Source organism: Methylocella sp., assembly GCA_037200525.1.
Classification (GTDB): Bacteria; Pseudomonadota; Alphaproteobacteria; order Rhizobiales; family Beijerinckiaceae; genus Methylocapsa.
In genome coordinates this window covers 1255968-1483933 of record JBBCGG010000001.1, presented here as the reverse complement: position 1 = coordinate 1483933, position 227966 = coordinate 1255968, and the positions used below count along the sequence as shown (strand labels likewise).

Genomic DNA, 227966 nt, shown 5'->3' with positions numbered 1-227966 from the left:
GAACACGCCGCCCCTTGTGACCTCCAACAAAGCGCGGGAGAAACTGGGCTTGCCTCTGCGTCTCAATGATGACGGTTCGCGTCCGGCTTTCGACGCCCTGCGAGCGCAGCGGGTCGCCGCTCCCGCGATCGTATATGTAGAGCAATTTTCTGCCCACCCGCTTGAATCCGACGCGGGCGAATTATACGGCGAGCCTGACGGGTTCATCGGAGCGGATGGCGTATTTCGTCACGCGCGGCAAAGCGAGAGCGACAGACCCGTTTACGAGATCGAGCTGCGTCCGGAAGATGGGCTCTACCCTCTCCCCTACATGGCGACACAAGCCAACGGGCAACCTTGGGAGGAGGAGTGCGCCGCGCCGGGCGCCCCTGCAAGTCAGGCGCGACAGGGATTTTTTCCAGACGGGTCGCGAGCGTTCGAAGAAATCGATCGTTTATCGATCGGCGCTGAGGGACTCGTAAACCTGATTTCGTCCATGGCGAACATCGACTTTTACCGTTCGTCGCCGCCGGGCGGCTTCACCAAGGGCGTTCCCGCGCATCGGCGCAGCGATGTCGGCCAGGGCGACATCCCTGTGGAAATTCGAGGCAAAAACTTTTTTCCTTACAAGCCGCATCATCTGGCTTCCCAGCCGCCCCGGCCGATGTTGGCCACCATCACCAACGACATGCAAGCCGTGGCGTCGAGCGGGAAATATGACGGTATCATCTGGACCCAGGGCAGCCCGCAGATCGAGGAGACCGCCTACTGGTTTAATCTCCTCATCGACACGACGCTGCCGATTTGTGGGAACGCAGCGCAGCGGCCGCAAGGTCAAATCAGCAACGATGGACCGAAAAACATCGTGGATTCCGTCCATTTCATCGCGTCGCGGATCTGGGCAGATGCCGAAGGCCGAAACAAATGCGCGACTGTGGTCATCCAAGAGCAGCAGTTCTTCGCCGCACGCGAAGTCGCTAAGGTTGATGCGAGACCCGGCGGTTACGTGGCGACCGGCGGCCACGGCGGCATCCTCGGTCAGGTCAGTCGCACGGGAGCGCTCGCGCTTACCTACCTGCCGGCCTATAAGCACACCCACCTGTCCGATGTTAACATCAACCAGCTACCTCGAACGACAAGCGCCGTCCGCAAAAGCGCGAGCGGCTACGTCGAACGCATCGAGGTGGCAATCAAGGATGACGACAACAAATTGCTTCCAGACGCAATCCCAGTTGTCACGATTAGCAAGGATGGTGCGTATTCGACCCTCGATTTCGGCGACGCCGCCGAGCTTGAAGTCGATCTGCGGGCCTCGATCGACCATAAGCTCGGGATAAATCGGCTTGCCGGTTTCGTTGTAGAGGGCCTCGCGCCGTATGGCCACAGCGCCTCGACCGCCCGCGACATGCTCCTTCTGCAAGCAACGTTCAGCGGTTTGCCGGTATGCAAGGTTGGTCGAGGCGCGACGGAAGGCTTTGCCGATCCTCACCCGTTTCAAATTGCCGCGTCCAATCTGACGGCCACGAAGGCGAGACTTCTGCTCATGGCCTGTCTTATGAAATTCGGCAGTCTTCCGCCCGCGCGCGACCCGCTCAACCCAACATTGATCGAATCCGAGGCAATCCGCACAAACGTCGCCGCGTATCAGGCGGTCTTCGATTCGCATTGATCCAGGCGGCGGTCATCATCACCGGGTCAGTCATATGGTCGGTCACGACCACCTTGCTGTGAATCAGGGGCGCGTGCTCGGTTCCTAAACGGCATCGCGAGATCGCCAAGCTGGCGATAGGCTGAACTTGTGCCGCGCCTGAGCTACTCAGTTGGACCGCTTAGGATGACTTGAGCCTGACAAAGAGGGCTCGCACTTGCATCACCGAATCCAGCGCTTGAAGGGGTGTCCGGACTATGAAGTTTTCTGCCGTCAATTTCAAATCGATCGGAGCTTTGCCTCGCCGGCATTTAAAGCGTTTGGGTCTATCCGCCGTTTTGGGGACCATCCTCTTATCGGGACATGTCCAACTCGCAAAAGCGGAGAAAGCAGCCGGTATTGACTATTCCTTCGTCTCTCGGCCTGCAGGGCTTTCGAACGACTTCACACCGCCTGACGAGGTAGCGCTCCGTTTTTTGAACATTACAGCGATTGACAACTCCTCGATCGACGGAGCGTTGTGGCAGCCGACGTCAAAACCGGTCACCGAGACCACGATCGTCATTATGATCCACGGTAGCGGATCCAGCTTCCGAAAACTGCCGCAAAGTGCATTGGGCGGCCGTTTGGCTGCGGCGGGTTATGCTGCGCTCGCCATCGACACTCGTCAGCACGACGAAAAGATCAATACCGATAATTTCTACGATGTTCGCAAGGATATCGAAGCTGCGGTCCTGACGGCCAAAGCACTCGGTTATCGAAAGATTGTGGTGCAAGGACATAGTCTAGGCAACATACAAGTGCAATTCTATGCTGCGACGAATTGGGATCAAGACATCAAAGCCGTGATTTTGCTCGGCGCTTTCGGAAATCTCCCTTGGAAAACGCGCACGATGCTCGTGCAGGACGAGGACAAGTTCAGGCAATTGGCAGGCGAGGCTCTAGCGTCACTTCACGAGAAGACGGCGGACCATTTTTTGCCGTCGAAGATGCCATATTTTTCAGGTCAGGTGGCCGGCGTCACCGCGCAGCACTTTCTGACCTATCGCTGGGACAAAACAAGTGCTGCGGATGGAACTTATTGGATCCGCCGTATTCCACTCCCCGTGCTGATCCTTCGCGACCAGGCGGACAGTGTTGTTCAGCCCTTCGAGTCATATATGCTGCTCGATGCAGCCCATACCGATGGCTCGCTTGTTCAACGTGTGGACTACGTACTTTTGCCGGATAGCAGATCGCCAAGCGAGAAGGGCCATTTCTTCGAAGGAAATGAACAGCCGCTTGCCGATGCTGTCGTTAAATGGCTTCGGGACCTGAACCTTTGATTCGCTCCTATCGACGGTCTTCAGACAGTATCCCCGGGCTTGGTCAATGACCAGGGAGTCGTAACCGTGGCCTCATGCCGTAGCCGCCCGCCGCTGTCAGCGATGAATTCGACGGCAGCAGGCTCGCGTTATTCGACCAACTTCGCTGCGATCTATAGGAACGGGACAGCGAAGATGAAACCAAGCGCCAAAGGTAGCGAGCCTTTAAATAAGACGAATGCGCCCCCTCATACCAAGCGCCCCAGACACGATGTCAAAGTTCACGTTTTGGGGAAAGTCTCCGCCGTCCACTCCATCTTCGTGCTTTCCGCGCGCTGAATTGCGCAAGGGCACGGCATCGAGGTCTAGGCTCAGGACTCATTGATTGAGATAGAAGAGGACGGCGGCTGCGATGCAGATGGCGGAGAAGAAGGTGTGGGCGCATCGATCATAGCGGGTTGCGATGCGCCGCCAGTCCTTGAGCTTGGCGAACATGTTCTCGATTTTGTGACGCTGGCGGTAGAGCGTCTTGTCATAGGCAATGGGAAGCTTGCGGCTTCTGGTTGGCGGGATGCAGGGCTCGACGCCCCTGGCCTTCAGCGCGGCGCGGAACCAGTTGCTGTCGTAGCCCCTGTCGGCGATCAACATTGAAGCGGGCGGTAAAGCCTTGAGCATCAGCCGCGCGCCCTTGTGGTCGCTCATCTGGCCCTCCGAGAGCAACATGACGAGGGGCTTGCCGGCGCCGTCGCAAACGACGTGGAGCTTCGAGTTCAGTCCGCCTTTCGTGCGCCCGATACGGCGGGGAAGAGCCCCTTTTTGAGCAGGCTCGCCGCTGTGCGATGCGCCTTCAGATGCGTGGCGTCGATCATGATGCGCTCGGGCTTTGGACCTTCGCCAGCGAGCGCGGCGAATATGCGGTCGAAGACGCCGAGCCGGCTCCAGCGGATGAAGCGATTGTAAAGCGTCTTGTGCGGCCCGTAATCCTTGGGCGCATCTTTCCATTGCAGGCCGTTGCGGATCACATAGACGATTCCGCTGACCACCCGACGGTCGTCAACCCGCGGAACGCCATGCGACAGAGGAAAATGCGGCGCAAGCCGCGCCATCTGCCGCTCGCCCAACAAAAACAAATCACTCATCCCAGCCTCCCCATGCGGAGACCAGGAATCACATCTCAGGCAAATTTAATAGGTCCTGAGCCTAGGGCGGCTCGGCGAGATCGGTTCAGAGGTGGTTGGCCATCCAGCCTGCCACGATGTCCACGCCTACGATAGAGAGCGACCGTCTCACAATATGCAGGTTGATCGAGGATTGCGCTGGATAGGCCAGCGCCGAGCCTCATGCATTGGAGACGCGGGTCATAAACGAGCTTATCACCCACGTCGGCGTTGATGTTCACATGGATACGATTTTCGTCGCTCTGGCCGACACGGGTTTCCCCTGTGCGGTCAGCACTTCCACCTGCCGGAGCTTCGCGACAATCTCCGTAGGTTTGCTCCCTTCGCTCTAAAAGCCATACGTCAGGGAGGATCACTTTTCAGGGGGAAGACGAGAGGTCTCTTCCCGCACGAGATTGAGCCTATGCGGTCAGATGACAACTGCAGGTTATTTCTAAGTCGAATAGCCACACTGCCTCTTTGTGCGGCGAACCGGCACATTTTATCAGCAAAAGTGTATACAATTACGTTTGACTTGAGTCACAATGTATCCCACCTTGGTTAAGGCTGGTATCCTTGGATCATCATCAAAAGAGTTGCGCCGCATGGCGATCGCCGACGACACAATCGAGCAGCCTACGGTGGATAGTTCGTCGCACTACGAACCGTACGGCTGGCATCACTGGCCTCAGCATCCATGGTTCTCCTATCAGCTACGCCGTAGTCTCGGCGAGACAGAGGAAGGAGGCGGCGGCGTCAGTGAAGTTTTCAGGACGGCGTCGCGAATCATACCTGGAGACCTCGAAAGCTGGCATTGTGAATGGCTAGCTGCGGCCAACAGGAATTGGGAGCGCGGAATATCAGAATACGACGTTGGCCACGTCCGCACTTCGATGAACTGTTTTCTTCGCGCGGCCAATCACTATCGACAGGCTGAGTTTTTTCTTGAGCCAACCGATCCGCGGCGGCTAATTACTTTTGAAAAGATGGAGGCATGCAGTCATCGCTTCCTGGCGAGTCTCGATCCGCCAGGGGAGATAATAGAAATTCCTTACGAGAGCGGCAAACCCATTTGCGGGTACTTCGTCCGCGCCCCCTTTCCCGGCGACAGATTGCCAGTCCTGATTTGTATGGGTGGACTGGATTCGATCAAGGACGAGATGTGGTTCATGCAGGCGCATGGATGCTTGCAGCGCGGCATTTCGGTATTGATGATAGACGGACCGGGCCAGGGCGGCACGCTGCGCCGCCACGGGATCGTCAGCCGGCCTGACACTGAAGTGCCCATTGGCGCCTGCATTGATTGGCTAGTTTCTCGAAACGACGTCGACCCGGATCGCATCGCTGTCTGCGGTTCGTCGATGGGTGGCTATTACGCCGCTCGCGCAGGCTGCTATGAAGGTCGCCTCGCTGCCGCGATTTCGCATGGCGCGATTTACGATCTGCATGAGATGTGGGGCCAGAAAGGCGAAGACTTCGGTCTCGCGATCCACATCAAATGGGTGCTGGGGGCCACATCCATGGATAAAGCTCATAGCATCATGAAGAGTTTCACGCTTGAAGGGCATCTTGAGAATATGAAATGCCCTTTTTTGATCGTACATGGTGGTCACGACGTGCTGACCGTTGCTCAAGCGAGCCGTGCTTATAATTACGCGGCGTCAAAGGGCGTCGACGTAACGCTCCGAATCGTGGATCCCGAGGAGACCGGTGCTGAGCACTGTCAGCACGACCATCCGACGATTGGTCAAGAACTCATCGCCGACTGGTTGGCGGACACCTTTCAGATAGATCAGCGGGCGCAACTCAGGACAAGCTGGAACACTTTGATCTGAGTGGGAGAATATTTTGCAGCTCGGCGTCAATCAACCTAAAGCCGCAATAGTCGCAATCGATTTACATCGCGGCCACCTCGACATGGAGGTGGCGACGATGCCAACCACCCCGGCCATCGCGCGGCAAGTCATCAAGGCAAACAATCACCTGTTCGATTGGGCTCGAAATGTTGGCGTTCCTGTGATCCACGTAATGACGCAGTACCGAGATGCGACAGAGATTGTCTGCAATCCCTTCTGGCGCACGCGAGCCGAGGACCCGACGGCAACACGCAAAAATGTACTGCGCCACAACATAAGGGGTATGCCGGGCGTTAACGTCATCTCCGAGCTTTACGATCGCAGTCGCGATCTTCTTGTAGACACCAAGAAGCGCTATGATTGTTTCCTCGGCACCGATCTTGATTTCCTGTTGCGCGCCCGCGGCATCAACGTGTTGATCGTAACTGGCGTAAATACCAACTCCTGTATTCTAGCGACCGCGGCCGCAGCGAATGTGCGCGATTATTGCGTGATCGTCGCGAAGGATTGCGTGGAGACAATGGACGGTTCCGATCTACACGAAGCGGGGTTGCTCTGCATTTCTACAGCCTTCGGTCTCGTCGCCGACACAAACGCGATCATGAACCTCGCGGCTTTCGCGCGTGAACCTCAACCGGCCGCTTTCGCTTAATCCGTCAAACTCTTGAGCTTGTCTTGATCTCGTCACTGCCTCATTCAATTCCCTTTGTTTCGCCCCCTACCCTCCCGATCGCTGGGTCCGTCGAGCGTTTTTCAGTGCGCCGCATTTATTGCGTCGGCCGCAATTACGCTGACCACATCCGCGAAATGAAAGAGGGCGACGAGCGCGACCCGCCTTTCTTTTTCCAGAAGCCGAGCGATGCGGCGGTCGAAGATGGCGGCACGGTCCCCTTTCCGGCCGACACCGAAGATTTTCAGTACGAGATTGAACTTGTCGTAGCGCTGGGCGGAGGGGGCCGTCGTTTGTCACAATATCAAGCGCTTGACATAGTGTTCGGCTATGCCGTCGGCATTGATTTAACCCGCCGTGACCAACAACGCGACATGCGCACTAAGATGCTGCCGTGGGAACGCGGCAAATCGTTCGATGCGTCCGCCCCGTGCGGTCCAATCCATCGTGTGAGCGAGATCGGCCATCCATCGCGAGGCTTAATCACGCTCGACGTCGATGGGACGCAGCGCCAGCGCGGCGATCTCGCTCACATGATCTGGAGCGTACAGGAAATCATCACAAATCTCTCCATGTCGTACGCGCTGGCCCCAGGCGACTTGATTATGACTGGAACCCCGGCCGGCGTTGGCCCGGTCAACCCTGGCGCACTCCTTCATGGTCGCGTCGAAGGCGTCGGAGATCTCACAATCACCATCGGCCCCCCTGAGGTTTAATCATGCTGCCAACCGAACGCTTGTCCTACTCGGCGATAACGGAACGGCCTGCACTGAAATTGCCTGGCGAAACCCGGATGGCGGTGTGGGTTATTGTGAACATTGAGGAATGGGATCCAAAGGAAACCATGCCGCGCACGGTTCTGACGCCGCCCGCCGGCGGCGCCCCAATGCCCGATGTTCCAAACTGGGCTTGGCATGAATATGGAAACCGCGTCGGCTTCTGGCGCATGCTGAAAGTTCTCGATGAGCACGGCATAAAGGCGGTCCTTGCGATTAACGGAAAAGCGATCGCCACTTATGAGCCGATCGCTAGGGCGGCGCACGAACGGGGTTGGGAGTTTGTTGGCCACGGCTTCGGCCAGAAGAACATGCAAAAGGTGCTGAACGAAAGAGAGGATATTCGCAAGACAAAGGAGGCGATCCGTGCTTTTACCGGCCGAGCTCCGCGAGGGTGGCTTGGGCCGGGATTGACGGAGACCTGGGAGACGCCAGACATACTGGTCGAGGAGGGCTTCGACTACGTCTGCGACTGGGTGCTCGACGATGAGCCGGTGGTGCTGAAGACGCGCTCGCGTCCAATCGTCAACATACCTTACACCCAGGAGTGCAATGATGTCGCCATGATGCTGATCCAGCATCACAAAGCTTCCGAGTATTGCGACCGCGCGGTGGACCAGTTCGATCAGATTTATTCGGACTCCGAGAGTTCGGCCCGTGTTCTTGCGCTTGTGGTCCACCCCTATATCATGGGCGCTCCGCATCGCCTGAAGCACTTTGCGCGCGTGTTTGAGCATATTGGCAAGCACAAGGACGTCGTCTTTTTGACCGGCGAACAAATTTATAACTGGTACCTTGGCGAGCGCCCGGATGCGCTGGCGGGATCACAGCCATAGCAACCGCCCAAACGGCTGATTTCGTCGCCACTCGGCAAGCGACGCGCAAGGCCGCCAACAGCCGAAGCGGTATTCAAACGCGCTGGGAGAGCAGGATTGTTTGACGGGGCGATTTTGCAAGTTGATGCGAGAAATGATGTGTGATGGGCGTTAACCTTTTCCAGTTACTTAACGGCCTGACCTTCGCGGCGTTGCTTTTCATCGTGGCGTCGGGCTTCACGCTCATCTTCGGCCTTTTGCGCATCGTCAACTTGGCGCATGGCGCGCTCTATCTGTTTGGCGGCCTCGTTGGTTACAGCGCGGCAAGCGCCACAGGCAGCTTCGTCCTGGGGATCGTCGCAGCGATGTTTTTTGTCGCCTTGCTGGGTTTCTTTCTCGACCGGGGTCTGTTGCGTTTCGTCCGAGGAAACGAGCTTCGGCAAGTTCTGCTGACGCTCGGCGTCGCGTTCATTTTGAACGATCTCGCACTCGTCCTGTGGGGTGGCGATACTTATGCGGTGCCGGTTCCTGAGTTCCTCCGCGGCGCAACAAAAATCGGCGCGGTGCTGTATCCCAAGTACCGGCTTTTCGTGTTGCTTCTGGGCGTTGTGATTTTCGTCCTGTTGTGGCTTCTTCTTAATCGCACGCGCTTCGGCGCGCTCATCAGAGCTGGCGTGGATGATCCCGAGATGGTCGAGGCCATGGGCATCAATATCCGCCGCGTCTTTCTGGGCGCGTTCATGTTGGGCTCCGCGCTCGCCGGCCTTGGCGGTGTCGTCGGCGGAGCCTTCCTCACCCTCTACCCGAGCGCGGACTCAGAGATCCTCGTCTTGTCGCTCGCTGTCGTCATTATCGGAGGACGCGGCAGCCTCATCGGCGCAGCCGTGGGCGCTCTTCTAGTGGGGCTGCTGAATTCGTTCGGGCAAGTGCTCTTTCCGGAACTCTCCTATTTCGTGATCTTTGGTCCAATGGCCCTGATCCTCGCATTTCGCCCGCTGGGCCTATTCGGGAGGACCGCCTAATGTCGACGCCGCTCGCGCCCGCCTTGCATTCACTCGATCGCAAGTTGACATCCCCCCGCGCCTTGCCCTGGCTCGCGGTCGCGCTGATCGCATTAGTTGCGATCCCCTTCATTCTGCCAAGCTACCAAGTCTCACTCGCCACAGAGATTCTGATCTTTAGTATGCTGGCTATGTCGATCGACATTCTCGCGGGTTTCGTTGGACGCACGCCGCTCGGCCATGGAGCGATCTTTGGCGTTTCAACCTATGTGGTGATCTACTGGACGGCATCGCTCGGAGGATCGCTATGGGTCGGGATGGTGCTTGGCATCTTGGCCGCGACGCTGCTTGCCGCAGTTTTTGCTCTCCTGGCGATCCGCACCTCCGGCGTTTATTTCTTGCTGCTGACGCTTGCCCTAGGCATGATCGTTTGGGGCGTGTGCCTGCGTTCCACCAGCATAACCGGCGGTGAGAATGGGCTGCGAGGCGTTGGTCCGCCGCCCTTCCTCGCAGATCACGTTCATTTTTACTATGGCATTCTGCTTGTCGTCGCGCCCGTCACTTGGATTGTCTGGCGTTTCGTCCATTCGCCCTTCGGCCTGACGCTCCGCGGAATACGCGACAGCGAAAGCCGTATGCGAAGTCTTGGTTATAACGTCCCTCTGCACCTTTTCCTGGCGTTCGTGGCTTCTGGTTTTGTCGCAGGCATCGCTGGAGCTCTATACGCAGTATTGAACGACTTCGTCAGTCCGTCGACCGTGCAGCTCTCGCAATCCGTCTCAGGACTTCTCATGGCGATCGCTGGCGGTGTCGGTACGTTGCTCGGCGCCTTCGTCGGCGCGACAGCGATTGTCCTTCTTGAAAACATCGTCAGCACCTTCACAACCCGTTGGCCAAGCGTTCTCGGCCTTACCTTCGTGCTGATCATGATTTTCGCGCCTGAAGGCATCGTTGGGCGCGCCCAGATCCTGCTTGCCAAGCGCCGGCGTCGTTAATCAAAAATGGGGAAACAGATGGACCGCAGACGCTTTCTCGAGATTACCAGCCTTATGCTTGCGGGTGGCGCAAGCGCCCTATCCACTGCTCGAGCGGCGGGCGCGGAATCGGCGCCAATCCGCATTGGTTTGATGGCGCCCTTAACAGGAGTCGTTGCGGCAGGAGGAAAAGAAATTGTCAACGGCTTCACGATGTTCTGGGACAGCATTGACAATCAGATTGGCGGCCGGAAGGTCGAGATCATTGTGGAGGACGATGCCTCTAACCCGGATACTGCGCTTCAAAAGGCCCGACGGCTGGTCGAGCAGAGCAAAGCCGACATGCTCTTCGGGAATTTGCTTGCGAACACCGGTCTTGCCGTCGCCAACTACGTCAAGGGGAATGGCGAGCCCTATTTCATCCCCGTTATTGCGGCTGATAACCTCACGCAGCGCGCCCGTGTAAACAACGTGATCCGCGCTGGCGGCTACACAGCGAGCCAGTTCTCGCGGCCTCTGGCTGACTGGGCTCTCAAGCAGGGTTACAGGAAAGTTGCGACAATCAGCCAGGACTATACGTTTGGCCACGAACAATGTGGCGGATTCGCACAGACCTTCACGGAGGGCGGCGGAGAGATCCTGATGCAACTCTGGCATCCGCTGAATACATCGGACTTTAGTCCCTATCTCGGTCGAGTCTCGAATCTCGGAGCCGATGCGATTTTCGCAATGGAAACCGGCGCAGATTCCGCGCGACTTCTGCAACAATATGCAAGTTTCGGCCTGAAGGGGCAGATCCCCCTCTTAGGCGCCCAGAACGCGACAGACCAATCGGTCATTCGCACCATGGGGGTTGAATGCGAGGGCGTGGTGACGTCAGCGCAGTTTGCCGAAGGCGCCAACATCTCGGCGACGCAAGCCTTCGTGGCTGCCTACAGCACAAAGTTCGGCAAAATCCCCTCTCTCTACGCCTTCTCCCATTATGTCGGGGCCATGTGGGCTGCAAAAGCGATCAACGCCATAGCCGGCAAAGTCGAGGATCGGAATCTGCTGCTTGAAACGATGTTGGCGACGGACCTACCTGATAGTCCGCTTGGCAAGCCCGTTCATTTCGACGCGTTCGGCAATCCGGTTTATGATGTCTTCATTCGCAAGGTCGTCAAAAACAGTGACGGCAAATATTGGAATGTGCCAATTGAGACCTATCCTCAAGTCTCTCAGTTTTGGAGATATGATCCGAGCCTGTACATGAAGCAGCCCTCTTATTCGCGCGACTTCCAAGGCATCAAGAAGGGGTGATTGAGGCCTGTGCGGAAGAGCCGCTATTCTATCGCCGTGGAGGGGACGCCTATGTCAGATATCCTACTAAAACTGGATGGCGTCGGCGTTCGCTTTGGCGGACTGAAGGCCGTCGACAATGTGTCGCTGATTGCTAAGCGCGGCGAGCGGCGCGCCATCATTGGTCCAAATGGGGCCGGCAAGACGACGCTGTTCAACGCCATCAGCGGCGTCGTCCTGCCGACCTCCGGCCGCGTTGCGTTTGAGGGTCGTGACGTGACATCCGCGCCGCCGCACCGGCGCGCGGCATATGGCATGAGCCGCACCTTTCAAATTACCAACCTGTTCCAGAGCCTCACAGTGCGGCAAAACATGGAAATCGCGATTTGGGGATTGGCGCCCTCTAAATTTTCATTCTTCAGATCAAGTTCTCTCACTGCCGCCGAGAGGGAGCGCGCGGAGTGGGCTCTCGGTCTTTCCCGCCTCGGAGCCCGAGCTGATGTTGTCGTCAACGCACTGTCCTACGGAGAGCAGCGTCAACTTGAACTGGCGATGACCCTGGCGACGAAGCCAAAGATGCTTCTCCTCGACGAACCTGCCGCGGGCTTATCGCCCTCAGAGCGCGTGATCGTAGCCGACGTAATCCAGGCGCTCCCATCCGCCCTCACCATCGTATTGATCGAACATGACATGGATCTCGTCTTCTCACTCGTCGACTGGATAACCTGTCTCAACAATGGGCGCTTTTTGGCGGAAGGAACGCCGGCGGAGATTCGAGCGAATGCCCATATCCAAGATGTCTACCTCGGACGGACGCGGCGGGATGCTTGAGATCCGCGACCTTCATTGTGTCTATGGCGATGCTTACGTCGTGCATGGCGCCTCCCTTACAGTCGGAAAGCGGGAAGTCGTCGCCCTTCTCGGGCGTAACGGCATGGGCAAGACAAGCCTTGTCCGATCGATCATGGGCCTGACCGCTCCGAAGGTTCAGGCAGGAGCCATCACTTGGAAGGGTGAGGAATTGCTGGGCCTCAAGGCCCATGAGATCGCAAAGCGGAAGATCGCGCTGGTGCCGCAGGGCCGTAGACTGTTTCCGTCCCTGACCGTGACCGAACACCTTACGATGCTCAAGCCAGTCAGGGCGCGTGGAGGATGGACCATCGATCGCGTATTCGGTCTCTTTCCGCGCCTCGCCGAGCGCCGATCGAACCGTGGAAATCAGCTCTCTGGCGGCGAGCGCGGCATGTTGGCCGTCGGGCGCGCCCTCATGCTCGATCCTGAGTTGATCCTCATGGACGAGCCTTCGGAAGGCCTCGCGCCCATCATGGTTCAACATCTTGAAAGCGTTATCGCGGAATTGAAGAGGCAGGGCCTCGGCATTTTGCTAGTGGAGCAAAACTTCTATAGCGCGCTTGCCGTAGCCGATCGGGTCTACGTGCTCGAGACCGGCAAGGTGGTCTGCGAGGCGGAAGCCTCGGCGATCAAGAAGGCGCCCGAAGCGCTCATCCATCTGCTCGGCGTAGGCTGAACCAAGGGTCACAACATTTATCGAGCCCTCGCAGCTGATCGTTGCAATACGATATCAGCCGTTCAATTCGTTCATGCGACTCCGCTTTGTAATGCCTTGAAGGAAGATATGAAAAACTACACCAGCACACCGCTCGGACTTTATATCGACGGCCATTTTCAGGCATCATCAACCGGGCGTACAATTTCAGTAACGAATCCGAAGGACCGCACTCTTGTCGCCGAAGTCGCGGAGGGCGATGCGGTAGACATTGACAAGGCGCTTGATGCGGCGGAGCGCGCTTTCAAGGTTTGGTCTTCGGTGCAAGCGGCCGGGCGCGGCGACATCATGCACCGAGCGGCCGACCTCCTTGCCAAGCGACTTCCAGATCTCGTGGCGATTGAAGTTGACCAAATCGGTCGACCGCGGCGGGAAATGGAAGCGCAGCTCAGCCGTCTGCCGGAATGGTTCCGCTATTTTGGCGCTGTGGCTCGAACGCATGAGGACACGGCGCCTCCCTTCGGCGGCAACTTCTTAAACTACACTCGTCGCGTGCCGCTTGGCGTTGTGGGGCATATCACGCCTTGGAACCATCCTCTTTTGATCCTGACCAAGAAGGTTGCGCCGGCGATGGCGGCTGGCAACGCCATCGTCGTTAAGCCGAGCGAGCTTGCGCCGATCACTTCGCTTCTGCTGGGCGACATTTTTAAAGAAGCAGGAGTGCCGGATGGCGTGTACAACGTTGTGCCGGGCTATGGCGCGACAGCCGGTCTTGCTCTCAGCTCAAGCCGACGCATCGCGAAGATAGATCTTACGGGGGGCACCGAGACTGGCAAGACGGTCGCCTCGCTGGCGGGACGCAACCTCACCCGCATCGCTGCGGAACTTGGTGGGAAAGCATCTGTGATCGTTTTCCCTGACGTCCCGATCGAGCGTTGTGTGGCTGCGACTCTCTTTGCTTCCTTTATCGCCACGGGCCAAACCTGCGTACAGGGCGCGCGTCTCCTGGTGCATCGCTCCATCCATGACCAAACGGTGACGGAACTTGTCCGCCGGACGAATGCGATCCGCATCGGCGATCCGCAGGATCGCGCGACGCAACTAGGACCGCTCGTATCGGAGAAGCAACGCGATCTCGTCGAGCGTTACGTCGCGATCGGTTTGCAGGAAGGCGCGACGCTCGCGGCGGGCGGCCGTCGCCCAGAAGCCGCTTCTCTGGAAAGCGGCTACTATTATCTCCCGACCATATTCACTGATGTTCGAAACGAGATGCGCATCGCCCAGGAGGAGATCTTTGGCCCTTTCGTCTGCGTGATCCCTTTCGATACCGAAGAGGAGGCGATAGCGCACGCCAACGGCACCGAATTCGGCCTAGCAAACTCGATTTGGACGCGTGATATCAGCCGCGCTCACCGCGTAGCTCACCGTCTGCAGAGCGGCATCACTTGGATCAACGATCATCACCGCATCGATCCATGCTCGCCGTGGGGTGGTTTTAAAATGAGCGGCCTCGGGCGCGAAAACGGCCTCGTCGCCTACGAAGAATACACGCAGATCCAAAACGTCATCGTAAATCTCTCGGACGAGCCGTTCGACTGGTATGCCGACGACCAAACCGAAAAGCGCTATAGCTGATATGAATATCGATATACACAGCCACGTCATCCCGAAGCGCATTGTCGATGCGATGGCCGCCGATCCACGGCGCTTCCGAGCCCGCGTCGAGAGCGCGGGGACCGCCCGCAAAGTGGTGCATGATCAAGGCTACGTCTATTCCTTGTCGCCGGAGTTTCACATGGCCGAGGCGAAGCTCGAGTCCATGGATCGCAAGGGAATCGACAGATCGGTAATATCGCCAGCGCCTCCGATGTTTTATTATTGGGCCGACGCCGATCTAGCTCTCGAGGCGGCGCGCCTCGTCAATGACGGGGTCGCCGACATGGCTGCCGAAAGCCCCGGCCGGCTGCGAGGCATGGCGACCGTTCCAATGCAGCACCCCGACGCGGCCGTGGCGGAGCTGGAACGCGTGGTCCGGGAGTACGGCTTTAAAGCGGTGGAGATCGGCACGTCGATCGAGGGCGCGCAGCTTGCCGAACAACGATTTCGTCCGCTGCTGCGCCGAGCTGCCGAACTTGGCGCATTCGTCTTCGCGCATCCCTACTACGTCGGATCGAAAGCCGGATTGGAGGATTACTATCTGACCAATCTCATCGGGAATCCGCTCGATACCACTGTGATGTTATCCCATCTCATGTTTTCCGGAGCCTTAGACGAGCTACCGGAACTGAAATTGGTCATCGCCCATGGCGGCGGCTTCGCGCCATACCAAATCGGTCGCCTTGTACATGGCCACAAGATTCGGAGCGAAACCAACGCCAAATCTAAATCTTCGCCGGAGGATCTCCTGAAGCGCATCTATTTCGATAGCCTTGTCTTCGACCCGAAGGCATTGCGCTACCTGATCGACCTCGTCGGCGCAGATCATATTTGCATCGGCACCGACTCGCCATTCGACATGGCCGACACGGACCCAAGGGGGACGATCGCCAACGTGCCTGGGATCACTCCGCGCGAAACGGCTTGCATGTGCTGTGGCACCGCGCTCAAGCTGCTGCGCGAAGGATGATGCCGAGAATAGAGGGAACTAGTAAATGGTTTACGATACCGGCTGCAGCGTGCGCGGGCGCGTGAATTACGCGCCCATCCATAGGCGTCCCATGCTGCGCCTGCCCGGCGACGCAAGGGTCGCCGTATGGACGATCGTCAACGTCGAGAATTGGAGTCCAACCGGCGCCATGCCGCGGGCGGTCTTACCTCCGCCGATGGGGCAGCCGCTTCTCCCCGACATTCCAAACTGGGCCTGGCACGAGTATGGGATGCGGGTCGGCTTTTGGCGCTTTCTCGATGCGTTGAGTTCGCGTGATTTAAAGGCGACATTTGCAGTGAACGGTTCGGCTCTCGAGGTCTACCGGGAGGCTTGTGAGGCCGCACGTGACGCGGGTTGGGACTTCATGGGGCACGGGCATGTCCAGAAACCGATGCACAAGGTGGACGACCAGAAAGCGGCGATCGCCGCGACGATCCAAGACATCAAGGCTTTTACCGGAAGGCCGCCGCGAGGTTGGGAAAGCCCAGGTCTCACGGAAACAGATGAAACCCTCGATTTCCTCGCGGAAGCGGGCATCGAATATGTCGCGGACTGGGTTTTGGACGAACAGCCTGTGCCGCTTAAAACGCGCGCGGGGACAATCGTTTCGATCCCTTACACGATCGAGATCAACGACGTCGTAATCAGCGCCGTACAACAGCAGCCCTCAGATGAAATTCTAAGGCGCGGCAGAGACCAGTTCGATCGACTTTACCGCGATGGCGCCAAAACGCCTCGCGTAATGGCGATCTCGATCCACCCCTACCTCACCGGCGTTCCGCACCGCATCAAATATCTCGAGATGCTCTATGACTACATCCTGGGTCACGAGGGCGTGGTGAATTGGACCGGCGCTGAAATTCTCGATTGGTATCGATCACAGGCTACGGGAGACTAGCGTAGGCTGCATATTGCCATAGCCCGATCCGCGCTCAGTGCGGATCGCGGAACGCTATCTTGTCCGGTCATCGTTCGCGCCGCCTCCTGCCGCATCGCTCTTTTTCGCAGGGGTCGCGAAGGCGGCCATGCGCATCAACGAGGCCTTCAGGCTGACGATGTGCGACCGCATCAGCGTCTCCGCTGCCTTGGGTTCGCGGAAGAGAACGGCGTGATAAATTTTGTGATGATCTTCGTGCCGCCGGCGAATGTCAGGAAGTTCGAAGGCGACGACGTTATGAGCCAGCGTTTGTGGGATGCGATTGCATAGTCTCAGGACATCAGCCAAAAGGCGGGAATCTGCGGCTTGCTGCAAAGCAAGGTGAAACTGCACATTGACCGCAGAGTAGCGGCTTCGGCAGTCGGCAGGGCTGGGCGTTTCTGCTAGGAGTTCATCGCCGAGCCGCAGGGCTTCTCTGATGGCCAGATCTTGCTCCGCATTCAACCCTCGCTCGGCGGCGAGCCTGCAGACCAGGCCTTCGCTGAGCGCCCGCATCTCAAATGCGTCTCCGATCTCCGCTATGTTGAAGGCGCGGACAACGAAGCCTCGATTTGGCTCATGATCGAGAAGGCCTTCGCCGGCAAGGGTTTGGAGAGCTGCGCGAATTGGCGTGCGAGAAACCGCCAGCGAGCGGGCGAGCCGAACTTCGTTGATCCGACTGTCCGCAGGCAATTTGCCGTCCAAAAGTGCAGCCCGCACGCTTTCGGTCACTTGCAGCGCACGCGTTTTCGTTTGCGGGGTTACCGGCTCTGGGCTGACGGACTCGAGCTGCGCTTCAAGCACGGCATTTTCAGCTGACATTTGCACCTCCACAGATCCCCAGCCTTCCTCTCTCATGCCATCGTTGCGATGAAGAGGCCAGACATTCCGGAAAAGCCTAGCTAAATACATGTGTGTACAATTTGGCACGAAAAGTGCCTTACTGTGTTACTTGAGTGGTTGTGACCACCCTTTATACGCGTACGAGCTAGGTAGCCAGCATGTACAAAAATCGGGGGCCTGTATCCATCGGCCGAAACGGGCACGGCAATGTCCAGATAGCGGTCGCCAGCCGCGCCGAGACCGCCGTTAGCGGCATCGGCTTTGCGGCGCAGCCCTTGGTCAATGGCTCAATTATCTGCGGCTCGATGGGAGCAAGTCCGAAGCAGCCTTCGCGAGCCAGCCGGAATTACCCACTTAGTAGGATTCTTGGCTTGCGACCTGGGGAAGTAAGCAACGGCTGGCTTCGCAGCAGAACAGCGCCCCGCCTTAACGCCCTAGCCTAAAAAATCACTCGGACGGTCTCATAATGAAAAAGCGACTTTCAGCTTTCCGTATGTTGTCCGTGATGGCGCTTGCCTCATTTTCGACCGCCGCCGCCGGGGCGGCGACGTCAACGACGAAGCTAACCGTCAATGTCTTTCCAGGCGGATTTAACTGGCCGCTCTTTGTTGCTCGCGACAAAGGCTTCTTCGCCACTCGCGGTCTTGAAATCGAAATACTGCCGACCACCGGTTCGGTCATGCAAATGTCCGGGCTTGCGACAGGTAAATTCGACATCGCCATGACCGCTATCGACAATGTCGTCGCCTATGTCGAAGGTCAAGGCGACGCCTCGGTTGGTCGGCAGTCCGACTTCTTCGCCTTCATGGGCAGCGACAGCGGCTTCCTTAGCATCATCGGCGCTCCCACCGTCTCCAACTTCGCCGACTTGCGCGGCCGCACACTTTCCGTCGACGCCCTGAGCACCGGATATGCGTTCGTTCTGCTCGACATGCTGGCCAGGAAAGGTTTGAAGGAGGGCGACTACCATGTCGTCGCGGTGGGCGGGATGGTCCAGCGCTGGAACGCGATGAAGGAAGGCCAACAGGTCGCCACGCTCCTCTCCACGCCCTACGATATCCTCGCCAAATCGGAGGGTTTTCATCAGCTGGGCTGGGCGACTGATACGATTGGGCCTTATCAAGGCAATGTCGCGGCCACTCGGCGCGAGTGGGCGGCGACGCACAGGCCGCAGCTCATCTGCTACATCCGCGCCTACGCGGCCGCGATCGATTGGCTCTACGAGCCCGCGCATCGTGACGAGGCGATTCGCATCCTGCGCAGCAATCTTCCGTCGATGTCGGAGCAACTTGCGCAACAAAGCTACGTCGAGCTGCTTAACCCAAAGGACGGCTTCTTCCGCGAGGCAAAAATCGACGCCGACGGTGTGAAGACTGTCCTGAGGCTGCGCAGCCAGTATCTGCATGGGGGCGAGCAACTCAGCGACGTGGGCCGCTATTACGATTCCAGCTACTGGGCAGACGCTATGAGGCCGGACGCCAAATAAGCAGCAACTCCGGCCTCCGGCCGAGGGATCCCAGCCAGCATGACAATACCCAGGTCTTTCGCATTGGCTGCGAGCGAATTCCGCGATCTCTCGCCAGCTCGACCAACGAAGGCAAGCGATATATTCGGCATCGCCGCCTTTTTGTCGCTGCTCGCGACATATTCGCTCAACGCCAAAGCGTTCTCGGCATCGCCTTCCTTGTCGGCGGCGCGATCGGCTATGGGCTTTTTCATGGTCTCTCCGACGTGGGAGGCGGCGCGCCGCCGACATACCGAACGTGGGCATGTGCCTCGCGGGCGCACTGCTCTCGCTGCCGTAGCGAAGCGGTTGCGTTCGTAAGGCCATTCCGTGACGCACCGTAGCCGAAGCATCGAAGTCGCGGAAAAACATCGCTGATCCTGCAGGCGCCTGGGGGCTACTACGCCTGAGATCGGCTCGTCAAGAGCCAACCGACTTCGCCTCGCATCGAGGCGTAGCCGTCCAGTCGCGCCCTAACAGTCGTTTGTAGGGCTCAAGATCCATACGAGGGGACTATCATGAATATGCATAAAGTATGTTGCAAAGCCGTGATCGCAGCAGCCTCTCTCTGCTTCGGTTTTGCAGCGGAAGCCCAGGAGGGATCCGATATAGGTACAAACGCGTCGCCGTTAACACAGCCGCCCACTCAAGACTTGCCGCTTCCAAACGAGGGATTGTCACGGGGCTATTTCTTCAACCTCCGCCCTCTCGGAGAAGATATCGGCCGGAAATTAGCTGACCAGGGAATCTATCTCACCGGTCGAACGTTCAATGAAGGGTTTGCGAACGTTAGCGGCGGTATAAAGCGCGGCGCCCTCTATGAAGGATTTACCGCATTCGGCGTCGATCTCGACATGAACAGAATCGCAGGCATCAACGGAGGTTCTTTACACTTACTCTTCAATGATCTGAACGGCCAATCGTTTCAACCTTACTCGGGGAGCGCATTTGCAAATAATAAGGTCTTTTCATTAAGCGCCGCGGCTCGGCTTAATGAACTGTCCTATGAACAGCTTCTCTTCGATGATCAATTGGATATCCGAGTTGGACGCGTCCCGGTTGGGACTGAATTCGATACCTCCGAGCTGTATTGCGAATTCGTCACCGGGCTTTGCGCTGTTCCGTCCGGATATGCGTTCACTAAGGGATCTCCCTCGTACCTCACCGCGTCGACGGCCGGCGTTGCGCAGTTGAAGCTACCCTATTCGTTGTACTTCAATGCTGGCGTTTACGAAGACGAGCCTTTGCTCGCGACGCAGCACCATAACGATTGGCCTGGGGAAGACTGGGCGTTCGACAAAGCAAGAGGAGCTACGATCCCGGTGCAATTCGGCTACCGGACGACCTTTGCGACCGATCCGTACCCGAGGGCGTTTGATATCGGCGGCTTCTACGACACGGGTGACTACAGTGATCCGGTGCTCAATACGACCGGCGAGAACCGCGTTCGTTTCGGCGGAATGGCCAAAGTCGATCATGGAAAGAGCGGTGTCTGGCTTCAGGCTCAGCAACTTGTCTTTCGGCCTGATCGAACCTCAGAACGGGGAGTGACTTTGTTTGCCGCAGCAAACTTCACTACAAGCGGTCAAACCAATATTAGCGACGCATTCTTCGTCGGCGCGTCAATTCGAGGGCCCTTTGAATCCCGCCCGAACGATACACTGAATTTCGTCGTCCAAAATATCGGTCTGAGTAATGCATTTAGCGCAAATCTTGACGCCAATCTGGCGCTGCGCGGCATCCACCAGACGCTGAGCCGAACCGAGACATATGTCGAAGTGAATTATGGGCTTGCATTGACGCCCGGCATTACGTTCAAACCATTCTTCACCTACATCTTGGATCCAGATCAATTTGGCGTCGCAAAGCCGACGCCCACAAACACACATGCGGTTTTCGTGGGGGCCGCTATCTCCGCCTTCTTCCCCGAGTCCCTTGGCCTGCCCCGCTTAGGTAAGTAGGTTCGCAGCGCTGGTGCTACGGATTCAATGACGCCTGAAAGCGCCCCGGCAAACTTGCTCAGCATATCAGCCAGCACATTTAGATGAGGAGAAGGCGGCTCGGAAATTGCTGTGACTTGTTATGCCGGGATGCCAGCCTCAAGAGCGGCGGGCATTCCGATTGAGATCAATCCGAACAAATTCGGTATTCCTCAAGGCACCCCGATCAGCAGCGCCCTCTCCAATCTCTATATGACAGAGGTCGATAAGGTCATGGCTGATGCATGCGTGGGTATCGGCGGACTCTATCAGCGTTACTGCGACGATATTTTGGTTATTTGCCCTCCCGATAAAGAGGCCGAGATCACCGCAAAAATCAAAGAAGCCGTCACTCTCCACAAGTTGGAGATTAAGGAAGAAAAAACCGAACGTGCTTTGTTCGGGCCAAGCGGTGATAATATTTTCCAATATCTCGGCTTCAACTTGTTCTGGGGCGGCGCATCGATTAGGCCGACCTCACTTGCGCGGCAGTGGCGCAAAGCCAAGCGCAGCATCGCCATCACAAAAAGGCACGGCGAGAAAGCAATTGCTCAAGGTCGGGCGACGATAATATTCACAAAACGACTTCGAAGGCGATTTCAGCCGGTCGGCGTCCGAAATTTTTTGAAATATTCCCGCCGCTCAGCGCGAGCACTCGGATCTCGTACGATAGTGCGGCAAGTTCTCCGATTGGAGCGTATGGTGGACCAGGCGATCCGCGATCTTGATGAATAGGCAAATCGCTGTTTGTGGCCGAGTACGTCTCCAATGCGGCGCCAGGAGTGGACATGCCGCCGACGCAGTAGAGCGGACCGCCGCTCACGTGTAGCTCCCGTTAAGGCATACGTTTCGATGTCAATGCTCAGGGTCTATCGATACGATGATTGGCAGTTCACCGAAGGTGACGTCGTCACGCCCCAAGGCGACTCTTTCGCTACGCTGACCGATGATCAGAAGATCGTGGAAACTGTGGTCTGCCCCCTGAAAAGTGATCCTCCGTGAAGTATGGGCTTATGAGCCTGATGGAGGACTGCGCAATGCCGAGGAAAAGACACAAGGCGGAAGAGATCGTCGCGAAGCTACGGCAAGTCGAAGTGCTTAGCGCGCAAGGGCGACCGGTCGCGGAGGCGATCCGCTCGATAGGGGTGACGGAAGTTACATACTATCGATGGCGGTCGGAATACGGCGGCCTGAAGGGCGATCAGGTGAAGCGGCTGAAGGAGCTGGAGGCGGAGAATACGCGGCTCCGTCGAGCGGTGTCCGATTTGACGCTTGAGAAGCTGATCCTGAAAGAGGCTGCCTCGGGAAACTTCTGAGCTCCGCGCGTCGTCGCGCCTGCGTGGAGCATGTGATCGCCGAACATGGCGTTTCCGAGCGGTTCGCTTGCCGGGTTCTCGGTCAGCATCGCTCCACGCAGCGCAAGGTTCCGACCAAGCCCGATGACGAAGCGGCATTGATCGCCGACATCACGGCGCTCGCCATCCAGTACGGCCGCTATGGCTACCGCCGCATCACGGCGATGTTGTGGGAGCGAGGCTGGAAGGTCAACGTCAAACGGGTCGAGCGGATCTGGCGACGCGAGGGGCTGAAAGTTCCGGCCAGACAACCCAAGCGCGGGCGTCTCTGGCTCAATGACGGCTCGTGCGTCCGGCTGCGCCCGCAATGCCCCAACCACGTCTGGTCCTATGACTTCGTCGAGGACCGCACTCATGATGGCAGGAAATATCGCATGCTGAATATCATCGACGAATTTACCCGCGAATGCATCGCGATCAGGATTAACCGGCAGCTGAAGGCAGCGGACGTCATCGACGTTCTCTCGGACCTCTTCATCTTGCGAGGGGTTCCGATCCACATTCGTTCCGACAACGGCCCGGAGTTCATCGCCAAGGCGTTGCGTGACTGGATTGCCGCCGTCGGCGCGAAGACCGCCTACATCATGCCGGGCAGTCCCTGGGAGAACGGCTATTGCGAGAGCTTCAACTCGAAGCTGCGCGACGAGCTTTTGAATGGTGAAATCTTCTACACTCTCAAGGAGGCGAAGGTCGTCATTGAGCGATGGCGACGCCACTACAACACCGTGCGCCCGCACTCATCGCTGGGCTACAAGCCGCCAGCCCCGAAGACCCTGCAATGGCCGGCTTCGCAATCCGGACCAGCTTCGCCCGCCACGCCAGCAATAGCGCCAGGGCCGACAATGCACTAACATTCAAACTGGATCACCCCATGGGGGCAGGCCAGCAAGCCGCGCCATCTGCCGCTCGCCCAACAAAAACAAATCACTCATCCCAGCCTCCCCATGCGGAGACCAGGAATCACATCTCAGGCAAATTTAATAGGTCCTGAGCCTAGAAGACGCTTTCAAGACCGGATTTTTGTCTCCCATTTCGATGATGGCGCTTAGCGACGAGAAGAAAAACAGTATCGCAGAAGCTGTTAATAAGAAAATGAACGAGCAATATGTAGGAACGGATAGGCCAGAAGAAATCACCCCCGGTACCATAAATAATATTTTGTTATACATTTTTGGGAAAATATACGACGCGTCCGCCGAGGACCTTAGCGGCCGTTCACCAGACGAAATAGGCGCGATAAACTCAACGCAGATCTATTCTAGATCCGCCGAGCTTTGCGAAGACGGCTACCTTCGCGCAGACTTTGCGTCAAAATTGGTACATTTGCTAATTCAGGGCGTGCAGTTCTTCCCTAATGAGACGGTGCCGGCAATGTCCATTGTTAAATTCCACCCGCACACGTTTCAAATCGTCGAGGTGCTTAAGCGAATAGCCTTTACCACTATTATAGATTCTAACCGGTTGAAAATGGCGGAGTTCCGAGGAACCGAAATTATTAGTCAAATATTCCAGGCATTGATTAAGCAGCAAGGCAAGAAACTACTTCCAAGTGACTGGCAGACTATTTATGAATGTAGCGAGTCTCGTCACCGAGCGGTCTGTGACTTCATTGCGGGCATGACAGATCGCTACTGCATAGAATTTTACTCACGGCTTGTGGGGATTAACGCACCATCAATCCAAAAACCCTACTGAAAGACTTAGGCCTGAGACGGCCACCCTGTCGCGAGCGTGTAATCTTAAGCCTCGCGATGTTATAAAGTTCGCACCACGGGCACCCAAACCAATGGACACAACTGGATTGCCGACAGAAGCTCAAGCGAAAGCAATCGAGGAAACGGCGAAGTTCGGCCAAATTGCAGTTACTGAAGGCGCGGACCTGGCTCGCTTCATTGGGAGAATTCTTGGCACAATTCCTGAGGACGCCGTGGGCTTAGTCCTAGGCGATCCCCTACGTCTCGTCCGAACCGTAATCGCTGCGCAATATGATGTCCTACTAGATGCTATTCTAAAAAGGCGGAACGTTTCGAAGACGGAGCCCGTCAGCCCGTCCGTGGCTATCCCGCTTCTCCAGGCCGCTTACGACGAAAATCGTCCGGAGCTTCAAGAGTTGTGGGCGGAACTAATTGCTACGGCGCTGGATCCAGCTCGATCGAAAAATCTACGCCTTTCGTTCGTTTCTAGCTTGAAACAGTTGGATCCGTTGGACGCCCTTGTTCTGAGGTGGGTCAATGGCAAGGGCGGAGGCGCGGCGACCGTGACGGTAAGAAATGGGATAATGCGTGAATTTGACCTCAGCAGCGATGAAGTCGCTGTGTCCTTCGAGAACTTGTCCAAGGCGGGTTTTTTGGGCAAGGTCACCGCCTCCGAGAGCGCGATGTCAGCGTTCGGAAGGGAATTCATACGGGTAGTGTCAGACTAACTTTTTCGAGTTTATTTTAACTCCGAGCATTCCTGGGCGGACGCCCACGCATCGCGTCAAGGCACAGCGCTCGGCGTCGACGGCTTTGATTTGATCTCCAGCCTGCGGTTTTTCCTCAGTTCTATCGGGGTCGACCGCGGGGCGTTCGAGGTTAAACTCGTCTGCGATTGTCGGCCAAAGAGTTTGGTACGCAAATACCTGTCGCTGCTTAATCCTTCCGCAGCCTCACGCCAGGCCCTCCGCCGTTCTCGGCGATGAATTCGACGCCGGCAGCCTCAAGGGCCGCTCGAATGGCAGCAAGATTGTTGTCGATTGGCGTTGAACGTCCCGCCTCGAAGTTTCGAACGGTGCTCAACCCCACCCCCGCAGCAGCGGCCAGGTCAGCTTGGGACAGTTCAACAAGACCGCGGCCAGCGCGCGATTGGGCAGGAGTCATATGACCTCTCATAACGAATATCGTTCTCTATAACGTTTTTCGTTTGACAGGTCCACAAATAACGAATTAGCATCACCATAACGCAAATCGTTATAGCGCTAGGAGCAACCACGATGCCAAACAGCACAGTTCCGGCAGCCGATAGCGGCTTGCCAAATCTCAATCACGGAACGAAAGACCAGAAGCCATCGATGGCCGAACCCGCCCAGCTCGCGCGTCAATGGCCGGATTACATCGACGCTGAGCTTGCCATCGACCGCACCCAATCGCTCATGCTCATCGGAGGGCTTGCGGCGCGGAGCCTCGAAACCGCTTTCGGCGGCGAGCGGGAGGCGATGGAAGAGCTGTTTACGATGGCGCTGGACCAAATCACGACAGTTAAGACGTGGTTCCACGAGTTCATCACCGAAGCCAAGCGGGAGGGGCTATGACATGACGAGGAACCTCGAGGCGTCATTCAAACTCATCGGCTTTATTGAAGAGCACAGAAAGGCCCGCCTCTCGATCAATGAGGCAGAGGAGCGCCAGAAGGCCATCGAAAATACCCGCGGATATATGTCGGACTCCCAAAGCCGCGCCCTCTATGACGAGGCAACCAAAGCCTTCAATGATGGGGTCAGCGGCTATGACAGTGCCCTCAAGTCTATTTGCGAGCATCGGTGCGCGGAGCCCGAGGACGAGCTCATGAGGCTCAGATACCTGGCCGAAGCCGCTGCCGCCTACGGCTGGCCGGATTCAGGAGTCGACACCGACCTTTTTAAACCTTTGCTCGACGGCGTCCGCGAAGGGGAGGGCCTAAAATGACGAAAAATACCGTGCCGTCAAAAACCGAGTTGCACGAGTATGACTTATCTGACGCCACCGTTGACGTGACCAACCTTCGCAATCTGTTGGGAACAATCAATGATTTGGTGGCGGAGATGGATCTCGGCAGCGGTGCTAACCGAAATCACGCACTTGCGCGTGTTAATTCGCTTCTGAGAGTGGCGGAGGATTTCGCCGATCATATCCGCGAGAGGGCCGAAGCATGACCCAGCCGCTTCACCGGACGCTATGGGCGCGCATTCGGATTTGGGTCGTCATGGGCTTGTTGGGTCTGGCCGCTCGGATCACCGATGACCTCGAAAGGACGTGCAGCTGGCGCTGATGTTCGGCAGATACAAACGAGAACCCCCGCCGGCACGGAGAGCGGCGGGGGCAGTTAAACTTAACATACCGGATCACGATCGTTGGGCCTCGAAGAGAGTCTCATGCAAAGACATCAAGGGGGTGGCGAAACGGTCTGGCTCCCCGCGGGTGTGTGAGTCCCGCGATTTTTGGCCGGGCGAGACCTGCTGTGAGCTCCCCCAGCCAAACTTGCTATGCGGCCAGCATCCATGGCGTGCGTAGCGGCAAGATTTCACCGCGAAGGAAATGTGTTGCAGATGTCGCGTTTCAAATGCTAACCATAAGTTATGATATAACGTTACGTAGGCCATTACCGACAGTGAGGCCAGGGCGGCGGACGCGCCCTATAGGCGGGAGAATGCAATGAAACCGGCGGTTACAGGCCTCAGAATAACATCAACGGTCCTGTATGTGCTTTCCATCGGGGCCGCACTACGCGACCTTGAATTATCTGCGGTGCGCGGCGGTCCAAAGCCGTGGTTGGATTACTTTTGGATCGGAAGCGGCATACTGTCCCTGTTCTTGGCATTCTGCGCTGAAAAGATGGAACAGAGAATCGCTGTCAACGGCCAGGACGAACAGGCTGTTGAATCGAAAACTGCTTTATTCGCTAGATTCATAGCCCTCCCCGGCAAAAGTAGTTCGGATGCAGCCTCTCCCAATGCCACCCCTGCGGAATAAACGCAGTCGCGCGCGCTCAAAAATAAGCCCGGCGCTAAGCCGGGCCATTAGTTTGAGGTCATTTGCACAATATGAAAACGCTCATTGAGCGGGCTTGATCGGCGAGGTCTTCTGATTTTAAGGCCGAGGTCGCAGACCCCATCACATATTTGATCCGGTTACTGTCGAGGAAATTTTCCACAACCGAGGCCTTCAAGGCAAAGTTCACGTTTTGCGGAAGGTCCCCGCTGTCAATTAGCACTTTGATGGCATTGAGTTTCGAAGCAACGATACCCACCAGGTTGCCGTTTTGATCGAGTAGCGGGCCGCCGCTATTTCCGGCCTGCACGGGCACCGACATTTGCAGATAGCGGGAATCATCGCCTAACCCGACGAGCGCCGTCACGCTCCCCTGCGTAAAGTTACCGCTGGTCGCCAGGATGTCCGCATGGGGATACCCAAAAGCTGCAACGGCTTCGCCAAGCCGCAGAACGGATCGCGGGGCAGCGACAGCGGGCGGCTTCAGGCTCGTGGCCAGAAGCGCCAAGTCATTTGAGGAGTCTCGTGCAATGGCGCGAGCCTCAACCGGCGCTGCAGTGTCCATGAAAACGCGAATCGAATTGCAATCCTCGATCACGTGATTGTTGGTGAGGACGTGGCCATCATTGCTAACGAAAAATCCGGAACCCGACGACAGCAAGATTTTTGGCTTTGGAGCAGGAACGGCAGTTTCGGGGCTATCCTTGCCGACGGACCTCCCCGTCTCAAGCCGCGCCACAGCAGTTGGCGGGACGAATTGCGTCGCGTCGATCGCGGTCATCCGCAACGCGCCCTTGCCATTTTCGTCAATGCGCGCGCCCCAAACGTACCCTTCGCCGCCGCCAAGTTGGAAGATTGGCAGATTCTCCTTCTCCGAGCGTCCGAAGTCTCCAAGAAAGTCAAACAGTATCCCACTTTGAGCGCTTTGACCGGCGGCAATCCGTGCGCGGCCCTCGGCATCGAGGGGCTCCAGCGTGACGTCCCCCCAGTACGCGATGATGCTCTGAGAGCCTTTCCACCATCGCGGAGGCTGTAGAGTGCGCGGCCCCGCGTCAAAACGCTGCGACAGGCGCTGAATCTCGCGATCCACGTCGCCCGGACCGAAGAAGGCGGGCTCAATGAATCGCGACACATAAACGGTCGTCCAGTTTAGGGAATGGAGGATTGAATTAACGGATGTGAATTCACCGAACTTGCCATTTTCAGTCTTGTGCCGTCTGCACCAAATGAACGACGAGAACTGCTCGCTAGGTCGGCATCGATACTCTCGATAAACAGCGCTATTCGGAGCCACTGGATCACCGAGTGCAAGCCCATCGACAATGTATTGGGTTCTCCCCTCCGCTCGTCCTTGGCTCGACGCACCGACGATAGAGAGAGCAAGGGTGCAGATGGCAGCAACAGCGTGGCGCCTCTTGCCGTATGTCTTGTCTGGATTGTTAGGCGATATTTTTGGTGGGTTCATCGCAGCCCCCAATCATTTCGGTCGTTTGATAAATCGAAAAAGCAACCATGCTCAACGCCGAACGGTTGCTAAAAGATCCGTTGCCCAAGCATAGATCGAGGGCTGGACGAACATTTTCTGATGCAAAATCGCGGCTCTCGACGGGAGAGCCCGGCATCAGTCGCTACCGGGCGCAGGCACGCCGGTGAGAATCATTGATCCGGACCAAGCAGATGTCAGCGTCGAGGTTCACGAAATCGTGATTTACACGAAATGTTGGCGGTGTTGTCCGGAAGGCGTTTCTCGGCTTCCTGGCACCGCCTAAAACTCTACTAACTCTTTGATTTCCTTTGGTGAGCGCGATGGGGCTCGAACCCATGACCCTCTGATTAAAAGTAAGCGGCCGACTATCGCCATAAACCGCCATATCTTGCTAAGTCACGACAATTTCATTGATTTTCTCTGACCCTCTGATTATATTATAGCCATTGGTTGCCACGCGGACCCACAGAACGCCCTCTAGCTGGGTCCGCGTGGGGTCCGCAAACGACAGAGGGCTGGCGATGGCAAATCTGACAGACCGGATGCTGAGCGGATTGAAGGTTGAGCCTGGCAAGAAAGACAGGCTGGTTTTTGATACCGCATGTCCTGGACTAGCTGTACGCGTGACCGCTGCCGGATCTAAGATCTTTATCGCCCAATGGACTGACCCGGCGACAAAGCGGAAGGTGCGGGAAAGCCTCGGCCCATGGGGAAACTTGACCATTGAGCGAGCCCGCAGCGCCACACGCGTTAGGCTCGGCGAGGTTGCGAAGGGCGTCGACATGGTTGCCGAGCGGCGCCAGCGCAAAGAAAAATCCGAGCTCGATCGACTAGAAGCCGCGCTTACGTTTGATGCACTGGTCGCGGAATGGGCCGCACTGCATCTCGCCGGCCGTCGAGAGAATTATCGCAATGAAGCACAACGCGCGATCAGGCTCGCCTTTGCGCCGATGCTAAAGCGGCCGGCGGCGCGAATTACCCGCACCGATGCCGTAAATGTCCTCGATCGCCTCGTCAGAGATAGCAAGGCGTCTATGGCCGCTCGAACTCTCGCTTATGCCCGAGCAGCGTTTGGGTGGGCTCACAAACGCGGGAAGGTACCCGAAAACCCGTTTCAGGGCCTTCCGATGGGCACCAGATCGCAGTCCCGCGATCGCGTTTTGACCGATTTGGAGCTAACCGACGTATGGGCCGCGACGGCGGACATGCCTTTTCCCTGGGGTCCCTTCTACCGGATGGCAGTGCTCACGCTACAACGCCGTGATGAAGTCGCCGGCATCCGCTGGAGCGAAATTTCCGACGATTTGGGAACATGGACGATTCCAAGTGCGCGCATGAAGAATGGTAAACCGCATGATGTCCATCTCGCAGAGCCTGCCCGTGCGATCCTGCGGACCCTGCCCCGGCGGGTTGATGGCCGCGATCTGATTTTCAGTACCACGGGCACGACGCCAATCTCTGGTTTCTCAAGGGCTAAAACCACGCTGGATGCAGAAATAGCGAAAGTCCGCGCGAAGGGCGCCGAGAAGACCGGAGCAAAAGCCGCGGCCCTGGTTCCGTGGCGGCTGCATGATTTCCGACGCACCGGCGTCACCACGCTTGCCAAGCTCGGATTCGATAGCATCGTTGTCGACAAGTTGCTTGCGCATCAGCCCGCGAAACTGGCCGGCGTGGCCTCCGTCTATCAACGCCATCAATTTACCGAGGAAAGAGCCAAAGCGCTCGAAGCGTGGGCCGCTCATGTCACCGGGGCAGGAGCAGACGCCTCTAATATCGTGCAGTTGCATAGAGGGCGATAATGACAAAGGAATGCCCGATCGCCCCTGAGAAACGCCCACGCACTCCCCGCAAACCGCTGGAGGAGGAGGCACCCATTACAGCCGAATCGCTTCGGACACTGATAAACCAGTTAAAGCTGAACCCGAGACTGAAGCCGCCAAGCGATGAGGCGCTCGTAAAACTTGCAGACCTTTTGGAGGGGTGGCGACAGCATTACCTCATCGAACAAAATATATCTTTGCCTATTCGAGAGATGCAAAATGAGGCTCACGCGGCCATCGATAAGCTGATCGATATTATCGGCAGCCTAAAAGAAAGAAATGGAGCGTTCCACGCGAAAGCCGTGGAGGAGTCAGCGACCACCTTTGAGAAATCCATTTTAGAGACAAGATTGGCGGAAATTGAAGAAGCTAAATCGGCCATTCAAAGAATTGCAGGATCGTCGTTCCTTGAAGACTATTCCATTCAACCTCGCGGTTGGAAGTGGCTGGCGGCGGCTCTCCAGGTTGATTTTCACAACGCAATGCGATCGACGAATCCCGGTTACAAGACAAGGCTAAGCGATAAGGCACCCCTTCCACTATTCATCACTGCCATTGCGCCCTTTCTTACCGGCGAGAGCCCGCGCATCGGCAGTGTGACCACTCAACTCAAGAACTTGCAGAAAAGGTAATATGGAGAGATGTCCAATATTACTTTTATACCGTTTCTAATCTAGGAAGCTCTTTGCTATCTATTCTGTCAGTGGCGGCCCTTGGCGAGCCGCGGAACTGACGGAGTACGAATGACTACCGAAGACGATCGCTACCTGACTGAAGATGAATTCTGCGCGCGATATCATATTGCGCCGCGAACCGCGCAGCGGTGGCGGATAACGGGCGCCGGACCGAAGTGGGTCCGAATTGGGCCTAGACGCATCTGCTATCGCCTGAGCGATTCAGAGGCTTGGGCTCAAGCCAGCACTTTCGCGCATCGCGCTGACGAACTCGCGCGGGAGGCTGTTTGACCGATGGCCGATAAAAGAGAGAAGCCGGCCCCGCTTGCTACGGGAACCGGCTTCGGAATGGATTGCTTGGCGGCATCTCCAGCTCCTGTTTTTACACCCTCGCACCACGATCTGCAAGCGTTAATCGGCGCCTTGCGCGGCCACGTTGCCAAATTGGGCGGTGACGCATGAGCGTCGCTGGCAACGAAACTTCGCCACCTGTTGATGCAAACAGCATCGATACTATCGATGCCCTGCTCGATCGCATCTACGAGCGGATGAACCACGTCGACCATCAGGTAACGCTGATCAAGACCTTCGCGACAATTAACGACACAGCAGGCATTGCGCGCCAGCTGAAATTCCTGTCCGCGCACGTGACCTCGGCGGTGCTCGTGAGTCAGCGTATCGGCGAACTCCGAAATGGAGGCGCCGAATGACCGTACGCCTTCCTACCTGCTCAGAGGCTACCGCCGCCAAGATGATCGCGAAAGGCAGCAAGACGAGTCACTTGATCCTTGCCGCAGTCCGCGATGATCAATGCGGATTCATACCTGTTCTGCAGGATTGGTTGAGCGGCCAACCCTTTACTCCGGCATCGCTCGTAAAGCCGACTGTCGTCAAAATATTCGATACCGATGCCGACCACGCAGGGCCGGCCGGATTTGATGCGGACTCTTTGGCCAAACTCTTCGACATAGCCGCCTTGGTCACGATCATCGCTCGGAAATCCCCACAGGCGTACCAGGAGGCTGTGAGGGTTGCGAGAGAACTGCGCCGGCATTCGATCGTCATTTCTACGAGGCAGTCGCGTGTGAATGAATGGGTCAAGCTCGTCCGCAGCCGACACGGAGACGGCATCCGCATTGCTGTATGGACGGAGAACGAAAATGGGTGGGCGCAATGATGGAGTCCACTCAAGATCCATCCCCCATGAATGTCGCGCCGGTTGGATATGAAGACTGGACGCAAGAAAGGAAAAACGCTTGGTGGGCGAGCTCAACAGGCAACAGCGGAGTCGCCGCTCAATCGGTGCCGCGATTCCGACTTGTTCCGTTCGAGAAGATCGCGATCGATACCACGCCTACTTATCTCATCAAAGGCTTGGTTCCCCGCGTCGGTCTCACAGTCGTATGGGGACCACCGAAGTGCGGGAAATCATTCTTTGTCTTTGACCTCGTCATGCACGTCGCGCTCGGTTGGGAGTATCGCGGCAGGCGCGTCAGGCAAGGGCATGTTGTCTATTGCGCCCTTGAGGGTGCGGACGGCTTCAGAGCTCGTGTGGAGGCCTTTCGCGTGAGTCGACTAGCGGAGACTTCAATTGAAGTTCCGTTCCATCTCATGGCGTCGCCGATGACCCTTGTAGCAGACCATGCGGCCCTGGTCGCATCGATTCGCGGTACGCTGGGGGCAGCCGGACCCGGCGTCGTCGTCATCGATACCCTAAATAGGTCGTTGTTGGGCTCGGAAAGTGATGACCGGGATATGGCGGCCTACGTCAAAGCGGCCGACGCCATCAGAGACGCTTTCAAGTGTTCAGTCATCATCGTCCATCATTGCGGCCACGACGCCAGCCGTCCGCGCGGCCACGGCAGTCTCATGGGGGCTGTCGACGCTCAAATCTCTGTCAAGCGTGATGCGACGGACAACATCGTCGCCAGTGTGGATCTTATGAAGGATGGCGCCCAGGGCGACGAAATAGCGAGCAGGCTTGAAGTCGTTGAGGTCGGCTTCGACGAGGACGGGGAAGCCATCACCTCATGTGTCATCGCAGCCGTCGAGGGTCTTGAGCCCTCACGTAAGAAGACCAGACCTAAATGCACAAAGGGAGCGAGTATTGCTCTCGTCGCCCTTCAGAAAGCCATCGGCGAGGTCGGAGAGATTCCCCCGGCATCAAATCACATTCCTACCGGTGTCAAATGCGTCACGACCGATCAATGGAGAGAGTACGCCTATCGCCACGGCGTCAGCGGCTCGGATGAACCTCGCGCTCGCCGCCAAGCATTTCAGCGCGCCCACGAAGCCCTCGTTGCCGACAGGCACGTCGCAGTTTGGGAGCCGTTCGCATGGCCGACTTCCTGAAGGGAACAGATGGGAGGAACAAGGAACACCCTTTTAGAGGGTGTGTTCCCTTTTGTTCCGCCCCAAGGCACCCGGAACACAAAGGCACATTGTTCCCATTGTTCCCTTTTGTTCCCCTCAATCTCGACCGTAGAGGCTCCTCCAAAAGGTCATGCTCAGTCGGAAAGCCTTTTGAGAACCTCAGGACAGCAAAGGGGCTGGTCGTTTGAGGCACCACAAGTGACGCGCTCGTCTGGATTTGACGTGACCGCAAGGTTGCGAGGACTCGCAGCCCAACGGCAGAGCCGCTTACCAATGATAAGTGGCTGCCAACATGTAAACACGTTCAATATCAATCTATTAGCGCATACGCATCGGACGTTGATGTGAATGCGGACCCCATGCGGACCCACGAAGGACCAAAATGACCGACGAAACTATACCCAAGGTCGCTAGCAAGACGGTAGCCGCTCGTGCCCCGAAAGCTGGCAAATCGGCACAGAACCGTAGCGCGATATCGAATGGCAGTCGCCTCTTTGCTCCTGACACCGTTGATGGCCGTTCCGCGGCTGCCAGGCGGTTCTCCGATGTCCTTGAACAGATTCTCTTGGACCTCGGCGGCTCCGACCATTTGAGCGAGCTCCAACGTCAATTGGCGCGAAGAGCAGCCATCCTATCAATCCAATGCGAGCTCATCGAGGCTGCGGCGGTAGCCGGCCGTGATGTCGATCTTGAGTTGCTGGGCTCCCTCACGGACAGGCTTGGCCGCTGTGCGTCTCGCCTGGGGCTTCAGCGTGTGGCCAAGACGGTCAAGCCGCTTACGATTCTAGACTATCGCAGAATGCAGGCTGAGGCCGAAAGTGAAGGCGACCAATGAACCGGACCATCATTGACGAGCTCCACGACCCAGCACTGTTCGCACCGCATTTCAAGGGCGATAGCTGGGATGGTTGGAAAGCCTTCCTGGCGGCTTTGTTTGGCTTGCCGCTATCCGAGGCCCAGCTAGAGGCTTATCGGGCCTGTACGGGCCGCTCCGTGGCTCCGACGTCCCCGTCCTCCGAGGCTGCGCTCATCGTGGGGCGTCGCGGGGGCAAATCGCGGGTACTTGCATTGATCGCCGTCTATCTGGCCTGTCGGGACTATACTCCGCATTTGGCGCCGGGCGAAATGGCCACGGTCGCCGTACTCGCCGCTAACAGGCAACAGGCGCGTAGCATCTTCCGGTACGTGTCAGGGCTGCTCAAAGCTGTCCCGCTGCTGGCGACGCTGGTTGAGGATGAAACCAACGAAGCAATCACGTTGTCCAATCGCGTGGTGATCGAGATCTCGACGGCGTCATTCCGTACAACGCGCGGTTATTCTTTTGCGGCAGTTCTGGCTGACGAAATCGCCTTCTGGCGCCTAGAAGAGTCGAGTGCGAATCCCGATACCGAAATCCTGCGCGCTCTCCGCCCCGGCATGGCGTCGCTGCCCGGCTCCATGTTGCTCTTGGCCTCGTCGCCATACGCGAAGAAGGGCGAGCTATACAACGCCTATCGCCGCCACTACGGCAAGGACGACGCCCGAGTGCTGGTCTGGAAAGCCGATACGTCGACGATGAACCCACGCATTGATCCGGCAATTATTGCGGAGGCATACGAATCCGACCCGGAAGCAGCCCGCGCAGAATACGGTGCTGAGTTCCGGGATGATTTGGCGGACTTCGTTAGTCTAGAAATCGTTAACGCCGTGACTATCAGCGGCAGGCGTGAGCTGCCCTTCGTTCCAGGCACGACATACGCGGCCTTTGTCGATCCATCGGGCGGAGTTGGCGATTCAATGACTTTGGCTGTGGGCCATCTCGAAACCAGTGCCGTCGGCGTCGCTATCTGCATCCTTGACGCATTGTTAGAGATACGTGCGCCCTTTGACCCTGAGCAAGCCGTTGAGCAATGCGTCGAGCTGCTACGGCGCTACGGGATAACCCGCGTCGTTGGCGATCGATATGCCGGCGCTTGGCCGAAAGCGAGGTTCAATGAGCACGGAATCAGTTTCGAACAAAGTGCTCGCCCAAAAAGCGACCTATACCTGGACTTGCTGCCATTGCTCAACGCCAAGCGAGTCGAGCTCTTGGAGCATCAACGCTTGTCAGCCCAGCTGGTGGGCTTGGAGAGACGTACAGCCCGCTCGGGCCGGGACAGCGTCGATCACAGCCCCGGCGGCAAGGATGATATCTCAAACGTCGTAGCTGGGGTCCTCGTTGGCTTGGATTTGGACAGACGGCCTGCGTTGGTTCGGCAGAGCGACTTGCTCGTTTCTGAAGCCCCGGCGCCGACGCCGACGAAATGCGATTTTGTCTTCGCCGTCATGGCTGTCGACAAGTCGGGGCTGGTTGCGACTGTCTGTGTCGCGCGATCGAGATACTTTGGCACGCCGTTGGTGATCGTCGACTTCGAGGTTGGCCACATTCGGCATGGGTTGTTTCAGGACGTGATCAAGCGGCTGTTTGAGCTCATCGCAGAGTGCGGAGCGAGGGGCGGCTCACCTGGTCTTTTTGCCACAAAGGACCTGCTGCCTTTGGCGATTCGCAGTGGCCTAAATTCCAACGCCGTGCATGCCATCCCGCTGCACATGGAGGATGTCACCCAACAGAAGCTCTCTGCCGCGTCTCACATTTCGGCCGGGTCAGTCAAGGTTACCGGAATCGTCGAGACCAAAGGTCGCTCCAGTCCAATCGGTGGAGCGCTCGATTTCAGCGGCGGAGCAGACCTCATTGATGACCCGCTACGGGCAGCGTCGGTCTATGCGATCGTTTTAGGATTAAATAGCCAATGACATTCAAACAAAGCAAGGAGACAACGATGAGTAATGATGCCGACGCGGTGTTCATCGCCGCGCGTTTTGATAATCATGAAACGCGACTACGGCGGATTGAGCAGGCGATGATTGATGTAGCGGTCGAGCGCCTGACTTATGCTGACCTGATGGAACTGGCCGCAAAGAAGAAGCTCGAAGAGTCCTCAGCGACGCTCTCACGCCGCTTCATCAAAAAAGACAATAAATAATTAGATAGATTAAGTCGCCACTAGTCGTCAGAACGCGCCAGTACATGACACGCGATGTATTGTGCAGTCATGCGTCAATATTGACACATAACAATACTTATACTAGATAGTGGTGATGGAAAATGAATTAACTACTCACAGAGATATCAAATCGAGCGGAAAGAAGATCGCTTCGATTTACCTCGATTCAGACCTGACCTTGCAGCTCGACGCTTTTGCGAAGCGGTTGGGGGTGTCGCGGAGCTGGCTTGTCGGGCGCGTGCTTGAGGGGTGGCTCTTCGAGAATAAGGACAACGAGATTGCTGAATTCTCAATGGGGCGGCCAATACAGCCGCGTGAAGACCGGCTCCGCGCCCACGATGGCTCTTGGGACGGCTCCGAATGAACGAGCTCGATGTGGCATTGTCCGTGGCCTCGGGCGAGATGCCCTCTCCGACGCGCTTTGCCAACAGCGACTATGTCGCGTTGAGACTCTCTGGGACTGGTTGCGCCTATCGGCCTTCGCTCAGCGAATATGTTTTCAGAGACCCAGACGTTTGGCTATCCGACGAAATGCGCCGGCGAGTCCTCGGATTGCCTGTGGTTATTGAACACCCCGCTGACAACGCGCTGACATCTCGATTTTTTGGCGAGCGCAGTGTCGGCATGGTGGTCCATTCGTTCGTTCGAAATGACGAGCTCTGGGGCGTCGCTCGAGTCCTGGATAGCACTGCCTGTTCAATGATTGCAGGCGGTATGTTCGACACAAGCCCCGGCGTGCTGCTCGAACCGGGAGCGTCGGCAACAGTCGATATCGATGGCATTCCCATGATTGTCGAAGGCGAGCCTCTGCTCATCGACCACCTCGCGCTTGTCTACACGGGCGCGGGAAATCATGGCGTGTGGACCCGATCCAATGGTGAAAACGGTCCAGGCGTTGAAATCACCGAAACTGAAACTCAAACAGAACCCAAGGAAGTTTAAACTATGACCGAACAAGAGAAAAAAGCCGCCGAGATCGATGCTACCCTGAAAGCCGACAAGGCCAAGAAGGACGCCGAAGCAGCGGCTGTTGTGCCTGAGAAAGTGCTCTCTGCTCTCGACGCCTGCATGAGCAAGCTTGATGCGCTGGAAGGAAAAATTGCAGCGCTTGGCGAGTCCCCCGAGAAAAAGGACGCAGCCAAGAAAGACGACGAAGGCTCCGACGACAAGCCCAACATCGTTGCGGATGCAGCTCATCGCGCCACGCTCGCTGACGCCCAGGGTCGCGCTGATGCGGTGGCTCAGGCCTTTGGTTCGTCTGCTCCACGTCCTATGGATGGCGAGTCAGTACGAGCTTACCGCAATCGCATGATGTTCCCGTATTTGCAATATAGCCCGTCCTTCAAGGACGTGGAACCGAAGGATATTCGGGCGATTCCCGATGGTGCCTTTGATGCCTTCGAGGCCAGGATCTATGCCGACGCTGTTGCTGCGTCCCACAACCCGATTGTCCCCGAAGGTCGGCTCATGGAGCGCACCAAAATCGACCCGGTGACCGGCTTCCGCAGCACCGAGTTTTTCGGGACGAGCTTCATTAAGTCAATGAAGCGTCCAGCTCGCCGCGTCACTAGGTTCATGACGAAGGAAAGCGTTTAACCAGTTCGCTTAGATCTCGCCTCGGGGTTCTGCTTCCTCTTTTCCCCGGAGCTGTAGATCGGCGAAAACTGCGCGGCTCCTGGCTTGCTTTGCTGTCTTTCCAGAGCCGGGGGCCGCGCTTTTTTAATTGCCATTATGGAGTTTTACAGGTGAGCTTTTCTGACCAACAGACCTGGGTAGGCGTAGCGACTGGCACAGGCAACGCCATCGCTCTTACGGTTCCTAATTGCACGTCTTACGCCGATCTCTTGGGCGTCCCACTGATGTTTCCGGTTGCCTCTGATAACACCACCGCGACGACCATAAACGTCAACAGCTTCGGCAACGTCATTGTCGATAAGGTGACGGGCAGCGGACTGGCGACACTGACCGGCGGCGAGTTTGTCGGCGGTAATCTGGCTGTTGTCGTCTATAACGGCTCGTCCTTTGTCATCGCCTCTCCGAATCCAATCATCACGCCGACCGCGAATACGGTTATCGGGTTCTCGACTTCGGGAACTTACACGCCATCAGCGGGCGTTACACGCGTCTTCGTCCAGATTTGGGGTGGCGGCGGCGGTGGCCAGAATGTAGGCGCGGGCAGCCATGTAGCGGGAGCGGGTGGCGGAGGCGGTGAATATCGACAGGGCGTCTTTATGATAACCCCTGGGACAACCATTGCCGTCACTGTGGGCACGGGCGGCGCGGCGGGAGCGAACGGCACGTCGAGCTCGTTCGGGTCGTTCATCACCGCAAATCCTGGTCATGGCGGGTCACCTGGCGTTCCTGGTCCAGGAGGAACCGGGGGCACGGGTGGATTCGGCTTTGCCGGCAACAGCGGCGGCATCGGATTCACAACTAACGGCAATGACAACTTTTCGGGAATTGGAGGGGCCTCGTTCGGCACCTCTCTCGCCTACGGCGGAACGGGTAGCGGTGGCAGCACTTTAAGCAGCCCCGGTAACTTTCCCGGGGGCGGCGGCTCCGGCGGCAACGGTGGTTCTGGCCCAGGAACTGGCGGCGCAGGAGCTGGCGGGCTCGTCCTAATCCAAGAACTCAGCAATTAGGCTCCCGCCCCAATTCAATCTCTGGAGACGAGATCAAATGCTCAGTGACAACATGATAGCAACCTTGCGGGATCGCGCGACCAGTCTCGATATCGCGGGGCTGGAGGAGGCGATCGTCAATCGCATCGTTGAACTCGACGCCATCCACAGTCAGTTGGATGACGATCCAGAATGCGATGTCCAGAGCGCCGACTTGGAATGGCGATACGCCGCGTTGGATATGTTTGACCGCGAATTTGCTCGCCGCTGTGGCTCACCGGGCTCCGAATATCGAGTAGCGAGCCGGATGGTCCAATAGCCACGTGACCGCAGATTTTGCGTCCACGTTGGCCATTCCTCACGCGATAAGGAAACCGAATGCGATACTATGACATCAACGTCGGCGGCGGCCCGCATTATACCTCGCTGGTGAATGGCAAGTTCGATCCCGGCGCCCTCAATGTCGAGATGGATATTCAGGTACAAGCATCAGATGTTCCCGCGGCTGGTTCCTATGTCCGCATTTGGGGCATCGGTCTAGCGGCGATTTCGCAGTCGCAGAGCTTGTTTGGTAAACCGATCACGGTCAGGGGAGGAATGAGCGCTGGTCTCCCGCTTGCCAAACCACAGCAGCAGGGCGTTCTGGTAACGGGCTCAGTCTGGCAATGTTTCGCAAACTGGATCGGCACGGACCAGACCCAGGACTTCGTAATCACGACGCCATTTAATGCACCGACATCGATCGGCCCAAATCCGAAGACGCCGCCAAAAAACATCGTTCTGAATTGGAAGAAGGGAACGCCGCTGTCTCAGCCGCTGCAGAATGCGCTGCGGACGGCGTACCCAGGCACGCAGGTCAATGTGCAGATTAGCCCGATGCTGGTCTATGCCCAGGATGAGGTTGGCTATCATGGGAATCTGGAGCAGTTCGGGACGTACCTTCGGCGGATAAGCCAGGAGATTTTGGGTCCGTCCTATTCCGGCGTCAGTTTGAACTTCAACACTGCCGGCGGGATCGACGCAGTGGACGGAACCACGCCGGTTACCGCCCCTGTAATCGCATATGAGGATCTCATCGGCCAGCCCACGTGGATTGAGGCCTTCAAGATCCAGTTCAAGACTGTGATGCGTGGGGACATCAAATTTAATAGCGTCATTACGTTACCTAAAACGCTGATCACAAACGTTCAGGGAAATAACTCACAGGCGGTGAATCAGGGCCTCACATTCCAGGGCGGCTTCACCGTCAGCAGCATCCGTCACTGCGGCAACTTCAGGCAGCCCGATGCCGCCAGCTGGGTCAGTATATTCGAGGCCTACGCCAATAATCCGCAGGGGTCCGCGCAATTTGCAGCGATGGCGGCCAACCAGTGAGGCGTCCTCTTTACTTTGGGCTTCACGGCGCGCAAACTCCACGCATTAATCTTATTTATTTCGAGTAATTTCAATGGATAAGCTTAAGACAATTTTAGCGCACGCTACCGCCGTTCTGATGCTGTGCTCAACGCCCGCCTTCTCCGCCTCAACCACAGCCCACGAGAAGTGCATGCAGGAATCGGTCGAACCGATGGGCTCTGCCGACTTCGGGTGGGTTCGTGCGACCCCTAGCCTAACAGGCAATGGCCTATGGAAGCTAAGCCAGGGGTCGACCGTACAGTGGTGCGGTCTGAGCCAGTCTGACTTTCGCGGAATCACCTGGGCTTGGGTTAGCTTTAAATCGGTTCAGGAGCCTTGGGACCACGAAGGCTGGATGAGCTTCCGCATACTGTCTGAGGCTAGCGCCGACCGTCCGGTGCAAAGTACGGCATCAGCTCCCGCGCCGGTTGCCTCAGTGCCCGTAGAGAGCGGCCGCTCCGCCTACGTTCCACCGGCGGGATACACACCTTTACTTCCGCAAACGCCTACCGCCGCCGCAGATGACGTTCCTAAAATCGCCGCTACTATCGTTCCAATTGAGTCTGACGCTACGATATATGATGAATTTAAAGGGAATTCAGAACTAATGAATGAGCTCGTGACGCTCGTGAAGGAAAACGACTACCGTTGTGATTCTATTAGCGGCGTGCGGCCTTTTATTATGTCTCATGGATTTGCATTGATTTGCAATAGATTTAGATACTCCTACGACATTGAGGATAAGGGCGGGCACTGGAAAGTTACGGTTAAATAGTCGAACTTCGCCTATATTCACTAACTATTTCGCCGGAAGCCTTATAGAGCGGGCTGTCCGGTTTTAGGTAACTGGCAGCGCGGATAACCGCACGTTAACATGGGCCAATAGGCCCGGTTATGGGAGAGACTTCGAGATGTAGTTCGTCGATAATGTCGTAAAAGTCTTCAATAGGCCAAGTATATGGAATATTTTTGCCGCTAGGGTACCAACAGTGGTATCGCCCCGCTCCCCACGTAAAACTCGGGTCAGGAATATTAACGCCATTGCTTTTAAGAAACCCAGTAATCGAAGTGTCTGAAACCGGGCGTCCGTGATCATTGTTCCAATCAATGTTGCTGATGTGATAGCTAATCGAGAGGTAAGTTCGAATAGGATCCACCGACTGAGATATATATGCTGTGAAATTGGTCACATATGACCCCGGACCACGGCCGTCTCCACTATGGTTTATCGTAAAGGCCGCTGGCGCAGTTATCTGTTTCTGTCTGGACCCGGGATGGGCAGCTAAATCTTTTGCGGTCAAATTAGGAATTACTGCCGACATTTTCCCCTCCCATTTTAGCGCATTCTGTGCGCAATTGTCGTTGTAATAACACATTTTTGCCGCCAAATAGACAAATAGTTCGGCAGCGGGGTCGGTTTACCGAATGATCAGTTGCGAAACGACTTGGGCGGCACGATGTGGGCCCCTGCCGCCTGTTAAAATTCGTTTTGGCCGTCTACAGACGAATTGCCCTGCTTCTTGCTTCTTCTCAGCCTGACCCCAGCCCCACCGCCGTTCTCGGCGATGAACTCGACGCCGGCTGCGTCTATCCGAACATTATTCCGAGCATTCCTGGACGGACGCCCGCCCGTCGCATCAAGGTGCGGGCTCGACGCCCGTCGACGACGGCTTTGATCTGATCTCCAGCCTTCGGTTGTTCCTCAGTCCCATCGGGATCGACCCTGGACCATTCGAGGTTAAGCTCGTCTGCGAGGACCTCTATAGCCCCCCAAACCGCCTCTTGATCGAGATAGCGCTGAGCAACTCGCCAGGTGAGCCTCCTATATGCGAAGCTACAGCGGCCCGACATTTCGAGGCGTTTTCCCGCGGCATCTACATTGCTGTGGTCTCCTTCCGAGGCAAAAAGGAGTCGCTGCGGCATGTCGTGGAGAAACCTGAACTTCCGTTCCGCCGCTGGTCCCGCGCAATTGACAACCCCGAAGATGAGAATTGCCTCGTTCCAAACGTTTCGCTTGATTTGCCGGCCGGACTTCTGCGCCATTCTTGCTGAAGGCATAGCGAGCCCGCCGTATCTCACGCCAAGCTTTCCGTCGGCTTGAATAGCATAGTTGGCCTCGATTGAGACAGAAGCGCAGCCCATGCCAAGCGCGTAATCTATGACGGCATGGCCAGCTTCGTGAAAGCAGGTCGCCTCAATCTCATAACTGTGTTCAAGGGCGCGCAAAAATCCGTCGCTCTTGCCGCCGCGACTTTCCCATCGAGGTTCATGCGAGAACATGCCGTCGTGATAGCTGCAATGAAGGCTCGTTTGCGGCCGCAGAGCCAATGAGCTCGGTTCGGAAATGCTCATCGCCGCTTAGTCCTTCTTCGACCTTACTCCAGCGCCGCCCGCAGGTGCGGTGACGCCTGTTGCATCAAAGCCGGCTGCAGCCGCACCCGCGGGCAGCACGAGATTCGCATTTTTCAAATCCGCTAATTCCAAAACAATTTGCAAATATCTGGTCCCGCTCATCTGTCCTATCGTGTAAGTGCGCTGCCGATACCGCTCGATCACCAAGTTTTCGATGGCATCTAAGTTGAGTTCGATAATTTCGCGCGGGCTCGTCACGACCTCACGCGATCACGGTTAGGGCGATGGCGCCTTGTGTTGGTGTACCGTCTCGAAATCAGTCTTCATCACTCTCGCTGTTCAAATCCTCGACGGTACAGACGTCGCCGGTTCGTTTGCCGCCTCTCCTTTTCAATCTTACGCCAGCCCCTCCGCCGTTCTCCGCGATGAATTCGAGGCCAGCGGCCTCAAGGGCGCGACGCATGGCGTCCACAGTTCGTTCTTTCAATTCTTCGCCGCCTTCAAATCGGGTGACGGTTCCGGGCGCCACTTTTGCAGCCGCAGCTAATTCCCGAACGCCGAGTCCAAGCGCAACGCGGGCCATCTTGCATTGAATCGGCGTCAAAATTGATACCTCGTGTCGATTTCTCTTGACTAACAAGTCAATATGCATATTTTGACACACTGTATCTAATTCGTTTCAGGATATCAAGGAGCAACCACAATGCCGAACAACACAGTTCCGGCAGCCGATACCGGCTTGCCAAATCTGAACCGAAGATCAGCGCTGGCAAAACTGGGGATGGGGATTGCTGGCGGCGCCTCGCTCGCGGCCGTTCCCGCCTCATGCCGTGAGGCAGCAGTTTCTTCCGACCTTCGCCGGTTAATAGAGGATCATCGCGTAACGAAAGGCGCCGCCCTGGAAGCCGAAAAAGCACACGGGGATGCGACGGAACTCATCCACGCCTCGTGCCCTGAGCATCTACCGGTCACGCTCAGCAGCTTTTTAGACGACATTAAGATGTCCGAGGGTGTTGAAGCATGTAAGAAAAGAATCTCAAGCCAGTGCAAAAGCCATGAGGTCGTTGCCTTTTCAGGTGTGAAGGACGCGCTCTCCTTGAAAGTCCAAAAGCAGCTCACAGCAGCCTTCCGGGCTGCCAAGAAGGACACTCTTCGCCTGGTTGACGAGGCCTTTGCGAAAGCCACGGAGGTTCGACAATCAGTCGATCTGGAAGGATTAGACCGCGCGCGGGCGCTCGCTAACGAGGCCGAATATAACGCCTTGATGGTCGTCTGCGCACATCGTTGCGCCACTCTCACCGACGCGGACGCAAAGGCTGATTATTTGGCGGACGAGGACGGCTGGATGGAAACCGCCCACTATGAGGCTCTGCGTCAGGCTCATCGCAAAGAGGAGGCCTGAACATGACACGTGAAGAAGCGATGGCCAAGGCCAGAGAGTTTCGAAGAGTCCATCCGACTCCCGGCCATCTCCAAGAGACCGAAGACGAGGGAAAGCGTTGGGAAGCGGATTATGCCACTCGCCTTCAATTCGAGGCGGATTTCGACGAATGGCTGCAACTGCGCATGTCTGCTGCCGAGGAGGCACCAGACGACGAACAGGCCGAGCTCTGCCGGCGAGAGGACGAGCTGATGCAGCTCATCCTAACCGCGCCGGTGCCTTATGAATGGATGATATTCCGCAAGCTTGAAGTCGTTAATTATTGCATCACCAAGCACGGCGAAGCCTCATGGTCCGAGCTATTGGCGCTGACGGCGCTCGACGCTATCAAGGCCGATATTCTTCGTATGAGCCAAATGCGCGAAAGGGAGTTCGCAAAGCCGCGCGCTGCGTGACCTCGTCGCTTCACGGCATCGTGTATTCAAGTGGCCAAATTGGCCACTTGATGGAGCGTCAACAACGCGAACGGTCTAGGATCACTTCTTTCCCGGTGGCCATTTACCGACGCGGTCGCTCAGCGTTTGCAGATAGCTCCATCCCGCGTCCCGCGATCTACGCTCAGAGGATAATAGTGCTTCCTCGATAGCTTGTTTGAGAGCGGTGTCTCGTTTTGACTGCCGCCCCTTTGCCAATCCATCTTCGGCCAAATATTCGACGGTCAATTTCAATGCCGCTTCCAACACCGACTTCATTTCAGTTTCGCGCTCGGATTGGCTTTTGACAAAGGCCGAATCCCTTAATTCAGCGATCGTTTCGCCGATAAGGGGGCCAAGCGGCACGTGTGCTTCACCCAATTTTTTGACCAAATCTATAAGGGCTATGGTTGTGCCGTAGCCGTCGTCATTCTGTTGCCCGAGCCCACGGAGAATTTCAATTATTAGCTTTTCAAATGCTTGACGAGCGGAAGCGGCATGTCCGTCTTCTTCATTTCCTTCAATATCTTTGAAATCTGGCATTGGAATGCTCCGCAACTCACAGGAGCAGTAGAGGGTACTCGAACGGGGCGATTGAGCAACCAGCCGCGGATCACTGATGACCTCGAAAGAACGGGCAGCTGGCGATAATCTTCGGCAGATACAAGGTGCGGTGCGGAACTGACAGCGCCGGGTACGTGAGACCGAGCCCTTTGAACGAGAACCCCCGCCGGGGATCTTAAGGAGCGGCGGGGGCAGCCAACATAAAAGCTACCGGATCACGATCGTTGGGCCTCGAATAACCTGAAAGGAGAAGCTCAAGGGGATGGCGAAACGGCCCGGTTCCCGGCGGGGCTTTGGACGCCCGCCTTTTTTTGACCAGCGCGAAGAAAACTCCGCCCTGGTCAAACCAACGGGGAAGAAACGCCCAAGAGCTTCAGATGAGAAGGCCCCGCCATTTCGGCCGCGCCTTCCTGCTTCCCCTGAAGAAAAGACAACGATCTAGATCTCAGTACTTGGCGACAATCGGCGCGGGCGGAGCGAAGGTATCAAACTTGTAGCTAAACCCGACCTGCACTTGGTTCTCGACGATGTGGCGATTGGAGAAGCCGCCGCCGCCGCCGATAGCCGGATCGTTGAACGAATTGGCCGCGAAGATCGATGCGTGACCGAGATCGGTATAGCGATATTCGGCCCGGATCGACCAATTGTTGGTGATTGCATATTCGAGACCGCCGCCGACCGTCCAGCCGACGCGGGTATCCGAAGCACTGTCGAAGCCAAATGGAGACGAAAGGCTGCTGTCGACTCCGCCGAAGGCGACGCCGCCGGTGGCGTACAACAACACGCGATCCCAGGCATAGCCGACGCGGCCGCGGACGGAGCCCTGAACGCCGAGGTTCGCGCTATAGGTGACCGGTACAAATCCCCCGCGGGTAATGCTCTTGTTCAGGCTTGATCCATCAACGCTGCCTTCGAGGCCAATGACGAATTGGCTCAACTGCAGGTTATAGCCGACATGCGCGCCGCCGATGACGCCGTCATTGTTTGAACTAAAGCTGTCGGAGCCGAAGCCGCTGTTGGAGCTTACATTCTGGTTGCCCCAGGCATATCCGACCTGACCACCGACATAGATGCCGGTCCATGTGAAGATCGGCGCCGGCGGCAGATAGACCGGCGGCGGAGCGCGCGAGGGAAGATCCGCTGCGAGAGCGGAACCGGCCAGCGTCACTGCGCCGACCGAAGCTAGTAAAATACGACGGATCATAATTTTCTCCTTAGTAGAGTCACCCCTCCCACTGAACCCATTTCGCTTAAGAAACAATGATGTATGACTTCAACTTAGCGTAAGTAAGAATTTCGTACTTTGTGGCCAAATGGTCACACCACTCACAACTGTTGTGGTCCGCAGGGGGCATCACGGGCGCCGCTGGTGAGCGATATCGCCTCTCGTTGGCGTAGATGACGAACAAAAAAAGCCCGGCGCTAAGCCGGGCCATTAGTTGGGGAAACGAGAACCTCGTTCGGGAAGATTTGACGCTTCCCCAGCGCGCCATGGCGACGGCACGGAAGAAGGAGATTTACGAAGAGTTATATCCGGAGACCAGGGTAGGGCGGGGAACGGGAGGACGCGCCGGCAGGACCAAGTCTGACTTCGCAGATTCTGCGAAGTCAAACAATGCGGCTCATCGGTTCACAAAGGATACCTCCGAAGCCACTGGCCGCTCTGAAAGAGCAGTTCAGGTAGATGCTCAGCGCGGTAAGGGGCTCAAGGAAATACTGAGGAAGAAATCCGAAAAGCCGCGCGGCAATTCCCGGCCGAGGCGTGTTCTATCTGCTTGGAGCACTGATTGGGCCGAGGAGTCCGTCCGCAGCGCTACCATTCATGATGGCGAGCGAGCCGGACACCGAAAATGCGTTCGCCGGGTCCGCGTGGGGTCCGCAAGGTCAAAAAGATCTCTGCGTAAACCCTAAAAATTATACTAACTCATTGATTTCCTTTGGTGAGCGCGATGGGGCTCGAACCCATGACCCTCTGATTAAAAGTCAGATGCTCTACCAACTGAGCTACACGCTCTCCAAGGAGAGATGGTCAAGTAACCTCATCAGCGCGAAGCGTCAATAGAACCGCAGTCAAAACGATCGAGCTATTCCAATATCAGGCCTCGGCATAATGCGCGAAGACAACCAGCGCGGCGAAAACGACGACCGAGATCGCCGTCGTCCACAGCGCCTTGATGAAAAGCCGCGGCGCGACGGGCGCGCCCGGATCCGTGCCGGCGGCGACATTGCCCGACTCCTGCTGCGATTGGACCCCGAACGGCAGCACCGCGAACAGCACGATGAACCAAATCACGAAGAAAGTGGCAAATGACATCGGCGTCGAAAAAGGCATGAAGTTCTTCAGCTCAATGATCATGATTTAGCGCCTGGAAACACGGCCGTTCGTCATGATTCTAGCCGATAGGCTATCCGGCGTCACGAGACAAATGACTGCTGGAGCGGACGTTGCCTATCGGTCAACCTCCAAACAGAAAAGCTTCGCGGCGCCGTTATGCCCACGCTTGCCAGCGTGGCGCCAAGGCCTGATCATGGCGGAAAGGCGCCGCCGCGGCGGCGATTCGAAGCCTAATCTGATCGATGTCGAGGACGCTAACGAATGCGCCATCGCTTTCTGGCCATAAGCGGCGCAGCGTCCGGGGTCGCCCTCATTTCGTTAATGACGCCCGGCGAAGCCTATGATTATCAGCCGCCCAGCCAACAGACCGAAGAACTCGAGGCGCGCCCGCGCGCCATTGCGCCGCCGCGGGAAATTGTCGTCTATGACGGCCATTATCCGCCGGGCACGATCGTCGTCTCGACGCAAGAGCGCCGCCTCTACTATGTCCTGCCTGGCAATCAGGCAGTCCGATATGGAGTTGGCGTCGGACGTCCTGGGTTCTCGTGGTCAGGCTCCGAGACCGTCGCAATGAAACGCGAGTGGCCGTCGTGGGCGCCGCCGCTCCAGATGTTGCGCCGCCGGCCTGATCTGCCGAAATTCATGCCGGGAGGGCCGTCCAATCCGCTCGGCGCCCGCGCCATGTATCTCGGCGGCACGCTCTATCGCATCCATGGTTCGAACGAGCCGGAGACCATCGGCCAAGCCGTATCTTCAGGCTGCATCCGCATGACCAACGAAGACGTCGTCGACCTCTATGATCGCGTCAAAGTTGGCTCCCGCGTCATCGTCCAATAAGGACGGGCTCCGGCTCAAGCCTGGCCGGCGCGGTCGCGGGTAAGGCCCTTGGCCTTGAGCTCGGCTTCATAAAAAGCCCATTTCTCCTCGTAACGCGAGCCGAGTTCAAAGAGATAGTCCCAGGTGTAGATGCCGGTCGAGTGCATATCGTCGAAGCTGAGCCGCACTGCGTAGGTTCCAACCGGTTCGATTCCGATCACGGCGCATTGGCGCTTGCCGCCGACGGTCACTCGCTCTTCCGCCCTGTGCCCCTGCACTTCCGCGCTTGGGCTCATCACGCGCAAATATTCGGCGGCGAGGGCGTAGGCCGGGGCGCCCTCGAATTGGACGTAAAGGACCCGGCCGTTTTCCTTCAGGCGCAGTTCGCTCGGCCAATGCACCATTTCGCTCATCGCCTCACCCTGTCTCGAAACTTTTTCACACGGCCCCATCTTACCTGTATAGTCGTCAGACTCCCGCTTAGGCATAGGTAAACGCAAAAAAAACATGACGATCGCCGCTGCAATCTCGGAGTTTGAGGGCAATCCGCTGCCAGTAGGAGCCCCCCTTGTCGATCCGTTTGGACGCCTAATTACCTATGTCCGGCTCTCGGTGACTGATCGCTGCGACATGCGCTGCGTATATTGCATGTCGGAGGATATGAATTTCCTGCCGAAACGCGACCTCCTGACCTTGGAGGAACTGGACCGTTTGTGTTCGGCCTTCATCGGCCGCGGCGTTCATAAGCTGCGGATTACCGGCGGCGAGCCGTTGGTGCGGCGCAATATCATGGGCTTTTTCCGCTCCCTTGCGCGGCATCTTGAATCCGGGGCGCTATCGGAGCTGACGCTGACCACCAATGGATCGCAACTGGCTCCCCACGCCGCGGAGCTCGCGGCGATCGGCGTGCGCCGTCTGAATGTTTCGCTGGATACGCTGGATCCGCAAAAGTTTCGGGCGATCACGCGCTGGGGCGATCATGCGCAAGTCCTCAAAGGCATTGACGCGGCGCAAAGGGCCGGCCTTGCGGTCAAGATCAATATGGTCGCGCTGAATGGCTGCAATGGCGACGAGATCGCGCCTATGCTTGAATGGGCGCACGCGCGGGGCATGGACCTTACGCTGATCGAAGTCATGCCGCTCGGGCAGATCGAAGCCGAACGCGCCGACCAGTTCTTGCCTTTGAGCCTTGTCGAGCGGCAATTGGCGGAGCGCTATGCGCTGCATCCGATCGATTACAAAACCGGCGGCCCGGCCCGTTACGTCCGCGTCGGCGAGACCGGCGGCCGCCTTGGCTTCATCACCCCGCATACGCATAATTTTTGCGAAGGCTGCAATCGCGTGCGCGTCACCTGCACCGGCACGCTCTACATGTGTCTTGGTCAGGAGGACGCCGCCGATCTGCGGACGCCGCTGCGCGCCTCGCAGTCCGACGCTGGTTTGCACAGAGTCATCGAAGGCGCCATCGCCCGCAAACCCAAGGGCCATGATTTCATCATCGATCGCAGCGGCGTGAAGCCAGCAGTCGCGCGCCACATGAACGTCACCGGCGGCTAGCGGGCAAGCCGCATGATCGCCCCAGCGCGAAGCGATCGCATCCCGGTTTCCTGCTTATTCGATGACGATTTTCGGCGCGGCGCGCGCGAGGCCCTGCTCCAGCCGCGCTTTAACCTGCCTTGCGATGTCGCGATAAACTTTGGCGTGCGCGCCATCGGGATCGGCCGCGACGATCGGCCGGCCTGAATCGGAATGTTCGCGAATGCCCATATGCAGCGGCACCTCGCCCAAAAAGGGGACGCCATAGCGTTCAGCCTCTCGCCGCGCGCCGCCATGATCAAAGATATCCGATCGACCGCCGCAGTGGGGGCACAGAAAATAGCTCATGTTTTCGACGATGCCGAGGACCGGCACGGCGACTTTGTTAAACATGGCGATGCCGCGCCGCGCATCGATCAAGGCGAGATCTTGGGGCGTCGAGACGACGACCGCTCCCGCGAGCGGCACATTTTGCGCCAGGGTCAATTGTGCGTCGCCAGTTCCGGGCGGCATGTCGACGACGAGACAGTCGAGCTCGCCCCACGCGACTTCGCGCAGCAATTGCTGGATGGCGGCCATCACCATCGGCCCACGCCAGATCATGGCGTCGTCCTCCGGAACCAGGAATCCGATCGATATGGCCTTGACGCCATAGGCCTCGAGCGGCCGCATCATGCGCTCATGCACCTCGGGCTTGCCCTTGAGGCCGAGCAGGCGCGGCAGCGAGGGTCCATAAATATCGGCATCGAGAATGCCGACGCGCCAGCCTAGCGCGGCAAGGCTGAGGGCGAGGTTGACGGCGGTTGTCGATTTCCCGACGCCACCCTTGCCGGACGCGACGGCTACGATGTTGGAGATGCCAGGTATCGCAATGGTTCGCGGGGTCGCGGGCTTTGCGACCCGAGGGGGCGCCGCCTCCTTGTCCGCCGTCAGACTGACGAGAACGCTGGCGACGCCGGGCATTTTTTTCACCGCGGCCTCGGCGGCGACTCGCATCGACTCCATCGCCGCCGATTGCTTCGGATCGATCGCGATCGAGAGATAAATTTTGGCTTCCTTGACCGAAAGACCGGCGAGCGCGCCCGACTGCGGCAGAGGCGTCTTCCCATCAGGACCGGGCACGGCCTGAAGCGCGGTGAGAACGTCTTTCTCGCTGATCATTTCTGTGAACGCTCCATTCGCAGCCGCTGACGAATCCGGGAAGGCGACCGATTTATCGGTCCCGCTCCTTATCCGCATTTGCTGCATGATCTTGGAAAAGTCCGCACCCTTTTCCAAGATCATGCTATAGGCGATAGTCTCCGCTCATTCAATCGCGCGATGGCCTCGTAAGCGTCAGCCTGCCTTGTTTTGGACAGTTACCTCGATCTTATATAGTCAAGTTCGACTCAGGACGCGTCGACCTCAGAAAGAGGCGTTCGAAGCCCTGCCCTACGAGGAGATATACGCTGCTGGCGAACGCTTTTCTCGGCCTTGTTCTTGGCTTGCTTTTGCGCGTCTTGCGCGCCAGAGCCGCTGCGGCCCCGGCGCTGCTATCCCTCGCGCTCGGATCCTTCGCGCTGATGGCCCTGACGCTTGCGTCGTCGCCGCCTTCAAAATCGGAGGAGCGCGTCCGGGAGATCAAGGTCGCCAGCGAAGGCGCCCGGCCGCCCTACAATTATCTCGACAATAACGAACTCGCTGGATTTGAGATCGACCTCGGACGTGATTTATGCGCCCGCATGAAAGTCACTTGCCGGTTTGTTACGCAGGATTGGGACGGGCTTATTCCCGGGCTGCTCAATCATCAATATGATGCGATCATGGCGGCGATGGAAATTACCGACGAGGCCCGTGAGAAAATTGCTTTTACGAAGCCCTACATTCGCATGCCGTCCGCTTTCATCGCCCCGCAGCAAAGCAAGATCACGGATACGAGCCCAAACGGCCTCGCCGGCAAAAACATTGGCGTAGAGGCGGGCGGCGCTCATCAAACCTATCTTGAGGACCTCTACAAGCAATCCGACATCCACCCTTACGCGACCCTTGAGGAAGCCATTCTCGATCTTGCCGAAGGGCGGCTCGATGTCGTTATCGGCGACAAAGACGCCCTCGTCGATTTCCTAAAATCCCGCAAGGAGGCGCAATGCTGCGCGATCATCGCCGATGCCCCGCATGATTCCGCCTATTTCGGCGATGGCATCGGGATTGGCCTCCGCCAGGAGGACGTCGAACTGAAAGCAATGTTCGATAAGGCTCTGGACGCGAGCATGGCCGATGGCGCGTTCGCCAAGATCAGAGAAAAATATTTCGATTATAAGATCAACTAGGCCGCGCGGGCGCGGCCTCGACCGCGCACAGAACGCGGGACTTTTCCCGCGTCAGCCTAAAGCTAAAGCTATACCTCGACCTCTGCGCGAGGGCGCGCTAGAACGGGGCATTTCCGGCAAAGACTAGGATCAGGCGGCAATGGCGAAACTTGCTTTTCTTGGCCTCGGCGTCATGGGCTATCCCATGGCTGGGCATCTACAAAAAAAAGGTCACTCGGTGACGGTCTTCAATCGCACGCGCGGGAAGGCTGAAAAATGGGTCGCCGAATTCGGCGGAGTTCTTGCGCCGACCCCGCGCGCCGCGGCAACCGGTCAGGATTTTGTATTCGCCTGCGTCGGCAACGACGATGATCTCCGCAGCGTGACAATCGGCGCAGACGGCGCCTTTGCCGGGCTGGCGAGCGGCGCCGTGTTTGTCGATCATACGACCGCCTCGGCGGAAGTTGCGCGCGAGCTTTACGCCAGCGCTAAAGCGGCCGGTCAAGGCTTTATCGACGCGCCGGTATCGGGCGGCCAGGCGGGAGCCGAGAATGGCGCGCTTACCATCATGTGCGGCGGCGAGGCCGGCGACTATGCTCGCATTGAGCCGATCATTTCTTCTTATGCGCGAGCTTCCCGTCTGATGGGGCCTGTCGGCTCCGGCCAGCTCACCAAGATGGTCAATCAGATCTGCATCGCGGGGGTTGTCGAGGCTCTGGCCGAAGGGATTCACTTCGCGAAGCGATCCGGCCTCGACGCGCAAGCGGTCATCGAGGTGATTTCGAAAGGCGCGGCGCAGTCCTGGCAGATGGAGAACCGCTATAAGACGATGATCGAAGGCAAGTTCGATTTCGGCTTTGCGGTCGATTGGATGCGGAAGGATCTCGCGATCTGCCTCGAAGAGGCGCGCCGCAACGGCGCTAGTCTTCCCCTGGTGGCTCTTGTCGATCAGTTCTACGCGGAAGTGCAATCCATGGGCGGCTCCAGATGGGATACGTCCAGCTTGATCGCCCGGATGGAGCGGCCCTAAGCTTCGCGCGCATTGTGGTTGCGAAGGTCGCAATGGGATCTTGCTGCGCAAAAATCAGATAACGGGCATTCTTGAACAGATTTATCTCGGCGCTCGGCGCGCCGAAAGTGCAACTTAACCTCGGGATTGTCGTTTACCTTCCCAATAAGAACGGATTGGGAGGCGTGCTATGCATATACTTTATATCATCCTCATTGGCTTTATTGCCGGGCTGATTGCCCGGTTTCTTGCTCCAGGACCCTATAGTCCGTCCGGCTTCATCATGACGGTCGTTCTCGGCATCGTCGGAGCCTTTGTCGCGACATGGCTCGGTCAGACGATCGGCTGGTACGGGCCAAATCAGGGCGCTGGTCTGATAGGGGCAATCGTCGGAGCCGTAATTGTCCTGGCGGTCTGGCGTTTCATTAATCGGGATAATTCCATCGGCGGTCCCGCCCGGCGGCTTTGACGGGCAAGACCGGGTGGCCGCGCCGCGATCTGCGCGGGCGGCCAGTTCAAGCCGGCAAGAACTTAAGACATCTTGCCGGCAAGTTCGCGGGCTATGCTTCTATTTGGCTTGAGGAGCGCCGCCCGGCAGCTTCGCCGGCGGAATGACCGGCATCGAGTTCGGGTTGAGTTCCGGCGCAGGTTTCACGAGACCGGGATCAACGCCCGCAGGGGGCTTGATGACGCCGCTGTTATTTGGCCTATTGCCTAGGCTGTCGCTTCGGCCCGAGATCAGGCCATCGTCCGCTCCGCGTCTCGGCAATTCCTCCGGCCGGGACCGATCCTGCTCCGGAATCGTCTGAACCCCGGCAGGGTCGCCGGGCGTCGCCTGAGCAAAGACAGGCGTCGCGTGGAACCCGAAAACTGCTGCAATAACAAGCGGAAGCTCGGTTTTCATCTGGCATCTCCCTTGATGATCCTCCGCTCCGAACGTTCAGTTCCGGGGTTTGTTCCGATCAAAGCGCATGTCGCGGACCGTTCACCGCTCCCTGCCTTCAACCAACATCGGCGATCCTTTTCTCCATCTTTTTCTCTTCGCGCCGAACGAGAACCATAGCCGCGACAACTCCGCCAACGACAATGACGAGCGCTACTACGCCAAGCAGCCCGCTGACGCGATGGATGGCGTCCCCGAAGAAATATGCGCTAACGCCCATTACGACCGCCCAGACGATGGCCCCGGAGGCGTTGAAGAAGAGAAATTTGCGCCAACTGTACTTGTTGACGCCCGCGAGCAGCGCGGCGAGAACCCGAAGGAAAGCGACAAAGCGTCCGACGAAGACGATTTTTCCGCCATGTCTTTCGAAGAGATATTGCCCGAGCTTCAGCCGAGCCTCAGGAAGATGAATGAATTTGCCATAGCGCAGCAGGAATTTGGCGCCCCATGTCCGCCCGATCCAAAAACCAATATTGTCGCCGATGATCGCTCCCGCCGCGGCCGCGACGATAACCCACTGGAGATCGAGCCGCCCGGTGGCTCCGGCGTAGCCCGCAGCGAGCAAGAGGACGGTCTCCCCGGGCAACGGCACTCCCGCGCTCTCCAGCATGACGACAAAGAAGACAACCCAATAGCCATGCAGGGAGATTAGCGGTTGGATCTGTTCAATAAACACGAGCGCTCCAGGTTGCGAGGCTTTGGCTGCAAGGGACGGCTCTTCCGTCGGATTTGATGGCGCGTGCGGCTTGCGACGGCGTCATTAAATCCGAACTCGTATCGGTCCCGGCAGGGCTGCCTCCGCTTCCTGCGTCAACCGCGTCTCGTTCTTCTTATAGAAGCGCCAGCAAAATGCCAAAACCGTGATCGCAATGGCAAGGCCGATCAGGCCGATTGGCCCTGCTATCCGATGCGCCTGCGCTCCGAATGCAAAGCCAAGGCCTCCGAAAATGGAGGCCCAGACAATCCCCCCGGCTGCATTGAAGGCGAAGAATCGCACGGGATCGAGCCCATTGGCCCCGGCGAGGATGGCGGCGAACGCTCGCAGCACCGCAATGAATCTGCCAAAAAAGACGATTTTTCCGCCGTGTCTTTGAAATAAATATTGTCCGAGCTTGAGACGGCTTTCATCGAGATGGATGAGATGCCCATGCCGGACCAGAAGCGAGAGACCAAAGGTGCGGCCAACCCAAAAGCCAAGATTGTCGCCAACGATCGCGCCGGTCGCCGCCGAGGCGATCACGCCCAGAATGTTAAGGCCATGGGAATGGCCGGCGAAGATCGCGGCGGAGAGCAAAATCGCCTCACCCGGAAAAGGAACTCCGGCGCTTTCGATAGCGACGCCGAAGAAAATCGCCAGATAGCCATAGTGCGAGATAAGAGCGGGAATATGGTCGATGAACGGCATGACATCCTTGCCCCACGCTCGGACGCTTCGGCGCGGGTTGAGGATAACTCCTATTTGGGAGATTCAAAGCCGCGATCGCGACCGCCACGCTCCGATAAACGCAATGCGCCGTACAGTCAAAGGCGCGTCAAACAACCCCAGATGCTATTTTAACATACATTATATGTATATCATTTTAAAACTCGCCATCCGGCGTTATTTGCCCTATATGCGCGTCTAAGCTCTGTTTGGCGGGGCTCTCCCATCAACCATTTTTCTGAAGACATGCGATGAACCATGACTAAAGTCGTCTCCGCTAACCGTCTTACTGACGGCGTCGTGGTTTATCTCGGACGCGACGGATCCTGGGTCAGATCATTGGACGACGCGAGGCTGTTTGTCTCGAGCGTCGAGGAGCAAGCCGGGCTTGAGGCTGCGGAAAAGGACGCAAAGCGCAATCTCGTGGTCGAGCCCTTCGTTGTCGAGGTGATTGCCGGCGAGGGCGGCGTGGACGCGGTAAGCCTGCGCGACAAAATTCGCGCGCACGGCCCGACAATTAATTATACGGACGGCGGGACCCGGGCGGGGGCTGAGCGGAGCTGAGATGTATCGATATGATGAATTCGACCACGCCTTCGTCGCGGCGCGCGTTGCGCAATTTCGCGACCAGGTAGCTCGCCGCTTGTCCGGCGAATTGACCGAGGACCAGTTCAAGCCGCTGCGCCTGATGAACGGCGTCTACTTGCAGCTCCACGCCTATATGCTTCGGGTCGCCATACCCTATGGCGTTTTATCCTCGAGGCAACTGCGCCAGCTGGCCTATATCGCCCGGCGCTATGACAAGGGCTACGGCCATTTCACCACGCGGCAGAACATTCAGTTCAACTGGCCGGCGCTCGCCGATTGTCCAGACATTCTGAACGACCTCGCCGCGGTCGAGATGCATGCGATCCAGACTTCCGGCAATTGCATTCGCAACGTGACAGCCGATCAATTTGCAGGGGCCGCGGCCGATGAGATCGAAGATCCGCGCCCTTATGCGGAAATTCTGCGGCAATGGTCTTCGCTGCATCCGGAATATTCGTTTCTGCCGCGCAAGTTCAAGATCGCCGTGAACGGCGCCGCCAAGGATCGCGCCGCCATTCAGGTGCATGACATTGGCTATCAGATCGTCAAGAACGCCGAAGGCGAAATCGGCTTTGCCGTCTATATTGGCGGCGGTCTTGGCCGCACGCCTTTGATCGCGCACAAAATCCGCGAGTTTCTGCCCAAGGCCGATCTTTTGGCCTATACCAATGCTATTTTGCGCATCTACAATCTCGAAGGCCGCCGCGACAATAAATATCGGGCGCGCATAAAAATCCTGGTGCATGAAAAGGGCGCTGAGGCGATCGCCGCCGAGGTCGAAGCCGAGTTCGCCAATCACCGCGACGATGCGCTGACGCTGCCAGCGGCGGAGATCGAGCGCATCAAGGCTTATTTCGCGCCCCCGGCGCTGTCTCCGCGCGCATCGACCTACTTTGAGGCGCGCAAGGCTGCGGATGCGGCTTTCGCCCGCTTCGCCGCGCAAAATGTCGAGCCCCATAAGACGCCGGGCTATGGCATCGTCACAATTTCACTAAAGCCGATCGGCGGCATTCCAGGCGACGCCAGCGCAGAGTCGATGGAGGCGGTCGCCGATCTCGCGGACCAATTCTCCAAGGGCGAAATCCGCGTCGCGCATGAGCAAAACCTCGTCTTGCCGCATGTCGCGCTGGACGATTTGGGCGAAGTTTACGATGCGCTCGCAATTCACGGTCTCGCAACCGCCAATAATGGGCTAGTGACCGACATAATCTCCTGCCCCGGCCTTGATTATTGCGCTCTTGCGACCGCACGCTCCATTCCAGTCGCACAACGCATTTCCGAGCGCTTTGGCGAGGGCGCCCGAGCTGCCGACATAGGCGCGCTCAGGATCAATATTTCCGGCTGCATCAACGCCTGCGGGCACCATCATGTCGGCCACATCGGCATTCTAGGCCTCGAGAAAAGCGGAGCGGAAGCCTATCAGATCACCCTTGGGGGATCGGCCGATGAAAGCTGCGCGGTGGGATCTCTCACCGGGCGCGGCTTTTCGTCCGAGGAAGTCGTCGATGCGGTGGAAACCATAGTCGATACCTATATCAAGGTTCGCCATGATCGCGGCGAAGACTTCCTCGCAGCCTTCCGGCGCGTTGGAATGGCGCCGTTCAAGGAGGCCCTTTATGAGCGGAAATGATTTGGCTCTGTTCGGCGACGGCGAGGCTGCAAAGCAGCTTTCTGCCAAGATCGCCGCAATGGATACGCCAAAATTTCTGCGCCTCGCCATCGACGATCTCTTCCCGGGCAAAATCGCTCTCGTATCGAGTTTTGGGGCCGATTCCGCTGTTTTACTGCACATGGTGGCGGCGATCGATCCGACGACGCCGGTGCTTTTTCTCGAAACCGGCGTGCTGTTTCCTGAAACCCTCGCCTATCGCGACAGGCTGGTCGCGCATCTTGGTCTGCGCAATGTGAACGGCATCGCCCCCAGGGCGGAGCTGCTAGCGGAGGAAGATCCCGAGACCTTCCTTTGGTCGAGCGATCCGGATCGCTGCTGCGAAATCCGCAAGGTCATTCCGCTGGCCGAAGCGCTGGAGGGATTTGACGCCTGGATCACCGGGCGCAAGCGGTTCCAGGCGCAGACCCGCACGGCGCTGCCCTTATTTGAGACCGAGGAGAATCGGATCAAAATCAATCCGCTGGCCGGATGGTCGGCGTCGAAGATTCTCGCCTATTTCGACGCCCACGCTTTGCCCCGGCATGAGCTCGTCGCCAAGGGTTATCCTTCGATCGGCTGCATCCCATGCACCTCGCCCATAAAACCCGGCGAAGATGCCCGAGCCGGACGCTGGCGGGGGAAGGGCAAGATCGAGTGCGGGCTTCATACGCAGCCGCTGGCCCAGCCCGCGGCGCAATTGCTCGCCCGGCCGGCGCAAGCTCAAACGGCTAAAACCGCTTCGGAAATTTAGATCATGGCGCTGTTCAGGAACGATTCTTTCCCTCCCGATGATTGGCGCTATCTCGAAGAAGGGGAAAGTCTTGCGCTCGCGGGAAAGACCATTTTGTCGCTCCAGCAATGGCGGGATGGAAGCGGCGAGCTGCGCGGGACCAATATTCCGCTCGGGTTGCGGCTCGAGCCGGACGTCTCGCTTGCGTCGATCGCGAGCGATCTGTCGCGCTTTGCCTTTATCGCCGTAAACTTTCCCAAATATACCGATGGACGAGGCTATTCGCTCGCGCATCAACTTCGCGCGACCTATGGTTTTACAGGCGAGTTGCGCGCGGTCGGCGATGTCTTGTTCGATCAGCTGCAGCTTTTGTCTCGCTGCGGTTTTGATAGTTTTGACATTGCGGATCCAGCGACGCTCAAACTCTTAAAGTCTGGCCGCCGCCCGGACTTGAGCCGATTCTACCAGCCGGGCCTTGGGCCGGAGATCCCGGAGAACACGCGATCCTGGGCGCGCAATCTTATGAAGCCGGCGAGGGCCTGAGTCGCATTTCCGGCATCTAAGCCGGTGGAACTTGCATTCCTCCGTCGGGTTTTCCTCTTAACCAACTATCACGGAGGAATGAACATGCCGACAATCGGCGCAGCAAAGATTTTGATCATGGCGACCGACGGATTCGAACAATCCGAACTCATGGTCCCGCTGCAAAAATTGAAAGAAGCCGGCGCGTCAGTACAGGTAGCGGCGCCAAAAGGTCCGACAATCAAAGGATGGAACCAGACGGAATGGGGCGATAGCGTTCCAGTCGATCTTGACCTCGCTTCGGTTGACCCTTCCGAATTCCATTGCCTCGTCCTTCCAGGCGGCGTCATGAATCCAGATCAACTGCGGACCAATGAGGATGCAATCGACCTGATCCTTGATTTTTTGCATGCGGGAAAGATCGTCGCCGCGATCTGTCACGCGCCCTGGCTGCTGATCGATGCGGGCGTCGTCGAGGGGCTTAAATTGACCTCTTGGATCTCGATCAGGACCGACGTAGAGAACGCCGGCGGCAATTGGGTCGATGAGCCTGTGGTCGTCGACGACTGCATTATCACCAGCCGCTCGCCCAAAGACCTTGAGCCCTTCGTGACCAGGATCATCGCGGAAATCGAGGCGCGCGAGCATCTCGAAGGCGAACCGTTCCGTCAAAACGCCTGATCGCGGGCAAAAAGCAGGAAATGCGCCATGCTGTCCGAACTCAACCCTGAAAAAGTATGTTTTGTGATCATCAAGGCGCGCGAACTTGACGTCCAGGCGGAAGAGCCAATGGGGGATTCGTCCAACGATACGGATGATGGATTTGCCTCCGTCTATACGGAAGTTCCGCATTCGTCTGTGCGCAAGGAGCTGATTGAGTTTATCGAAGCGATGGACGAGGACGAGCAGCGTGAGCTCATCGCTCTTTATCTGATCGGCGGCGAGGATTATTCGGTCGAAGAATGGCCGGATGCGCTGGCGGCGGCGTCAGCACACCCAGAGCCATCGACGGCAGCCTTCCTCCTCGGCATGCCGAATTTGTCCGATCAATTAGAGGAAGGCCTGTCTCTTTTTGATTTATCCTGTGAGGACTTCGAGAAAGATCGCCTGTAAAGCGCGCCCGCGGCCCTCCCGGCCGCGACGCGTCCGGCCCCCTCAGATCACGCGATCGCAAGCGACGGGATCAACCACCGGCTTGAGGATGTGCTCAAGGGCAATCAGAATCGGTTGATCGGTCCCCTTCATCTTCCGCCGCAGCGCCTGCTTCTCCTCGCCGCCGCTGTTGCGGTGGAATTGGAGAACGGCTTGAGCCGTAAACGCGCCGACGGACATGCCATGGGTGCTGGCGGTGGCCCTCACTTTACCGGCAAATTCAGAGCCGATCGAAGCGACCGCCGCATGAGCAACTTTCTCATTTGAGCACGAATGCACGACTTCAGCGATTAAACACATGACACCCTCGCTTTGTACTAACTGAGACCTGGGCGCAAGAAACAGCACAGGGCATGGGCGCGAATAGACCTAGAGCGCTGCCATCCAATACGCTATGTATCTAGGACACTAATACCAATAGTATTGTGGCGTCAATATGGATAATTTATGGTGCCTTGCAGCAAGACCATCAGGAGCTGTGTGCAATGGCGTTACAAACCACATAGAGTTGTCTGCTGCCAGTCTAGATTGAAAATAGAATCAAAAAAATGTGCTTTAGATTACGGAATTAAGACATATTACTAACGAAACGCTTGCCGCAGCGCCAACAGGGGCCACGCCAGCAGAGACAATGCTATCGATGAAGGGGACGCACTTATCTCGGTCAGCGCGAATCCGTTACGAAGAACTTCGGTCGAAGCCAAAAGTTCCGTCGCGCCGTAATTTTTGGGGTTGGAGAGCCGAACGCGTCATAATTAGACGGCTCTCGGCCGATCGCCGCGCCGTTTCACGAAATCCTGATGCCCCGCTCGTCGTCGCGACGGCAATCATCGTGTTGCGGGTCGATATCCGGGCCGGCCTCATCCAGCGAAATAACGCCCAAAGGCGAAAGTCTCGCTGTTTTTAGCGACTAATCCTCTGATGAAGGTCTGAAGCTTTTCCAGGCGATGCTCCGCCTCAACGCGGCATTCGCCGCCAAAATCTGCGCGAGATAGTTTCTATACCTTGGAATCTTATCAATTGAGAGGCGGCGCGGCGGGCGCGAGCGGCGCGGCGGCTGCGGGGACTGAAGAGACCGGGGCAACGCTCGCGGGGGGAGCGAGGGGTTCGGCGATAATCCGGTCATCGACGGGCCTCTCGCCAAGCACGGACTGAACGTTGGCGTCTTGAGGCCTTGGTTCGGCGATCTGCGCGCCGATCGTGCGCAACGCCTCGGGCGCGTTGGCGTAGGCGCCGTGCCCGATAAAAATGTCCGCCTCCCGCGACAGATCATAGACCTTGACGCCGAGCGCCTCGAGCGCCGAGCGATCGGCCGGATTCTTCGGGTCGAGCGCGCCAAGACGCTGGCGATCTCCGGCAAGCGTTCGCGAAATCGACAGAGCGCGGTCGTTCGCCGCGACGAGAACGAAGACATGCGACGGATCGATCCGCGCCAATTGCTGCCGGAAGACGTTCAGATCAATGTCGGGGGCGGCCAGCATGACGTCGCCGAGCCTGCCATTGAGATCCGGGCTGCCGGCGATGGCGTTTTCGCGCAGGGCCTCCATGGTCATCCAGGCGCCCATGGAATGGGCGAGAATATGCACGCGGCCAACGCCCGGCGTGTCAGACAATTGACGGATCAGTTTCGCCAAAGCATCGCGCGATATGGTGGCGTTTTCCTTGGCCGCGCCGTAGTCGAGCAGGCTGCTCGTCGCGGGCCATGTGAACAACACCGGCACGCCGCCAAAGCGCCCGTCTTCGACGATCTGGGCGAGCCGGAAGCGAGCTTCGTCATAGCTCGTGTTAAATCCATGCACATAGAGCAGGACGTCTCGGTTCGAGCCGATGCGCCCGGAGAGATGAGTCGCGAGTTCGGCGAGGAACGTCTTCTCGTCGAGCCCGCGCCGGCTTATTTGGGAAAAATGCTTCAAAGGATCGGGAGCGCCCAGAGAAGGCCGCTCCAGTTGCCCAACCTGGTGTCCCGGCGGCACGCCAACCATCTGCAGAGAGTCCCGCGGCGGCCCCTCGGCGGCGGCCTCGCTCGCAGCCCCGCTCTCGCCCTTTCGGGTTGAAACGACAAACATCGAGAGCGGGCGGGCTTGCGGGCCTGAATCGCTGATCTCCGTCATTCCGGTGGAGCCGCAGCCCGAAACCATGAGCGCGGCAAGACAGGCGATCAGCAAAGCCAATGATGCGCCGATATTTTTCCGCCGCGCAGGTGCGCATAAATCGGTCAACCGCATGTGCCTTCTTTGTTAGCGAACGAACATGGTCCCAAGCTTTCGGGACAGGCCGCAACAACTTATCAATCAATGCGTTGGAGCGGGCCGCTCTGATCCCGAAGCTCTATGGACGCATCGGCCTTGCTGAAAGATCGACAAGGAGCCATCCTGCTTGTGTTGGAATGATCTCCGATCATGTCGGGAATGCGACCACGGCGCGTGGATCCTTGTTTTACGCATTGATCGCGTGAATATTTTGGAGACATCAGCGTGACGACCCGGCCGATCCGCATCCTCGTCACCGGCTTTAGCGGCTTTCCCGGCGCGGCAAAAAACCCAACCGCTCAGATGATCGCCGCGCTCGCCAAACATCGCTCGCGATTGTTCCGCGCCGGCATCAGCATTGATCTCGTCACCTTGCCGGTCGTCTATGCGCAAATCGCACCCCGTCTTTCGCGTCTGGCGCAGGAGATAAAACCCGACGCCATTTTGCATTTCGGGCTCGCCGCTCGCCGAAAAACGCTGTGCGTCGAGACAAGAGCCCTGAACCGGGTGAGCCAGCTCCATTATGACGCCGCCGGAGCGCAGGCGGAGCGCCGCACGATCGCTTTGGGAGCGCCGCCTGTCGCAAGATCGACCCTGCCATGCGCCCTGGTAGCGACGGCGCTGCGACGCGCTGGGCTCGGCGCCGATTTATCGATCGACGCCGGCGATTATGTCTGCAACCAGACCCTCTTTCTGTCGCTTAGCCAAAACCATGCGCCCTTGGTCGGCTTCATCCACGTGCCTCGCCTTGGGCATCGTCGATCCTCCGCGCCCAATTCCGCGCGACGCTTACGGCAGGGCGGCGGAATAAGCTCGGCTTCGTCCAATTTCGCGCCAAAACCGCGCCTTAGCCTCGAAGATGCGACCCGCGCCGCCGTCATCGCCATTCTCGCCCTTGCGCCAAAGCTGCCTCGCCGCGAGGCCAAGACCGTCTCTGATCCTTGCGCTCCGAAAAACTCTTCAACTGCAACGCTTGACCCTGCTCTCCTGCTGGCCTAGCTCCAGCTGATGGACCCTCCCGATACTACTTTTCTCATTGCTCTGCTCCAGATCATCTGGATCGATATTGTTCTTTCGGACGATAATGCTGTGGTCATCGCTCTTGCGGCCCGTTCTCTACCTGAACGGCAGCGCCGATGGGCCATCGCGCTCGGGGCCGGCGCAGCAGTGCTCCTGCGCATCGTCTTGACGCTTTCAGTCGTGCAATTTCTGGCGACGCCTTTCATCAAAATCGCCGGCGGCGCGCTTTTGCTCATAATCGCCATTCGCCTCGCAAGGGAGAACGAATACGCGCCGGACGTCGCGCCCCCCACTACGATCTGGGCTTGCATCCGCATCATTGTCCTCGCCGATGCGATCATGTCGGTCGACAATGTCCTCGCCGTCGCCGCGGCGGCGAAGGGCTCCCACCTGCTGATCATCTTTGGCCTCGTTTTGTCGATTCCGCTGATCGTCTTCGGCTCGACCCTGCTGATTAGGCTGCTGGACCGCTTTCCGGCTCTGGTCTGGGCGGGGGCCGCCCTGCTCGGCTGGATCGCCGGCGACCTCATCGGGTCCGATCCCGCTCTCGCCGCCTTTTTGCGCACGCACGCGCCGGGCTTGGCGACATGGTGGTTTGCGCCGGCGGGCGCGGCGTTCGTGCTGATAGCCGCTTGGCTGCTTCAGCGCCTTTCGCCACCTTCGTCGTAACTCTTCAAACTCATGAAATGATTTACATTTTTGCTCATCGAGCCTATCATGAACTTTCGTTGCCTTTCATGGGTTAAAGGCGATTTTGTTTACCTCGTTACCTTGCTATGACGCAGCGACAGACTTTATCCACGAAGCTCATTCTCAGTCTGAAGCCCGAGGCGAAGAGCGCCGAGATTTCTGACGGCGGTTGCCCCGGCTTGCGGCTCGTCGTTTTCCCGACCGGGCGAAAATCTTGGATCATGCGTTTTCGCCGCCCGGATGGTCGCTCGGCGAAACTGACTCTCGGGCCGTTCGATGATGGCTCTGGCATCGCTGATCCAGCGATCGGGCGACCGATGACGCTGGCCATCGCCCGGAAATTTGCGGCGGCGGCGGTTCTCGACCGGCTGAGCGGTCAAGATCCGGCGGCGGCGAAGATAGAGGCGGCTGCGTCGGAAGCGTCGGAGCGCTCTCAAAAAGCCTTTGGCGCACTCGCGGTGGATTTTGTTTTGCAACATGCAAAGCCCCGGACAAGACGTTGGGTAGAAACGGCGCACTTTTTTGGGTTCACTCGCGACCTTGCAATCATCCCCGATGGCCTCGCCGATCGTTGGGCAACCAAGGCCGTCGCCGACGTCACAAAGCGCGACATCGTGGCCTTGCTCGATGAAATCAGAAATAGAACCGTTCCGGGAGCAAAAAGGCGACGAAAGGAAGGCGAGATTTCGGACGGAGTTTCGCGAGCCATGTTCGCGCGGCTTTCGACGTTTTTTAAATGGTGTATAGGGCGGGGCCTTTTAGAGCGCTCGCCGATGGAGGGCCTATCGCGCCCGAAGATCAACCCATCGCGCGATCGGATTCTCAGCGACGAAGAGATCAAACGCTTTTGGACCGCCTGCGATCAGTTTGGATATCCATACGGACATATTTTTAAATTCCTTCTGATCAGTGGTCAGCGACTTAATGAAGTCGGCGGACTTCGGCGCGATGAGCTAAAGGGCGGCGAATGGCATATACCGGCGTCGCGCACAAAAAACAGGCGACCGCATTTCGTTCCGCTGACGCCATTGATGAATGAAATCATCGCAAGCGCGCCGGAAGATCGTCCGTTTGTATTTACGGTGAGCGGCATCCGCCCCGCCCGCAACTTCGGGCTAGCAAAGAGCCGACTCGATCAACTGTTTGTCGCGCCACATTGGACGCTTCACGACTTAAGACGCACGGCGGCAAGTAAGCTCGCCTCGCTCGCCGTCAATCAAGCAGTGACCGAAAAAATTCTCAATCACGTTGGCCAGAGCGGCGGCTTGGTTCAAATTTATCAGCGTTACGATTTTGCAGCGGAACGGCGCGCCGCGCTGGAATTATTGGAAAGCGCAATTCGAATAATTATTTCATAACCGGCTTAGCTACTTTTTCTTAAATAAGAATCAGAAATTAATATTCAACGAATTGTATTTCATTAAGCCACTTTTTTCTAAATTAAATGCGTAATAACTTTTCCACTCGCTAACTAGATAGAACTTTGTAAGCTTCGAAAGTTCTATTTACTTTCTTTTTAGCCGCTACGTTTGCGCCTGTTGAATCTTTTTTTGCACGTCTGCTTGACTCAACTTCGCCGCTGTCTCACGTTGCTTTGACAGGCCGCGAAAGGTGGCATCTCTACAGCAAAGGTAAAGACTATGACTGGTCGGGCTCTGCTCAAGCAGGCCGAGGTATGCCGCCGCCTTGGCGAAATCTCCAATGTTACTCTTTGGAGAATGTTGAATGATCCAGCTTACGCTTATTTGAAGTTTCAACAGCCAATAAAAAGGGGGCGGCTCAACTATTGGTTCGCGGACCAGATCGATGATGTTTTAGATCGCCTGGAGGCGCACCAGAGCGAAGAGAAACATTCCTCGCCGCCACGGCCGCGCGTAGGTAAAAAGGCTGTGCGATCGTGAACATAGTCGGCGGCAAAATCGCAATCGCACATGTGCTAACTCGCTCCGCATTTACGACATCTCGGCTAGCTGAGTTCACTTCTGAAAAAGAGCTGATCAACCAAACCGGCCATGCGAAAGAGGAATGGCCGCTTGTCGTGCTGAAAGAGCTTGTCGATAACGCGCTTGACGCCTGCGAGGAAGCTGGCGTCGCGCCAAAAATCTCGATCGCTGTAACCGATGGCGTTGCCATAACCGTTACCGACAACGGCCCCGGCATCAGCACGGAAATGACCGACCGCATCCGTGACTATGAAACCCGCACATCGTCACGCGCGGCCTATGTGTCCCCGACGCGCGGCGCGCAAGGCAACGCGCTCAAGACCATCTTGGCCATGGGCCGAGTGATGGACGGCAATCAGGGCGTCACCCTCATAGAAAGCCGTGGCGTCGCCAGCCGCATCACCTTCGACGTGGACCCGGTTCGGAAAACGCCGGTCACTAGACGCGCCGGAACCGCCAGTCTTGTACAAATCGGAACCCGCATGACGGTGAATTGGGCAAGCTCAATTTCGCCCGACATGCAGGCTCGATTTATACAAATGGTCAGGCTTTATGGCTGGTCGAACCCGCACGCGGAAATAAAGCTGACCTGGGGCCGCAAACTGATCATGAGGGTCTCTCCCTCGAATCTCGATTGGAAAAAATGGCTTCCGCGCGACCCTACCTCGCCTCATTGGTACAACGCCGAAAGCCTTAGGAATCTGGCCGCTGATTGCATCGCCCTCGACGAAGATTCCGAGCTTCCGCCGCGCACCGTGCGGGCGTTCATCACAGACTTTCGCGGCTTGAAACAATCGGCTAAAGCAGCGGCCATTTGCGACAGTCTGGGCGCGTCACGGCAAACGCTCGCCGAGCTTTTCCATGCCGGTCGCATTCCTAAGTTGCTTGACGCAATGCAGACTGAAAGCGCCACCGTCAAACCGGCGCTTCTCGGCGTCATTGGTTCCGAGCACATCCTTGCGAAATTCGAGGAGATCGGCGTCGATCAAAGTTCGTTCAAATATACAATGACGCCTATCATTTTTTATGGCATTCCGTATCTCGTGGAAATTGCCTTTGGTTACTGCCCGCACAAGGCGTTCGAGCGCGAACTCCTGACGGGCGTTAACTGGTCGGTCGGCATTGATAACCCTTTCGAAGATCTCGACGCCGAATTAACTGAGATGCGCGTTACCGACGAAGAACCAGTGGCGCTGTTCGTTCATGTCGCCAGCCCGCGCATCGACTATCGCGATCGCGGCAAGTCGCGCGTCGATCTTCCTGCGGAAGTTGGCAGTGCGATCCTCGATGCGCTTGAGCTTGTGACAAAGACCTGGACCAAACAGCGCAAGCAAGAAGAACGCGACCCGAGCGCTCTTGCGCGCCGCGACGATCGCATGACCAAGCGCGATAAGCCAATGAAGCTGACGGAGGCCTCGCGCAGAGTCATGCGGGACGCCTACATGAAGGCGTCGGACGGCGGGACATTGCCCGCCCATGCGCGACAGATTTATTATCAGGCTCGGCCTGAAATGTTGAGGCTCACCGGCCTTGACAAAATTGAAGCCAATTACTTCACGCAAAAATTGGTGCCTGATTACACGAACGCGCACCCAGACGAGACAGCCGATTGGGATATCGTCTACGATGATCGTGGTCACTTCACGGAGCCGCACACTGGCAAGACGTTCGGCTTAGGCACGTTGGCGACCAAAGAATATATTGAAGGCTATCTCAGCACCACGCAACTGGTTGAAGCTGGTTTTGCCGACGCCAAGGTCAAAACATTCGGCCCGGCTGATCGCTACGCCGCCATTCTTTACATCGAAAAGGAAGGCTTCATGCCGCTCTTGGAGCGGATGAAACTGCCGGAGCGGTACGACATTGCTGTCATGTCGAGCAAGGGCATGTCTGTCACGGCGGCGCGGCTTCTCGTTGATCGGACCTGTTGCCGCTTTAAGATCCCGCTGCTTGTGCTGCATGATTTCGACATCGCAGGGTTCAGCATCTTCGGCACATTGCACGCCGACACGGCTCGATACAAATTCGCCACTAAGCCGAATGTGATCGGTCTTGGTTTAAGATTGCGTGACGTAGACGAGATGGGTTTGGAGTCAGAAGCGGTCGCAATCGCGAACGATCCGCACAAGCTAGCAGCGACGCTGGAAAAGTACGACGCGAAACACGAAGAAATCGAATTTCTTCTCGGCGGCGAGCGAGTCGAGTTGAATGCGATGACATCGCGGGAGTTCATCGACTTCGTCGAGCGCAAGTTAGACTATCATGGAATCAAAAAGGTCGCCCCAGCCAAGAGTTTGCTCGACGCCGCCTACCGCATGAACCTTCGCGCCGCCAAACTCAAAGTCATCGTCGAGGATGCCATTGTCGAAATGGCTGGCGAAGATGACGCCGCCGTCCCCGCCGACCTCACCAAGCGCGTCAAGGCCTACCTCAAGAGACACCCGGACGAGTCGTGGGAGGACGCGGTGCAGTCGATCGCGAGGGGGTGACGACTTGTACAAATCGGGAGGCGCGCTATTCCGTTTATTCGACCCGTCAGTTTGTACAAAAGCAGGGGAACTGGAGGAACGATAAAGCACCCTTGGCGGCATGGAAGGCGTTGGACAGCGCGGCCCGCTGAGAGCCTTGGAACCATAGCCGGGCATCGATGGCATGAGAACCAGAGACTCGAGCCCAAGGCCCCGCGCTTGATTAAACGGCTCGCCTGCGAACGCGAGCCGCCCCATTCCATGCATAGGTCCTGCAACCCTGAATGCACGGACAGTTGCACATCGGAACTGGAGAGCAAAAACATGCCATCAACAAAATTGCATACACGGAGAGGCTGCGTCATCTCACATTCTCGATATCGAGATTAGAAATTGCGGAAGCAGATTCGCATGCATTCCAATGAGCGAAAGAGGCGAAACCGGCTTCGAATGCCGTTGCGAGCCCGGCTTAATCGATTAGCCCCCCGAACTTGATCGCCTTGACGCGATCGAAAACAAGCTGATCGACGATTATAATTAGCCGAGCGTTGAAGGCCGCTCGACGGTTGCCGCGTCCATCCAGCCGGGTAACGCTCGACGATGGTCCACTGCCCGGCGCTGATCGATCGCGGGGCATTCTCTACGATCGCCTCGTAGCCCGCGCCAAAACTCGCGAATTGGAAGGCGACTCTCGCTTGGGATGCGACGCCTTTGAGTGAAGTTGAGAGAATCCTTTTGGGGGATGCATCGATTAGGTGCTAATATGGAAAAAGCCGCCAAGGATTGCGACCTGGCGGCTTTCTCGATTCAATTCATTGAAGCTTGCGGGCGCTGGCTTCATAACTCAAAAATCCCACGGTTGGGAGACTCAAGCTATGGTGGAAATTGTAACCTGTTCGGGCGAAAAAATCAATGCCTCCCGTCGCCCGACTCTTGGAGATTTACGAAACGCGGATCTGACCGAGGCCGAGCGCGCGCTATTTGCGCCAGCCCTCAAAAATTGCGCAGAGATGCGTCAATCTATTCGTGATTATCAGGCCGCCAATCCGCACGGACCTGGTGGGTTTGAGCCGTGGTGCCCGCAGGCAGAATCGCGAATTAGAGCGTCGACGCCGCTGGCTCCGTTGCTTGCTCAAAAGCAATGGGTCATTTGGCGATGGGAGTCGAATGGCGGCAAGCTAACCAAAATACCTTTTAAGGCGCGGGATCCAGAGTCCCCGGCCAGCTCAACAAACAAGAGAACATGGGCTTCATTCGATGCCGCGAGTTCCAGTGCGCATATGGCCGCAGGCATTGGCTTCATGCTGTATGAGGGCCCCTTCGCTGCGTTCGATCTTGATCAATGCCGCAATCCCCAAACCGGCGCAATTTCACCATGGGCCATACGACTTTTGCAGCAGGCCCACTCCTATGCCGAAGTCACGCCAAGCGGCACCGGCTTACGCATCATCGGACTATGCGCAAAGGACGAAAAATGCGGACGAAAGTTTAATGATTTAGAGGACGGCGGATCTCTCGAAACCTACAGGCATACCGGGCGTTACATCACCGTCACCGGCGCTGCGCTCGAAGGCTATAACGTCGAGTTTGCCAACATCGACGAGCTGATGGACCGGACCGTCGAACGGCTTGATAAAGAGAAGCTCGAAAAACAGTTCTCCCAATCTCCGACTCGGGACCCGTCGACAAACGCAGAGAAAGAACCGGCCTTTCGCAAATTCGATTTCAATAAACTGTCAAAGGATCTGCAGGATCGCATTAAAGACGGTCCATTAGAGCGCGACCCGTCGAGATCAGAAGCTTATTTTGCTGTCGCATGTGGGCTTGTGCGAGATCGCATGAAGGATGAGGACATTATCGATGTGCTCCTCAATCCGGCCTACAAAATTTCGGAAGCGTTCCTCGAAAGACGCGGGATGCGTGCACAAACCGAAATGGCTCGGACGCAAGTTGCCAAGGCTCGGAAGGCGGTTGAAAAAGCGCAGGCTCAAGAGACCAAATATAGTCCAAGGACAGATGGCTTTGCGCAAACCGACAAAGGCGCAATCTCAGCCTGCTCATCGAATATCCGTCTCGCGATTTCAAGACTCAAGATCGAGTTTCGTTATAATCAATTTTCCTATCAGACTGAGATGGAGGGGCTTGGTCCTGATTTTGATGGCGAACTCACCGATGATGGCGCGGTGCGCCTGCGCTTTCGGATTGAGGATGAGTTTCACTTTCTCTCAAAAATGGATGAATTCAACCGCGTCATTAACGATCTTGCGCAGACTAATCGATACCATCCGGTTCGCGAATATTTAGACGGGCTGACGTGGGATGGCGTCCCGCGCATTGATAAATGGTTGATTGATTATGCCGGCGCGCAAGATACGCCGTTAAATCGCGCCACCGGCTCTATTTTTCTGATCTCTGCGGTTCGGCGCGTTCGGCAACCCGGCGTCAAGCATGATGAGATGATTGTCCTACAGGGCGAGGAGGGAATGGTCAAAAGCTCGGCTTGCCGCGTGATGGCCGTTCGTGATGAATGGTTTTCCGATTCGCTTACGATTGGGTCCAGCGTCAAAGAGGTTATTGAGCAATCTGTTGGTCACTGGATCATCGAGTTTGGCGAGCTTGCGACCCTCGGCAAGCGCGAAGACGATACGGTCAAAAGTTTTTTGTCGAGGCAGGAAGATAAAGCGCGTCCCGCCTATGGCCACCGCCGCGTCACGGCCAAGCGGCAGTTTGTTTGCATCGGGACGATCAACGAAGGCCAGTTTCTCAAGCCGGGAAAAAACCGCCGCTGGTGGGTTGTGCCGATCAAAGTATTTGATCTCATCGCGTTGCGGGCCGATCGCGATCAGCTCTGGGCCGAGGCAGCATTTCGTGAGGCGCAGGGCGAGTCGATTGCTCTGCGCAAAGAGTTATGGGGCGATGCCGAGGAAGCGCAGAAAAAACATCAAGAGCCAAACCCCATCGCCGAGGAGCTGACGCGCCGTTTTGGACAAAAGGACGGCGGCGTGAATGGATGGATCTTGGCCAGCGACCTTTGGGACGTTCTTAATATTCCGCTTGGAGTGGAGCGCGACAGACAGGCCAAGCGCGTCGGTCAAGTAATGCAGCGCGACCTTAAATTCGAACGGATTCAGATCAAGAGCAAAACCGATAAGCACCTTGGCGGCGTGAACGGGTCTCGGGTCGGTTGTTGGTATTACGAGCGCGGCGATAGTGACGATGTACCGGGCGCACAACTCACCAAAGCCAACCTCGAGGCTAAAGCGCGTGAAGAACAGACAAAGGCCTCCGCGCCAGGGCAAATGGGGCCTGACAGCGTGCCTTTTTGAGACCGGATAAAGCCCAGACCAAACCCTGCTTTTTGTTATCTGGTCTATCCGGTCTGAAACAGGAGACCTAGACCAGATAGACTGGATAGATTTCCAGTCAGTTATCTGGTCTATAGAGGGAAGCAGACCGGATAGACCGGATAGACCGGATTTTGCAGCATTTGAGCTACAAAAACGAACAGGATGTACGTTTGGCGATGTTTGGTGCTGCTACGCTAAGCTTGTTGGGCTGTCTCATATAATTTTGCTGAAAAATCCACCGTAGAGATGCGAATTTACCTGGTCATCTGGTCTACTGGTCTGAATGGTTGGGGTTGAGTTTTTTAGGCCACAGACGTGCGTCGATCGACACCCGCCTCTCGTCGATGGCCGCAAAAGCCGCCAGGCTCCGTTGGGCTGGAATCGGCGAGCGGGTTAGAACGCTTTGGGGAGGCCAGCGCTTTTCAGGATTTCGTTTGCGGTGTGAACCAAGGCGACATTGCTCGGGACCGCGAAGTTTATTTTGGTGGTCGGACTATGCCAGACTTCGTGTGAGCCTTTGCCTTGGCGAACGAAGGTGCATCCTGCCTCGGTCAGTAGGCTGCGCAGCTTGCGGTAAAGGGAGGAGCCCACCTAGGCCGGAACAAGAAAGCGAAACTCAATCGCTTCCAGCGCGCGGTCGCCCGGCAATAAGTCGCTCGCAAGATCGCGAACGATTTCAATTAATTGGTCGAATGTTTCCGATTCCACGTGCAAGCCAGGAATATCCGACGACGACACGAAGTAAATGCGTTTTTCGTCATCATAGTGGATTTTGACGTTGTAGATCATCGGGAAGGCCGACCTTTGGCAAAAACGGCGCGTATTAAGCATCGCACGGAATGACTTGCGATGGAACGGAAAAGGCTTCCGAGCGTCGCGCGTTGGCAGGCCGTCTCTGGAGGCAAAACATGACGAAAGCTAAGCCATCCCGAATGCGCCAGGAAATCTTGCAGCTTGCGCACGACATGCGCGCCGCAGGCGCGACGGATGACGCCGTTTATCGCAAAATCACTATGCGCGGGCCGCCCGTCGCCGTTGTGGCGATGGCCGCGCGGAAGGACAGTCGCAAATGAAATTGGCGTCAATTATCGCGCTCCCTCTCGCGCTGTCGACAGTAGCAGCGCACGCGCACGAGACGGGCAAAATAATAATCGCGAATTGGAAGCCATGCGATACTGGAATTCAGACTGATGAAATTAGCTGGGCCGAAATTCCTGTATGGGCTCGGGCCAAATCACTAAGGCCTTATTATTACGGCGAACCTCGATTGCTGGCCAATCATGGTTTGTGCAATGAAAAATTTCATCGGATTGTTTTATGCCTGCCGGGCTGGGAGGAAAGCGATGACAAAACGGCAGGCTGGTTCAAGGTGTGCCAAGGATATCAGAACAATCGACAACAGAAGTGACATCTCTGTACCAAGCTGACGCGCAGGCGTCGAAAAACGATCCTGCGTGGCCAGGTGGTCGTTGCTATGCCTGAGCCTGGCCGCGTTGACTCTTAAGTCAACAAGCGCCGCCTCCGCTGTTGAGCTATCCTCCGAAACATGAACGTTGGATTATATAAATCGTTTGCGGAGGGGGGGCTGGACGCTCCGGAGCCGTTTTAGGGCACTGACACTGCGCAAAAGCGCCCGATTCGCGCCCAGGAGGCATTTCTATGGCTTCCCGCCAGGGCGGCAACGCCGCCGCCGCTTTGCGGCAGCCTTGGGCTACGCTGTCACATGTGGGCTTCGGCGCTGGCAGCCTAAAGCGAAGCAACAATATAATGGGGTTCGACAGCCATGGCCCCAACTCTAAGCAGCCAGCGGTTTGAAACGTAAGCGCCAGCGCGCGTCAGTTGGCAAGGCGCAAAACCAGACCTTAGCCGCTGTGTAGGTCCCGTCTAAGTTGGCGCGGGTCCTTTCTCGAGGCCTCACCAAATGCGGCAGCGCCGCCGCTGAATATCCGGGAGCGTAAGCAATTGTTTTGTTTTACCCGCTGAATCAGCGAGCAACGCCGCTCCGCTCGGGCCGCCGCGCCACAGAAACCCCTCCTAGACGCTCATCTTTGCACTCGCGGCTATGTGAGTAGCGCAACGGCGCTCTTGCCTGCCAGCAGCCTCTCAAATCGATTTTCTCGCCATGCGGGTATTTTCATGATATTGTCGCGTCAATATGTCGCGAAATTATTGGTAAATCATGCCCACCACGCTCGATCCATCGGTCATCAAAGCCACGGTTCAGCTAAAGCGGGCGCAATCGCGCTTAACCGATCTGCGCCGCAAACACCTCGAAGACAACTTCATTAGGGCTGAAGACGTCCAGGCTTTAATTACGCGATTGTCGGCCAGCGCCCGCGCCGTCCTGATGGAATTGCCCGGCGTCGCACGACGCAACATGCCTGATTTGATCGATGCAAAGATCGAAGATCAGCTCTTCGATATTTTCGAAAAACACGCCAACGATTCTATCGACGCTGTTGTATCGAAGCTCACTGAACTTCAGCCCGTCAAAGTGACGCCGAAAGGGCCATATACTTCAAAGCCTGGGCCTCGCTTAAGCTCCAAACGCAAACCATCATCGAACAAGGTGGCGGCGCATGGAGCCTAAATCCAAATTTGACCGTGATTTTTGGCAAGGTTTCCGGCCATCGCATCGGCAAGCGCTCCCAGATTGGGTTGAAAGCAACATTGTTCTTTCAGCCCGCGCCGCGCCGGTCCCCGGTCGAATGCGACTTTGGAAGTACCAACGCGGCATTCTCGACGCCATCGGGTCACATGACTTCCCGCAAGTAAGCATCATCAAAGCAGTGCGCCTCGGATTTACGAAGTGCATAATTTCAGCCCTTGGATTTTGGGCGTCGGAAAGACCATCAGCAACCTTGCTTTTGATGCCTACGGAAGACGATTGCGCCCGAGTCTCGCGCGATGAAGTTAGTCCTATGTTCGCGGAGAGTCCGACTCTGCAAGGCTTGCTTTTAAATACCGCATTTGGCGATCGTGAAACCCTCACCACAAAATTTTTTGCGAAAGGTGGCTCCCTTAAAATCGTCGCCGCCAGATCTCCGCGCAATCTGCGCAGCCATGACGTGAAAATTTTGCTCGGCGATGAGATCGACGCCATGGTTGTGACTGAGGAGGGCGACCCTATCGAATTGGCGATTAAGCGCACCATCGCCCACGATGATCGCAAAATTATTATGGGCAGCACGCCGACAATTGACGGGCTATCCAATATTCAAAAACTTTATAACGAATCTGATCGCCGCATTTTCGAGGTTCCATGCCCACACTGTTTTACCCCATTTGAAATTTTATGGGAGCATGTGACGTGGACGCCCGGCAATCCAGCCGACGCCTATGTGGTTTGTCCGCATTGCGGTTGCGCGATCGACGAATCCGAAAAACCGAAAATGATCGAAGCGGGCGAATGGCGCGCCACGGCTCCAGAGGTGAAAGGCCACGCCGGCTTCCGTCTGAATTCTCTTATCAGCATGTTTAGAAACGAGCGCTGGGGCCATTTAGCGAAAAAATTTACCGATGCGAAAAACAATCCATCGCGACTTATGGTTTTTGAAAACACGAGTTTAGGTAAGTGCAGCAAGCAGTCGATCGATAACATCGATCCTTTTAGCCTTCAGGCTCGCGTCGAAGATTTCAGCCTTGATGACTTGCCTCCCGAAGTCTTAATGATCACATGCGGCGTTGATGTTCAGAATGATCGTTTGGAAGCGTGTTTCTTAGGCTGGTCCAAATTTTGGCAACCATTTGTTTTGGCCCACGTCGTCTTGCACGGATCGACGATCGAACAAAAAACATGGATGGAACTAGATCACATTCTCGCTCGGAAATTTCAGCATTCCGTCTATGGGTATCCTTTGCCGATTGAGGCCACGGCGATCGATTATGGCGGCACTGGAACCGGAACTGAATCGCGACCGCAAGCCGTGTTGAATTTCACCGCCCCGCGCGGTCATAGACACATTTACGCTGTGAAGGGCATCGGCGGCCAAGCGCCACGTCCCATGTGGCAACAATCGTTCAGCGCTAAATCAGGCGCGGCGAAATTCTTCTCGATTGATGTCAATAGGGGCAAGGTCGAGGTTTTGGAGCGATTGGCTGCATTGCCGTATCTTGATACAGCAGGCGAGCCAACACATACGCCCGGCCCGCGCAATCCTTTCCCATTTCGGTTTAGCAATTCATTGCCCGAGCAATTTTTCGAACAGGTCGCATCTGAACGCCGATACGTTCGCTACTTGCACAATCGCCCGATCGTCGAATTTAGACCAATTGAGCAAGGCGCGCGTAATGAGGCTCTTGATGCGTTGAACTATGCCTACATTGTCGCGAAGGGTAGTTGCACCTATGTCAATATGAGGGAGCGTGACGCCCGCCGTGCGCCTCCAAATCCCAAATTTGTTCCCGTTCGCACGCGCAGTATGGCCGACTTTGGCAATTTTTCGAGGCATCCCCATGGCCACTGAAATTTTGTTTGGAACACTCATTGCGCCGCCCACGCGTGGCGTTAATCTTGACGAAAGGCCTATCGCCTATGGCCGCCTGCAACGCGCGATTTACAAAGGCGAGCCGAGAGAGTCACCGCGCAGGCTGCGCGCATTTGACTTAGCGGCGAACGCCTTATGCCAGTGCGCCGTTGGCGAGCCGCTTTATATCGAGGGTTGGCGCGTAGGCCTTCATCGCATTGACGCGATTCGCATCGAGCGCATGCAGCGGGAGGCGATCTTATGATCGAACTTTCGGTAGAATTCCATAAGAAATTAGTCGACAATTTCCAAGCCTCGCTAAACGAAATGGGCGAGCAGGGAAGTCGCAAATTAATATCGATGGTGCTGAATCACCAAGGTAGAATCGCTCTCACTGCCGTCAAGCGCTATCTCGCACAGACAACTGGCATCGCCTACAACGCAATAAGCAAGAGCGTCGTTGAACACAAATCGTCGCTCGTCAATTTAACGTACCGCATCGTAGGAACAGGCGGCCCGACAAATTTGCGGGATTACAAACCTTATTCTGGCGCATCAAGCTTCTCAGCGGCTCCTTGGGGCGAGAGGCGTCAATTCCCGCGCACATTCCAAGTCGGCGGATCAGGTCCGCTTGCCGGTTTCGTGATGCATCGTGGACCGGGCGGCGCGAGGGAGCCAATCGACTTTTCGTACGGCCCCGATCTGGCGCGCGAAATGGCGCACAAAGAATGCATCGCCGCATTCAACGATAGCATAGAAAAAACGTTCATGCCCGAGATTCGTCGGCAACTCACGCGGCGGTTGGGCGTTGAATCCATGCCCCTTGTCGAGCCTACCGAACCATCGGAGCCGTCGTCATGATCGCGCATCGATCGATACCGCAGACAGATTTAGCATCCTATCTCAATCGGAAACGCCAAGACGCTGTTGACTACGCCAATGAGCATCCCGAGCGTCCTCTAAGCAGCGCGTTGCGTCTTGTCGCGTCGAGTGATGAACCGGCAAAAGTAGCCGCTAAGACGTCAACTGACCCGAAAGCCGCCGCAACGCCAGAAGCCGCTCGCGAATCCGGGCGAAAGCTCGCCACGCGCTTCGCCGCGATCTCGCGCCCGCGATTTTCATTCCGTGGCAGGCCGGCTTCCGTCGAACGGCCCCGCGATCCTGCTGAATTCACCGCCGCCCGATTGACGCTCGATCGCGATTTCGATGACGATTTCGACAAAGGCAATTTGAAAATTGATTTGGATCATACGCGTTGGGACAAGAGCGATGATTGATCGTGCCGTGATCGATCGCGAAGTTACCAAAGCCGTCGAGGCTGATCGCGCCCGCGCGGCGATTATCTTCGGCCATCCGGCGATGCACGGAGAAACGCGCCCGATCGCACTCTGGCTTGCGTGCGAAACTGGTTTGCCAGCCGTCGAGGCCGTTGCAATTTTGAATCAGAGTTTGTCGGTACGTGAGCATTGAAAAGGGAGATTATGATGACTCAGGTGAACTTTGATAGAGCGCTTGATTTCATGCGCAAGAACGATGGACCATCGCCGCCCGAAACAGTAGCGGCTATGCCAAGATCAACCGCCGCGCTCGTTGAGCAATTGGCGGCAAGCGCAGCGCGCAAGCAAGCCGCTCGACCAGCGCCAGCAGCCATACAGGCAGCAATCGATTTCGCCATTAACGCATCACGTCAACGGATGAAAGCAATTCTCGAATCGCCGGAAGCTGAAGGCCGTAGAGCGCTGGCCAGGATGATTGCTTTCAACGATGGTTTTGCGGGCGTCTCTTCCGACGAAGCGATCAACATTTTGAGCGCCGCACCAATTGGCGATGACGCCGCCGCCGCTGAGACGCCAAAAACGAAACTGAGCGCCTATGAAGCTGGACGCCGCGACACGGCAGAATTGATGAATCGCGCGGGCCTTTCGACTGATGAATCGCGGAAGGTAGGCAGCAATTACAACAGCGACGAAGTCGAGCTAATTGACATGGCCGTCGCGGGCGACGGGCTTATTCCGAAACAACGTAAAACCCTAAACCAGAACGCCGTCGAGCCATATGAGCTCGACGAATTTAATGCAGGCGAGGCATTTGCGCGAAAGTTCGCGGGATATCGATGAACACACATTATGAAGTCTGGATCAAAACAGAATCGCCCGCGCCATTCGTTCCGTTGGACGATGACGCTCATAACATTCGCAAAATGTCGTGCGTCGCGTCGTTTCAAACTTGGGCGAGGCCACCGATTTTGCGCACGCTTCGGGCCATTCTCCCATCGTACACTTGAGCGCCGATGCGGATTTGAATTCTCTCTACCCCGGCTGCTTCATAAGACCAGTTGAACGGAGGGTGTAAAAAGTTCCCGCGCTGATGACCTCCCTCATAGGCGCGGTTTTGCCCCTTCTTTTACATGAATGCGCCACGAGCGCGCCGAATTTAATTTTTCCGGCCACTATTGTTTATTTTCTGAACAAGCTCATGAGCCTCTGAAACGCATTTGGCCGTTGTTTCGTGAACAAATGTTGCGTCTTCGCCCGGCAAGAACGACGATTCAACATGGAAGGAAAGGAACGCCCAAGCGTAAGACGATCCAATGTCATGGCCATAGCGTTCCTTCGCCAGCACCATTAACTCTTTCGCCATCTGTTTACGGAACGATTCAGGAGACTCTTTGACCGGGCCATTCTTTTCCAACCATTGATTGTACGCGCCGCTCAGAGCCAGTCCAAAACGTTGGGCGTCCGCTCCCCTGAGTTTGTTCAAACGCTGAACGGAATCCTTCAATTCTTCTTTGAGCCTTGTTCCACGGGCTTCTCGCCACTGTTTCGCGATATTTTCGAACATCATTTTTCTCACCGATTTTTGGGCTAAAGAACCGCACCTGCCTAAAAAGTTCTCAAAATGATTTGGCATATCGCTTCCATTCGCAAGTGGCGTACAAAACAGCGAACGCCAAGCCGGCATGACTCATTTGCCAGGCGCGGCCGATATGGGGCAGCGGGTATTTTTTGCTATCTCAGTTGTAGCCCCTGCCGAGCGCGAATCCCCAAAGTGGTACCGATTCGTTGCAGCACCGCCCTCGCTTGTTAAGTGACGTTCGAAGTAGTGGCAGCGCCATCGGGCATGACCCGCCGAGCGTGACGGAGTTGATGAGATAGAACTTTACTTGTAAGCGTCTTACGGTGATTGGGGCTTTACTCGACGGTCTAGAGTGGTTTCGGTAATGATAAAACGTTGGCATCTAAAGAATTTTAAGTCATTTCGCAATCTTCCGCCGCTGGAATTATCCCAAATCAACATTCTGGCGGGTGCCAATAGCAGCGGCAAGAGCAGCATAATTCAGAGCATATTGTTGCTGAAACAGACGCTGCAATATGGGTCGGAAGGCCGTTCTATAACACTTAACGGACCGTTGCTTCGGTTAGGCGAATTTGATGACATCCGCAACTTTGAGGCGGACGGCGATGACGTAAAAATAGGACTCGACTACGAGTTTGGCGACGGCGACCGCATATCACCTTGGGCACGTAACCGAAGGCGTGGGACAGAGGCGGGTATTTTGCGAAGTTTAACTCTTCAATTGTCATACCGTCAAAGAGCGGAGACTCCATATCTTAGCCAAAAGCATTTTGTGGGACCGAAGAGATTAACCGCCGATTTAAGCGAGTCTACGGTGACAACCTCACGCGTCATTGGAAATGATGCAATTAAAGATGCGTTTGCGTCATTTAAAAAGCCTCTAAGCGAGCCGCGGGACGAAGATGAGTCTGCGCGCATCAGGTTTGACTATTCGGTTGAGCTGGACAACGAAAGTATAAGGGAGATTGCTGCAGGAAAACCGCAGGTTACTATCGGGAACGGTATTCTATCTTATTTTTTGCCGTCCTGGATAATGGTTCAATATAATTTAGCGTCTCAAAGAGCGATGCATCTCGCGGAGAGAATTTGTAATCTTTCTACGGGGTTACTAAGTTATGAAAACTTATCTGAAGAGACTGTTTCACAGAGCATTGTTAAAATCGCAAATGTATGGTTAGAAAATCATAACGCGGATCCAATTATTGACTCCAAGCCGAAAGTATTGGCGCTCGAGATTCGCAACCGTCTTTTGCCTTTTCTAAATCGCGGCGCGCCAACGCTTGGCGGTTTACTTGCAGCGGACAACAAGATTGCGGCAGACTTAGCCCAACTTAGAGAGCAAATCTTGCAGGTGATGCTACAGGAATGCGGCACGGAATATGACGTTGAGCTGGAGACTCCTAGAAGTATTAGGGAGGCATCGGAGTTTCTAAAAGACTTTTTTAAACGAGGAATTAGATACCTTGGTCCGTTGCGCGACAGTCCGAGACCTGTTTATCAAGTTGAAGCTTTAGAAAGCACTACGGATGTAGGCTATCGTGGCGAACACACGGCGGCGGTTCTTGATCTTAACAGCGCAAAGCGAGTTTCTTATCATCGCCCACCCAGTGAGGAACTTGAAGCGGACTATGTTACATTATCGAGGTCTAGAACGGCTCCCCTTCATGATGCTGTAGTTGAATGGATGTCTTACCTCGGCGTCGCCGAGGAAGTTGCTACGACGGACGCGGGCGTATTTGGGAACAGATTGCAAGTGTCCACCGATAGCACCGGGCGGATGCACGACCTTACGAATGTTGGCGTAGGAGTAAGCCAAGTCTTGCCGATCGTGGTGACGGCTCTTCTCGCTCCCGAAAGCAGCTTTTTGATATTCGAGCAACCGGAACTGCATCTTCACCCCAAGGTGCAGGCTCGTCTTGCCGATTTTTTCTTGTCTTTGGCACTGGACGGCAAGCAGACGCTCCTCGAAACCCATAGTGAATACCTTGTGGACCGATTTCGTCTTAGGATCGCTCTCTCCGCATCTGATTCAGTGCGTCCCCTGATTAACATCTTATTTTCTGAAAAACGAGGAGGTCAGAGCAGTCTGAGACCTGTAGAAATTAGTGAATTTGGGTCGATTATAAATTGGCCCGAAGACTTTTTTGAACAGTCGCAGAGAGATACAGGGCGGATCATTCGGGCGGCATCAGAAAAACGTCGGTCTAGGCCGCGCGGGCAGCGAGGTTAGCATTTTATGGAATACTGCTACATCGATACTGCTCTCCTCGCGATTCCTAACTACGCAGTAGATACAGCAACGGCGGAAGAGCTCATAGATCGAGTGACCCACTTTGCCAACTTAGCCTCAGCGAACGTCCCTGTAACGCTCGTCATCGCCTCCAACGCCGAAGAAATTCTCTGGAGCGGCAACTGTTCCCCGGAATACTCCCAAATTCAAGCATTTATAGACTTGATGGGTCTTGGCCATGTTTTTGCGGCGGCCGACTTAGTACGACAGTACCAAGCTATTTTTTCGCGCTCGGCTCGGGCCGATAGCGTTGAGCCGGTTGAAGTACACGAAATATCAGGGTTCGAATCAGTGCCCCCCCTGCCTATCGGGTTAGCTCTGCAATCTGAAACCGAAAGGATCTTCGCTGCGGTCGCCGCCCGCCAATTGCTTGAAGATGCCTGGAACGTCGGGTCGGCCATTCAAGGAGTTTACGGCCGTTCCTATTTTACCACTGTTCAAATAGAGATGGTGTCCGGCTCAAGAGCCGCTGAGTTGGGCAATTTGCCGGTCACAATCGCTACCGGTGTTAAAACCTTCTCTCACCTGCGTGAGTTAGTTTCTGAGGAGTCTGCTTACCGATTGTGGATGAACGCGAAAACGCCGGAGGATCTGCATTTTGCTTTCACGATTGGCGCTTTAGCCCTCCTTAAAGAAGCTGGCAAGATTAGCAAAGTTTCTCAACTACGCAGATTCGCGATCGGGCCTGAGTTTATGAAAAGCCTTCAGGCCACTCAATGCTTTGGCGCGGGCCACTTTGCGTCCGCTGCTCGCTCTCTTTGTGTGCAAATTGTCGCGAATGTCTGCGCGAAGCGCTTTGGAGAGATGGGTCGCCCTCAAACGATACGCAAATTCGATTCCGCGGCCGGGTGGAGAGTTCACCTTACTAAGGGTGGAGAAGGATTTCGCTTAATGTTTTGGCAAAGTAATAAGGAAATCGAATTCGCGAATGTTGGTGTGAAGCACGAATTGAAGATAGCACACGGATTCCTCAATGGCGCGATTACCGCAGACGTCTCCGAATGCCTAGAGATGTCAGGGTTAGCCTAATTGTCGGACATTCACGCTGGATGCGTGTGAAGCTGGCCGTTGAGCCGCTAAATGATTGGAGGCCGGACCTTAGCCACGGAAGCTGGCCCGCGTCCCTCGCGGCTCTGTCTGTTTCCCGTTGCTGTTGCGCCTCGCTCGTACTGCATGGAACGCCGGAAAAATAATTTCGCTCGCCGGTCAGCAAGTTCGTCAATTTGTAAATTGCCTTTAACTGCTTCGTCGGAAGCCTGATCGATCGGACTGCCAATTTTTAGTTCAGGGTTCCACTGGTAAAAGTCTTATTTGGCCCATATGGGTTCTTGCCTAGGCTCAGGACTCATTGATTGAGATAGAAGAGGACGGCGGCTGCGATGCAGATGGCGGAGAAGAAGGTGTGGGCGCATCGATCATAGCGGGTTGCGATGCGCCGCCAGTCCTTGAGCTTGGCGAACATGTTCTCGATTTTGTGACGCTGGCGGTAGAGCGTCTTGTCATAGGCAATGGGAAGCTTGCGGCTTCTGGTTGGCGGGATGCAGGGCTCGACGCCCCTGGCCTTCAGCGCGGCGCGGAACCAGTTGCTGTCGTAGCCCCTGTCGGCGATCAACATTGAAGCGGGCGGTAAAGCCTTGAGCATCAGCCGCGCGCCCTTGTGGTCGCTCATCTGGCCCTCCGAGAGCAACATGACGAGGGGCTTGCCGGCGCCGTCGCAAACGACGTGGAGCTTCGAGTTCAGTCCGCCTTTCGTGCGCCCGATACGGCGGGGAAGAGCCCCTTTTTGAGCAGGCTCGCCGCTGTGCGATGCGCCTTCAGATGCGTGGCGTCGATCATGATGCGCTCGGGCTTTGGACCTTCGCCAGCGAGCGCGGCGAATATGCGGTCGAAGACGCCGAGCCGGCTCCAGCGGATGAAGCGATTGTAAAGCGTCTTGTGCGGCCCGTAATCCTTGGGCGCATCTTTCCATTGCAGGCCGTTGCGGATCACATAGACGATTCCGCTGACCACCCGACGGTCGTCAACCCGCGGAACGCCATGCGACAGAGGAAAATGCGGCGCAAGCCGCGCCATCTGCCGCTCGCCCAACAAAAACAAATCACTCATCCCAGCCTCCCCATGCGGAGACCAGGAATCACATCTCAGGCAAATTTAATAGGTCCTGAGCCTAGATGGAAGGCTAAGGAGATCTCGGAATGAAGACTACATTGAAGTTGGCACAGATCGCGATGGGCGCGGCGGCTTTCGCAACGGCGCTCATCCTGCCCGCTGCCGCCAAGGATCGTTATAACGAGGCCCATTGGCATAGGATGCACCGCCACCATCATCTAGCCGCCGAGCGTCCTCTTACAGTTACGAAGCGATTGTATCGCGAGCCGGTCGTCGCCGCTTCAGATCCTTTCCATGGGCCCGCCGCGATCTTCACCGCTCCAATCGCGATTGCCGCGACCATAGTCAGCTTACCTTTCCGAGCAGCGGGGGCGGTGTTTCCAGCTTATGGAAATCCGGGAAGCAATCCGCTGGTCCTGATAGGCGCTCCGATACACGTCGTGGGACAGGTCGCACAATTCCCATTCTATGTCGCCGGCAGCGCATTCGGCGCGGCTCCAAACGCCTTCTAGTCCCTTTTTTCGGCCGAGTTGAATCACGAGGGGGATTCCCTGCACAGCGAATTTGTGATTCAAAATCCGTGCTGGTCAAGGAGGCCAGCATGGATTGCTGAGAGGCGGCCGAAGGTTTTCAATTTTAGCTCAGACGAACATGGATTGGCCGCCAGCCGCCCCCGATGATGAAGCTGTCGAGATAGCCTCGAACTGGTTGGTGCTGCGCTTCAGGGCGGCGTGGTGCGAATGCAGCAAGGAAAATTTTGAGACATCATCCGGTGACCCGATCGCTATCGTCACGGTCAAGACTGATGGCCTAAAAATCGTCGCGTGATCAAACCGGCTCACCCGGTCGTATCCAAGGCAAAGCGCCCGACTCGCGCGCGGCGCGTTCGGTGTTCCGCGCGACGTTGGTCTCGTATGTGCCGGCGGGAGTCTGGGAAAAATAATCGCTTTGTCATATGTTGACCGCTTGGTCGAGCGGCGATCCAATCTTGATCATGCTGAAAGCCTTGATCACGGCGTCGCGGCAATCTCGCATCGCTTTCACCGCCGTCGCCGCGTCTTCTGGGTTTGGGTAATCAACCCGTTGAGATCGCCTCGCCATCCTCTTACCCTCCCGCCTATCGTTCATGATTTGTTCTAAAGTGGATGGCGGCGATTGTCGAGTCGGAAGCTTGGCTGCAAAAGACCGGCTCCAACCTTTCTCAGTTTGCCCAAAACGTTAAAGGCGTACTCGCATGATCGCTCCGGGCCGCGAAGCGACGATCGCCTCTTAACGCTGGCCGCTGGCCGCGGGCCGCCAGCGCCGTTATGGGTGGTAATATCACCAGCTGCGATGCGATAAAAGCCGCCCGCGGGCTTCCCTGCGGCGGTAGCTTGGCTGCTAACTTGAGGCGGGAGACGTAACAGCGCGCGTCATTTGACTTACGCCCCGTTTTATGCCATTTCTGGCATAACAGAAGCCGCCGAGAGGCGGGACTCGATGCTGCATGTGACATCGATGCACTATTTTTTAAGCCAGAAATGGCATAAGGATTATACGGGGCCGGTCATGAAGCTCGTGCATTGGGTAGGGTCTAGCTTACGAGACCTCAACGATTTTCCTGAAGAGGTAAAGTCCGAAGCAGGCTTCGCACTTTTTGTAGCGCAAAAAGGCGGCAAGGCCGTGAACGCTGTGCCTATGGTTGGGTTTAACGGGGCGACCGTTCTCGAGGTTGTGATCGATCATGACACCAATACGTTTCGAGCGGTTTACACCGTGAAATTTGGGAAGGCCGTGTACGTTTTGCACGCCTTCCAAAAGAAGTCAGTCAAAGGAAGGGCGACGCCGCGCCCCGACATTTTGCTGATCAAGTCGAGGTTGAAGCTTGCGGAGGAGGACTATGCCGCACGCTACCTAGAAAGTGGGAGAAGAGGAACATCACATGGCAAAGGAGCTTGAAACTGCCGAAGGGGTAATCGACAGCAGCGGGAACGTCTTTGCTGATCTTGGCCTGCCTTGCTCTGAAGAAGACATGCTCAAAGTTCGCATCGCGCATGCCATCACCGCTACAATTCAAGAAAAAAATATCAGCCAAATGGAGGCCGCAAAATTAATCGGGACTGATCAGGCCAAAGTTTCGAATCTTTTGCGTGGGAGATTGAAGGGGTTTTCTACCGATCGATTGATTCATATGCTTGTCCAACTCGGGCGAGACGTTGATATTCACATTTCGGAAGCAAAACAGCGCGCCGGTCGAATCCGAGTGGAAGCTGCATAATAAAAATGCCATCAAAGAGTCATAAAGAGTCGCCCTTTCGAGGGCGGCTTTTTTTTGATCGCGAGGCCGTCCTCGGAGAACTTAAATGCCAGGCATTACCAAAAAGCCGCGTCGCCCAACGGCTCGACAAATAGATAATGCGTTCGCGCCCTACGCATTAGAAATTGGACGTCTCACGCGAGCATGGAACGGATTGCACAACATGCTGGGCGAAATTTTCTCACGAATTATCAGCCGGAATAATGTGAACATCTCGCGGGCGATTTGGCATTCACTCATGAGCGACAAAACTCAGCGTGACATCCTAAAAGCGGCTTATCAAGCGCCTGGAGCGATCGATTCAAAGGTGCATCCTAAAGCGATAGCCGATCTCAAATGGCTAATAAAAAATGTCGATGATCTCGGGTTTCGGCGAAACGATGCGATCCATGCGCCCATGTTAGTCGGCAAATACATGCGAACGGGAGAAATGGTCGTATTGCCCGACATTTATGCGGGCAACCCGCGCGCAATAAAGCTTCACGAGAAAGAACTTTTGCTTGAACTCCGGTGGTATCGGATGTGCGCCGACACGCTTGCGAAATTCGCGGGTGTTATTTGGTTTCATCTTGGTAGGGATAAAGGATCATGGCCTGAACGACCTCTTTTACCGACCCTCGGCCAGGGTCAAACGGACAGAGCGTCGAGGCGTAAAAAAGGCAATGCCAAATCTTCTGATCCTGAAAATTCAATATGAGCATCAGCAAGCCTGGCCTCGCTGAAGAGCGCGACCTTGCGCGTGTCGACGCCCTTTGGATGTCGGGCAAAAAAGACATACGCATGAAGCCGCACTATACCGCACGCAGCAACAGTTCAGAGCGCTTGAGATTTTTGCGCGAGGACAAATTTCAGTTCGATTTAATATGGGTTGTTCGCGATCGTTATGGCTTGGCCGGAATTTTGATTCTCGACGATCGTCCGCCGCATTTATGGATGCAATATATCGTCTCGGCGCGACGTTGGCGCGGGGAAAGGATCATCGGTCCAGCATTAGTCAAAAAGGCCAAAACTCTTTCTCAAATAGGTTTCTTGAAGGCCGAGGCTAGGAACGACCATTCGGAGAGGTTGTTGCAAAAACTCGGCTTCGAATCGGAAGGCGTTTCCTTCCCCGGCCATTTTGTGTGGCGACGCCACGATCCTGATCATCCAACGCTAGGCGGTTAAATACGCCGCCCAATCCGCCATCATCGCCCGCCGCTTTTCCGGCGCATCGCCACGTCGAACAGGCCTTTTCAACTTTTAGGTCAGGCGAGCATGGATCGGTAGCCAGCCGCCGCCGATGATGAAGCTATCGAGATAGCCTCGAACTGTCTTGTTCGGGCCATCGAGCGAATAAACGCAGTGGCAGTTGCTGCATCGTCGGGCGTGATGCGTCCAACTTGCGACAATGCCCACACCGGCGAGAGTCGTTGCGGTTATTTTCTCTTGCGCCGAGTCGGGAGCGCGGCAACTGATGGTCGGGCATTGAGGCAAAGGATCTCCCCTTGTGTCGCGCTAAAGCGAATCGATGAGATCCCGCACGTCCGTCAAATGAATGTCAGTCGGCAGGACAAAAGGTCGCGTCCAAGTCTACAACCGGCGGCTCTTGGTATCAGCGATGTTCCTGTGAGGCGACCGCAGCGTTGATAATGGACCTCAATCACCCGCCCAAATACCGCGCCCAATCCGCCATCATCGCCCGCCGCAGCATGCTTTGTCGCACCGCTACCAATTTTTGCAGGCCTCAAAATACTGTGATCAGCCTCTAATATACGCCCCGCCCCTCCAAACCTGATTACCTTGCTGTTTACCTCAAATCTTATGCTGGGCCTTCTTTAAAGAGGGAAATCACCCGCAAAATGCGTTCGTGCTGATAGCCGCCTGGTTGCTTGAGAGATTTAAGCCCTCGGCTGAATAGGGACTGATCGCTTGATGAGCAGTCTTGACTCTCATGCTCGAACAAGACTAGAACAAACAGCGAACTAACGCATAATGTAAACACGGAGAAAGGCCGATGTCGCTGGGCGGCAGAGCGGAGCGGCTGGATTTTTTGCGCCAAAAAATCGCCTGGATCGAGACTGCGGAGACGCAGCCTTCCGATGCGCGAATGAGCTTAGGCGAAAACCTCAGCCTCGACAGGATGCTGCATGGCGGCCTTAATCGCGGCGCCTTGCACGAGATCGCGCCGGGCCGTCCCGGCGATAGCGCGGCCGCCTGCGGCTTCGCTCTGGCTCTCTCGGCCCGTTTCGCCTCCAACGCGCCCGCGAGCCGCTCCACCATCATCTGGATCGTCGAGGATTTCGCAGAATTGGAGACCGGCGCGCCTTATGGGCCAGGACTCGCCCTGCACGGCATTGATCCGGGGCGCCTCATTCTCATCCATACGCTGAATGCGAAAGACAGCCTATGGACCATGGAGGAGGCCTTGAAATGCCGCGCGGCGGCCGTCGTGATCGGCGAAATATGGAGCCTTGAGAAAACCTATGGCCTCGCCGCCTCCCGCCGCCTCGCCCTGGCGGCGCAAACCAGCGGCGGCGTCGGCCTGATGCTTGCGGCCGGGATGGCGGGAGGCGCGAATGCGCTTTCCTCAAGCGCGCAAACCCGATTTGAGATTTTTTCCCGCGCCAAGCCTTGCGCCGCCGCTTCCGCCGCCGCGCGAGGCCTGCCCTTGCCGGGCCTTGCCTGCTGGTCCGTCCGCATCCTCAAGGCGCGCGCCGGCCCGGAGCGTTTCAGTTTCGATCGCGACAAGCTCATCGCCATTCTCTGGGATCATGAAGAGGCCTGTTTCCGTGACGCGTTTCCTCTCCCTCTTTCTCCCCACGCTCGCTACCGATCGGGTTATGCGGCAGATGCGCGCGCAAGGCTTGGCCAAACCGCCTGACGCGCCGCTGGCGACGATCGCCAAGATTGACAGCGAGCAAAGGCTCGCCGCCGTCGATGCGCGCGGCAAAATCTTGGGCCTCAAACCCGGCATGAGCCTGCCCGACGCGCGCGCCATGCATCCCGCTCTGATCTGCGCCGATGCCGACCCCGACGCCGAATCGCAAATGCTGGAGCATATCGCCGATTGGTGCCGCCGCTTTACTCCTCTTGCGGCCCTCAATGCGCCAGATGGCGTGATGCTCGACGTGAGCGGCGCGACGCATTTGTTCGGCGGCGAGGCGAGCCTTCTCGCCGAAATCGAAACCCGCCTCAAAGCCCAGGGTTTCGACGCGCAAGCTGCTTTGGCTCCAACGCCCGAAGCGGCGTGGGCTTTGGCCCGCTACGGAAATAGCCGCATTCTGCCGCCTGATCTTGATGAAAAAGACCTCTCGCATCGCCTCGCCGATCTGCCGCTGGCCGCCTTGCGGCTCGATGCAAGGACCATCCAAGCTCTCGCGGAGGCTGGGTTGCGCCGGATCGGCGACATCATGATGCGGCCGCGCGCGCCGATCGCCGCCCGCTGCGGAACTTATCTTTATGCAAGGCTCGATGGATTGCTGGCCCGCGCAAAGAATCCCATATCGCCGCGTTTCGAGGCGCCGGCCTTTCTAGCGGAGCGTCGTTTCCTTGACGGCATTTCGCGCCGCGAAGATATCGAGGCCTCAATCTTTTCGCTCGCGCATGATTTGTCAGCGCTGCTTACCCGCCACGGCGAAGGCGCGCGGCGGCTCGAAGTCAGCCTGTTTCGCGTCGATGGCCTCGTCAAACATTTCGAGGTCGGAACAAGCCGGCCCTTGCGCGAGGCTGGCCTCATCGCGAAATTATTTCGCGAACGCATCGAAGCCATCAGCGCCGCTAACGACGACGACCCATTCGACGCAGGCTATGGCTTCGACGTCATCCGTCTTTCAGCCCTCGCGATCGAACGCAAGGACCCCGAGCAGACCGGCTGGACTGATGCAAATGACGATGCCGATCTCGCCGATCTTATCGACAGGCTTGGCGCGCGATTGGGATTGCGGCGCGTGACGCGGCTCTCCTTCAACGCCACCCATGCGCCCGAGTTCGCCGTCATCGCAACGCCCGCCCATCTGCGTCAAACAGCTTTAGCGCAGACCCGGAACTTTCGGGGGAAGCGCCAGACAAAACCGGCGCTGGGAGAGTTTCACGCATTCCCTATGGCGCCTGCAGCCCTTGACGACGAAGCCGGCATTGATGCGAAACATCTTCCCTCGCGTCCGATCCGGCTTCTGCAAAGGCCAGAACCAATCGAAGCCATCGCCGGCGTGCCCGATGGACCGCCGCTGCGGTTTCGCTGGCGCCGCGTCCTACATGAGGTGGCGGCGCTCGAAGGACCGGAGCGGATCGCGCCCGAATGGTGGCGCAATGAGGCGGCGCTCACGCGCGATTATTTCCGCGCCGAAGATACTGACGGCCAAAGATTCTGGCTGTTTCGCGAAGGTCTCTTCACAAGCGAAACAATTCAGCCGCGCTGGTTTATGCACGGATTCTTCACATGAGCGCGGGCTACGCCGAACTTGCGGTCACGACGAATTTTTCGTTTCTGCGCGGCGCCTCGCATCCCGAAGAACTCGTCGCCGCAGCCATGGCTTCAGGTCTCGCAGGCATCGGCATAGCCGATCGCAATTCGCTAGCCGGCATCGTCCGCGCTTATAACTTCGCCAAAGCCCACAAGAAAGAAGACTTTCGCGTGGTGAGCGGCGTAAGGCTCGTCTTTTGCGATGGGACGCCCGACATTTTGAGCTTTCCGCGCGATCGCGCCGCTTATGGACGCCTGACGAGGCTGCTGACGCGCGGCAACGCTCGCGCGCAAAAAGGAATCTGTCTCCTTCGCATCGATGATCTCGTTGAGGCGGCGCAAGGCCAACAACTGATCGTCATGCCGGGCAGCACATGGGAGGCCAAAGACGACGCCAAGCTGGCTGCGAAAATCCATGCCGATTTATACGATGCGCAGCGCAAGCTAACGCTCGTTGACGCCAACCCGGCGCCTTTGCTCCAACGTCTTCGCAAGGCTGCGGAAGGCCGCGTGTGGCTCGCCGCATCGATGACATACGGCTCCGCAATGCGCCGCGATCTTGCGCGCCGCATCGCCCTTGCACGTAAAACCGGACTTCCGCTTCTGGCCATCAACGATGTGCTCATGCATGCGCCAGAGCGGCGCGCTTTGCAGGATGTGCTGACCGCCATCCGGGAAGGCGTAACGCTCGATGCGGTTGGCTTGCATCTTCAAGCCAATGCGGAGCGCCATCTTAAAAGCGGCGGCGAAATGGCTCGCCTCTTCAGCGATGCGCCGGAGGCGATCGCTGAGACGCTGCGATTTCTCGAAGGCGTCAGCTTCAGCCTCAATGAACTGCGCGGCGATTATCCCGAAGAATTGCGCGAAGGTTTTCCAACCCCTCAGGCGGCTCTGGAGTTTTTCGCGCGCGAGGGAGCAAAATTTCGCTATCCGAACGGCGTTCCGTCAACCGTCGAGACCGCAATCACGCATGAATTGAAACTTGTCGAAGAACTCAATTACGCGCCCTATTTTTTAACCGTCCACGACATTATGCGCTTCGCACGGGACGAAAAAATTCTATGTCAGGGGCGCGGTTCCGCCGCCAATTCGACGCTCTGTTATTGTCTGCGCATTACCGAGGTCAATCCGGTCGTTCACAGTCTGCTGTTTGAACGCTTCATCTCGGCTGATCGCGGCGAGCCGCCCGACATCGACGTCGATTTCGAGCATGAGAAGCGCGAACAAGTCATGCAATATATCTATGAACATTATGGCCGCGCGCGCGCGGGCTTGACAGCGACCGTCATCACCTATCGCGCCCGCTCCGCCATTCGCGAAGTCGGCAAAGCGTTCGGACTTTCCGAGGACGTCATCGCCGTTTTGTCCGATACGATCTGGGGCCGTTCATCGACCAGCGTCACCGCCAAAGAAACGCGCCGCGCAGGGCTTGATCCGACGGATGCGCGCCTCGCACAGGTTCTGAGGCTTGCTGAAGAGCTCATCGACTTCCCGCGCCATCTCTCGCAACATACCGGCGGCTTCGTCATCACTCGTTCGCGGCTCGATGAGGTCGTCCCAATCATGAATGCCGCAATGGAGGATCGCACCACTATCGAATGGAACAAGGATGATCTCGATGCGCTCGGCATTTTGAAAATTGACGTATTGGCGCTCGGCATGTTGACGTGCCTCCGCAAAGGTTTTGACCTGATCAAGGAACATTACGGTAAGGCTCTGACATTAGATGCGCTGCCCTCCGAAGAACCAGCGGTCTATGCAATGATTTCGCGCGCGGATACGATCGGCGTGTTCCAGATCGAGAGCCGCGCGCAAATGTCGATGCTGCCGCGGCTCAAGCCTAAGGATTTCTACGATCTCGTCATCGAAGTCGCGATCGTCCGGCCGGGCCCCATTCAGGGCGATATGGTGCATCCCTATCTGCGCCGGCGGCAGGGTCTCGAGCCAGAAATCTATCCATCACCGGAACTTAAGGAGGTGCTCAAGAAAACGCTCGGCGTGCCTTTGTTTCAGGAACAGGCGATGAGGATCGCCATCGTGGCCGCCGGCTTTACGCCATCTGAGGCCGATCGATTGCGCCGCTCCATGGCGACATTCAAACATACCGGCACGATCGGCACATTTCGCGAAAAAATGGTGGAGGGCATGGTCGCGAAAAACTATCCGCGCGAATTCGCCGAGCGGTGTTTCAAACAGATCGAGGGCTTTGGCACATATGGCTTTCCCGAGAGCCATGCCGCCTCCTTCGCCTTGCTCGTTTATGCTTCCGCCTGGATGAAATGCCGCTATCCTGACGTCTTCGCCTGCGCGCTGCTCAACGCCCAGCCGATGGGATTTTACGCGCCGGCGCAAATCGTGCGCGACGCCCGCGAACATGGCGTCGAGATCAAAGAAGTCGATGTCAATTTCTCCAATTGGGACTCGACGCTCGCAGCCGGATCGGACTCTTTGCCGCTGCATTCGCGCCATGCGTCGATGCAAGGCGAAATCCTCTCGACGCATAAAATCCAGCTCGGATTTCGTCAGATCAGCGAGCTGAACAAGGTTGACATGACGCGGCTCGTCGCCCTGCGCGGAGGGGGCTATGATTCAATTCGCGATCTGTGGCTTCGCACCAAGCTCTCGCCGGGCGCGCTCGAAATTCTGGCGAGCGCCGATGCGTTTCGGTCCTTGGGGCTCGATCGGCGCGAGGCGCTGTGGGCGGTGCGCGGCCTCAACCGCGCCGGCGACAAAGACGATCTGCCGTTATTGAAAGATCTCAGCTGGCGCGCGATCGAAGCCGACGCGAGGCTTCCCGCCATGCCGCTAAGCGAGCATGTGGTGGAGGATTATCGTCATTTGTCGCTTTCCTTGAAAGCGCATCCGGTTGCTTTTCTGCGCAAAATACTGACGCAAAAGAAGATCCTGCGCGCCGAAGAACTCAGGACGCAACGCTCCGGCGCCCGCGTGAGCGTCGCCGGCCTCGTTCTCGTGCGTCAGCGCCCAGGCTCCGCCAGAGGAGTTATCTTCCTGACGATCGAAGACGAAACCGGAACCGCCAACGTCATCATCTGGGCAAAAACCTTTGAGGCTTTGCGCCCGATCGTCATCGGCGCCCGTTTCATTGCGGTGACTGGACGTTTGCAGATTGAGGCTGACGTGATCCATGTGGTGATGGAGCGCGCCGAAGATTTGACGCCTCTTCTAGCGCTGCTATCGAACCAAGGAGGGGAGATCTCGATCCTCGCCCGCGCCGATGAGGTCAAGCGACCAAACGATGGCGATCCGCAACCAAGCCTCTTTGGCGACAGCCTCTTGTCCTACAGAGCGTCGCCGGCCGAGGCGAGCGGCGATGTCATGCGCGTTCTGCCGAAGGGTCGCAATTTTCATTAGCCTCGCAGCGAGGTAGCCCCACGCTCTGGCGATTGCGTCCTTCGTCGTTGTGTCCACGAAAGTGGTTAAATTGCTTTCCAGGCGACAAAGATTGGGTGCGCCGTTCATGCAACGCACCCAACATTCGCAAACAAATTAGCCATAGCTCCCAGCCTTCGCCGGCCGTCGGGCGGCGCGGCCTGATCGCTACATGCCTCCTCCTTGTTTCTTCATAACCTTTTTCATATTCTTATGCTTATGGTGGGCGACAGTGACGATGAGACCGTCATTGCTGGACATGACCGTTCCGCTCGCGCTTGGAATCGGCGCCGCCATCAGGGCTTGAGCGCCAAGAAAACAAGCCGTCGTCGCGATGAGTGTAAGTTTCCGCATGGGATTTACTCCTCAATTGCCGAGACCCAGTGCCCCAGCAAGAACATTCTTCCCCAGAAACCGTCTAAAAAAAAATCACATTTTTCCCGTTGTTGAATCTTGTAGGAGTTTTTGCTGCATACGAGACTAGATCTTGGCGAAGGCGGCTACTGGGAAGATCGCAATTATGGAGGACATCCTGGGATCTGAGCGCACGGCCAGCCAGCCGGCTTTGGTCCGCAGCGAAAAAAACCCTAAGATCCGTTGATGAACAAAGAAGTTCAAACACAACCCGAGGATATTCCCTTCAACCGCTCTTTCCACGGCGCGCCCGGCGAACTCGTCCGGCTCTCGCCTCTTGTCCGCCGCATGGTAGCCGGCAACGCCGGACCGATGACGTTCACCGGAACCTGCACCTATGTCGTTGGCTCGGGACGGGTCGCGGTCATCGATCCAGGTCCAGACAAGCCAGACCACATCGCCGCATTGATCGAGGCCTTGCGCGGCGAGACCGTCGCCGCGATCCTCGTGACCCATACGCACCGCGATCATTCGCCCGGCGCGCGCGCGCTGAAGCTCGCGACGGGAGCGAAGATTATCGGCTGCGCGCCTTACCGGCTTCCGGACGACGGGGCGAGCGAATTTCGGCTCGATGCGGCGCATGATTTGGACCATGCGCCCGACGCAATTCTTCGCGAGGGCGAGGCGTTCGAAGGCGCAAATTTCACCCTTACCTGCGTCGAAACTCCCGGTCATGCGATAAACCATCTGGCGTTCGCTCTGCCGCAGGAGAATGCGCTGTTCTCGGGCGATCACGTCATGGCCTGGTCGACCTCCGTCGTCGCGCCGCCGGATGGCTCGATGCGCGACTATATGGCTTCGCTTGAGAAACTGCGTTCGCGGGATGACCGGATTTACTGGCCAGGACATGGCGGCCCGGTCAATGAGCCGCAACGTTTTGTCCGCGCTCTCGCCCATCACCGCCGCCAACGCGAACAGGCCATCTTGTCCAGCGTCAGAAATGGCGACGCGACAATCGCGAAGATCGTCGCCCGCGTTTATGAGGGCATCGACCCAGCCCTGCGGTTCGCTGCAGGACTATCGATCTTCGCCCATCTCGAGGATCTTTCTGCGCGAGGGCTCATCAAGGTCGAGGGGCCGGCGACGCTCGGCGCGTTGTTTCGCTCGGCCGATCAGTTCTTGTCGACTACGGCCTCAAGCGCTGCTTCGAATGTCGCGATATTGCGCTGATTGGCGCGGAAATCATAAGGGCCGAAGCGCGACGCGGAGCGGATGTCGATGCGCGTTTGATCCGCGATCGGACGAATCCGGATCGTGATGTCGCACGGAAAGCCCATGATCATGCTGCGCGCAATGGCGTCTACATGCCCAAGACCAGTGCGGCCTTGGCCCGGCGGAGTCGACTCGACGAGCCGCCAGCCGCTCGCGGAGACGGCTTTAAGGATTGCGGCGAAAGACTCCTCGGCATCAAGATCGAGCAGGATCGGCTGGATCTTCGGATAGGCCTGCGCCTGCCTCTTGCGCATCGCGGGCGGCACGCTCGGCGGGGTGGTTCCCCCGCGCGCGGCCTGGGCCACGCGCGAGGCTGAAAAGACCGGAGGATCGGCGATATCCGTCGACAAATCCGCAAGCCTTGGCAGATGCATCGCCGTCGCGGACAGATAGGCCGGATAGGCAAGGAGCGCGAGCGCTAGAAACAAGCCGGCGGCGGCTTGCCCAGCGCCCTGGCGTCCGGTGCGCCAGATCACCGCGAAGGCCAGCAGAGCGCATAAAATCGCGCCGGCGGCGAGGCCGATCGATCCGACCAAAACAGCGAGCGCCGCCGGCGGGTCGATCCCGCCGCGCGCCACGACCACGCCGACGAGAGCGACAGCGACGGCGAACGCAGCCAGACGCCGGCTCAGCAAAGCCGATTTAGAATAGGGCTCTTCGACGATCAGGCGTCGCACGCGCGTCCCTTAATATGAATTCAACTCAAGTCGCTGCGCGGATTATAGGTTTTTTTGCTTTGCCATGTGCGCATCAGCTCCTGCAATTCGGCGTCGGGCTCGTCCGGCAAAACAATGCGGAGCGTCACCAAAAGATCGCCCGCGCCGCCTTGCGGATTGGGCAGGCCTTTGCCGCGCAACCGCAAAGTGCGGCCGCCGTTCGAGCCTGCCGGAACGGCGAGCTCCACAGCGCCATCGAGCGTTGGCGCATTGACCTTGGCGCCGAGGACGGCCTCGTACAATGCAACCGGCAGATCAAGCCGCAAATCGCGCCCCTCGACGCGGAAATAGGGATGTTTGGCGATCTTCACCGTGATGATGGCGTCGCCTGGCTCGCCTCCGGCCATGCCCGGCTGCCCCTGCCGTTTCAGGCGAATCTGCTTGCCGTCCTCGATTCCGGCAGGCACGGAGACGTCCAGCGTGCGTCCGCTCGGCAGGGTGACGCGCGCCGTTCCGCCTTTTACAGCCTCGGCCAGCCCAACGGTCACGCTCGCAGCGACATCCTCGCCGCGCGGCGGCGGCGCCGAAGCTGAAGGTCCGCGCGCGCCTCTGCGGCCTCCGGGCGCGCCAAAAAGATCGCCGAAAATGTCGCTTGCGTCAAAGCGCTGGCCGCCGGGGCGCCCCCCGCCAAAGTTGAATTCGAAATGCTCGAAGCCGCGACCTGCTCCGGCATTGGCGCGAGACCCAGCCCCGCCCGCAGCAAATCCTTCAAAACCCGGATGACGCGGCTTTCCCTCGGCGTCGATTTCGCCGCGGTCGAAAGCGCCCCGCTTTTTTTCGTCGCCCAAAATCTCATAGGCCGAACTGATCTCGGCGAATTTCTCTTTCGCTTTCGGCTCCTTGCTCTGATCAGGATGAAATTTCTTCGCGAGTTTTCGAAAAGTTTTCTTGATCTCGGCCGCGTCGGCGGATTTTGGAACGCCTAAAATAATATATGGATCACGCATCGATTGAGCCCACTCCTGCGCTCGCCCATGGACCGGCGCCAACGCCCATGTCTCTCCCCGAATTTGGTGAATCGTCAGGTCCAGCGCAAGGCTTGCCGCATTTTATCGCCGCGCCTAAGGCTGTGTCGATCGGGGATTTAGCCCCTGGGTGGGGGGCTGATCTCCAAAACCGTCCATTCGCCTGCCTTACCCGAACAGGCGGTTCCTTGCATGGATTGTTCATCGCTTTTGCGACTGATCTGGCTGCTGAAGGCCCGGCAGATCTTGCCGTCCGAAGGATAGGCTTTGCCGGTCGGCGTGAAGGACCCCTTATCGCCGGATTGCGGATTGTCCCAGACGACGGGAGCGCCATTGCCCTGCGGGTCGAGCGCCGTCGAGAGAGCGGCCTTGGCCCTGCGCCAATCCTCCGCGTCGAGCAGGCGCTCAAGAGACGAACTCGGAATGGAGTCGGTCGCATCGTCGTTCGAGCTCGTCAGAGGGGCGATCGGCATGGACATCGAGCATCCGCCCAAAGGGCCGACCAGACAAGCCAAGAAAACCCACCTCATCCGGGCGCGAGCCGCCGCGAAACCGGAAGTGCTCACAGACCGGCGCCCGCTGCAACACTGGCCGCCGGCTGTATAAGATCGGAAGATGGGGTTATATGGATGATCGCCGCGCACGAGCTTTCCTATCACAGTTTTATCGCTCGCGAAAAAGTTGCCCTTATGGAGCTGTACCCTTGAACAAGTTAACGGCGCGTGACTTTACCGAGGCGGCCGACCCTTTCGAATTATTCGCATCCTGGCTCGAGGACGCCAAAAGAAGCGAGCCGAACGATCCAGACGCCATGGCGCTCGCCACCTCGGACGCCGACGGCTTGCCCGATGTTCGCATGGTGTTGCTGAAAGAGGCGAATGCGTCGGGCTTTGTGTTCTATAGCAATGCGCAAAGCGCCAAGGGCCAGGAGCTGCAGGCCAATCCGAAAGCCGCCGCAGTGCTGCACTGGAAGTCGCTGCGCCGGCAAGTCCGGTTGCGCGGACCCGTCGAGCCAGTCTCCGACAGCGAGGCTGACGCCTATTTCGCCAGCCGCGCCTTGCAAAGCCGGATCGGGGCTTGGGCGAGCCAGCAATCCCGGCCGCTCGAAGGCCGCTTCGCCCTCGAGGCGGCGGTCGCGAAATACGCCGTGAAATTCGGTTTTGGCGAGATTCCCCGGCCGCCCTACTGGATCGGGTACCGGATTGCGCCGGTCTATCTCGAGTTCTGGTCCGACGGAGCGTTTCGTTTGCACGATAGGATCGCATTTCGACGCGAGACGCCAAATGACGCCTGGCGCAAGGAGCGCCTCTATCCGTGACCGGAACCGGCATTCCCCTTGACGGTCAATCGAGCCCGGCGCGGCTCTATCCGCCCTCTCCCTTGCTCGCAGTAAGTCTCGCCGTCTTCCGCGCCGGCAAGGTTTTGCTCGCGACGCGCACCCGGCCGCCGTTCGTTGGCGCGTTCTCGCTGCCGGGCGGCCTCGTCGAGGTTGGCGAAACTCTGAGCGAGGCGGCGTTGCGCGAGTTGCGGGAGGAGGTGCAGGTCGAAGCGCGGATTATTCAGTTCAATCGCCATGTGGAATCGATTGAGCGCGACGAGGCCGGCAGGATCAAGCGCCATTATGTAATCGCCTCCTTCGTCGGCGAATGGATCGCTGGGGAAGGCGCAGAAGGGCCGGAAGCCGGCGCAATCATCTGGGCCGAGCCGTCGCGGCTGGCGGAACTCCATTGTACGCCCCATACCGGCGACGTCGTTGCGGCGGCCGCCGCGCTGAAGTCGGGGATTTTGGCGTGATCATGCAAGATTTGGAGCTCCAGTTTCAACTTGTCATGGAATCGCTTAGGCTTGCGGGCTTGGTCAACAGGCGGAGCCGATGGTGAAGGCGATCGCGCGCCTCAAAATTCTGCGCTGGGCCGCCTTGGGGACCGCGCTTTCGGCGGCGGTTTGCCCCGCGCTTGCGGCTACGCATGAGTCAGCGAAACATGATCGTCTCGCGAAGACGGGGCCGCATCACCATTCCCCCGGCAAGAACGCCAAAAACTCAACCGGCAAGAACGGCGCGAAAAGCGCCCCGGCCAAGACCGACGCAGCGAAGACAGAGTCGCCCGATTCCGCGCCGAGCAATCCCGACGCTCCGGCTTCGGAGCCCCCGCCGCCGCCCTACGAGCCGCAGGCTCTGAGGCTCGCCGAAATCCTCGGGGCCCTCGCCTATCTTGGCGACCTCTGCGGCTCCACGGACGACTGGCGCGGAAAAATGCAGCAATTTCTGGAGGCGGAAGCCAAGACCGCCTACCGCAAGGAACGGCTCGCCGGAACCTTCAACCGCAGCTTCCACGATTACGAGCAATCCTACCGCGTCTGTACGCCCAATGCGCAAATCGTCATCGGCCGCTTTCTCGCCGAGGGGGGCAAGCTCGCCCATGAGATCGTCAATCGGTTCAGCGCTTCGTGAGTCTCCGCCCGAAGGAGCCGCATTGAAAAATCTCATTACCGACATTCCGGGCCTTAGCGTCGGCAATGCGCAGGATGCAAAGCTCGCCTCCGGCGTCACGGCCCTCGTATTCGACGAGCCGGCTATCGCCTCGGTCGCGGTGCATGGCGGAGCGCCGGGCGTCCGCGATGCGGCTTTGCTCGAACCCGGAATGACTGTCGAGCGGGTCGATGCGCTCATCCTGTCGGGAGGCTCCGTTTTCGGGCTCGACTCGGTCGGCGGCGCGCTCGCGTTTCTGCGGGAGCGCGGCCGCGGATTTCCCGTCGGGAGCATCAAAGTCCCGATTGCGCCGGGCGCCGTTTTATTCGACCTTTTGAATGGCGGCGATAAAAATTTCGGCCGCGAGCCGATCTATTGGCATCTTGGCTATCAGGCGGCGGCCGCCGCGACGCACGATTTCGCGCTCGGCAACGTCGGCGCTGGCCTCGGCGCGACCACCGCCAATCTGAAGGGCGGCCTCGGCTCGGCGAGCGCCACAACCTCAAGCGGCTTTCGCGTCGGCGCGCTCGTCGCGGTGAACGCGGTCGGCTGCGCGACGATCGGCGATGGTCCACATTTCTGGGCCGCGCCCTATGAGCAAGACGACGAGTTCGGCGGCGTTGGCTGGCCCTCGCCGTGGCCACATGATCAGCAAGACTTCCGCATCAAGGGCGTGGACCCAGAAAACACCACCATCGCGGTCGTCGCCACCGACGCCGCGCTGACCAAAGCCGAGGCCAAGCGCCTCGCCATCATGGCGCATGACGGGATGGCGCACGCGCTGCGCCCCACTCATGCGGCGATGGACGGCGATACGATTTTTTCCGCCGCAACCGGCGCGGCGCAGAAAATCCCGACGCTGCGCGATCAGACCGAAATCGGCATGCGCGCCGCCGATTGTCTCGCGCGCGCCATCGCCCGCGCAATCTTTGAGGCTGAAGCGCTGCCCTTTCCGGGCGCTCTGCCAAGCTGGCGCGGGCGTTTTGGGTAAAATGGCCAGTGCCCCTTTCCCGAACTCACTCGCGAATGGAACAGCGAGCTATGCGGCCTCCGCCTGCACCGAACTGCAGAATTCCGCGAGACTATCGGCAAGGCGCAGCGTCGCAAGGCTCGCCTCCGGGGTAGCCACTAGCGCCACCTCTGTTTTGTCGATCGGCGCGAAGCCATCCTTTGCCGTCAGCACGCGATGCTCTGGCTGGATGGCGATGTCGGAGAGGATGCCAAGACCAAGACCGGCCGCGATCGCGGCTTGAACGCCCGCTAAACTGGAACTCGAATAAGCCATGTGCCAGGCGAGCCGCAGGCCTGGTCGCGATCGTGCGAAACTCGCCAGCAGTTCGGTCAGGCGATAGGCAGCGAAATCCTCCGGAATGCCAAGCCGCACAGCGCCGTCCTGGGCGGGACGGGTCAGTACATCGCGGGCTTCTTCGGCAAGCGACAGAATCCGCCGCGCATAAGACAATAGGCGTTCGCCGTCGTCAGTCGGCGTGACCTGCTTGCCGATCCGACTCAACAGCGGCCGACCGACATCATCCTCGAGCCGCTTAATCTGCTGGCTAACAGTCGATTGCGTACGGTGGAGGCGCTCGCCGGCGCGGGTAAAACCGCCAGCATCCACAACCGATACGAAGCTTCGCAAAAGTTCGAGATCGAGCATGCTCAAATCCATTCGAATTCCAACTGATTATGATTTTATCATTTAATTTCTAAATTGAAAGAGGCGAACTCATATTGGGCGAAAGGAGAAATCGCATGTCCCTCTCGTCGTCCGTCCAGACGCCCGGCGGCGCCAATTTGTTGCCGATCTATATCGGCAGCTTCTGCCTCCTCTGGAGCTTGGCTTTCGTGGCCGGCAAGATCGGCGTGACGGATTGTCCGCCGCTGATTTTCCTGTCCGCACGATTTATATTCGCCGGCGTTTTGATCCTCGGGCTCTCGATCGTAAGGCATGGCGGTCGGCCAATATCCCTGCGCGAGATCGGCGTGTTCGCGATCCTCGGGGTCGCAAATAATGCGCTCTACCTCGGCCTCGGCTATATCGGTCTACAGACGATCTCCGCAGGTCTTGGAGCGCTGATCGTTAGCGCCAATCCCGTCTTTACGGCCATACTGGCGTCGATGTTCCTCGGCGAGGCCCTCACCTGGCGGAAGGTTGCGGGCCTTTTTCTCGGCATTGTCGGCGTCGCTCTCATCGTCGCCCATCGCATTTGGGTCGGGACTGATAGCGTGCACGGCATCTGTTCACCTTGGCCTCGCTCGCCTCGATCGTGGCCGGGACGATTCTGTTCAAGCTCTTCGCCCCCAAGGGCAATTTGTGGATCGGAAACGGCATTCAGAATCTATCCGCGGGAATTGCGCTCGCTCCCTTTGCGATGATGCTGTCGAGCGTCGATGACATCGTCCCGAGCCCCAGACTGATGAGCGCTTTCGTCTATCTTGTGCTGTGCGGGTCGATACTGGCCTTCCTGTTGTGGTTCCACCTGCTAACGGTTTGTGGGGCGACAGCGGCGAGTTCTTTTCACTTTTTGATGCCTCCGCTCGGAATGCTGTTTGCTTGGCTGATCCTCGGAGAGCATGTGGTCGCGCTCGATCTAGTGGGCATTCTACCGGTCGCGCTCGGCATTTACCTGGTGACTCGGCCAAGCGCTCGGTCAGGCGTCGAAACAGCCCAAGCTTACCCCGCCGCGCTAAGCGAGCGCCCTTGATTCCGGTCATCCAAAGCCGCGGCAGGCCCATGCCCTGGAAATAACCGTCATCGCCGGCTTGCAGACAAATGACGAGCTTCCCGCGCCGCTTGGCGTCGAGCCAACGCCGCGTTAGGGCAAAAATCTCAATTCAAATTGATCGCCCACACTTGGCGTAACCAGCTTTTGCGTTTCGCCCGCGCCGCGTGTTAGGGCTCCGATCCAAAGAATTTGCGAGCGCAGCCTATGATCCCCCGCTATTCCCGCCCCGAAATGGTCGCCGTCTGGGACGCGCAGACGCGGTTTCGGATCTGGTTCGAGATCGAGGCTTACGCCTGCGACGCCCTGGCTGAGATCGGCGTCATCCCAAAATCCTCGGCCGAGGCGATCTGGGCCAAGGCGGGGCATGTGCAATTCGACGTCGCGCGGATCGACGAGATCGAAAAGGTCACCAAGCATGACGTCATCGCCTTTCTGACCCATCTCGCTGAATTCATTGGGCCGGACGCGCGCTTCGTGCATCAGGGCATGACGTCGTCCGACGTGCTCGACACCAGTCTGGCCGTGCAGCTGACCCGCACGTCAGACCTTCTCATCGCCGATATTGACGCGCTTCTGGCCGCACTGAAGCGTCGCGCCTTCGAGCACAAATTGACGCCGACGATCGGCCGCTCGCATGGCATTCACGCAGAGCCCGTGACTTTTGGCTTAAAGCTCGCTCAAGCCTACGCCGAATTTTCCCGCGCTCGGGAACGAATGGTCAACGCCCGCAAGGAAATCGCCACTTGCGCGATTTCTGGCGCCGTTGGCACCTACGCCAACATCGACCCGCGCGTCGAGGCTTATGTCGCGGCAAAACTCGGGCTCGCGGTCGAGCCCTCCTCAACCCAGATCATTCCGCGCGATCGCCACGCCATGTTCTTCGCGACGCTCGGCGTCATCGCCTCCTCGATGGAGCGGCTGGCGATCGAGATTCGTCACTTGCAGCGCACCGAAGTGCTGGAGGTGGAGGAATTTTTCTCGGAAGGGCAAAAGGGCTCCTCCGCCATGCCGCACAAGCGCAATCCGGTCTTGACCGAGAACGTGACCGGGCTCGCCCGTCTCGTGCGCGGCATGGCGCTGCCCGCGATGGAGAACGTCGCGCTGTGGCATGAACGCGATATTTCGCATTCATCCGTCGAGCGGATGATCGCGCCCGATGCGACGATCACGCTGGATTTTGCCTTGAGCCGGCTGACGGGCGTGATCGACAAGCTGCTCGTCTATCCCGCCAACATGCAAAAAAACCTCGATCGCCTCGGCGGTCTCATCCATTCGCAGCGGGTTCTGCTCGCCTTGACGCAAAAAGGCCTCAGCCGCGAGGACGCCTACGCTCTGGTCCAGCGCAACGCCATGCCGGTCTGGCGCGGGGAAGGCGACTTTTTGACCCTCTTGAGGGCCGATCCAGATGTCAGCAAAGCGCTGAGCGGCGCGGAACTCGAAACGCTGTTCGATCTCGGCTATCATCTAAAAAATGTCGATTTCATCTTTGAGCGGGTTTTCGGGCGCGTTTGACGCCCCAGCCGAGGCGGACGCCAAGGCCAGCCCGAAAAGACAAACAAGAGAGACCGCAATGCTTATACAAAATCGCCTTGAGGCTTCGGTCGGCGCAATCGTCGCGGACAATGCCCTCCACGCGCGGTGGCTGAACACATTCTCCTATCTCGAATATGTCGGATTCCGCAAAATCGTGAAAAGCCAGCGCGCCGAAGTGCTGACCAGCGAAATCCTTACCCATGCGCTCGAGGAAGGCCGCCATGCGCTCGGTTTGAAAAAGCTCGCGCTGAAAATCGGCGGCGCGGAATTTGAGACCTATGCGCCGCAGAACATGCTCTGCGGCGACGAGGCCGAGGCCTATTTTCAGAACCTCGACGCCGCCTGCGACGCAGCTTTCGCTGATCGTCCCGACGCCGAGCGGGCGAAGCTCGTCTATTGTTATGTGACGTGGCTCGTCGAACGCCGCGCTTTGCAGGTCTATGGCGTTTATAAGACCGCGCTTGGCGCTTCGCCCGTGGCGGGCAGGATCAGCGGACTGCTGATGGAGGAAGAAAAGCATCTGTCCGACGTCGAGAGCGAACTCAACGCGCATGACGCGAATTTCGCCGCAAGAGCGCCGGAGTTCGAGGCCATCGAGGCAAAGCTCTACGAGACCTTCATCGACGCCCTGGTCGCAGAACTCGCGCAGCCAAAAACGCTTGCGGCGGCCTCGGCCTGACCCATGCGGACAGCCGACGCCGACATACTCATCGTTCCGGGGCTTGGCGGGGCGGGTCCCGGTCATTGGCAGACGCGCTGGGACGCCAAGCTTCCGACGACGCGCCGCGTCATTCAATCGGACTGGGACCAGCCTAAGCTGGAGGCTTGGCGCGACCGCCTCATCGAGGAGGTGAAGCTCGCTGAGCGCCCCGTAATCCTCGTCGCGCATGGTCTTGGCGCAATCGTCGTGGCCCATGCCGCGCCTCATTTGCGCGATCTCGCCAAAGTCAAAGGCGCCTTCCTCGTCGCGCCGCCGTCCCCCGAAATACTCGCGGCGTTTCCGGCGATCGATCCGGCTTTCGCCGATCTGAAAGCCGAGCCGCTGCCTTTTCCGGGCCTCATCATCGTCAGCCGCGACGATCCGCACGCGCCCTATGCCGACAGCGAACGACTCGCCAGCGCCCTCGGCGCGGAGCTGGTTGACGCCGGCCTTTCCGGCCAAATCAACAGCGACAGCGGGCACGGCCCCTGGCCTGAGGGATTGATGCGCTTTGCGGGATTTTTGAAGAATTTATAGGGCGCCTCAACGCGCCAAAACCGGCCCTAAAGAAGATCGCGCTATAGAGCCTGCCCAAAACGCACCGCCTCGCCCTGCGACGGAGTTGCGATCTCGCCTTCCCACATGACCCGTCTGCCGCGGATAATCGCGCCGACCGGCCAACCCAAAACTTCTTTCCCGTCGTAAGGCGTCCAGGCGCAGCGCGAGCCGATCCATCGATCTTCGATGATAAGGCGCCGCTTCAGGTCGACGACAGTGAAATCAGCGTCATAGCCGACCGCGATGCGGCCCTTGCCCGCGATGCCGAATAGCCGCGCGGGACCGGCGCTCGTCATGTCAACGAAGCGCTCGAGGCTGAGCCGCCCGGCGGCGACATGATCCAGCATGATCGGCACAAGCGTTTGCACCCCCGTCATGCCGGAAGGACTCTGCGGATACGGTTTTGCCTTCTCCTCCAGCGTATGCGGCGCGTGGTCCGAGCCCAGAATATCGGCGATGCTTTGGCGGACGCCCCACCAGATATGTTCGCGATGACGGGCGTCGCGCACCGGCGGGTTCATCTGCAATTTCGTCCCAAGCCTCGCGTAATCGTCGCTGCTCAGGGTCAAATGATGAGGGGTCACCTCGATGCTGGCTATGTCTTTATGATCTTTGAGGAAATCAATTTCCTCCGCGGTCGAGATATGGAGCACGTGAACCAGCGCGCGGCATTCCCGCGCGATCCGCACCAGCCGCTGCGTCGATTGCAGCGCTGCGATCTCATCGCGCCAAATCGGATGCGACGAGGGATCGCCTTCAACGCGCAGATCCTCCCGCGCGTTGAGCCTCGGCTCGTCCTCGCTATGAAAGGCAGCGCGCCGGCGGGTTTGCCGCAAAATCGCAGCGACGCCTGCGTCATCCTCGACCAGGAGCGAGCCCGTCGAAGATCCCATGAAAACCTTGATGCCCGCCGCGCCGGGCAACCGCTCAAGCTCTGGAATATCACGCGGATTGTCCGCCGTGCCGCCGACCCAGAACGCGAAATCGCAATGCATCCGATGTTTGGCGCGGAAAATCTTGTCGGCGAGGGCTTCTGCGCTGGTCGTCAGAGGATTGGTGTTCGGCATTTCGAACACCGCCGTCACCCCGCCAAGCACCGCCGCCCGCGACCCGGTCTCGAGATCCTCTTTATGGGTCAGGCCCGGCTCGCGAAAATGCACCTGCGTGTCGATGACCCCTGGCAGAATCGTCAGGCCTGCGGCGTCGATCGTCTCCCCGCCGCTCGCCCGGGAAAGGTCGCCGATTTCGGCGATCTTGCCTCCTCTGACCCCGATGTCCCGGGGGCCGACGCCATTGTGGTCCGCCACGACGCCGCCTTTTAAAATGAGATCAAAGGTTTGCGGCATAGGTCCATCCCTTGGTATGATGCGCCTTGCGATATGGCGATGGCGGAACACATACAAGTCGCGCAGGATAGAAGTCGAGGATCTTTGATGGAAAATAAGGCATGCCTTCTCGCCGACCGCGGCGTCATCAAGGTAGCGGGAGCCGACGCCACGGCGCTTCTGCACAGACTGGTCACCAATAGCGTGTTGGATATCCGCGCCGGCGAGAGCCGCTATTCCGCGCTTTTGACGCCGCAGGGCAAGCTGATGTTCGATTTTTTCCTGGTCCCGCTGCCGGAAGGCGCTGACGCCGGCTATTTGATCGATTGCGTTCGCGACCAGAGCGCCGAGCTCGCCAAGCGCCTCAACCTGCACAAGCTGCGCGCCAAAATCACCATTGAGGATCAATCCGAGGCCTTTGGCGTCGCCGCAATCTATCAAGGCGAGGCGCTGTCTGGGGTTGACGCCGTGTTCTACCGCGACATGCGCGCTGAAAACATGGGCATGCGCTTAATCGCTTCGCGCGATCTCCTGGCGAAAATCGCCGATGCAAATGACTCCGGCTATGAGGCGCACCGGATTGCGGCGGGCGTGCCGAAAGGCGGAGTCGATTTCATTTACGGGGACGCGTTCGTGCAAGACGCCAATCTCGACTGGCTGAACGGCGTCGATTTCAAGAAGGGCTGCTATGTCGGCCAGGAGGTGGTCGCGCGGGTGCATTATCGCAATTCGGCGCGGAAGCGGATCGTGAAATTCCGTTTCGAGGGCGATGCGCCGGCCCATGGCGCGCAGATCGTGGCGGGAGGGGCGCCTCTCGGTCAGGTCGGCTCGACAGCGCGCTTTGAAGGTCTCGCTATGGTGCGGCTCGACCGGCTGGAGGATGCCCGAGCGACGGGCGCGACAGTGAAAGCCGGAGAAATGCCGATCGACGTCATGGCGCCGGGTTGAGGCGCTGCCTGTGACATCCGACAACAGAACGCGCTGCCCTTGGTCCGCAAGCGACCCTGTCCAGCTCGCCTATCACGACGAGGAATGGGGCGTTCCGGAACGCGATGACCGCGCGCTTTACGAAAAACTCGTCCTCGACGGATTTCAGGCTGGCCTCTCTTGGATTACGATTCTGCGGCGGCGCGAGGCTTTCCGTGAAGCTTTCGATCAGTTCGATCCAGAAAAGATGGCCCGCTACAAGCCGGCCAAAATCGAGGCGCTGATGCAAAACGCCGGCATCATCCGAAATCGCGCCAAGATCCAAGGCGCGGTCACGTCGGCGCGGGCTTATCTCAAAATCCAGGAAGACGAAGGGTTCTCGAACTACCTTTGGGGTTTTTTCGACGGCGTCCCGCTTCAGAACGACTTTCGCGAGGCGAGCGAGGTCCCGGCGCAGACGGAGCTCTCGGCGAAAATGTCCAAGGAGCTGAAAAGCAAAGGCTTCAACTTTTGCGGCCCGACGATCGTCTATGCTTTTTGTCAGGCGACGGGGATGGTCAACGACCATCTCGTCACGTGCTGGCGCCATGATGAATGCGCCGCTTTGGCCAAACGAGCCTCGCCCTGACGCCAGATCGCAGTTCCGCCAAGGCATCGCGCATGGACAAAAACGCGCCGCAACCTAAAGCCGCCAGCCGCGCGGCGACCCGCGCTTGGGTGCGGCTTTACTCCGGCAAGCGGCTCGATCTCCTCAACCCGACGCCATTCGACTGGGAAGACCAGGACCTTGCGATCGGGCTCGCCCGAACATATCGCTGGGGCGGTCATTCGGCTTGGGATCTGCCGCTTTCGGTCGCCCAGCATTCTCTGCTGGTTCTGGCGCTGCGCCGGCGCTGGTTTGCCGACACCGACGACGCGCGAGCCGATCTGCGCGAGTTGCTGCATGATGCCGACGAAGGCCTGCTCGGATTTGACTGCATCTCGGTGGTCAAGCCTTTCCTCGGGGAAGCCTATCGCCGGCTGACCGAAAAGCTGGAAACCGCCATCGCTCTCCGTTACGGCCTGGCCCCCTGGACCGCCGCGGACAAAAAACCCCACAAAAGGGCTGATCGAATCGCCGCGGCGTCCGAGGCTGTTCACGTCGTTGGTTGGACGCAGCAAGAGGTGCGCACGACTTTGCGCATTCCCCATGAGCCGCTGACGATTGATCCTTTGCTCGCAATTTACGGCGGAAAAGCCTGGGAGCCGTGGCCGCCGACGCTCGCAGCGGAGAGGTTTCTGGCCGAGCTGAAGCGTTTGAGCGGCAGGATCGGCAAAGCTTAACGGATTTGCGCGGCAAAGATCCAGCTTCAAGCGCCTTCCCGAGCCAAAACTCGGTTTTTTAAGCGTGAAGTTGCTGCTGCGATGCGGTACAGTTTTGACCCAACGCGATAGTTTCGCACAGGATCACCCCCAAGGTTTGAAAAGGTTGGCTATGGCGCGCATACACGTCTGTTCGCTGGAGAGAGTGCCCGAGATGGTCCGCTCGACAGGAGCGCGCAGCCTCATAACCCTGATCGACCGCGGCACGCCGGTCTCGCGTCCCTCTGAAATTCGCGCCGAGCGCCACCTTTTCGTCGCCGTGTCGGATATCGTCAAGCAAATGGACGGGCATATCTTGCCCTCCGACGCCCATGTGAGCGAATTGCTGGATTTCGTGCGGCAATGGGACCGCGCCGACCCAATTCTCATTCACTGCTTTGCGGGCGTCAGCCGCTCGACCGCCGCCGCCTTCATCGCCGCTTGCGCCCTGAGCCCGCATCGCAACGAGAACGAGATTGCGCAAGCAATCCGCCGCGACTCGCCGACCGCGACGCCCAATGCCCGATTGGTCGCCGTCGCCGACTCCATGCTTGAGCGCCAGGGACGCATGACCGCCGCCGTCGAGAAAATCGGCCGCGGTCATGATTGCTTTGAAGGGGTTCCCTTCGCGCTGGATTTGCACTGACGGAAAATGGGCCGCCCGCTCGAAGTTGAATCGATGATGGTTTCCCTCTACCTGTTGCAACACAGCGCTGACAGCTTTGCAGCTTTTCGGCTCAAGACCGCCGCTTGTCGCGCGAGAAATAGAGACTGATGAAATCGCCGAATCTCGCCAAGGAAGGGATCGCCCCTTTGTCAGAGAATCAAGACGTCGCCGCCTTGTCTTTCGAGATCGCGCTCGCTGAACTTGAGAAAATCGTCGATCAGCTCGAAAAGGGATCCGTCGCTCTCGAAGAGTCCATCGCGATCTATGCTCGCGGCGAGGCTTTGAAAAAGCATTGCGAGAATTTGCTGAAGAGCGCCGAACAAAGAATCGAGAAGATCACTTTTGGCGCCGACGGCCGGCCAAGCGGCGTGACGCCGCTCGACGTCGAGTGACCCTTCCGGACAATAGGCGTTTCCGGCCGGATGCGAGCCAATGCGGCATCGCTGTCAGACGCGTGCAAGAGCGCTCTACGGGCGCGCCCCTGACCTTTGGAGCGCGCCATTTCACGAAATGCTACGGAAACTCTTATTCAACAAAGGTCCGCGCCCATGGGCGATTACGCTTTCCCCGCGCCGCCGGTCGCGTCGATTCCGGCCCAATCGACAAAGCCATTTCCGGTGCGGCGCATCTTTTGCGTCGGGTTGAATTACCGCGACCACGCCAAGGAGATGGGCGGCAATTCGGACGTCGATCCGCCGTTCTTCTTCACCAAACCAGCCGATGCGATTTTGCAGAACGGCGGGATCATGCCCTATCCGCCGGGGACCAGCGATCTTCAACATGAAGTCGAGCTGGTCGTCGCGATGAAGGGCGGCGGCCGGAATGTTCCGCCTGAAAAAGTCGATGAGCTGATTTTCGGCTATGCCGTCGGACTCGATATGACGAGGCGCGACATTCAGCTCGCCGCCAAGAAAAAAGGTCGGCCCTGGGACATGGCGAAAGGCTTCGATTTTTCCGCGCCGTGCTCTTCGATCACTCCGCGCAGCGCTGCGGGAACCATGGCCACCGGCAGAATCGAGTGCAGGGTCAACGGCGAAACACGCCAGACCGGCGACCTCGCTGACATGATCTGGGGCGTACCCCAGATCATGTATTTCCTTTCCCAGCTTGTCGAAATCATGCCGGGCGATCTCATTTTTACTGGCACGCCCGCTGGCGTCGGGCCCGTCGTCAAGGGCGACAAGATCAAGGCGACGATCGCGGGATTGGAGCCGCTGCTGATCGAGATCGGTTGACCCATGCCTCAGCGGCAATCGATGCTTATGCGGTCCAGAGCGTGATGGCGGGAAGATTAATCATCAAGAGACTGGCTGTCGTTTTGAGACGGGGGATGCCCGGCTCGAGAAGCGATCAGCAGCGCGGTCTCACCATCAGCCATGAAATGCATTGCGTGAGGTCGCTGCGATTGCAGCGTGGGCCTGGTCCGCTTCCTGAGTGGCGAGCAGGTTATTCCCGTCACGACATGACTGCACAGCGGCGCGGATGAGGTTCTCAATGTAAGTGACCTGGCCGCCTGTGGCTTCGTGGTGATCGCGACCAACCACAACCGCAACGCCGGGTTTCTCGGGCGGCGGGAACGAGATGGCATGCCACTCATCGACAACCACATTCAATCGCGCGGAGCAGGTTTGGTCCAGCGGCGCCGCCTTGGCGACAGGACCAATCGCCATCAGCATCGCTGATGCGAATGCGCCTATAACAACTTTACTCTTAGTCATATTTATCGCCTATGTGTTCCCTATCGAAAATGCGATCTCGCGTTTCGATAATTTGTGTGACTCAATGACGCTTCCTGGCCCCAGCCCAGAAGCAGATGTGGGCAGCGGCATGCTCAGCCGCCGCGGGCGACGCATCGGGCTTTAGCTTCGAAAGCTTGCGGGATACGAAGGGTGTTTGGCATATCGACAAAGAGACTTTCCCCGAAGCGGAATCTCCTGCGTTGCCTTAAAATTGAAGAGCGCCCCGCGGCTGACCCGAGACATTTTTCGGCCGCATAAAACGCACCGAATTTCAGATGGCTTCATTAACTACATCAAGCTGATGGTCAACCCGCGGCGGCTGCGCCAATGGCGCGATCTTTAGGCCCCGCACGTTACCTTTGACGACCTCATGAACGTATACGATGGTCGAGTCGATTATCAGGTAGTCGAAATCCGGATCATCGGCCATGACCTCGAAAACGCGTTGCCACACCCTGTTCCGCGACCATCGGGAGAACCGTCGGAACGCGCTGTTCCAAGGTCCAAAATTTGCGGGCAGATTACGCCAAGGCGATGATGTCCGCACCATCCAGAGAACGGCTTCGACAAACAGCCGATTGTCCTTCGCCGTTACGCCGCTGTCAGATGCTTTGCCCGGAAGATGCGGCTCCATCAACGCCCATTGATGATCCTTCAGGACCAGATGAACGCCTTCCGTTGAGGCATCTTTCGAAAACACATTCGAATTGGAGTTAACGCGCGACGCGAATCCTTGTTCGCGTCGCGTATGCAATGATTGCTTCACGTCGTTTAGTTCATGCATTTCATCTGTGGTTTTCAATGCATGACTCTTTCGAAAACTCTACTCTTTCGAAAACTCTGAACTTTTCAGGATCACGCTCTAGCGTCGCGCACGGAATTGTCCGTGTGGCGACCCGTTTATGTTCAAAGCCAGATGATTTGGGGCGAGGCTCACTGCGCCCGGACGACCGCGGCTCTCTTCCCGCGCGTAATGCATCGCCGCAGCCTCATTTGCGAAAATGCCGCCGCACAGTCCGTGGGTTTCAACGACGATCCAATGATTCTTGTCATCGCGACCGACGATCAGACTGGGAGGCTCCTTGCTTGACTCAGCTTCATTTTCTTGAGTTTCGTGCGAATAATCCAACTTGATCCCCTATTGCAGCGGCAGAAGGCCGATCCCACGCGCTACGAGTCCAACGCAGATGATCATGGCGACGACGCCCGCATAGACGAGATCAGGCCGGCTAGGCCAGGACCCGATTTTTGATCTTGCTTTCATCTTTCGCTCCATCGGACCGCAAGAAGCGGCCGAGGGGAAGGATGACTCCAAAACCAATAAGGGATCGATTGGGAAGGCGAGCGATCAAACTAAAGAAATCGTAAAGAAAAAGACCGCGAAAAATCACCCGTCTATACGCGAGAAATCGGCGACTTCATCGACCTCCCGACGCAGCGCGGCAAGAAGCCGCAGCCGATTGAGCCGCAGCCCCGCTTCGGGCGCATTCACCGTCACTTTTTCGAAAAATGCGTCGACCGGCTGCCTTAGGCCCGCGAGGGCGCGCATCGCTCCCTCAAAATCCTGGTGCGCGATGCACCCCTTAGCCTCGATCGCGGCTGGCTCAAGAACGGCGGCGAGCGCGCGTTCTTCGGGTTCGACGAAAGCCTCCGGCGCATAGGGCTGCGAAAAAGCCGCGGCCTCCTCCGCGTTCGATTTCTTCTCTTCCGCACGGAGAATATTAGCGGCGCGCCGATAGCCCGCGAGAAGGTTCGCGCCATCCTCTCGATCCAGCAATGCGCCAAGCGCTTCAATCCGGCGCACGATCAGCAGCAGATCATCCTGATCCTGCAAAGCGAAAACCGCATCGATGAGATCATGCCGGGCCCCGCGCTCACGCAGAAAAACCTTCAGGCGATCGCCAAAAAAGCCAAGGAGCTCTAGCGAAAGGCTTCGCTCGTCCAGATTCGCGCGTGCAACCCTATTGTCGCTTGACTGCAAACGCGCCTGGTCGGCGTGAAGCCGGAAGGCCGCCGCGAAAACGGCGCGCAGCCGCAACCGCAGCCCGTTCTCGATAATCAATGCGATGACGCCCAGAGCCGCGCGCCGCAAGGCATAAGGGTCTTTGCTTCCGGTCGGCTTCTCGTCAATCGTCCAGAATCCGACCAAAATATCGATCTTGTCGGCGAGCGCCACAGCGATCGAGACAGCTTTTTCCGGCACGCGATCGTTTGGCCCTTGCGGCTTGTAATGATCTTCGATCGCCTCGGCGACTTGCGGAACCTCGCCCTGCGCAAGGGCATAATAGCGCCCCATCAGCCCCTGCAATTCGGGAAATTCGCCGACCATTTCGGAGGTAAGGTCAGCCTTCGCCAGCTGCGCCGCGCGCGCCGCCAGCGCCGGGTCGGCCCCAACAAGCGGCGCGATTTCGCGGGCAAGCAGAACAAGGCGATCGACTCGCGCGCGTTGCGTGCCGAGCTTTTCATGGAAGACCACGGCGTCCAGCTTAGGAAGGCGGTCTTCGAGACTTATTTCAAGATCGGTTTTCCAGAAAAATCGCGCGTCAGACAAGCGCGCCCGCACGACGCGGCCATTGCCGGCGGCGATCGCCGCGCCGCCATCGCTCGCCTCGATGTTAGCGACCAGCGCGAATTTATTGGCGAGGCGCCCGCTGACCGGATCCTTCAGCACGAAACATTTCTGATTGGCGCGAATTGTGGCGCGGATGACTTCCGGCGGAATTTCGAGAAAACCCGCGTCGAATTCGCCGATCAGCGCGACGGGCCATTCAACCAGTCCCGCGACCTCATGCAAAAGCGCGTCATCCTCGACAAGTTCGAGCCCCTGCGCCAACGCTAAATCGCGCACGTCGAAGAGGATGATATCGCGCCGGCGAGCCGGGTCGAGCACGACTTTGGCCTTTTCGAGCGCTGGAGCGTAATCATCAAAGCGCCGCACCCTGATGGCTTGCGGGCGCATGAACCTGTGCCCAAAGGTGATATTGCCAGCGACGACGCCGTCAACCTCAAATGGCACAATCTCCGGGTCTTCCGACTCAGGGCCAAAGGTCGCCAGGATCGAATGGAGCGGGCGCACCCAGCGCAAACTATCCGTGCGCACGGAAGCCGGCCCCCAGCGCATCGATTTTGGCCAGGGAAAGCGCTTGATGATCTGGGGCAGAATTTCCGCCAGGACGTCGATGCTCGGCTGTCCTTTGCGCTCGACGACGGCGAGATAGAATTCGCTCTTCTTTTTCGGGTCCACCTCGATCTTGGCTTCTGCGAGCGAGGTCAATCCGGCGCTTTTCAAGAAACCCTGCACGGCCGCCTCGGGCGCTCCGACCCGCGGCCCCCTCTTTTCCTCGCGCAGATCCGGCTGCCGCGGCGGCAGTCCGGCGATGTGCAAAGCGAGTCGTCGCGGCGTCGCGAAACTCGCGGCTCCCTCGAAGGAAAGGCCGCGCTCGCGCAGCGCTTCCGTCACGAGACGCTGTAAATCGTCCGCCGCCTGCGCCTGCATGCGGGCGGGGATTTCTTCGGAGAATAATTCGAGGAGAAGGTCGGGCATGGTCTCGTTTCGGCCTAGGCGCGGAGCCGGCGATGTGGCGGGAGCCGGCGAGAGCTAAACATATAAGGGGCGCTTGCCCAGTAAAAAACGATCGTTCGACGCTTCCCCTGGCCGATTTAGCTACGAGGCGAGCCTTTGGGAACGGGCGGGCATCGGGCGCGTTAGCCGCTCAAATGGAGGAATTTCATGATTAATTCAAGAATTTCAGCACTTTCTTGTGCGGCCCTGATTGCGGGCGCAGCAACAGCATCCGCCGGTCCCATGAGCGTTGCGACGCCGCAATTGCTGACGCCACAACAGGCGCAGACCGACCAGGTCGTTTATCGGCATTACCGCGGCCATTATTACAGGTCGGATCCCGGCGCCGCGGCCGCCGGCGCGGCTCTCGGCCTGTTTTCGCTGGGCGTCGGAGCGGCAACGCTAGGTTCCTGCGGCTATTACGGCTGCGGGTATGACGGCGGCGGCTATTATGGCGGTGGCGGAGGCTATTACGGTGGTAACGGGTATGGCGGCCATTACGCCGGCTACGGCGGCGGCGTGCGCACCGGCCGCAGCGTAGGAGTCGGCGGCGGCGGTTTCCATGGCGGGCATGGCGGCTTCCACGGCGGCGGAGCGCACGCCGGTCATCGTTAGCCCGCGCAAGAAGTCATCTTCGCCTCAGGCGCCGCCGGCCTTGGTCTTGAGCCAAGCGGCGCCGCAGGCTTTCGCAAGCTCGCGGACGCGAAAGATATAGCTTTGCCGCTCGGTCACTGAAATGACCCCCCGAGCGTCGAGCAGGTTGAAAATATGTGAGCTTTTGAGGCACTGATCATAAGCGGGCAACACCATTAGATGATGTCCGTCGCGATCTCCTTGCGCAAGAAGCGCCTTGCACTCTGCTTCGGCGTCGCGGAAGTGTTGGAACAACGCATCGACATTTGCCGCCTCGAAATTATAGCGGGAATATTCCTCCTCGGCCTGTTTGAAAACATCGCCGTAGGTAATTTTGTCCGCGCCCTCGCGTCCGTTGAAATTCAGGTCGTAGATGCTTTCAACCCCCTGCACATACATGGCGAGGCGCTCGAGGCCATAAGTCAATTCGCCTGAAACGGGGGCGCATTCGATCCCGGCCACCTGCTGGAAATAGGTGAATTGCGAAACTTCCATGCCATCGCACCAGCATTCCCAGCCAAGTCCCCAGGCTCCAAGCGTCGGACTTTCCCAATCATCCTCGACGAACCGGACATCGTGCAGTCGAAGGTTAATCCCGATGGTTTCGAGCGAGGCCAAGTATAGCGCCTGTAAATCCGGCGGAGATGGCTTCAAGATCACCTGAAATTGATAGTAATGCTGCAGGCGATTGGGATTTTCGCCATAGCGGCCATCTTTTGGGCGGCGCGAGGGCTGCGCATAAGTGGCCTTCCACGGGCGCGGGCCAAGCGAACGCAAGGCGGTCGCTGGATGAAACGTGCCGGCTCCGACCTCCATGTCATAGGGCTGCAGAATAACGCAGCCCTGCGCGGCCCAGAATTGCTGAAGGGTAAGAATCAGGCCTTGGAACGAACGCTTCGCGTCAAGCGAAGCTGTTGAGGAAGCCCTTGATTCGTCTTGGATCTCACGGGCGGCGTCATTCATCAGTTGCGAAACCTGGTTGGACGGAACGGCGCATTTCGATGCATTCGGTCGTCTGCGCGGCAGCAAGGAGCACTGTTCAAGCGCCCGGAAACGTCAAGATAAAGGTCTCGTACAGCAAGGCGATGGCCATTTCCACTCCAACTATCGGTTGGACGACGGCGGCTACGCCGATTCGAGACATGCGCTTCGCAAAAACATTAGTTGGCCATTGCGCCAGGGGTGATTTCAATGCACGCTTCTTGTGCAATTTTTTCATTACCCGAGGAGGGATAAATGAAATTTATGCGCATGTTAGCCTTGGCGGCAATTACCGCTTGCGGCGCTTTTGTGGGCTGCGGTCTCGTTCAAGCCGCCCCGATAGCCGGTCTCCTACAGGGAGCTCCGGCTGTCCGAGCGCTGGAACACGCGACGGTCGAGACATCGACCATCGAGAAGGCCTATTATTATTATCATCGTTGGCATCGCTGGCATCGTTGGCGCCCTTATTATCACCATTATTACCATCCTTATTACAGACATTACTATCGTCGCTATTACCACCCCTACTATCGGCATTACTACCATCCGTATTATTACCATAGGTATTATCACCCGTGGCGTCCGTTGTATTGGTAGACTTGCTTTTTTCATGGTGTACTGTTAGGGGTGAGGCGCAATGTTCAACGGAGGCATGACAATGCGCTTAGGAATAAAAATCGGTCTGGTCGCCGGCGCGGCCTTGATGGGGAGCCTCGGCTTTGCCGGCCTTGGCCAGGCGGCGCCGCTGTCCGGCCTTGCCGGCGCTGGCTCGAGCGTGAAGATCGCTGGGGAGTCGGTTGCGCCTGAAGCGCAAGCGCAAAAGGCCTATTGGCGCCGCCATTGGCATCACCATTGGCATAGGTATTATCATCGCTGGTAATTCCAACAAAGAGCCAAGGCGTCTCAGGACGCCTTGGCTAACGCCTTACCAATCGATCATCGAGACGCCGCGATGGATCGCCTCGGCCGCGTCCGTAAAGCGGTCTCCCTCATGAAGAATAAGCGGCGGCGCGATCGAAACAGGCGTCCGGCTGCCTTTTTTCCCGCGCACGAGAATCCGGATCGCCGACGCATCGCCTCGCGGGTGAATCGGCAGAATCGCAACCCCGCCAGCGCGCCTCGCTAAGCCCTCAAGGATTGCGGGCAAGGCCTCCGGCCGATGAATCAGGACGAACGATCCTCCGGGCTCGACCAACGCCAGGCAAGCGGCGATCCAAGCCGAGAGCGAGGCCGGTCCCTCTTCTGGCATGGCGTGCGCGCGGCGCTTTCCGGGTTGGGGCGATAAGCGCGCCCGCCCCGGATCAAAAAACGGCGGATTGGTGATCACAAGACCGGCGCTTTCGTCGAACAGGCCGGCGGCGCGGCGGCTGGCCGGCGAAAAAATATCGGCCTCGAACACCGCGCCCCGATCAGCCATCCCATTCAGCGCCAGATTTTCCCGCGCTAGAGCCGCCGCCGCGGGATCGATTTCGACGAGGCCTATCCGCGCTTTTGGCCGAGCGAGCGCCAAAGCCAGACCCGCCGCGCCGACGCCAGAGCCGACATCGATGGCGAGCCCCGCAAAATCGGCCGGGGCGGCGGCGGCGAGCAGCACGGCGTCGGTTCCGGCGCGATGGCCGCGCGCGGATTGACGCAGGCGCAAGCCGCCGCCGAGGAATAAATCGGTTGCGATTTCGGGCGCGAGGCCGGCCAGGGGCTCAGCCATCGCGCAATTCCTCGGCAAGGCCGGCCTCCGCCAGGGCTGCGCGGGCGCGGTCCGCCTCGTCCGTCGGAACGAGCACGCGGCGGGGCAAAAACGCTAGCGAACCCTCCATAGCACTCATATGCCGATCGGCGATGAAGAAATCTATGTCGGCGTCAGCCAGGATTGCTTCGACGCGCGAAATCAGCACAAGATCATTGGTGCGAAGAAGTTCAATCAACGGGCCTCTCCAGGCTGGCTTTCCCTAATTCACCATGTGTGGCTGGGCTAAGCGAAAGCTGCAACCTCTCTATTTCGCCGCCGACCGCGCTCCTCTCCATTCCTGGAGCAAAGTCCGGGAATCGCCCTCATGAGTTGCGAAGTGCGCGTCGCAGCCCTAATAAGAACTCGCCGATCCGCGGAGAATTCCATCTTGGGCGTTGTCATTCCGATAGACGAAAAAACGCAAGAACCGGGCATCGAGGCGCTGCTCGCCTTGGTGAGCGCAGATATGGATCGCGTCAATCAGACGATTCTGAGCCGCTCCGCTTCCGACGTATCCATGATCCCCGAGGTCGCCAATCACCTTATCTCTTCCGGCGGCAAGCGGCTGCGGCCGATGCTGACCCTGGCCGCCGCCGGGTTGTGCGGCTATGGCGGCGCCGGCCATATCAAGCTCGCCGCCTCGGTGGAGTTCATGCATACGGCCACGCTTCTGCATGACGACGTTGTGGACGAGAGCGACATGCGCCGGGGCAAGCTCGCGGCGCGCATGCTGTGGGGCAATGAAGCGAGCGTCCTCGTCGGCGACTTTCTTCTCGGCCAAGCTTTCAAGATGATGGTCGAGGTCGCGTCCCTGCCCTGCCTCGACGTGCTCTCTTCGGCGGCCGCCATCATCGCCGAAGGCGAAGTGATGCAGCTCTCCGCCGCCAAGGACACCCAAACCAGCGAGGACGATTACCTCGCCGTCATCCGCGCCAAGACGGCGGCCCTGTTCGGCGCGGCCTGCGAGGTCGGACCGCTGCTGGCGAAACGGTCCAAAGCCGAAATCGCCGCCTGCCGCGGCTACGGGATCAATCTCGGCGTCGCCTTTCAGTTGATCGATGACGCGCTCGACTATGGCGGCGCTTCGGCCAAGCTCGGCAAAAATGTCGGCGATGATTTTCGCGAAGGAAAGATCACCCTGCCTGTGGTGCTCTCATTTCGTCGAGGCACGCAGGAGCAGAGGGAGTTCTGGCGGCGCACGCTGGAAAATGGCGAAATCGGCGAAGGCGACCTCGAGGCGGCGATCGCGACCATGCATAGGCATCGCGCGCTTGAGGACACGATTGAACGCGCCCGTCATTATGGCGCCATGGCGCGGGACGCCTTGGAGCTGTTTCCGCCGTCGCCCTGGAAATTCGCTTTGAGCGATGTCGTCGATTTCTGCGTCAATCGCACCTTCTGAAAATCGATGCCCGAAAACCGATTGGCGGCGCGGCTTTGCCGCGATTGCGCCATTGTGGCACGGCGCAGCTTATCGCCGGTAACCTGTTCTCAAACTTAAATGAGAATAATAACGCACGAGCAGGCACGGGATCTGGCCCAATTTGGCTGGACCGAGCCAAAGCTTGAGGTGGGCGCGAGTGCGTATGGGTCGTTTGCGGATCGGTTGGGCTATCGGCTGCATCGCGCGTTGGTGGCTTGGCGCAGCGCTCGCCATGTCGATGCCGGCGGACGCCGGCCAGGAAGCCGCGATCGGGGGTTCCCTCGCCTATTTGTCCTGGCGCGCGCCAGCAGCGCCGGCGGAGCTGATTCCCGCCGAAATCGCGCTGCTTGGCGGCGATCTTCCCTCATTTGCGGGGCTCTCCCCGCGCCTCCTGTTCAGGGCCAGCCTCGAGCTTGGCGAAGCGGAGACGTTCAGCCGCCTTCCCGATGAAATCGAGCCCCGCGCCGACCTCAAGCCGAACGCCCCGCCATTTCCTGCTCTTGACCGCAGCCATAAGGGCGATCCGATCGTTGGCCTTCGCCCCACCTTCGACACCCGGTTGCGGCGATCAGGCGGCCTCGCCAATTTGCGCGCGCATGACCTCCTCTTTGATCATGATGAAGCTTGGCCGGTCGGCGGTTTTGAGGCGGCCGAGGGCGATTTTGCCGGACCAGACAGCGTCGCCGCATTCGAGCCCTGGCCGGATGGCGAAAGTCCGACGACGACCCCCTCGCGCGCCGACGCTTCGCCGGGTCAGGACGGGGGCGCCATGACGATGCGGCCTGCAGCGATCACTGAGCGGCTCCTGCAAGGCGCAACCCCGGCAGTCGGACGCGCCAGCGCTCTCGGCTCGACGACGCCGGTCCCCGCCGATTCGACGCCGGTCGAGGTCGAGGCCATCGCCGCCGCGCCGCAAGCATCCATCCCCAATGCGAGCCTCGCGCTCCGCGCGCCCCGGCAAGATTTCGCAGCGCTCATCGATCCGGATCGAGCGACGCAGGAAAAGCGCTGTCTTGCGGAAGCCATCTATTTCGAGGCGCGCAACGAATCCGACGAAGGGCAGGCGGCGGTCGCGCAAGTGGTTCTCAACCGCGTCTCGAGCGGCCTTTACCCGCAGACCATCTGCGGCGTCGTCTACCAAAATCGGCAACGCCGCAACGCCTGCCAGTTCTCCTTCGCCTGCGAAGGCAGATCGCTGCGCGTCACCGAGCCCGAGGCGTGGCGGACGGCGGTCCGCATTGCGGCGGAGGTCACGTCTGGCGCCACTTATGTTTCCGACGTTGGCCGCGCAACCCATTATCACGCCAATTACGTGCGACCGCGCTGGGCCAAAAAGCTTGAAAAAATGGACGTGATTGGGCATCATATTTTCTATAAGCTGCGACCCGGTCAGACTTGACGGGATTACTGGCGGCCCGTAGCTCGCGCTGCCTTTATTCACCGCCTCCTTTTGACGCCTCTCGCGAGGACCGGTCTTTAACCTTATCGGCCACTTGGCCTCAGATTAGCCGAGCGCCACGATTGGGCGGATCGCGAAAATGTGGCCGATCTACCAAGACGCACGCTTGCTTGGCCGACGCAAAACGGCCATGTTCCCCGTGAGAAGTCCTTCAGTCCACTCCCCATCATCGGGGCGCCACCTCTGGCACGGAAAAACGATCGCATGTCGCTCGAGTCCAAATCAGTTTGCTTGCTTGCCGCCCGATTGACGTCCATCCAGCCAAAGTGGAGCAAATTTGGCCGGCGAGGGATTGCCTTGGCTGCTATTGCGGCCTTTCTGCTCCCGGCCGGGCTGGTCGGAGCCGAAGCGCGCGCGAGGGAAAACCTGGCCATTGCGACGCCCTTTGAAGTTGGAGAGAGTCCCGCTGGCAATTATCTTGCGGCCCTCGTCGCCGGCGCCGAGCGCGATACGGTCGCCGCCGCGACGTTCTTTCGCGAGGCCCTGCGATTCGACCCGAAGAATCCAAAGCTGATCGAACGCGCTTTCGTTGCAGCGCTCTCGAACGGCAATATGCGCGACGCTTTTAGCCTCGCAGATCGACTGGTCGCGCGCGATCCCGACAATAGCCTCGCCCACCTTGCCCTTGGCGTTCAGGCGATCAAGGCGAAGCAATTTTCCGTCGCGCAGGCGCATTTCCTCAAAGGCGGCTCAAATCAGCAGCGGGACATCACCGCTACCCTACTGATGGCCTGGTCCTATGTTGGCCAAGGCAATCCCCGCAGAGCGCTTGAACTTGTCGATCGGCTACGCGACGAGAATTTCGGCGTATTCCGCGATTATCACGCCGGCCTCATCGCCAATGTCGCGAATAATGCGCCCGAAGCAGCAAGGCGCATGAAGGCGGCCTATGACTCTGACAAGAATACCTTGCGTCTCGCCGACGCCTACGCCCGCTTCCTCGCCCACAGCGGCGATACTGCCGGAGCGATCAAGGTCTATCAAGACTTCGACCAGATCCTCCCAAATCACCCGATCGTGGTCGCCGCGCTCGCGGACCTGAAGGCCGGCAAACCGCTCGACGTTCTGGTCAAGAGCGCCGAACAGGGCTCAGCCGAAGTTCTTTATGGCCTCGGCGCCGCCGGCGGCAGGCAAGGCGACGAACTCGCCGCCATGATCTACTTGCGGCTTTCGCTTTATCTGGCTCCCCAAAACAGTCTCGCCATCATCACCCTCGCCGATATCTACGAGCGCATCAAACAGAATGAGCAGTCGATTGATGTCTATGCGATGGTGCCGGAAAAAGATCCGCTTCGCACCACCGCCGACATACAGAGCGGTCTCATCCTTGAAACGCTGGGCCGTTCGGATGAATCCGCAGCTTTTCTGAAGCGCATCGTCAGCGAGCATCCAAACGATGCGGAAGCGCTGTCGGCGCTTGGCAATCTTCAGCGTTCGCACAAGCAATATGCGGAGGCGATCGAAACCTATACGCGCGCCCTCGCCGAGAACGCCAAGAGCGAAAAGGCCAATTGGGCGCTCTATTATTTCCGCGGGATTTCCTACGAGCGCGACAAGAAATGGCCGCAAGCTGAGGCGGACTTCAAAAAGGCGCTGTCTCTTTATCCCGATCAGCCGCTTGTCTTGAATTATCTCGGCTACAGCTGGGTCGATCAGAGCATGAATCTCGACGAAGCCTTTGTCATGCTGCACAAGGCCGTGGAGCTGCAGCCAACGGACGGCTATATCGTCGACAGCCTTGGTTGGGCCAATTACAAGCTCGGCCGCTATGACGAGGCCGTGAAGGAACTCGAACGCGCGATCGATCTCAAATCATCAGATCCCGTCATCAACGATCATCTTGGCGACGCCTATTGGCGCGTCGGGCGCAAACTCGAAGCGCATTTCCAATGGAACCATGCGCGCGATCTCGGCCCCGAGCCGGAGGATAAAGACAAGATCCTCCAGAAAATCGAACATGGGCTGGAGGATGATCCAAAACCGGCCGCAGCCGAAGCGACCCCGAAGGAAGAAGTCGCTCCGAAGGATGGCGGCTGAGCTTATCGCAGCCGCCCGATTCCTTCACATCCGCCCATTTTTTGGCTGCATCCGCCTTGCCTCACGTTCTTAGCGAACGCGCGCCCGCGAAAATCAATTTGACCTTGCACATTCTCGGCCGTCGCGCCGATGGATGGCATACGCTCGAAAGCCTCGTGGCTTTTTCACGCAGCGGGGATGAGCTGTCGTTGGTCCCGGGCGATGCGCTGGGCCTCTCGATCGAGGGACCGACGGCCCCCGCTTCCGGGGATGTCGCCAATAATCTGGTGTTGCGCGCGGCGCGCCATTTTTCCGAGAATTATCCAGACGCCAAGCTTGGCTCGTTCCATCTCGTCAAACGATTGCCGGTAGCGGCGGGAATCGGCGGCGGCTCGTCTGACGCAGCCGCCGCCCTTCGGCTTCTCGCCCGCGCCAACGGTCTTTCAATTACGGATCAGGGCGTCATTGACGCTGCGCGGAAAACCGGCGCGGATGTTCCCGTTTGTCTCGCGGGACGCGCCCGCATGATGCGAGGCCTTGGCGAAGAACTCGGGCCTCTGCTGGAGCTGCCGCCTCTGATTGGCCTTATCGTCAATCCAGGACAACCGCTTGAGACCAAAGGCGTTTTCGAGCGCATGAATATCGCCCCCGGCCTCGCGACCCAGTTCGGCGGCCATCCGGATCTATCGCCGAAGATGCATGCCGAGGATTTGATCTCAGCGCTGCGCAAAGGCCGCAACGATATGGAGTCGGCCGCCTGCCGCCTCGCGCCGATCATCGGCGACGTGCTGGCGGTTTTGTCGGCGGCGCCTGGCTGCCGCGTGGCCCGCATGTCCGGGTCGGGAGCCACGTGCTTTGCGGTGTTCAAGGACTGCAAGGCTGCGGGCCGGGCAAAGAAAGCCATACTGCGCGCGCATCCCTCCTGGTGGATCAAAACCTGCGTGTTGAATTGACGCCTTAGCCAGCGAAGACGCCCCTCGGACCATTGAAATGTGCGGAGCGACAAGCTAAGGTTTGCGCCATGGCCGCCGCGGGCGTAGTTCAATGGTAGAACGGAAGCTTCCCAAGCTTCATACGAGGGTTCGATTCCCTTCGCCCGCTCCACTTCGAAAGTCGTCCGCGTCGATTGCCCGCATCGGCGGCTTCGGTTTACTTTTCGCTGGCCGAATCCGCGTCACTCCCATCGCGCTGCGTAGCGACCTGGATGACGTGCGCCAGAAACATAGCCTCTTGATCGTCTAAACTTTCCTGCGCCATGCGCACTGCGCCGATGCGCTCCAGGGTTATCGGCTGTTCCGCCAGCGCCTGGTCTGTGACGATCGCAATCGGGACGGCAGCGTCATTCGCATCGCGTCGAGCCACAGCCTGTATGTCGCGAGCCGAAAGAATGGCGGCGACATCGTCTGCTCCTTGCGACGCGATGCGAACGGCGCCGATGCGCTCCAGCGTAATGCCATCTTGCGCCGCGGCCGGAGCCGCCAAAAGCGCGGCAAAAGCGATTATAATTCCAAACTTGGCCTTCCCGTCGTGTGTGGTCACGGCTAGATTCCTTTATCTCCATCTGTTGATCGCCGCCGCCTATTGAGTCTATTTCAGACCGCCAAAGTCGAAGCTGACGAATGAGCATCAAAGGTTGCGCCCGCAGTTTGCGCCGCACAATGAGTTAATGCGTCGCACAAATCGGTTGACGCAAACATCACGCCAACCAGGACGGCACGTCGGCGCGCTGCCATGGCAATTTAGCAGATATTTCATGTATAATCATGCCGCAAAACTGTTGTTAATTCTGCATTTTCGCCGGGGCGGCGGTCTGGAAAGGCTGCTTTTGGCAGGGATGCAATTTATGGATCACATAAAAAAGCGCGGCGATCCGCCGCGCTTCCGTCATGGATTCTTGGCGGTTCGCCCCCGCCGCACTCCGTAATCCTTGAATTTTTCGACCGTCTTGGCGATTTCGTCATCGCTCAGCAGATGCGGCGCGCCGATTTGCAACGCCACCGCGTATTGTTTGGCCAAGGTTTCGAGCTCGACAGCGAGCCAGAGCGCCTCGCGCAGATCAGATCCGGTCGCGACCATTCCATGGTTGGCGAGAAGCGCGCAGGCGCGATCCTTCAGCGCCTCCAATACGGCAACCGATAATTCGGGCGTGCCATAGGTTTCATAGCGCGCGCAACGAATGGTGGGACCGCCCGCCGCCGCGATCATGTAATGGGCCGCAGGAATTTCCATGCGGCACATGGCGAAGGCCGTGCAATAGACCGGATGCGCGTGAACGACGGCGTTCACTTCCTTGCGCGTCGCCAGAATGTCGCGATGGAAACGCCATTCCGACGATGCGGCCAGCTCATGCTCGTAGCTGCCATCAATGTTCATGAACACAATATCGTCGGCGCTCATCTCATCATAAGGGAGGCCGGACGGCGTGATCAAAAGCCCATCATTCCAGCGCAAGGAAATATTGCCCGCCGTACCCTGATTGACGCCAAGTCGGGTCATGCTGCGGCAGGCCTCAACGATAGATTGCCGGACGGCGAATTCCTTGCCTTTAGCCATGTCCGACCTCTAGCTGCGGGCCAAAAGCGCCGAGGCTTCCCTCGCTAGCCGTTCAACGCCGGCGTAATCGCCAGCGGCTATAAGAGCCGGAGCGACCATCCAGGAGCCGCCGACGCAGGCTACATTGCCAAGCTCGAGATAGATCTTGGCTTTAGCTGAATCGATCCCGCCAGTCGGACAAAACACGAGATCTGGCAATGGCCCAGCGAGGGACGCCAGATATTTCGCTCCGCCCGCCGCCTCGGCTGGGAAAAACTTCAGGCAGCGAAATCCGCGCTCGTAGAGAGTCATGGCTTCGGATGCGGTGGCGACGCCGGGCAGGAAAGGAACGGGCGATTTCCGCGCCGGTCCTAAAAGCCGCCGCGTCATTCCGGGACTAACCAGAAAGGCGGCGCCAGCATCGATAGCCGCCTCAATATGCGCCGGTTCCGTGACCGTCCCGGCGCCGATGAGCGCCTCGGGAAATGCGCGCGCCAGCATGTCGATGGCCTTCAGCGCAGCCTTCGTGCGGAGCGTAACTTCGAGCACTGTAAGGCCGCCGGCGATCAGCGCCGTGGCTTGCGCCATCGCATCAGCGGCGTCGGCGACTTGCAACACCGGAATTACAGGCACCCGATTCATAAGTTCCAAGGTCGCATCGGTATGTCGATATTGCATTCTCTCCGCGCCTTTCAGCAACGATATCCATAATCTAGAGGAGATTTCAGTCTCCGTTTTTTTTAGTTGCGGCGCATGATCTCATCCGAAAAGTCTCCAACTTTTCGGGATCATGCTTTCGCTATTTCGACGCATGATCTCATCCGAAAAGTCTCCAACTTTTTGGGATCATGCTTTAACTGATGCTGCTCGCGCCCAACTCGGGACCGCTCGCTACAGCGCGAAACATGTGGAACAGCTCACGGCCATAGCCATATTCGAAGGCTTCGAGATCGCATGTCTCCAGCGGACGCCCTTTTAGTTCTTCCTCCGAAATCTCCACGGTCAAGATTCCAGCCTCCGCATCGAGACTGATCATGTCGCCGTTGCGCAGCTTGGCGATCGGACCGCCCGCTTGCGCCTCCGGCGTCACGTGAATCGCCGCCGGCACTTTGCCGGAAGCGCCGGACATGCGGCCATCGGTGACGAGCGCGACCTTGTGGCCATGCGCCATCACCGAAGCCAGGATCGGCGTCAGCTTGTGCAATTCCGGCATGCCGATCGCCTTGACGCCCTGAAAGCGCACCACCGCGACAAAATCGCGATTGAGTTCGCCCGCCTTGAACGCGGCCTCAACCTCTTCCTGCGCGTGGAAAATCAGGGCCGGCGCACGCACCGCGTGGCGCTCCGGGGCCACCGCGCTGATCTTGATCACGGCGCGGCCAAGATTGCCTCCAAGCACTTTTAGGCCGCCATCGACCGAGAACGGTTTGCTAAATGGACGCAATACGGACTCATCGAGGCTTTGCGGCGGCGCGTCGCGAAATTTGAGCTCCCCGTCATCGAGATAGGGCTCCTTCGCATGGTCGGCCAGCGGGGCGCCCGTGACGGTCTCGGCGTCGGGATGCAAGAGCCCCGCCTGCAGCAATTGCCCGATGAGAAAACCCGTGCCTCCGGCGGCGGTGAAGTGATTCACGTCGGCCGAGCCGTTGGGATAGATTCGGGTCAACAGAGGAACAACTTTCGAAAGATCGCTGAAATCTTCCAAGGTCAGGATTATGCCTCCCGCGCGGGCCATAGCGATCAGGTGAATGACGTGATTGGTCGAGCCGCCCGTCGCATGCAAGGCGACGACGCCATTGACGAAAGCGCGCTCGTCGAGAATCTTCGACGTCGGCGTGTAATCATTGCCGAGGGCGGTGATCGCCAAGGCGCGCTTTGCCGCAGCGGCGGTAAGCGCGTCGCGCAGCGGCGTATTGGGATTGACGAAAGAGCTGCCCGGCAAGTGCAGGCCCATCGCCTCCATCAGCATCTGGTTGGAATTCGCTGTCCCGTAAAAGGTGCAGGTCCCCGGCGCGTGATAAGAGCCCGCCTCCACTTCGAGCAACTCCGCGCGAGACGCTTTGCCCTCCGCAAAAAGCTGGCGCAGTTTTGACTTGGCGTCATTGGAAACCCCAGAGGGCATTGGTCCTGCGGGAACAAAGACCGCGGGCAGATGCCCATAGGCCTGCGCGGCGATCACAAGGCCGGGGACGATCTTGTCGCAAATGCCGAGAAATACGGCGGCGTCGAACATATCATGCGACAAGGCGATCGAGGCCGAGAGGGCGATCACATCGCGTGAGAACAGCGACAGCTCCATGCCGGCGCGGCCTTGCGTGACCCCATCGCACATCGCCGGCACGCCGCCCGCAACCTGCGCGACGCCGCCGACATCCCGCGCGGCCTGCTTGATGATCGCCGGGAAGCCCTCATAAGGCTGATGCGCCGAGAGCATGTCATTATAGGCGGTGACAATCGCCAGATTGGGAACGATGTCGGCGCGCAATTCTTGCTTATCGTGGACGCCGCAAGCCGCAAAGCCATGCGCGAGATTGGCGCATCCGAGCGCGCCGCGGCGCGGCCCCTTCAGCCGCATCGCCCCCATGCGCGACAAATAGGCTTCGCGCGTCGGTCGGCTTCGTTCGGCTATCCGCGCCGTAACGTCGGCGATTGTCTGCTGAACCATGGTCGCTCCCGATGTTCGAAACCTGGCGCCCGTGATCAGGCCGCAAGGCGCGCCCTCCGACATTAGAGAACGCATGCAGTCGTCCATAAAAAAACTTGCAGTCGTTAAAGATCCGCCGAGGCGACGATCAGCTCGTTTCCTCGTACCAGCTTCTTCCATCGCGCTCGACGAGGGCGGTCGCGGTCGCCGGCCCCCATGTGCCCGCGAGATAGAAACGCGGCTCCAACGGCGATTGGTTCCACGCCTCGCGGATTGGGTCAACCCAGCGCCACGCGGTTTCGACTTCATCGCGCCGCATGAACAGCGTCGCATTGCCGCGAATGACATCCATCAACAAACGCTCATAGGCTTCCGGCGCGTAGATCTTGAACGCCTCGGCGAAATCCATGTCGAGCGGCACATGGCGCATGCGCATCCCTCCAGCGCCCGGCTCTTTCAACATCAGCCACAGCTTGATGCCCTCATCCGGCTGCAGCCGAACCACTAACCGCGTCGGAGAAATTTTGCCCGTCTCGCCGCTGAATATCGAATGCGGAATCGAACGGAAAGTGACGATCAGCTCAGAAACTCTTTTCGGCAACCGCTTGCCTGTGCGCAGATAGAACGGCGTGTTGGCCCAGCGCCAGTTAGCGATCGTCGCCTTGATCGCAACGAAAGTCTCGACGGTCGTGCTCGGATTGCCGACATCTTCCGGATAGCCCGGCACGGCCCCGCTGGCGCTGGCCCCGGCGCGATACTGGCCGCGCACGGTGAGCGACTCGGCATTGCTTGCGTCAATGGGAGCGAGAGATTTCAGCACCTTCAGCTTCTCGTCGCGCACAGCATCGGCATCGAGCGAGGCCGGCGGCTCCATGGCGACGAGACACAGGAGCTGCAGCAAATGGTTCTGCACCATGTCGCGCAATGCGCCAGCGCTTTCGTAGTAGGCGCCTCGTCCCTCGACGCCGATTGTCTCGGCGACCGTGATCTCCACATGATCAATGTGAGCGGAGTTCCACAACGGCTCAAACAAAGCATTGGCGAAGCGCAACGCCATCAAATTCTGCACCGTCTCTTTGCCGAGATAGTGATCTATCCGGTAAATCTGGCTCTCGGCGAAAACCGCGCCGATCGCGTCATTGATCCGCGCGGCGGAGGCGCCGTCCTTGCCGATCGGCTTCTCGACGATGATGCGCGATTCCGGCGTAATCAACGCATGCGCGGCGACCTGCGCGGCGATTGGGCCGAAGCGGTCAGGCGCGGTCGCAAGGTAGAACGCCCGCACGCGAGCGGAATTGTCGGAGAACTTCCGGCTCAACACATCCCAACCGGCATCGCTGCCAATATCGAGGCTGACGTAATCGATCATCTCCAAAAAGGCATTGACGGATTCGGCCTTGGTCGCTTCGGTCGAGAATTGCTGCAACGCTTTGGCGATCGTCCCGCGAAATGTATCCGCGTCAAAGTCATGGCGCGCCGCGCCGATAATTCGCGTCGGCTCGGAAAACTGTCCGTCGAGGAATCGCCTGAACAGGGCTGGAAACAATTTCCGATATGCGAGATCGCCGGTTCCGCCGAACACCACGAGATCAAAAGGCTCAACTTTCACAATGCGCGAAACCATCGCTTGCCTTTCCGTTCGAGGCCGAGGACCCGTCAAGGTTTGGACCGCCAAGTTGATACAATTTCTAGCGTCCTGACAATTGCTTAAGCCTAGCTTCCGCAGCCTATTCCCCCCGGACCTGCTCAAGGATTCGTTGTAAGCGGGCTTCAAATCCTCTTTCGGAAGCGGAACGCGGCGAGACGAGCTTTTGCTTTGCGCCGCGGGCCATGAAACGCTAACCGTGGAGAGTGGCGACCGGCGCCGCCGCTCGTTTCAATTTGCGTTTTTTTCGCGGGAGTTTCCAATGTCTTTTCTTCGTGAACCTTCGGCCGACGCCACGCCGATCTGGTTCGTTACGGCTAAGACATGGCCGCAGATTCGGGCGGGACTGCCAGCGTCCGCCACCGCTTTCGCCAACGCCTGCGGCTTTGAGCCAACTCCCGGCCGCAGCCAGATTCTGCCGGACGCCACAGGAGCCATTTTGGCGGCGCTGTTCGGGATCGAGACCGATGACGCGCGCATAAAGGATCTTCTCCTGCCCGGCAAACTGGCGACGGCGCTTCCGCCCGGCCTCTACCGTTACGCGAACAGCCCGCATAATCCAACGCTGGCCGCTCTATCGTGGCTGCTGTCGACCTATCGCTTCAGCCGCTACAAAATGGATTCATCCGAGCAGCCGCAACTCTGCGCGCCGCATGGCGTCGACGTTCAACGCCTGGAGCGCATCGCCAAGGCCATGACGCTCGGGCGCGATCTTATCAACACGCCCGCCAATGATCTCGGCCCCGCTGCGCTGGAGGAAGCGGCCTTGAGCCTCGCAACGCAATTCAATGCGCATGTGTTGGTTGTGCGCGGCGATGAATTGCTGGAGGCCGACCTGCCGCTGATCCATGCAGTTGGGCGCGCCGCAGCGGAGGTTCCAAGGCTCGTTGATTTCAGTTGGGGCGACCCAAGCCATCCCAAACTAACCCTTGTCGGCAAAGGGGTTTGCTTTGATTCGGGCGGATTGGACATCAAGCCGTCGGCTGGCATGCTTCTCATGAAAAAAGACATGGGCGGCGCGGCAACGGCTCTGGCGCTCGCCTCGATGATCATGGAGGCCGATCTGCCGGTGCGCCTACGCGTGCTGTTGCCGATCGTCGAAAATGCGATCTCCGCCAACGCTTTCCGGCCGGGCGATATTTTTCCAAGCCGGAAGGGTCTTTCCGTCGAAATCGGCAATACCGACGCCGAGGGGCGGCTGATTCTCGCCGACGCTCTGGCGCTTGCGGATGAGGAAGCCCCTGAACTCCTCATCGATTTCGCCACCTTGACGGGCGCGGCGCGGGTGGCGCTCGGCCCGGATCTGCCGCCCTTCTACACGATGGACGATGACCTTGCGGCCGACATCGCCCGCTTTAGCGCCGCGAGTCAGGATCCTGTCTGGCGGATGCCGCTTTGGGACGCCTATGACAAGATGCTCGACAGCAAGATCGCCGACGTCAATAACGTCGGCGGCGGTCCCTTCGCCGGCTCGATCACGGCGGCTTTGTTCCTGCGCCGCTTTGTCGAAAAGGCGCAGAGCTGGGCGCATTTCGACGTCTACGGCTGGGCTCCGGCGGCAAAGTCCGGCCGGCCCGAGGGAGGCGAGATTCAAGCGGCGCGCTTGCTCTATGATCTCGTCGAGGCGCGATTTGGAGCCGGGGCGAACGCCGGACGGCCAGCCGGAAGTCCCAGAATCGTCCACCACATCAAAGCGACGATCAGCGACGCCGACATGGAAGAGGTCGGATTGGACGATAAAACGCGGTAGGGCTCGGATGAGATACGGACGGAGATTGGACAGCGTCGCCTTAACTTCGCGCTGGCCAAGCTCATCCCCTAGTTGATCGGGATGCCCGCATCGGCGCTCAGCTGCCGCAGCAATGCCGGCGTGAGTTCGCCATGGGCCGGGCGTCCGTGATCCCGCTCATAGCGCTCGATCGCTTGCCGCGTGGTCGCCCCGGCGACTCCATCGGCCTTCAGGACAAACCCCAATTTGACCAGCGCTCGTTGCGCCGCGAGCACCGTTGCGCTCGGGCGCGCCGAGGCGCCCTGCGGCTCATGCGCATTCGCCTGCAGCAATTGTGAAATTGGATCCAGGGGCCTGGCTTCGACCGCCTCCGCGCTTTGCGCGCCGGATGCTTGACGCGGATGCCCGTTCGCGGGCTTTTCGACTGGCGGCTCAAGATGCGCCTTTTCCGGCAAACTCTCATTTGGCTGAGGAGCCGCCGCCGCGCTGGGTTGCGGTCTTGGCGCGGGGACCGGAAGAGGCGCCGGAAGCGACTCGACCACAGCCGGCTCGTTCAATGCCGACGCCGGCGCGCGGCGCGCAAAGAGCGGCGCCGGATGATGCCTCTTTTGCAAGGTGAGGGCGTTGATCGCAATTCCGGCGATCGCTGCAACGCAAAGCGCGCTGGCGATGACGGCCAAGTAGCGCTGCGTCTGAACCTTCCGCCGGCCGGAGCCGCGCCGCTTCGTTGTTGGCGCTTTGCTGCGAGTCCGCTTCGGCCTCGCGGCCGGTTCAGCCAGAATGTAATCATGATCGGCGGCAGCCAGGGCTTCACGCAATTTTCTTCACCGTCATTTGTTGGAAAACCTCATATTGTTCGTCGCCGCGGCGGTAGCGGCCAATCGTATCGATCCTCGCGGACGACTGCCCTTTATTGATGGCGGAACGGCAATCGAGCGGCAGGCGCACGAGGACGCATGTCCCTTGGTCCGGCTCGCTCGCCACGGTGATCGATCCGCCGTGGAGTCCGACGAGACCTCGCACGATCGACAGGCCAAGCCCTGTGCCTTCAAACGGCCGATCGAGCGATGCTTTGGCCTGGAAAAATGGATTGCCGAGACGGGCGAGATCCTGCGCGTTGATCCCGCTCCCCGTATCGGCCACGAAGATCAGAAGCGAGTTTCCTTCCGGCTTCGCGCTAACCGTCACCGTCCCCCGCGCGGGCGTGAACTTCACCGCATTCGAGATGAGATTTATCAGGATCTGTTTGCAAGCGCGCTTGTCGCCGATGACCTCCTCCAGTCCATTGGGGCAAACGCGCGCAAGCTCGATGCCGCGCTCGCCGGCGTCGAGTTTGACCATGTCGCAGCAAAGATCAATGAGCGGACCGACGGAGAACGGCGCCGGCGAAAGGTCGAACGAACCGGATTGGATCTTGGAAAGATCGAGGATCGAATTGACCATGGCGAGCAGATGCTGTCCCGATTGCAGGATGATCTGCGCATATTCGCGCTGCTTGTCGCGATCCCGCGGGGCCAATTGCGCATCGGCGAGGAATTCGGAAAAGCCGATGATCGCATTCAGCGGCGTACGCAGTTCATGGCTCATATTGGCGAGGAAATGATCTTTGGAGAGGCCCGCTTCCTCGGCGTCGGCGCGGGCCAATCGCAATTCGTCCCTACCCCGCTTCGCCTCTGTAACGTCCCGAAAAACGGCGATGGCGCCTTCTCCAGGCCTGCCACCTTGCTGCAGCGGGCGCGGCTCGTCGCATCGTCGCGCCCGCATGCGGAGCCAGACAAACACTGGCTCGGCGTAGGCGCCGCGCTCGATGACGGCGGAGGTTCGCAGACGCAAGGTCGCCTCGACCGTCGTCAAGCCAAGGCAGGCCTCCGCAATCGCTTTCAAGAACGTGGGTCGGTCGGCGATATGAACATGTTCAAAGAAGCCGCGGCCCATTAATTCGCTGGGCGGCAAACCGAACAGGTTCTGGCAATTGCGGCTGACGGAGGTCGCCGCGCCGGAGCGGTCATGCGTGACGACCAGATCGTCGATCGCCTCCGTGAGAGCGGTGAAGCGTTCGGCTTGAAGCTGTTCGGCCTTTGAACGTCTCGTTTGCAGCCGCGCGAAGCCGACCGCCATGAAGGTGGCGTAGAGGATGGCTGGAACGAGAAAAACGCTCGCCTCGGCGACGTTTGGGAAGGATTTTGAAAATCCCAGCGCCTCGATGGCGAAGAGGATCAGAACGGCGAGCGCGGCGAGGCCGCCACTAACGCAGATGAGAATGGCGTTGAGCGAAAAAAGGCTGTCGAGCGGCGCGAGAATCAACCAGGCGAGCGCGGCATGATCGCCGCCGCTGATCGCCGCCGTCAGACTCGCGGCGATCAGGCTGAAGGTCGACATCGCTTCGGCTCGAACGAGGTCGCCAGTGGCGGAGAGCAAAGCGATGGCGCCAAGCGGCAGGATCAGCCAGACGAAGACCAGCGCATCGAGCAGCGTCGGCGGGCCATGCGTCGCCAGATAGATAGGGGCGGCCGCGGCGACGGCCAGCGAAGTCGCCAGCCGGCGCAGAATGAAGTTTTCCTGCAAAGCCCGCTCACCCGGGGAGCCTAAAGCGCCCGGATAGACCAAAGTGGCGATCTGGCCCTTGAGGCTCAGAGAATAACCCAAAATCCACTCCGTGCTGCGCCGCTGCCCCTCGGCGGCGGTCCGGGGCAAGCCTGCCATCCGCGTGTTAAGTTCGCACTAAGCCCGCACGCTGAAGATGCGCCGCAACGCGAAAAAACGCGATTTGCCTGAAAGAGGCCCAGTAAACTCAAGCTATGGTATAGAAACTCTTGCCATTTCGGCTTGGACGCTTGGACCCAAAGCTATTGCGAGCAAGGCCGTTTTAGCCGCTCGCTTTGTGCGGATTTTAATAAAGCGCGCTTACAAGCAGATCTCCGCCACAGGGAGGTCGATCGATGTGGTTTCTTATTCGCTGCGCCTTCTGGCTCACCATCGTGTTCGCCTCGATCGACTGGGAGCAAGACGCCGATCCAAAGCTCGCCTCTCCGGCTGCGGTTTGGTCAACCGCGCGCGAGTTTCTTGGAAAATCGCTCGAACAAGCCCGCGCCCAAGGCGAGAAGGCCTGCGCCGACGCGCCGGTCGCTTGCCTCGAGGCGGCGACCAGAATCAGCCAAATCGGCGCGGAGAAGCGGCCTGAGGTCAAAGCCAAGGCCCCGGCGACGACTGCGGCGGCGATGCATTAATGCGAAAAAACTGCCGTGATGGGCGGCGGCTCTAGATAGATCCCGCTCGCCTCGCACATATCTTGCCTATATAGAGAAAGATCACTTCTATCGCGGCTCGGATCGCTATGAACATCGACGAAATCATTGAGAACTTTACCTATCTCGACGATTGGGACGATCGTTATCGCTATCTGATCGAACTCGGCCGCACGCTGGAGTCTCTCGACGAGGCGGCGCACAATGATGTGAATAAAGTTCGCGGATGCGCTAGTCAGGTCTGGCTCGAGACTCGTATAGCGCCCGACGCCTCGGGCGCGCCCGTATTGACGATGAAGGGCGACAGCGACGCGCATATTGTGCGCGGCCTGATAGCGCTGGTGCTGGCGCTCTATTCGGGTCAGACGGCGCCAAAAATCCTCGCCACCGATGCGCAAGACTTGTTTCAGAAGCTGGGCCTTTCGGCGCATCTGACGCCTCAGCGCAGCAACGGCGTGCGTTCGATGGTCGAGCGGATCAAAAGCGACGCACGCATGGCGCTCGCTGCCGTCAGCTGAAACGCCGCCGCGCCCGGTGCGAAGCGCGCCAAGCGACTTTCCCCAGATTTGTCGAATGTTAAAGCGATCGCGCTGGGAGGCAGCGCAACCCTACCCAGCGCTCTGATCGAATGGCTTTTTTTAGCGCAGAAGCCGGCGTTGCTGCCCAAGACCCATTTGCTTGGCCAGATTTGAGCGCGCCTTTGCGTAATTTGGCGCAACCATCGGATAATCCGGCGCAAGACCCCATTTCTCGCGGTATTCATCCGGAGACATGTTGTATTGGGTGCGCAGATGCCGCTTCAATGACTTGAATTTCCGTCCGTCTTCGAGGCAAACCAGGAAGTCATTAGTGACTGATTTCTTGGCGGGAACGGCGGGTTTCGGCGCCTCGACCGTCGGCGCGACGACTCCCGAGGTGACGCGCAGCAATGCCGAATGGACTTCGCTGATGAGCGAAGGTAGATCGCTGGCCGGCACCGAATTGTTGCTGACATAGGCTGACACAATGTCAGCAGCCAATTCTATGTAACTGTTGGAACCCGACGTCTCGCTCATGGCGCTTAATATCCCGAGTAGAAGGCGTCACCGTGGGAATGCGGACCAAAATAGCGACATCGTAGTTTCCGCATAAGGTGACAAGACCCTATCAAACAAAAGTTCTTTTAAGCGACCGTCTCGAATCGACTTTTAAGAACATTTTCCTTTTCTAAGACCAAAACTTTGCATCCGCAAGTAGCTATGAGCACACTTTATTCGTTACAAGCAAAAAAACGCTAAATGCTCCTGCTCGGCTCAAATCAACGTAGTGGTAATTAAGGCTGCGTCAAGGATTGACGCCCGCTGGCGCCGCGCCGCTTGTCACAATTGACGAATACCTAAGCAGCCTGCGGCAAAATGCAAATGCGGCTTGCCGATCAAACAGCGCTTCAATATTTTGTCCGAATAAGAGCGAACTATGACAAGTTGAACAAGATTGCGACGACCAACGCCGGATGGCGCGCGAAGCTAACGCCTGAGAGTAATTAGCAATCATGGCGCGGCGCGAGCTTTCGCCGAACCCGGTTAGGATCAGACGGCGCCAGCGCTCTATTCATGTGTTTGCCGCTGGGCGATTAAATGAACTCTACCTCAAGGAAAGTTTATGCAAGGCAAACCAATGAAGGCGCTCGCCGATGCCGGCGCAATGAGCGAGCGCGCGCAAACGCTTTCGGCGCCGCCGCCGGCTATCGAGAAACGCCTGGAGACAAAAATTGCGCATGGCGTGACGCTCAGGGACGAATATGCGTGGCTGAAAGCCGCGAATTGGCAGGAGGCTCTGCGCGACCCCGACGCCCTCCCCGCGCCCATTCGCGCCGTGATCGAGGCCGAAAATGATTTCGCCGAGCAAATTCTGAAGCCGGAAGCGCAGTTACGCAAAGCTCTCGTCAAGGAAATGCGCGGGCGAATCAAGGAAGACGACGCCGAGGTTCCCTTCCCGGACGGCGGATATCTTTATTACGCGCGGCACATGGAGGGCGGCCAGCATCCGATCTTCTGCCGCTCGCAGCTCGACGGCTCGGGCGAGGAAATTTTGCTCGACGGCGACAAAGAGGCATCGGGCAAAAGCTTTTTCGAGATTGCCGAGGCGCGTCACTCTCCAGATCACGCCAAGCTCGGCTGGAGCTCGGACGAGAACGGCTCAGAACTTCATTCAATTAGCGTTCGCGATCTCCTTTCGGGCAAAGACGGCGCGGATGTGATTGCGCATACTGACGGCGGCCTCGTTTGGACTGCCGATTCGAAGCAATTCTATTATGTGCGGATCGACGGGAATCATCGCCCCAGCGCAATTTTCCGGCATGAGATCGGCTCTGATCCAGCAACCGACGTCCTCGTTTTTGAAGAACGCGACTCGCGCTGGTTTCTTCATGTCAGTCGCAGCCAATCGGGCGCCTACGCCATCATCAGCGTCAGCGATCATGATTCATCCGAATGCCATCTCCTCGACCTTAGCGATCCCGAGGCCAAGCCGGGCTTGATCGAAGCGCGCGCGCCGGGGATCCGTTATGAAGTCGAACATCGCGGCGACCGGCTCTACATTAAAACCAACGCCGACGGAGCGGAAGACTTCAAGATCGTCGCGCCGCCGCTCGCAACGCCTGGCAAGGCGTTCTGGGTCGATGAAGTCGCGCATAGACTCGGCCGCATGATTATCGCTGTCTCGTTGTTTCCCGATTATCTCGTGCGGCTGGAGCGCGAGGCCGGACTACCGCGCATCATTGTCCGAAGTTTCGAGACGGGCGAAGAACACGCGATCGCCTTTGCCGAAGAAGCCTATTCTCTCGGCGTCAGCGAACGGCTTCAATATAATTCGCGCCTGCTCCGCTTCACCTATTCTTCGATGACGACGCCGCGCGAGACCTACGATTATGATCTCGCGACCCGCGCGCGCCGCCTCCGCAAGCGCCAAACCATCCCTTCGGGACATGAGGCCGCCGCTTACGTCACCAGTCGGTTGTTCGCAAAGGCCCCGGATGGCGAAGAAGTCCCCGTTTCGATTCTTTACCGCCGCGATCTCGCCCTCGATGGCTCAGCGCCGGTTCTGCTTTACGGCTACGGCGCCTATGGCAGCCCGACCTCCGCCTCGTTCAGCACGACGCGGCTCTCTCTCGTCGATCGCGGTTTCATCTATGCGATCGCCCATGTGCGCGGCGGGACCGAAAAAGGCTGGCGCTGGTACACGGAGGGAAAACTTGAGCATAAGCCGAATACATTTTCGGATTTCATCGCGGCCGCCCGCTGCCTGATTGAAAAAGGTTTTACGCAGCCAGGACGCATCGTCATTCAGGGCGCCAGCGCCGGCGGCATGTTGATGGGCGCGGCGGTCAATCTCGCGCCCGAGCTTTTCGCCGGCGTCATCGCCGACGTGCCTTTCGTCGATGTTCTGAATACGATGCTCGACGCGGATTTGCCGCTAACCCCGCCCGAATGGCTCGAATGGGGCAATCCGATCAAGGACGCCAGTGCTTTTGCGACGATTCGCGGCTATTCGCCATATGACAACGTCACGCCTCGACATTACCCGCCGATCCTCGCCCTTGGCGGCCTGACCGACCCTCGCGTCACTTATTGGGAGCCGCTGAAATGGGTGGCGCGCTTGCGCGCGATCATGACCGGCGGCGGACCTATTCTGTTGAAAACCAATATGGGCGCGGGGCATGGCGGCGCCCCGGGGCGGTTCGATCGCCTGGAGGAAGTGGCGCTGCAATTTGCCTTCGCTTTGGCCTGCGTTGAGAGCAAGTTCAAGACAAAGGCGGCGTAGCTCTAAAGGCCGCCGCGCGCTTGAGCGTCCATAAAGGCTTTCAGTTCAGCCATGGACAAGAAATAGAACGCGCCGCGGTCCGAATGGGCTTCAATCGAACCATCCACATACATGGTGTAGGCCGTTCCCTCCGACTCATAGCGCCCGATGACGGTCAATCCCTCTCGAGGTTGACGACGCGGAGGCTCGAGCGGCGCTTGCGTGGGCTCCGGGCCAAGAGGCTGCGGCGAGGCGATGTCGGCGCGAGGATTATGAGTTGCCGGAGCATCCTCGCGCGGGGCCGGGGCCATTTCTCTCGACCCGGCCGCTGCGGATCGTGAGCCTGCATCCCCATGCGCAAAATGCTGCGGCGCAATGTCTTTGAGATCGACCGCTCGCGGCAAGCCAAACGATATCGGCGCGGCGCGTGGCGGAACGGGAGGGACCGGCGCAACCTCAGGCCGGCCTTGCGTCCGGGTCGCATCCGCAGCTTCTTGCGGGAGGGACCTGGATTCCGGCTCTTTTCTGGCTTTCTCGGCCACTAGCCGGCGAATATCCTCAATCGAGATCTGAGCGGCCGGCGCGGCCCCGGGCGGTCCCAACCGCTGATCGGCGATGATGGGCTCGTCAATGGCTTCGAAATCCGGCTCCCGCTCCGCGTATAATGGAGCCTCGGGCTCGCGCTCGAAGTGGATTGGAGGCGTCGCCTCCTGCTCGGCCCTATCTGCGAAGATTGGAGCCTCGATGCCGACGCCCGGGGAGCCCGCCTCCCACGCGGGACGAGCGGCGCGCTCGCGAGCAAGCTTCTCGGTCTTGAGGAAGGCGCGCAATCTTCCAAGACTGTGCAAAATCAGCCCGAGCGCCATCGTCACGACGCCGCCCGCGAGCACCGCAGCGCCCGCGATGACGCTCGACCACCCGCGCTCGACATTGACTATGCCGTAACCAAACGAGATCGAGAGGGCGCCGCAAACCGCGAGGAAGAGCCCGACGATCAGAACTAAATAGCTCATTGTCTCATATCCGCGCGCGGCTTGATTCTGAATGAATGCGACGCGCCGCCGGACGCGCAGAAATAGGAAGCTAGCCTCAAAAGACGCCTCTTCAAAATTGCTTTCCTGACGCCGCCATCACGGAACAATTCGTTTTCGTATGATCGGGAACGCATTGAAAGGCAAACTGTTTGAAAAAGTAACGTTGTGTAAATCGAGCTCAGCCGCCTCAAAAGCCGCCGGACGTTGGCGGGGCAGTTGCTGCGCCGCGCGAGGCCGTCTACTTAGGGGTCGATGCGGCCCGACCCGACGCGTTTGCGGCCCGCATTTGTAATTCAGGAGCTTTCAATGTCGTTCACTTTGCCTGAACTCCCATATGCGTATGAAGCTCTCCAGCCCTATATGTCGAAGGAGACGCTTGAGTATCACCACGACAAGCATCACGCCGCCTACGTGACCAACGCCAACAATCTCATCAAGGGCACGGGGCTTGAAGACAAATCCTTGGAAGAGGTCGTCAAGGAAAGCTACGGCAAAAACGTCCCGCTGTTCAATAATGCGGCGCAGCATTACAACCACATCGAATTCTGGAAATGGATGAAGCCGAATGGCGGCGGTTCAATTCCCGGCGTTCTCGAGAAAGCGTTGATCGATGGTTTTGGATCGGTGGCCAAAGCCAAGGAAGATCTGATTCAGGCCGGCGTCGGCCAATTCGGCTCGGGCTGGGCCTGGCTCGAATTCAAGAATGGCAAAGTTTCCGTTGCGAAGACCCCCAACGGCGAAAATCCGCTCGTCCACGGCGGCGTGCCGCTCCTTGGCGTCGATGTTTGGGAACACAGCTATTACATCGATTATCGCAACCGCCGCCCCGATTATCTCAAGGCCTTCGTCGAAAATCTGGTCAATTGGGAATATGTCGCGGAACGCTACAGCAAGGCCGCAAAATAGCTTTCGTCAATTGATGCGCCGATAGGTCGGCGGCCATCTTGAGCATGGAAGCGGGATCGCCTGATGCGCGATCCCGCACGATGAAGCAATCGCTTTGGCGCGGAGCCTCACGCGTCGGTTAGAACTGTTCCGGGGCTCCCTGCCGCATCCTCATCAGGAGCCTTTTCGGTTGAGCCGTGCGCGCCGAGTCGCTCGACGAGATAGACCGCGCAGGCTTGCGGCCCCATGACCCCTTCAGTCGTCGCGCGCGCAATTTGCACCATGATGCCCAGCTTGAGGGCCGCGAAATCGCCTTTCATCACGGCATTACGCGTAAAGTAGAGGTCGGGCGAGCCTTTCACCTCCACAAAACCATGATTTTGTTCCGGAAATAGCCGCACGACCACGCCGGTCTCGAGCGCTTTCTCATGCCGTTTGACATTGCCTTGCAGGATCGCGGCGAACTGCTCAATCTGGCGCTGCACCGCCTCGAAAACGCGGCTGACGACGCCGTTGTGATCCCCCGATCGCTTGGCCGCCGACTTCGCGACGATCAGCGGGCGACCCGGCACTTCGACCTCGACGCAGATCGAGATCGGCATTTGCGCTTTCCTCAAACCTCGGTGCGACGCTGCGGCGACGACCCGGCAACCAATGATATGAGCGTGGAAATGTTCGAGGCGCTCAACTCTGTCACGGATGAGTCTCTCCAAAGTGACCGAATGATCAAGGTCGCGGAAAACGATCTGCAGCGGTCGGTCCATGCGTCTTCTCCTCAATCGAAAGGGCCAGCCGAACGCCTCGGCGAGCCTGGAGAAAATGCCGTGCGCCGGCCGTCTACATTAACCTCCCGCAAAGCTGAAAGTTCCGCCAGGGAATGGACCGCAAGACGGCGGCGCTTTTAAAAAACGCCCGGCAGTCTTGCGGAACGCAGCGCGAACAGATATGGTCTGTTCACTATTTGTGCAAAATGCGCTCGCCGTGTATGCCTTGAGCTCGACAATTTGATTCGCATTCGGCGATTGTGACCGGGCGCGACAGTCGCAGAGAAAGCCAGAGCCGATGTTGACGAAAAAGCAGAGCGAATTATTGCGCTTCATCCACGAACGTCTCAAGGAAACTGGGGTGCCCCCTTCCTTCGACGAGATGAAGGACGCCTTGGATCTGCGCTCGAAATCTGGGATACATCGTCTGATCATTGCGCTTGAAGAGCGCGGATTCATCCGCCGCCTGCCCAATCGCGCCAGGGCTCTTGAAGTTTTGCGATTGCCCGGATCTTCAACGCCTTCCGAAGGCAATCGCGGCAAGAAATTCGAGCCGAGCGTCATTGAAGGCACTTTGGGGCGCGTTCGCGCCTTGCCGCCTGGCGCCTCCGAAGATGAGATGTCGCGCTCTGTCGTCGCCATCCCGGTGATGGGCCGGATCGCCGCCGGCACGCCGATCGCGGCGCTTCAAAGTCGCAGCCACACGATCAGCCTGCCCCCTGAGATGCTGGCGCAAGGCGAACACTATGCGCTCGAAGTGCGCGGCGACTCGATGATCGAAGCTGGAATATTCGATGCCGACACAGTGGTGATCCGCAAACAAGATACGGCGGAGACGGGCGACATCGTCGTCGCGCTCATCGACGATGAAGAGGCGACCTTGAAACGGCTGCGCCGGCGCGGCGCCTCGATCGCGCTCGAAGCCGCCAATCCCGCCTATGAGACGCGGATTTTTGGACCGGATCGCATCCGCATCCAGGGCAAGCTCGTCAGCCTCATTCGCCGATATTGACGCTCGCGCTACTCCAACGGCGAGGCGTCATCGCCGTCATTTGAGTCAGCAAAAGCCTCTGGCGCGGCGTCGTTCTGCGGCTCTGCGTCCGACATCCGCGCGGTGTTGTCGGTTCGAACCGCTTGCGCCGGCGGCGTTCGACTCCAGCTGCGTTTTGGCGCGGGAGACCAAGGCCGGTCCTCGTCCGGCGCGCGCGCCGCGCGGCGTTGTGCTGCTCCCCCCGCGAACGATAAAGTCAAAGCCCCGTCTGCTTCAATTGCTCGCGATCGATGACGAGGCTGGCGGCGCAGCCGGGCGGCGCGAAAAGCGGCGTAACGATAATATCGGCGCGCTCGCAATCTTCGGCGAAAGCCAGTCTGTCGAGCACCAGCGCGACCGCCCGCCCGTCCGCGAGATGGCCAACGCAGCCGATCTTGTCGCAGCCATCTTTCTGCAACGCCTGCGCGGCGGCGCGGCCATCGGCGCCGGCGCGAAGCCATTGCTCCGTGGCGAATACGCTGGGGCGGGCGCCGATTATCGCCAGTTTGCCATCCTGCCCGCGCAAAGCCACCGCCTCGCCGCCCGGCGCGACCGCCATATCGAAAAAGGGCCCAGCCAGCGCGCCGCAAAGCCCAAGCGCTGCGAGCGGCAGCGCCAGCGCGCGGAATGCTGCTGTGCGCCACAGAACCGCGCACAGCAAGGCGAGAGTCAGAAAAATGATCGACCAGGGCGCAAATTCCGGCAGGTGAAGCGTCGCCCCAGGGAGGGATCCGACCTCGCCCGCCGCCCACATCACGCCCTTGATGCCAAGGCCGACGTAGCTCCAGACCCAGCCGTCAAAGCCAAATGGATAGAGCAGCGCACCGATCAATGCGCCAGGGACCGCGAAAATCTCGATCACCGCCAAGGTCAACGGATTGCCGATCAACACGTAAGGGCTAAGCTCATGGAAATTATAGGCCATGAACGAAGCCGTCGCCAAAGTCGCGCAAAAAGTGGCGAACAACACGCTCCCCGGCCCGTGTCGAAGATGGCGCTTGCAGGCCTCCCACCATAGGCGCATTCGCTCGCCTTCGACCGGCCGCGCCGCATTGGATAGCGCCTCTTCCCGGCCAGCCTCCATCGCGGCCATGCGCGCTTCATAGACCGCGATCAGCGCCGCGACGGCCGCGAAAGACAGTTGAAAGCTCGCTCCCATGATCGCCTCGGGCTCGATCGCGATGACCATCAAGGCGGCGAAGGCGAGGTTGCGCATGGTTAAAGCCTGCCGATCCAGCAGAACCGCGCCCAGCATAATGAGAGTCATAAACAAGGCGCGCTCGGTCCCGACGCGGGAGCCCGTCGCAATGTCATAAAAAATGGCTCCGGCCATGGCGAGCGCCGCGGCCCATTTCTTGATCGGATAGCGCAAGGCGAGGGTCGGGCTAAGAGCCAGAAGGCGGCGAAATCCAACGAAGAAAATCGCGGCGACCAGGGTCATCTGGACGCCGGAAATCGTAATGATGTGAAAGATTCCGGCCTCGCGGATCACATCCTTGGCCGATTCGGACAATAGATCGCGTTTGCCTGTGACCATAGCGGCGGCGATCGCTCCGGCGTCGCCCCCGACGATGGAATCGATGCGGCGGGCCAATGCGTTGCGGCCGCGATCCAGCGCCATCATCGCTGCGAGTCGAAGACCAGGCCCCGCCGGCGACGTCCCGACTTCAATTCGTCCGAGCGCGTTGCCGACGCCGCCAAGGCCGGCGAACCAGGCGTCCTTGGCGAAATCATACCCGCCCGGGAGGCTGGCGTGCGAGGGCGGCAGCAGCCGCGCCTTGAGTTTGACATAGGTTCCCGCCTCAAAAGGCGGGGTGCGGCGCATCGAAAGCCGCACCCGGTAGGGCGTCGCCCCAGGCGCAAGCCCCTCCACGGAGTTAACCCGTAAAATAAAGCGCGCCCCGACGCGGCGGAAGTCCATCTGCTCGATGAAGCCCTCGACCATGCCGATCCTGACCCGGTCGATCACCGGGGCGGCGACGCGCGCCGAACGCCAGGCCGCCGACAATTCGCCGGCGAGAACGGCGCAGAACCCGCATAAGAGAAAAAAAGCGAAGCGGTTTTCGCGCGCCAGAAAAGCCAAACCACCAAGCGCTGCGGTCAATGGCGCAAGCAGCCACAATGAGGGCTCGCGGTCGCCGCACATATAACAGACGACGCCCGCGCCCGCGGCGACTGGCAGCCACAGAAACATCCGGCGCAGCGCGATCTCGGTTTCGAAGGCGTCGGCAAAACGGCGCCGAAGTTGCGCCAACGCTCCGGCAAGCCCGGCGGAAAAGCCGCTGGCCCGAAGCGCGCCGTCGTCAGTGATCGCCGGTTCGGCTGGTCCCCACAAATCGCAAACTCGCAGGAGCGCGACCATCTTTGCGGCAAAAGCTCGCGGCGATGGCTCAAAGGTCTTCGCCGAAGCTGCTTTTCTTTCGGCGGTTCCATGTTACACGAGCCAAAGCGGCGCGGAAGGCCAGGCCCCCTCGCCGCCAAATATTTGGCCTCTGGCAGCGGCTGGCCCTGATCGTTCAAGTTGAACGGATCGGAGCCTCGGTCGTTGTTTTTTACCGTATGAACTCCCGGAAAGGTCTCTGCCTCCGGGATCGCGCCTTAGGAATTCGCTTCATGTCCGACGCGGTCGTCACCCGTTTTGCGCCCTCCCCAACCGGTTTTCTCCACATCGGGGGAGCCCGCACGGCTCTGTTCAACTGGCTCTACGCGCGCCATACCGGCGGCAGGATGCTGCTGCGCATCGAAGACACGGATCGCGAGCGCTCCACCGATGCAGCGATCGCGGCCATTCTGGACGGGCTGAGCTGGCTCGGCCTCGATTGGGACGGCGACGTCATCTATCAGTTTCAGCGCGCCGCCCGTCATCGCGAGATCGCCGAAAGCCTGCTCGCTTCCGGCCACGCCTATTATTGCTACGCGACGCCGAAGGAATTGGAAGAGATGCGCGACAAGGCCCGCGCCGAGGGACGGCCGCCGCGCTACGACGGACGCTGGCGCGATCGGCCCGCGAGCGAGGCGCCTCCCGACGTGAAGCCGGTGGTCCGGCTAAAGGCGCCGCAGGAAGGCGAAACGATCCTCGATGACAAAGTCCAGGGCCGCGTCAACTGGGCCAACAAGGACCTCGACGATCTCGTGCTTCTGCGCTCCGACGGCACGCCGACCTATATGCTCGCCGTGGTCGTCGACGATCACGATATGGGCGTCACGCAAATCATCCGGGGCGATGACCATTTGACCAACGCCGCGCGGCAAATGCAGATCCATCAGGCGCTGGGCTGGAGCGTTCCAAGCATGGCCCATATTCCGCTGATCCACGGCGCGGATGGGGCGAAATTGTCGAAGCGGCATGGGGCCCTCGGCGTAGACGCCTATCGCGCGTTTGGATTTCTGCCGTCCGCGCTGCGCAATTATCTCGTGCGGCTCGGCTGGAGCCACGGCGATAAAGAGTTTTTCTCGACGCAGGAGATGATTGAGTCGTTCGACCTCGCTCATATCGGCCGTTCGCCCGCGCGGTTCGATTTCGCCAAGCTCGAGAACATGAGCGGACATTATATCCGCGCGACGCCTGACGCGGAGCTGGCGAGCGCGCTCGAGGCCGCCCTGCCGTTTCTGCCGAACGGGGCCGAACGCCAACGCGAACTGGCCCTCCCGTCGATGCGGGCGAAATTGCTCGCGGCTATGCCGGGTCTGAAAGAGCGCGCCAAAACCTTGATCGAGTTGCTTGACGGCGCGTCATTCCTGTTCGCGAACCGGCCGCTTGAGCTCGACGCGAAGGCGGCGGAGATTCTCGCCAGCGGCGGCCGAGCCCATATCGCCAATCTGCTGCCGCGTTTTTCGGCGCTCCAAAGCTGGACGGCGGCGGATACGGAGGCCGCGGTGCGTGAATACGCCGAGACTGCCAAGCTCAAGCTCGGCCTGGTCGCGCAGCCTCTGCGCGCGGCGCTGACCGGACGCTCGACCTCGCCGGGGATTTTCGATGTGCTCGAAGTGCTGGGCCGCGAAGAAAGTCTCGCTCGCCTGCAAGATCAGGCCGGGTGATCGGAGTTTCCGAGCGTCGACGCGCGAGCAGCTGGGTTGTTTCTCGCTTTGATTTTTTTGGAGCGGAACACAACCTGGGATAGGCCTCAATCAAACGCATGGCCTGCAACGCCCTCCGCTTGAACGAAAGGTTTGCATCGGCTACTGACTGGTGCTCCGCACCATTTCCCCGCGGCCCAAATTTTTCACGATTCAGCCTTGTCTGTTGACTGATGGATTTGGGGCTTCTTCACAGACTTATAGAAGGCGGCCTCCATGAGCACGACGACCGGCACCTTTAGTCTTGGCGATACAACCGTCAGCATGCCGGTCAAGGCCGGATCGATCGGTCCTGCAGTCGTCGACATCGGAAAGCTTTATGCCCAGACTGGGATGTTCACCTACGATCCCGGCTTTACCTCGACGGCCAGCTGCGAGTCGGAGATCACCTATATCGACGGCGACGAAGGGGTGTTGCTCTATCGCGGCTATCCGATCGATCAGGTCGCAGAGCACGGCGATTACCTCGAAACCTGCTATCTTCTGCTCTACGGCGAATTGCCCACAGCGGCGCAGAGGTCGGATTTCAACTATAGAATCACTCGCCATACGATGATTCACGAGCAGATGGCCCGGTTTTTCCAGGGCTTCCGCCGCGACGCCCATCCAATGGCCGTCATGGTGGCGAGCGTTGGCGCGCTTTCCGCCTTCTATCATGATTCGACCGATATTTCGGACCCGAGGCAGCGCATGGTCGCCTCGATGCGGCTAATCGCCAAAATGCCGACGCTGGCCGCGATGGCTTATAAATACGCGATCGGTCAACCCTTCGTTTATCCGAAGAACGAACTCGACTACACGTCGAACTTTTTGCGCATGTGCTTTGCCGTGCCGACCGAAGAGTTCAAAGTCAGGCCGGTGCTCGCCCGCGCGCTCGACCGGATCTTTATCTTGCACGCCGATCACGAGCAGAACGCTTCGACCTCGACGGTTCGTCTTGCTGGATCATCGGGAGCCAATCCTTTCGCCTGCATCGCCGCGGGCGTCGCCTGCCTTTGGGGCCCGGCGCATGGCGGGGCCAATGAAGCAGCGCTGAAAATGCTGACGGAAATCGGCTCGGTGGAAAATATTCCGAAGTTCGTCGCCCGCGCGAAGGACAAGAATGATCCTTTCCGGCTCATGGGCTTTGGCCATCGCGTCTATAAGAATTACGACCCGCGCGCCAAGATCATGCAGCAGACCTGCCATGATGTTCTGAATGAGCTTGGCATCAAGGACGACCCTTTGCTCGACGTCGCGATCGAACTTGAGCGCATTGCGCTCAGCGATGATTATTTCATCGAGAAGAGGCTCTATCCCAACATCGATTTCTATTCGGGAATTACCTTGAAGGCGATGGGTTTCCCCGTCTCCATGTTCACGGTTCTTTTCGCCGTTGCGCGCACATCCGGCTGGATCGCGCAATGGAAGGAAATGATCGAGGATCCGGGACAAAAGATCGGCCGCCCGCGTCAGCTCTATATCGGCGCGGAGCGGCGTGAATACGTCCCGATAGACAATCGATGAGATGGAGCGGCTGAATGGCTCAGATAGAGGTTCGCGCGAGCGAGCCTCGCTCTGAGAAGCGCCGACGAGATTGCGCGCTTGCCTCTCGCAAGAGGCGCCTTCCTGGTCTAAATAGATCCGCGAAGGATGCCTGATGACAGTTTCAACCGTCGATATCGAAGCCGATATTCTCGTCGCCGGCGCTGGCGCCGCCGGACTTTCCGCGGCGCTCGCTCTGGTGCAATCCGGATTTAGTGTTGTCTGCGTTGGGCATGTCGATCGCCGCGTCAACGGCCGCACCGTGGCGCTCTTTGAATCATCGCTGCGCTTTTACAAAGCGCTCGGCCTTTGGCCGCGCTTTCGCGGTAAGAGCGCAGCGCTTGAGAAAATCGCGATGGTCGATGCGACCGGCGCGCGCTTCGCGGCTCCCTCGGTCACTTTCGCGGCAAGCGAGATCGGTCTCTCCGCTTTCGGCGAAAACATCGAAAACAGCGCCCTTGTTGAAGGTCTCGCAGAAATCGCCGCGGCGACGCCGCGACTGGCCCTCTATGAGGGCTTGCTCGGCGAGATTAGTTTTATGCCTGACGCGGCGGAGGCCGTTTTGGCTGATGGACGCCGCGTCAAAGCCAAGCTCGTGGTCGCCGCCGATGGCCGGGGTTCGCCGGCGCGGACCAAAGCCGGGATCAGCGCGCGAAGCTGGACCTATCCGCAGGTCGCCCTCACCGCTCTTCTTTCCCACGCCAGGCCGCACCGGCATGTTTCGACCGAGTTCCATACGCGCTTTGGTCCATGCACTCTGGTGCCGCTCCGCGCGCAAGGCGATAAGCCGCATCGATCGAGCCTCGTCTGGCTGATGACGGCGGAGGCGGCTGATCGCCGTCGCGGGCTCGAACCGACAGCCCTTGCAAGCGATATCGAGAATCAAGTTGATTCTCTTTTGGGTAAAATGCAACTCGATGGCCCCTGCGGCTTTTTTCCAATGGCCGGAATGAGCGTCGGACGCCTATTTGGCCATCGCATCGCGCTGATAGGCGAGGCCGCGCATGTATTTCCACCGCTCGCGGCGCAAGGGCTGAACCTTAGTCTGCGCGACAGCGCCGCCCTCGTCGAGACCTTGGAGGACGCCCGCTCGCTGGGAAAAGACATTGGGACCGCCGCGACGCTCAAAGGTTATGCGGCGGCGCGCCGCAACGACATTTCCTTGCGTACGCATGGCGTCGACATCCTCAATCGCTCTTTGCTGACCGATCTCATTCCGGTCGATCTCATGCGCGGCGCGGGCCTATTCGCTTTTTCGATGATCGGCCCGTTGCGCCGCGTCTTGATGCGCGAAGGGGTTCTGACGCACGGGACTTTGCCGCGCCTGATGCAAGAACGCACAAGCCGCGGTATTTCCCGGTCCATGGCGGAGAGGCCATGATCTTCATCCTAAGAAGCTGGCGTATCAAAGATTAAAGTCCCGCCCACAACCGGCGCAAAAAGGAATTTCCGTGGAAATCGCCACTTGGAACGTTAATTCGGTGCGGCAAAGAACGGAGCACCTGCAACGCTATTTGCGCGACGTTGCGCCTGACGTTCTTTGTCTGCAGGAACTGAAGTGCGTCGATGAGGCGTTCCCGCGGCAGGAGGTCGAGGCGCTTGGCTATAATGTCGCCGTGCATGGTCAAAAAGGTTTCAACGGAGTCGCGATCCTCTCCAAAGCGCCGATTGAAGTCACGCGCGGCCTTCCGGGCGATCCGTCCGACGAACACGCGCGCTACATTGAGGCGATCGTTCCCCTTGACGCGGGAGTCGTCCGCGTCGCCTCGATCTATCTGCCCAACGGCAACCCGCCGAACACAGACAAATATGCCTATAAGCTCGCCTGGATGGATCGCCTCATCTCCCACGCGACCTACCTCCTAACGCTGGAGGAGCCGCTGGTTCTGGCGGGGGACTATAATGTGATCCCGGCGCCGCGCGATTGCGCCGACCCGGCGGCCTGGGTGGGCGATGCGCTGTTTTTGCCGGAAACCCGCGCGCGGTTTCAAACTTTGCTGCATCTTGGCCTGACGGATGCGCTTCGCGCCACCACCGACGAGGCGGGGCTTTACACATTTTGGGATTATCAGGCGGGCGCCTGGCAGCGCAACAAGGGCATTTGCATCGATCATCTGCTGCTGTCGCCGCAGGCCGCCGACCGGCTCGTCAAAGTGACGATCGACAAGGACACGCGCGCCGAGGACAAACCCTCAGATCACGTGCCGGTCCGGATCGAGCTGAGCTAGGGTCCAGACTCACAACCAGTAGCAAACGGTAGCGGCGATGCAGACTGTCGCGAGGAAGTTTAATGCGTTTCGGTCGTAGCGGGTAGCCACGCGCCTGAAGTCTTTCAGGCGGCAGAACATGCGTTCGATGGCGTTGCGGTTTCGATAGAGGAAGGGCGAGAAGCAGTTCTTCCACCTGCGATTGGCCTTGGGCGGGATATTCGGCATAGCTCCGCGCTCCTCGACCTGCCGACGGATCGCATTTGCGTCGTAGCCCTTGTCGCCATGGAGGATTTCGCAAGGAGGAAGTCGCGCGATAAGCTCCGCGCCCGCCGAGCAATCGGCGATTTGGCCGCCGGTGAGCATGAAAGACAGCGGGCGGCAGTCCGCATCGGTCAATGCGTGGATTTTGGTTGTGCGCCCGCCGCGCGAACGGCCGATGGCCTGATTCTTCTCCCCCCTTTGCCGCCACTGGCCGAGCGATGCGCCTTGACCGCCGAGGAGTCGATGAGGACCTGCGCCGGCGGCCCGCCTGCTTGCGCAAGCGCGTGGAACAGATCGATCCAAACGCCCTTAGCAGCCCAGCGAACGTAGCGATTGTAGAGAGTCTTCTTTGGCCCGTACTCCAGCGGCGCGTCAATCCAGCGTCCGCCAGATTTCAGCACATGAATGATCCCGCTGACCACCCGGCGATCATCGACGCCCGCCTTGCCGCGCGTGTCCGTGGGAAGATGCGGCGCGATCTTCGCGAACTGCGCGTCCGTCAGCCAGAATTGATCCCGATTCATAGTCGCTTCCTTTCGGAAGCTGTGAATCACAATCCGCCTGTCACGCCAACCATTTTATGGGTCTGGGCCCTAAGTCGAGGCCTTTTCGGCATTATGCTGTAGCCGCTCGATCAGCGCGCAGGCAGCGGCGGGATTTGTCTCTTTCGCGCCTGCAATGAAAAAGATGAAGCTGTCGCGCCCCTGCCCTTTGGGCGCGCGCTCCTTGGCGAGATAGGGCAGATCGTCGGGTTCCCCGCCCGACGCCCAACATTTGGCGCGCTGGAGCCAAGTTTCGATGGCGTCCGGCGCATAGCCGGTCTCATGCAAGGCTGAACTTTTTTGCAGCCGGACATAGACGAAATCCGCGCTTATATCGGCGATCAGCGGATATTTGGCGGAATCGGCGAGGCAGATCGCGCAATTGTAGCTGCGCGCCAAGGCGACAAATTTTTCGTCGCAAAAACTCTCGTGTCGGACTTCGAGCACATGCCTCAGCGTGCAGCCGCCCTCTTCTTTCGGGAGTTGCGCGAGAAACCCTTCGAAATCCTCAGCTTCGAAACGCTTCGTCGGAGCGAATTGCCAAACCAAAGGCCCGAGTTTTGGCCCCAGCTCCGTCAAGCCGCTGCCGACAAAATGTTCGATTGCGGGTCCAGCTTCCGCCAGCCGATTGCGATGCGTCGTCAGCCGATGCGCTTTGATCGCAAAGACGAAATCGTCGGGCGTCTCGTCGGCCCAGCGGCGAAAGCTCGCAGATGTCTGTGTGCGATAAAATGTCGCGTTTATCTCGATCGCAGTCAGCTTTCGACTCGCGAACCCGAGCTCTCTCGCTTGGGTCAAGCCGCGTGGATAAAAATTATCGCGCCAGGGGGCAAAACTCCAGCCGCCAACGCCAACCCTGATCCGCCCGCGTCCCATGCCCTGTCCCCGATAGAAGCCTAGTCTCAAAATGACGCAAAAAGGTTAAATCGCAAGTTAGGCGCGAAGCTCAAATATAACCTCTACGGCGGATTCTATGCTTTATTGCAGGGGAAGGCCCCAGTGCTTGCGTTAACAACCAGCTAACTTTGAAGCGCCCTTGATTCGTCGCCGTTATGTTCTCTATTTCGTCTGATTATTAACTTCGTCTCATATCTATCGCAACGAAGCCCATAAAAATGCGAAGGTCGCGGCGACGCCAAGCGCGCTCCTCGCGCCCAACAGATGATTGGTCGGCATGATGGCGAGCAAAGTGAAAGGCCAATTGCAGAGAAGCAGAAAAGCGCCGATCAGCCACCGCCAATCTGTCAACGCATAAGCCGCAATCAGACCGAACAGAAAGCCGATGAGTGCAAGAGAGGCCTGCATCGCAAAGCCGCGTTTGTAAGCAAGCTTCCAATGCTCAAGCATCGCGCAATCATCCATGGCGAGCCTTGCCGGCTGCTCTGCGACATTGATATAGACCGCCGCGCCCGAAAAAAACGACGCTGCGATCAGCGCAAGCTGCCCCGCAAGCATGGACGTCTAAACCCCGTAGCCGCAAGCGTGACCATTTAAAGTTGGATGATCACGCTTTCAACGAAACAGCCGCAGCCAGCTGTCTGCTGAAGACGCCTCAGATCGCGGCGATCAGTTCCGCCGTTTCAAATGGTCTTCGAGATAGGAAAGCGCAACTTGCCGCTCGCTATCATTGGCGGCGGACATTGCGTTGTCATAGAGGTCGATGATCCATTTATCTTTTTTGGAGTCGATCGCCGCTTCACGCGCGAGGGTCAGCCACATAAGCGCCCGCGCTCGCTGAGGGCGCATGCCGTCCGGCCCGCTGAATAATACCTTGCCGAGCATGGCCTGCGCCTGGACATGGCCTTTCTCGGCGGCGAGATACAACCATCGCAAAGCTTGACGGGCGTCTTTGCCGCCGCCAGCCCCATCGAGATACATGCGCGCCAGGTTGTATTGCGCGCTCGCATCGCCAAAATTCGTGGCCGCGTATTGGAACATCTGCATCGCCCGCGCCGGATCGGGAAGCACCTTCGAATCCGCTATCCCGCTCAAACTATAAACGCCAACAGCGACAAAGGCGCTCGACACCACCGCCTTGTCGCGCCAATTCGGATTATCTTCGTCATAGCCTGAGATGATCTGCGAAAAATAATCATAGGCTTTGATGTCGTCGTGCGGAACGCCGTCGCCATTGGCGTAAATCTGCGCAAGCTTCCATTGCGCCAAAGATTCGCCGCCCGCCGCCGCATATTTCAAAGCGGCGATTGCGGAAGCGGAAGCCCCAGCGCGAAAATTTTCAATCCCGGCCCGCAACGCGGCGCGCGGAGTCTCGTACATCGGCGCGGCCGGCTTTTCGACAGGAGTCCCGGCGGCCCCTTCGAGCGCGCGAATCTGCGTCGCCGTCAGAGCGACGGCGAGCCCCAAAACGGCTATGAGTGCGATACGGCTAGACGTCAGCGTAGACATGGATTTCTTTCGAAGCACCGGGATGCGTTACTGCTCCGCTCACGGCGGGGCCAACCAACTGCGCATATTTCCATAACGCGCCAGAGCCGAAATCGATCAATCGCGGCCGCCATTTTAATTTACGTTCGGCTAATTCTTCATGACCCACATGGAGATCAATTGTTCCTTTGACCGCATCGATCTCAATCAAGTCCCCGTTTTGCACGAGCGCGATCGGTCCGCCCAACGCAGCTTCGGGTCCGACATGGCCGATGCAAAAGCCGCGCGTCGCGCCAGAAAACCGTCCGTCCGTCACCAGCGCAACCTTGGCCCCCATGCCTTGGCCGTAGAGAGCGGCTGTGGTCGAAAGCATTTCGCGCATGCCGGGTCCCCCGCGCGGACCTTCATAGCGGATGACGAATACGCAGCCTTCCTCGTACCGGCGCTTCGACACAGCCTCGAAACATTCTTCCTCGCTATCGAAGCAGAGCGCGGGACCCTTGAAGGTCAATTGGTCCTGGTGCATTCCGGCGACCTTCACGATCGCGCCTTCAGGCGCAAGGCTGCCGCGCAGTCCAACGACGCCGCCCGTCGCGGTAATCGGCTTGTTAGCCGGCCAGACAACATCCTGATCCGGATTCCACGCCACTTTCTCCATGTTCTCGGCAATTGTGCGGCCAGTGACGGTCATGCAATCGCCGTGGAGGAAACCGTGGTCGAGCAGCGTCTTCATCAGCAAAGGAATGCCGCCCGCCTCGAACATGTCCTTCGCGACATATTTCCCGCCGGGCTTCAGATCCGCGATGTAAGGCGTGCGCTTGAAAATTTCGGCGACGTCGAAGAGATCAAACTTGATCCCGCATTCATTGGCGATCGCCGGCAAATGCAAAGCGGCGTTCGTCGAACCGCCGGACGCGGCGACGACGGTCGCGGCATTCTCCAGCGCCTTGAGGGTGACTATATCGCGCGGACGCAAATTGCGCGCGATGAGATCCATCACGACCTCGCCCGCCGTCATGCAAAAGCGATCGCGGATTTCATAAGGAGCAGGCGCGCCAGCGGAGTAGGGCAACGCCAGCCCGATCGCCTCGGAAACCGTCGCCATTGTATTGGCGGTGAATTGCGCTCCGCACGCGCCCGCTGAAGGACACGCCACCGTCTCGAGTTCGTCGAGGTCCTCGGCCGACATTTCGCCGACGGAATATTTGCCGACGGCCTCGAACAGATCCTGCACGGTCACTTGCCGGCCGCGGAACGTTCCGGGCAGGATCGAACCGCCATAGATGAAGATGGAGGGGACGTTGAGCCGCAGCATCGCCATCATCATTCCGGGCAGCGATTTATCGCAGCCAGCCAATCCGACGAGCGCGTCATAGCAATGGCCGCGCATGGTGAGCTCGACCGAATCGGCGATCACATCTCGTGAAACCAGCGAAGATTTCATGCCCTCATGCCCCATGGCGATTCCATCGGTCACCGTGATGGTGCAGAACTCGCGCGGCGTGCCGCCGGCCGAAACAACGCCCTTCTTCACAGCCTGCGCCTGCCGCATCAAAGAAATGTTACAAGGCGCCGCCTCGTTCCAGCAGGACGCGACTCCGACCAAGGGCTGGTGAATCTGCTCGCGCGTCAGCCCCATGGCGTAAAGATAGGAGCGATGCGGCGCGCGTGATGCGCCTTCCGTCACATGCCGGCTGGGGAGTTTGCTTTTGTCGAATACGCGAGCGTTCATTGACCGCTTTCGGACCTGTTAGCGAGGAGGGGGAGCGCCGTCGACGCGACCATGACGCAACGCATCGATCAAGAGCTGAAACCCTCTATCACGCACTGCGACCGACCAATTGAAGCGACGCTGATGACTTCTATTTTGAGTTACACTTACCGAGTCGTTTGGGACTTTAAAGTCAACTTCTTCTTGAACTGACAAGTTGAAGCTAAGTTGTTTCCCGCTGTGTCTCAAAAGGCACAAACTTTAAGGCCGCCCCAAGTCAGATTTCTGCCGGCAAAGCGGCAAGCTAGCATAAGCTGATCGGGCTCGGTCTAGAATGCGTGATTCGTATTTCATACAGCAGATGGTTAACGACGCGTAAACCGCAATGGGGGCCGACTCAAAAGTCGCCTTACGCCCTGCCTGAGCGTTTCAGAAAACGGGAAAAAGCCGCCAGCGCAACGTCTGATACATGATGCTCGATCCCTTCGGCGTCGAGTTCCGCGCAACGCTCCGGCACGCCGACCGCAACCAGCAAATCAACCACCAACCGATGTCGGGCGCGCACGCGGGCGGCAAGTCCGTGTCCCTCCGAGGTAAGGAAGACGCCGCGATAGAGTTTTGACGTGGCGAGCCCCTCCCGCTTCAAGCGGGCGATGCTTTTGATCGCGGTCGCATGCGAGACCCCGAGCCGGCGCGCTATGTCGGTGGGACGCGCCTCGCCGTCGCTCATTAGAAGGTCGTCGATCAATTCGACGTAATCTTCAAGAATCGCGGAGGCCTGCGCCGAGCGCGCTTTCTCGAAGCGCAACGCTTGATCGGCCTCTGCCGGCAGCCCGGCGGGACTGGTCGAATCTGGCTTCGCCTCTTTCGCGCTCATCCGGTTTTCCCTAGGGGAAAGTCCATAACAGTCCTCGCCCGCATCCCGTAGCGATCTATCTGCTTTAACGAATCGATCCAAAAGAATCTGCGCTTTTTTGCGCGATTCATATGCGCAAAAAGCACCAGCGAGGCCAATTTCTTTCCCTTTGACTATTTTGTAGCATAGGCTACATCTTACGGTCAGTGAAGGAGAATTTAATGCAACAGCTGCCTCCGCTGTCCGAGCTCACCAGCGCCGACAGCCAGGCCGCCGTTCTGCGAAGCCCGCTCTACGAGGGAGCCCCGAAGTCGCTCGGGGCGACGTTTGGCAGCGTCAACGTCCCTCGCACCGGCTCGTCGATTCGGCGCTTTCTGGCTTTCGCCGGTCCAGGCTATCTCGTCGCCACGGGATATATGGACCCCGGCAACTGGGCGACTGCCCTTGCCGGCGGCTCGCGTTTTGGGACGGCGCTGCTGTTCGTCGCGGTTGTGTCGAGCCTGATGGCCATCGTCCTGCAGGCGCTTTCGGCAAGGCTCGCTTTCGCCACTGGCCGCGACCTCGCTCAAATCTGCCGCGACGCGTTTCCGAAGCCGGTCAGCATCGTCTTCTGGCTGATCATGGAGACGGCGATCATCGCAACCGATCTCGCGGAAGTGATCGGAACCGCAATCGGCCTTGAACTGCTCACAGGCCTGCCGCTCGGCATTGACGTGATCGTTACGGCTTTCGACGCTTTGCTCGTCCTCGCCTTCATGCGATTTGGCTTTCGCAAGCTTGAGGCTTTCGTCGTTTCGCTGCTGATCGTGATCGCATCCTGTTTCGCGATCGAACTTATCCTTGCGCGGCCGGATATGGCGGAAGTGGCGCGCGGTCTGTTGCCGACGCGGGCGTTGTTCACCGATTCACAGATGCTTTACATCGGGCTCGGCATTCTCGGCGCGACGGTGATGCCGCACAATCTTTATCTCCATTCAGGCATCGTGCTGACGCGCGCCGTCGGTCCGCGCCAGTCTGACAAGGCCAGCGCGATCCGGTTTGCAATTCTCGATTCGACCATCGCTCTCGCCTTCGCGCTCGTCATCAATGGCTCTATTCTCGTTCTCGCCGCAGCCGCGTTTCACGCCCACGGGCATACCGAGGTCGCCGAATTGCCGGACGCCTATCGGCTGATCGCGCCGCTTCTCGGGAGCGCCCTCGCCGCCAAGCTTTTCGCCATTGCTCTGATCGCTTGCGGCCTGAATTCGACTCTGACCGCGACCCTCGCGGGCCAGATCATCATGGAAGGCTTCATCAAGATAAAGCTCAATCCGATCGCGCGGCGGCTGCTCACGCGGTCAATCGCCATCGTTCCTGCGATCGCCGCGATTTATATCGGCGGCGAAAGCTCGACGAACAATCTTCTCATTCTGAGTCAGGTTGTCTTGAGCCTCACCCTGCCCTTCGCCGTCACGCCCTTGGTCTGGTTCACCGCGTCGCGCAAGCGAATGGGGAGCCTGACGGCTCCGCTTGCGACAACCGCCATCGCCGCGATCATCGCTGTGGCGATCATCGCTTTGAACGGCAAGCTGGTGCTTGACGCTTTCGTCAAATAGCGCCGGATATGAGCGCCCGCCTCTGTGAATCAAAATTCATTTCAGCGTCGATTGGCAGACGAGCAAAATCTGCTTCATCCAGTCCTGATATGATGGGGAAATCGAAGCGTGCGCGCCGGCCGCCCGGCGGCTGAATTCCGCAGTGCGGCCATCGTCGGCAAACAATTCATCGAGAGCTTTGAGAATGCAGCTCTTATCCACCGCCGGCAAGACTAGCCCGCATTGATGAGTTTTGATGTCCGTGGCGATTAAAGCTTGCTTGCTCATGATGACGGGAATGCCGGAGCCCAGCGCCTCCAAAGCCGCCAGCCCGAAGGTCTCGCGCACTCTTGAAGGCATGATCAGCAGGCGCGATCGCGCCGCGGCCTGCGCAATTACGTCATGGGATTGGAAACCATGCGCGATCAGATGCGGGGCCGGCGCAAAACGTATGTCGCCCTCGCCGAAGATATTCGCGGTCCATGGCCGCTCGCGCAGAGCCTCGATCAGCACGTCAAAGCCTTTTTGCTCCGTTAGCGTTCCGACATAGAGAATCTCACGATTACATTCGGCCTTAACCGGGAGCGCCGTGAAGGGCGTGGATGGATTATGGACGACGCTGATGGATTTCTCAGGGATCCCAGCCCTGTTTAGGTACTCGACCATGCCCTCGTGAACGGCGACGACCCTTGAACCGTTGCGCTCGATGTTCCAGGTCAATCGCCGCATCGCCGACACGCCCGATCGCCAGATCTTTTGCCAGTAGTTCCGTTTGTCGCATTGGGTAGCGAGACATGACATCGAAAGCGGGACGCGGTTGCATGATTCTTCGCGCGTGAAATCGAAATAGCCGCCATTCGGGCAGGCGATAAAAAAGTCATGGGCGTAAACCAGAACGCGTTTTGCGACCCGGTTCAGCGCCGCAAAAATTGAAGGGGAAAGGATTTGAAACCAGGAATTGACGATGTAGATCGTGTCGGGCGTGTCATCGTTATCGATGAGTTTGACCAGCTCAGCATGCGCCGTGGCATTAAACAACCCACGGAAAATGCGTGTCTTGGGATCGGCGTGAAGAAGTCTTTTTTGCCCCAGCGAAATAACCGGAATGGTTGAAAAGCCATCGCAGGGTTCTCCGACGAAAACTTTAACCGGGATGTTCTGCGCCGTGAGCATCTGCACAAGATCCAAGCCGATCTTCGCAGCGCCGCCCGATGACAAGAAGAAATCACAAATGAAAATTACTTTCATGAGTAAATCCTCACAAAATAGCAAAATTTATTAGTTAAATACTTGACGAGTCTGCAATCGCCTCCCGCGCGCCCGAATTTACTTGAACTGCCAACCACGAAGCGTGATATTCTTTCACGACAGCGCGGTTGAAGAGAAGCAGATCGAAGCGATTACGAATATCGCGTGGGCCGCAGCATGTCTGAGCGGCAGCGGTTTTGGTCAGAAGACGAGTGCGGAGAAATCGCATGAACTACTCTTTCCTAAGAGGAGTTTCAGACGTCGTTCACAAAACACGCGCCGACGAACTAATCGGCCGCAGATATGGGGGAATGGGCGCTATTATTATGGGGCACAGCGTGGTGCGCGATAAAAATAACCTCATTGACCCTAATCTTCAAATAAGTATCGATTTTCTCAACCTAATTATTACATACTATATTGCGAACGGCGTGGATATAATTTCTATGGACGAGGCGCTTGAGCGGCTTGCGACAAGAAATACAAGAAACTTCGTCTGCTTTACGTTTGACGATGGCTATCGAGATAATTTGACTGTGGCGCTGCCCTTATTCAAAAAATATAATAAGCCATTCGCCGTGTATATAACTACCGCGTTTCTGGAGCGGCGTATAGTCAATTGGTGGAGATCCTTGAGAGAAATCATCAAACGCCACGATCAAGCTACCCTTACTGTAGGCGGTAGACTCTTTACAACATCAACGCCCAAGCAGAAACTTAAGACGTTCCAGGCCATTTGCAACTATATTGACAACAAAGAAATGGACGCCGAAGAGATTGTTCATCTCTCTCGTCAAAAGAATATTAGCGCCGAGCAGGTATTGGACGAAGACGCCCTGAATAACATTGAATTACGGGAGCTTTCCGACGATCCTCTTGTCGAAATTGGCGGGCATACGGATAGCCACCCGAATCTCGCGCAATTGAGTCTTGATCAGGCGCGCGACGAAATTTTCGCGAACGCCGCCTATCTCGAGCGCCTTACCGGCAAGGCTGTACGTCATTTCGCTTATCCTTACGGCGACTCGAAGAGCTGCGGCGAAAGGGAATTTGCCCTTTGCCGAGAGCTGGGCTTTCGCACGGCGACGACGACCAGGTTTGGCGGATTGTTTCCAGATCACCTCAGACATAACACCAGTTTGCCGCGCATCCGTCTCCACGGCGCGTGCGAGAGCATCGGCTTCATGGAATGCCAACGAAAAGGCGCGGTCGCCGCGATCAAGACGCGCTTCGGAGATCCTGTCGTCAGCGCCTGACCCATGAGGCAAGCGACGAATGGCTCTGCACGGCCGCCACTACGGACGCGAAAACAGACGCATTTCGCCTAGCCAAGCCGCTTCAGCGCCGCATCCAGCTTCGCCGCTCTCGCCTGCGCCTCCACCAGTCTTTCGCGGTTTTCCTCGACCACTTCTTCCGGCGCCCTGGCTACAAAATCGGCGTTGCCGAGCTTAGCCTCGATTTTTTTGGCGTCGGCCAGCAGTTTGCCGATTTCCTTGGCCAACCTGACTTTTTCCGCGTCGAAATCGATGATCCCTTGCAGCGGCAGAGCCGCCACCGTGCCGCGCACGATAATCTGGACGGATTTTTCCGGCGACTCGGCGGCAAATGATATGTCTGACAGCCGCGCCAGCCGTTTCAGCGTATCGTCCCCGTTTCTCGCCCGCGCGGAAACCTGTTCGTCGGCGCCGACCAGCACCAAGGGAATCTGCGCTGCTGCGGGAACGTTCATTTCCGAACGCACCGAGCGCACCTCCGAAACGAGCTCCACGAGCCAGCCGATCTCTGCCTCGGCGGCGGCATTCTCAAAACCATCCAGCTGCGGCCATGGGGCCAGCGCCAAAACGCTCGATCGCGGCAGCTCAGCCGTGGCCTTGATCGCCCAAAGCTCTTCGGTGAGGAAGGGCATGAAGGGGTGCAGCAATTTAATGATCTCGTCGAGAACGAAAGCGGTCGCCGCTCGCGTCTCGTCCTTGCTAGGGCCATCGGCGCCTTGGAGCAGAGGCTTTGCGAGTTCGAGATACCAGTCGCAGAAAATATTCCAGACGAAACGATAGGCGGCGTTGGCGGCGTCGTTGAAACGGTAGGTTTTGATCGCGCCGGTCACCTCGGCGACGGCCTTCGCGGCCTCCCCTATGATCCAGCTGTTGAGGGTGATCGTCACGGACGCCGGATCGAAGCCTGCAACCCGGACGCACTCATTCATCTCGGCAAAGCGCGCCGCATTCCAGATCTTGGTCGCGAAATTGCGGTAGCCTTCGACCCTTTGCGTCGAAAGCTTTAGGTCGCGTCCCTGCGCCGCCATCGCGGCCAAAGTGAAGCGCAGAGAATCCGCGCCGTATTGCTCGATGAGGTTCAGAGGGTCGATCACATTGCCCTTGGACTTCGACATTTTCGCGCCCTTCTCGTCACGGACGAGCGCGTGGATGTAGACGTCGCGGAACGGGATCTCGCCCATGAAATGCACGCCCATCATCATCATCCGCGCCACCCAGAAGAAGATGATGTCGAAGCCCGTGACGAGGACATTGGTCGGATAATAGCGCTTCAGTTCCGGGCTTTCGTCAGGCCAGCCGAGGGTTGAGAATGGCCAGAGTCCGGACGAAAACCAAGTGTCGAGGACGTCTTCGTCGCGCGTCAATGGCGTCTCAACGCCGTAATGAGCGCGCGCCGCCGCCGCCGCCTCGCCTTCCGAAGCTTCGACGAAAACTTTCCCGTCCGGCCCATACCAAGCTGGAATCTGATGGCCCCACCAGAGTTGGCGGGAGATGCACCAGGGCTGGATATTCTCCAGCCATTGAAAATAGGTCTTTTCCCAATTCTCGGGAACGAAACGGGTCTTGCCCTCGCGCACCGCTGCGAGGGCCGGCTGCGCCAATGTCTTGGCGTCGACATACCATTGATCGGTCAGCCAGGGCTCGACAATGACGCCGGAGCGGTCGCCATGCGGAACCATATGCGGATGCGGCTCGATCCTTTCGAGCAGTTCCCGCTCCTCCATTAATTCGACGATTTTCTTGCGCGCGCGTTCGCGCGACAGGCCATGCAGCTCATCGAGCCCCGCAATGGGATTGGCTCCGGCGTGGAAGGCGTCGTTTCCGCGCAAGATCAGATTCGCTTCGGCGTCGAAAATATTGATCAACGGCAGCCCGTGCCGCCGCCCGACCTCGAAATCGTTGAAATCATGCGCGGGGGTGATCTTCACCGCGCCGGTGCCTTTTTCGGGATCGGAATAATCGTCCGCGACGATCGGGATCAGACGGCCGACAAGCGGCAGCCGCACGCGTTTGCCGTGCAGATGCAAATAGCGCTCATCCTTCGGATTGACCGCCACAGCGGCGTCGCCCAGCATGGTTTCCGGCCGCGTTGTCGCGACGACGATGAATTCGCCGGTCTCCTGGCCGGCGTCATCGACGACCGGATATTTGAAATGCCAGAGATGACCTTTGGTCTCGACCTGGACCACCTCGAGGTCCGAGATCGCCGTCAAAAGCCGCGGGTCCCAGTTGACGAGGCGCTTGTCCTTATAAATCAGCCCTTCCTTGTAGAGCTGTACGAATACCTTGACGACCGCACGAGACAGACCTTCGTCCATGGTAAAGCGTTCGCGCGACCAATCGCAGGAAGCGCCGAGACGCTGCAACTGGTTGACGATCGCCCCGCCGGATTCGGCTTTCCACTCCCACACGCGCGCGAGAAATTTTTCGCGGCCCATTTCGCGCCGGCCAGGCTCCTGACGCTCCATCAATTGGCGCTCGACGACCATTTGCGTCGCTATGCCGGCGTGGTCGGTACCCGGCTGCCAAAGCACGTCCTTGCCGCGCATGCGCTCGAAGCGGCACAAAATATCCTGCAAAGTCGTGTTGAGCGCGTGCCCCATGTGCAACGCGCCAGTGACGTTCGGCGGCGGAATGACGATCGCATAGGGTTCGGCGCCGATGCGATCCGGACGACCGGCCTTAAATGCCTCCGCATCTCGCCAAACGGCTGCGATACGGCCTTCGACCGTTTGGGGATCGAAAGTCTTTTCCATCATGAGATCATTTTTCTTCTAAATCGTTCGTGCGCTGGGGCGCGAACGCTGCGGGCCCGCGCCACGCGCTGCACATGCAGCAAGCGATTGCAAACGCGGGAGGAAAAGGCAAGCGCCGAGCGAGAAAAGCCGCTGGCCGCCTTATTCTTTAGTCGCCCAAAGCGATCCGCTCAATCTCGGCGCGGACGAGACGCTCGACGAGGGCCGGCAAATTCTCGTCCAGCCATGTTTCGAGCATGGGGCGCAAAGCATCCCGGGTCAGCGCCAGAATGGCGTCGCTATTCTGTGCGAACCGGCTGGCGACGAGGGCATGGAACGCCGAAGCGATGGATGCTTCCGTCGCGCTCGAAACGAGCCGCGGCGCGGATTGATGGACGCCGTTCAGGCGCTTCGCCGAAGTTTGGGACGCGGCTTCGGGATGATTGAGAGAGAGAGCCTCTCCCTCCACGTCCTGCCTCAGCCCATAGGCTGGGACGGCGCCAAAATCCGGCTCTTCAAGTTCAGGATCAAGCATTTGCCGCGCGTCGGCGCGCGAACCGCCGTGGTCGCTAAATAGCGCCTGATCATCCGCGATAATGCGCCGGATCGAGGCGAGGATCTCCTCCATCGACGGCTCTCGCGGTTTTGCATCGCTTAATTCGCTGGTCGTCGGAATGGGGTTGACTGCGCTCATGGCCTCTAATGCTTTCGAAACGAGATGCGCCGACCGCGCCGGCGCGCATCTGGGAATGAATCGATTTAGCAAATCGCAAACAACTTAGACCGCCGCCAATAGCTGCAGATTCGCCACCCTACGTTAGTCCGAGCGCGTCAGCGCTGGCAAGCCGAACTATGCGCAGCTCACAGACCGAGCGCAGCTCCGAGCGTTTCGAGCTAAAGCATGGCCGAGCAAGAGTTTCCCGCTTTTTCGAATCGGACCAAGCGCCGAACACATACGCAAGAGCGAGATGGCTTCAATTCGAAGCAATCAGACTCTAGCGACCATCCGGCGTCCTAAGACCGATCCACTTATCCTTGACCTGTTCAAAATGTATGGTCGGGTCATATTCGGCGACGCTCAGGTTGAGGTTGGCGGCCGAAAGACGGCCGATCGAGGCCATCACAGCATAGGAGGCGACAACCCGGTCACGCTGAGCGGTCACGAGAGCGACCCGAGTATTGAGCAAAGCTTGCTGCTGGAACAGCACGTCGAATGTCGTGCGCTGACCGACCTTCGCCTCTTCGCGGATGCCTTCGAGCGCAATCTCCGCGGCTTTGACGGCCGCCTTGGACGATTGAATGACGGCGCGCGCGGTATCGAGTTGGCCCCATGTGGAGACGACCCCGGCGCGCACCATATCGCGCTGAAGATCGGCCTGCAGGCGCGCCTGAGCGAGCGTTTCCTTGGCCTGACGCGCTCGGGCATAGACTTCGCCGCCTTCATAGATCGGCACGCTGATCTGGGCCATGATCGAGCCGTTGAACACCCTCTCGTGCGGAATGCCTTGGAAGGCGTAATTTTGCTGAACGTTGCCGGCTACGGAGGCGGTCGGCAAAAGTTCGCCTTCCACCAATTTGACTTGCAATGCGGCGGCGTCGACGGCATGGAACGCCGCCTGAACCGCTGGGTGTTCGGCGAGAGCCATTTCGACCGCGCTATTCATGTCGCGCGGCAGAAGATTCTCGATGGTGCGCGCCGGCTCGAGATGCGTCGGCTCGACGCCGATGATCTGACGATAATTGGCGACGCTGTTTTGCAGATTGGCTTGCGCGGTAAAATAATCCGAGCGTGCGCTGGCAAGGCTCGATTCGGCCTGCGCGACGTCCGTCCGCGTCACTTCGCCGACGTTGAAGCGATCGCGGGTCTGACGCAGCTGTTCTTCGAGAACCGTGATGTTATTCTTGCGCAAATCCAGAATGGCGATATCGCGCAAAACATTCATATAGGCCGTCGCGCCGTTCTGCAGCGTGTCCAGCTCGGTGTTGCGCAGATTCTCGCGCGCGCCAAAAATATTGGATTCCGCCTGCCGAACTCCGTTCAACGTGCGATTGCCGTTATAGATAGTTTGGCTGACGGTCAGTCCGAGACTTGTCGGCGCCGACCCAGATCGGAAGCGGCTGGCGGCCGCCGCCAGACCCGAAGCAGCGGAAGTGCTATCGATGCTTTCGAGATAATTATAGCCGCTCGACAAGTTGGCTGTGGCGGTCGGCCTCCAGGTGGAGGTCGCGCGCGGCAAATTCTCGTCTTGCGCCCGCACCCCGGCGCGCTGCTGGTTCAAATCCGGATTGCCGATATAGGCGCGCACCAGGGCGCCCGACATGGTTTCCGCCTGGCCCAGCGAGGGCAGCGCCAAACATCCGGCAACGCATCCGATGAAGAGGGCGTCCGATAATTTCATGAGCGAAAGCCGCAAATTGACATTGAAGCGAAACGAAGCGGCGCAATGCGACCCATGAAGCAAACCCTTATGTCCCAATCTTGGCGCCTCGCCATGAGGCTCCCCACCGAGTCGCCCGTCGGGATTGATTGTCCCAGCCTTCCATCGCGCCTCGGCTGAAGCGTGGCTTTAAGCCAAGATCTTCGACTGGCGAGGCCGCTAAGTTTCACCGGAATCATGGAGAAGAAATGACGATCGTCTTCTATCCGAGTCGGTAGTTCGTGACGGCTATTCACCCGTTTCAGTAGTCCATACGCGATCATTGAAGCCAAAACGTAACATAAACTAACAAGGAAAATGGGCCGGCGGAACGCGGTTTCCTTCGAGTCAAGCAAACGTGAATTCCTGAGCCGGATGAAACGCATCGAGCACGGGAGCAGCGGCATCAAAAAGAACGCGATAGCCCATTGCACCGTCCGCCTTATCATAACGCACGGCCTTGCCCATCCCATCAGGCAGCCGCCGGACCGCGAGCAAGCGGCCGCCGTCTTTCAGTTGCGCGAACAACGGCTCAAGATTGGCTTCGACTCCGCCATCAACCAAAATTACGTCGAAGGGAGCGTCATTCGGCGCCCCGGCCGCAAGCGGAGCGAGGATCGTCCGCACGTAGGTCAGGCCAAAGGCGTTAAGATTCATTCGGGTCTGCTCAAACAAAGCCGGGTCGGACTCGACGGCGACGACCTCGTGCGCAAGACCGGAAAGAAGCGCGGTCGAATAGCCGGTCCCAGCCGCGACAACGAGCGCTTTGTCGCTCGCAAGCACCCTGCCGCCTTGAATGAGGCGCGCTAGAACAAGCGGCGCCAATAGGGTTCTTGGCCTCGCGCCGGGCTCCCCCCGGGACACTTGCAAACAGGCGTCGGAATAAGCCAAAGGCGCGAGATCCGCTGGCAAAAAACGCTCGCGGGGCACCTCGAGCATGCGCGCCAACAATGCCGCATCCGTCACGTCGAAAGTCTTGATCTGCCGATCGACCATCGTCCGACGGGAAAACGCCGAATCAGGCGAAGGATCGGCGACGTTCATATCCTGCATGGGTCTTTGAAATCCTTGTGGAATGACGCTTCCGAGCCTTCCTGCATCGCAGCAATTTATAAGTCGAGCGGCGCGTTCTGTCCATTCGATCGAGCCCGGCCTCGGCGCGAATTGCCAAAGTTGTGGCTTTTTCGCCGACCAAGCCGTTCTCCGCCATGCCAAAAATGGTCTAAGAGCTGAATCTTACCAAGGACCTCAAGCCTATGACCGACTCCCCGACCGAGCCTTTCGAAAACGCCGAACACGCCGAACATGTCGCGCATCTTGATGATTCGTTTCTGACGCAGGTGTCGATCACGATCGCCGTTCTCGCCGTCATCGCCGCGACCGTCGGCAGTCTGGAGACGATCGAGACGGCCGCGGCCATCGGCGACAAGAACGCCGCCGTGCTCGTGCAAAACAAAGCGACGGATAATTGGAATTTCTATCAGGCGAAAAGCATCAAGAAGAATATGTATGAAATCGCCGCCGCGAATGGGGGATCGGCGGAACAGGATTTCAAAGCGCAGTCGCAACGCTTCGCCGCCGACGAAAAAGAGCTGTTCGCCAAAGGCGAGGCGCTTGAACGCGAAACCGACGCCAAGTTGCGCGACAGCGAAAATCATGAACGCCGCCACCATACCTTGACCGGCGGCGTAACTTTTCTTCACGTCTCCATAGCGGTCGCGACGATTTCGATCATCATGCGCGGCCGCCGCTGGCCCTGGTATAGCTCGATCGCGCTCGGACTCATTGGCGCGGCGTTGGCCGCATACGCTTATGTTTAGAATCCCGCGAGCATGATTGAGCGAGAAAAAGCTCCACCGTCAGACTTTAAGGCGAGCATTGCATTGGCTGTAATAGCCGCCGCCCTTTTGAATCCATTTCAGGCCGCCGTTGCCGTTGGTGGCTTTGTTGGCGTTATATTGGTCGAGGCAGGTTTTCATGCGCGCCTTTCCCGGCTTTTCGCTTGCATACGCCGATGACACCGCGCTCGGAAACACCGCGGAGCCGACCGCAGCGGACGCTGCGGGCGCGGCCGCAGCGGGTTTCGGTTTCAGGGGGTTAGCCGCTGCAGGCGCGGCCGGAGCGGCGGTGGGCGCAGCTGGGGAAGCCGCCGGCGCTGCGGCGGGCGTTGCCGCAGAACCCTTCGCTTCAGCGGCGCACTGACTATAAAATTGCGGCCAAGCTTGCCCGTTCAATGTTCCGGCCGCCTTGGCGGCTTGGTATTTTTCGCTGCACTCTTTGCGAACGGATTGCGCCGAACCAGGACCAACGAGCGCCAGGCTAAAGCAGGTCGAGGCGGCAAGCACGATCAGCGAACCGGCAAAACGAATCGACATGAACGTTCTCCATTACGAGGAACGCGAATCAACGCAATGCTGGCGCGTTCTGCGACGAACTTCCTTCGAAATGTGACGCCGGTCAAATTTGAACAGCCGAGCGGCCGACCCGAACAAAAAAACGGCCGCCGACGCACAAACGCCAGCGGCCGCGATGACTGTTTTCGTAGGTCTTGTTGATGCCCTTAGAGCTGTCCGGCAGCGGCGGCGGCGACCTCGGCGGCGAAGTCAGTCTCCTGCTTGTCGATCCCTTCGCCGAGCGAATAGCGCACAAAAGCCTTCAAGGTCACAGGCGCTCCGGCGGTCTTTTCCGCCTCCTTCACCACCTGGGCGATCGTCTTGCCGGCGTGTTCAGCATGGATCGAAGGCTGATCGAGCAGACAAACCTCCTTATAATAAGTCTTCAGACCCGACTCGACGATTTTTTCGATCACATGCGGCGGCTTGCCGGCATTCTTGTCCGCGAGCACCGTCTTTTCGCGCTGAACGACAGCCGGGTCCAATTGCGAAGAGTCAAGCGCAAGAGGGCTCGCCGCCGCCACATGCAAGGCGATCAGGCGTCCCAGCGGGGCGAGGGCGACCGAATCGCCGGTCGATTCCAGGGCGACGATGACGCCGATCTTGCCGAGGCCTTCGCCGACGGCGTTATGAACATATTGACCGACAAGGCCCTGGGAGACATACACGGCAGCGACGCGCCGCAAGGTCATGTTTTCTCCGATCGTCGCGATGGCGTTGGCGATCGCGTCGGCGACTGTGCCGCCGCCGGGGTAATGCGTGCCCTTGATCGCCTCGACGTCGGTCAGGCCTTTTTCGACGGCGACCAGCGCGATCGTGCGGGCGAGCGCCTGAAATTCTTCGTTTCGAGCGACGAAATCCGTCTCCGAATTGAGTTCGATGACGGTTCCGTCAAAGCCGCGCACAGCGACGGCGACGAGGCCTTCGGCCGCGATCCGGCCGGATTTCTTGGCGGCCTTCGAAAGACCTTTCTTGCGCAGCCAATCAATCGCGGCGTCGATTTCGCCGTCGGTCTCGTTGAGAGCGTTCTTGCAATCCATCATGCCGGCGCCGGTCTTCTCCCGAAGATCCTTCACCATCGCGGCCGTGACGCTCGCCATAGTCGGTTTTCCTTCAATTCCTGTTAGCGCATCATCGCTTCGGATCATGCGGCTTATCTATTTGTTCCAACTCATCAAAGCCTCGTCGAGGCCGGAAGGCCCCGACCGAAAGGCGAGTCAGGCGACGACGAGGCTGCGCGCCCGATCGACCCAGCCGTCGCGCTCAATGCGGCCGCCGAGCTTGAGGTCGTGGTCGGTCTTGGCGGCGTCAGCCGGGGTCATCGCGGCAATCTGCCAGAAGTGGAAAATACCCGCATCGTTAAGCTTCTTGACGATTTGCGGACCGATGCCCGGCAATTTGACGAGATCGTCCGGCGCGCCGCGCGGAGCGGTAAGAAGCTCGAAAACCACCACCGGGACCTCAAGCACGTCGCTCGGCGCGGATTCGGCGGGCAGATCCTCCGCCGGCGGCTGTTCGGCTTCGCCGAAATCGATGCCAGCGGAACCTTGACCGCGTGAAATGCCATCGAGAGCGGCTCTCGCGATAAGGTCACAATAAAGGGTGATCGCGCGACCGGCGTCATCATTGCCGGGGATCGGAAAGGTGATGCCGTCCGGATCGCTGTTCGTGTCGAGGATGGCGGCGACGGGGATATGCAGCCGCGCGGCTTCCTTGATCGCGAGTTGCTCCTTGTTGGAGTCGATCACGAAAATGAGGTCGGGGATGCCGCCCATCTCCTTGATGCCGCCCAGCGCCTTTTCGAGCTTGTCGCGTTCGCGCGACATCATCAGGCGCTCTTTCTTGGTGAGGCCGACTGCCCCGCCATTCAACAGCTCTTCGACCTTGCGCAGACGCTGAATCGAGCCGGAAATCGTCTTCCAATTGGTCAGCATGCCGCCAAGCCAGCGGGAGTTGATGTAATATTGCGCCGACCGGCGAGCCGCTTCGGCGATCGCGTCCTGTGCCTGCCGCTTGGTGCCGACGAATAGCACGCGGCCGCCGCGGGCGACGGTATCCGACACCGCCTTCAGCGCCTGATGCAGCAAGGGCACCGTTTGGGCGAGGTCGATGATGTGGATATTATTGCGGGACCCGAAAATATAGGACTCCATCTTCGGGTTCCAGCGGTGGGACTGATGGCCGAAGTGCGCGCCTGCATCGAGCAGGTTACGCATGGTGAAATCAGGCAGCGACATAAGTTTCTCTTTCTCCGGTTAAAGCCGCCGCGGATCGTTTTGGACTTTTTCCCAAGGGTCCAACAAGGACCAAAGCCTCCAAAGCCGGACGCTATAGAAAAAAGCCACCGGGAGCGGCCCTTCAATCAGGGTCGCGCGATCCGCGTGTGGAATGGGCGTGCTTATAAGTCGGGCAGCGCCCGAACGCAAGGCGAAGGTTTACGGCTTTTGCGTCGCGGGAGGGACCGCCCATATTGCCGCGCGGCGCCGAACGCGGCTAGACTGCGCGCATGAAAGCCTTGAATATCGACCAGACCATCCTATCCCGGCGGAGCGAAATCGTCGCCGCCTTGCGCGCGATCATCGCGGGCGAAGGCGTTATCGAGACCGAGGTCAGCCGACGCCCTTACGAGAGCGACGCCTTAACCGCCTACGCCAATCTGCCTATGGTCGTCGTGCTGCCTTCGACGGTCGACGAACTTCGCGCGGTGCTTGCCTATTGCTACGCCCATGATGTTAAAGTCGTGCCGCGCGGCGCCGGAACCTCGCTGTCCGGCGGATCGCTGCCGCTTCAGGATGGCGTTCTCATTTCCATGATGAAATTCAACAAAATCAAAGAGATCGATTTTGAGAACCGACTCGCGGTCGTGGAGCCCGGCGTCACCAATTCGGCGATCACCCGCGCGGTCGAACATCGCGGCTTTTATTATGCGCCGGACCCGTCCTCGCAGATCGCCTGTTCGATCGGCGGCAATGTGGGCGAAAACTCCGGCGGCGTGCATTGCCTAAAGTATGGGCTCACCACCAATAATATTCTCGGGGTAGAAATGGTGCTGATAACCGGCGAAGTGGTCCGGCTCGGCGGCAAACATCTCGATCAGGACGGCTATGACCTTTTGGCGCTGGTGGTTGGCTCCGAGGGGATGCTCGGCGTCGTGACCGAAGTGACCGTGCGGATTTTGCGCGCCCCGGAAACCGCGCGAGCCCTGATGATTGCTTTCGACTCGTGCGAAGGCGCCAGCGCCTGCGTCGCCGACGTCATCGCGGCGGGCATCATTCCCGGCGGCATGGAGATGATGGACAGGCTGGCGATCGAGGCGGCCGAGGATTTTGTGCACGCCGGCTATCCGCGCGACGCCGAGGCCATGCTGCTCGTCGAACTCGACGGCCCCTCCGTTGAAGTCGACCATCTCGTCGACCTCGTGGAGGAGCTGGCGCGAAAGCGCGGCGCAATGCGATGCCGGATCTCGAACTCTACGGCCGAGCGGCTCGCATTCTGGGCCGGACGCAAGGCGGCGTTCCCGGCGGTCGGGCGCCTTGCCCCGGATTATTTATGCATGGACGGCACGATTCCGCGCAAGCAAGTGGCGCGCGTCCTCGCCGGCATTCAGGATCTGTCGGAAAAGCATGGCCTGCGGGTCGCCAATGTCTTTCACGCGGGCGACGGCAATTTACATCCGCTGATCCTGTTTGACGCCAACAAGCCGGGCGAACTTCATCGCGCTGAAGAGTTCGGGGCGGACATCTTATGTCTCTGCGTCGAGGTCGGCGGCGTGCTCACCGGCGAGCATGGCGTTGGCATCGAAAAGCGCGATTTGATGCCGCAGATGTTCAACGAGATCGATCTCAACCAACAGATCCTGGTCAAAACCGCTTTTGACGCAAAGCATCTGCTCAATCCGGGCAAAGTCTTTCCGCTGCTGCATCGCTGCGCCGAAATGGGCCGGATGCATGTGCGCGATGGGCAACTGCCCTTCCCTGACATTCCTAGATTTTAAAGCGATCTTCGCTTTGCGGTGGGCCGCGCCCGGCCCGATGGACCACCGCAATTGACCGGCGACGCCCGGCCCTCGCCAAATCTCCATCGCCGTGGCCAGCCTCATCATAAACCCCGCTAATCATCGCCTTCGCCTGCCGTGCTGAAATAGCGATTTGCAATGCAAATCAGGCGGCGGCCTAAACGCGGCGTATTCCCGGCGAGATATCCAGGACTAATGCGATGAAACATGTCGTCGCGAAAAGCGCTCAATCTAAAGCAACGGCCCCGGTTGTCCCTGCGAGCTTGGCGGGCCTTGGGCTATCGGCGCTCGGCATCGTTTTCGGCGATATAGGGACGAATCCGCTCTACACGCTAAAGACCGTTCTCGAGCTGACCGGCGGCGCGTCAAATCCCGGCGCCGTCCTTGGCGTCCTCTCGCTGGTCTTTTGGACGCTGATGATCATCACGTCGATCAAATACGTCATCATCGCGATCAGCATCGATAATGATGGCGAAGGCGGCATTCTGGCTCTCATGTCGCTCGTCGCCGTCAAGAAACGTCGTCGGCCGGCCATCATCGCCATCGGTCTGTTTGGCGCGGCGCTGATCTATGGCGATGGAGCCATAAGCCCTGCGATCTCCGTCCTCTCTGCGCTTGAGGGATTGAATATCGCGACGCCCGCCTTTCAACCCTATGTCCTTCCAGCCGCGATCGCGATACTCGTCGCCCTTTTTGCCATCCAGCCGCTTGGCACGTCATGGATCGGCAAAGCTTTCGGCCCCGTCATGGCGCTCTGGTTTCTGGTGATCGGCTCGCTCGGCATATGGGGAATCGCGCGCCATCCGGCCGTGCTGGCCGCCGTAGATCCGCTCTACGCGCTGCATTATCTCTTCACCAATGGCTTCACGAGCTTTCTCGTCCTTGGCGGCGTGTTCCTCTGCGTCACCGGCGCGGAAGCGCTCTACGCCGATATGGGACACTTTGGATCCCGCTCGATCCGGTTCGCATGGTTTGGCATCGTTTTTCCGAGCTTGCTCCTTAATTACGCCGGTCAGGCCGCTCTTCTGCTCGATGGCGCTTCGACCGCCGACAATATTTTCTATCGCCTTTGTCCCGAGCCCCTCCTCCTTCCCTTGGTGGCGTTGGCGACGGCGGCGACGATCATCGCCAGCCAATCGATCATCACCGGGGCGTTTTCCATGACGCGGCAGGCGATTCAGCTTGGCTGGCTGCCGCTCCTGCGGATCGTCCAGACCTCGGAGCATGGCTACGGACAAATCTATGTCGGCGTCGTCAACTGGCTCTTAATGCTCGTGACCGTTGGCCTCGCCCTGTTCTTCGAAAAGTCCGACAACCTTGTTTCCGCCTACGGCATGGCGGTATCGGCGACAATGGTCCTGACCTCGGCGCTGATGTTCATCGCCATGCGCGAGATCTGGGGCTGGAGCCTGCTTTCGGCGGGTTTGGTCGCTGGAACCTTCGTCTGCATCGACGCCGCCTTCTTCTCGGCGAACATCGCCAAGATCCTCGACGGCGGCTACATCCCGCTGGTCTTGGCGAGTCCCATCTATGGCATCATGATGGTATGGCGTCGCGGTTCGCAGGCGGTAGCGGAGGCTCTCGCCGAACGACTCATCCCCGTCGATGAATTCATGGCCTCCGTCGAGGCGCGCAAGATTCCGCGCGTTCCCGGCACGGCGGTGTTTCTGACGCAAACCCTGCGCGAGACGCCGCCGGTGATGGTCTGGCACGTCAGGCACAATCGCGCCTTGCACAAACATCTGCTGGCGCTCACTCCCATGACCGAATCAGTGCCGTGGATCAAGGACTCCGAGCGCCTGTCTCTGACCGAACTCGCGCCGAATTTCTGGCGGGCGATAGCGCGTTATGGATTTATGGAAAGGCCCGACATTCCAGCGCTCCTGAGCGGCCTCAAAGATCATGGATGCGCGATCGAACTTGACGACGTAACCCATTACGCCAGTCGCGAAACGGTCATTAGCCGCGAGGACGCAAAGGTGGTCTGCCCCCTGAAAAGTGATCCTCCGTGAAGTATGGGCTTATGAGCCTGATGGAGGACTGCGCAATGCCGAGGAAAAGACACAAGGCGGAAGAGATCGTCGCGAAGCTACGGCAAGTCGAAGTGCTTAGCGCGCAAGGGCGACCGGTCGCGGAGGCGATCCGCTCGATAGGGGTGACGGAAGTTACATACTATCGATGGCGGTCGGAATACGGCGGCCTGAAGGGCGATCAGGTGAAGCGGCTGAAGGAGCTGGAGGCGGAGAATACGCGGCTCCGTCGAGCGGTGTCCGATTTGACGCTTGAGAAGCTGATCCTGAAAGAGGCTGCCTCGGGAAACTTCTGAGCTCCGCGCGTCGTCGCGCCTGCGTGGAGCATGTGATCGCCGAACATGGCGTTTCCGAGCGGTTCGCTTGCCGGGTTCTCGGTCAGCATCGCTCCACGCAGCGCAAGGTTCCGACCAAGCCCGATGACGAAGCGGCATTGATCGCCGACATCACGGCGCTCGCCATCCAGTACGGCCGCTATGGCTACCGCCGCATCACGGCGATGTTGTGGGAGCGAGGCTGGAAGGTCAACGTCAAACGGGTCGAGCGGATCTGGCGACGCGAGGGGCTGAAAGTTCCGGCCAGACAACCCAAGCGCGGGCGTCTCTGGCTCAATGACGGCTCGTGCGTCCGGCTGCGCCCGCAATGCCCCAACCACGTCTGGTCCTATGACTTCGTCGAGGACCGCACTCATGATGGCAGGAAATATCGCATGCTGAATATCATCGACGAATTTACCCGCGAATGCATCGCGATCAGGATTAACCGGAAGCTGAAGGCAGCGGACGTCATCGACGTTCTCTCGGACCTCTTCATCTTGCGAGGGGTTCCGATCCACATTCGTTCCGACAACGGCCCGGAGTTCATCGCCAAGGCGTTGCGTGACTGGATTGCCGCCGTCGGCGCGAAGACCGCCTACATCATGCCGGGCAGTCCCTGGGAGAACGGCTATTGCGAGAGCTTCAACTCGAAGCTGCGCGACGAGCTTTTGAATGGTGAAATCTTCTACACTCTCAAGGAGGCGAAGGTCGTCATTGAGCGATGGCGACGCCACTACAACACCGTGCGCCCGCACTCATCGCTGGGCTACAAGCCGCCAGCCCCGGAGACCCTGCAATGGCCGGCTTCGCAATCCGGACCAGCTTCGCCCGCCACGCCAGCAATAGCGCCAGGGCCGACAATGCACTAACATTCAAACTGGATCACCCCATGGGGGCAGGCCAACGCGAAGGTCTTACATGCCGCTTTTAAAAGTATTGTCTTTCGCATTGCTTCCAGTGCATGACTTGTCAACAAAGAGATATAAACTCGCCTCGTTGATAAGCGCCAATTTTGGAGTAATCGGGTAATCGCGTAATTTCAATCTGGCGCCATTGATGGTCAATCGTGCGGTTCCTACCTCGGTCCAAGTCGTCGGCCCTGTCTTAACGAATTGGGCGCAGTTAATGGACGATTCAGGTACTCGCGATGGCCGCGCTAGAACGGGAAAAGCGACGCCGACTGACAAAACTACCAACGCTGCTAATTTGATCATAAAATCTCCTGGAACGAAAATTGTGATAGCAACGCGATATAACAGTTAGTGGTGGTCATGGAAAAGCCCGGCGCGAAGCCGGGCCGAGTTTATTTAGATAGGATAGGAAGTGCCTTGCTAACGTAAAGCGCGGTGCTTGGTTCCCGACAGCGGCAGACCAGCGTGTCTATTCTGAACGCTTGGCGCGATTCAGAAACGCAGCGATGCCGCTGACAATGGTCGTCGTTCCGAATATTCCGGCAACGGTGGGCTGACCTATATGCAGCGCATAAATTGTCACGCCAAAGGCTCCAACAGCAAAGATGCCAGCAAGGCATTGGCCGATGTGGGCCTCCCAAATTCGAAACCGGAGTTCGGTTTTTTCGAGCGCGCGACGGTGAGCTGCCTCATCCTCAAATTGACGCACGATCCGCGCTGCCGAACCGGGCACGATCATCTCGAATTCTCGGAGCGACCCTGGCGGCGGGAGCGGTCCAGACCAACCCATAATTTCCGTTTGGATTGGCCTATCTCGTTCTACCGGGGCCGAGGTCATCCGGCACGTTTGATCTTTTCGTCCAGGCTGCGCCTGTATCGCCGCTCAGCCGAGCTAAGATCCGAGCCGACTTTTACCCAGTCCTGATGCAACGCCTCAGAAACAGAGTTGGCTCGCTTCGGTAGCTCGGCCTTATTCTGTCCGAAGGAGCCCATCTGAGCAAAACCTCGAATCATCGATGCTGAAAACTTCATCCAGACCGTGAACATGTCTTCCATCTAGGACTCCTAGACCACGCACCGGAGCTCGCGAAGATCTCCGAAACAGCCTAACAAATATGCTATCGGCAACGGTCCAACAATGCGTAAGTTCACACAGGCAAATGCGGCGGATCGTTAAGGCTCCAAGCCAGCCGATTAATGTCCTGTTTCTTATAGGGAAATGTCCTATTGGCGGCCTACCGCTGTGCGCGATCTTATCGCGCGCGGCCCCTTCGGTGTGGGAGCGTCCCAACTTTCGGACCGTGTGCCGGCGCTTAGCCCATTCTGTCTGCATGATGCACCGTTATTTCAGCGGATCACCGTTGCGCCTCGATCTTATCGCGCGCGGCGCTGGCCATAAATTTGGATCGGCTCGGCTTTCGCCTGGCCGCTTCCCGGTCGATCGTCTCAAGCAAAACCCGCGTCGATCATCAGGTTGACCTTCACGAGGCGTCCATTCTCGAGAAGCAGTGGAATTAGAACGGGCATTTCGCCCGGCGAGAGCCTGATTGATGTAAGGACCTTGCCAACGCCCCTTGCGGTCGGGATCTCGAACCGATCCGTTGGCTTTATGCGCCATGACATCGCGCAGCGCGCCAGTGACGCTGGCGATGGCTTCGTCGGGGGTGTTGCCGGCGCCGACGCAGCCGGGGACGTCTGGGATGCGGACACCCCAATTGTCGTCGCTTCCGTCCAGAATCCCAACATAATGAGCCATGGAAGTCTCCTAAATCCACTCCGCCGCTTCGGCAATGGATTGCGCGGCGCCGATTGTAAGTTCTTTCCTACGGGGAACAACGATCATCACTCCTGGGAAATCCCGGTTAACGAATCGATAGTGGCCGGCGACCCCAATATTCATCCAACCTTCCTTTTCCAGGCGCGCGATGATTTTACGCACGTTGGTCTCCAGGCCTTGCATGGCGCACCCTCTGGCTTGTTGACTCGCCCCGCAGTTTAGGGTCCAGACTCACAACCAGTAGCAAACGGTAGCGGCGATGCAGACTGTGGCGAGGAAGTTTAATGCGTTTCGGTCGTAGCGCGTAGCCACGCGCCTGAAGTCTTTCAGGCGGCAGAACATGCGTTCGATGGCGTTGCGGTTTCGATAGAGGAAGGGCGAGAAGCAGTTCTTCCACCTGCGATTGGCCTTGGGCGGGATATTCGGCATAGCTCCGCGCTCCTCGACCTGCCGACGGATCGCATTTGCGTCGTAGCCCTTGTCGCCATGGAGGATTTCGCAAGGAGGAAGTCGCGCGATAAGCTCCGCGCCCGCCGAGCAATCGGCGATTTGGCCGCCGGTGAGCATGAAAGACAGCGGGCGGCAGTCCGCATCGGTCAATGCGTGGATTTTGGTTGTGCGCCCGCCGCGCGAACGGCCGATGGCCTGATTCTTCTCCCCCCTTTGCCGCCACTGGCCGAGCGATGCGCCTTGACCGCCGAGGAGTCGATGAGGACCTGCGCCGGCGGCCCGCCTGCTTGCGCAAGCGCGTGGAACAGATCGATCCAAACGCCCTTAGCAGCCCAGCGAACGTAGCGATTGTAGAGAGTCTTCTTTGGCCCGTACTCCAGCGGCGCGTCAATCCAGCGTCCGCCAGATTTCAGCACATGAATGATCCCGCTGACCACCCGGCGATCATCGACGCCCGCCTTGCCGCGCGTGTCCGTGGGAAGATGCGGCGCGATCTTCGCGAACTGCGCGTCCGTCAGCCAGAATTGATCCCGATTCATAGTCGCTTCCTTTCGGAAGCTGTGAATCACAATCCGCCTGTCACGCCAACCATTTTATGGGTCTGGGCCCTAAAGCGATCGAGCGAAGAGTATAAGATAGTGGAAAAAAGACAGCTTTCTCTCGCAAAAAACAAAAGAGGTCGGCCGACGGGACGCGTGCGTCCTGAAACCAAAACACTCCGCATTGCTGTCGATACTTTGAATTCTATCGACGATTGGATTACCACCCAGCCTAATCCGAAACCTACAAGGCCGAGGCTGTACGCTCTCTGATCGAAGCCGCGCTTCACTTTTTGGAGAAAGATTCCGGCGGGAAATGATCGATGATGCCTGCATCGACATCAAGATTCGAAATAGCCGGCAAGCAACTCTTTGGTGCTCGAAGGCAGGGAAACCTTGACGGACCGGTCGTTCGAAGAGGAGACGTGATGGGCAGGCCGCCAGACCTCGCGAGCCCTGGCGGCCTGCATCCGTCAAGTGATGGCCGGAGGCTTTACTCCGGCCCTTTGTCGATCAATTCGCCGCTGCAACTGGCGTCGCGGTGGCCGGGGTAAGCGTGCTGAACTGGCCGTGCGTGCCGGCGTCAACTCCCGTGGTGATGAACAGCGCGCGCGGATCAGATATAGAGCCGCCGCCGAACCTCAGTTCCCACAGGCCGGGAGCGCCGATCGGCTGGCCGCTTTGGTTGAGCAGAGGTTGAATGCCGCCTTTTCCATCAAAAGCGTTGATATGGCCGTCGCCGAAGTTGCCAACGATGATATCGCCGCTGGCGCCGCCGAAACCAACCGGGGCAAGCACAGCGCCCCAGGGGGCGTTGAGGACGCCGCCAGCGCCGAGGCGCTGCAAGAGATTGCCGTTGGTGTCGAAAATATCGACGAAACCAGCGCCCGCTGCTGGGGTGACGAAGGTTTTCGTGGCGTTCTGCTTGGCATAGGTCACAATGATATTGCCCTCGATCGTGTGGATGCCGAAGGGCGTGAAGCCAGCGGGGATCTGCGGATCGGAAAACGTGCCCGTCAGCTTGTCATTCGCCGGCTTAAATGTGGCGTCGAAGACATCGATATGGGCGGTATGGACGTTGGCGGCGTAAATGAACGCGCCGTCTGTAGTCTCGCCGAGGGCCAGAGCGGTGTAAACGGCGCCCGTCTTCGAGTTGTCGACGGCGGTGACGGCGACGGTTGGATTGACCGGCAGATTCGGAGCCCAGGCCGCGATGGAGCCCTGCCGGGTCGCGAACATGAAGAGCGAGGTCAGCTGCGTGCCGGGGACCAGGAAGTCGGGGGTCGGATTCCAGAGCAAGCCAGAAGGTTGCGACTTCGCGCTGGGGGTGATGGGATTGGGGATGGTGAAGGTTTTTTGCACCTTGGTCCCATTGCCGTCATAAAGGGTGGCGACGCCAGAACCGCTATCGTTGATCCAGAACGCGCCGTCCGGCTGGAAGGCCATGCCCCAGGGGTCTACCAGGATAGGGTCGATGGTGATGCCGCCGCCCTTGGTGTCCGAGACAAGGTTCGTCTTTTGGTACAAGAGGGGCGTCGTTGACTGTGCGTGCGCAGCGCCGGACAGCAATGCGGCGGCGGACAGAGCCGCGGCCAAAAGCGGAATTTTCGGATTCATTTCATTTCCTATTTTTTGGAATCGGGTTGTTCGGCCGATGTCGCAGATCGGTTCGGAAAGAACCGTCCTCTCTTCGACGAAGACAACATAGAGTGGTCTCGTTTCACCGTGATTTCCGCTACTAGGAAATTCGTTACGATCGAAGTGAAAGAATGTCGTTTGATGAACTGCGATTCCCGAAGACATGCCTGAGTGATCCGCATCCGTTTATGGAAGGAGCCCCCGCTCGCTTCGCTCGACTGCGGCGGGGGCAGTTCGCACTACCGGGACTCGATCGTTAGGCCTTGAAGAAAAATGGTCTGCCCCCTGAAAAGTGATCCTCCGTGAAGTATGGGCTTATGAGCCTGATGGAGGACTGCGCAATGCCGAGGAAAAGACAGAAGGCGGAAGAGATCGTCGCGAAGCTACGGCAAGTCGAAGTGCTTAGCGCGCAAGGGCGACCGGTCGCGGAGGCGATCCGCTCGATAGGGGTGACGGAAGTTACATACTATCGATGGCGGTCGGAATACGGCGGCCTGAAGGGCGATCAGGTGAAGCGGCTGAAGGAGCTGGAGGCGGAGAATACGCGGCTCCGTCGAGCGGTGTCCGATTTGACGCTTGAGAAGCTGATCCTGAAAGAGGCTGCCTCGGGAAACTTCTGAGCTCCGCGCGTCGTCGCGCCTGCGTGGAGCATGTGATCGCCGAACATGGCGTTTCCGAGCGGTTCGCTTGCCGGGTTCTCGGTCAGCATCGCTCCACGCAGCGCAAGGTTCCGACCAAGCCCGATGACGAAGCGGCATTGATCGCCGACATCACGGCGCTCGCCATCCAGTACGGCCGCTATGGCTACCGCCGCATCACGGCGATGTTGTGGGAGCGAGGCTGGAAGGTCAACGTCAAACGGGTCGAGCGGATCTGGCGACGCGAGGGGCTGAAAGTTCCGGCCAGACAACCCAAGCGCGGGCGTCTCTGGCTCAATGACGGCTCGTGCGTCCGGCTGCGCCCGCAATGCCCCAACCACGTCTGGTCCTATGACTTCGTCGAGGACCGCACTCATGATGGCAGGAAATATCGCATGCTGAATATCATCGACGAATTTACCCGCGAATGCATCGCGATCAGGATTAACCGGAAGCTGAAGGCAGCGGACGTCATCGACGTTCTCTCGGACCTCTTCATCTTGCGAGGGGTTCCGATCCACATTCGTTCCGACAACGGCCCGGAGTTCATCGCCAAGGCGTTGCGTGACTGGATTGCCGCCGTCGGCGCGAAGACCGCCTACATCATGCCGGGCAGTCCCTGGGAGAACGGCTATTGCGAGAGCTTCAACTCGAAGCTGCGCGACGAGCTTTTGAATGGTGAAATCTTCTACACTCTCAAGGAGGCGAAGGTCGTCATTGAGCGATGGCGACGCCACTACAACACCGTGCGCCCGCACTCATCGCTGGGCTACAAGCCGCCAGCCCCGGAGACCCTGCAATGGCCGGCTTCGCAATCCGGACCAGCTTCGCCCGCCACGCCAGCAATAGCGCCAGGGCCGACAATGCACTAACATTCAAACTGGATCACCCCATGGGGGCAGGCCAAAGGCTCTGCCGGCGTGGCAGAGAAGGCTCTTTACCGCGATGGACCGCAACGTCGTGCAAGTCACGGACTTTTACCGCCTCCCTCCCGACGACGTAGTCGAAATCGGGCGGCAAGTCGCAATCTGACGCCGGCCGCGATGATGAGCGGCGCGCATAAGCAATCATTGCGCTCGAGGATCAGATTCGCAGCCGCTTGAAAATCGGCTCCGGGATCGCCTTGATAATCGTCATGACGATCAGCCAAATCGGTTTGACGTAGATAACGTCGCGCGGCCGGACTGCGACTGCGCGAAAGATCGCTTCGGCCACTTCTTCCGGCTCGGCCGTCAACAGACCTGGAAGTTTCATATCTTTTGTCATACGGGTGCGCACGAAGCCCGGCTTGACGGTGATGACCCGGATATTCGTCTTGCCAAGCCGGTTCCGCAAGCCAGACAGAAAAGCCGTCAGTCCAGCCTTGCCGGCGCCATAGACGTAATTTGACGCGCGCCCTCGCTCCCCTGCAACAGAGCTCACGCCGACGATCGCGCCAGAGCCGCGCGCAAGAAAATGTTCGGCGAAGAGGCCAAGAAGAATCGCGGGACCTTCGCAATTCGTTCGAATGATGCGGCTCGCATATGCAACCTCGGTTTCCGCACGCGACTGCTCGCCGAGAACGCCGATGACGCAGATCACTGTATCGGGCAGCGCGGGCAGATCATGGACGAAGGACCGAAAGGCGTCGCCATCGAGAATATCGAGCTTGTGCAGCGATGCTTTCGCGCCAGTTCGAACCGCGATGTCTTGCGCCTCTCGTTGCAGCGCTTCGAGATCGCGGCCAGCGAGCATGATTTGTGCGCCCGACTCGGCAAATCGCAAGGCGCACGCGCGGCCGATATCCGAAGAGCCGCCGAGAACGAGAAGCGATTGGCTTTTTTCCATGCGCTTGCCCCTTAAATTCCGAGCCGGTTCGACAACCGCGAGGCTATGTGACCTTCCGCGCCTGTCTGTCGTCGAATTTCCCGAAAGCGTTGAAGATTGGGATAGCCTGCCTCAAATGTCGCGCGTGATTGCCGCGCGTCTTTGGCGAGATAGATGCGCCCGCCAGCAGCTACGACCAGTTGGTCGATTTCATCCAGAAAGTCGAAAATCCCTTGATCGATCGAAAGGTCGAGCGCCAGCGTGAAGCCACGACTTGGAAAGGACATCAACCCCTTCGAGGAAGCCCCAAATTTCTTCAGGACCGCAAGGAAAGATTCATTGCCGCGTCCGGAGACCCGCGTCAGAATTTCACCAATCACGCGGCTCGCATGTTCGATGGGCGCGACGCACTGATGCTGCAAAAAACCGCCTTTGCCGTAGATCCGGTTCCATTCGAGAACGCCGTCGAGCGGGAAAAAGAACGGATCGATCGCATTCAAGAATGGCTTGCCCACGGACATCGCGCCTTTGCGGAAATAGAGTTCATTGAAAGTCGCGACGCTCCCGCGATTGAGCATGAAGGAAGGCAGATCCACTGGAATTGCGAGGGGCCGCTTGCGAAGCCCAGGCATCATCTGCGACCCCGGAGCCAGGGCCTCTACGTCCTTCCTTGAGGCATGCTCGCCAATATAGATCAGCGAGCGGCCGAGCGCTGCGCCTCTAGCGATGCAATCGATCCAGGCGGAGGAATATGTCGCATCCTCATTGTCAGATAGAGCTGCGAGCGCCGCATCGAGATCCTTGGCCGCCACTGTATGTTGGAGCATCCAGCCGGACTCGACGCGGAGCAGATGAAAAGTCGCCTCAAGGATTGTTCCGGTCAGTCCCATGCCGCCGATTGTCGCCTCAAACAGGTCTGAATTCTCGTGCGGCGAACAGACGACAACCTCGCCGGAGGGCAAAGCAAGAAGCAGCGACTCGACATGTTGGCCGAAGCCGCCGCGGCGATGATGATTCTTGCCGTGGATATCGGCCGCGATCATGCCGCCAACCGTAACGAGCTTCGTCCCCGGAACGACTGGGGGGAAAAAGCCGCGAGGAAGGAAGGTTGCAATAATGTCCTTAAGCATAACCCCAGCTTCAACAGTCAAGCGGCCGGAGCCCGCATCGAATGCGCGCATACGATTCAATCCGCGCAGGCAAAGGCTCGACGCCACGCCGATTGCGGCGTCGCCATAGGCGCGGCCATTGCCGCGCGGCGCGAAGCCCTTGAGGCCGGTTTGCAGATCAATGGCTTCGGCCGCTGAGCTCGGCGTAAACATCGTCGTCTCGAACCGCGGATAGCGTCCCCAGCCGGTCAGTTCCATGTTTCGGCCCTGAGCTTGAATGTGTAGGCTCGATCGAGCAGATATTTGGCGAAATTGCCGATCACGAGACCAATCACTGCGCCAATGTATTTGGCGGCGCTGGTGCCAAAAATCGCAAGGAAGGCGATCTCGGAGCCCCAGAAGATGAAGGTCATCCCAACGCTGAAAAATCCGTACAGGCAAATTTTGCGAGCCTCGTCGGCGGGATTGTCATAATCGTCAAAAAAGATCCAGCGCTTGTCGAGGACATATTTGATTATGAATCCAACCCCAGTCCCGGCAAGGATCGAGATGGCCAAGACGAAATCAAACGAATTTATTCGCAGCCCGAGACGATCCAGGCCGCCGACAATTATCGGCGCAGGCGCCATGTGGAAGACGATCGCCTGGGTCAGGAGATTCATGAGCCCGGCCAAGATCGCAAAGAGTACGTATCGGACAAAGATTACATTGGAGCGCGCCCTGGCCGAAATTTGCGAGATTTGAGCGGCGAGCATGGCGGCGAATTCTAGGCCGCGGCGGCGAGCATGATTGCGCCGATCGCCGCCACCGCCCAAAGGCTGGGCGGATCCTTTGCGGCGAAAACAATCGGATCGTCATGCATCTGGCGGCGATGCGCCATCATTAGCATGCGGGCGATCCAATACATGAGGACGGGGCAGACTAACCAAAGCGCTTTGGGATGATGATAAAGCTGGTGGACTGTGTCAGACGATATGTAGAGCGCGAAGACCGTTACCGCGTTGAACCCCGCCGCGGCGGCGCACGAAGCCACGATTGGCATATCCGCCAATCTATAGTTGCGATTCGAAGGATCGCATTTGGCGGCGTCAAGACGCGTCGTGAGTTCGACGTAGCGCTTGATGAGCGCCAGCGAAGTGAAAATGAACATGGAAAAGGCTAGGAGCCATTCAGAAACCGGAACGCCAATCGCCGCGGCGCCGCCAATGGCTCGCAAAGTGTACAACATCGCCAACACGACGACGTCGATCAGCATTTTGGTTTTGAGCCAGCAGGTATAGGTAGTGGTGAGGGCGAAATAAAAGATCATGACGGCGAGGAAGGGCAGCGATGCAAAAGCCGCCAGCGCCATTGCGACAACAAGCAGGATGGGAATAGCCAGGGCGGCATGGATGATCGAGATCGCGCCCGAAGCAAGCGGCCGATTGCATTTGGTTGGATGATCGCGATCTGCGGCCAGATCGACAAGATCGTTGAAAATGTAGACGCTCGAAGCGCACAGAGAGAAAGCAAGAAAAGCGAGAACGCTATCGAAGATCGAGGCGGGATCGAGTCTCTGGGCCGTGAGCAACGGCAAGAAGACAAGCGTGTTTTTCACATATTGATGGACTCGGAAGAGCTTGATCCAGCTCTTCAGCTTCTGCTTCTCGCTCTCAATGATTTCAATGCCCGCAGCAACCAGTTTAGCCTGGATCCTGCTCGGCGGCCGGACCGCCATCCCCTTCGACGCCACAGCCCAAATATGAAGATCGGCTTCGTCGTTGCCTATATAATCAAAGCCGCCATCGCCAAAGGCCTCGACAAGTAGCCGCGCCTTGTTTGATCCTGCGACGTTAGTAATGGCGTCCGAGCCGAACCAGCCAGTGAAAAACCCAAGATGCTCCGCGACGGCGGATACAAACTGCGCGTTGCTGGCCGAGGCAAGATAGACCGGGCGGCCAGCCGCCACAGCTTCGCGGATCCGGCCAAGAATGACCTGGTCGTAAGGCAACGACGCGGGGTCAAGATTAACCGCTTGCGCGAGCACATGCTTGAAATGGGCCTTGCCGCGGCGCAAAGCGGCGAGAAGACCCACGGCGGCGAAAGGCTTCGCGCCAATCCGCTTGAACACCGCCTCCACCAGCAAGTCTGATTTGATCAAGGTTCCGTCGAGATCGACGACGAGCGGCCGGCCATCGTTTGAGGGCGTGAAGTCGCTCCGGGTGGGTTGAGACTCAGATCTCAATTGCGAATCCAAAACAGGTTTCCCTTTTAAGAGAAACGAACTGATCTCAGGATTTACAAAACATCTAGCCGCGCCTTCAGCGTCGTTCATCTAAATCCATTTGGCCCTCAGAGTCACGCGCAATGATTTGATAGCGGCAGCGCTTCACATAACGCGAGATGCCGTCCTCGGCGGGCTGATAGCCTCTCCTGCATGGACCAATAGACCTCGCGCAGTTGGTTCTTCTGCGCTCAAAGCGTCGCTGACGCGTGGCGTCAATTCGAGGCGTCGAGTTTTAGCCAATCAGGCTATTTGCGCCTCCTCGGCCAAATTTTTGCTTGATCCCTGACATAATTCCATGTGACGTTTAATGACTATTCTTTACGTCACGATAACAGCGACCATCATTCTATAGTACAGAGCAAGCGCCGTTAAACCCCACTCGCGCTTTGATTATGCTGGTGTTTCTTCAGGCAGCCCTTACTCCCGCTTGAGATAGCTTGGTCAAAGCGAATGCGCTTTTAGGCAAGCGATCCAAGTCCTGAGCCACGTCGAAGCACGCTGGCGCCTCCCCAAAAACACCCTCTTAATGCCACGCTCTAGCTGTTCATCCGCCGTATCGAAAATTCAAAACGGGCGCGCTGAAGCTTGTTTTGGCCCTTAGATTAAACTGGAGAACAGTGTGAAACATCTTTCATTGCTGCGGATATTGGCGCTAAGCACATCCTGCTTGGCGCCCGCCGCGGCTTATTGCGCATCGCCTATCGCCTATGTAGGACTTGCATATGGATCTTCTCCTAGCAGTTCCGGCCCCGTCACGATCGACGTACCGGCTGCGACGAAGAATGGCGATCTGATGCTGGCTTACATTGCAACGCAGTCGGCCACCGGCGCGTGGCTAACAGCGCCTTCGGGCTGGACCGAGGTGACGAAGACCTTCAATTCGATCCAGGGCGCTCAGCTTTTTTGGCGCATCGCAAACAATGAGCCTTCTTCATACACCTGGCGGGGGACATCCTATCCACAAGGAGTCATCCGGACATATCGCAACGCCAATATCACTGCGCCGATTGGAGGCAGCGCAGGTTGCGGGGCCATCAACGCTAAATCTTGCCAAATCCCGGCCTTAGCCAAAACGACGGTCGCCGGCGAATGGTATGTCGGCTTCTGGGACTTCAACCTTGTGTCTGACCCGATCACCGGGCCCAGCGATTTGGGCAATGTTTCGAGAAATCTCACGCAACGCTCAACGTTTTCTGGCGATAAAGCGCTGACGGCGTCGGGAAGCGCCGTCCCTGCGGAGATCGCTAACGAGGCGGCCGCGAACTATTGGGATGCGATCGGGGTAACGATCGAGCCGGCGGCGGCGTCAAGCGCTTCCGGCACGGGCACAGCGCCTCCCACGCCTCCCGCCACTCCTCCTGCTACTCCTCCCGCCGCTCCTCCCACGACAGGCCCCGGCGTCACCGCCGTGAGCGCTAATGACTTCCTGAATTCGTTGGGAGTGAATATTCACCCCACTTCGAACAACGGCTCAACTCCTGCGCAATATGCGCCATTGATCAATTACGTCGGAGTGCGCCACACTCGAGGCTACGACGCCGCGAGCGACATCATCAGCATCTCGAAATTAACCAACACCACCTCCCTCGTCTTAGACCCGGGCGGCAATGAAACCAGCGTCAGCGGGGATATCGCCACCGCGAAAACGGTTGCTCAGGCTGGTTTCTTATTGGCCATAGAAGGAGCCAATGAACCGAATAATTGGCCGGTCACCTATCAAGGCCAAGTTGGCGGCGGAACAGGAACGTGGCTGCCGGTGGCGAAGTTGCAACGTGATCTTTATGCGGCGGCAAAGGCCGATTCCACGTTGAAGAATTATCCGGTGTTTGACGTAACCGCGGGCGGCGCGGAGACGGATAACGTTGGACTGCAATTTCTTACTATACCCAGCGGCTCTGGATTGAGCATGCCGGACGGCACCGTCTATGCTGACTTTGCAAATCAGCATAACTACGTAATATGGAATGAAGCTTCTGCGCCTGTTGACAATATTGCGTGGAACAACGCCGATCCGGCCAACCAAATCGCGCCGGTTCAGGATCCCCTCCCGAACGATTATGGAGTTACTTGGCTAAAAGGATACGCCGGCTACAGCAAGTCACAGCTTGCGAATCTGGCTCGCGTTACGACCGAAACAGGCTGGTGGGATCAATCCGGCGGCCAAGACAACCAGGGTAAAACGCTCCTAAACGTCTATCTCTCTCAGTACAAGCGCGGATGGAAATATACGTTTATTTATGAGCTGGTTGACGAGGGCGGGGATCACTTTGGCCTTTTCCTGCCGAGCCCGAGCTATACCCCCAAACCGGCCGCGACATACATTCACAATCTCACGACGATTTTGAATGACACCAAATCCGTAGCGACAACCCCTGGCGTCCTCAACTATTCGATCGCAAATGAACCGGCGACCGTACATGACCTGCTCATGCAGAAAAGCAACGGAGCGTTCGAACTGGTTGTGTGGGACGAACGCCCAGTAGGCGAGTCAACGGACCACGTGACTGTTAACCTCGGCGGAACTCATGCAACGGTGAACGTGTATGACGTCACGGTTGGCGCAACGCCAACGCAGGCCCTCTCCAACGTCAGCTCCGTGCCGCTGACGCTGAGCGATCACCCGATGATTATCGAAATCATAAAATAGACCGCTTGAGCCTGAGATGGCGGCCTGCGCCGTGTTGCGCGGCGCAGGCTTCCTGCATTAGACGCCCTGCGTCCGTCTAACGCTTTCTTGCCAGCACGCGATGTCTTTTTCGCGGGTCTGACCTCGAATCAAAAACCATGCTGATATGGCCGCGACCGCTTCAAGCCACGATGTTCCCTCCCAGAGTTCAAACGCCTCCGAAAAGCTGTGGCTCGTCGCGGCTCTCTGAGCTAGTTCAAGGATCGACAGCGGCCAGATAATGCAGGCGACATAAGCCATAATGCTGTCTGGGTATTGGTAGAATAAAAACAACGCGGTGAGGAAACCGGCGCCAACGACCACGGCGACAAACAATAACAGCCCGGAATCGGCGCCCGACAACCCCTGGAATTTACGCAGCACGTGCATCGGCCCCTCCGTCATGAAGCTGACCGGGTTGATAAAATAAAACCCACTCCAAATCAGTAAGCTGAGAGCGGCGATCGCTCCGCCCAACCTCAACGGCCGCTTCGGCGCCCCGAGATACATGACAAACGGCGGAAAAATAAATGGCATTCGGAAATGAGAAACAAGAATTACAAATGTCGATAGAAACCATCGCGACGGTCCGGTGGCATGTTCAATCGCAACGATGACCGCCACTACGCAAAAGGCAAACGTCAGAAAGTCGTTGCCATTCGCCAAAGATAGCCAAGTGCCGGGAACAACTCCGCTAACCGCCACAAAGCGCGACGCTCTTTCGACTCCGGCAAAGTAGGCGACCAAACCGATGCAGCCAAAGATAAGCGCCAACATAGTCAATGGATAAGGCAGGAACGCTAATAGCGGCGCGTGAAGCATCACCCAGCCTGGGCCGCAACTCATTGGATTATGGCTAAACATGCTCGCCGCATCGTACGGCCATTGCAACTTCAAAAGACGATGCGCCGCCACAATCACGCATGTTCCCTGATCAGTGCCGCGCCCGATGCTGTGGAGCTTTTCAAACTGAGGCTGAAGAACCAATGCGACGCCGGCGAACCCCAGCAATGTCAGGGGCGCAATGACCCGATGCCATCGCAAGACAAGCGGAAAGCAGAATGGAAGCACGGTTAGCAGATAGACAATGGAATAAAGGATGTACGGATGACTTGAAAAAAACGGCAGCCTGTTGCCTATCTCGATCTTGGATAGCAAAGCAAATCCAGTGGTAACGGCGGTAACGACGAATAAAATTCTGATGTTTCTGTCAGATATTGAATTCATTTCGATTCCCTTCGCTCCGACTACGAGGATTTCTCTTGCCTCGTTGCAAGTTCGCCGAAAGCCCTTTGGCATGCAGCGCCGGCGGGAATAGTCGGCGTAGGCTCGGCCGCCGATGAATCTGGTCGCGCGAGGATTTTATGCCTCGCGCGAAGCCGCGTTAACTGCCTCCCTTTTCACACCCCGCAGCCCTTTTCACACCCCACAGCCTCGCAGAACGACATAAACGAGCGACGCATCATCCCCACCGCGCCCTTTATCACCGCACAGTTTGCGGAAGAAGCGCCGGTCAGGCCAACCGCCGATCACGAGTTCTCCGCCCTCGTTGCGGCGCTTAACGATAAGGGCAGGCGTTTGAGTGAGGCCAGGCTTAAAATCAATCCAAATTTCGCCCCTACCCCGGCTCCGAAATCTGGGGTTGTCCCCGCGAGCGCCAACATCACAGCCGAAGGCAGCAGGGTGAATTTAAGCGCTGTCATGAATTCGGCGGCCCCCTTATCATTGCAGCTGCGCGCGAGCATCACCTGCACGATAAACGCGCCGAGCAGCATTGCTCCGATCACGCCAGTGTTGCTCAGGATGGCGACATACCAATTCGAGGTCCGAGCAGAACCAAGCCCGACGCCGATTCCGTCTGTTGCGAAAAACGCGTCCAATCCAACTCGCGTCCACATGGTTCGCTCCACATAGGAGCCTGTCTCGCTCTTTTGAAAAATCACCTCGTCAATCATAGCATAGGCTGGGTCGAGCACCGCCGGCGCCAACGTCACCACAAAGAGCAACGCCAGCGCCGCGGCGAAAACAAACAAACCCTCCCATTTCAATGCATCTCGACCCAGGGCATGCGGAGCGAGGAAACGGCGTAACCAATTCATCGCAAAAATAACCGCGAAGATAGTGAGACCGACATAGGCGGTCGAAGAGGTCGAGAGCATGGCCATCACGATCAGGCCGAGAATGGTCGGGGGCACAACTAAGTCGCGTAGTCGATTATGGAAACTGGGACGCAGGAAGGTAAGGCCAACCGCCGCTTCGCAGCACACTCCGCCATAGGACGAGGCCTCCGGCATAAGCCCCACGACGCGCTTCGCGCCAAGCATATGATCATCGATCAAGGGGTTGCCGCTCACGTTGCGAAAAGGCTCCAGCAAATCCGCAAGGCCAAGCGACGCCATCGTCATGTCGACGAGGCCGGTGGCGATTAGGACAATGCCTCCAAGCAATAATGCCTGGAGATAATGGTCTCTGAAGTTGGCGCTGCCTCCGACGAGGGTGAACGCGAGGGTCATGCCAACCGACAGCGCCATGTATGCGGGTTGAGTGAAGTTGGCAGCCGTCGGTTCGAGGGGAACAGCCCAAGGGAGGGTGACGGCTATTGGAATTACCTCCACCAAATGGGCGAAAAGCCGCGGCATCACATAGGCGGAAAGGAATCCATAGGCGAGGAAAATAAAGAGCACTCCGAGCCTTGACGGATCGAGCGCCGCCGCCATTGCGCGGCTGGGATTGCCCTTTGCCAACAGGATTTTGACGACGAGGAATAAGGCGCAAAATGTTTGCGCTGACAAATTGAGTCCGCCCACCGCCTCGTGCGGTATCATGTCCAAGGTTCCAAAGGCGCCGAACACAAAGAACGCGTACAGCAGCAAGGGACCGCGCATTAGGACGCCGGCGGCGATAACGATCCAGAACAGGACGGCCGGCCAAGTCATAGCCACATCCCCGAATGGAGCACCGGAACGCGTTCGATCGAATTCGAAAACCTGCGCAGACTCTTTTCACCGTTCGATCGGTAGTGTAAACGATCAATCGATGACCGCGCATCATATATCTGTTTTGCTTGACTGCCTACCGCATGCAGGTAGTTTAATACCTATCATCTCGTATAAGATTTATACGATGATGCGCTAATATGATGATGATGATTGGGACATGTTAATATGTCTCATGCTTGATCTTTAGCTTAGTCTAACGAAATCGCATTGTCGAATATTGTATAATGGGGTGCCGACGTATCGGCATGCGCCGAGGTTTATTGGTCGGCTGAACGCTTCAATGCGCATGAGTGCATGAACGGGATTGAAGACATTGGCGAGATCGAGCGGATGGATGCGCTTCATGGATCGCGCGGTCGGCGTGGTCGCGCTGCAGTTGCTTGCGGCCGGCCGGAGACGCAAGCCCCTGCCTTACGATCCACAGAGAATTGGGGTCATCATACCAACAGCGATCGGCGACACGATCTTGAGCTCTGGCGTCCTTTCGGCGCTTGTCGACAGATACCCTCGGGCAGATCTTTTGGTTTTTCACGGAGAGAGCAACGCCTCCGCCGTTCGGCTCCTGCCAATGCGGATGACGCGCATCGAGTGTCCCTTTACGAATCCAGCTGCAGCGATCGATCTCTTGCGAAGAAAACGATTGGACATGGTTGTGGACCTGACGCCATGGACGCGAATCACCGCAATCTACGCTTGTTTGGCGGCCCCTGTCTCCGTGGGCTTCGACCCGCCTGGCCAGCATCGCGGCGCAGCTTTCGACATCGCCGTCCGGCACCGCGCCGATGCGCATGAAATCGATAATCACGCCGATCTTGCAGCGCTGTTTAGCGGTCAACCTTATCGAATGAATGTCGTAACAGAGAAATTTGACGCGCTCGAAGGCATGAAGCTTGAACGGCTCGTCCTCTGCCACTCTTGCGCCGGAGGCTCCCGCGCCGCCGACAAAGCGTGGCCCGTTGAGAGTTGGGCAGAGCTGGCGCGCCGGCTCGTGAGCGAAGGCTGGCAAGTCGGTTTTACAGGCACGCCTGCGGATGCGTCTTTGGTCCAGACGATCCTGGCGAAAGCGACCCTGCCCTCGACGCAGGTTTTCTCTCTTTGCGGAAAAGCGTCGCTGGCTCAGCTCGGCGACCTGATCCAGCGCGCGAGATTGCTTATTACGATCGACACGGGCGTGCTCCATTTGGGGGCGGCGGTTGATGCGAAGATACTCGCGCTGCACGGGCCGACCCGCTCAAGCCGCTGGGGCGCGCGCACCGCGAACGCTACGAGTCTGAATTCGGCTCACCCCGCCGCGGGTTACATGCTTTATGGTTACGAAGCGCATCCGCAGGGACGCGAGACAATGTTGGCGCACACGGTCGACAATGTGGCGAACGCCGCTTTCGTCAAGCTCGCTCAGTCGACTTCGTCCTGATCGCGTCGCCTGGGTTCGCGAGGCTCGAAGAAGCGGAGATGCCCCTTCGCCCTATAGCTCCGTCTTTGCAGTCCTGCGTCGCGCGTCTGATTTGAAGTAGCTTGAGCTGCCATATTGCGCATTGTATTTTTTGTAATAGTAGTCGCTCCGGTAACGCTCATAGGACCTGATCGCCGACATATCGACCTTGTTGATGACGACGCCGATAAGGCGCTCGTAGATCTCCGGCGCATTGCCCAACCCGTGTTTTGCTGCATCGATTCTGGATCGCCCCCACTCCAGGACATAAAGGAAGGCGTCGACGAAGTTTGTGGTGACGCGCGCGTCAATCACCGGAATCAACGGCGGCAGATCGACGATGATATAGTCGTAACTTTGGCGCAAACTTTCGACCACATTTCGCATCATATCGGAAGCGAGCAGCTCGTTGGTATGGAGCATTTGCGATTTCGCTCCGGCCGAAAGAAATTTCAGTCCGCTCCTTGGATCGAGCATCAAGACATCGTCAATCGACTTGAAGCCCACGATGACTTCGATGAGCCCCGCGCTGTCAGGAGCCAGTTGGCGTGACAGAGTTGGGTTGCGAAGGTCGGCGTCGATCAAGATAACGCTGGCTCCGGAATGGGCGATCATCTGCGCAAAATTCGCCGCTATGGTCGACTTGCCTTCGTGAGGCAGCGTCGACGTGATGCCTATAACCCTTTTTGATTTCATGACCCCGTTAAAATCGGTCGCCACTTTGACCGCCCTCAAGCCCTCCGTAAACTGCGATAATGGATCGCTGAGGACATGATCGAGAATCGCGTGAGGACGCACCAGTCGCGAGCGGCTCGGGGGGCACGACAACGCCTCGACATCAGAAGATTCCTCGGATTTGACAGCCGACGCTGCTTTGAGAAGAGGGAGCATGGCGAGACAGTTGACGCTCAGGACCTCCTCCACTTGCTCGCTCGAGCGGAAAACCCGATCTGTAAGCTCGCGTAACGATGCGATGCCAAAGCTCAGCACGAGGCCGATGGCCGTCGCCAGCAAAAGCACCAGAGACGTTTTCGGAAAGCTCTTTGTCGAAGGCGTGTCGGCGAAGCTGATGACGCGAGCTTCGGTGATCGGGAAAGACTGCTGCTGAACAGCGTCCATATAGCGCTGGAGGAAATTATCGTACAACGACTTTGACGTCTGAGCGCCGCTTTCCAATTCCTGCAGCTGGACCTGCGCGTGATCTTTCATTTGCGATTGCGCGACAGCGGCGCCAAGGCTGTTGCTGAGGCTCTGCTCGCGCGCCTGAGCAATTTGGTAATCGCTCTTGTAGCTTTCCTCGATCTTCCGCATTTCATCTTTGATGGATCGCAGAATCTCCCGCATCTGCGAACGAAGGCCGACTACGGCAAGATGGCCGGATCCGTATTTTTCCGACAGGAGCGTCTCCCTGGCGACCAAGTCAAGGTAACGCTCGCGCAGTTTGATGATGAGCTCATTCTTCAACGCATCCGCTATTGAAGCGTCCGGCACCTCTTGGTTCATGATCTGCCGGATGCGATCGTAGCGGGCTTTCGCTTCGGCGGTCGCCGCCTGCGCTATAATGAGCTGACTATTGACTTCGGAAATCTGCTGGTCGTTCATTAAGCGACCGCCAGTATCGACTATATTGTTTTTCGCGCGAAAATCGACGACCGCCCGCTGCTGGTTGGAAGCCTCTGCGCGAAGCTCCTTTAGGCGATCCTGCAGCCAAGTGCTCGCGCGCCGCGTAGCCTGGTACTTAGCTTCGAGTTGATCGTCAATGTAGGCGTCGGCAATAGCATTTGCTATTTGCGCCGATTTTTCCGGGTCGGTCGATTGCGCGTCGATCTCCATGACGTAGCTCTGCCCGACGCGGGTGACCGTGCGTTTGCTCTCGAAAGCATCGAGCACCCGCCGCTCCATCTCCGCCGGCGTCGGCGGCCGCTCGCTCCCAAAAATTCGCGCCTTGAGGCGCAGAATTTTCTGCATAAAACCGCCGTCGCCATCACCGTTGAATTCCGGATCCTCGCCTAGCCGCAACTGTTGGATAGCCGAACGGCTGACATTGCGAGATTTCAGAATTTCGATCTGAGTCGGCACCTCTGAGGCGTCGATAGGGGGTTCGGGTCCGGGCGACTTTTGTTGAAATGATTGCGGATTGCGGATGTCGATCACTATCGATGCCGCGGCGGTATAGATCGGCGCAGCCGTAAGCGCATAGAAGACGCCGAGGCCGATGGTAAGAATCATAAGGACGATGATCGTCGGCAGCTGACGCTGCATCAGCTTTTTAAAAAAACTGCGTGACTCGCCGCCGGGAGGCCCCCAGATTGTTTGAGCGCTTTCATCTGGGGGAAGACGTTTGTTCAATTCCAACATTCGCCGTCACCGTCCTCTGATCATCGCTTTGTTTCCAAGCCTGTCATCATGCCCGGCGACCCGGCGCGCACTGCTCCGTTTAGATGCTCCGTTCAACCCCTCGGTTTCCCGACGCGCCCGCGCTGACTTTGTTTGCGAAGGCGAAGAAGTAGGCTGCTTGTTCGGCAATTAAGCCCTTCACTGAAGCTTGGGGCATCTTCCAAGCTATGCAAAAGCTGGCGGCGCGCGGATCTTTTTAAACCATCTCGCGCCACGTTGGCGATGGCGTTCCCGGCGGCTTCAGAAATGGACGAGAGATAACCAAAGCAAATTCAGATTGCGCCGATGCGCAAACCACAAAACAAAATTGGATGTCTGCCCAATCATGAGCTCTGCTTAATGACCCGGTATGAACGTCTATCTTATAATAACAAATCGTTACATTCAGTTCTCAGTGGACGTTGCTGTGATTCAATAAAGCTTTCCACCTGCTCTATGTAACAGTTTTTCGAGATTGGTTAAAGTCAAATCCCTTCACGGTCGCGGCGCCGCGAAAGCAACTCTCGGATCAAACGTCATCTAATGCGGACGCTACATAATCAGCGATTGCGAGCGATGCGGTGAGCCCAGGGCTTTCAATTCCATAAAGGGCGATCAAACCAGATGCGCCATGTATCTTTGAGTCCTGGATCAAGAAGTCGCTGTCTTGCTCGCGAGGCCCGACGAGCTTTGGACGCACGCCCGAATAATCCGGCGCCAGCGCTCCTTCCTTAAGCCCCGGCCAGAAAAGGCGGATCGATTTATAAAATGCGGCGACGCGGCTTTCATCGACAGAGTAGTCAATGCGTGCGTCATCCGTCAGGTCAAGCCACTCAACGTCCGGCCCGAAGCGACCGCGTCCCGCCATATCCAAGGTGAGATGAGCGCCAAGTCCTCCGGGCTCCGGCAGCGGATAAATCAAGCGACAAAAAGGAACCTGGCCGGCAAGCGAGAAATAATTGCCCTTGGCAAAATATGCTTTCGGAATTGAAGCTGGAGGAACGCCATCGATTGAACGCGCGAGTTTTGGCGTGGAGAGGCCGGCCGCCAGAATTACCCAGCGTGCGGCGAGGCGCATTGGATCCGCCCCTCCAGTTTGGATCATAATTTTTCTGGTCTGAACCTCGCCGCGCGTCACGGGCGTATCGAAGGCGACAACTCCGCCACATGCCTCAAACTCGCTTTGAAAGGCCAACATCAAAGCACGAACGTCAATGATTCCGGTGGAGGGCGAGAGAAGCCCCGTTTGCCCTTGAAGCTCTGGCTCCGCGGCGAGAAGTTCGGTTCGATCTAGCGCGACGAGATCGAGAACGCCATTTGCTTCGGCCCGCGCTTTGATCGCCATGAGGCGGCGACTTTGCATTTCTGATGCGGCGACAATGATCTTACCGCAAACCTGATGCGGGATTTTCTGGGCCTTGCAATAAGCGTACAGCGCCTTGCGCCCCGCGACGCAAAAACGCGCCTTCAACGAATCTGAGGAATAATAAATGCCGGCATGGATCACCCCGCTGTTTCGCGATGATATTCCGGTTCCAATATGATGTTCCGCCTCCAATATCACGACCTCGCGGCCGGCCTTTGCAAGCGCGCGCGCGATGGCAAGACCTATGACGCCGGCTCCAACTACAAGACATTCAACGTCAGCAGCCTCACTCATTTCACCAATCTTTACAGGCCGACGCGAACGCTTGCGGGTCGCGGGAGTTTAAAAAAAGTCGCGATCTCATCGAAACACAAGGTCCTTGGATTCGCAATTCAGAGCAAGGGCGTTAAAGACCAAGTTGGGCTGCGCCGCATTGGCTATTTCCGGTCGCGTGCGCCAGTTCCTTATGTAGGCCGTAGCTTATGCTTGTTGAAAAGCTCGATTAGACTGTAGGATTGATGAGGGGCGTGAATGGAGTTTCCGACGATGCAAATCGCAACTGCCGCAAACCCCTCCGGTTCTATAGCTTCACTCGAACCGCCGCGCTGTCGGAGCTGCGGCAGCAAAGCCGTGCGAGCGCTTTACCACGCGTCGTCGATCCCCGTGCATAGCTGCGTGTTGCTTGATTCAGCAGCGCAGGCCCGCGCTTTCCCTCGCCGCGATCTTGAGCTTTTCTATTGCGAGGCCTGCAGCTTTATTTTCAATGAGGCCTTTGATGAATCGGTAATGGGCTACTCGACTAATTTCGAGGAATCGCAGCATTTTTCGGGAACGTTCAACGCCTTCGCCAAAGAACTCGCTAAAGAGATTGCGCAAAAATGCGCGGTCTCCGGCAAGCATGTGCTTGAGATCGGCTGCGGCAAGGGAGAATTTCTGCGTGAGCTCTGCAAGGCGGGCGGCGCAAGCGGTCTCGGCGTCGACCCAGGCTACAGAGCGGATGAGGGACGTGGTTCGGAAGACGACAACGTCGAATTTATCATCGACTTTTTTGAACCCTACAAGCATCTCAGCGCTGACGTTATCCTTTGCCGCCACACGCTGGAGCACATCGCGCCGGTCGCGGAGTTCATAAGGTCGATCCGAGAGATGGTCGCGGCGCAGGATGACGCCTGGATCGTCTTCGAGACGCCGGACGCCAAGCGCGTGCTCGACGAAGGGGCCTTCTGGGACATTTACTACGAGCATTGCTCTTATTTTAGCCCCGGCGCCCACGCGCGTCTTTTCCGGCAAGAGGGGTTCGACGTCACAGACCTCGCGCTCCGTTACGACAATCAGTACATCGTCCAGTATGCAAGATCCGCATCCGGCCGCACCGAAGCGCGTTGGCCTCTGGAGAAGGATCTCGATGAGATGCACGCGCTGGCGGACAGCTTCCACGATCGGGTCGGGCGCGTCCAAGACAGTTGGCGCCAGCGCGTGCGCTCGGCCTGGGCGGACGGACGGCGCGTCGCGCTATGGGGAGGCGGATCGAAAGGCGTCTCGTTCCTCACCACCCTTGGGCTCGACGAGGAGGTATCTGCAGTGGTGGATATCAACCCGTATAAACAAGGAAAATTTATGCCCGGCACCGGACATCCCGTCATTGCGCCCGAGGCCCTTGTCGCCGATCCGCCGGACTTGGTAATTGTGATGAATCCCATATACGCCGATGAAGTCGCAGCCAAGCTAAGAACGCTGGGCCTTGAACCAGAAATCGCATCGCTCGGTCAGCAGCCCAACATTTAGTTTGGAACCAAAGATTTCAATGCATAGGTTGCGGTCGACAAGCTGTCATGTCCGCTAGCTGAACCTGAAAATACAGCCGCTGATATTGACTCTTGAAGCGCCTCAGCTGTAAATTAGCTTATCCTAATCAGTGAACTGATTGCTCTCGTATAGCATTTATTTGCCGATATGCCGATAATTTAGGCATTTACTTATTACGATATTCAATTGTCAGAATTATTCATCCTTTCAGGATACGGATCGGGCGCCGCAAGCGTCGACGGGGATCCGCGGGGAGAATATCATGAAGGTTGGAATCCTTGCCGGAGGATTCGGGACTCGCTTGGCCGAGGAAACCGAGATCCGGCCCAAACCGATGGTCGAAATCGGCGGCATGCCGATCCTTTGGCACATCATGAAGCACTATCATCATTACGGTTATAAGGAATTCGCCGTCGCGCTCGGCTACAAGGGCGAGTACATCAAGCGTTGGTTCAAGGACTACAATGATTTGGATGGCAGCATGACCATCCATACCGGGACGGGGGCCATAAAGCGCTATTCGAGTTCGACGCCAGACTGGTCCGTCGACCTTATCGAAACCGGCCAAAAGACGCTGACCGGCGGCCGCATCAAGCGCCTGATGGATTGGATGGGAATGAGCACTTTTATGCTCACCTGGGGCGATGGCGTCGCCGACGTGAATCTCGACAAGCTCCTCGCCTTCCATCGATCCCACGGAAAGCTCGCCACCATGACCGCAGTGCGCCCACCCGCCCGCTACGGCCACATCGAATTCGACGGCAATCGCGTGGTCGAGTTCACGGAGAAACCTCAAGCCTCCGAGGGGTGGATCAACGGCGCTTTTTTTGTGCTCGAGCCGGGCGTCAGAGACTACATTGAAGGCGACGACGTCATGTTTGAGCATGGGCCGATGCGCCGCCTTGCGGCTGACGGCCAATTGATGGCGTTTCGTCACGACTCGTTCTGGCAATGCATGGACACGCTGCGGGAGAAGCAGATCCTGCAACAGCTTTGGGATAACGGGCCGGCGCCCTGGAAGACCTGGAGTTGACGATGAAAGTTTTGCTCACCGGCCACCGTGGTTACATTGGCTCGGTGCTGACGCCGATGCTGCTTGAGCGCGGTCACGCGGTTACGGGATTCGACAGCGATATATTTCGCGCCTGCACATTCACCGGAAATCTTTCGGAGACGCCGACGATCGAGAAGGACATCCGCGACGCCGTCATCGACGATGTAAGGGGCTTTGACGCAATCATCCATCTTGCGGGCCTCTCGAACGACCCGCTGGGAGATTATCGTCCCCATCTCACCGGGGAAATCAACTTCAAGGCATCTCTCGATCTCGCCAAGCTCGCCAAGCAGGCCGGCGTGAAGAGATTTCTCTATGCCTCATCATGCAGCAACTATGGAGCCTCCGGCGCAGATTTCCTCGACGAGAGCGCTGCCTTCAACCCGGTCACGCCTTACGGCCAATCCAAGGCTAATGTCGAGCGCGCTGTCGCTCCCATGGCAGATGAGACCTTTAGCCCGACCTTCCTGCGCGCCTCAACGGCCTACGGATTGTCGCCGCGTCTTCGCTTCGATCTCGTCCTCAACAATCTGACCGCTTGGGCGTTCACGAAGAAACTAGTTTACCTCAAGAGCGATGGTTCGCCTTGGCGCCCAATCGTTCATGTTGAAGACATCGCCAGGGCTTACATCGCTGTTCTCGAAGCCGATCGCGACGTGGTCCACAATCAGGCATTCAACGTCGGATTGACCACCGAAAATTACCAGATCCGCGAAATAGCCGAGATCGTGAAGTCAATCGTGCCGAACTGCCGAGTTGAATTTGCGTCCGACGCGGCTCCGGACACGCGATGCTACCGCGTCGATTGCAACTTCATCGCGCGACGCCTGCACGAATTCAAGCCGCAATGGACCGCGCGACGAGGCGTCGAGCAATTGTTTGAGGCTTATAGCGCGACAGGGCTCACGCATGACGAGTTTGAAGGCGAGCGCTTCAAACGCATCGCCCACGTGCAGAAACGAATCCGCGACGGCGAACTCGATGAGGATTTACGCCCCGCTTTCGTTGCAGCCCCCGTTGACGCTTGATAGAGCCGGGAAGGACAAATAGCAGCCATGACATCGGGAGCGCTGAATTCAATCACCGAGCGAACCTGCCGGTCTTGTGGCGGGAACCGTCTTGAGACATTTCTGGATCTCGGCGAGACGCCCCTGGCCGATCGCTTGCTGACCGAGGCGGATCTCGACAAACCCGAGTTGATCTTTCCGCTTCGCGTCGCATTTTGTCGGGACTGCAGCTTGGTGCAGATCACCGAGACCGTAAATCCTGAAATTCTATTTGGGGATTCCTATCCATATTATTCCTCGTTCTCGCCTGCGCTTCTGAAGCATTCGCGCGAGAACGCGCTTGATCTTATTGCCCGTCGCGGCCTCGGCTCAACAAGCTTCATTATCGAGCTGGCGAGCAATGACGGCTACCTGCTGAAGAACTATGTCGAGGCGGGCATCGGCGTGTTGGGAATTGATCCGGCGGATGGCCCCGCCGCCGCCGCCGAGAAGATCGGCGTGCCGACGCGCTGCGCCTTTTTTACCCAGCAACTCGCCGAGGAGCTTAGCGCGGAGGGAGTAAGGGCCGACGTCATTCACGCCAATAATGTGCTCGCTCATGTCGCCGACACCAATGGCTTTGTCGCGGCGCTCGCGCGATTGCTGAAGGATGATGGCGTGGCCGTGATTGAGGCGCCCTACATCGAGCCCCTGACGGAACATTGCGAGTTCGACACAATCTACCACGAGCATCTTTGTTATTTCTCAGTCACGGCGCTCGACAAATTATTCCGCCGGCACGGTCTCTATCTGAATGAGATCAAGCATCTTTCGATCCATGGTGGATCGTTGCGCCTTTATGTCGAACCGAAAGAGCGGGTAGGCGCCAGCGTCAAGGATCAGCTTGTGCATGAGACCGCGCGGGGAATCGATGCGATCGATTATTTTCGCGATTTCTCGACTAAGGTCGATGTGCTGAAGCGGGATCTTTCCGCGCTCTTGCGCCGTTTGAAGTCCGAAGGAGCCTCGATCGCCGCCTATGCAGCTGCAGCTAAGGGAGCAACGCTCATCAATACGGCCGGAATCGGATTAGACCTCATCGACTTTGTCGTCGACCGCAACGTCCACAAGCAAGGCAAATATATGCCAGGCCAACGCCTGCCGATCCGCGCCACAGAAGCGCTTCTTGAGGCTCAACCCGATTATGTGCTCCTGCTCGCCTGGAACTTCGCCGAGGAAATTCTTGAACAGCAAAGAGAGTATCGCGCGCGCGGAGGACAATTCATCATTCCCGTTCCCACCCCGCGCTTAGCGTAACGACCTAACGAGGAGCCGTTCACAATGCTCTAGCTTCGTTCACTCAAAGTTTTCTGGAGGATAGTCATGACTGCGATATACTTCGATTCCAAGGCGAGCGACGCCGAGCGGCGCGCCCGGCTTTTCGCAGGCGACATATTCGTCTTCTCGCCGCGGCCCTCCACGCTCGCCCTTATCGACTTCGCCCGCGAACTCATCGATGAGGCGTTCGCGCCTCTCGCCCCGCAGACTGCGCAGTTCGATCTCTCGGTCGAAAGATTCGTCGAGATCTTCGGTCCAGTAAAGCCGCGCTTCATCCATCACCCAAGGACCGCTGCGCTCCTCCGCGATGTTGTCGCCGACTTCGGCTGCGATCTTGACTCGACCCATGTTGACGTCCCCCGCCTGCGCGGCGTGACCAGCGACAAATACCTCACGGCGGGAGTGGGCTACGCCTTTCCGGCGCATCGCGACACTTGGTGGTCGGCGCCGATGGCGCAGGTGAACTGGTGGCTTCCGATCTTCGAGTTCAGCTCCGAGTCCTCAATGGCGTTTCACCCCAATTACTGGACAACCCCGATCAGCAATGGCTCGGAAGAGTTCAACTATTACGAATATAACGCGGTCGGCCGGAAAGAGGCGGCTAAACACATTACGTCCGACACCCGCAAGCAGCCGGGCCCGCGCGAGCCCATGGAGTTGGAGCCGCAATTACGCGTCGTCTGCCCGGCCGGGGGCGCTATTTTGTTTTCTGGGGCGCAAATGCATTCGACGGTGCCGAATACCTCTGGGCTCACGCGGTTCAGCATCGACTTCCGCACGGTAGACCTCGAAGATCTCGAGGGCGGCCTTGGAGCACCGAAGGTCGACACCTACGCCATGGGAACCAGCCTGCGCGATTTCCGTCGCGCCCGCGATGCCTCGGCGATGCCCGACAGCGTTGTAGCCCGCTACGATAGCGGCGACATACCCGAAGGCGCGGTTCTCGTCTTCGAGCCATCCATCGCCTCGGCGGCAGGCGCCAAGGCCTAAATCTGAGCGCCGCGGACCGCCCAGTCCGCGAACTCCCGCGCGTTCGAACCGTCATTCGCGACGCTCCACGATAGGATTTGCCCAATGCCTCCTCACGTCTCGTTAGCGCTTCCGGTCTATAACGGAGAGAAGTTTATTGAAGACGCAATCCACTCGATCCTCTGTCAGGACTACCGGGACTTCGAGCTTATCATTACAGATAACGCCTCAACTGACCGGACCGAGGCGATATGCCGTGACTTCGCCGCCTCGGACAGGCGCGTGAAATATGTCCGGAACGACCGCAATCTTGGCGCGGGTCCTAATCACAATTTGGGCTTTGAGCTGAGTTCGGGGGATTATTTCAAATGGTGCGCTTGCGACGATAATTTGAGCTCCAACTTTGTCGGCGCCTGCGTTGCGGCCTTGGATGAGAATCAAGAAACGGCGCTGGCCTATGGCGCAACGCAGTGCATCGATGAACAAGGCCTCCCCATCCCATTGATCGGAAGGATGATGCCGGACCTCAAGGATTTAGGACCGTCCGGCCGATTCAGAAAGATCGTCGCCGAGAAGGGCACCTGCTTTGAAATATTCGGTCTTTTTCGGAGAGATGTTTTAAAAAAGACGACGTTGCAGCAGCCATATTATGGGACCGATCACGCCATTCTCGCGGAGACTTCTTTGCTCGGGCCCATTGTACGTGTTCCGGGCATCGTTTTCTACAACAGGGACCATTCCTCAAGGTCAATCAATCTCGATAAGAAAGAGCGCATTCTCTGGCAGAATGCCGACGCCAAGCCCAATCACTCTTTGGAGCACATCACCCTTTTGAAACATTTGATCGGAATTTGCATCCGGCAAAGACAAGTCGTTTCCCCCGTGAAAACGCTGGTTCCGCTTCTCGCGTGGGCGCTGAGTCCAGTTCAAATATCGCGATATGCGCTGGAGTTGATCGGCCTCGGCTCGCCCTCCGCACAGTATTGGCTGCGCGGGACAGGCTTGCGGGTTCTACGCGTTCTGAACATCCAACTCGAATAGGGCTTTGATCGACGATGGATGCGCTCCAACGAGCAATTCCGTCAGTAGCATCCTTTCCCATCGACGACTGTGCCGAGGGTCCGCAACATTATCAAAACATCGGTCCAAAAACGCCATTCGCGCACATACTCCGCATCCATGGCGACGCGCATCTCGTAACTCACATTATCGCGGTCGCTCACTTGCCAAGCTCCCGTTAATCCAGGGCGGGCCGAAAAATAGGCTCCAAGTTGATCGCCATAGCGCGCCGCTTCGGACGGAATGATCGGACGCGGCCCAACCAAGCTCATGTCGCCGCGAAGGACGTTTAGAAGCTGAGGCAGTTCATCGATGCTTGATCGTCGCAAGAACTGTCCAAAGGGCGTGACGCGCGGATCGTGGACGAGTTTTTGATTGAGGTTCCATTCGGCTCGACTCTCGGGATCCGACTCCAACAATGCTTTCAGCACATTCTCCGAGTCGACGACCATCGTCCTAAGCTTGAAGCAGACAAATGCGCGCCTCCGGTACCCAAGCCGGAATTGCTTGTATAAAATTGGGCCAGGATCAGTACATTTCAATATTAATGCCGTCGAAAGGATAATTATAAGCACAGACGGAAGAACAAATAGTGTAATAATAACATCAGTAAGTCTCTTTATTCGCCCTCCTACGGGGAACGATACAATTGATGACTGATCGTCCGCTTGATGACTACAAGCGTTCCCTGGAACGGTGTTGCATTCGTCCGAAACTGATTGAACATTTTCAGCAGACTGTAGGGATCGGAACGGCATAGCCAATCCTCGCTTAAAAATGTCTGACGAGAAATGTCTTTATTACGACTCTATTTTACAAAAAAAGCAAGCCAAGCATATCAAATTATACAACAAGCCGAAGTTTATATGTTGTAATATAAATATATTATCAGATTATAGTTGGCTTAGCTCTTTACTTATTACTTATCTCATTGTGAATATAACACACTTTTCTCACCGTTAGCGTGAACTCAACTGGACACCGTCCACGGACAGGCCGTCAATGCGGTTATTTCAGCATCGATGCACAGACGTCCAAAATCTGCTTCATCCAATCCTGATATGATGGGGAAATCGAAGCGTGCGCACCTGCCGCCCGGCGGCTGAATTCCGCAGCGCGGCCGTCGTCGGCAAACAATTCATCGAGAGCTTTGAGAACGCTGCTCTTATCCACCGCCGGCAAGACAAGCCCGCACCGGTGGGTTTTGATGTCCGCAGCCAATAGAGCTTGCTTGCTTACGATGACAGGAATGCCGGAGCCCAACGCCTCCAAAGCCGCCAGCCCGAAGGTTTCACGCTGTCTCGACGGCATAATGAATAGGCGAGATCTTGCTGCGGCGTCAGCAATTATGTCGTGAGGTTGGAAATCGTGCCCAATCAGATGTGGGTCTGCTGGAACGCTTATGTCGCCTTCGCCGAAGATATTCGCGGTCCATGGCCGCTCGCGTAGAGCCTCGATCAGCACGTCAAAGCCTTTCTGCTCCGTCAGCGTTCCGACATAGAGGATCTCGCGATTACACTCGGCCTTAACCGGGAGCGCCGTGAAGGGCGTCGATGGATTGCGAACAACGCTGATGGATTTCTCAGCTATTCCCGCTTTGGTCAGATAGTCGACCATACCCTCGTGAACGGCAACGACCCTTGAACCGTTGCGCTCGATGTTCCAGGTCAATCGCCGCATCGCCGACACGCCCGATCGCCAGATCTTTTGCAAGTAGTTCCGTTTGTCGCATTGGGTGACGAGACATGACATGGAAAGCGGGATGCGGTCGCATGGTTCTTCGCGAGTGAAATCGAAATAGCCGCCATTTGGGCAGGCGATAAAAAAGTCATGGGCGTAAACCAGAACGCGTTTTGCGACCCGGTTCAGCGCCGCAAAAATGGAAGGGGAAAGGATTTGAAACCAGGAATTGACGATGTAGATCGTGTCGGGGGTGTCATCGTTATCGATGAGTTTGACCAGCTCAGCATGCGCCGTGGCATTAAACAACCCACGGAAAATGCGTGTCTTGGGATCGGCGTGAAGAAGTCCCTTTTGCCCCAATGAAACGACTGGAACGGTTGAATCGCCATCATAGGATCCTCCGACGAAAATTTTAACCGGGATGTTCTGCGCCGTGAGCATCTGAACGAGATCCAAGCCGATCTTCGCGGCGCCGCCCGATGACAAAAAGAAATCACAAATGAAAACTATCTTCATAAATTGGGCCCCAAGCCGCGCTTTAACTCAATAAGCAGCGCCAGCCGCTATCATGAACTTCGCTATGGCTGTCATTGCGTTCTTCTAGGAGAAATGCCGATGCCGGCGACTTCTCACTGATCCAGCACAAAAAAAGTTGAAGGTTCATAATTTTTCTGCCGCCGGCTCACTGCGCCGCGACGACCGCGGACTCCCCACAGCCGCCAGAGCGGAAAACATCGCTTGTTTTCCTTGAACCCGCCGGATGCTTGAGTTGGCGTTCAATCGAGATCGAGAATCCGCGTAGGATGCAGCCGTCCACGAGCGAGATCCGAAAACGCAAGCGCATTGCCGCGCACGCGGCCCCATCGATCAACCCAGGGCTCGGGTCGCGTCAGCTTGCTGAAATTAGCCAATAGATTGCGAGCCATTTGGCGCAAGGCGAGATCGAGACGGAACGTGCCCTTGCGCCAAAGATAAACGGGATTGGCGATCTGTGAATAGCCAATGCGGACCCCCGAAGTGCGACCGCGTTTGTTGCCGAGATGAACTCCAATCATTCGCCAATTTTTGACGATGCGGCCATAAGGCCTCAGCTGTCGGCAGAAATCCACATCTTCGAGCCAGCCGTAGAGCGGCAGATTCTCGTCGAAGCGCAAGCCATGCTGGTGAACGGGGGCAAGGCGCACGGCCATGTTGCAACCATAGGCATTGTACTCGTCCTTGAGCGGTCGAAGGTGCGGAGAGGATTTAAACGAAGCCAGCGCAGCGCGCGCCGCAGCGGCATCCAGCCCCGGTCCAACGATGCCGTCGGCGATCACGCACCCCGTTATCGCCGCGACCGACGGCTGCGCGGCAAAACAGAGCTCGAGTTCGGCCAGATAAGAAGGGTAGGCTAAGAAATCATCGTCGAAAAACACCATAACGGAGAAGTCGCCTACCGCATCAAGGATAGCATTTCGCTGGGCGGACGATCCGCGAGCGCCCTTAACGACGAGAAGCGGATAGGGCAGTTCAGGGGCCTGCGTTTCATCGCAATCTTCTGCGGTAGCCGGGCAGACGAAGACGCAATTGGGCAGCCGCGTTTGATGCGAAAGTTCGCGCAAGGTTTCTCGCAAAATGGCGCGACGGCCCGCCGTCGCAATTCCCACCGCGATTTTGGATGGAGGCACTAAAATATCTCCTCGATCAGCAAGACTCAAATACAACGCATCCGCCGGCTTCGCGATCGGCCGATGAGACTTCAGGGTCACGGCGTTAAAGCAGCCGGGTTGATGGCGCGACCTCGCGCCGAAGAGGCGGAGGACTACAAATTTCGGAGTCGCCTAACTTGGGCGTAAATCGCCGGTCGCTGCTTCACGAACCGCTTTGCGCACTCATATGCGGACATCGGTAAGCCGCGAGCCGATAGCGGCGTGGCGACCCTGAAAAGCGGCCGCGTGGAAACGCCCAGCCGGCGCTTATAGGCGTAGTCTCCGATAGAGAAATCGAAGCGCCGGTAACCCTCCGCATGGAGCATCTGCATCGTCTGCGTGATGACAAGCCGGCCCGGCGAGCAATTCGACCATTCTTTTGAGCCGGAGCAGATGCGGATCATCACATAGGTTGCGCCTCGCGCGACTCCGAGCAAAGCAGCGACGACTTCGCCGCGGCAAGTCAACGCCGTGAGGACAACGCCGCCATCGCCAATCCCGTCGGCCACAAGTTTGCGATAAAATTCGGCCATTTCCGGTCTGTCGAGATTATAGCCGGCGCCAGATCCAACAAGGCGCTCGCTCTGTTGGCGCTCAAGCTCGGCGAACACGATCATCGCTTCCGCACGATCCTCAATCCGGCGGAACGTCGCGCCGTCATGCCGGAGAAAAACGCGCCAACTGCGTTCGAGCTCTTTGCGAAAGGTCCGTTCAAATGTCGAGATGTAATCGCTCCACCCTCCATCGATCGCGACCACGTTGCTGTTCGTCAATGATTGCCGCGCCTGCGGCAGCAGGGCGAGAGGATTGACGCGGCCCTCCACCATCGAGGGCATTTTGTCGAGCCGGAGAAAATCTGCGTCAGGCAACGCCGCGCACACCGCTGACCATAGGAGTCGCGCATCGGGGACATCGATCGGCGCGGCTGGTCCAAGCGCCGGGGCATTGTAATCGGCATCGGCGAATTCGATTATTCGGGAGAGGCTATCTGTGCGCAGAATCAACGGCAGCATCGCCGCGAGCGCGCCGGTGCGGCGGTCGGCGACGGTCAGCAGCAGCGGTTGTCCCTGTACGCGTCCGATGGTCGCATACCAAGTCTCAAGCCAACGGCTGGTTTGAAACACAGTCGTCGTAGCCTGATGCTCGTGATGATTCCACCGAGCCGCGATATCAGCTTCCCTCCGGTCGACCAGAACCTCATAGGCATCATGGCGCGAACTCGGCTTGACCGCTCGCGCCCCGCCATCGCGCGGCTTGCGGCGGGCGGCGGTCTCCACGTCAATCGCCCGCATCGGCTCAGCCATCTGTGTGTAATCCTGGAGACGCGATGTGGCGCACCGTCCCCAGAGCTGTCCGGTCAAGCCCGAACTCGATCTGCCTATGGGGCGCTTTTTGCTTCGCGAGCCAGGATGTCTTGCGAGAAGCGGCCCACACTACAGCCTTAGCCCAGAAAACAGGTCCGGCAATGGCGCGGCTTCGTGGCCGCAGGCCGAACCGGCGGCGCAAAACCCCGTTTGCAAGATTGACGACGTTGGTGCGGCGAATGACGTCCGAAAAAAATTCGACCGTCATCGATATGTTGAGGCAATCATGATTTTCGATTCGGTGCGGCGCATTCAAAGGCCAGAACATCATCTGCCCCGGCTCGAGCTCATAGATCCGAGCGTAATCATCGTACCAATCGGCATAAGACATATCGAGTTCAAGCCCCGAGATGGCGATTTGCTCAAGGTCTTCAGGCGACAGGAACGGCTTTTGCGGCGGATAAAGATATGCTCGCTTGCGGCCAGCAATTTGGAACAGCATTTGGCCTGGAAGATCGGCATGGTAGTAGACATGCGCATTCGGCGAAGAGATCAGGATTCCGCACCGCTCGCCATAGCTGACGAAGTTCGGCATGCGCTCATGCAGCTCGTCAAAAACCGATTTGAGCAGCGCGCGATAACGACTGTCGACCTCGCTCGTTCTTCGAAGATTTAGCCACAAACGCCCTTGCGAGATCGCCTCGATGACCTCCTTTCCGGACAACCCATTTAGATCGCCTTCGCGCCAATAGCGCCGGCCGCCGTCCTGTGCGCCCATGTGGATCAGGGCATAGTCCTTGCGGGGATAGCCGTCGATAAGCGCCGCCAGCGCGTCGCGCGTAAACAAATGCGAATGATGGAGCTGATGACCGATGCACACCGGCTGGCGCTCCCATAGCTGCCGGGTCTGATTCTCCTCTAAACCGGTAAAAATCGACTGTTCAGCCATTCGAACGCCCCCATGTTTTAGGGTGCCCCAGCCTAAGGCTCGGCCTCTAATAGTTTTCCTCGGCCGCGGCGAAGCAGACGCGCCGAAGACAAGAAACGACTAAGTCGAATATTCTCAATCTGTAACTGTGTTCAACTATTATAAATCGTCAGATTGCTTCATACAGAATATGTCTAGATTATTAATCCGCCTCCATACTGCCGTCAACTATATGATCTCCACATTCATCCGCTAGTGTCTTATTATAATCGATCTGCCGAATAGCTCATCAAGCCTCAGCTATACAGCTCGCGTCAACTCTACGACAACTGCAATACAAGACTAGGCTCAGGACTCATTGATTGAGATAGAAGAGGACGGCGGCTGCGATGCAGATGGCGGAGAAGAAGGTGTGGGCGCATCGATCATAGCGGGTTGCGATGCGCCGCCAGTCCTTGAGCTTGGCGAACATGTTCTCGATTTTGTGACGCTGGCGGTAGAGCGTCTTGTCATAGGCAATGGGAAGCTTGCGGCTTCTGGTTGGCGGGATGCAGGGCTCGACGCCCCTGGCCTTCAGCGCGGCGCGGAACCAGTTGCTGTCGTAGCCCCTGTCGGCGATCAACATTGAAGCGGGCGGTAAAGCCTTGAGCATCAGCCGCGCGCCCTTGTGGTCGCTCATCTGGCCCTCCGAGAGCAACATGACGAGGGGCTTGCCGGCGCCGTCGCAAACGACGTGGAGCTTCGAGTTCAGTCCGCCTTTCGTGCGCCCGATACGGCGGGGAAGAGCCCCTTTTTGAGCAGGCTCGCCGCTGTGCGATGCGCCTTCAGATGCGTGGCGTCGATCATGATGCGCTCGGGCTTTGGACCTTCGCCAGCGAGCGCGGCGAATATGCGGTCGAAGACGCCGAGCCGGCTCCAGCGGATGAAGCGATTGTAAAGCGTCTTGTGCGGCCCGTAATCCTTGGGCGCATCTTTCCATTGCAGGCCGTTGCGGATCACATAGACGATTCCGCTGACCACCCGACGGTCGTCAACCCGCGGAACGCCATGCGACAGAGGAAAATGCGGCGCAAGCCGCGCCATCTGCCGCTCGCCCAACAAAAACAAATCACTCATCCCAGCCTCCCCATGCGGAGACCAGGAATCACATCTCAGGCAAATTTAATAGGTCCTGAGCCTAGTATTTGCGCGGACTGCGACGGCAATTGGGGCCTATGGAGATGTGACGGCGCGCGGGGCGCATTCATGGCTAAAAGATCTCTTGGCGCGCCGCCATGGGCGCAGTGGGTGCTGAAGCGGTGGCCACCCTCCTATTTCATTCAGCGCAGCCTTTACTTGCGCCTGAAGGCTAGGTTGGATGCGCGCAACAGGAAAAAGATGACCGAGCGCTATTTGGCCTACGGCGAAGACGCCCAGAGCGCATTTCTTCGCCTCGCGCGATTATTTGAGCCAATGCGGGTCAAAGGATTAAATAAAATTCGGGTGGGGAGCTCCAATGATGGCGGCTACGTCATGCTTGATGATTTCAGGGATGTCGGCGGCGCCATCTCAATGGGCGTCGAAACAAATATCGATTGGGATCTTGCCATTGCCGCGCGCGGCCTCATCGTGCGTCAATTTGATCACACCGTGGACCATGCGCTCTCCGCCGATCCGCTTATCCAGTTCGCCCCTCTCAAGGTGTCCGCAATTGATGAACCCGGTTCAATAACGATGGACCAGGCGATCGAGGATCTGGGAATGCAGCCAAACGAGGCTGCAATATGCAAGATCGATATTGAGGGCGATGAATGGCCGGTCTTCGAGGCTGCGGAAATAGAGCGACTTGCGCGCTGTTCTCAGATAATTTGTGAGCTGCACAATTTTTCCGCCGCCGCTGATCCTGTTTGGCTCGAGCGCGCCTTAAAAGTGATGACGAAATTGAGGTCTCGTTTTGACGTGTTTCATGTGCACGCCAACAATTGGGACGACTTTACGACTTTCGCCAATGTGCCGTTCCCAGAAACCTTGGAGGTATCGCTTGGTAATCGCGCGCGATATCAGTTTGAAGAGACGGACGAGCGCTTTCCAATTGAAATAGATCGACCGAACAGGCCCAATTTCGCCGACCTGCATTTAGGCGCTTTCAGGTTCTAGGCGATTTGCCTCGGCTCTCGATGGGCCCGCCGCCGGCCTCGTGAAACGCCCGGCTTTTGTCTCGACGCGATTTGTTGCAGTATGCAGCCGCAGACCGGAGGGTTCGCGCTCGACCATCCTGTCGGGAACGCCGCTTCAGCGACCAGCTATCCAGGCCACGGAGATTATGATGACCGTCAGAAAGCTTGAAAAGACCGATTGGCGTCCGTATTTCGACCATTTGTCAAAGACGCTGAAAGGAGCGGAGGCGGAAATTGAAGTCGCCTCGCTCAAACTCGGCGATCAGGTGGAGAGCACATGGCTGCCGCTGTTTGGCTTGGTCTACGATCCGAAGGACGATTTGGTCGAGGTTGCTCTGGATGGACTCGACCATATGATCCTCAAGCCGCGCGATATCTATGTCGACGATGGAGCTGGGTCGCTGGCGAGCGTCGAAGTTATCGATGGCGAGGGCAACCGGCAGATCATCACTTTGAGACAGCCGTTGGCTGTGCCGTCCGCTCGATCATGAACCATCGCATGGTCTTCAAATCATCGCGAGCTAGAAGATAAACGCTTGTCGAGACATGCGCGGGGCGCGCATGTCGATTGACGTGGCGGCGGCGCGTGAGCGGTCATCTTTCGACTGACGCTCACGCCTTGAAACCGCCTTTCGCGCCGTGCGAACGTCCTCGCGGAAAATCCCGCATCATATCATCCACTATCTCAAGGAAATCGACCTTGCCGCATCTATTCAGCGAACTGCGATTGCGCGATATCGTCCTTTCGAACCGCATCGGCGTTTCGCCGATGTGCCAATATTCCTGCGTCGACGGTCTTGCGACCGATTGGCATTTCGTACACCTTGCGACCCGCGCTGTGGGCGGAGCGGCGCTCGTTTTCACCGAGGCGGCGGCCATCACGCCTGAAGGACGGATTTCGCCGCACGATCTCGGGGCGTGGAGCGAGGCGCATTTCGAGCCGCTGGAGCGCATTGCGCGCTTCGTCAGCGGGCAAGGCTCGGTCCCAGGCATCCAGCTGGCGCACGCTGGCCGAAAGGGCAGCACATATCGGCCGTGGTCCGGCCATGGCGCCGTCGCTGAAGCGGATGGCGGCTGGCGCCCCGTGGGGCCAAGCGCGCTGTCTTTCAGCGATAGCTACGCAACGCCTCGCGAACTCGCCGGCGACGAGATCGCGACATTGCAGAAAGCGTTTGCGACAGCGACCGAACGCGCCTTCGCCGCCGGTTTCCGGGTCATCGAGATCCACGCGGCTCACGGTTATCTTCTGCATGAGTTCCTGTCGCCCCTGAGCAATAATCGCACGGACGCTTACGGCGGTTCGTTCGAAAACCGGACGCGATTCCTGCGCGAGATCGTCGCCGCCGTGCGCAAGGTTTTGCCGGAGCGCTGCCCGGTGTTCGTGCGAATCTCGGCGACCGACTGGGTGAAAGGCGGATGGGACGTCGATCAATCGGTGGAGCTTGCGCGCCACCTGAAGACGCTCGGCGTCGATCTGATCGACTGCTCGTCGGGCGGCAATGTGGAGCGAGCGGAGATCCCCGTCGGCTCAGGCTATCAGACGCCGTTCGCAGAGCGCATCCGACGCGAGGCGGAGATCGCCACCGCGGCCGTCGGCATGATCACCTCTGCAGCGCAGGCCGACCACATCATTCGCACCGGTCAGGCCGATTTCGCGCTGCTCGCGCGCGAGCTGTTGCGCGAACCCTATTGGCCGTTGCGCGCCGCTCTCGAACTTGGACATAAGATGCCCTGGCCGGCGCAATATCTGCGGGCGGCCCCCCATGGCGCGCCCGAACGAGCGCCACATGAGATAGATTGACGCCACGACGACTTAGCGAAGGACGCCACGCCGAGGCTAGGCCTTGGCAGAACGAGCCCCAATCCCGCTTGGGGGGCGATGACGCTAACGTTCGTCCGTCGCACCCTTGAGCTTTGGCTTGCGGCTCGTTCAGCCGCTTTCAGTCTATTGTTGATGCCCCAAACATTTGATATTATTGTTGACATTCTATAAATTTTTTGCGGCTCTTGTGGATCAAGCCGCGTCAGGAGCCTGCTATGTCGAGATATGAAAAAGGCCACAAGGAAGAGACGCGCCGGCGCGTCGTGGAAATTGCGGCTGGGCGCTTCAGAAGCAATGGAATCGACAGCGTCGGCGTCGCCTCTCTCATGGCCGACGCGGGGCTGACGCACGGCGGCTTTTACGCGCACTTTCCGTCGAAAGAGGCCTTGATCAAGGAAGCCTTGGCATTCGCTCTCGACTCGGCGGGGCGCCAAGACTCCGATGAGGAATCGGCGTCCCCGTTTGATCTCCGATCCTTCATCGAAGCCTACCTCTCCCCCGAACAACGGGATAGACCGGCGGATGGATGCACGCTGGCCGCGTTAGCCCCCGAAATCGTCCGGCGTCCAAAATCGACGCGCGCCGCCTTAAGCAAGGAAACGCAGCGCTTCATTGCGCGCATCGCATCTGGATTGCCTGCAAGCGCATCGCCTGAGTCGAATATTGCGATTGCTTATGGCGTCTTCGCGCAGATGCTAGGATGTCTCCAGCTTTCCCGCATCGTGACGGACAAAAAGATATCGAATTCCCTGCTAAGCATAGGCCGGACGAACGCCTTGCTGATCGCAGGTTTGGCTTCGGCGAAGGGCGTCGGGTCCAAAGAAAGCGCCGGGAAAGCCGGAAAGCATTAAGGGCGTTCAACGCGACGCCGACGGCTTTGCAGAATCTCTAAAGCTGACCCAAAATCAAGAAGCGGTCGGAGCGCGCGACGCTCTGGCATCCTTGAATGTTGGCGCAGCTCATTTTATATGGTGATTGTAATTTAATGATTTGGACGTTTGCCAAGGCATAATTTATGGCGCGGTTCGCGGGATCAGCGATCGGTTCGGCGTTGGCGCAAAGGAAGCGATAAAAGGAGAGCAACGGCTATGAAAATCAACGGTTCTGTTGCATTGGTGAGCGGCGCAAATCGCGTCATCGGCTACGCTTTCGTCAAGGAACTCCTCGCGCGCGGCGCCTCCAAAATTTATGTAACCGCGCGCGATCCGTCTTCTTTATCCGAGCTGTTGAAAGGCGGCGATGCGCGCCTCGTCGCTTTGAAACTCGACGTGACCAATCCGGCGCAGATCGCGGAGGCCGCCAAGGCCGCATCCGACGTAACGCTTCTGATCAACAACGCCGGGATCGCCGGGTATCATGGTGCGATTTCCGCGCCGGACCTCGCCCTCGCGCGCCAGGAGATGGAGGTCAACTATTTTGCCCCGTTGGCGATGATCCGCGCGTTTGCGCCTGCGCTAGCGGCGTCGGGCGGGGGCGCGATCGTTAATGTGCTGTCCTTCCTATCGCTTGTCACTGTACCGAGCGCAGGCACCTATTCCGCCTCAAAGGCGGCTTCTCTCGCCATGACGCTGAGCGCACGCGCCGAACTCGCAGCTCAAGGCACGCTGGTAGTTGCGTCAATGCCCGCGCAGACCGAGACCGAGTTGGGGCGCAACTTGATGCCCGAACCTCGCTTGACGCCGCAAGAAGTTGCGGCTGGCTCCCTCGACGCCGTCGAGGCTGGATTGGACGAGGTCTTCCCAGGCGAGTTGACGCGCAATCTCGTCAGCGCTTTCGAGAAAAACCGGAAGGGCTTTCAGGCCCATTTGTCGACGCTCTTGCCCGCATGATCTTTTCCGTGCGCGCGCCCTTGTCTTAACCCCTAAAAAAAGCAGGCTTGACGGGCGGCTTCATTCAAAACATTGCCTTCGCAGCATGGGGCGAATACATTCGTTCGTCCGCGCCGGGACGAAGCTGGCATATGCAGCGACGCCCGGCGCGGATTTGACGAGTAGGCGTCGCTGCGCAACGGGGCATGGTTATGATCTGGCTCGACGGCGCGATTTTTTCCGATAGCCACGCCCCCTTCGATCTCAGCGACCGGGGCTTGCTGCTCGGAGATGGCGCATTCGACACAGCGCTCGTTATGAACGGGCGCGTCTTTCGGGGCGATGCGCATCTGGAGCGCCTGTTCGGCGCCTTGTCCGCGCTTGGGATCGCTGCCGATCATGACGCCATTCGTCGGGCCGTCGCCGCGCTGATCCCCGGAGCCGAGCGTCATATTTTGCGCGTGACCGTCACCCGGGGGCCGGGCCTGCGCGGGCTGGCTCCGCAGGGGACGCAACATCCAACCATCCTGGCCAGCCTGACGCCCCTGCCGCCGGGCTTTTTCTTTCCCCGGCTTTCTCTCGATGTCGCCGCGATGCGCCGCAACGAGACATCGCCGACCTCCCGCCTGAAAACGCTTGGCTATCTCGACGCCATCCTCGCCATGCGCGAGGCCGCTGCCAAACATCACACTGAAGTTTTGTTCTTGAACGGCGCCGGGCGCGTCGCCTGCGCAGCCGCCGCCAATGTTTTTGGCGTGTTCGGCGAAGAAATCCGCACTCCGCCGCTAAGCGATGGCGTTCTATCTGGAGTGATCCGGAATTTTGTCCTGACGCGTTGCGGCGAACTGAACCTCACGAGCCGCGAATCCTCTCTCGATCTCACGGAGCTGCGCTCCGCCGACGCGGTTTTCCTGACCAATAGTCTGCGGCTGATTGCGCCGGTCGAACGGATCGGCGATCATGTGATCAAATCAAACGGAGCCAAGACGGTAGAGGCTTTGCAAAGCCTTTTGTGGCGCGCAATCGCCGCCGAAAGCGGGATCGACGCAACATGACTCGCGCGCGGCGAGCGGTGAGTCCCCTGGCGAACCTCGCTAGCCTATTTCAGACGAACCTCGACACGCGGGCGGCGCCGATTTTTCGCAAATTTGCTCGCGCGGCGACTGACCTTGTGTTTCCGCCCGCCTGTCTAAGTTGCCGCCAGGCTACCTACGCCGCCGGCTCGCTCTGCGCCGCCTGCTGGTCGAAGATTCGTTTCATCGAGCGGCCCTTCTGCGAGCGGCTCGGGACGCCGTTTCCGATGGACCTCGGCGATGAAGGATTGCTCTCGCCTGAAGCGGTCGCCAACCCGCCGGTCTATGGCCGCGCCCGCTTCGTGGCGCGCTTTGAGGACGGCCCTGTCCGGCAATTGCTGCACAGGCTGAAATATGGCGACCGCATGGAGCTCGCCAAACCGCTTGGAGCATGGATGGCGCGCGCTGGCGGCGAGCTTCTCGTCGACGCGGATCTCCTCGCGCCTATTCCGCTGCATCGACGCCGCCTTATGCAGCGCCGCTTCAATCAGGCCAATGCTCTTGCGCAGGCGGTTTCGGCGGCCAGCGGCGTTGCGCTCGATCCCTTTATTCTAGCGCGCGTCAAGGCGACGCAATTCCAGGTAGGGCTATCCCGCTCGCAGCGTGCGCTCAATCTGCAAGGCGCGTTCCGCGTGCCCGAGGAGATGGCGGCGCAAGTCGAAGGGCGCGCTATTGTCATCATTGATGACGTCATGACCTCGGGAGCGACGGTCAACGCCGCCGCGCGAGCGCTGCTCCGCGCGAAAGCCACACGAGTCGACGTTCTGGTCTTTGCGCGCGTGGTTTAGAACGCGGCGACAATTGAATCGATCATGCTTCAACGCATGACTCCATCCAAAAAGTTCTAGGCCGCCCTCGTCTCGAGGCTTGGAGAGACTTTGAACGTCGCCTCGGTCTTCGCCTTGATTTCGTCGAGCGTAACGCCATCCGCTAGCTCGACCAGCGTCATGCCTGTTCCGCCCGCCTTATCGATCGTGAAAACCGCAAGGTCGGTGATCACCATGTCAACAACGGCCGAACCGGTAAGCGGCAATGTGCATTGATGCAAGAGCTTCGACTGTCCTTTGGCGGTGTGCTCCATGACGACCACGACTCGCTTGACGCCGGCGACGAGGTCCATCGCACCGCCCATGCCTTTGACCATTTTGCCGGGGATCATCCAATTGGCGAGATCGCCTTTTTCGGTGACTTCCATGGCGCCCAGAATAGCAAGATCGATATGGCCGCCGCGGATCATGGCGAAACTATCGGCGGAGGAAAAATAGCTCGTCGTCGGCAGCGCAGTGACGGTTTGCTTGCCCGCGTTTATGAGATCAGGGTCTTCCTCGCCCTCAAACGGAAACGGCCCCATGCCGAGCATGCCGTTTTCACTCTGCAACTGCACATTCATCCCGGCGGGAATGAAATTGGCGACGAGCGTTGGAATGCCGATGCCAAGATTTACATAGAATCCGTCGCGCAACTCCTTGGCCGCCTGCGCCGCCATCTGATCCCTGGTCCAGGCCATATCTTTTCTCCCTAGCGCCTGATCGCCTCAAATCGAAATGAGTCGGGCTTTCAATTTCTCAGTTTCGGTCTCTTCGCCTCGATGCAAGGCCGCAACCTTTCTGAGATCATGCTCTAAGCGGCGACGCGCGGCCGCGTGGTGCGTTTCTCGATCAGCTTGGCGACATCTGGCGCATGGACAATGCGATGCACGAAAATGCCGGGCGTATGAATCGCGTCGGCGTCGATCTCGCCAGCCGGCACGAGATGCTCAACCTGCGCCACCGTCAACCTGCCGGCGGTCGCCATCATCGGATTGAAATTTCGCGCGGTCTTGCGGAAGACGAGATTGCCCTCGGTGTCGCCCTTCCAGGCGTGAACGAGAGAGATATCGGCGACAAGGCCGCGCTCCATGACATAGGCCGCGCCGTCGAAAGTCCGAGTCTCCTTGCCCTCCGCGATGACGGTTCCAACGCCCGTCTTGGTGAAAAACGCCGGAATGCCAGCTCCGCCAGCCCGTATCCGCTCGGCGAGAGTGCCTTGCGGATTGAACTCAAGTTCGAGTTCGCCCGACAAAAACTGCTGCTCGAAAAGCTTGTTTTCGCCTACATAGGACGAGATCATTTTTTTGATCTGCCGCGTCTCAAGCAAAAGCCCAAGGCCAGCGCCATCGACGCCCGCATTGTTCGAAATCACGGTCAAATTTCTGACGCCAAGATCGCGCAACGCCTCGATCAGATTTTGCGGAATTCCGCAAAGACCGAAGCCGCCGCACATAAGCGTCATGCCGTCCTTCACGACATCCAACAAAGCCGAACGGGAATCCTCGAAAACTTTATCCATGCGCGTGCCTTGTCTCGCTGCGCAAGCTTGGGTTGCGCTTGGCGCGTCCATTCGACGCAGATCGTGAACTAATATAGCGGAAGGCGACAAATGATCCAGCCGCCTTTCGCACTGCAGCGATGGAAAACCGCAATCTTGAGGCGCCGCATTAATTTGCGCAATTTTTGGATAAGATGATGCGGGAAACAACCGGCGGAGACACCCGAGTGACAGCGCCGACCTTGATCTTCGATCGCGCCTTGATCCGACGCCGGTTTTGTCGCGCCCTGATTACCGGCCCGGAAGATTTTCTGTTGCGCGCCGCCATTGCGGATATGTGCGAGCGCCTTGACCTCATCAAGCGCGATTTTTCCAATGTCCTCGATGTCGGAACAGCTTCGCCGGAACTTGCCGCGAGGCTCGCCGCCGAAAAGCGCCTGGTGGTCCGGCTGGCGCCGCTCGCGCGGACGATTGGGGCCCCTCCTCTTCTTCGCGTCGTCGGAGACGAAGAAGCTCTGCCTTTCGCAGCGGAGCGGTTTGACCTCGCAGTGTCGGCCCTGGCGTTACAGCAGGTCAATGATCTGCCGGGCGCTATGATCCAGATTCGGCGGGTGTTGAAGCCCGACGGGCTTTTTCTCGGCTGCCTTCTCGGGGGCCAGAGCCTCAATGAACTGCGGAGCGCTCTCGCCATCGCCGAAACCGAACTTTGCGGCGGGATCAGCCCGCGCATCGCGCCTTTCGCCGATGTTCGCGATATGGGCGGCTTGCTGCAAAGGGCGGGGTTCGCCCTGCCGGTCGCCGACAGCGAGCCGCTGACCGTGCGCTACCCGGATATATTCAAGCTGATGACGGATTTGCGCGCTATGGGGGCCTCGAATGCGCTCGAAGCGCGGCTGCGCAAATTTTCGCCGCGCGGCCTGTTCCGGCGGGCGGCGGAGATTTATGCCCAGCGCTTCAGCGACCCCGACGGGCGTCTCCGCGCGACGTTCGAAATGATCTTCGCGTCAGGCTGGGCGCCGCATGAGAGCCAGCAGAAGCCGCTGCGGCCGGGCTCGGCCAAAATGCGGCTTGAAGATGCCCTTGGCGGAGGCAAGGCGCCTTCTACTGGCTCAGCTCCCAACTAACCTGAACCTCGACGCGAAGGGTGTGGACCCCTGGTTCGATCGGGATTGCGACCGCGGCGTCGCTTTTGGCCGCCCGCGCCATCATCATCGGTCGCGGCGCGGCCCCTTGATATGAACTCGGCGAGCCGATCTCGAGCACGCGCCCCAGTTGCGCGCCAAGGCCATTCGCGTAGGAATTAGCTTTGCGCAACGCGTCCTTCACCGCCTCGCCGCGCAGCGCATCATATTTTGCTTCTTTTTGGTCGTAATCGAATTCCACCCCGCCGAAATTATTGGCTCCCTTTTCGATCCATCGCCGCGCCAAAGCGCCGGCCGCCTCGATTTGCCTCACGCGAACGCTGAGATCATTTTGGGCCTGATAGCCGCGCAACATTCGCTTGGCGACGCGGCCGCTGGCGTCGGCGGTCTCGTCGTAAACGGGCGTGAGGGTGACGCCGAGCGTACGGATGTCCTTTGCGTCGATCCCTTGCGCCTTGATCTCGGCGATGATCGCCGCTGTGGCGCGGGCGTTTTCATTGGCCGCGTCGGTTGCGGTCGGCCGCTCCGTTTCGACGCCAAGCGAGATCGTCGCAATATTGGGGACGACCTCCACGCTCGCCTCGCCCGTGGTTGTGATCGAGGGAACCGTATTTTTCAACGAGATGGCTTCCTGCGCTCGAACGCCTGTTGCGAGCGCCAAAGCAGCGGCAAGCGCGATAACGGGAGCGAGGCGGGGGGACGAGAGAGAGAAGCGCGGCGGATGCAGGCAAAACGACATGCGACGGCCTTGAATAAGAGGATCGCGCTACGCCTTGCCGCTTATGCGAGGCGCCTCGACCGGAGCGAGGAATTGTGGAGAAATTCCGCCCGACATGCTAGAAGCGCCCGATGACCACGTCCAGTCTCATCGATTCCCCAACTCCCCTTGCGAGCGCGCCGGCCCCTGGCCGCTCTCTCGCCGGCGCAACGCGCCTTGAACTCGCCGCGGCGCTCGCCGAAATCGACGTGCCGGAACGCGAAACTCGCATGCGCGTGGCGCAGCTCTGGCATTGGATCTATAATCAAGGCGCGCCCTCCTTCGACGCGATGCTGAACATCAGCAAAGTGCTGCGCGGCAAACTCGCGAGCCAGTTCACGCTGGCTCGGCCGCAAATGGTCTCGGAGCAAGTCTCAACGGACGGCACGCGGAAATGGCTGATCCGGCTTGAGCCGGTCAATGAGCGGGATCGCGGCGCCGAGGTCGAATGCGTCTATATCCCGGATAATGATCGCGGCACGCTTTGCGTCTCGAGTCAGGTCGGCTGCACCTTGACCTGCGCTTTCTGCCATACAGGAACGCAGAAACTTGTGCGCAATCTAACAGCGCAAGAGATTATTGGGCAATTGATCGTCGCCCGCGAGCGACTGGGCGATTTCCCCGGCCTCGCGCCGCCCGAAGACGGGCTGGTTCCGAGCGGAGGCCTGCGCTTCGTCTCCAACATCGTCTTCATGGGCATGGGCGAGCCGCTCTTTAATTTGGACAATGTCCGGGACGCGGTAGCGGTTTTCTCGGATGGCGACGGCCTGTCGTTGTCAAAGCGCCGGATCACCGTTTCGACTGCGGGCGTCGTCCCTCGCATCGCCGATCTAGGCAGCCAGACAGGAGCGGCGCTCGCCATCTCGCTGCACGCCGTGCGCGATGATCTGCGCAATGTCCTCGTCCCGCTCAACAAGAAATATCCGATCAGCGAACTGCTGCAGGCCTGCCGGACCTATCCCGGCTCGTCCAATGCGCGGAGGATCACGTTTGAGTATGTGATGCTGAAGGGCGTTAATGATTCTCCCGCCGAGGCGCGCGAACTGGTCCGGCTGTTGAAAGGCATTCCCGCCAAAATCAACCTCATTCCGTTCAATCCCTGGCCGGGAACGGCATATGAATGTTCTGACGACGCGACGATTGAAAGATTTTCCGACATCGTCTTCAACGCCGGCTATGCGAGTCCCGTGCGCACTCCGCGTGGACGCGATATTTTGGCCGCCTGCGGCCAACTGAAAAGCGAAACCGAAAAGCTGCGGGCGCGCGCGCTGCTCACCGCCGAACAATGACGGCCAGCGCCTTGACCGCCAGCGCCGCGAGGAATGCCGAAATCACCGCATTCCAGCCAGCCAGCGAAAGCCCGAAAATGCGGATCGCCACGGCGTCGCAACGGACCACCTTGACGGTTTTCAATTGCGTCAGGAAATCGCCCATCGAGGCGGCGTGATCGAGCGGCCCGGTGCAGTCCGACGGCCCTTGCCAGAAACCCCATTCGACCCCGGAATGATAGACGCCGAAAACAGCGCTCGCCGCGAAGATCAGCGCTAGTCCGGCGAAAGCCGCCGGCAGCAGGCTCGTTTTCCCCTTAGCGGCGAGAAATACGGTGAGAGCTGCGAGCGCTATGCCGGCGTAATAGGGAATGCGCTCTTTAAGGCAGAGTTCGCAAGGGGCATAGCCCAGCGCCTGGAAAATCCACGCGCCGATGATCGATCCCGCCGCGACCAGCAGGATAAATAAGGCGATGCGAAACGGCGTCATGACGGGCATGGTGGGATCAGATCAAATGGGTCGCGATCCAGAATCCCAGGACAACGACGGCGGCGAGAATAAGCAGAAACCAGGCGAAATATTTGTCGAGCAGGGCTTTGATCGGCTCGCCATAATATTTGAGGAGGAGCGCCAGCAAGAAAAAGCGCGCGCCCCGCGTGACGAAACACAAGATAACGAAGAGCGGCAGATTATACGAGAGAAGCCCGCTGGTGATGGTCACGATCTTGAATGGGATTGGCGTTAGGCCCTTCAGCAGAATGACGGCCCAACCCCAATGGGCATAGAGCGCACGCATCTCGTCCACGCGCGCGCCATAGCCGTAGAGATTGATCAGCCATTTCCCAACCGTCTCGAACAGAAGCGCGCCAATCGCATAGCCAAGCAACGCCCCGGCGACCGAGCCGAGCGTGCAGATCAGCGCATAGGCCCAGGAGTTCTTCGGCCTTGCGATCGACATCGGAATCAAGATCGCGTCAGGGGGGACCGGAAAAAACGAGCTTTCCGCGAAGGCGATGACGCCCAGCGCCCAAGGCGCATGGGGGCTCTCGGCGAGGGTCAGCGTCCAGCGATAAAGTCTTTGGAACATATTGTGCGCGCTCGCCGGCTGGCGGAAGGGTAGGCTGCCATAGCCCAGCTGACGGTGTAGCGCTATTCTTCCCCGGAAGTCCATAAGATGCGACAACCGGTTGCCGGCCGAGCCCGTGGCGGACGCCGGAACTGCTGTCTGTGCTAAAAGGTTTCTCGGCGATGGCGAAAGACGCGCTTGCGCCATCACGTTTGAAGGAAAAAGATTTGATGCTCGGCCTGAGGGGCGTCGCGATTTCTGACGGAGCGACCGCGACGCGAGCGGATTTAGCGTGGCCCGATACAAGGCTTTCGCGCGCTGCAATCGCAGCTTTGGTTGAAACCCTAAACGCCAGCCTACTTACCTCGCACAGCGCGACGGCGACGCTGGAGCAGTGGTGCGCCGATCACAAATTTGGGTCCGATCCGACGATCCGGGCGAAATTCGTCGGCGGCGCGGACAAGCCCCTTTCCGATGAGCAAAGGCAAAGGCTTCAGATCGGACGAGACGAACCTGTGAAATATCGCCGGGTCGAGCTCGCTTGCGGCCAACGCGTTTTGTCAGAAGCGGATAATTGGTACGTGCCGACCCGGCTAAGCCCGGAGATCAACGCCATTCTTGAGACGACCGATACGCCTTTTGGCCGCGCGGTGCGGGATTTGAAGCCCATTCGCGAAACTTTTGCCGTCGAGATGTTTTGGACGCCGCTGCCGGAGGGCTGGGAGGACATCCAGCCCCCGCACCCGGAACGGCCGGAGGCGGCGCTCGCCATTCCCTGGCGGCTTTTCCAGCACAGCGCTTTGGTCTTCGGCGTCGATCACATGCCTTTCGCGGAAGTCAGCGAAACCTACACGAGCGAGATTCTAGCGTTTGGCGCGCGGTCGACGCGAAAATAACGCAGACCCGCCGGGCCCCGCTACCGTTCAGGCTGCTTTGTTGATGCCCGATGAGCCTGCGTGAGGCCGTCATAACCCCAGGAATCCTCCGGTATCTCGTCGATGACGACGTAGCTTGCGACCGGCAGGGCTGACCCAAGAACATCCTTGAGCAAGCCGTTCGCCTCCGCGATAAAGCGCGCTTTCTCCTCCCACGTATTCGTGCCGGCTGCCACCTTGGCGTCGAGATGGGCCGCGACGGTCAGCGCCTGTTTGCCAATGTTCCAACCCGAAGCGGGCGCCTGCTCGACCAGCACGGAGGTAAGTTCGGATTTCTTCCGCAGAACTCTCGCCATTAGGTCGATTACGCCATGATGGAGACGCGCCGTTTGCTCAAGCGTCAGGTCAGGGCCTGCAATTTTGATGTTGATGAATGGCATTTGGTGTTTCCCTTCGGGAGGCTGGCGACCGTCCGCCTCGTTGACGGGAATGAAATAACGCGGCATCATCATTCGGAAAATCGCAAAGTTCACAACTATCGGTTTTGATAATCTCAATGGTGGCCATGCGCCTCACGAATTTCGATATGAGCGTTCTGCGGACCCTCCAGGCCGGCGTCGAGCTTGGGAGTTTCGCCAAGGCAGCGGCGAAGCTCGGCCGTTCGCCGTCGGCGATCAGCCTGCAATTGCGTAAGTTGGAGGAGCAGGCTGGACAGCCCTTATTTCGCAAGGACGGCCGCGGCTTAACGCTGACCGAAGCCGGCGAAACCATGCTTAGCTATGCGCGCCGGTTGCTCGATCTGAACGACGAAGCCGTGATGGCTCTCCACTCTCCGGCGATCGCGGGCTCAGTTAGGCTCGGGCTGCCACAAGACTTCGCGGAAACGTTGCTGCCAACTTTGCTGGGTCGCTTTACGCGCGTTCATCCTAAAGTCCGGGTGGACGTGTGGGTGGATCGCAACGCCGCGCTACTGGAAGGCATCGCAAATGGTTCGCTGGACCTTGCTCTGGTTTGGGGCGAAGAACTGCTGCCAAACAGCGAGCGTCTTGCAGATCTGTCGATGGCGTGGGTCGCGCCGCCCGAAGGGTTCATCTACGAGCCCGCAGCCGCGCTGCCGCTCGTCTTGTTCGCTCCGCCCTGCATCTTCCGGCAAGCCGCCATGTCTGCTTTAGACGCGGCTGGAATACCCTGGCGCGTCGCATTGACTAGTCCGAGTTTGTCGGGGCTCTGGGCCGCAGTGTCGGCCGGGCTTGGCGTGACCTGCCGCACGACGGAAGGCATGCCCCCCACGCTGGGGCCGCTCGACGCGAGGAACTCCGGATTGCCGATTCTTCCTCGGATTGGGATCTCGCTTTGCATGGCGGATGCCCGGCCCGCGCCAGCGGCGGCGAGGCTCGCGGCCATTTTGCGCGACGCAGTCGCCTTCAGCCTCGGCGGGACCATTCGGAGCGCGGAGTCAGCGCTTGACGCGAACTCCAATACCTCGCCTCACGACAGATCCATCGCATAGCGCTTGAGGTCAGCGAGCGCGCAGAACCTCAAGGCGCCTTCGTGGGTCGCTTGCAGCACGACGCCGGGCATCTTGCCGACCTCGAAAGCCTCCTGCCAGCGCGGAGCGCAAAGGCACCAGCGATCGCCGGCTTTGACGCCGGGGAACCCATATTCCGGAAGCGGGGTCGACAAATCATTGCCGCGCGCCTTGGAGAAGGCCAAGAACTCTTCCGTCGCGACAATGCACACAGTGTGGCTGCCGACATCCTCGGCGCCGGTATCGCAACATCCATCGCGGTAAAATCCTGTCAGAGGATCAAAGGAGCAGCTCGCCAAAGGCTGTCCCAACACATTGCGCGAAGGCTTGCGTCCGCCGCCGCCTGTCTCATCCCGGAACATGCAAGCACCAAACGTTTGGAGGTGAACTGAGCCGCGACGAAATCAGACTCGGCCGTATCTGACAATGGTTTTTGGCCCCACTTGCGAGCGCCGTCAGGTGAGACTGGAGCAGAACCGCTGGATCTTGGCGCAGGCGTCTTCCAGCACGGAGGTCGCCGTCGCATAGGAAATGCGGAAGTTCGGGCCAAGACCGAAGGCCGAGCCTTGCACCACGGCGACGCCTTCGCTTTCCAGCAAAGCCGCGACGAAATCCTCATCCGTGCCGATCACCTTGCCCCCTGGGGCCGTCTTGCCGATCGCCTCCGCGCAGGAGGGATACACATAAAATGCGCCTTCGGGCAAAGGGCAACGCAGATATTTCGCCTGATTAAGCATCGAAACCACAAGGTCGCGGCGCCCTTCGAAAATCTTGCGCCGCTCGGCGATGAAGCCCTGCGGACCATTCAGCGCCTCGACGGAGGCCCATTGCGCGATCGAGCAGGCCCCAGAGGTCTGCTGGCCCTGCAACATCTCCATGGCCTTGATGAGCTCGAGAGGCCCCGCCGCATAGCCGATGCGCCACCCGGTCATGGCGTAGGACTTCGACACGCCATTCATGGTCAGCGTGCGGTTGATAAGACTTGGCTCGACCTGCGCCGGCGTCGTAAAGGCGAAGTCGCCATAGATCAGATGTTCGTAGATGTCGTCGGTCAGCACCCAGACGTGCTCGTGGAGCAACAGAACATCCGTCAGCGCCTTCAATTCGTTCCGCGTATAGGCCGCGCCCGATGGATTTGATGGCGAGTTCAGAAGAAGCCATTTGGTTTTCGGCGTGATCGCCTTTTCGAGTTCCTCAGGGTGCAGCTTAAAGCCATGCTCGATCTTCGTCTCGACGGCGACGGGACGGCCGCCCGCGATCAACACCATGTCGGGATAGCTGACCCAATAGGGGGCCGGAATGATCACTTCGTCGCCGGGGTTGATCGTGGCGAGGAAAGCGTTGAACAAAATATGTTTGCCGCCCGTGCCGACGATCGTTTGCGACGCTTTATAGTCGAGACCGTTTTCGCGCTTGAATTTGGATGCGATGGCCTCTCGCAGAGGCTGGATGCCGGCGACAGGCGTATATTTGGTTTCTCCGCGCTCGATCGCGGCGATCGCAGCCCGCTTGATATTGTCCGGCGTGTCGAAATCGGGCTCGCCCACCGAGAGCGAAATAATATCGCGCCCCGCGGCTCGAAGATCGCGCGCCTTTTGCGTCACGGCGATCGTGGCGGAAGGTTTTACGCGCAGAAGCGCCTCGGCGATGAACGACATGACAGAAAGCTCCGGTGAGACCGCTGGCGCGGTTGTGAAGGGCGTGAACTTAAGTTGCTCGAACCCCGCGCGCAACAGCGCCAATCCGCCCGGCGCCGTTGGCCGCGCCCAACAAAACATTAACCTTGAAACCTTTTCCACTGCGTCGGTGTTTGCCAATCGCACAGTTTATTTACCGGCTGGACGCCAGAAAAGTCGTGTTGATTGAGTTCGTGCGCCGCCACACAGGCGGAAATCGGGCCATCGGGCATAACAATTAAGACGCATGCGTTCTGGACGTTTGGGAGCGTAGCGCAAGACCGGAGTTGCCGCATGTCGATCGCGGATCACTTTGACCACAGGCACGACGCTGGTTTTGTCCGCAGTTACGACGCGCGGTCAGCGCGACGTCAGTTCCAAGTCTCGCTCATTCTTGTCCTGGTTTTGGCCGCAGCGGCTGCTGCGCTTGGCATTGTGGCGAACCTCGATCAGCCCAATCCGCAGATTCATCCAGCATCCGCAAAGGGCGCGGTCCCTCATTTCGCTGAAACATTGCCCAACGACAGAAGCTAACGTCCTCATATTCTTATCGCGAACTTTTTCTTATCGCGAACTTTCCTTCGCCCCCACCGGAAGGTTCGCGGAGGGGCCGCGCCTGCCTTAAGAGGGCTCGCGCGGCCTATTTGCGTTTACGAGATAAATCAGTCGCCCATTCCGAGCACGTCGATCATCGAATAAAGGCCGGGCTTGCGGTTGTGGCCCCAGAGCGCGGCTTTTACGGCCCCCCGCGCGAAAATGCTGCGATCTTCCGCGACATGCGCAATTTCAATGCGCTCGCCGGGTCCCGCGAAGATCACTCTATGATCTCCAACCACCGTTCCGCCGCGCAACGTCGCAAACCCGATATCGCCCTCTTTCCGAGCGCCGGTGTAGCCATCGCGCGAACGAACCGAATGTTCCTCCAGCGCGACGGCGCGCCCTTTGGCGGCGGCCTCGCCGAGCAGAAGCGCGGTGCCCGAGGGCGCGTCGACCTTTTGGCGATGATGCATTTCCAAAATTTCGACGTCATATTCGGGGCCGAGCGTGCGGGCGACTTTTTCGACCAGAACAGCAAGCAAATTGACGCCGAGGCTCATATTGCCGGAGCGCACGATGATGGCGTGACGAGCCGCCGCCTGCAGGCTCGCGAGATGCTCCGGCTGCAACCCTGTCGTGCCAATGACGTGGACGATGCGAGCCTGAGCCGCCAGGACAGACAGCGCGACGGTCGACGCCGGCGAGGTAAAATCGATGACGCCGTCAGCGCCGACGATCGTCCGCAAGGCGTCGCCGCTGATTTCGACCCCCATCTGGCCGCAGCCCGCCAAAAGCCCCGCATCCTGGCCAATCGCAATTGAATCCGGCTGCTCGATGGCGCCGGCAAGAGTTGCGCCCGGCGTTTCATGAATGATCCGAACGAGGACGCGGCCCATGCGGCCAGCGGCGCCGGCGACTACGAGGCGCATATCGCTCATGACTGATCTCCAATGATCGTGACTTCCGGCGCCCAGCTATAGCCCCCGAAGACCGCGAGGAGAAGCCGGGCGGCGCTCAAAGAGCGGCGGCAATATCCGCGAGAATCGCTTCCGCCGCTTCGCGCGGATTGTTCGCCTGTGTGATCGGGCGTCCGATGACGAGGTAATCGGCGCCGGCTTTTATCGCGGCGCGGGGCGTCATGGTTCTTTTCTGGTCGGCGGCGGCCGCCTTCTCTGGTCTGATGCCCGGAGTCACGAGGATCATATCCGGTCCAACAGACGCCCGCACGGACGTCAGCTCTTCGGCTGATAGGATCAGCCCATCGACGCCAATATCGCGCGCCTGCGCCGCCCGTCGCGCGACAAGAGCCCCGACGCTCAAAGCATAGCCGGCCTCAGCGAGGTCGCGATCGTCGTAGGAAGTCAGGACGGTCACGCCGAGAAGCTTTAGCGCGGAGCCGGCAGCGCCCTCCTTGGCCGCCGTCATCGTCTGCGGATAGGCATGAATTGTGAGAAATTGGGCTCCAATGCGAGCGACATTGGCGCAGGCTCGGGTTACGGTCGTCGGAATATCATGCAGCTTGAGGTCAAGAAAAACCCGGCCGCCGTCCTCAATCAGCTC

At 58.4% G+C, this 227966-nt stretch carries 226 protein-coding genes, 2 tRNA genes and 4 pseudogenes (2 of these 232 cut by a window edge); 136 read left to right on the top strand and 96 right to left on the bottom strand.

Features of this window, described 5'->3' with window-relative positions; all coding sequences use genetic code 11:
• Together WDN46_07080 and WDN46_07075 are read left to right on the top strand one after the other, a co-directional pair.
• Positions 1–1648: the 3' portion of an asparaginase domain-containing protein gene (locus WDN46_07080; protein MEJ0093187.1), read on the top strand. Its footprint begins 53 nt before the window's first position; the window shows 1648 of its 1701 coding nt (coding positions 54–1701); the start codon falls outside the window, past its left edge; it ends in the stop codon at positions 1646–1648.
• Positions 1649–1884: 236 nt separating this feature from the next.
• On the top strand, positions 1885–2952 hold the full coding sequence (locus WDN46_07075) for an alpha/beta hydrolase (GenBank protein ID MEJ0093186.1): 1068 nt from the start codon (positions 1885–1887) through the stop codon (positions 2950–2952).
• A 357-nt stretch (positions 2953–3309) separates the two neighbouring features.
• Here WDN46_07075 and WDN46_07070 read toward each other — a convergent pair whose 3' ends face one another.
• Both WDN46_07070 and WDN46_07065 read right to left on the bottom strand, forming a co-directional pair.
• Positions 3310–3933, bottom strand: a complete 624-nt coding sequence (locus WDN46_07070) for an IS5 family transposase (GenBank protein ID MEJ0093185.1) — start codon at positions 3931–3933, stop codon at positions 3310–3312.
• Positions 3900–4037: pseudogene (locus WDN46_07065) on the bottom strand (transposase). Before WDN46_07065 ends, WDN46_07070 begins: the two are co-directional and overlap by 34 nt.
• A 656-nt stretch (positions 4038–4693) precedes the next feature.
• On the opposite strand from WDN46_07065, the gene WDN46_07060 reads away from it, so the two are divergent.
• From WDN46_07060 to WDN46_07005, 12 genes are all read left to right on the top strand, one after another.
• A complete protein-coding gene (locus WDN46_07060) occupies positions 4694–5923 on the top strand; it encodes a prolyl oligopeptidase family serine peptidase (GenBank protein ID MEJ0093184.1) in 1230 nt (409 codons plus the stop codon).
• 13 nt (positions 5924–5936) lie between these two features.
• On the top strand, positions 5937–6596 hold the full coding sequence (locus WDN46_07055; protein MEJ0093183.1) for a cysteine hydrolase: 660 nt from the start codon (positions 5937–5939) through the stop codon (positions 6594–6596).
• A gap of 104 nt (positions 6597–6700) precedes the next feature.
• The gene (locus WDN46_07050; protein ID MEJ0093182.1) at positions 6701–7330 is read left to right on the top strand and encodes a fumarylacetoacetate hydrolase family protein; all 630 of its coding nucleotides are present in this window, start codon (positions 6701–6703) and stop codon (positions 7328–7330) included.
• 2 nt (positions 7331–7332) lie between these two features.
• Positions 7333–8226, top strand: a complete 894-nt coding sequence (locus WDN46_07045) for a polysaccharide deacetylase family protein (protein MEJ0093181.1) — start codon at positions 7333–7335, stop codon at positions 8224–8226.
• Between the two features lie 143 nt (positions 8227–8369).
• Positions 8370–9227, top strand: coding sequence for a branched-chain amino acid ABC transporter permease (locus WDN46_07040; GenBank protein ID MEJ0093180.1), 858 nt, complete (start codon positions 8370–8372; stop codon positions 9225–9227).
• Positions 9227–10201, top strand: a complete 975-nt coding sequence (locus WDN46_07035) for a branched-chain amino acid ABC transporter permease (GenBank protein ID MEJ0093179.1) — start codon at positions 9227–9229, stop codon at positions 10199–10201. Before WDN46_07040 ends, WDN46_07035 begins: the two co-directional genes overlap by 1 nt.
• A gap of 18 nt (positions 10202–10219) precedes the next feature.
• Positions 10220–11479, top strand: coding sequence for an ABC transporter substrate-binding protein (locus WDN46_07030; protein ID MEJ0093178.1), 1260 nt, complete (start codon positions 10220–10222; stop codon positions 11477–11479).
• A gap of 51 nt (positions 11480–11530) precedes the next feature.
• Entirely contained in the window at positions 11531–12289 is a 759-nt protein-coding gene (locus WDN46_07025) for an ABC transporter ATP-binding protein (GenBank protein MEJ0093177.1), read from the top strand.
• The gene (locus WDN46_07020) at positions 12255–12986 is read left to right on the top strand and encodes an ABC transporter ATP-binding protein (protein MEJ0093176.1); all 732 of its coding nucleotides are present in this window, start codon (positions 12255–12257) and stop codon (positions 12984–12986) included. The genes WDN46_07025 and WDN46_07020 overlap by 35 nt, the downstream gene beginning before the upstream one ends.
• 108 nt (positions 12987–13094) lie before the next feature.
• Positions 13095–14600: an aldehyde dehydrogenase gene (locus tag WDN46_07015; GenBank protein MEJ0093175.1), complete on the top strand. Its 1506-nt coding sequence runs from the start codon at positions 13095–13097 to the stop codon at positions 14598–14600.
• 1 nt (position 14601) lies between these two features.
• Positions 14602–15591 (top strand): amidohydrolase family protein, encoded by a 990-nt coding sequence (locus WDN46_07010; GenBank protein MEJ0093174.1) that lies wholly within the window; start codon positions 14602–14604, stop codon positions 15589–15591.
• Between the two features lie 25 nt (positions 15592–15616).
• Positions 15617–16510 carry a polysaccharide deacetylase family protein gene (locus WDN46_07005; protein ID MEJ0093173.1) on the top strand — a complete coding sequence of 298 codons (894 nt, stop codon included), beginning with the start codon at positions 15617–15619 and terminating at the stop codon, positions 16508–16510.
• 54 nt (positions 16511–16564) lie between these two features.
• Here WDN46_07005 and WDN46_07000 read toward each other — a convergent pair whose 3' ends face one another.
• Positions 16565–17350 (bottom strand): GntR family transcriptional regulator, encoded by a 786-nt coding sequence (locus WDN46_07000; protein ID MEJ0093172.1) that lies wholly within the window; start codon positions 17348–17350, stop codon positions 16565–16567.
• Positions 17351–17837: 487 nt separating this feature from the next.
• On the opposite strand from WDN46_07000, the gene WDN46_06995 reads away from it, so the two are divergent.
• On the top strand, positions 17838–18857 hold the full coding sequence (locus tag WDN46_06995) for an ABC transporter substrate-binding protein (protein ID MEJ0093171.1): 1020 nt from the start codon (positions 17838–17840) through the stop codon (positions 18855–18857).
• Here the strand turns inward: WDN46_06995 and WDN46_06990 are convergent.
• On the bottom strand, positions 18821–19090 hold the full coding sequence (locus WDN46_06990) for a hypothetical protein (GenBank protein ID MEJ0093170.1): 270 nt from the start codon (positions 19088–19090) through the stop codon (positions 18821–18823). The two genes, WDN46_06995 and WDN46_06990, sit on opposite strands and share 37 nt — an antisense overlap.
• A 303-nt stretch (positions 19091–19393) precedes the next feature.
• Between WDN46_06990 and WDN46_06985 the strand changes: the two genes are divergently transcribed.
• The 6 genes from WDN46_06985 (at position 19394) to WDN46_06960 (ending at position 24631) form a co-directional block, all read left to right on the top strand.
• A complete protein-coding gene (locus tag WDN46_06985; protein ID MEJ0093169.1) occupies positions 19394–20836 on the top strand; it encodes a carbohydrate porin in 1443 nt (480 codons plus the stop codon).
• Between the two features lie 111 nt (positions 20837–20947).
• A complete protein-coding gene (locus WDN46_06980) occupies positions 20948–21589 on the top strand; it encodes a reverse transcriptase domain-containing protein (GenBank protein ID MEJ0093168.1) in 642 nt (213 codons plus the stop codon).
• 117 nt (positions 21590–21706) lie between these two features.
• Positions 21707–21856, top strand: coding sequence for a hypothetical protein (locus WDN46_06975; GenBank protein MEJ0093167.1), 150 nt, complete (start codon positions 21707–21709; stop codon positions 21854–21856).
• A gap of 35 nt (positions 21857–21891) precedes the next feature.
• Positions 21892–23060, top strand: a protein-coding gene (locus WDN46_06970; GenBank protein MEJ0093166.1) for an IS3 family transposase whose coding sequence is annotated in 2 segments (ribosomal slippage) — positions 21892–22156 and positions 22156–23060 — 1170 coding nt in all. Because the reading frame shifts where the segments join, the coding sequence is not laid out codon by codon here.
• Between the two features lie 184 nt (positions 23061–23244).
• Positions 23245–23904, top strand: a complete 660-nt coding sequence (locus WDN46_06965; protein MEJ0093165.1) for a hypothetical protein — start codon at positions 23245–23247, stop codon at positions 23902–23904.
• Positions 23905–23995: 91 nt separating this feature from the next.
• Positions 23996–24631: an Abi-alpha family protein gene (locus tag WDN46_06960; protein MEJ0093164.1), complete on the top strand. Its 636-nt coding sequence runs from the start codon at positions 23996–23998 to the stop codon at positions 24629–24631.
• 208 nt (positions 24632–24839) lie between these two features.
• On the opposite strand, the gene WDN46_06955 is transcribed toward WDN46_06960, so the two are convergent.
• The gene (locus WDN46_06955) at positions 24840–25067 is read right to left on the bottom strand and encodes a helix-turn-helix domain-containing protein (GenBank protein ID MEJ0093163.1); all 228 of its coding nucleotides are present in this window, start codon (positions 25065–25067) and stop codon (positions 24840–24842) included.
• A 113-nt stretch (positions 25068–25180) separates the two neighbouring features.
• On the opposite strand from WDN46_06955, the gene WDN46_06950 reads away from it, so the two are divergent.
• The 4 genes from WDN46_06950 (at position 25181) to WDN46_06935 (ending at position 26915) form a co-directional block, all read left to right on the top strand.
• Positions 25181–25498, top strand: coding sequence for a hypothetical protein (locus tag WDN46_06950; protein ID MEJ0093162.1), 318 nt, complete (start codon positions 25181–25183; stop codon positions 25496–25498).
• A gap of 1 nt (position 25499) precedes the next feature.
• A complete protein-coding gene (locus WDN46_06945) occupies positions 25500–25871 on the top strand; it encodes a hypothetical protein (GenBank protein MEJ0093161.1) in 372 nt (123 codons plus the stop codon).
• Positions 25868–26098 carry a hypothetical protein gene (locus tag WDN46_06940; protein ID MEJ0093160.1) on the top strand — a complete coding sequence of 77 codons (231 nt, stop codon included), beginning with the start codon at positions 25868–25870 and terminating at the stop codon, positions 26096–26098. Before WDN46_06945 ends, WDN46_06940 begins: the two co-directional genes overlap by 4 nt.
• 499 nt (positions 26099–26597) lie before the next feature.
• Positions 26598–26915: a hypothetical protein gene (locus WDN46_06935; protein ID MEJ0093159.1), complete on the top strand. Its 318-nt coding sequence runs from the start codon at positions 26598–26600 to the stop codon at positions 26913–26915.
• A gap of 58 nt (positions 26916–26973) precedes the next feature.
• On the opposite strand, the gene WDN46_06930 is transcribed toward WDN46_06935, so the two are convergent.
• Positions 26974–28065 carry a serine protease gene (locus WDN46_06930; protein ID MEJ0093158.1) on the bottom strand — a complete coding sequence of 364 codons (1092 nt, stop codon included), beginning with the start codon at positions 28063–28065 and terminating at the stop codon, positions 26974–26976.
• 1514 nt (positions 28066–29579) lie between these two features.
• Here WDN46_06930 and WDN46_06925 point away from each other — a divergent pair.
• The 13 genes from WDN46_06925 to WDN46_06865 all read left to right on the top strand — a co-directional run bounded on the left by WDN46_06925 (position 29580) and on the right by WDN46_06865 (position 40304).
• Positions 29580–30218 carry a site-specific integrase gene (locus WDN46_06925; GenBank protein MEJ0093157.1) on the top strand — a complete coding sequence of 213 codons (639 nt, stop codon included), beginning with the start codon at positions 29580–29582 and terminating at the stop codon, positions 30216–30218.
• Positions 30218–30871, top strand: a complete 654-nt coding sequence (locus tag WDN46_06920; GenBank protein MEJ0093156.1) for a hypothetical protein — start codon at positions 30218–30220, stop codon at positions 30869–30871. The genes WDN46_06925 and WDN46_06920 overlap by 1 nt, the downstream gene beginning before the upstream one ends.
• A 500-nt stretch (positions 30872–31371) precedes the next feature.
• On the top strand, positions 31372–31623 hold the full coding sequence (locus WDN46_06915) for a hypothetical protein (GenBank protein MEJ0093155.1): 252 nt from the start codon (positions 31372–31374) through the stop codon (positions 31621–31623).
• Positions 31620–32090: a hypothetical protein gene (locus tag WDN46_06910; GenBank protein ID MEJ0093154.1), complete on the top strand. Its 471-nt coding sequence runs from the start codon at positions 31620–31622 to the stop codon at positions 32088–32090. The genes WDN46_06915 and WDN46_06910 overlap by 4 nt, the downstream gene beginning before the upstream one ends.
• Entirely contained in the window at positions 32087–33265 is a 1179-nt protein-coding gene (locus WDN46_06905) for an AAA family ATPase (GenBank protein MEJ0093153.1), read from the top strand. The genes WDN46_06910 and WDN46_06905 overlap by 4 nt, the downstream gene beginning before the upstream one ends.
• Before the next feature lie 852 nt (positions 33266–34117).
• Positions 34118–36058: a hypothetical protein gene (locus WDN46_06900; protein MEJ0093152.1), complete on the top strand. Its 1941-nt coding sequence runs from the start codon at positions 34118–34120 to the stop codon at positions 36056–36058.
• A gap of 26 nt (positions 36059–36084) precedes the next feature.
• Positions 36085–36288 (top strand): hypothetical protein, encoded by a 204-nt coding sequence (locus tag WDN46_06895; GenBank protein ID MEJ0093151.1) that lies wholly within the window; start codon positions 36085–36087, stop codon positions 36286–36288.
• Between the two features lie 115 nt (positions 36289–36403).
• The gene (locus tag WDN46_06890) at positions 36404–36673 is read left to right on the top strand and encodes a ribbon-helix-helix domain-containing protein (protein MEJ0093150.1); all 270 of its coding nucleotides are present in this window, start codon (positions 36404–36406) and stop codon (positions 36671–36673) included.
• Positions 36670–37251, top strand: a complete 582-nt coding sequence (locus tag WDN46_06885; GenBank protein ID MEJ0093149.1) for a DUF2213 domain-containing protein — start codon at positions 36670–36672, stop codon at positions 37249–37251. Before WDN46_06890 ends, WDN46_06885 begins: the two co-directional genes overlap by 4 nt.
• A 3-nt stretch (positions 37252–37254) precedes the next feature.
• A complete protein-coding gene (locus WDN46_06880; protein MEJ0093148.1) occupies positions 37255–37905 on the top strand; it encodes a hypothetical protein in 651 nt (216 codons plus the stop codon).
• Between the two features lie 149 nt (positions 37906–38054).
• A complete protein-coding gene (locus WDN46_06875; protein ID MEJ0093147.1) occupies positions 38055–38951 on the top strand; it encodes a hypothetical protein in 897 nt (298 codons plus the stop codon).
• Between the two features lie 37 nt (positions 38952–38988).
• On the top strand, positions 38989–39249 hold the full coding sequence (locus tag WDN46_06870; GenBank protein MEJ0093146.1) for a hypothetical protein: 261 nt from the start codon (positions 38989–38991) through the stop codon (positions 39247–39249).
• 59 nt (positions 39250–39308) lie between these two features.
• Positions 39309–40304 carry a hypothetical protein gene (locus WDN46_06865; protein MEJ0093145.1) on the top strand — a complete coding sequence of 332 codons (996 nt, stop codon included), beginning with the start codon at positions 39309–39311 and terminating at the stop codon, positions 40302–40304.
• Positions 40305–41912: 1608 nt separating this feature from the next.
• Here WDN46_06865 and WDN46_06860 read toward each other — a convergent pair.
• The 3 genes from WDN46_06860 to WDN46_06850 are packed head-to-tail and all read right to left on the bottom strand — an operon-like array spanning position 41913 to position 43281.
• Positions 41913–42677 carry a hypothetical protein gene (locus tag WDN46_06860; GenBank protein ID MEJ0093144.1) on the bottom strand — a complete coding sequence of 255 codons (765 nt, stop codon included), beginning with the start codon at positions 42675–42677 and terminating at the stop codon, positions 41913–41915.
• A gap of 6 nt (positions 42678–42683) precedes the next feature.
• Positions 42684–42935 carry a hypothetical protein gene (locus WDN46_06855; protein MEJ0093143.1) on the bottom strand — a complete coding sequence of 84 codons (252 nt, stop codon included), beginning with the start codon at positions 42933–42935 and terminating at the stop codon, positions 42684–42686.
• A 58-nt stretch (positions 42936–42993) separates the two neighbouring features.
• Complete coding sequence (locus tag WDN46_06850) at positions 42994–43281, bottom strand: transcriptional regulator (GenBank protein ID MEJ0093142.1); 288 nt, start codon at positions 43279–43281, stop codon at positions 42994–42996.
• 99 nt (positions 43282–43380) lie between these two features.
• Here WDN46_06850 and WDN46_06845 point away from each other — a divergent pair, with 99 nt between their 5' ends.
• Positions 43381–44079 carry a hypothetical protein gene (locus WDN46_06845; GenBank protein MEJ0093141.1) on the top strand — a complete coding sequence of 233 codons (699 nt, stop codon included), beginning with the start codon at positions 43381–43383 and terminating at the stop codon, positions 44077–44079.
• Between the two features lie 2 nt (positions 44080–44081).
• Positions 44082–44513, top strand: coding sequence for a hypothetical protein (locus tag WDN46_06840; GenBank protein ID MEJ0093140.1), 432 nt, complete (start codon positions 44082–44084; stop codon positions 44511–44513).
• 81 nt (positions 44514–44594) lie between these two features.
• Here the strand turns inward: WDN46_06840 and WDN46_06835 are convergent, their stop codons facing one another.
• From WDN46_06835 to WDN46_06820, 4 genes are all read right to left on the bottom strand, one after another.
• The gene (locus WDN46_06835; protein MEJ0093139.1) at positions 44595–45074 is read right to left on the bottom strand and encodes a hypothetical protein; all 480 of its coding nucleotides are present in this window, start codon (positions 45072–45074) and stop codon (positions 44595–44597) included.
• 466 nt (positions 45075–45540) lie between these two features.
• The gene (locus WDN46_06830; GenBank protein MEJ0093138.1) at positions 45541–46299 is read right to left on the bottom strand and encodes an outer membrane protein; all 759 of its coding nucleotides are present in this window, start codon (positions 46297–46299) and stop codon (positions 45541–45543) included.
• A gap of 734 nt (positions 46300–47033) precedes the next feature.
• Positions 47034–47109 (bottom strand) — tRNA-Lys (locus tag WDN46_06825).
• An 81-nt stretch (positions 47110–47190) separates the two neighbouring features.
• Positions 47191–47427, bottom strand: a complete 237-nt coding sequence (locus WDN46_06820) for a DUF1467 family protein (GenBank protein MEJ0093137.1) — start codon at positions 47425–47427, stop codon at positions 47191–47193.
• 324 nt (positions 47428–47751) lie between these two features.
• On the opposite strand from WDN46_06820, the gene WDN46_06815 reads away from it, so the two are divergent.
• The gene (locus tag WDN46_06815; GenBank protein MEJ0093136.1) at positions 47752–48267 is read left to right on the top strand and encodes a L,D-transpeptidase; all 516 of its coding nucleotides are present in this window, start codon (positions 47752–47754) and stop codon (positions 48265–48267) included.
• 14 nt (positions 48268–48281) lie between these two features.
• Here the strand turns inward: WDN46_06815 and WDN46_06810 are convergent, their stop codons facing one another.
• Positions 48282–48659: a DUF971 domain-containing protein gene (locus WDN46_06810; GenBank protein ID MEJ0093135.1), complete on the bottom strand. Its 378-nt coding sequence runs from the start codon at positions 48657–48659 to the stop codon at positions 48282–48284.
• A gap of 94 nt (positions 48660–48753) precedes the next feature.
• On the opposite strand from WDN46_06810, the gene moaA reads away from it, so the two are divergent.
• Entirely contained in the window at positions 48754–49803 is a 1050-nt protein-coding gene (moaA, locus tag WDN46_06805; protein ID MEJ0093134.1) for a GTP 3',8-cyclase MoaA, read from the top strand.
• A gap of 54 nt (positions 49804–49857) precedes the next feature.
• Here moaA and apbC read toward each other — a convergent pair whose 3' ends face one another.
• Complete coding sequence (gene apbC, locus WDN46_06800; protein MEJ0093133.1) at positions 49858–50943, bottom strand: iron-sulfur cluster carrier protein ApbC; 1086 nt, start codon at positions 50941–50943, stop codon at positions 49858–49860.
• 323 nt (positions 50944–51266) lie between these two features.
• Between apbC and WDN46_06795 the strand changes: the two genes are divergently transcribed.
• From WDN46_06795 to WDN46_06785, 3 genes are all read left to right on the top strand, one after another.
• Positions 51267–52091, top strand: a complete 825-nt coding sequence (locus tag WDN46_06795; GenBank protein ID MEJ0093132.1) for a transporter substrate-binding domain-containing protein — start codon at positions 51267–51269, stop codon at positions 52089–52091.
• Positions 52092–52230: 139 nt separating this feature from the next.
• The gene (locus WDN46_06790) at positions 52231–53100 is read left to right on the top strand and encodes an NAD(P)-dependent oxidoreductase (GenBank protein MEJ0093131.1); all 870 of its coding nucleotides are present in this window, start codon (positions 52231–52233) and stop codon (positions 53098–53100) included.
• A 169-nt stretch (positions 53101–53269) separates the two neighbouring features.
• Positions 53270–53548 (top strand): GlsB/YeaQ/YmgE family stress response membrane protein, encoded by a 279-nt coding sequence (locus WDN46_06785; protein MEJ0093130.1) that lies wholly within the window; start codon positions 53270–53272, stop codon positions 53546–53548.
• A gap of 99 nt (positions 53549–53647) precedes the next feature.
• On the opposite strand, the gene WDN46_06780 is transcribed toward WDN46_06785, so the two are convergent.
• From WDN46_06780 to WDN46_06770, 3 genes are all read right to left on the bottom strand, one after another.
• Complete coding sequence (locus WDN46_06780; GenBank protein ID MEJ0093129.1) at positions 53648–53983, bottom strand: hypothetical protein; 336 nt, start codon at positions 53981–53983, stop codon at positions 53648–53650.
• A 97-nt stretch (positions 53984–54080) separates the two neighbouring features.
• Positions 54081–54698, bottom strand: coding sequence for a DedA family protein (locus WDN46_06775; protein ID MEJ0093128.1), 618 nt, complete (start codon positions 54696–54698; stop codon positions 54081–54083).
• Positions 54699–54782: 84 nt separating this feature from the next.
• The gene (locus tag WDN46_06770) at positions 54783–55427 is read right to left on the bottom strand and encodes a DedA family protein (protein ID MEJ0093127.1); all 645 of its coding nucleotides are present in this window, start codon (positions 55425–55427) and stop codon (positions 54783–54785) included.
• A gap of 276 nt (positions 55428–55703) precedes the next feature.
• Here WDN46_06770 and WDN46_06765 point away from each other — a divergent pair, with 276 nt between their 5' ends.
• The 6 genes from WDN46_06765 (at position 55704) to WDN46_06740 (ending at position 60049) form a co-directional block, all read left to right on the top strand.
• Positions 55704–56009 carry a DUF2849 domain-containing protein gene (locus tag WDN46_06765; GenBank protein ID MEJ0093126.1) on the top strand — a complete coding sequence of 102 codons (306 nt, stop codon included), beginning with the start codon at positions 55704–55706 and terminating at the stop codon, positions 56007–56009.
• A 1-nt stretch (position 56010) separates the two neighbouring features.
• Positions 56011–57663: a nitrite/sulfite reductase gene (locus WDN46_06760; GenBank protein MEJ0093125.1), complete on the top strand. Its 1653-nt coding sequence runs from the start codon at positions 56011–56013 to the stop codon at positions 57661–57663.
• On the top strand, positions 57650–58435 hold the full coding sequence (locus WDN46_06755; GenBank protein MEJ0093124.1) for a phosphoadenylyl-sulfate reductase: 786 nt from the start codon (positions 57650–57652) through the stop codon (positions 58433–58435). Before WDN46_06760 ends, WDN46_06755 begins: the two co-directional genes overlap by 14 nt.
• 3 nt (positions 58436–58438) lie before the next feature.
• Positions 58439–58957: a DUF934 domain-containing protein gene (locus WDN46_06750; protein MEJ0093123.1), complete on the top strand. Its 519-nt coding sequence runs from the start codon at positions 58439–58441 to the stop codon at positions 58955–58957.
• An 84-nt stretch (positions 58958–59041) separates the two neighbouring features.
• Positions 59042–59617, top strand: a complete 576-nt coding sequence (locus WDN46_06745) for a type 1 glutamine amidotransferase domain-containing protein (GenBank protein ID MEJ0093122.1) — start codon at positions 59042–59044, stop codon at positions 59615–59617.
• A 27-nt stretch (positions 59618–59644) separates the two neighbouring features.
• Positions 59645–60049, top strand: coding sequence for a DUF3775 domain-containing protein (locus WDN46_06740; protein ID MEJ0093121.1), 405 nt, complete (start codon positions 59645–59647; stop codon positions 60047–60049).
• 42 nt (positions 60050–60091) lie between these two features.
• Here WDN46_06740 and WDN46_06735 read toward each other — a convergent pair whose 3' ends face one another.
• Both WDN46_06735 and WDN46_06730 read right to left on the bottom strand, forming a co-directional pair.
• On the bottom strand, positions 60092–60436 hold the full coding sequence (locus WDN46_06735) for a hypothetical protein (GenBank protein MEJ0093120.1): 345 nt from the start codon (positions 60434–60436) through the stop codon (positions 60092–60094).
• 668 nt (positions 60437–61104) lie between these two features.
• Positions 61105–62313, bottom strand: coding sequence for an alpha/beta fold hydrolase (locus tag WDN46_06730; protein MEJ0093119.1), 1209 nt, complete (start codon positions 62311–62313; stop codon positions 61105–61107).
• A 249-nt stretch (positions 62314–62562) separates the two neighbouring features.
• Between WDN46_06730 and WDN46_06725 the strand changes: the two genes are divergently transcribed.
• The 5 genes from WDN46_06725 (at position 62563) to WDN46_06705 (ending at position 71784) form a co-directional block, all read left to right on the top strand.
• Positions 62563–63336 (top strand): hypothetical protein, encoded by a 774-nt coding sequence (locus WDN46_06725; GenBank protein MEJ0093118.1) that lies wholly within the window; start codon positions 62563–62565, stop codon positions 63334–63336.
• Between the two features lie 9 nt (positions 63337–63345).
• Positions 63346–64026 (top strand): TerC family protein, encoded by a 681-nt coding sequence (locus tag WDN46_06720; GenBank protein ID MEJ0093117.1) that lies wholly within the window; start codon positions 63346–63348, stop codon positions 64024–64026.
• A 107-nt stretch (positions 64027–64133) separates the two neighbouring features.
• Positions 64134–65405, top strand: coding sequence for an integrase arm-type DNA-binding domain-containing protein (locus tag WDN46_06715; protein ID MEJ0093116.1), 1272 nt, complete (start codon positions 64134–64136; stop codon positions 65403–65405).
• Positions 65406–65944: 539 nt separating this feature from the next.
• Positions 65945–68479, top strand: coding sequence for an ATP-binding protein (locus WDN46_06710; GenBank protein MEJ0093115.1), 2535 nt, complete (start codon positions 65945–65947; stop codon positions 68477–68479).
• Between the two features lie 1259 nt (positions 68480–69738).
• Positions 69739–71784: a VapE domain-containing protein gene (locus tag WDN46_06705; GenBank protein ID MEJ0093114.1), complete on the top strand. Its 2046-nt coding sequence runs from the start codon at positions 69739–69741 to the stop codon at positions 71782–71784.
• 414 nt (positions 71785–72198) lie between these two features.
• Here WDN46_06705 and WDN46_06700 read toward each other — a convergent pair whose 3' ends face one another.
• Positions 72199–72396 carry a type II toxin-antitoxin system HicA family toxin gene (locus tag WDN46_06700; protein MEJ0093113.1) on the bottom strand — a complete coding sequence of 66 codons (198 nt, stop codon included), beginning with the start codon at positions 72394–72396 and terminating at the stop codon, positions 72199–72201.
• On the bottom strand, positions 72397–72594 hold the full coding sequence (locus WDN46_06695) for a DUF1902 domain-containing protein (GenBank protein ID MEJ0093112.1): 198 nt from the start codon (positions 72592–72594) through the stop codon (positions 72397–72399).
• Between the two features lie 119 nt (positions 72595–72713).
• Here WDN46_06695 and WDN46_06690 point away from each other — a divergent pair, with 119 nt between their 5' ends.
• The 8 genes from WDN46_06690 (at position 72714) to WDN46_06655 (ending at position 78388) form a co-directional block, all read left to right on the top strand.
• Positions 72714–72878, top strand: a complete 165-nt coding sequence (locus WDN46_06690) for a hypothetical protein (protein MEJ0093111.1) — start codon at positions 72714–72716, stop codon at positions 72876–72878.
• Positions 72875–73213 (top strand): hypothetical protein, encoded by a 339-nt coding sequence (locus WDN46_06685; GenBank protein MEJ0093110.1) that lies wholly within the window; start codon positions 72875–72877, stop codon positions 73211–73213. The genes WDN46_06690 and WDN46_06685 overlap by 4 nt, the downstream gene beginning before the upstream one ends.
• 771 nt (positions 73214–73984) lie before the next feature.
• Positions 73985–74395: a hypothetical protein gene (locus tag WDN46_06680; protein MEJ0093109.1), complete on the top strand. Its 411-nt coding sequence runs from the start codon at positions 73985–73987 to the stop codon at positions 74393–74395.
• Positions 74385–76271 carry a terminase gpA endonuclease subunit gene (locus tag WDN46_06675; protein ID MEJ0093108.1) on the top strand — a complete coding sequence of 629 codons (1887 nt, stop codon included), beginning with the start codon at positions 74385–74387 and terminating at the stop codon, positions 76269–76271. Before WDN46_06680 ends, WDN46_06675 begins: the two co-directional genes overlap by 11 nt.
• 261 nt (positions 76272–76532) lie before the next feature.
• A complete protein-coding gene (locus WDN46_06670) occupies positions 76533–77132 on the top strand; it encodes a hypothetical protein (protein MEJ0093107.1) in 600 nt (199 codons plus the stop codon).
• Entirely contained in the window at positions 77129–77548 is a 420-nt protein-coding gene (locus WDN46_06665; GenBank protein MEJ0093106.1) for a hypothetical protein, read from the top strand. The genes WDN46_06670 and WDN46_06665 overlap by 4 nt, the downstream gene beginning before the upstream one ends.
• Positions 77549–77555: 7 nt before the next feature.
• Positions 77556–77741 (top strand): hypothetical protein, encoded by a 186-nt coding sequence (locus tag WDN46_06660; protein ID MEJ0093105.1) that lies wholly within the window; start codon positions 77556–77558, stop codon positions 77739–77741.
• Between the two features lie 224 nt (positions 77742–77965).
• Entirely contained in the window at positions 77966–78388 is a 423-nt protein-coding gene (locus tag WDN46_06655; protein ID MEJ0093104.1) for a hypothetical protein, read from the top strand.
• A 316-nt stretch (positions 78389–78704) separates the two neighbouring features.
• Here the strand turns inward: WDN46_06655 and WDN46_06650 are convergent, their stop codons facing one another.
• A complete protein-coding gene (locus WDN46_06650) occupies positions 78705–79181 on the bottom strand; it encodes a hypothetical protein (protein MEJ0093103.1) in 477 nt (158 codons plus the stop codon).
• Positions 79182–79491: 310 nt separating this feature from the next.
• Here WDN46_06650 and WDN46_06645 point away from each other — a divergent pair, with 310 nt between their 5' ends.
• Together WDN46_06645 and WDN46_06640 are read left to right on the top strand one after the other, a co-directional pair.
• Positions 79492–81357 (top strand): DUF3696 domain-containing protein, encoded by a 1866-nt coding sequence (locus WDN46_06645; protein MEJ0093102.1) that lies wholly within the window; start codon positions 79492–79494, stop codon positions 81355–81357.
• 6 nt (positions 81358–81363) lie between these two features.
• On the top strand, positions 81364–82446 hold the full coding sequence (locus tag WDN46_06640) for a hypothetical protein (protein ID MEJ0093101.1): 1083 nt from the start codon (positions 81364–81366) through the stop codon (positions 82444–82446).
• A gap of 316 nt (positions 82447–82762) precedes the next feature.
• On the opposite strand, the gene WDN46_06635 is transcribed toward WDN46_06640, so the two are convergent.
• Positions 82763–83386, bottom strand: a complete 624-nt coding sequence (locus WDN46_06635) for an IS5 family transposase (GenBank protein MEJ0093100.1) — start codon at positions 83384–83386, stop codon at positions 82763–82765.
• A pseudogene (locus WDN46_06630) lies at positions 83353–83490 on the bottom strand (transposase). The gene WDN46_06635 and the pseudogene WDN46_06630 overlap by 34 nt, the downstream one beginning before the upstream one ends.
• 122 nt (positions 83491–83612) lie before the next feature.
• Here WDN46_06630 and WDN46_06625 point away from each other — a divergent pair.
• The gene (locus WDN46_06625; GenBank protein MEJ0093099.1) at positions 83613–84038 is read left to right on the top strand and encodes a hypothetical protein; all 426 of its coding nucleotides are present in this window, start codon (positions 83613–83615) and stop codon (positions 84036–84038) included.
• A 139-nt stretch (positions 84039–84177) separates the two neighbouring features.
• Positions 84178–84354, top strand: coding sequence for a hypothetical protein (locus WDN46_06620; GenBank protein MEJ0093098.1), 177 nt, complete (start codon positions 84178–84180; stop codon positions 84352–84354).
• 123 nt (positions 84355–84477) lie between these two features.
• Here the strand turns inward: WDN46_06620 and WDN46_06615 are convergent, their stop codons facing one another.
• Complete coding sequence (locus tag WDN46_06615) at positions 84478–84627, bottom strand: hypothetical protein (protein ID MEJ0093097.1); 150 nt, start codon at positions 84625–84627, stop codon at positions 84478–84480.
• Positions 84628–85005: 378 nt separating this feature from the next.
• On the opposite strand from WDN46_06615, the gene WDN46_06610 reads away from it, so the two are divergent.
• The 7 genes from WDN46_06610 (at position 85006) to WDN46_06580 (ending at position 93635) form a co-directional block, all read left to right on the top strand.
• Positions 85006–85464 carry a type II toxin-antitoxin system RelE/ParE family toxin gene (locus tag WDN46_06610; GenBank protein MEJ0093096.1) on the top strand — a complete coding sequence of 153 codons (459 nt, stop codon included), beginning with the start codon at positions 85006–85008 and terminating at the stop codon, positions 85462–85464.
• The gene (locus WDN46_06605; GenBank protein ID MEJ0093095.1) at positions 85448–85783 is read left to right on the top strand and encodes a helix-turn-helix transcriptional regulator; all 336 of its coding nucleotides are present in this window, start codon (positions 85448–85450) and stop codon (positions 85781–85783) included. Before WDN46_06610 ends, WDN46_06605 begins: the two co-directional genes overlap by 17 nt.
• 85 nt (positions 85784–85868) lie before the next feature.
• A complete protein-coding gene (locus WDN46_06600) occupies positions 85869–86519 on the top strand; it encodes a hypothetical protein (protein MEJ0093094.1) in 651 nt (216 codons plus the stop codon).
• Between the two features lie 236 nt (positions 86520–86755).
• Positions 86756–86986 carry a hypothetical protein gene (locus WDN46_06595; GenBank protein ID MEJ0093093.1) on the top strand — a complete coding sequence of 77 codons (231 nt, stop codon included), beginning with the start codon at positions 86756–86758 and terminating at the stop codon, positions 86984–86986.
• 829 nt (positions 86987–87815) lie between these two features.
• Complete coding sequence (locus tag WDN46_06590) at positions 87816–88682, top strand: hypothetical protein (GenBank protein ID MEJ0093092.1); 867 nt, start codon at positions 87816–87818, stop codon at positions 88680–88682.
• Positions 88573–90243, top strand: coding sequence for a DNA polymerase Y family protein (locus WDN46_06585; GenBank protein ID MEJ0093091.1), 1671 nt, complete (start codon positions 88573–88575; stop codon positions 90241–90243). Before WDN46_06590 ends, WDN46_06585 begins: the two co-directional genes overlap by 110 nt.
• Complete coding sequence (locus tag WDN46_06580) at positions 90240–93635, top strand: error-prone DNA polymerase (protein ID MEJ0093090.1); 3396 nt, start codon at positions 90240–90242, stop codon at positions 93633–93635. The genes WDN46_06585 and WDN46_06580 overlap by 4 nt, the downstream gene beginning before the upstream one ends.
• Positions 93636–93821: 186 nt before the next feature.
• Here WDN46_06580 and WDN46_06575 read toward each other — a convergent pair whose 3' ends face one another.
• Complete coding sequence (locus WDN46_06575; protein ID MEJ0093089.1) at positions 93822–94007, bottom strand: hypothetical protein; 186 nt, start codon at positions 94005–94007, stop codon at positions 93822–93824.
• Between the two features lie 246 nt (positions 94008–94253).
• On the opposite strand from WDN46_06575, the gene WDN46_06570 reads away from it, so the two are divergent.
• Positions 94254–95237, top strand: coding sequence for an MBL fold metallo-hydrolase (locus WDN46_06570; protein MEJ0093088.1), 984 nt, complete (start codon positions 94254–94256; stop codon positions 95235–95237).
• Here WDN46_06570 and WDN46_06565 read toward each other — a convergent pair.
• The 3 genes from WDN46_06565 to WDN46_06555 all read right to left on the bottom strand — a co-directional run bounded on the left by WDN46_06565 (position 95180) and on the right by WDN46_06555 (position 97439).
• Positions 95180–95956, bottom strand: a complete 777-nt coding sequence (locus tag WDN46_06565; GenBank protein MEJ0093087.1) for a DUF1499 domain-containing protein — start codon at positions 95954–95956, stop codon at positions 95180–95182. The two genes, WDN46_06570 and WDN46_06565, sit on opposite strands and share 58 nt — an antisense overlap.
• Positions 95957–95976: 20 nt before the next feature.
• Entirely contained in the window at positions 95977–96942 is a 966-nt protein-coding gene (locus WDN46_06560; GenBank protein ID MEJ0093086.1) for a DnaJ C-terminal domain-containing protein, read from the bottom strand.
• A gap of 137 nt (positions 96943–97079) precedes the next feature.
• Entirely contained in the window at positions 97080–97439 is a 360-nt protein-coding gene (locus WDN46_06555; GenBank protein ID MEJ0093085.1) for an RT0821/Lpp0805 family surface protein, read from the bottom strand.
• Between the two features lie 224 nt (positions 97440–97663).
• On the opposite strand from WDN46_06555, the gene pdxH reads away from it, so the two are divergent.
• From pdxH to WDN46_06535, 4 genes are all read left to right on the top strand, one after another.
• Positions 97664–98278 carry a pyridoxamine 5'-phosphate oxidase gene (gene pdxH / locus WDN46_06550; protein ID MEJ0093084.1) on the top strand — a complete coding sequence of 205 codons (615 nt, stop codon included), beginning with the start codon at positions 97664–97666 and terminating at the stop codon, positions 98276–98278.
• Complete coding sequence (locus WDN46_06545) at positions 98275–98754, top strand: NUDIX domain-containing protein (GenBank protein ID MEJ0093083.1); 480 nt, start codon at positions 98275–98277, stop codon at positions 98752–98754. The genes pdxH and WDN46_06545 overlap by 4 nt, the downstream gene beginning before the upstream one ends.
• A gap of 79 nt (positions 98755–98833) precedes the next feature.
• Positions 98834–99412 carry a TIGR02301 family protein gene (locus WDN46_06540; protein MEJ0093082.1) on the top strand — a complete coding sequence of 193 codons (579 nt, stop codon included), beginning with the start codon at positions 98834–98836 and terminating at the stop codon, positions 99410–99412.
• Positions 99413–99434: 22 nt separating this feature from the next.
• The gene (locus WDN46_06535) at positions 99435–100421 is read left to right on the top strand and encodes a P1 family peptidase (protein ID MEJ0093081.1); all 987 of its coding nucleotides are present in this window, start codon (positions 99435–99437) and stop codon (positions 100419–100421) included.
• 48 nt (positions 100422–100469) lie between these two features.
• On the opposite strand, the gene WDN46_06530 is transcribed toward WDN46_06535, so the two are convergent.
• The gene (locus WDN46_06530) at positions 100470–101087 is read right to left on the bottom strand and encodes a LysR family transcriptional regulator (GenBank protein MEJ0093080.1); all 618 of its coding nucleotides are present in this window, start codon (positions 101085–101087) and stop codon (positions 100470–100472) included.
• Between the two features lie 95 nt (positions 101088–101182).
• Between WDN46_06530 and WDN46_06525 the strand changes: the two are divergent.
• The 4 genes and pseudogenes from WDN46_06525 to WDN46_06510 all read left to right on the top strand — a co-directional run bounded on the left by WDN46_06525 (position 101183) and on the right by WDN46_06510 (position 104926).
• Positions 101183–102135 (top strand): annotated as a pseudogene (locus tag WDN46_06525) (DMT family transporter).
• 225 nt (positions 102136–102360) lie between these two features.
• Positions 102361–103668 (top strand): adenylosuccinate lyase, encoded by a 1308-nt coding sequence (purB, locus tag WDN46_06520; protein ID MEJ0093079.1) that lies wholly within the window; start codon positions 102361–102363, stop codon positions 103666–103668.
• Complete coding sequence (locus tag WDN46_06515; GenBank protein MEJ0093078.1) at positions 103628–104368, top strand: hypothetical protein; 741 nt, start codon at positions 103628–103630, stop codon at positions 104366–104368. Before purB ends, WDN46_06515 begins: the two co-directional genes overlap by 41 nt.
• A gap of 3 nt (positions 104369–104371) precedes the next feature.
• A complete protein-coding gene (locus WDN46_06510) occupies positions 104372–104926 on the top strand; it encodes an alpha/beta hydrolase (protein MEJ0093077.1) in 555 nt (184 codons plus the stop codon).
• A gap of 41 nt (positions 104927–104967) precedes the next feature.
• Here the strand turns inward: WDN46_06510 and WDN46_06505 are convergent, their stop codons facing one another.
• Positions 104968–106293, bottom strand: coding sequence for a dihydroorotase (locus tag WDN46_06505; protein ID MEJ0093076.1), 1326 nt, complete (start codon positions 106291–106293; stop codon positions 104968–104970).
• A gap of 87 nt (positions 106294–106380) precedes the next feature.
• Here WDN46_06505 and WDN46_06500 point away from each other — a divergent pair, with 87 nt between their 5' ends.
• The 6 genes from WDN46_06500 to WDN46_06475 all read left to right on the top strand — a co-directional run bounded on the left by WDN46_06500 (position 106381) and on the right by WDN46_06475 (position 110442).
• Complete coding sequence (locus tag WDN46_06500; protein MEJ0093075.1) at positions 106381–107220, top strand: folate-binding protein; 840 nt, start codon at positions 106381–106383, stop codon at positions 107218–107220.
• Positions 107221–107230: 10 nt separating this feature from the next.
• Positions 107231–107827, top strand: coding sequence for a DNA-3-methyladenine glycosylase I (locus tag WDN46_06495; GenBank protein MEJ0093074.1), 597 nt, complete (start codon positions 107231–107233; stop codon positions 107825–107827).
• Between the two features lie 32 nt (positions 107828–107859).
• On the top strand, positions 107860–108522 hold the full coding sequence (locus WDN46_06490) for a phosphohydrolase (protein ID MEJ0093073.1): 663 nt from the start codon (positions 107860–107862) through the stop codon (positions 108520–108522).
• A gap of 151 nt (positions 108523–108673) precedes the next feature.
• The gene (locus WDN46_06485) at positions 108674–109186 is read left to right on the top strand and encodes a protein-tyrosine phosphatase family protein (GenBank protein ID MEJ0093072.1); all 513 of its coding nucleotides are present in this window, start codon (positions 108674–108676) and stop codon (positions 109184–109186) included.
• Positions 109187–109314: 128 nt separating this feature from the next.
• Positions 109315–109599 (top strand): exodeoxyribonuclease VII small subunit, encoded by a 285-nt coding sequence (locus WDN46_06480; GenBank protein ID MEJ0093071.1) that lies wholly within the window; start codon positions 109315–109317, stop codon positions 109597–109599.
• 156 nt (positions 109600–109755) lie between these two features.
• Entirely contained in the window at positions 109756–110442 is a 687-nt protein-coding gene (locus WDN46_06475) for a fumarylacetoacetate hydrolase family protein (GenBank protein ID MEJ0093070.1), read from the top strand.
• A gap of 135 nt (positions 110443–110577) precedes the next feature.
• Here the strand turns inward: WDN46_06475 and WDN46_06470 are convergent, their stop codons facing one another.
• The 4 genes from WDN46_06470 to glyS form a co-directional block, all read right to left on the bottom strand.
• On the bottom strand, positions 110578–110925 hold the full coding sequence (locus tag WDN46_06470; protein ID MEJ0093069.1) for a hypothetical protein: 348 nt from the start codon (positions 110923–110925) through the stop codon (positions 110578–110580).
• 292 nt (positions 110926–111217) lie between these two features.
• Positions 111218–111604, bottom strand: a complete 387-nt coding sequence (locus WDN46_06465) for an IS5 family transposase (protein ID MEJ0093068.1) — start codon at positions 111602–111604, stop codon at positions 111218–111220.
• Positions 111605–112084: 480 nt separating this feature from the next.
• On the bottom strand, positions 112085–112210 hold the full coding sequence (locus WDN46_06460) for a hypothetical protein (protein ID MEJ0093067.1): 126 nt from the start codon (positions 112208–112210) through the stop codon (positions 112085–112087).
• 123 nt (positions 112211–112333) lie between these two features.
• A complete protein-coding gene (glyS, locus tag WDN46_06455) occupies positions 112334–114490 on the bottom strand; it encodes a glycine--tRNA ligase subunit beta (GenBank protein ID MEJ0093066.1) in 2157 nt (718 codons plus the stop codon).
• A 261-nt stretch (positions 114491–114751) separates the two neighbouring features.
• Between glyS and WDN46_06450 the strand changes: the two genes are divergently transcribed.
• Positions 114752–115123 carry a hypothetical protein gene (locus WDN46_06450; GenBank protein ID MEJ0093065.1) on the top strand — a complete coding sequence of 124 codons (372 nt, stop codon included), beginning with the start codon at positions 114752–114754 and terminating at the stop codon, positions 115121–115123.
• A gap of 24 nt (positions 115124–115147) precedes the next feature.
• Here the strand turns inward: WDN46_06450 and WDN46_06445 are convergent, their stop codons facing one another.
• A complete protein-coding gene (locus tag WDN46_06445) occupies positions 115148–116104 on the bottom strand; it encodes a glycine--tRNA ligase subunit alpha (protein MEJ0093064.1) in 957 nt (318 codons plus the stop codon).
• A gap of 273 nt (positions 116105–116377) precedes the next feature.
• On the opposite strand from WDN46_06445, the gene WDN46_06440 reads away from it, so the two are divergent.
• Positions 116378–116719 carry a hypothetical protein gene (locus WDN46_06440; protein MEJ0093063.1) on the top strand — a complete coding sequence of 114 codons (342 nt, stop codon included), beginning with the start codon at positions 116378–116380 and terminating at the stop codon, positions 116717–116719.
• A 61-nt stretch (positions 116720–116780) separates the two neighbouring features.
• Positions 116781–117002 (top strand): hypothetical protein, encoded by a 222-nt coding sequence (locus WDN46_06435; GenBank protein MEJ0093062.1) that lies wholly within the window; start codon positions 116781–116783, stop codon positions 117000–117002.
• A 45-nt stretch (positions 117003–117047) separates the two neighbouring features.
• Here WDN46_06435 and WDN46_06430 read toward each other — a convergent pair whose 3' ends face one another.
• Both WDN46_06430 and WDN46_06425 read right to left on the bottom strand, forming a co-directional pair.
• The gene (locus WDN46_06430) at positions 117048–117827 is read right to left on the bottom strand and encodes a methyltransferase (protein MEJ0093061.1); all 780 of its coding nucleotides are present in this window, start codon (positions 117825–117827) and stop codon (positions 117048–117050) included.
• Positions 117820–118044 (bottom strand): DUF2007 domain-containing protein, encoded by a 225-nt coding sequence (locus tag WDN46_06425; protein MEJ0093060.1) that lies wholly within the window; start codon positions 118042–118044, stop codon positions 117820–117822. Before WDN46_06425 ends, WDN46_06430 begins: the two co-directional genes overlap by 8 nt.
• A gap of 192 nt (positions 118045–118236) precedes the next feature.
• On the opposite strand from WDN46_06425, the gene WDN46_06420 reads away from it, so the two are divergent.
• From WDN46_06420 to WDN46_06400, 5 genes are all read left to right on the top strand, one after another.
• Positions 118237–119250 carry a polyprenyl synthetase family protein gene (locus tag WDN46_06420; protein MEJ0093059.1) on the top strand — a complete coding sequence of 338 codons (1014 nt, stop codon included), beginning with the start codon at positions 118237–118239 and terminating at the stop codon, positions 119248–119250.
• A 184-nt stretch (positions 119251–119434) separates the two neighbouring features.
• Positions 119435–120670: a cell wall hydrolase gene (locus tag WDN46_06415; GenBank protein MEJ0093058.1), complete on the top strand. Its 1236-nt coding sequence runs from the start codon at positions 119435–119437 to the stop codon at positions 120668–120670.
• A gap of 357 nt (positions 120671–121027) precedes the next feature.
• The gene (locus tag WDN46_06410; protein MEJ0093057.1) at positions 121028–122767 is read left to right on the top strand and encodes a tetratricopeptide repeat protein; all 1740 of its coding nucleotides are present in this window, start codon (positions 121028–121030) and stop codon (positions 122765–122767) included.
• A gap of 56 nt (positions 122768–122823) precedes the next feature.
• The gene (locus WDN46_06405) at positions 122824–123699 is read left to right on the top strand and encodes a 4-(cytidine 5'-diphospho)-2-C-methyl-D-erythritol kinase (protein ID MEJ0093056.1); all 876 of its coding nucleotides are present in this window, start codon (positions 122824–122826) and stop codon (positions 123697–123699) included.
• A 77-nt stretch (positions 123700–123776) separates the two neighbouring features.
• Positions 123777–123850, top strand: a tRNA-Gly gene (locus WDN46_06400).
• Positions 123851–123895: 45 nt separating this feature from the next.
• On the opposite strand, the gene WDN46_06395 is transcribed toward WDN46_06400, so the two are convergent.
• The 5 genes from WDN46_06395 to zwf all read right to left on the bottom strand — a co-directional run bounded on the left by WDN46_06395 (position 123896) and on the right by zwf (position 129546).
• Complete coding sequence (locus WDN46_06395; GenBank protein ID MEJ0093055.1) at positions 123896–124285, bottom strand: hypothetical protein; 390 nt, start codon at positions 124283–124285, stop codon at positions 123896–123898.
• A 345-nt stretch (positions 124286–124630) separates the two neighbouring features.
• The gene (locus WDN46_06390) at positions 124631–125299 is read right to left on the bottom strand and encodes a class II aldolase/adducin family protein (GenBank protein MEJ0093054.1); all 669 of its coding nucleotides are present in this window, start codon (positions 125297–125299) and stop codon (positions 124631–124633) included.
• Positions 125300–125308: 9 nt separating this feature from the next.
• Positions 125309–125920, bottom strand: coding sequence for a bifunctional 4-hydroxy-2-oxoglutarate aldolase/2-dehydro-3-deoxy-phosphogluconate aldolase (gene eda / locus WDN46_06385; GenBank protein MEJ0093053.1), 612 nt, complete (start codon positions 125918–125920; stop codon positions 125309–125311).
• A gap of 211 nt (positions 125921–126131) precedes the next feature.
• A complete protein-coding gene (edd, locus tag WDN46_06380) occupies positions 126132–127943 on the bottom strand; it encodes a phosphogluconate dehydratase (protein ID MEJ0093052.1) in 1812 nt (603 codons plus the stop codon).
• A 127-nt stretch (positions 127944–128070) separates the two neighbouring features.
• On the bottom strand, positions 128071–129546 hold the full coding sequence (gene zwf, locus WDN46_06375; GenBank protein MEJ0093051.1) for a glucose-6-phosphate dehydrogenase: 1476 nt from the start codon (positions 129544–129546) through the stop codon (positions 128071–128073).
• 283 nt (positions 129547–129829) lie between these two features.
• Between zwf and WDN46_06370 the strand changes: the two genes are divergently transcribed.
• On the top strand, positions 129830–131317 hold the full coding sequence (locus WDN46_06370; GenBank protein ID MEJ0093050.1) for a leucyl aminopeptidase family protein: 1488 nt from the start codon (positions 129830–129832) through the stop codon (positions 131315–131317).
• A 68-nt stretch (positions 131318–131385) separates the two neighbouring features.
• Here the strand turns inward: WDN46_06370 and WDN46_06365 are convergent, their stop codons facing one another.
• Positions 131386–132114, bottom strand: coding sequence for a peptidoglycan-binding domain-containing protein (locus WDN46_06365; protein MEJ0093049.1), 729 nt, complete (start codon positions 132112–132114; stop codon positions 131386–131388).
• Positions 132107–133999 (bottom strand): PAS domain-containing sensor histidine kinase, encoded by a 1893-nt coding sequence (locus WDN46_06360; protein ID MEJ0093048.1) that lies wholly within the window; start codon positions 133997–133999, stop codon positions 132107–132109. The genes WDN46_06365 and WDN46_06360 overlap by 8 nt, the downstream gene beginning before the upstream one ends.
• A gap of 236 nt (positions 134000–134235) precedes the next feature.
• On the opposite strand from WDN46_06360, the gene WDN46_06355 reads away from it, so the two are divergent.
• A complete protein-coding gene (locus WDN46_06355; GenBank protein MEJ0093047.1) occupies positions 134236–134523 on the top strand; it encodes a hypothetical protein in 288 nt (95 codons plus the stop codon).
• Positions 134524–134630: 107 nt separating this feature from the next.
• Positions 134631–135059, top strand: coding sequence for a SufE family protein (locus WDN46_06350; protein MEJ0093046.1), 429 nt, complete (start codon positions 134631–134633; stop codon positions 135057–135059).
• Between the two features lie 120 nt (positions 135060–135179).
• Here WDN46_06350 and WDN46_06345 read toward each other — a convergent pair whose 3' ends face one another.
• The gene (locus WDN46_06345) at positions 135180–135596 is read right to left on the bottom strand and encodes a MucR family transcriptional regulator (GenBank protein ID MEJ0093045.1); all 417 of its coding nucleotides are present in this window, start codon (positions 135594–135596) and stop codon (positions 135180–135182) included.
• A 586-nt stretch (positions 135597–136182) separates the two neighbouring features.
• Between WDN46_06345 and WDN46_06340 the strand changes: the two genes are divergently transcribed.
• Entirely contained in the window at positions 136183–138342 is a 2160-nt protein-coding gene (locus tag WDN46_06340; GenBank protein ID MEJ0093044.1) for a S9 family peptidase, read from the top strand.
• Between the two features lie 2 nt (positions 138343–138344).
• On the opposite strand, the gene WDN46_06335 is transcribed toward WDN46_06340, so the two are convergent.
• Positions 138345–139334 carry a hypothetical protein gene (locus tag WDN46_06335; protein ID MEJ0093043.1) on the bottom strand — a complete coding sequence of 330 codons (990 nt, stop codon included), beginning with the start codon at positions 139332–139334 and terminating at the stop codon, positions 138345–138347.
• Positions 139335–139661: 327 nt separating this feature from the next.
• On the opposite strand from WDN46_06335, the gene WDN46_06330 reads away from it, so the two are divergent.
• Positions 139662–140261, top strand: a complete 600-nt coding sequence (locus WDN46_06330; protein ID MEJ0093042.1) for a superoxide dismutase — start codon at positions 139662–139664, stop codon at positions 140259–140261.
• A gap of 107 nt (positions 140262–140368) precedes the next feature.
• Here WDN46_06330 and WDN46_06325 read toward each other — a convergent pair whose 3' ends face one another.
• Entirely contained in the window at positions 140369–141004 is a 636-nt protein-coding gene (locus WDN46_06325; GenBank protein ID MEJ0093041.1) for an HPF/RaiA family ribosome-associated protein, read from the bottom strand.
• Positions 141005–141302: 298 nt separating this feature from the next.
• Between WDN46_06325 and lexA the strand changes: the two genes are divergently transcribed.
• Positions 141303–142016, top strand: coding sequence for a transcriptional repressor LexA (lexA, locus tag WDN46_06320; protein MEJ0093040.1), 714 nt, complete (start codon positions 141303–141305; stop codon positions 142014–142016).
• A gap of 8 nt (positions 142017–142024) precedes the next feature.
• Here lexA and WDN46_06315 read toward each other — a convergent pair whose 3' ends face one another.
• Together WDN46_06315 and WDN46_06310 are read right to left on the bottom strand one after the other, a co-directional pair.
• Entirely contained in the window at positions 142025–142255 is a 231-nt protein-coding gene (locus tag WDN46_06315; GenBank protein MEJ0093039.1) for a hypothetical protein, read from the bottom strand.
• Positions 142252–144396: a ComEC/Rec2 family competence protein gene (locus WDN46_06310; protein MEJ0093038.1), complete on the bottom strand. Its 2145-nt coding sequence runs from the start codon at positions 144394–144396 to the stop codon at positions 142252–142254. Before WDN46_06310 ends, WDN46_06315 begins: the two co-directional genes overlap by 4 nt.
• 251 nt (positions 144397–144647) lie before the next feature.
• Between WDN46_06310 and gltX the strand changes: the two genes are divergently transcribed.
• The 4 genes from gltX to xth all read left to right on the top strand — a co-directional run bounded on the left by gltX (position 144648) and on the right by xth (position 149863).
• On the top strand, positions 144648–146072 hold the full coding sequence (gltX, locus tag WDN46_06305; protein ID MEJ0093037.1) for a glutamate--tRNA ligase: 1425 nt from the start codon (positions 144648–144650) through the stop codon (positions 146070–146072).
• 255 nt (positions 146073–146327) lie between these two features.
• Positions 146328–147617, top strand: coding sequence for a citrate synthase (gltA, locus tag WDN46_06300; GenBank protein ID MEJ0093036.1), 1290 nt, complete (start codon positions 146328–146330; stop codon positions 147615–147617).
• Positions 147618–147750: 133 nt separating this feature from the next.
• Positions 147751–149016, top strand: a complete 1266-nt coding sequence (locus WDN46_06295) for an FAD-dependent monooxygenase (GenBank protein MEJ0093035.1) — start codon at positions 147751–147753, stop codon at positions 149014–149016.
• 70 nt (positions 149017–149086) lie between these two features.
• Positions 149087–149863, top strand: coding sequence for an exodeoxyribonuclease III (xth, locus tag WDN46_06290; protein ID MEJ0093034.1), 777 nt, complete (start codon positions 149087–149089; stop codon positions 149861–149863).
• Between the two features lie 9 nt (positions 149864–149872).
• On the opposite strand, the gene WDN46_06285 is transcribed toward xth, so the two are convergent.
• From WDN46_06285 to mntR, 6 genes are all read right to left on the bottom strand, one after another.
• Positions 149873–150630 (bottom strand): IS5 family transposase gene (locus WDN46_06285; GenBank protein ID MEJ0093033.1). Its coding sequence is split into 2 segments (ribosomal slippage): positions 149873–150291 and positions 150291–150630, totalling 759 coding nucleotides; the frame shifts between segments, so codons are not numbered across the junction.
• Positions 150631–150699: 69 nt separating this feature from the next.
• The gene (locus WDN46_06280) at positions 150700–151554 is read right to left on the bottom strand and encodes a DUF72 domain-containing protein (GenBank protein MEJ0093032.1); all 855 of its coding nucleotides are present in this window, start codon (positions 151552–151554) and stop codon (positions 150700–150702) included.
• Between the two features lie 186 nt (positions 151555–151740).
• Positions 151741–152103 carry an anthrone oxygenase family protein gene (locus WDN46_06275; protein ID MEJ0093031.1) on the bottom strand — a complete coding sequence of 121 codons (363 nt, stop codon included), beginning with the start codon at positions 152101–152103 and terminating at the stop codon, positions 151741–151743.
• Between the two features lie 111 nt (positions 152104–152214).
• Positions 152215–153054 (bottom strand): tetratricopeptide repeat protein, encoded by an 840-nt coding sequence (locus WDN46_06270; protein ID MEJ0093030.1) that lies wholly within the window; start codon positions 153052–153054, stop codon positions 152215–152217.
• Entirely contained in the window at positions 153035–154765 is a 1731-nt protein-coding gene (ilvD, locus tag WDN46_06265; protein MEJ0093029.1) for a dihydroxy-acid dehydratase, read from the bottom strand. Before ilvD ends, WDN46_06270 begins: the two co-directional genes overlap by 20 nt.
• Before the next feature lie 388 nt (positions 154766–155153).
• A complete protein-coding gene (gene mntR, locus WDN46_06260) occupies positions 155154–155621 on the bottom strand; it encodes a manganese-binding transcriptional regulator MntR (GenBank protein ID MEJ0093028.1) in 468 nt (155 codons plus the stop codon).
• A gap of 200 nt (positions 155622–155821) precedes the next feature.
• On the opposite strand from mntR, the gene WDN46_06255 reads away from it, so the two are divergent.
• On the top strand, positions 155822–157195 hold the full coding sequence (locus WDN46_06255; protein MEJ0093027.1) for an Nramp family divalent metal transporter: 1374 nt from the start codon (positions 155822–155824) through the stop codon (positions 157193–157195).
• A gap of 36 nt (positions 157196–157231) precedes the next feature.
• On the opposite strand, the gene WDN46_06250 is transcribed toward WDN46_06255, so the two are convergent.
• Complete coding sequence (locus tag WDN46_06250; protein MEJ0093026.1) at positions 157232–158422, bottom strand: glycosyltransferase family 4 protein; 1191 nt, start codon at positions 158420–158422, stop codon at positions 157232–157234.
• 227 nt (positions 158423–158649) lie between these two features.
• Between WDN46_06250 and WDN46_06245 the strand changes: the two genes are divergently transcribed.
• Positions 158650–159678: a polysaccharide deacetylase family protein gene (locus WDN46_06245; GenBank protein ID MEJ0093025.1), complete on the top strand. Its 1029-nt coding sequence runs from the start codon at positions 158650–158652 to the stop codon at positions 159676–159678.
• Between the two features lie 68 nt (positions 159679–159746).
• On the opposite strand, the gene WDN46_06240 is transcribed toward WDN46_06245, so the two are convergent.
• From WDN46_06240 to WDN46_06225, 4 genes are all read right to left on the bottom strand, one after another.
• Positions 159747–162455, bottom strand: a complete 2709-nt coding sequence (locus WDN46_06240) for a valine--tRNA ligase (GenBank protein MEJ0093024.1) — start codon at positions 162453–162455, stop codon at positions 159747–159749.
• Between the two features lie 145 nt (positions 162456–162600).
• Positions 162601–163125, bottom strand: a complete 525-nt coding sequence (locus WDN46_06235; protein MEJ0093023.1) for a DUF2497 domain-containing protein — start codon at positions 163123–163125, stop codon at positions 162601–162603.
• Between the two features lie 301 nt (positions 163126–163426).
• Positions 163427–164830 (bottom strand): TolC family outer membrane protein, encoded by a 1404-nt coding sequence (locus WDN46_06230; protein ID MEJ0093022.1) that lies wholly within the window; start codon positions 164828–164830, stop codon positions 163427–163429.
• 366 nt (positions 164831–165196) lie between these two features.
• The gene (locus WDN46_06225; GenBank protein MEJ0093021.1) at positions 165197–165901 is read right to left on the bottom strand and encodes a protein-L-isoaspartate O-methyltransferase; all 705 of its coding nucleotides are present in this window, start codon (positions 165899–165901) and stop codon (positions 165197–165199) included.
• A 203-nt stretch (positions 165902–166104) separates the two neighbouring features.
• Here WDN46_06225 and WDN46_06220 point away from each other — a divergent pair, with 203 nt between their 5' ends.
• Positions 166105–166668 carry a DUF4337 domain-containing protein gene (locus WDN46_06220; GenBank protein MEJ0093020.1) on the top strand — a complete coding sequence of 188 codons (564 nt, stop codon included), beginning with the start codon at positions 166105–166107 and terminating at the stop codon, positions 166666–166668.
• Between the two features lie 39 nt (positions 166669–166707).
• On the opposite strand, the gene WDN46_06215 is transcribed toward WDN46_06220, so the two are convergent.
• The 3 genes from WDN46_06215 to WDN46_06205 all read right to left on the bottom strand — a co-directional run bounded on the left by WDN46_06215 (position 166708) and on the right by WDN46_06205 (position 169478).
• Positions 166708–167223, bottom strand: a complete 516-nt coding sequence (locus tag WDN46_06215; protein ID MEJ0093019.1) for a hypothetical protein — start codon at positions 167221–167223, stop codon at positions 166708–166710.
• A 185-nt stretch (positions 167224–167408) separates the two neighbouring features.
• Positions 167409–168341, bottom strand: coding sequence for a translation elongation factor Ts (gene tsf / locus WDN46_06210; GenBank protein ID MEJ0093018.1), 933 nt, complete (start codon positions 168339–168341; stop codon positions 167409–167411).
• Positions 168342–168458: 117 nt separating this feature from the next.
• Entirely contained in the window at positions 168459–169478 is a 1020-nt protein-coding gene (locus WDN46_06205) for a 30S ribosomal protein S2 (protein MEJ0093017.1), read from the bottom strand.
• 269 nt (positions 169479–169747) lie between these two features.
• Between WDN46_06205 and WDN46_06200 the strand changes: the two genes are divergently transcribed.
• The 3 genes from WDN46_06200 to WDN46_06190 all read left to right on the top strand — a co-directional run bounded on the left by WDN46_06200 (position 169748) and on the right by WDN46_06190 (position 174472).
• Entirely contained in the window at positions 169748–171235 is a 1488-nt protein-coding gene (locus tag WDN46_06200; protein MEJ0093016.1) for an FAD-linked oxidase C-terminal domain-containing protein, read from the top strand.
• A gap of 221 nt (positions 171236–171456) precedes the next feature.
• Entirely contained in the window at positions 171457–173268 is a 1812-nt protein-coding gene (locus tag WDN46_06195) for a KUP/HAK/KT family potassium transporter (protein ID MEJ0093015.1), read from the top strand.
• A gap of 35 nt (positions 173269–173303) precedes the next feature.
• A protein-coding gene (locus tag WDN46_06190) for an IS3 family transposase (protein MEJ0093014.1) occupies positions 173304–174472 on the top strand; the annotation gives its coding sequence in 2 pieces (ribosomal slippage) (positions 173304–173568 and positions 173568–174472; 1170 coding nt in all).
• Positions 174473–174983: 511 nt separating this feature from the next.
• Here the strand turns inward: WDN46_06190 and WDN46_06185 are convergent.
• From WDN46_06185 to WDN46_06160, 6 genes are all read right to left on the bottom strand, one after another.
• A complete protein-coding gene (locus WDN46_06185) occupies positions 174984–175304 on the bottom strand; it encodes a DUF2335 domain-containing protein (protein ID MEJ0093013.1) in 321 nt (106 codons plus the stop codon).
• A 44-nt stretch (positions 175305–175348) separates the two neighbouring features.
• Complete coding sequence (locus WDN46_06180; GenBank protein ID MEJ0093012.1) at positions 175349–175570, bottom strand: hypothetical protein; 222 nt, start codon at positions 175568–175570, stop codon at positions 175349–175351.
• A 286-nt stretch (positions 175571–175856) separates the two neighbouring features.
• The gene (locus WDN46_06175) at positions 175857–176270 is read right to left on the bottom strand and encodes a type II toxin-antitoxin system HicB family antitoxin (protein MEJ0093011.1); all 414 of its coding nucleotides are present in this window, start codon (positions 176268–176270) and stop codon (positions 175857–175859) included.
• A gap of 9 nt (positions 176271–176279) precedes the next feature.
• Positions 176280–176474: a type II toxin-antitoxin system HicA family toxin gene (locus tag WDN46_06170; protein MEJ0093010.1), complete on the bottom strand. Its 195-nt coding sequence runs from the start codon at positions 176472–176474 to the stop codon at positions 176280–176282.
• Between the two features lie 48 nt (positions 176475–176522).
• Positions 176523–177280, bottom strand: a protein-coding gene (locus tag WDN46_06165) for an IS5 family transposase (GenBank protein MEJ0093009.1) whose coding sequence is annotated in 2 segments (ribosomal slippage) — positions 176523–176941 and positions 176941–177280 — 759 coding nt in all. Because the reading frame shifts where the segments join, the coding sequence is not laid out codon by codon here.
• A 513-nt stretch (positions 177281–177793) separates the two neighbouring features.
• Positions 177794–178897 carry a TIGR03118 family protein gene (locus tag WDN46_06160; protein ID MEJ0093008.1) on the bottom strand — a complete coding sequence of 368 codons (1104 nt, stop codon included), beginning with the start codon at positions 178895–178897 and terminating at the stop codon, positions 177794–177796.
• 362 nt (positions 178898–179259) lie between these two features.
• Between WDN46_06160 and WDN46_06155 the strand changes: the two genes are divergently transcribed.
• Positions 179260–180428, top strand: a protein-coding gene (locus WDN46_06155) for an IS3 family transposase (GenBank protein ID MEJ0093007.1) whose coding sequence is annotated in 2 segments (ribosomal slippage) — positions 179260–179524 and positions 179524–180428 — 1170 coding nt in all. Because the reading frame shifts where the segments join, the coding sequence is not laid out codon by codon here.
• Between the two features lie 211 nt (positions 180429–180639).
• Here the strand turns inward: WDN46_06155 and WDN46_06150 are convergent.
• From WDN46_06150 to WDN46_06135, 4 genes are read right to left on the bottom strand one after another with little or no spacing between them, the layout of a single operon-like run.
• Positions 180640–181383: an SDR family oxidoreductase gene (locus WDN46_06150; GenBank protein ID MEJ0093006.1), complete on the bottom strand. Its 744-nt coding sequence runs from the start codon at positions 181381–181383 to the stop codon at positions 180640–180642.
• An 11-nt stretch (positions 181384–181394) separates the two neighbouring features.
• On the bottom strand, positions 181395–182729 hold the full coding sequence (locus WDN46_06145) for an FAD-binding oxidoreductase (GenBank protein ID MEJ0093005.1): 1335 nt from the start codon (positions 182727–182729) through the stop codon (positions 181395–181397).
• Positions 182720–183226, bottom strand: a complete 507-nt coding sequence (locus tag WDN46_06140; GenBank protein MEJ0093004.1) for a GtrA family protein — start codon at positions 183224–183226, stop codon at positions 182720–182722. Before WDN46_06140 ends, WDN46_06145 begins: the two co-directional genes overlap by 10 nt.
• An 11-nt stretch (positions 183227–183237) precedes the next feature.
• Positions 183238–184695 (bottom strand): UbiA family prenyltransferase, encoded by a 1458-nt coding sequence (locus WDN46_06135; protein MEJ0093003.1) that lies wholly within the window; start codon positions 184693–184695, stop codon positions 183238–183240.
• 1450 nt (positions 184696–186145) lie between these two features.
• On the opposite strand from WDN46_06135, the gene WDN46_06130 reads away from it, so the two are divergent.
• Entirely contained in the window at positions 186146–187384 is a 1239-nt protein-coding gene (locus WDN46_06130; protein ID MEJ0093002.1) for a glycosyl hydrolase, read from the top strand.
• A 57-nt stretch (positions 187385–187441) separates the two neighbouring features.
• Here the strand turns inward: WDN46_06130 and WDN46_06125 are convergent, their stop codons facing one another.
• Both WDN46_06125 and WDN46_06120 read right to left on the bottom strand, forming a co-directional pair.
• Positions 187442–188629 (bottom strand): hypothetical protein, encoded by a 1188-nt coding sequence (locus WDN46_06125; GenBank protein MEJ0093001.1) that lies wholly within the window; start codon positions 188627–188629, stop codon positions 187442–187444.
• A gap of 302 nt (positions 188630–188931) precedes the next feature.
• Positions 188932–190338, bottom strand: coding sequence for a hypothetical protein (locus WDN46_06120; protein MEJ0093000.1), 1407 nt, complete (start codon positions 190336–190338; stop codon positions 188932–188934).
• Positions 190339–190744: 406 nt separating this feature from the next.
• On the opposite strand from WDN46_06120, the gene WDN46_06115 reads away from it, so the two are divergent.
• Positions 190745–191815 carry a glycosyltransferase family 9 protein gene (locus WDN46_06115; GenBank protein ID MEJ0092999.1) on the top strand — a complete coding sequence of 357 codons (1071 nt, stop codon included), beginning with the start codon at positions 190745–190747 and terminating at the stop codon, positions 191813–191815.
• 51 nt (positions 191816–191866) lie between these two features.
• Here WDN46_06115 and WDN46_06110 read toward each other — a convergent pair whose 3' ends face one another.
• Together WDN46_06110 and WDN46_06105 are read right to left on the bottom strand one after the other, a co-directional pair.
• Positions 191867–194095 carry a polysaccharide biosynthesis tyrosine autokinase gene (locus WDN46_06110; GenBank protein MEJ0092998.1) on the bottom strand — a complete coding sequence of 743 codons (2229 nt, stop codon included), beginning with the start codon at positions 194093–194095 and terminating at the stop codon, positions 191867–191869.
• A 643-nt stretch (positions 194096–194738) separates the two neighbouring features.
• Positions 194739–195869, bottom strand: a complete 1131-nt coding sequence (locus WDN46_06105) for an NAD(P)/FAD-dependent oxidoreductase (protein MEJ0092997.1) — start codon at positions 195867–195869, stop codon at positions 194739–194741.
• A gap of 381 nt (positions 195870–196250) precedes the next feature.
• On the opposite strand from WDN46_06105, the gene WDN46_06100 reads away from it, so the two are divergent.
• The 6 genes from WDN46_06100 (at position 196251) to WDN46_06075 (ending at position 202769) form a co-directional block, all read left to right on the top strand.
• Positions 196251–197360 carry a class I SAM-dependent methyltransferase gene (locus WDN46_06100; protein ID MEJ0092996.1) on the top strand — a complete coding sequence of 370 codons (1110 nt, stop codon included), beginning with the start codon at positions 196251–196253 and terminating at the stop codon, positions 197358–197360.
• 283 nt (positions 197361–197643) lie between these two features.
• The gene (gene rfbF, locus WDN46_06095; protein MEJ0092995.1) at positions 197644–198414 is read left to right on the top strand and encodes a glucose-1-phosphate cytidylyltransferase; all 771 of its coding nucleotides are present in this window, start codon (positions 197644–197646) and stop codon (positions 198412–198414) included.
• Positions 198415–198416: 2 nt separating this feature from the next.
• The gene (locus WDN46_06090; GenBank protein ID MEJ0092994.1) at positions 198417–199463 is read left to right on the top strand and encodes an SDR family oxidoreductase; all 1047 of its coding nucleotides are present in this window, start codon (positions 198417–198419) and stop codon (positions 199461–199463) included.
• A 27-nt stretch (positions 199464–199490) separates the two neighbouring features.
• A complete protein-coding gene (locus WDN46_06085) occupies positions 199491–200738 on the top strand; it encodes a class I SAM-dependent methyltransferase (protein ID MEJ0092993.1) in 1248 nt (415 codons plus the stop codon).
• A 66-nt stretch (positions 200739–200804) separates the two neighbouring features.
• On the top strand, positions 200805–201749 hold the full coding sequence (locus WDN46_06080; GenBank protein MEJ0092992.1) for a hypothetical protein: 945 nt from the start codon (positions 200805–200807) through the stop codon (positions 201747–201749).
• Between the two features lie 84 nt (positions 201750–201833).
• Positions 201834–202769 (top strand): glycosyltransferase family 2 protein, encoded by a 936-nt coding sequence (locus WDN46_06075; GenBank protein ID MEJ0092991.1) that lies wholly within the window; start codon positions 201834–201836, stop codon positions 202767–202769.
• A gap of 41 nt (positions 202770–202810) precedes the next feature.
• Here the strand turns inward: WDN46_06075 and WDN46_06070 are convergent, their stop codons facing one another.
• The 7 genes and pseudogenes from WDN46_06070 to WDN46_06040 form a co-directional block, all read right to left on the bottom strand.
• On the bottom strand, positions 202811–203545 hold the full coding sequence (locus WDN46_06070) for a sugar transferase (protein ID MEJ0092990.1): 735 nt from the start codon (positions 203543–203545) through the stop codon (positions 202811–202813).
• A 250-nt stretch (positions 203546–203795) separates the two neighbouring features.
• Entirely contained in the window at positions 203796–204986 is a 1191-nt protein-coding gene (locus WDN46_06065) for a glycosyltransferase family 4 protein (protein MEJ0092989.1), read from the bottom strand.
• A gap of 260 nt (positions 204987–205246) precedes the next feature.
• Positions 205247–206137, bottom strand: a complete 891-nt coding sequence (locus tag WDN46_06060; GenBank protein MEJ0092988.1) for a glycosyltransferase — start codon at positions 206135–206137, stop codon at positions 205247–205249.
• A gap of 134 nt (positions 206138–206271) precedes the next feature.
• Positions 206272–207462, bottom strand: a complete 1191-nt coding sequence (locus WDN46_06055; protein MEJ0092987.1) for a GNAT family N-acetyltransferase — start codon at positions 207460–207462, stop codon at positions 206272–206274.
• A complete protein-coding gene (locus WDN46_06050) occupies positions 207455–208411 on the bottom strand; it encodes a cupin-like domain-containing protein (GenBank protein MEJ0092986.1) in 957 nt (318 codons plus the stop codon). Before WDN46_06050 ends, WDN46_06055 begins: the two co-directional genes overlap by 8 nt.
• 334 nt (positions 208412–208745) lie before the next feature.
• Positions 208746–209369 carry an IS5 family transposase gene (locus WDN46_06045; protein MEJ0092985.1) on the bottom strand — a complete coding sequence of 208 codons (624 nt, stop codon included), beginning with the start codon at positions 209367–209369 and terminating at the stop codon, positions 208746–208748.
• A pseudogene (locus WDN46_06040) lies at positions 209336–209473 on the bottom strand (transposase). Before WDN46_06040 ends, WDN46_06045 begins: the two are co-directional and overlap by 34 nt.
• A gap of 162 nt (positions 209474–209635) precedes the next feature.
• Between WDN46_06040 and WDN46_06035 the strand changes: the two are divergent.
• The 7 genes from WDN46_06035 to WDN46_06005 all read left to right on the top strand — a co-directional run bounded on the left by WDN46_06035 (position 209636) and on the right by WDN46_06005 (position 216037).
• Positions 209636–210526, top strand: a complete 891-nt coding sequence (locus tag WDN46_06035; protein MEJ0092984.1) for a hypothetical protein — start codon at positions 209636–209638, stop codon at positions 210524–210526.
• Between the two features lie 166 nt (positions 210527–210692).
• Positions 210693–211037, top strand: coding sequence for a DUF5335 domain-containing protein (locus WDN46_06030; protein MEJ0092983.1), 345 nt, complete (start codon positions 210693–210695; stop codon positions 211035–211037).
• A gap of 209 nt (positions 211038–211246) precedes the next feature.
• Positions 211247–212347, top strand: a complete 1101-nt coding sequence (locus WDN46_06025; protein MEJ0092982.1) for an NADH:flavin oxidoreductase/NADH oxidase — start codon at positions 211247–211249, stop codon at positions 212345–212347.
• A 236-nt stretch (positions 212348–212583) separates the two neighbouring features.
• Positions 212584–213219, top strand: coding sequence for a TetR/AcrR family transcriptional regulator (locus WDN46_06020; protein MEJ0092981.1), 636 nt, complete (start codon positions 212584–212586; stop codon positions 213217–213219).
• Between the two features lie 237 nt (positions 213220–213456).
• The gene (locus WDN46_06015) at positions 213457–214197 is read left to right on the top strand and encodes an SDR family NAD(P)-dependent oxidoreductase (GenBank protein MEJ0092980.1); all 741 of its coding nucleotides are present in this window, start codon (positions 213457–213459) and stop codon (positions 214195–214197) included.
• Between the two features lie 185 nt (positions 214198–214382).
• A complete protein-coding gene (locus WDN46_06010; protein MEJ0092979.1) occupies positions 214383–215231 on the top strand; it encodes an aminotransferase class IV in 849 nt (282 codons plus the stop codon).
• Complete coding sequence (locus tag WDN46_06005; GenBank protein ID MEJ0092978.1) at positions 215228–216037, top strand: ComF family protein; 810 nt, start codon at positions 215228–215230, stop codon at positions 216035–216037. The genes WDN46_06010 and WDN46_06005 overlap by 4 nt, the downstream gene beginning before the upstream one ends.
• 56 nt (positions 216038–216093) lie before the next feature.
• Here WDN46_06005 and WDN46_06000 read toward each other — a convergent pair whose 3' ends face one another.
• Both WDN46_06000 and WDN46_05995 read right to left on the bottom strand, forming a co-directional pair.
• Positions 216094–216756, bottom strand: coding sequence for a 3-oxoacid CoA-transferase subunit B (locus WDN46_06000; protein ID MEJ0092977.1), 663 nt, complete (start codon positions 216754–216756; stop codon positions 216094–216096).
• A gap of 113 nt (positions 216757–216869) precedes the next feature.
• Positions 216870–217577 (bottom strand): CoA transferase subunit A, encoded by a 708-nt coding sequence (locus tag WDN46_05995; protein ID MEJ0092976.1) that lies wholly within the window; start codon positions 217575–217577, stop codon positions 216870–216872.
• Between the two features lie 173 nt (positions 217578–217750).
• On the opposite strand from WDN46_05995, the gene WDN46_05990 reads away from it, so the two are divergent.
• Positions 217751–218680: a methyltransferase domain-containing protein gene (locus WDN46_05990; GenBank protein ID MEJ0092975.1), complete on the top strand. Its 930-nt coding sequence runs from the start codon at positions 217751–217753 to the stop codon at positions 218678–218680.
• Here WDN46_05990 and WDN46_05985 read toward each other — a convergent pair.
• Positions 218658–219437, bottom strand: a complete 780-nt coding sequence (locus WDN46_05985) for an SIMPL domain-containing protein (protein ID MEJ0092974.1) — start codon at positions 219435–219437, stop codon at positions 218658–218660. The two genes, WDN46_05990 and WDN46_05985, sit on opposite strands and share 23 nt — an antisense overlap.
• Positions 219438–219547: 110 nt before the next feature.
• Between WDN46_05985 and rlmN the strand changes: the two genes are divergently transcribed.
• Positions 219548–220744: a 23S rRNA (adenine(2503)-C(2))-methyltransferase RlmN gene (gene rlmN / locus WDN46_05980; GenBank protein ID MEJ0092973.1), complete on the top strand. Its 1197-nt coding sequence runs from the start codon at positions 219548–219550 to the stop codon at positions 220742–220744.
• On the opposite strand, the gene WDN46_05975 is transcribed toward rlmN, so the two are convergent.
• Together WDN46_05975 and WDN46_05970 are read right to left on the bottom strand one after the other, a co-directional pair.
• Complete coding sequence (locus WDN46_05975) at positions 220728–221222, bottom strand: disulfide bond formation protein B (GenBank protein ID MEJ0092972.1); 495 nt, start codon at positions 221220–221222, stop codon at positions 220728–220730. The genes rlmN and WDN46_05975 overlap by 17 nt on opposite strands.
• A gap of 7 nt (positions 221223–221229) precedes the next feature.
• Entirely contained in the window at positions 221230–221811 is a 582-nt protein-coding gene (locus tag WDN46_05970; protein ID MEJ0092971.1) for a YqaA family protein, read from the bottom strand.
• Positions 221812–221972: 161 nt separating this feature from the next.
• Between WDN46_05970 and WDN46_05965 the strand changes: the two genes are divergently transcribed.
• Positions 221973–222686, top strand: a complete 714-nt coding sequence (locus WDN46_05965) for a hypothetical protein (GenBank protein ID MEJ0092970.1) — start codon at positions 221973–221975, stop codon at positions 222684–222686.
• Between the two features lie 20 nt (positions 222687–222706).
• Here WDN46_05965 and WDN46_05960 read toward each other — a convergent pair whose 3' ends face one another.
• Positions 222707–223177, bottom strand: a complete 471-nt coding sequence (locus tag WDN46_05960) for a tautomerase family protein (GenBank protein MEJ0092969.1) — start codon at positions 223175–223177, stop codon at positions 222707–222709.
• A 53-nt stretch (positions 223178–223230) separates the two neighbouring features.
• Between WDN46_05960 and WDN46_05955 the strand changes: the two genes are divergently transcribed.
• The gene (locus WDN46_05955; protein ID MEJ0092968.1) at positions 223231–224175 is read left to right on the top strand and encodes a LysR substrate-binding domain-containing protein; all 945 of its coding nucleotides are present in this window, start codon (positions 223231–223233) and stop codon (positions 224173–224175) included.
• On the opposite strand, the gene WDN46_05950 is transcribed toward WDN46_05955, so the two are convergent.
• Together WDN46_05950 and WDN46_05945 are read right to left on the bottom strand one after the other, a co-directional pair.
• On the bottom strand, positions 224154–224555 hold the full coding sequence (locus WDN46_05950; protein MEJ0092967.1) for a DUF2237 domain-containing protein: 402 nt from the start codon (positions 224553–224555) through the stop codon (positions 224154–224156). The genes WDN46_05955 and WDN46_05950 overlap by 22 nt on opposite strands.
• Positions 224556–224648: 93 nt before the next feature.
• The gene (locus WDN46_05945; protein ID MEJ0092966.1) at positions 224649–225851 is read right to left on the bottom strand and encodes a pyridoxal phosphate-dependent aminotransferase; all 1203 of its coding nucleotides are present in this window, start codon (positions 225849–225851) and stop codon (positions 224649–224651) included.
• Between WDN46_05945 and WDN46_05940 the strand changes: the two genes are divergently transcribed.
• On the top strand, positions 225841–226059 hold the full coding sequence (locus tag WDN46_05940; GenBank protein ID MEJ0092965.1) for a hypothetical protein: 219 nt from the start codon (positions 225841–225843) through the stop codon (positions 226057–226059). The two genes, WDN46_05945 and WDN46_05940, sit on opposite strands and share 11 nt — an antisense overlap.
• 104 nt (positions 226060–226163) lie before the next feature.
• The gene (locus tag WDN46_05935) at positions 226164–226403 is read left to right on the top strand and encodes a hypothetical protein (protein MEJ0092964.1); all 240 of its coding nucleotides are present in this window, start codon (positions 226164–226166) and stop codon (positions 226401–226403) included.
• 128 nt (positions 226404–226531) lie between these two features.
• Here the strand turns inward: WDN46_05935 and dapB are convergent, their stop codons facing one another.
• Positions 226532–227344, bottom strand: coding sequence for a 4-hydroxy-tetrahydrodipicolinate reductase (gene dapB / locus WDN46_05930; GenBank protein ID MEJ0092963.1), 813 nt, complete (start codon positions 227342–227344; stop codon positions 226532–226534).
• Positions 227345–227420: 76 nt separating this feature from the next.
• Positions 227421–227966, bottom strand: partial view of an orotidine-5'-phosphate decarboxylase gene (gene pyrF / locus WDN46_05925; GenBank protein ID MEJ0092962.1) — the 3' portion only. The gene runs 186 nt beyond the window's last position; 546 of the gene's 732 nt are visible here — the last part of the coding sequence; the start codon falls outside the window, past its right edge; it ends in the stop codon at positions 227421–227423.

Excerpts from the sequence above, each read along its gene's own strand:
- WDN46_07075 (MEJ0093186.1), top strand. The coding sequence starts at position 1,885 with ATGAAGTTTTCTGCCGTCAATTTCAAATCGATCGGAGCTTTGCCTCGC.
- WDN46_07070 (MEJ0093185.1), bottom strand. The coding sequence starts at position 3,933 with ATGGAAAGATGCGCCCAAGGATTACGGGCCGCACAAGACGCTTTACAA.
- WDN46_07060 (MEJ0093184.1), top strand. The coding sequence starts at position 4,694 with ATGGCGATCGCCGACGACACAATCGAGCAGCCTACGGTGGATAGTTCG.
- WDN46_07045 (MEJ0093181.1), top strand. The coding sequence starts at position 7,333 with ATGCTGCCAACCGAACGCTTGTCCTACTCGGCGATAACGGAACGGCCT.
- WDN46_07040 (MEJ0093180.1), top strand. The coding sequence starts at position 8,370 with ATGGGCGTTAACCTTTTCCAGTTACTTAACGGCCTGACCTTCGCGGCG.
- WDN46_07035 (MEJ0093179.1), top strand. The coding sequence starts at position 9,227 with ATGTCGACGCCGCTCGCGCCCGCCTTGCATTCACTCGATCGCAAGTTG.
- WDN46_07030 (MEJ0093178.1), top strand. The coding sequence starts at position 10,220 with ATGGACCGCAGACGCTTTCTCGAGATTACCAGCCTTATGCTTGCGGGT.
- WDN46_07025 (MEJ0093177.1), top strand. The coding sequence starts at position 11,531 with ATGTCAGATATCCTACTAAAACTGGATGGCGTCGGCGTTCGCTTTGGC.
- WDN46_07020 (MEJ0093176.1), top strand. The coding sequence starts at position 12,255 with ATGTCTACCTCGGACGGACGCGGCGGGATGCTTGAGATCCGCGACCTT.
- WDN46_07015 (MEJ0093175.1), top strand. The coding sequence starts at position 13,095 with ATGAAAAACTACACCAGCACACCGCTCGGACTTTATATCGACGGCCAT.
- WDN46_07010 (MEJ0093174.1), top strand. The coding sequence starts at position 14,602 with ATGAATATCGATATACACAGCCACGTCATCCCGAAGCGCATTGTCGAT.
- WDN46_07005 (MEJ0093173.1), top strand. The coding sequence starts at position 15,617 with ATGGTTTACGATACCGGCTGCAGCGTGCGCGGGCGCGTGAATTACGCG.
- WDN46_07000 (MEJ0093172.1), bottom strand. The coding sequence starts at position 17,350 with ATGTCAGCTGAAAATGCCGTGCTTGAAGCGCAGCTCGAGTCCGTCAGC.
- WDN46_06995 (MEJ0093171.1), top strand. The coding sequence starts at position 17,838 with ATGAAAAAGCGACTTTCAGCTTTCCGTATGTTGTCCGTGATGGCGCTT.
- WDN46_06990 (MEJ0093170.1), bottom strand. The coding sequence starts at position 19,090 with ATGAAAAAGCCCATAGCCGATCGCGCCGCCGACAAGGAAGGCGATGCC.
- WDN46_06985 (MEJ0093169.1), top strand. The coding sequence starts at position 19,394 with ATGAATATGCATAAAGTATGTTGCAAAGCCGTGATCGCAGCAGCCTCT.
- WDN46_06975 (MEJ0093167.1), top strand. The coding sequence starts at position 21,707 with ATGTCAATGCTCAGGGTCTATCGATACGATGATTGGCAGTTCACCGAA.
- WDN46_06965 (MEJ0093165.1), top strand. The coding sequence starts at position 23,245 with ATGATGGCGCTTAGCGACGAGAAGAAAAACAGTATCGCAGAAGCTGTT.
- WDN46_06960 (MEJ0093164.1), top strand. The coding sequence starts at position 23,996 with ATGGACACAACTGGATTGCCGACAGAAGCTCAAGCGAAAGCAATCGAG.
- WDN46_06955 (MEJ0093163.1), bottom strand. The coding sequence starts at position 25,067 with ATGACTCCTGCCCAATCGCGCGCTGGCCGCGGTCTTGTTGAACTGTCC.
- WDN46_06950 (MEJ0093162.1), top strand. The coding sequence starts at position 25,181 with ATGCCAAACAGCACAGTTCCGGCAGCCGATAGCGGCTTGCCAAATCTC.
- WDN46_06945 (MEJ0093161.1), top strand. The coding sequence starts at position 25,500 with ATGACGAGGAACCTCGAGGCGTCATTCAAACTCATCGGCTTTATTGAA.
- WDN46_06940 (MEJ0093160.1), top strand. The coding sequence starts at position 25,868 with ATGACGAAAAATACCGTGCCGTCAAAAACCGAGTTGCACGAGTATGAC.
- WDN46_06935 (MEJ0093159.1), top strand. The coding sequence starts at position 26,598 with ATGAAACCGGCGGTTACAGGCCTCAGAATAACATCAACGGTCCTGTAT.
- WDN46_06920 (MEJ0093156.1), top strand. The coding sequence starts at position 30,218 with ATGACAAAGGAATGCCCGATCGCCCCTGAGAAACGCCCACGCACTCCC.
- WDN46_06915 (MEJ0093155.1), top strand. The coding sequence starts at position 31,372 with ATGAGCGTCGCTGGCAACGAAACTTCGCCACCTGTTGATGCAAACAGC.
- WDN46_06910 (MEJ0093154.1), top strand. The coding sequence starts at position 31,620 with ATGACCGTACGCCTTCCTACCTGCTCAGAGGCTACCGCCGCCAAGATG.
- WDN46_06905 (MEJ0093153.1), top strand. The coding sequence starts at position 32,087 with ATGATGGAGTCCACTCAAGATCCATCCCCCATGAATGTCGCGCCGGTT.
- WDN46_06900 (MEJ0093152.1), top strand. The coding sequence starts at position 34,118 with ATGAACCGGACCATCATTGACGAGCTCCACGACCCAGCACTGTTCGCA.
- WDN46_06895 (MEJ0093151.1), top strand. The coding sequence starts at position 36,085 with ATGAGTAATGATGCCGACGCGGTGTTCATCGCCGCGCGTTTTGATAAT.
- WDN46_06890 (MEJ0093150.1), top strand. The coding sequence starts at position 36,404 with ATGGAAAATGAATTAACTACTCACAGAGATATCAAATCGAGCGGAAAG.
- WDN46_06885 (MEJ0093149.1), top strand. The coding sequence starts at position 36,670 with ATGAACGAGCTCGATGTGGCATTGTCCGTGGCCTCGGGCGAGATGCCC.
- WDN46_06880 (MEJ0093148.1), top strand. The coding sequence starts at position 37,255 with ATGACCGAACAAGAGAAAAAAGCCGCCGAGATCGATGCTACCCTGAAA.
- WDN46_06870 (MEJ0093146.1), top strand. The coding sequence starts at position 38,989 with ATGCTCAGTGACAACATGATAGCAACCTTGCGGGATCGCGCGACCAGT.
- WDN46_06865 (MEJ0093145.1), top strand. The coding sequence starts at position 39,309 with ATGCGATACTATGACATCAACGTCGGCGGCGGCCCGCATTATACCTCG.
- WDN46_06860 (MEJ0093144.1), bottom strand. The coding sequence starts at position 42,677 with ATGAGCATTTCCGAACCGAGCTCATTGGCTCTGCGGCCGCAAACGAGC.
- WDN46_06845 (MEJ0093141.1), top strand. The coding sequence starts at position 43,381 with ATGCCGAACAACACAGTTCCGGCAGCCGATACCGGCTTGCCAAATCTG.
- WDN46_06840 (MEJ0093140.1), top strand. The coding sequence starts at position 44,082 with ATGACACGTGAAGAAGCGATGGCCAAGGCCAGAGAGTTTCGAAGAGTC.
- WDN46_06835 (MEJ0093139.1), bottom strand. The coding sequence starts at position 45,074 with ATGCCAGATTTCAAAGATATTGAAGGAAATGAAGAAGACGGACATGCC.
- WDN46_06830 (MEJ0093138.1), bottom strand. The coding sequence starts at position 46,299 with ATGATCCGTCGTATTTTACTAGCTTCGGTCGGCGCAGTGACGCTGGCC.
- WDN46_06820 (MEJ0093137.1), bottom strand. The coding sequence starts at position 47,427 with ATGCCTTTTTCGACGCCGATGTCATTTGCCACTTTCTTCGTGATTTGG.
- WDN46_06815 (MEJ0093136.1), top strand. The coding sequence starts at position 47,752 with ATGACGCCCGGCGAAGCCTATGATTATCAGCCGCCCAGCCAACAGACC.
- WDN46_06810 (MEJ0093135.1), bottom strand. The coding sequence starts at position 48,659 with ATGAGCGAAATGGTGCATTGGCCGAGCGAACTGCGCCTGAAGGAAAAC.
- moaA (MEJ0093134.1), top strand. The coding sequence starts at position 48,754 with ATGACGATCGCCGCTGCAATCTCGGAGTTTGAGGGCAATCCGCTGCCA.
- apbC (MEJ0093133.1), bottom strand. The coding sequence starts at position 50,943 with ATGATCAGCGAGAAAGACGTTCTCACCGCGCTTCAGGCCGTGCCCGGT.
- WDN46_06790 (MEJ0093131.1), top strand. The coding sequence starts at position 52,231 with ATGGCGAAACTTGCTTTTCTTGGCCTCGGCGTCATGGGCTATCCCATG.
- WDN46_06785 (MEJ0093130.1), top strand. The coding sequence starts at position 53,270 with ATGCATATACTTTATATCATCCTCATTGGCTTTATTGCCGGGCTGATT.
- WDN46_06780 (MEJ0093129.1), bottom strand. The coding sequence starts at position 53,983 with ATGAAAACCGAGCTTCCGCTTGTTATTGCAGCAGTTTTCGGGTTCCAC.
- WDN46_06770 (MEJ0093127.1), bottom strand. The coding sequence starts at position 55,427 with ATGCCGTTCATCGACCATATTCCCGCTCTTATCTCGCACTATGGCTAT.
- WDN46_06765 (MEJ0093126.1), top strand. The coding sequence starts at position 55,704 with ATGACTAAAGTCGTCTCCGCTAACCGTCTTACTGACGGCGTCGTGGTT.
- WDN46_06760 (MEJ0093125.1), top strand. The coding sequence starts at position 56,011 with ATGTATCGATATGATGAATTCGACCACGCCTTCGTCGCGGCGCGCGTT.
- WDN46_06755 (MEJ0093124.1), top strand. The coding sequence starts at position 57,650 with ATGAGCGGAAATGATTTGGCTCTGTTCGGCGACGGCGAGGCTGCAAAG.
- WDN46_06750 (MEJ0093123.1), top strand. The coding sequence starts at position 58,439 with ATGGCGCTGTTCAGGAACGATTCTTTCCCTCCCGATGATTGGCGCTAT.
- WDN46_06745 (MEJ0093122.1), top strand. The coding sequence starts at position 59,042 with ATGCCGACAATCGGCGCAGCAAAGATTTTGATCATGGCGACCGACGGA.
- WDN46_06740 (MEJ0093121.1), top strand. The coding sequence starts at position 59,645 with ATGCTGTCCGAACTCAACCCTGAAAAAGTATGTTTTGTGATCATCAAG.
- WDN46_06730 (MEJ0093119.1), bottom strand. The coding sequence starts at position 62,313 with ATGCGGTTGACCGATTTATGCGCACCTGCGCGGCGGAAAAATATCGGC.
- WDN46_06720 (MEJ0093117.1), top strand. The coding sequence starts at position 63,346 with ATGGACCCTCCCGATACTACTTTTCTCATTGCTCTGCTCCAGATCATC.
- WDN46_06715 (MEJ0093116.1), top strand. The coding sequence starts at position 64,134 with ATGACGCAGCGACAGACTTTATCCACGAAGCTCATTCTCAGTCTGAAG.
- WDN46_06705 (MEJ0093114.1), top strand. The coding sequence starts at position 69,739 with ATGGCCGCAGGCATTGGCTTCATGCTGTATGAGGGCCCCTTCGCTGCG.
- WDN46_06695 (MEJ0093112.1), bottom strand. The coding sequence starts at position 72,594 with ATGATCTACAACGTCAAAATCCACTATGATGACGAAAAACGCATTTAC.
- WDN46_06690 (MEJ0093111.1), top strand. The coding sequence starts at position 72,714 with ATGACGAAAGCTAAGCCATCCCGAATGCGCCAGGAAATCTTGCAGCTT.
- WDN46_06685 (MEJ0093110.1), top strand. The coding sequence starts at position 72,875 with ATGAAATTGGCGTCAATTATCGCGCTCCCTCTCGCGCTGTCGACAGTA.
- WDN46_06680 (MEJ0093109.1), top strand. The coding sequence starts at position 73,985 with ATGCCCACCACGCTCGATCCATCGGTCATCAAAGCCACGGTTCAGCTA.
- WDN46_06675 (MEJ0093108.1), top strand. The coding sequence starts at position 74,385 with ATGGAGCCTAAATCCAAATTTGACCGTGATTTTTGGCAAGGTTTCCGG.
- WDN46_06670 (MEJ0093107.1), top strand. The coding sequence starts at position 76,533 with ATGATCGAACTTTCGGTAGAATTCCATAAGAAATTAGTCGACAATTTC.
- WDN46_06665 (MEJ0093106.1), top strand. The coding sequence starts at position 77,129 with ATGATCGCGCATCGATCGATACCGCAGACAGATTTAGCATCCTATCTC.
- WDN46_06655 (MEJ0093104.1), top strand. The coding sequence starts at position 77,966 with ATGAAAGCAATTCTCGAATCGCCGGAAGCTGAAGGCCGTAGAGCGCTG.
- WDN46_06650 (MEJ0093103.1), bottom strand. The coding sequence starts at position 79,181 with ATGCCAAATCATTTTGAGAACTTTTTAGGCAGGTGCGGTTCTTTAGCC.
- WDN46_06645 (MEJ0093102.1), top strand. The coding sequence starts at position 79,492 with ATGATAAAACGTTGGCATCTAAAGAATTTTAAGTCATTTCGCAATCTT.
- WDN46_06640 (MEJ0093101.1), top strand. The coding sequence starts at position 81,364 with ATGGAATACTGCTACATCGATACTGCTCTCCTCGCGATTCCTAACTAC.
- WDN46_06635 (MEJ0093100.1), bottom strand. The coding sequence starts at position 83,386 with ATGGAAAGATGCGCCCAAGGATTACGGGCCGCACAAGACGCTTTACAA.
- WDN46_06625 (MEJ0093099.1), top strand. The coding sequence starts at position 83,613 with ATGAAGACTACATTGAAGTTGGCACAGATCGCGATGGGCGCGGCGGCT.
- WDN46_06620 (MEJ0093098.1), top strand. The coding sequence starts at position 84,178 with ATGGATTGGCCGCCAGCCGCCCCCGATGATGAAGCTGTCGAGATAGCC.
- WDN46_06615 (MEJ0093097.1), bottom strand. The coding sequence starts at position 84,627 with ATGGCGAGGCGATCTCAACGGGTTGATTACCCAAACCCAGAAGACGCG.
- WDN46_06610 (MEJ0093096.1), top strand. The coding sequence starts at position 85,006 with ATGCTGCATGTGACATCGATGCACTATTTTTTAAGCCAGAAATGGCAT.
- WDN46_06605 (MEJ0093095.1), top strand. The coding sequence starts at position 85,448 with ATGGCAAAGGAGCTTGAAACTGCCGAAGGGGTAATCGACAGCAGCGGG.
- WDN46_06600 (MEJ0093094.1), top strand. The coding sequence starts at position 85,869 with ATGCCAGGCATTACCAAAAAGCCGCGTCGCCCAACGGCTCGACAAATA.
- WDN46_06595 (MEJ0093093.1), top strand. The coding sequence starts at position 86,756 with ATGCAATATATCGTCTCGGCGCGACGTTGGCGCGGGGAAAGGATCATC.
- WDN46_06590 (MEJ0093092.1), top strand. The coding sequence starts at position 87,816 with ATGTCGCTGGGCGGCAGAGCGGAGCGGCTGGATTTTTTGCGCCAAAAA.
- WDN46_06585 (MEJ0093091.1), top strand. The coding sequence starts at position 88,573 with ATGAAGAGGCCTGTTTCCGTGACGCGTTTCCTCTCCCTCTTTCTCCCC.
- WDN46_06580 (MEJ0093090.1), top strand. The coding sequence starts at position 90,240 with ATGAGCGCGGGCTACGCCGAACTTGCGGTCACGACGAATTTTTCGTTT.
- WDN46_06575 (MEJ0093089.1), bottom strand. The coding sequence starts at position 94,007 with ATGCGGAAACTTACACTCATCGCGACGACGGCTTGTTTTCTTGGCGCT.
- WDN46_06570 (MEJ0093088.1), top strand. The coding sequence starts at position 94,254 with ATGAACAAAGAAGTTCAAACACAACCCGAGGATATTCCCTTCAACCGC.
- WDN46_06560 (MEJ0093086.1), bottom strand. The coding sequence starts at position 96,942 with ATGCGTGATCCATATATTATTTTAGGCGTTCCAAAATCCGCCGACGCG.
- WDN46_06555 (MEJ0093085.1), bottom strand. The coding sequence starts at position 97,439 with ATGTCCATGCCGATCGCCCCTCTGACGAGCTCGAACGACGATGCGACC.
- WDN46_06540 (MEJ0093082.1), top strand. The coding sequence starts at position 98,834 with ATGGTGAAGGCGATCGCGCGCCTCAAAATTCTGCGCTGGGCCGCCTTG.
- WDN46_06530 (MEJ0093080.1), bottom strand. The coding sequence starts at position 101,087 with ATGCTCGATCTCGAACTTTTGCGAAGCTTCGTATCGGTTGTGGATGCT.
- purB (MEJ0093079.1), top strand. The coding sequence starts at position 102,361 with ATGATCCCCCGCTATTCCCGCCCCGAAATGGTCGCCGTCTGGGACGCG.
- WDN46_06515 (MEJ0093078.1), top strand. The coding sequence starts at position 103,628 with ATGTCGATTTCATCTTTGAGCGGGTTTTCGGGCGCGTTTGACGCCCCA.
- WDN46_06510 (MEJ0093077.1), top strand. The coding sequence starts at position 104,372 with ATGCGGACAGCCGACGCCGACATACTCATCGTTCCGGGGCTTGGCGGG.
- WDN46_06505 (MEJ0093076.1), bottom strand. The coding sequence starts at position 106,293 with ATGCCGCAAACCTTTGATCTCATTTTAAAAGGCGGCGTCGTGGCGGAC.
- WDN46_06500 (MEJ0093075.1), top strand. The coding sequence starts at position 106,381 with ATGGAAAATAAGGCATGCCTTCTCGCCGACCGCGGCGTCATCAAGGTA.
- WDN46_06490 (MEJ0093073.1), top strand. The coding sequence starts at position 107,860 with ATGGACAAAAACGCGCCGCAACCTAAAGCCGCCAGCCGCGCGGCGACC.
- WDN46_06485 (MEJ0093072.1), top strand. The coding sequence starts at position 108,674 with ATGGCGCGCATACACGTCTGTTCGCTGGAGAGAGTGCCCGAGATGGTC.
- WDN46_06480 (MEJ0093071.1), top strand. The coding sequence starts at position 109,315 with ATGAAATCGCCGAATCTCGCCAAGGAAGGGATCGCCCCTTTGTCAGAG.
- WDN46_06475 (MEJ0093070.1), top strand. The coding sequence starts at position 109,756 with ATGGGCGATTACGCTTTCCCCGCGCCGCCGGTCGCGTCGATTCCGGCC.
- WDN46_06470 (MEJ0093069.1), bottom strand. The coding sequence starts at position 110,925 with ATGACTAAGAGTAAAGTTGTTATAGGCGCATTCGCATCAGCGATGCTG.
- WDN46_06460 (MEJ0093067.1), bottom strand. The coding sequence starts at position 112,210 with ATGAAAGCAAGATCAAAAATCGGGTCCTGGCCTAGCCGGCCTGATCTC.
- glyS (MEJ0093066.1), bottom strand. The coding sequence starts at position 114,490 with ATGCCCGACCTTCTCCTCGAATTATTCTCCGAAGAAATCCCCGCCCGC.
- WDN46_06450 (MEJ0093065.1), top strand. The coding sequence starts at position 114,752 with ATGAGCGTTGCGACGCCGCAATTGCTGACGCCACAACAGGCGCAGACC.
- WDN46_06445 (MEJ0093064.1), bottom strand. The coding sequence starts at position 116,104 with ATGAATGACGCCGCCCGTGAGATCCAAGACGAATCAAGGGCTTCCTCA.
- WDN46_06440 (MEJ0093063.1), top strand. The coding sequence starts at position 116,378 with ATGAAATTTATGCGCATGTTAGCCTTGGCGGCAATTACCGCTTGCGGC.
- WDN46_06435 (MEJ0093062.1), top strand. The coding sequence starts at position 116,781 with ATGCGCTTAGGAATAAAAATCGGTCTGGTCGCCGGCGCGGCCTTGATG.
- WDN46_06430 (MEJ0093061.1), bottom strand. The coding sequence starts at position 117,827 with ATGGCTGAGCCCCTGGCCGGCCTCGCGCCCGAAATCGCAACCGATTTA.
- WDN46_06415 (MEJ0093058.1), top strand. The coding sequence starts at position 119,435 with ATGGGTCGTTTGCGGATCGGTTGGGCTATCGGCTGCATCGCGCGTTGG.
- WDN46_06390 (MEJ0093054.1), bottom strand. The coding sequence starts at position 125,299 with ATGGCTAAAGGCAAGGAATTCGCCGTCCGGCAATCTATCGTTGAGGCC.
- eda (MEJ0093053.1), bottom strand. The coding sequence starts at position 125,920 with ATGAATCGGGTGCCTGTAATTCCGGTGTTGCAAGTCGCCGACGCCGCT.
- edd (MEJ0093052.1), bottom strand. The coding sequence starts at position 127,943 with ATGGTTCAGCAGACAATCGCCGACGTTACGGCGCGGATAGCCGAACGA.
- zwf (MEJ0093051.1), bottom strand. The coding sequence starts at position 129,546 with ATGGTTTCGCGCATTGTGAAAGTTGAGCCTTTTGATCTCGTGGTGTTC.
- WDN46_06370 (MEJ0093050.1), top strand. The coding sequence starts at position 129,830 with ATGTCTTTTCTTCGTGAACCTTCGGCCGACGCCACGCCGATCTGGTTC.
- WDN46_06360 (MEJ0093048.1), bottom strand. The coding sequence starts at position 133,999 with ATGGCAGGCTTGCCCCGGACCGCCGCCGAGGGGCAGCGGCGCAGCACG.
- WDN46_06355 (MEJ0093047.1), top strand. The coding sequence starts at position 134,236 with ATGTGGTTTCTTATTCGCTGCGCCTTCTGGCTCACCATCGTGTTCGCC.
- WDN46_06350 (MEJ0093046.1), top strand. The coding sequence starts at position 134,631 with ATGAACATCGACGAAATCATTGAGAACTTTACCTATCTCGACGATTGG.
- WDN46_06345 (MEJ0093045.1), bottom strand. The coding sequence starts at position 135,596 with ATGAGCGAGACGTCGGGTTCCAACAGTTACATAGAATTGGCTGCTGAC.
- WDN46_06340 (MEJ0093044.1), top strand. The coding sequence starts at position 136,183 with ATGCAAGGCAAACCAATGAAGGCGCTCGCCGATGCCGGCGCAATGAGC.
- WDN46_06335 (MEJ0093043.1), bottom strand. The coding sequence starts at position 139,334 with ATGAGCTATTTAGTTCTGATCGTCGGGCTCTTCCTCGCGGTTTGCGGC.
- WDN46_06330 (MEJ0093042.1), top strand. The coding sequence starts at position 139,662 with ATGTCGTTCACTTTGCCTGAACTCCCATATGCGTATGAAGCTCTCCAG.
- WDN46_06325 (MEJ0093041.1), bottom strand. The coding sequence starts at position 141,004 with ATGGACCGACCGCTGCAGATCGTTTTCCGCGACCTTGATCATTCGGTC.
- lexA (MEJ0093040.1), top strand. The coding sequence starts at position 141,303 with ATGTTGACGAAAAAGCAGAGCGAATTATTGCGCTTCATCCACGAACGT.
- WDN46_06310 (MEJ0093038.1), bottom strand. The coding sequence starts at position 144,396 with ATGGTCGCGCTCCTGCGAGTTTGCGATTTGTGGGGACCAGCCGAACCG.
- gltX (MEJ0093037.1), top strand. The coding sequence starts at position 144,648 with ATGTCCGACGCGGTCGTCACCCGTTTTGCGCCCTCCCCAACCGGTTTT.
- gltA (MEJ0093036.1), top strand. The coding sequence starts at position 146,328 with ATGAGCACGACGACCGGCACCTTTAGTCTTGGCGATACAACCGTCAGC.
- WDN46_06295 (MEJ0093035.1), top strand. The coding sequence starts at position 147,751 with ATGACAGTTTCAACCGTCGATATCGAAGCCGATATTCTCGTCGCCGGC.
- WDN46_06275 (MEJ0093031.1), bottom strand. The coding sequence starts at position 152,103 with ATGCTTGCGGGGCAGCTTGCGCTGATCGCAGCGTCGTTTTTTTCGGGC.
- WDN46_06270 (MEJ0093030.1), bottom strand. The coding sequence starts at position 153,054 with ATGTCTACGCTGACGTCTAGCCGTATCGCACTCATAGCCGTTTTGGGG.
- ilvD (MEJ0093029.1), bottom strand. The coding sequence starts at position 154,765 with ATGAACGCTCGCGTATTCGACAAAAGCAAACTCCCCAGCCGGCATGTG.
- mntR (MEJ0093028.1), bottom strand. The coding sequence starts at position 155,621 with ATGAGCGCGAAAGAGGCGAAGCCAGATTCGACCAGTCCCGCCGGGCTG.
- WDN46_06255 (MEJ0093027.1), top strand. The coding sequence starts at position 155,822 with ATGCAACAGCTGCCTCCGCTGTCCGAGCTCACCAGCGCCGACAGCCAG.
- WDN46_06250 (MEJ0093026.1), bottom strand. The coding sequence starts at position 158,422 with ATGAAAGTAATTTTCATTTGTGATTTCTTCTTGTCATCGGGCGGCGCT.
- WDN46_06245 (MEJ0093025.1), top strand. The coding sequence starts at position 158,650 with ATGAACTACTCTTTCCTAAGAGGAGTTTCAGACGTCGTTCACAAAACA.
- WDN46_06240 (MEJ0093024.1), bottom strand. The coding sequence starts at position 162,455 with ATGATGGAAAAGACTTTCGATCCCCAAACGGTCGAAGGCCGTATCGCA.
- WDN46_06235 (MEJ0093023.1), bottom strand. The coding sequence starts at position 163,125 with ATGAGCGCAGTCAACCCCATTCCGACGACCAGCGAATTAAGCGATGCA.
- WDN46_06230 (MEJ0093022.1), bottom strand. The coding sequence starts at position 164,830 with ATGAAATTATCGGACGCCCTCTTCATCGGATGCGTTGCCGGATGTTTG.
- WDN46_06225 (MEJ0093021.1), bottom strand. The coding sequence starts at position 165,901 with ATGCAGGATATGAACGTCGCCGATCCTTCGCCTGATTCGGCGTTTTCC.
- WDN46_06220 (MEJ0093020.1), top strand. The coding sequence starts at position 166,105 with ATGACCGACTCCCCGACCGAGCCTTTCGAAAACGCCGAACACGCCGAA.
- WDN46_06215 (MEJ0093019.1), bottom strand. The coding sequence starts at position 167,223 with ATGTCGATTCGTTTTGCCGGTTCGCTGATCGTGCTTGCCGCCTCGACC.
- tsf (MEJ0093018.1), bottom strand. The coding sequence starts at position 168,341 with ATGGCGAGCGTCACGGCCGCGATGGTGAAGGATCTTCGGGAGAAGACC.
- WDN46_06205 (MEJ0093017.1), bottom strand. The coding sequence starts at position 169,478 with ATGTCGCTGCCTGATTTCACCATGCGTAACCTGCTCGATGCAGGCGCG.
- WDN46_06200 (MEJ0093016.1), top strand. The coding sequence starts at position 169,748 with ATGAAAGCCTTGAATATCGACCAGACCATCCTATCCCGGCGGAGCGAA.
- WDN46_06195 (MEJ0093015.1), top strand. The coding sequence starts at position 171,457 with ATGAAACATGTCGTCGCGAAAAGCGCTCAATCTAAAGCAACGGCCCCG.
- WDN46_06185 (MEJ0093013.1), bottom strand. The coding sequence starts at position 175,304 with ATGGGTTGGTCTGGACCGCTCCCGCCGCCAGGGTCGCTCCGAGAATTC.
- WDN46_06180 (MEJ0093012.1), bottom strand. The coding sequence starts at position 175,570 with ATGGAAGACATGTTCACGGTCTGGATGAAGTTTTCAGCATCGATGATT.
- WDN46_06175 (MEJ0093011.1), bottom strand. The coding sequence starts at position 176,270 with ATGGCTCATTATGTTGGGATTCTGGACGGAAGCGACGACAATTGGGGT.
- WDN46_06170 (MEJ0093010.1), bottom strand. The coding sequence starts at position 176,474 with ATGCAAGGCCTGGAGACCAACGTGCGTAAAATCATCGCGCGCCTGGAA.
- WDN46_06160 (MEJ0093008.1), bottom strand. The coding sequence starts at position 178,897 with ATGAATCCGAAAATTCCGCTTTTGGCCGCGGCTCTGTCCGCCGCCGCA.
- WDN46_06150 (MEJ0093006.1), bottom strand. The coding sequence starts at position 181,383 with ATGGAAAAAAGCCAATCGCTTCTCGTTCTCGGCGGCTCTTCGGATATC.
- WDN46_06145 (MEJ0093005.1), bottom strand. The coding sequence starts at position 182,729 with ATGGAACTGACCGGCTGGGGACGCTATCCGCGGTTCGAGACGACGATG.
- WDN46_06140 (MEJ0093004.1), bottom strand. The coding sequence starts at position 183,226 with ATGCTCGCCGCTCAAATCTCGCAAATTTCGGCCAGGGCGCGCTCCAAT.
- WDN46_06125 (MEJ0093001.1), bottom strand. The coding sequence starts at position 188,629 with ATGAATTCAATATCTGACAGAAACATCAGAATTTTATTCGTCGTTACC.
- WDN46_06120 (MEJ0093000.1), bottom strand. The coding sequence starts at position 190,338 with ATGACTTGGCCGGCCGTCCTGTTCTGGATCGTTATCGCCGCCGGCGTC.
- WDN46_06115 (MEJ0092999.1), top strand. The coding sequence starts at position 190,745 with ATGGATCGCGCGGTCGGCGTGGTCGCGCTGCAGTTGCTTGCGGCCGGC.
- WDN46_06110 (MEJ0092998.1), bottom strand. The coding sequence starts at position 194,095 with ATGCAGCGTCAGCTGCCGACGATCATCGTCCTTATGATTCTTACCATC.
- WDN46_06105 (MEJ0092997.1), bottom strand. The coding sequence starts at position 195,869 with ATGAGTGAGGCTGCTGACGTTGAATGTCTTGTAGTTGGAGCCGGCGTC.
- rfbF (MEJ0092995.1), top strand. The coding sequence starts at position 197,644 with ATGAAGGTTGGAATCCTTGCCGGAGGATTCGGGACTCGCTTGGCCGAG.
- WDN46_06090 (MEJ0092994.1), top strand. The coding sequence starts at position 198,417 with ATGAAAGTTTTGCTCACCGGCCACCGTGGTTACATTGGCTCGGTGCTG.
- WDN46_06085 (MEJ0092993.1), top strand. The coding sequence starts at position 199,491 with ATGACATCGGGAGCGCTGAATTCAATCACCGAGCGAACCTGCCGGTCT.
- WDN46_06080 (MEJ0092992.1), top strand. The coding sequence starts at position 200,805 with ATGACTGCGATATACTTCGATTCCAAGGCGAGCGACGCCGAGCGGCGC.
- WDN46_06075 (MEJ0092991.1), top strand. The coding sequence starts at position 201,834 with ATGCCTCCTCACGTCTCGTTAGCGCTTCCGGTCTATAACGGAGAGAAG.
- WDN46_06070 (MEJ0092990.1), bottom strand. The coding sequence starts at position 203,545 with ATGCCGTTCCGATCCCTACAGTCTGCTGAAAATGTTCAATCAGTTTCG.
- WDN46_06065 (MEJ0092989.1), bottom strand. The coding sequence starts at position 204,986 with ATGAAGATAGTTTTCATTTGTGATTTCTTTTTGTCATCGGGCGGCGCC.
- WDN46_06055 (MEJ0092987.1), bottom strand. The coding sequence starts at position 207,462 with ATGGCTGAGCCGATGCGGGCGATTGACGTGGAGACCGCCGCCCGCCGC.
- WDN46_06050 (MEJ0092986.1), bottom strand. The coding sequence starts at position 208,411 with ATGGCTGAACAGTCGATTTTTACCGGTTTAGAGGAGAATCAGACCCGG.
- WDN46_06045 (MEJ0092985.1), bottom strand. The coding sequence starts at position 209,369 with ATGGAAAGATGCGCCCAAGGATTACGGGCCGCACAAGACGCTTTACAA.
- WDN46_06035 (MEJ0092984.1), top strand. The coding sequence starts at position 209,636 with ATGGCTAAAAGATCTCTTGGCGCGCCGCCATGGGCGCAGTGGGTGCTG.
- WDN46_06030 (MEJ0092983.1), top strand. The coding sequence starts at position 210,693 with ATGATGACCGTCAGAAAGCTTGAAAAGACCGATTGGCGTCCGTATTTC.
- WDN46_06020 (MEJ0092981.1), top strand. The coding sequence starts at position 212,584 with ATGTCGAGATATGAAAAAGGCCACAAGGAAGAGACGCGCCGGCGCGTC.
- WDN46_06015 (MEJ0092980.1), top strand. The coding sequence starts at position 213,457 with ATGAAAATCAACGGTTCTGTTGCATTGGTGAGCGGCGCAAATCGCGTC.
- WDN46_06010 (MEJ0092979.1), top strand. The coding sequence starts at position 214,383 with ATGGTTATGATCTGGCTCGACGGCGCGATTTTTTCCGATAGCCACGCC.
- WDN46_06005 (MEJ0092978.1), top strand. The coding sequence starts at position 215,228 with ATGACTCGCGCGCGGCGAGCGGTGAGTCCCCTGGCGAACCTCGCTAGC.
- WDN46_06000 (MEJ0092977.1), bottom strand. The coding sequence starts at position 216,756 with ATGGCCTGGACCAGGGATCAGATGGCGGCGCAGGCGGCCAAGGAGTTG.
- WDN46_05995 (MEJ0092976.1), bottom strand. The coding sequence starts at position 217,577 with ATGGATAAAGTTTTCGAGGATTCCCGTTCGGCTTTGTTGGATGTCGTG.
- WDN46_05990 (MEJ0092975.1), top strand. The coding sequence starts at position 217,751 with ATGATGCGGGAAACAACCGGCGGAGACACCCGAGTGACAGCGCCGACC.
- WDN46_05985 (MEJ0092974.1), bottom strand. The coding sequence starts at position 219,437 with ATGTCGTTTTGCCTGCATCCGCCGCGCTTCTCTCTCTCGTCCCCCCGC.
- rlmN (MEJ0092973.1), top strand. The coding sequence starts at position 219,548 with ATGACCACGTCCAGTCTCATCGATTCCCCAACTCCCCTTGCGAGCGCG.
- WDN46_05975 (MEJ0092972.1), bottom strand. The coding sequence starts at position 221,222 with ATGCCCGTCATGACGCCGTTTCGCATCGCCTTATTTATCCTGCTGGTC.
- WDN46_05970 (MEJ0092971.1), bottom strand. The coding sequence starts at position 221,811 with ATGTTCCAAAGACTTTATCGCTGGACGCTGACCCTCGCCGAGAGCCCC.
- WDN46_05965 (MEJ0092970.1), top strand. The coding sequence starts at position 221,973 with ATGGCGAAAGACGCGCTTGCGCCATCACGTTTGAAGGAAAAAGATTTG.
- WDN46_05960 (MEJ0092969.1), bottom strand. The coding sequence starts at position 223,177 with ATGATGATGCCGCGTTATTTCATTCCCGTCAACGAGGCGGACGGTCGC.
- WDN46_05955 (MEJ0092968.1), top strand. The coding sequence starts at position 223,231 with ATGCGCCTCACGAATTTCGATATGAGCGTTCTGCGGACCCTCCAGGCC.
- WDN46_05950 (MEJ0092967.1), bottom strand. The coding sequence starts at position 224,555 with ATGTTCCGGGATGAGACAGGCGGCGGCGGACGCAAGCCTTCGCGCAAT.
- WDN46_05940 (MEJ0092965.1), top strand. The coding sequence starts at position 225,841 with ATGAACGACATGACAGAAAGCTCCGGTGAGACCGCTGGCGCGGTTGTG.
- WDN46_05945 (MEJ0092966.1), bottom strand. The coding sequence starts at position 225,851 with ATGTCGTTCATCGCCGAGGCGCTTCTGCGCGTAAAACCTTCCGCCACG.
- WDN46_05935 (MEJ0092964.1), top strand. The coding sequence starts at position 226,164 with ATGTCGATCGCGGATCACTTTGACCACAGGCACGACGCTGGTTTTGTC.
- dapB (MEJ0092963.1), bottom strand. The coding sequence starts at position 227,344 with ATGAGCGATATGCGCCTCGTAGTCGCCGGCGCCGCTGGCCGCATGGGC.